Origin of the sequence: Micromonospora sp. NPDC049801 (genome assembly GCF_040656575.1) — a bacterium.
Lineage (GTDB): Bacteria > Actinomycetota > Actinomycetes > Mycobacteriales > Micromonosporaceae > Micromonospora.
Map to the genome: position 1 here is coordinate 1 of NZ_JBFAMS010000015.1, position 204,671 is coordinate 204,671.

Annotated in this window: 196 protein-coding genes, 3 tRNA genes and 3 pseudogenes; 89 read left to right on the forward strand and 113 right to left on the reverse strand. The window is 71.1% G+C overall.

The window, feature by feature from the left end:
• Together AB0I89_RS24895 and dnaA are read right to left on the reverse strand one after the other, a co-directional pair.
• Positions 1-163, reverse strand: a pseudogene (locus tag AB0I89_RS24895) (DNA polymerase III subunit beta); the annotation flags it as partial.
• Between the two features lie 830 nt (positions 164-993).
• Positions 994-2,820: a chromosomal replication initiator protein DnaA gene (gene dnaA, locus AB0I89_RS24900; RefSeq protein ID WP_357131280.1), complete on the reverse strand. Its 1,827-nt coding sequence runs from the start codon at positions 2,818-2,820 to the stop codon at positions 994-996.
• Between the two features lie 621 nt (positions 2,821-3,441).
• On the opposite strand from dnaA, the gene rpmH reads away from it, so the two are divergent.
• The 9 genes from rpmH to AB0I89_RS24945 all read left to right on the forward strand — a co-directional run bounded on the left by rpmH (position 3,442) and on the right by AB0I89_RS24945 (position 11,274).
• Positions 3,442-3,579, forward strand: coding sequence for a 50S ribosomal protein L34 (rpmH, locus tag AB0I89_RS24905; protein ID WP_007453904.1), 138 nt, complete (start codon positions 3,442-3,444; stop codon positions 3,577-3,579).
• Positions 3,580-3,613: 34 nt separating this feature from the next.
• Positions 3,614-4,030: a ribonuclease P protein component gene (gene rnpA / locus AB0I89_RS24910; protein WP_357131283.1), complete on the forward strand. Its 417-nt coding sequence runs from the start codon at positions 3,614-3,616 to the stop codon at positions 4,028-4,030.
• Positions 4,027-4,320, forward strand: a complete 294-nt coding sequence (gene yidD, locus AB0I89_RS24915) for a membrane protein insertion efficiency factor YidD (RefSeq protein WP_357131286.1) — start codon at positions 4,027-4,029, stop codon at positions 4,318-4,320. Before rnpA ends, yidD begins: the two co-directional genes overlap by 4 nt.
• Positions 4,321-4,322: 2 nt before the next feature.
• Complete coding sequence (yidC, locus tag AB0I89_RS24920) at positions 4,323-5,315, forward strand: membrane protein insertase YidC (RefSeq protein WP_357131790.1); 993 nt, start codon at positions 4,323-4,325, stop codon at positions 5,313-5,315.
• Positions 5,316-5,529: 214 nt separating this feature from the next.
• Positions 5,530-6,132 carry a R3H domain-containing nucleic acid-binding protein gene (locus AB0I89_RS24925; protein ID WP_357131289.1) on the forward strand — a complete coding sequence of 201 codons (603 nt, stop codon included), beginning with the start codon at positions 5,530-5,532 and terminating at the stop codon, positions 6,130-6,132.
• 143 nt (positions 6,133-6,275) lie between these two features.
• Positions 6,276-6,986 (forward strand): 16S rRNA (guanine(527)-N(7))-methyltransferase RsmG, encoded by a 711-nt coding sequence (gene rsmG / locus AB0I89_RS24930; protein ID WP_357131794.1) that lies wholly within the window; start codon positions 6,276-6,278, stop codon positions 6,984-6,986.
• 255 nt (positions 6,987-7,241) lie between these two features.
• Positions 7,242-8,549 (forward strand): AAA family ATPase, encoded by a 1,308-nt coding sequence (locus tag AB0I89_RS24935; RefSeq protein ID WP_357131292.1) that lies wholly within the window; start codon positions 7,242-7,244, stop codon positions 8,547-8,549.
• Between the two features lie 27 nt (positions 8,550-8,576).
• Complete coding sequence (locus AB0I89_RS24940; protein ID WP_357131295.1) at positions 8,577-9,599, forward strand: ParB/RepB/Spo0J family partition protein; 1,023 nt, start codon at positions 8,577-8,579, stop codon at positions 9,597-9,599.
• A 646-nt stretch (positions 9,600-10,245) separates the two neighbouring features.
• A complete protein-coding gene (locus tag AB0I89_RS24945; protein WP_357131298.1) occupies positions 10,246-11,274 on the forward strand; it encodes a hypothetical protein in 1,029 nt (342 codons plus the stop codon).
• A 370-nt stretch (positions 11,275-11,644) separates the two neighbouring features.
• On the opposite strand, the gene AB0I89_RS24950 is transcribed toward AB0I89_RS24945, so the two are convergent.
• Entirely contained in the window at positions 11,645-12,142 is a 498-nt protein-coding gene (locus tag AB0I89_RS24950; RefSeq protein WP_357131301.1) for an SgcJ/EcaC family oxidoreductase, read from the reverse strand.
• A gap of 25 nt (positions 12,143-12,167) precedes the next feature.
• Between AB0I89_RS24950 and AB0I89_RS24955 the strand changes: the two genes are divergently transcribed.
• A complete protein-coding gene (locus tag AB0I89_RS24955) occupies positions 12,168-12,674 on the forward strand; it encodes a MarR family transcriptional regulator (protein WP_357131304.1) in 507 nt (168 codons plus the stop codon).
• Positions 12,675-12,851: 177 nt separating this feature from the next.
• Here AB0I89_RS24955 and AB0I89_RS24960 read toward each other — a convergent pair whose 3' ends face one another.
• Together AB0I89_RS24960 and AB0I89_RS24965 are read right to left on the reverse strand one after the other, a co-directional pair.
• Complete coding sequence (locus tag AB0I89_RS24960; RefSeq protein WP_357131307.1) at positions 12,852-13,853, reverse strand: D-alanine--D-alanine ligase; 1,002 nt, start codon at positions 13,851-13,853, stop codon at positions 12,852-12,854.
• A gap of 7 nt (positions 13,854-13,860) precedes the next feature.
• The gene (locus AB0I89_RS24965) at positions 13,861-15,174 is read right to left on the reverse strand and encodes a PLP-dependent aminotransferase family protein (RefSeq protein ID WP_357131310.1); all 1,314 of its coding nucleotides are present in this window, start codon (positions 15,172-15,174) and stop codon (positions 13,861-13,863) included.
• Between the two features lie 284 nt (positions 15,175-15,458).
• On the opposite strand from AB0I89_RS24965, the gene AB0I89_RS24970 reads away from it, so the two are divergent.
• Positions 15,459-16,124, forward strand: coding sequence for a GNAT family N-acetyltransferase (locus AB0I89_RS24970; RefSeq protein ID WP_074315552.1), 666 nt, complete (start codon positions 15,459-15,461; stop codon positions 16,122-16,124).
• Between the two features lie 6 nt (positions 16,125-16,130).
• Here the strand turns inward: AB0I89_RS24970 and AB0I89_RS24975 are convergent, their stop codons facing one another.
• The 7 genes from AB0I89_RS24975 to murJ all read right to left on the reverse strand — a co-directional run bounded on the left by AB0I89_RS24975 (position 16,131) and on the right by murJ (position 24,399).
• Entirely contained in the window at positions 16,131-17,294 is a 1,164-nt protein-coding gene (locus AB0I89_RS24975) for an N-acetylmuramoyl-L-alanine amidase (protein ID WP_357131314.1), read from the reverse strand.
• A gap of 150 nt (positions 17,295-17,444) precedes the next feature.
• A complete protein-coding gene (trxA, locus tag AB0I89_RS24980) occupies positions 17,445-17,768 on the reverse strand; it encodes a thioredoxin (RefSeq protein WP_007453873.1) in 324 nt (107 codons plus the stop codon).
• Positions 17,769-17,799: 31 nt separating this feature from the next.
• Positions 17,800-18,750, reverse strand: coding sequence for a thioredoxin-disulfide reductase (gene trxB / locus AB0I89_RS24985; RefSeq protein ID WP_357131317.1), 951 nt, complete (start codon positions 18,748-18,750; stop codon positions 17,800-17,802).
• 175 nt (positions 18,751-18,925) lie between these two features.
• A complete protein-coding gene (locus AB0I89_RS24990; protein WP_357131320.1) occupies positions 18,926-19,879 on the reverse strand; it encodes a hypothetical protein in 954 nt (317 codons plus the stop codon).
• Positions 19,876-20,568, reverse strand: a complete 693-nt coding sequence (gene sigM / locus AB0I89_RS24995) for an RNA polymerase sigma factor SigM (RefSeq protein ID WP_357131323.1) — start codon at positions 20,566-20,568, stop codon at positions 19,876-19,878. The genes AB0I89_RS24990 and sigM overlap by 4 nt, the downstream gene beginning before the upstream one ends.
• Positions 20,569-20,611: 43 nt before the next feature.
• Complete coding sequence (locus AB0I89_RS25000) at positions 20,612-22,219, reverse strand: protein kinase family protein (protein WP_357131326.1); 1,608 nt, start codon at positions 22,217-22,219, stop codon at positions 20,612-20,614.
• Between the two features lie 422 nt (positions 22,220-22,641).
• Complete coding sequence (gene murJ / locus AB0I89_RS25005) at positions 22,642-24,399, reverse strand: murein biosynthesis integral membrane protein MurJ (protein WP_357131329.1); 1,758 nt, start codon at positions 24,397-24,399, stop codon at positions 22,642-22,644.
• Positions 24,400-24,525: 126 nt separating this feature from the next.
• Between murJ and AB0I89_RS25010 the strand changes: the two genes are divergently transcribed.
• Positions 24,526-25,986, forward strand: a complete 1,461-nt coding sequence (locus tag AB0I89_RS25010; RefSeq protein WP_357131332.1) for a CCA tRNA nucleotidyltransferase — start codon at positions 24,526-24,528, stop codon at positions 25,984-25,986.
• A 105-nt stretch (positions 25,987-26,091) separates the two neighbouring features.
• Here the strand turns inward: AB0I89_RS25010 and AB0I89_RS25015 are convergent, their stop codons facing one another.
• Genes AB0I89_RS25015 through AB0I89_RS25030 form a run of 4 tightly spaced genes read right to left on the reverse strand, consistent with a single transcriptional unit; the run spans position 26,092 to position 29,806 of the window.
• Positions 26,092-27,588 carry an SPFH domain-containing protein gene (locus AB0I89_RS25015; RefSeq protein ID WP_357131335.1) on the reverse strand — a complete coding sequence of 499 codons (1,497 nt, stop codon included), beginning with the start codon at positions 27,586-27,588 and terminating at the stop codon, positions 26,092-26,094.
• Between the two features lie 28 nt (positions 27,589-27,616).
• Entirely contained in the window at positions 27,617-28,138 is a 522-nt protein-coding gene (locus AB0I89_RS25020) for a hypothetical protein (protein WP_357131797.1), read from the reverse strand.
• Between the two features lie 40 nt (positions 28,139-28,178).
• The gene (locus tag AB0I89_RS25025) at positions 28,179-29,291 is read right to left on the reverse strand and encodes a hypothetical protein (RefSeq protein WP_357131338.1); all 1,113 of its coding nucleotides are present in this window, start codon (positions 29,289-29,291) and stop codon (positions 28,179-28,181) included.
• Entirely contained in the window at positions 29,288-29,806 is a 519-nt protein-coding gene (locus tag AB0I89_RS25030; RefSeq protein WP_357131341.1) for a SigE family RNA polymerase sigma factor, read from the reverse strand. Before AB0I89_RS25030 ends, AB0I89_RS25025 begins: the two co-directional genes overlap by 4 nt.
• 69 nt (positions 29,807-29,875) lie before the next feature.
• On the opposite strand from AB0I89_RS25030, the gene AB0I89_RS25035 reads away from it, so the two are divergent.
• Positions 29,876-30,355 carry a methylated-DNA--[protein]-cysteine S-methyltransferase gene (locus tag AB0I89_RS25035; protein ID WP_357131344.1) on the forward strand — a complete coding sequence of 160 codons (480 nt, stop codon included), beginning with the start codon at positions 29,876-29,878 and terminating at the stop codon, positions 30,353-30,355.
• 147 nt (positions 30,356-30,502) lie between these two features.
• On the opposite strand, the gene AB0I89_RS25040 is transcribed toward AB0I89_RS25035, so the two are convergent.
• Together AB0I89_RS25040 and AB0I89_RS25045 are read right to left on the reverse strand one after the other, a co-directional pair.
• Positions 30,503-31,582, reverse strand: coding sequence for an inositol-3-phosphate synthase (locus AB0I89_RS25040; protein ID WP_357131347.1), 1,080 nt, complete (start codon positions 31,580-31,582; stop codon positions 30,503-30,505).
• A gap of 23 nt (positions 31,583-31,605) precedes the next feature.
• Entirely contained in the window at positions 31,606-32,244 is a 639-nt protein-coding gene (locus tag AB0I89_RS25045; protein WP_355048596.1) for a PadR family transcriptional regulator, read from the reverse strand.
• Between the two features lie 175 nt (positions 32,245-32,419).
• On the opposite strand from AB0I89_RS25045, the gene AB0I89_RS25050 reads away from it, so the two are divergent.
• From AB0I89_RS25050 to AB0I89_RS25060, 3 genes are all read left to right on the forward strand, one after another.
• Positions 32,420-32,875, forward strand: coding sequence for a DUF5318 domain-containing protein (locus AB0I89_RS25050; RefSeq protein ID WP_357131351.1), 456 nt, complete (start codon positions 32,420-32,422; stop codon positions 32,873-32,875).
• A 197-nt stretch (positions 32,876-33,072) separates the two neighbouring features.
• Positions 33,073-35,874, forward strand: coding sequence for a transglycosylase domain-containing protein (locus AB0I89_RS25055; RefSeq protein ID WP_357131354.1), 2,802 nt, complete (start codon positions 33,073-33,075; stop codon positions 35,872-35,874).
• 196 nt (positions 35,875-36,070) lie between these two features.
• Positions 36,071-37,591 carry a glycosyltransferase 87 family protein gene (locus tag AB0I89_RS25060; protein ID WP_357131357.1) on the forward strand — a complete coding sequence of 507 codons (1,521 nt, stop codon included), beginning with the start codon at positions 36,071-36,073 and terminating at the stop codon, positions 37,589-37,591.
• A 125-nt stretch (positions 37,592-37,716) separates the two neighbouring features.
• On the opposite strand, the gene AB0I89_RS25065 is transcribed toward AB0I89_RS25060, so the two are convergent.
• Positions 37,717-39,942 carry a hypothetical protein gene (locus tag AB0I89_RS25065; protein ID WP_357131360.1) on the reverse strand — a complete coding sequence of 742 codons (2,226 nt, stop codon included), beginning with the start codon at positions 39,940-39,942 and terminating at the stop codon, positions 37,717-37,719.
• Positions 39,939-40,730: a deoxyribonuclease IV gene (locus AB0I89_RS25070; RefSeq protein ID WP_357131363.1), complete on the reverse strand. Its 792-nt coding sequence runs from the start codon at positions 40,728-40,730 to the stop codon at positions 39,939-39,941. Before AB0I89_RS25070 ends, AB0I89_RS25065 begins: the two co-directional genes overlap by 4 nt.
• A gap of 631 nt (positions 40,731-41,361) precedes the next feature.
• Between AB0I89_RS25070 and rpsF the strand changes: the two genes are divergently transcribed.
• The 4 genes from rpsF (at position 41,362) to rplI (ending at position 43,021) form a co-directional block, all read left to right on the forward strand.
• On the forward strand, positions 41,362-41,652 hold the full coding sequence (rpsF, locus tag AB0I89_RS25075) for a 30S ribosomal protein S6 (protein WP_007453836.1): 291 nt from the start codon (positions 41,362-41,364) through the stop codon (positions 41,650-41,652).
• A 90-nt stretch (positions 41,653-41,742) separates the two neighbouring features.
• Positions 41,743-42,279 carry a single-stranded DNA-binding protein gene (locus tag AB0I89_RS25080; RefSeq protein WP_357131366.1) on the forward strand — a complete coding sequence of 179 codons (537 nt, stop codon included), beginning with the start codon at positions 41,743-41,745 and terminating at the stop codon, positions 42,277-42,279.
• Positions 42,280-42,320: 41 nt separating this feature from the next.
• Positions 42,321-42,560 (forward strand): 30S ribosomal protein S18, encoded by a 240-nt coding sequence (rpsR, locus tag AB0I89_RS25085; RefSeq protein ID WP_007073789.1) that lies wholly within the window; start codon positions 42,321-42,323, stop codon positions 42,558-42,560.
• Between the two features lie 14 nt (positions 42,561-42,574).
• Positions 42,575-43,021 carry a 50S ribosomal protein L9 gene (gene rplI, locus AB0I89_RS25090; protein ID WP_007453817.1) on the forward strand — a complete coding sequence of 149 codons (447 nt, stop codon included), beginning with the start codon at positions 42,575-42,577 and terminating at the stop codon, positions 43,019-43,021.
• Between the two features lie 87 nt (positions 43,022-43,108).
• On the opposite strand, the gene AB0I89_RS25095 is transcribed toward rplI, so the two are convergent.
• Positions 43,109-44,707, reverse strand: coding sequence for a hypothetical protein (locus AB0I89_RS25095; RefSeq protein WP_357131371.1), 1,599 nt, complete (start codon positions 44,705-44,707; stop codon positions 43,109-43,111).
• A gap of 397 nt (positions 44,708-45,104) precedes the next feature.
• On the opposite strand from AB0I89_RS25095, the gene dnaB reads away from it, so the two are divergent.
• The gene (dnaB, locus tag AB0I89_RS25100; RefSeq protein WP_357131374.1) at positions 45,105-46,508 is read left to right on the forward strand and encodes a replicative DNA helicase; all 1,404 of its coding nucleotides are present in this window, start codon (positions 45,105-45,107) and stop codon (positions 46,506-46,508) included.
• Positions 46,509-46,586: 78 nt separating this feature from the next.
• On the opposite strand, the gene AB0I89_RS25105 is transcribed toward dnaB, so the two are convergent.
• The 6 genes from AB0I89_RS25105 to AB0I89_RS25130 all read right to left on the reverse strand — a co-directional run bounded on the left by AB0I89_RS25105 (position 46,587) and on the right by AB0I89_RS25130 (position 52,583).
• Complete coding sequence (locus AB0I89_RS25105) at positions 46,587-46,781, reverse strand: helix-hairpin-helix domain-containing protein (RefSeq protein WP_357131378.1); 195 nt, start codon at positions 46,779-46,781, stop codon at positions 46,587-46,589.
• Between the two features lie 19 nt (positions 46,782-46,800).
• On the reverse strand, positions 46,801-47,478 hold the full coding sequence (locus AB0I89_RS25110; RefSeq protein WP_357131381.1) for a maleylpyruvate isomerase N-terminal domain-containing protein: 678 nt from the start codon (positions 47,476-47,478) through the stop codon (positions 46,801-46,803).
• 96 nt (positions 47,479-47,574) lie between these two features.
• The gene (locus tag AB0I89_RS25115) at positions 47,575-47,964 is read right to left on the reverse strand and encodes a zf-TFIIB domain-containing protein (protein WP_357131384.1); all 390 of its coding nucleotides are present in this window, start codon (positions 47,962-47,964) and stop codon (positions 47,575-47,577) included.
• Between the two features lie 22 nt (positions 47,965-47,986).
• The gene (locus AB0I89_RS25120; RefSeq protein WP_357131387.1) at positions 47,987-48,619 is read right to left on the reverse strand and encodes a phosphoribosyltransferase family protein; all 633 of its coding nucleotides are present in this window, start codon (positions 48,617-48,619) and stop codon (positions 47,987-47,989) included.
• Positions 48,620-48,660: 41 nt separating this feature from the next.
• Positions 48,661-49,983, reverse strand: coding sequence for a glycosyltransferase 87 family protein (locus AB0I89_RS25125; protein ID WP_357131390.1), 1,323 nt, complete (start codon positions 49,981-49,983; stop codon positions 48,661-48,663).
• 77 nt (positions 49,984-50,060) lie between these two features.
• Complete coding sequence (locus AB0I89_RS25130) at positions 50,061-52,583, reverse strand: EAL domain-containing protein (RefSeq protein WP_357131393.1); 2,523 nt, start codon at positions 52,581-52,583, stop codon at positions 50,061-50,063.
• A gap of 619 nt (positions 52,584-53,202) precedes the next feature.
• Here AB0I89_RS25130 and AB0I89_RS25135 point away from each other — a divergent pair.
• From AB0I89_RS25135 to AB0I89_RS25160, 6 genes and pseudogenes are all read left to right on the forward strand, one after another.
• Positions 53,203-53,772 (forward strand): annotated as a pseudogene (locus AB0I89_RS25135) (AfsR/SARP family transcriptional regulator); the annotation flags it as partial.
• 198 nt (positions 53,773-53,970) lie between these two features.
• Positions 53,971-56,202 (forward strand): tetratricopeptide repeat protein, encoded by a 2,232-nt coding sequence (locus AB0I89_RS25140; protein ID WP_357131800.1) that lies wholly within the window; start codon positions 53,971-53,973, stop codon positions 56,200-56,202.
• Positions 56,203-56,467: 265 nt separating this feature from the next.
• Entirely contained in the window at positions 56,468-56,959 is a 492-nt protein-coding gene (gene moaC, locus AB0I89_RS25145; protein WP_357131396.1) for a cyclic pyranopterin monophosphate synthase MoaC, read from the forward strand.
• On the forward strand, positions 56,956-57,426 hold the full coding sequence (locus tag AB0I89_RS25150; RefSeq protein ID WP_357131399.1) for a MogA/MoaB family molybdenum cofactor biosynthesis protein: 471 nt from the start codon (positions 56,956-56,958) through the stop codon (positions 57,424-57,426). Before moaC ends, AB0I89_RS25150 begins: the two co-directional genes overlap by 4 nt.
• Before the next feature lie 140 nt (positions 57,427-57,566).
• Entirely contained in the window at positions 57,567-58,799 is a 1,233-nt protein-coding gene (locus tag AB0I89_RS25155) for a molybdopterin molybdotransferase MoeA (RefSeq protein ID WP_357131803.1), read from the forward strand.
• Positions 58,796-59,224 carry a molybdenum cofactor biosynthesis protein MoaE gene (locus AB0I89_RS25160; protein WP_355048616.1) on the forward strand — a complete coding sequence of 143 codons (429 nt, stop codon included), beginning with the start codon at positions 58,796-58,798 and terminating at the stop codon, positions 59,222-59,224. Before AB0I89_RS25155 ends, AB0I89_RS25160 begins: the two co-directional genes overlap by 4 nt.
• A 43-nt stretch (positions 59,225-59,267) precedes the next feature.
• On the opposite strand, the gene AB0I89_RS25165 is transcribed toward AB0I89_RS25160, so the two are convergent.
• Positions 59,268-60,713 carry a glycosyltransferase 87 family protein gene (locus AB0I89_RS25165; RefSeq protein ID WP_357131404.1) on the reverse strand — a complete coding sequence of 482 codons (1,446 nt, stop codon included), beginning with the start codon at positions 60,711-60,713 and terminating at the stop codon, positions 59,268-59,270.
• A gap of 215 nt (positions 60,714-60,928) precedes the next feature.
• Complete coding sequence (locus tag AB0I89_RS25170) at positions 60,929-61,474, reverse strand: DoxX family protein (protein ID WP_357131407.1); 546 nt, start codon at positions 61,472-61,474, stop codon at positions 60,929-60,931.
• A gap of 134 nt (positions 61,475-61,608) precedes the next feature.
• On the opposite strand from AB0I89_RS25170, the gene AB0I89_RS25175 reads away from it, so the two are divergent.
• Positions 61,609-62,157 carry an N-acetyltransferase gene (locus AB0I89_RS25175; protein ID WP_357131806.1) on the forward strand — a complete coding sequence of 183 codons (549 nt, stop codon included), beginning with the start codon at positions 61,609-61,611 and terminating at the stop codon, positions 62,155-62,157.
• A gap of 45 nt (positions 62,158-62,202) precedes the next feature.
• Here the strand turns inward: AB0I89_RS25175 and AB0I89_RS25180 are convergent, their stop codons facing one another.
• The 3 genes and pseudogenes from AB0I89_RS25180 to AB0I89_RS25190 form a co-directional block, all read right to left on the reverse strand.
• Positions 62,203-63,441, reverse strand: coding sequence for an ATP-binding protein (locus AB0I89_RS25180; protein ID WP_357131410.1), 1,239 nt, complete (start codon positions 63,439-63,441; stop codon positions 62,203-62,205).
• A gap of 133 nt (positions 63,442-63,574) precedes the next feature.
• Positions 63,575-63,985, reverse strand: a complete 411-nt coding sequence (locus AB0I89_RS25185) for a hypothetical protein (protein ID WP_357131809.1) — start codon at positions 63,983-63,985, stop codon at positions 63,575-63,577.
• A gap of 398 nt (positions 63,986-64,383) precedes the next feature.
• Positions 64,384-64,845, reverse strand: a pseudogene (locus tag AB0I89_RS25190) (flagellar basal body protein FliL); the annotation flags it as partial.
• A gap of 525 nt (positions 64,846-65,370) precedes the next feature.
• On the opposite strand from AB0I89_RS25190, the gene AB0I89_RS25195 reads away from it, so the two are divergent.
• Both AB0I89_RS25195 and AB0I89_RS25200 read left to right on the forward strand, forming a co-directional pair.
• Entirely contained in the window at positions 65,371-66,375 is a 1,005-nt protein-coding gene (locus AB0I89_RS25195; protein ID WP_357131413.1) for an EamA family transporter, read from the forward strand.
• A 10-nt stretch (positions 66,376-66,385) separates the two neighbouring features.
• Positions 66,386-67,015, forward strand: coding sequence for a prepilin peptidase (locus tag AB0I89_RS25200; RefSeq protein WP_357131416.1), 630 nt, complete (start codon positions 66,386-66,388; stop codon positions 67,013-67,015).
• Positions 67,016-67,143: 128 nt separating this feature from the next.
• Here the strand turns inward: AB0I89_RS25200 and AB0I89_RS25205 are convergent, their stop codons facing one another.
• From AB0I89_RS25205 to AB0I89_RS25225, 5 genes are all read right to left on the reverse strand, one after another.
• Positions 67,144-70,344, reverse strand: coding sequence for a UvrD-helicase domain-containing protein (locus AB0I89_RS25205; protein ID WP_357131419.1), 3,201 nt, complete (start codon positions 70,342-70,344; stop codon positions 67,144-67,146).
• Between the two features lie 61 nt (positions 70,345-70,405).
• Positions 70,406-71,656, reverse strand: coding sequence for a metallophosphoesterase (locus AB0I89_RS25210; RefSeq protein WP_357131422.1), 1,251 nt, complete (start codon positions 71,654-71,656; stop codon positions 70,406-70,408).
• 12 nt (positions 71,657-71,668) lie between these two features.
• A complete protein-coding gene (locus AB0I89_RS25215; protein WP_355048625.1) occupies positions 71,669-71,923 on the reverse strand; it encodes a MoaD/ThiS family protein in 255 nt (84 codons plus the stop codon).
• Between the two features lie 3 nt (positions 71,924-71,926).
• Entirely contained in the window at positions 71,927-72,940 is a 1,014-nt protein-coding gene (gene moaA, locus AB0I89_RS25220) for a GTP 3',8-cyclase MoaA (protein WP_357131425.1), read from the reverse strand.
• A complete protein-coding gene (locus AB0I89_RS25225; protein ID WP_357131812.1) occupies positions 72,937-73,851 on the reverse strand; it encodes a fructosamine kinase family protein in 915 nt (304 codons plus the stop codon). The genes moaA and AB0I89_RS25225 overlap by 4 nt, the downstream gene beginning before the upstream one ends.
• A gap of 152 nt (positions 73,852-74,003) precedes the next feature.
• Here AB0I89_RS25225 and AB0I89_RS25230 point away from each other — a divergent pair, with 152 nt between their 5' ends.
• Positions 74,004-75,050 carry a DUF4192 domain-containing protein gene (locus AB0I89_RS25230; RefSeq protein WP_357131429.1) on the forward strand — a complete coding sequence of 349 codons (1,047 nt, stop codon included), beginning with the start codon at positions 74,004-74,006 and terminating at the stop codon, positions 75,048-75,050.
• Positions 75,051-75,056: 6 nt separating this feature from the next.
• Here AB0I89_RS25230 and fdhD read toward each other — a convergent pair whose 3' ends face one another.
• Positions 75,057-75,920 (reverse strand): formate dehydrogenase accessory sulfurtransferase FdhD, encoded by an 864-nt coding sequence (gene fdhD, locus AB0I89_RS25235; RefSeq protein ID WP_357131432.1) that lies wholly within the window; start codon positions 75,918-75,920, stop codon positions 75,057-75,059.
• A gap of 103 nt (positions 75,921-76,023) precedes the next feature.
• On the opposite strand from fdhD, the gene AB0I89_RS25240 reads away from it, so the two are divergent.
• The 3 genes from AB0I89_RS25240 to AB0I89_RS25250 all read left to right on the forward strand — a co-directional run bounded on the left by AB0I89_RS25240 (position 76,024) and on the right by AB0I89_RS25250 (position 78,140).
• Positions 76,024-76,677: an NTP transferase domain-containing protein gene (locus AB0I89_RS25240; protein ID WP_357131435.1), complete on the forward strand. Its 654-nt coding sequence runs from the start codon at positions 76,024-76,026 to the stop codon at positions 76,675-76,677.
• Complete coding sequence (locus tag AB0I89_RS25245; protein WP_357131438.1) at positions 76,674-76,937, forward strand: DUF6457 domain-containing protein; 264 nt, start codon at positions 76,674-76,676, stop codon at positions 76,935-76,937. The genes AB0I89_RS25240 and AB0I89_RS25245 overlap by 4 nt, the downstream gene beginning before the upstream one ends.
• A gap of 108 nt (positions 76,938-77,045) precedes the next feature.
• Positions 77,046-78,140, forward strand: coding sequence for a hypothetical protein (locus AB0I89_RS25250; RefSeq protein WP_357131441.1), 1,095 nt, complete (start codon positions 77,046-77,048; stop codon positions 78,138-78,140).
• Here AB0I89_RS25250 and AB0I89_RS25255 read toward each other — a convergent pair.
• A complete protein-coding gene (locus AB0I89_RS25255; protein WP_357131444.1) occupies positions 78,137-79,093 on the reverse strand; it encodes a zinc-binding dehydrogenase in 957 nt (318 codons plus the stop codon). The genes AB0I89_RS25250 and AB0I89_RS25255 overlap by 4 nt on opposite strands.
• A gap of 99 nt (positions 79,094-79,192) precedes the next feature.
• Positions 79,193-79,654 carry an Lrp/AsnC family transcriptional regulator gene (locus tag AB0I89_RS25260; protein ID WP_354814963.1) on the reverse strand — a complete coding sequence of 154 codons (462 nt, stop codon included), beginning with the start codon at positions 79,652-79,654 and terminating at the stop codon, positions 79,193-79,195.
• A gap of 59 nt (positions 79,655-79,713) precedes the next feature.
• Here AB0I89_RS25260 and ddaH point away from each other — a divergent pair, with 59 nt between their 5' ends.
• A complete protein-coding gene (gene ddaH / locus AB0I89_RS25265; RefSeq protein ID WP_357131448.1) occupies positions 79,714-80,547 on the forward strand; it encodes a dimethylargininase in 834 nt (277 codons plus the stop codon).
• Between the two features lie 73 nt (positions 80,548-80,620).
• Here the strand turns inward: ddaH and AB0I89_RS25270 are convergent, their stop codons facing one another.
• A complete protein-coding gene (locus tag AB0I89_RS25270; RefSeq protein WP_357131451.1) occupies positions 80,621-81,808 on the reverse strand; it encodes an ABC transporter substrate-binding protein in 1,188 nt (395 codons plus the stop codon).
• Between the two features lie 79 nt (positions 81,809-81,887).
• Entirely contained in the window at positions 81,888-82,685 is a 798-nt protein-coding gene (locus AB0I89_RS25275; RefSeq protein WP_357131454.1) for an alpha/beta fold hydrolase, read from the reverse strand.
• 85 nt (positions 82,686-82,770) lie between these two features.
• On the opposite strand from AB0I89_RS25275, the gene AB0I89_RS25280 reads away from it, so the two are divergent.
• Positions 82,771-83,361 carry a bacterial proteasome activator family protein gene (locus AB0I89_RS25280; protein WP_357131456.1) on the forward strand — a complete coding sequence of 197 codons (591 nt, stop codon included), beginning with the start codon at positions 82,771-82,773 and terminating at the stop codon, positions 83,359-83,361.
• A 4-nt stretch (positions 83,362-83,365) separates the two neighbouring features.
• Here the strand turns inward: AB0I89_RS25280 and AB0I89_RS25285 are convergent, their stop codons facing one another.
• From AB0I89_RS25285 to AB0I89_RS25295, 3 genes are all read right to left on the reverse strand, one after another.
• Complete coding sequence (locus AB0I89_RS25285; protein ID WP_357131459.1) at positions 83,366-84,178, reverse strand: HAD family hydrolase; 813 nt, start codon at positions 84,176-84,178, stop codon at positions 83,366-83,368.
• Entirely contained in the window at positions 84,178-84,999 is an 822-nt protein-coding gene (locus AB0I89_RS25290) for an HAD hydrolase family protein (protein ID WP_355048642.1), read from the reverse strand. The genes AB0I89_RS25285 and AB0I89_RS25290 overlap by 1 nt, the downstream gene beginning before the upstream one ends.
• Before the next feature lie 365 nt (positions 85,000-85,364).
• Positions 85,365-86,108 carry a hypothetical protein gene (locus AB0I89_RS25295; RefSeq protein WP_357131463.1) on the reverse strand — a complete coding sequence of 248 codons (744 nt, stop codon included), beginning with the start codon at positions 86,106-86,108 and terminating at the stop codon, positions 85,365-85,367.
• 186 nt (positions 86,109-86,294) lie between these two features.
• Between AB0I89_RS25295 and AB0I89_RS25300 the strand changes: the two genes are divergently transcribed.
• The 3 genes from AB0I89_RS25300 to AB0I89_RS25310 all read left to right on the forward strand — a co-directional run bounded on the left by AB0I89_RS25300 (position 86,295) and on the right by AB0I89_RS25310 (position 87,993).
• Complete coding sequence (locus AB0I89_RS25300; RefSeq protein ID WP_355048644.1) at positions 86,295-86,726, forward strand: OsmC family protein; 432 nt, start codon at positions 86,295-86,297, stop codon at positions 86,724-86,726.
• Between the two features lie 93 nt (positions 86,727-86,819).
• Positions 86,820-87,167 (forward strand): metallopeptidase family protein, encoded by a 348-nt coding sequence (locus tag AB0I89_RS25305; protein WP_357131815.1) that lies wholly within the window; start codon positions 86,820-86,822, stop codon positions 87,165-87,167.
• A gap of 103 nt (positions 87,168-87,270) precedes the next feature.
• A complete protein-coding gene (locus tag AB0I89_RS25310; RefSeq protein WP_357131467.1) occupies positions 87,271-87,993 on the forward strand; it encodes an AIM24 family protein in 723 nt (240 codons plus the stop codon).
• Between the two features lie 64 nt (positions 87,994-88,057).
• Here AB0I89_RS25310 and pheA read toward each other — a convergent pair whose 3' ends face one another.
• From pheA to AB0I89_RS25335, 5 genes are all read right to left on the reverse strand, one after another.
• Positions 88,058-89,011, reverse strand: a complete 954-nt coding sequence (gene pheA, locus AB0I89_RS25315; protein WP_357131471.1) for a prephenate dehydratase — start codon at positions 89,009-89,011, stop codon at positions 88,058-88,060.
• A 10-nt stretch (positions 89,012-89,021) separates the two neighbouring features.
• The gene (locus AB0I89_RS25320) at positions 89,022-89,588 is read right to left on the reverse strand and encodes a hypothetical protein (protein ID WP_357131474.1); all 567 of its coding nucleotides are present in this window, start codon (positions 89,586-89,588) and stop codon (positions 89,022-89,024) included.
• Positions 89,589-89,670: 82 nt separating this feature from the next.
• The gene (locus tag AB0I89_RS25325) at positions 89,671-90,060 is read right to left on the reverse strand and encodes an ACT domain-containing protein (protein ID WP_357131477.1); all 390 of its coding nucleotides are present in this window, start codon (positions 90,058-90,060) and stop codon (positions 89,671-89,673) included.
• Between the two features lie 75 nt (positions 90,061-90,135).
• The gene (locus tag AB0I89_RS25330) at positions 90,136-90,594 is read right to left on the reverse strand and encodes a hypothetical protein (RefSeq protein ID WP_357131480.1); all 459 of its coding nucleotides are present in this window, start codon (positions 90,592-90,594) and stop codon (positions 90,136-90,138) included.
• Positions 90,595-90,762: 168 nt separating this feature from the next.
• Positions 90,763-91,503 carry a hypothetical protein gene (locus AB0I89_RS25335; protein WP_357131483.1) on the reverse strand — a complete coding sequence of 247 codons (741 nt, stop codon included), beginning with the start codon at positions 91,501-91,503 and terminating at the stop codon, positions 90,763-90,765.
• Between the two features lie 163 nt (positions 91,504-91,666).
• Between AB0I89_RS25335 and AB0I89_RS25340 the strand changes: the two genes are divergently transcribed.
• Positions 91,667-92,896, forward strand: a complete 1,230-nt coding sequence (locus tag AB0I89_RS25340) for an arginine deiminase (RefSeq protein ID WP_357131487.1) — start codon at positions 91,667-91,669, stop codon at positions 92,894-92,896.
• 31 nt (positions 92,897-92,927) lie between these two features.
• On the opposite strand, the gene AB0I89_RS25345 is transcribed toward AB0I89_RS25340, so the two are convergent.
• The 13 genes from AB0I89_RS25345 to AB0I89_RS25405 form a co-directional block, all read right to left on the reverse strand.
• Positions 92,928-93,815 (reverse strand): DUF5926 family protein, encoded by an 888-nt coding sequence (locus AB0I89_RS25345; protein WP_357131491.1) that lies wholly within the window; start codon positions 93,813-93,815, stop codon positions 92,928-92,930.
• 78 nt (positions 93,816-93,893) lie between these two features.
• Positions 93,894-94,304, reverse strand: a complete 411-nt coding sequence (locus tag AB0I89_RS25350; protein ID WP_357131818.1) for an ATP-binding protein — start codon at positions 94,302-94,304, stop codon at positions 93,894-93,896.
• A 60-nt stretch (positions 94,305-94,364) separates the two neighbouring features.
• Entirely contained in the window at positions 94,365-95,819 is a 1,455-nt protein-coding gene (locus AB0I89_RS25355) for an ATP-binding protein (protein ID WP_357131494.1), read from the reverse strand.
• Positions 95,820-95,935: 116 nt separating this feature from the next.
• Positions 95,936-96,724, reverse strand: a complete 789-nt coding sequence (locus AB0I89_RS25360) for a glycerophosphodiester phosphodiesterase family protein (RefSeq protein ID WP_357131497.1) — start codon at positions 96,722-96,724, stop codon at positions 95,936-95,938.
• A gap of 10 nt (positions 96,725-96,734) precedes the next feature.
• Positions 96,735-97,070 (reverse strand): rhodanese-like domain-containing protein, encoded by a 336-nt coding sequence (locus AB0I89_RS25365; protein ID WP_357131500.1) that lies wholly within the window; start codon positions 97,068-97,070, stop codon positions 96,735-96,737.
• 58 nt (positions 97,071-97,128) lie between these two features.
• Positions 97,129-98,043 (reverse strand): LCP family protein, encoded by a 915-nt coding sequence (locus tag AB0I89_RS25370; protein ID WP_357131503.1) that lies wholly within the window; start codon positions 98,041-98,043, stop codon positions 97,129-97,131.
• Between the two features lie 214 nt (positions 98,044-98,257).
• Entirely contained in the window at positions 98,258-99,517 is a 1,260-nt protein-coding gene (locus AB0I89_RS25375) for an LCP family protein (protein ID WP_357131506.1), read from the reverse strand.
• 273 nt (positions 99,518-99,790) lie between these two features.
• Positions 99,791-100,192 carry a hypothetical protein gene (locus AB0I89_RS25380; protein WP_357131509.1) on the reverse strand — a complete coding sequence of 134 codons (402 nt, stop codon included), beginning with the start codon at positions 100,190-100,192 and terminating at the stop codon, positions 99,791-99,793.
• Between the two features lie 206 nt (positions 100,193-100,398).
• Complete coding sequence (locus AB0I89_RS25385; protein ID WP_357131512.1) at positions 100,399-101,613, reverse strand: LCP family protein; 1,215 nt, start codon at positions 101,611-101,613, stop codon at positions 100,399-100,401.
• A gap of 76 nt (positions 101,614-101,689) precedes the next feature.
• A complete protein-coding gene (locus tag AB0I89_RS25390; protein WP_357131516.1) occupies positions 101,690-102,667 on the reverse strand; it encodes an NAD-dependent epimerase/dehydratase family protein in 978 nt (325 codons plus the stop codon).
• Positions 102,668-102,749: 82 nt separating this feature from the next.
• Entirely contained in the window at positions 102,750-104,438 is a 1,689-nt protein-coding gene (locus tag AB0I89_RS25395; protein WP_357131519.1) for a cation acetate symporter, read from the reverse strand.
• Positions 104,419-104,784, reverse strand: coding sequence for a DUF485 domain-containing protein (locus AB0I89_RS25400; RefSeq protein WP_355048660.1), 366 nt, complete (start codon positions 104,782-104,784; stop codon positions 104,419-104,421). The genes AB0I89_RS25395 and AB0I89_RS25400 overlap by 20 nt, the downstream gene beginning before the upstream one ends.
• Before the next feature lie 174 nt (positions 104,785-104,958).
• A complete protein-coding gene (locus tag AB0I89_RS25405) occupies positions 104,959-105,711 on the reverse strand; it encodes a flavin reductase family protein (protein ID WP_357131821.1) in 753 nt (250 codons plus the stop codon).
• 448 nt (positions 105,712-106,159) lie between these two features.
• Between AB0I89_RS25405 and AB0I89_RS25410 the strand changes: the two genes are divergently transcribed.
• Both AB0I89_RS25410 and AB0I89_RS25415 read left to right on the forward strand, forming a co-directional pair.
• Positions 106,160-106,945 carry a helix-turn-helix transcriptional regulator gene (locus AB0I89_RS25410; protein WP_357131523.1) on the forward strand — a complete coding sequence of 262 codons (786 nt, stop codon included), beginning with the start codon at positions 106,160-106,162 and terminating at the stop codon, positions 106,943-106,945.
• Positions 106,942-107,142: a DUF397 domain-containing protein gene (locus tag AB0I89_RS25415; RefSeq protein ID WP_357131526.1), complete on the forward strand. Its 201-nt coding sequence runs from the start codon at positions 106,942-106,944 to the stop codon at positions 107,140-107,142. Before AB0I89_RS25410 ends, AB0I89_RS25415 begins: the two co-directional genes overlap by 4 nt.
• Here the strand turns inward: AB0I89_RS25415 and AB0I89_RS25420 are convergent.
• The 7 genes from AB0I89_RS25420 to AB0I89_RS25450 form a co-directional block, all read right to left on the reverse strand.
• Positions 107,139-108,848 (reverse strand): ABC transporter permease, encoded by a 1,710-nt coding sequence (locus AB0I89_RS25420; RefSeq protein WP_357131529.1) that lies wholly within the window; start codon positions 108,846-108,848, stop codon positions 107,139-107,141. The genes AB0I89_RS25415 and AB0I89_RS25420 overlap by 4 nt on opposite strands.
• Positions 108,833-109,597: an ABC transporter ATP-binding protein gene (locus tag AB0I89_RS25425; protein WP_355048664.1), complete on the reverse strand. Its 765-nt coding sequence runs from the start codon at positions 109,595-109,597 to the stop codon at positions 108,833-108,835. Before AB0I89_RS25425 ends, AB0I89_RS25420 begins: the two co-directional genes overlap by 16 nt.
• A 338-nt stretch (positions 109,598-109,935) precedes the next feature.
• Positions 109,936-111,576 carry a cation acetate symporter gene (locus AB0I89_RS25430; protein ID WP_357131532.1) on the reverse strand — a complete coding sequence of 547 codons (1,641 nt, stop codon included), beginning with the start codon at positions 111,574-111,576 and terminating at the stop codon, positions 109,936-109,938.
• Position 111,577: 1 nt separating this feature from the next.
• Entirely contained in the window at positions 111,578-111,991 is a 414-nt protein-coding gene (locus AB0I89_RS25435) for a hypothetical protein (RefSeq protein ID WP_355048671.1), read from the reverse strand.
• Positions 111,992-112,035: 44 nt separating this feature from the next.
• A complete protein-coding gene (locus tag AB0I89_RS25440) occupies positions 112,036-113,859 on the reverse strand; it encodes a DUF4173 domain-containing protein (RefSeq protein WP_357131535.1) in 1,824 nt (607 codons plus the stop codon).
• Positions 113,860-114,044: 185 nt separating this feature from the next.
• Positions 114,045-115,046, reverse strand: a complete 1,002-nt coding sequence (locus tag AB0I89_RS25445; RefSeq protein WP_357131824.1) for a HAMP domain-containing sensor histidine kinase — start codon at positions 115,044-115,046, stop codon at positions 114,045-114,047.
• A 68-nt stretch (positions 115,047-115,114) separates the two neighbouring features.
• Positions 115,115-115,792, reverse strand: a complete 678-nt coding sequence (locus AB0I89_RS25450; RefSeq protein WP_355048673.1) for a response regulator transcription factor — start codon at positions 115,790-115,792, stop codon at positions 115,115-115,117.
• Between the two features lie 183 nt (positions 115,793-115,975).
• On the opposite strand from AB0I89_RS25450, the gene AB0I89_RS25455 reads away from it, so the two are divergent.
• The gene (locus AB0I89_RS25455) at positions 115,976-116,527 is read left to right on the forward strand and encodes a Uma2 family endonuclease (protein WP_357131539.1); all 552 of its coding nucleotides are present in this window, start codon (positions 115,976-115,978) and stop codon (positions 116,525-116,527) included.
• Between the two features lie 28 nt (positions 116,528-116,555).
• Here the strand turns inward: AB0I89_RS25455 and AB0I89_RS25460 are convergent, their stop codons facing one another.
• The 5 genes from AB0I89_RS25460 to AB0I89_RS25480 form a co-directional block, all read right to left on the reverse strand.
• Positions 116,556-117,218, reverse strand: a complete 663-nt coding sequence (locus tag AB0I89_RS25460) for a DUF5701 family protein (RefSeq protein WP_357131542.1) — start codon at positions 117,216-117,218, stop codon at positions 116,556-116,558.
• A 66-nt stretch (positions 117,219-117,284) separates the two neighbouring features.
• Positions 117,285-118,043: a LytTR family DNA-binding domain-containing protein gene (locus AB0I89_RS25465; RefSeq protein WP_053651534.1), complete on the reverse strand. Its 759-nt coding sequence runs from the start codon at positions 118,041-118,043 to the stop codon at positions 117,285-117,287.
• A complete protein-coding gene (locus AB0I89_RS25470; protein ID WP_357131546.1) occupies positions 118,040-119,266 on the reverse strand; it encodes a histidine kinase in 1,227 nt (408 codons plus the stop codon). Before AB0I89_RS25470 ends, AB0I89_RS25465 begins: the two co-directional genes overlap by 4 nt.
• 32 nt (positions 119,267-119,298) lie before the next feature.
• Entirely contained in the window at positions 119,299-120,870 is a 1,572-nt protein-coding gene (locus tag AB0I89_RS25475) for a sugar transferase (RefSeq protein ID WP_357131827.1), read from the reverse strand.
• A 264-nt stretch (positions 120,871-121,134) separates the two neighbouring features.
• The gene (locus AB0I89_RS25480) at positions 121,135-121,995 is read right to left on the reverse strand and encodes a DNA-formamidopyrimidine glycosylase family protein (RefSeq protein ID WP_357131550.1); all 861 of its coding nucleotides are present in this window, start codon (positions 121,993-121,995) and stop codon (positions 121,135-121,137) included.
• A 24-nt stretch (positions 121,996-122,019) separates the two neighbouring features.
• Here AB0I89_RS25480 and AB0I89_RS25485 point away from each other — a divergent pair, with 24 nt between their 5' ends.
• Positions 122,020-123,294 carry a glycosyltransferase gene (locus tag AB0I89_RS25485; RefSeq protein WP_357131553.1) on the forward strand — a complete coding sequence of 425 codons (1,275 nt, stop codon included), beginning with the start codon at positions 122,020-122,022 and terminating at the stop codon, positions 123,292-123,294.
• A 30-nt stretch (positions 123,295-123,324) separates the two neighbouring features.
• On the opposite strand, the gene AB0I89_RS25490 is transcribed toward AB0I89_RS25485, so the two are convergent.
• Both AB0I89_RS25490 and AB0I89_RS25495 read right to left on the reverse strand, forming a co-directional pair.
• Positions 123,325-124,521, reverse strand: a complete 1,197-nt coding sequence (locus AB0I89_RS25490) for a tetratricopeptide repeat protein (protein WP_357131556.1) — start codon at positions 124,519-124,521, stop codon at positions 123,325-123,327.
• Positions 124,511-124,633, reverse strand: a complete 123-nt coding sequence (locus AB0I89_RS25495; protein ID WP_357131559.1) for a hypothetical protein — start codon at positions 124,631-124,633, stop codon at positions 124,511-124,513. The genes AB0I89_RS25490 and AB0I89_RS25495 overlap by 11 nt, the downstream gene beginning before the upstream one ends.
• 300 nt (positions 124,634-124,933) lie before the next feature.
• Between AB0I89_RS25495 and AB0I89_RS25500 the strand changes: the two genes are divergently transcribed.
• A complete protein-coding gene (locus tag AB0I89_RS25500) occupies positions 124,934-125,947 on the forward strand; it encodes a tetratricopeptide repeat protein (protein WP_357131562.1) in 1,014 nt (337 codons plus the stop codon).
• A gap of 369 nt (positions 125,948-126,316) precedes the next feature.
• Here the strand turns inward: AB0I89_RS25500 and AB0I89_RS25505 are convergent, their stop codons facing one another.
• From AB0I89_RS25505 to AB0I89_RS25525, 5 genes are all read right to left on the reverse strand, one after another.
• Positions 126,317-127,039, reverse strand: a complete 723-nt coding sequence (locus tag AB0I89_RS25505; RefSeq protein ID WP_357131565.1) for a CDP-alcohol phosphatidyltransferase family protein — start codon at positions 127,037-127,039, stop codon at positions 126,317-126,319.
• On the reverse strand, positions 127,014-128,081 hold the full coding sequence (locus AB0I89_RS25510; RefSeq protein ID WP_357131568.1) for an iron-containing alcohol dehydrogenase family protein: 1,068 nt from the start codon (positions 128,079-128,081) through the stop codon (positions 127,014-127,016). The genes AB0I89_RS25505 and AB0I89_RS25510 overlap by 26 nt, the downstream gene beginning before the upstream one ends.
• A complete protein-coding gene (locus AB0I89_RS25515) occupies positions 128,069-128,800 on the reverse strand; it encodes a phosphocholine cytidylyltransferase family protein (RefSeq protein WP_357131571.1) in 732 nt (243 codons plus the stop codon). The genes AB0I89_RS25510 and AB0I89_RS25515 overlap by 13 nt, the downstream gene beginning before the upstream one ends.
• A 77-nt stretch (positions 128,801-128,877) precedes the next feature.
• The gene (locus AB0I89_RS25520; protein WP_357131574.1) at positions 128,878-129,645 is read right to left on the reverse strand and encodes a hypothetical protein; all 768 of its coding nucleotides are present in this window, start codon (positions 129,643-129,645) and stop codon (positions 128,878-128,880) included.
• A complete protein-coding gene (locus AB0I89_RS25525) occupies positions 129,642-129,821 on the reverse strand; it encodes an NUDIX domain-containing protein (protein ID WP_357131578.1) in 180 nt (59 codons plus the stop codon). Before AB0I89_RS25525 ends, AB0I89_RS25520 begins: the two co-directional genes overlap by 4 nt.
• 114 nt (positions 129,822-129,935) lie before the next feature.
• On the opposite strand from AB0I89_RS25525, the gene AB0I89_RS25530 reads away from it, so the two are divergent.
• The 4 genes from AB0I89_RS25530 to corA all read left to right on the forward strand — a co-directional run bounded on the left by AB0I89_RS25530 (position 129,936) and on the right by corA (position 133,525).
• Positions 129,936-130,328 (forward strand): CBS domain-containing protein, encoded by a 393-nt coding sequence (locus AB0I89_RS25530; protein ID WP_355048683.1) that lies wholly within the window; start codon positions 129,936-129,938, stop codon positions 130,326-130,328.
• Positions 130,329-130,411: 83 nt separating this feature from the next.
• Positions 130,412-130,870: an ester cyclase gene (locus AB0I89_RS25535; RefSeq protein ID WP_357131581.1), complete on the forward strand. Its 459-nt coding sequence runs from the start codon at positions 130,412-130,414 to the stop codon at positions 130,868-130,870.
• 106 nt (positions 130,871-130,976) lie between these two features.
• A complete protein-coding gene (locus AB0I89_RS25540) occupies positions 130,977-132,071 on the forward strand; it encodes a PLP-dependent aminotransferase family protein (RefSeq protein WP_357131584.1) in 1,095 nt (364 codons plus the stop codon).
• A 305-nt stretch (positions 132,072-132,376) separates the two neighbouring features.
• Positions 132,377-133,525 carry a magnesium/cobalt transporter CorA gene (gene corA / locus AB0I89_RS25545; RefSeq protein WP_357131588.1) on the forward strand — a complete coding sequence of 383 codons (1,149 nt, stop codon included), beginning with the start codon at positions 132,377-132,379 and terminating at the stop codon, positions 133,523-133,525.
• Between the two features lie 79 nt (positions 133,526-133,604).
• Here the strand turns inward: corA and AB0I89_RS25550 are convergent, their stop codons facing one another.
• On the reverse strand, positions 133,605-134,372 hold the full coding sequence (locus AB0I89_RS25550; protein ID WP_357131592.1) for a hypothetical protein: 768 nt from the start codon (positions 134,370-134,372) through the stop codon (positions 133,605-133,607).
• 84 nt (positions 134,373-134,456) lie between these two features.
• On the opposite strand from AB0I89_RS25550, the gene AB0I89_RS25555 reads away from it, so the two are divergent.
• Entirely contained in the window at positions 134,457-134,987 is a 531-nt protein-coding gene (locus AB0I89_RS25555) for a peptidylprolyl isomerase (RefSeq protein ID WP_357131595.1), read from the forward strand.
• A gap of 100 nt (positions 134,988-135,087) precedes the next feature.
• Complete coding sequence (locus tag AB0I89_RS25560; protein WP_357131598.1) at positions 135,088-136,005, forward strand: rhomboid family intramembrane serine protease; 918 nt, start codon at positions 135,088-135,090, stop codon at positions 136,003-136,005.
• On the opposite strand, the gene AB0I89_RS25565 is transcribed toward AB0I89_RS25560, so the two are convergent.
• Entirely contained in the window at positions 135,998-136,426 is a 429-nt protein-coding gene (locus AB0I89_RS25565) for a PH domain-containing protein (RefSeq protein WP_357131601.1), read from the reverse strand. The two genes, AB0I89_RS25560 and AB0I89_RS25565, sit on opposite strands and share 8 nt — an antisense overlap.
• A 134-nt stretch (positions 136,427-136,560) precedes the next feature.
• Between AB0I89_RS25565 and AB0I89_RS25570 the strand changes: the two genes are divergently transcribed.
• The 6 genes from AB0I89_RS25570 to AB0I89_RS25595 all read left to right on the forward strand — a co-directional run bounded on the left by AB0I89_RS25570 (position 136,561) and on the right by AB0I89_RS25595 (position 142,306).
• Positions 136,561-137,733, forward strand: coding sequence for an acetyl-CoA C-acyltransferase (locus AB0I89_RS25570; protein WP_357131604.1), 1,173 nt, complete (start codon positions 136,561-136,563; stop codon positions 137,731-137,733).
• A gap of 54 nt (positions 137,734-137,787) precedes the next feature.
• Positions 137,788-138,801: an aminoglycoside phosphotransferase family protein gene (locus AB0I89_RS25575; protein ID WP_357131607.1), complete on the forward strand. Its 1,014-nt coding sequence runs from the start codon at positions 137,788-137,790 to the stop codon at positions 138,799-138,801.
• A gap of 112 nt (positions 138,802-138,913) precedes the next feature.
• Positions 138,914-139,426, forward strand: coding sequence for a hypothetical protein (locus tag AB0I89_RS25580; RefSeq protein ID WP_357131610.1), 513 nt, complete (start codon positions 138,914-138,916; stop codon positions 139,424-139,426).
• 78 nt (positions 139,427-139,504) lie between these two features.
• Positions 139,505-140,197, forward strand: a complete 693-nt coding sequence (locus tag AB0I89_RS25585) for a response regulator transcription factor (RefSeq protein WP_357131613.1) — start codon at positions 139,505-139,507, stop codon at positions 140,195-140,197.
• Entirely contained in the window at positions 140,190-141,656 is a 1,467-nt protein-coding gene (locus AB0I89_RS25590; RefSeq protein ID WP_357131616.1) for a histidine kinase dimerization/phospho-acceptor domain-containing protein, read from the forward strand. The genes AB0I89_RS25585 and AB0I89_RS25590 overlap by 8 nt, the downstream gene beginning before the upstream one ends.
• A 56-nt stretch (positions 141,657-141,712) precedes the next feature.
• The gene (locus AB0I89_RS25595) at positions 141,713-142,306 is read left to right on the forward strand and encodes a hypothetical protein (RefSeq protein ID WP_357131619.1); all 594 of its coding nucleotides are present in this window, start codon (positions 141,713-141,715) and stop codon (positions 142,304-142,306) included.
• A gap of 55 nt (positions 142,307-142,361) precedes the next feature.
• Here the strand turns inward: AB0I89_RS25595 and AB0I89_RS25600 are convergent, their stop codons facing one another.
• A complete protein-coding gene (locus AB0I89_RS25600) occupies positions 142,362-144,590 on the reverse strand; it encodes a hypothetical protein (RefSeq protein ID WP_357131622.1) in 2,229 nt (742 codons plus the stop codon).
• Positions 144,591-144,714: 124 nt separating this feature from the next.
• Between AB0I89_RS25600 and AB0I89_RS25605 the strand changes: the two genes are divergently transcribed.
• Together AB0I89_RS25605 and soxR are read left to right on the forward strand one after the other, a co-directional pair.
• A complete protein-coding gene (locus AB0I89_RS25605) occupies positions 144,715-145,422 on the forward strand; it encodes a glycosyltransferase family 2 protein (protein WP_355240514.1) in 708 nt (235 codons plus the stop codon).
• A 48-nt stretch (positions 145,423-145,470) separates the two neighbouring features.
• Positions 145,471-145,926 carry a redox-sensitive transcriptional activator SoxR gene (gene soxR / locus AB0I89_RS25610; protein WP_357131626.1) on the forward strand — a complete coding sequence of 152 codons (456 nt, stop codon included), beginning with the start codon at positions 145,471-145,473 and terminating at the stop codon, positions 145,924-145,926.
• On the opposite strand, the gene AB0I89_RS25615 is transcribed toward soxR, so the two are convergent.
• Positions 145,909-146,886, reverse strand: coding sequence for an NAD(P)H-quinone oxidoreductase (locus AB0I89_RS25615; RefSeq protein WP_357131629.1), 978 nt, complete (start codon positions 146,884-146,886; stop codon positions 145,909-145,911). The genes soxR and AB0I89_RS25615 overlap by 18 nt on opposite strands.
• A 387-nt stretch (positions 146,887-147,273) precedes the next feature.
• On the opposite strand from AB0I89_RS25615, the gene AB0I89_RS25620 reads away from it, so the two are divergent.
• Positions 147,274-147,360, forward strand: a tRNA-Ser gene (locus AB0I89_RS25620).
• Positions 147,361-147,378: 18 nt separating this feature from the next.
• On the opposite strand, the gene AB0I89_RS25625 is transcribed toward AB0I89_RS25620, so the two are convergent.
• From AB0I89_RS25625 to AB0I89_RS25645, 5 genes are all read right to left on the reverse strand, one after another.
• Positions 147,379-147,552, reverse strand: a complete 174-nt coding sequence (locus AB0I89_RS25625; RefSeq protein ID WP_357131632.1) for a hypothetical protein — start codon at positions 147,550-147,552, stop codon at positions 147,379-147,381.
• Positions 147,537-147,920 carry a hypothetical protein gene (locus AB0I89_RS25630; RefSeq protein WP_357131635.1) on the reverse strand — a complete coding sequence of 128 codons (384 nt, stop codon included), beginning with the start codon at positions 147,918-147,920 and terminating at the stop codon, positions 147,537-147,539. Before AB0I89_RS25630 ends, AB0I89_RS25625 begins: the two co-directional genes overlap by 16 nt.
• On the reverse strand, positions 147,917-148,423 hold the full coding sequence (locus AB0I89_RS25635) for a helix-turn-helix domain-containing protein (RefSeq protein ID WP_357131638.1): 507 nt from the start codon (positions 148,421-148,423) through the stop codon (positions 147,917-147,919). Before AB0I89_RS25635 ends, AB0I89_RS25630 begins: the two co-directional genes overlap by 4 nt.
• A gap of 69 nt (positions 148,424-148,492) precedes the next feature.
• A complete protein-coding gene (locus AB0I89_RS25640) occupies positions 148,493-149,650 on the reverse strand; it encodes a low temperature requirement protein A (RefSeq protein ID WP_357131641.1) in 1,158 nt (385 codons plus the stop codon).
• 71 nt (positions 149,651-149,721) lie between these two features.
• Entirely contained in the window at positions 149,722-149,877 is a 156-nt protein-coding gene (locus AB0I89_RS25645) for a hypothetical protein (protein ID WP_357131644.1), read from the reverse strand.
• 141 nt (positions 149,878-150,018) lie between these two features.
• Between AB0I89_RS25645 and AB0I89_RS25650 the strand changes: the two genes are divergently transcribed.
• Entirely contained in the window at positions 150,019-150,561 is a 543-nt protein-coding gene (locus AB0I89_RS25650; RefSeq protein ID WP_357131647.1) for a YbhB/YbcL family Raf kinase inhibitor-like protein, read from the forward strand.
• Positions 150,562-150,660: 99 nt separating this feature from the next.
• On the opposite strand, the gene AB0I89_RS25655 is transcribed toward AB0I89_RS25650, so the two are convergent.
• The gene (locus tag AB0I89_RS25655; protein WP_357131650.1) at positions 150,661-151,371 is read right to left on the reverse strand and encodes a class I SAM-dependent methyltransferase; all 711 of its coding nucleotides are present in this window, start codon (positions 151,369-151,371) and stop codon (positions 150,661-150,663) included.
• Between the two features lie 212 nt (positions 151,372-151,583).
• Between AB0I89_RS25655 and AB0I89_RS25660 the strand changes: the two genes are divergently transcribed.
• Positions 151,584-153,413 (forward strand): hypothetical protein, encoded by a 1,830-nt coding sequence (locus AB0I89_RS25660; protein ID WP_357131653.1) that lies wholly within the window; start codon positions 151,584-151,586, stop codon positions 153,411-153,413.
• Between the two features lie 8 nt (positions 153,414-153,421).
• Here AB0I89_RS25660 and AB0I89_RS25665 read toward each other — a convergent pair whose 3' ends face one another.
• The 3 genes from AB0I89_RS25665 to AB0I89_RS25675 all read right to left on the reverse strand — a co-directional run bounded on the left by AB0I89_RS25665 (position 153,422) and on the right by AB0I89_RS25675 (position 155,846).
• Positions 153,422-154,204 (reverse strand): IucA/IucC family C-terminal-domain containing protein, encoded by a 783-nt coding sequence (locus AB0I89_RS25665; RefSeq protein ID WP_357131656.1) that lies wholly within the window; start codon positions 154,202-154,204, stop codon positions 153,422-153,424.
• Positions 154,205-154,413: 209 nt separating this feature from the next.
• Positions 154,414-155,325, reverse strand: coding sequence for a hypothetical protein (locus AB0I89_RS25670; RefSeq protein WP_357131659.1), 912 nt, complete (start codon positions 155,323-155,325; stop codon positions 154,414-154,416).
• Positions 155,322-155,846 (reverse strand): SigE family RNA polymerase sigma factor, encoded by a 525-nt coding sequence (locus tag AB0I89_RS25675; protein WP_357131830.1) that lies wholly within the window; start codon positions 155,844-155,846, stop codon positions 155,322-155,324. Before AB0I89_RS25675 ends, AB0I89_RS25670 begins: the two co-directional genes overlap by 4 nt.
• Before the next feature lie 153 nt (positions 155,847-155,999).
• Here AB0I89_RS25675 and AB0I89_RS25680 point away from each other — a divergent pair, with 153 nt between their 5' ends.
• Positions 156,000-157,529, forward strand: a complete 1,530-nt coding sequence (locus AB0I89_RS25680; RefSeq protein ID WP_357131663.1) for a peptide deformylase — start codon at positions 156,000-156,002, stop codon at positions 157,527-157,529.
• Positions 157,530-157,599: 70 nt separating this feature from the next.
• Here AB0I89_RS25680 and AB0I89_RS25685 read toward each other — a convergent pair whose 3' ends face one another.
• Positions 157,600-158,715 (reverse strand): globin domain-containing protein, encoded by a 1,116-nt coding sequence (locus AB0I89_RS25685; RefSeq protein ID WP_357131666.1) that lies wholly within the window; start codon positions 158,713-158,715, stop codon positions 157,600-157,602.
• Between the two features lie 144 nt (positions 158,716-158,859).
• Between AB0I89_RS25685 and AB0I89_RS25690 the strand changes: the two genes are divergently transcribed.
• Entirely contained in the window at positions 158,860-159,630 is a 771-nt protein-coding gene (locus tag AB0I89_RS25690) for a CPBP family intramembrane glutamic endopeptidase (RefSeq protein ID WP_357131669.1), read from the forward strand.
• Positions 159,631-159,634: 4 nt separating this feature from the next.
• Here AB0I89_RS25690 and AB0I89_RS25695 read toward each other — a convergent pair whose 3' ends face one another.
• Complete coding sequence (locus AB0I89_RS25695; RefSeq protein ID WP_357131672.1) at positions 159,635-160,882, reverse strand: hypothetical protein; 1,248 nt, start codon at positions 160,880-160,882, stop codon at positions 159,635-159,637.
• A 313-nt stretch (positions 160,883-161,195) separates the two neighbouring features.
• On the opposite strand from AB0I89_RS25695, the gene AB0I89_RS25700 reads away from it, so the two are divergent.
• Together AB0I89_RS25700 and AB0I89_RS25705 are read left to right on the forward strand one after the other, a co-directional pair.
• A tRNA-Ser gene (locus AB0I89_RS25700) sits at positions 161,196-161,286 on the forward strand.
• 35 nt (positions 161,287-161,321) lie between these two features.
• A tRNA-Arg gene (locus tag AB0I89_RS25705) sits at positions 161,322-161,394 on the forward strand.
• 115 nt (positions 161,395-161,509) lie between these two features.
• Here the strand turns inward: AB0I89_RS25705 and AB0I89_RS25710 are convergent.
• On the reverse strand, positions 161,510-162,178 hold the full coding sequence (locus AB0I89_RS25710) for a hypothetical protein (protein ID WP_357131675.1): 669 nt from the start codon (positions 162,176-162,178) through the stop codon (positions 161,510-161,512).
• 15 nt (positions 162,179-162,193) lie between these two features.
• Positions 162,194-164,056 carry a hypothetical protein gene (locus tag AB0I89_RS25715; protein ID WP_357131678.1) on the reverse strand — a complete coding sequence of 621 codons (1,863 nt, stop codon included), beginning with the start codon at positions 164,054-164,056 and terminating at the stop codon, positions 162,194-162,196.
• Between the two features lie 607 nt (positions 164,057-164,663).
• Between AB0I89_RS25715 and AB0I89_RS25720 the strand changes: the two genes are divergently transcribed.
• Positions 164,664-165,185 (forward strand): GNAT family N-acetyltransferase, encoded by a 522-nt coding sequence (locus tag AB0I89_RS25720; protein WP_357131681.1) that lies wholly within the window; start codon positions 164,664-164,666, stop codon positions 165,183-165,185.
• Between the two features lie 78 nt (positions 165,186-165,263).
• Positions 165,264-166,544: an MFS transporter gene (locus tag AB0I89_RS25725; RefSeq protein WP_357131833.1), complete on the forward strand. Its 1,281-nt coding sequence runs from the start codon at positions 165,264-165,266 to the stop codon at positions 166,542-166,544.
• 302 nt (positions 166,545-166,846) lie between these two features.
• On the opposite strand, the gene AB0I89_RS25730 is transcribed toward AB0I89_RS25725, so the two are convergent.
• The gene (locus tag AB0I89_RS25730; protein WP_357131684.1) at positions 166,847-167,080 is read right to left on the reverse strand and encodes a GntR family transcriptional regulator; all 234 of its coding nucleotides are present in this window, start codon (positions 167,078-167,080) and stop codon (positions 166,847-166,849) included.
• Between the two features lie 349 nt (positions 167,081-167,429).
• On the opposite strand from AB0I89_RS25730, the gene AB0I89_RS25735 reads away from it, so the two are divergent.
• Complete coding sequence (locus AB0I89_RS25735) at positions 167,430-167,747, forward strand: hypothetical protein (RefSeq protein WP_357131687.1); 318 nt, start codon at positions 167,430-167,432, stop codon at positions 167,745-167,747.
• 357 nt (positions 167,748-168,104) lie between these two features.
• Here the strand turns inward: AB0I89_RS25735 and AB0I89_RS25740 are convergent, their stop codons facing one another.
• A complete protein-coding gene (locus AB0I89_RS25740) occupies positions 168,105-168,305 on the reverse strand; it encodes a hypothetical protein (RefSeq protein WP_357131690.1) in 201 nt (66 codons plus the stop codon).
• Positions 168,306-168,715: 410 nt separating this feature from the next.
• Between AB0I89_RS25740 and AB0I89_RS25745 the strand changes: the two genes are divergently transcribed.
• The 7 genes from AB0I89_RS25745 to AB0I89_RS25775 all read left to right on the forward strand — a co-directional run bounded on the left by AB0I89_RS25745 (position 168,716) and on the right by AB0I89_RS25775 (position 177,072).
• A complete protein-coding gene (locus AB0I89_RS25745) occupies positions 168,716-168,931 on the forward strand; it encodes a hypothetical protein (RefSeq protein ID WP_357131693.1) in 216 nt (71 codons plus the stop codon).
• Between the two features lie 100 nt (positions 168,932-169,031).
• On the forward strand, positions 169,032-172,100 hold the full coding sequence (locus AB0I89_RS25750) for a type 2 lanthipeptide synthetase LanM family protein (protein ID WP_357131696.1): 3,069 nt from the start codon (positions 169,032-169,034) through the stop codon (positions 172,098-172,100).
• Positions 172,093-172,275, forward strand: coding sequence for a hypothetical protein (locus AB0I89_RS25755; RefSeq protein ID WP_357131699.1), 183 nt, complete (start codon positions 172,093-172,095; stop codon positions 172,273-172,275). Before AB0I89_RS25750 ends, AB0I89_RS25755 begins: the two co-directional genes overlap by 8 nt.
• Positions 172,276-172,283: 8 nt before the next feature.
• Positions 172,284-174,452 carry an ATP-binding cassette domain-containing protein gene (locus AB0I89_RS25760; RefSeq protein WP_357131702.1) on the forward strand — a complete coding sequence of 723 codons (2,169 nt, stop codon included), beginning with the start codon at positions 172,284-172,286 and terminating at the stop codon, positions 174,450-174,452.
• A gap of 19 nt (positions 174,453-174,471) precedes the next feature.
• The gene (locus AB0I89_RS25765; protein ID WP_357131705.1) at positions 174,472-175,725 is read left to right on the forward strand and encodes a sulfotransferase; all 1,254 of its coding nucleotides are present in this window, start codon (positions 174,472-174,474) and stop codon (positions 175,723-175,725) included.
• On the forward strand, positions 175,722-176,318 hold the full coding sequence (locus tag AB0I89_RS25770) for a hypothetical protein (RefSeq protein WP_357131708.1): 597 nt from the start codon (positions 175,722-175,724) through the stop codon (positions 176,316-176,318). The genes AB0I89_RS25765 and AB0I89_RS25770 overlap by 4 nt, the downstream gene beginning before the upstream one ends.
• Entirely contained in the window at positions 176,308-177,072 is a 765-nt protein-coding gene (locus tag AB0I89_RS25775) for a hypothetical protein (RefSeq protein ID WP_357131711.1), read from the forward strand. The genes AB0I89_RS25770 and AB0I89_RS25775 overlap by 11 nt, the downstream gene beginning before the upstream one ends.
• On the opposite strand, the gene AB0I89_RS25780 is transcribed toward AB0I89_RS25775, so the two are convergent.
• Both AB0I89_RS25780 and sigJ read right to left on the reverse strand, forming a co-directional pair.
• On the reverse strand, positions 177,073-177,450 hold the full coding sequence (locus tag AB0I89_RS25780) for a hypothetical protein (protein WP_357131714.1): 378 nt from the start codon (positions 177,448-177,450) through the stop codon (positions 177,073-177,075). It abuts the gene before it with no gap.
• A 225-nt stretch (positions 177,451-177,675) separates the two neighbouring features.
• On the reverse strand, positions 177,676-178,611 hold the full coding sequence (gene sigJ / locus AB0I89_RS25785) for an RNA polymerase sigma factor SigJ (RefSeq protein ID WP_357131717.1): 936 nt from the start codon (positions 178,609-178,611) through the stop codon (positions 177,676-177,678).
• A 140-nt stretch (positions 178,612-178,751) separates the two neighbouring features.
• Between sigJ and wrbA the strand changes: the two genes are divergently transcribed.
• The 4 genes from wrbA to AB0I89_RS25805 all read left to right on the forward strand — a co-directional run bounded on the left by wrbA (position 178,752) and on the right by AB0I89_RS25805 (position 182,162).
• Entirely contained in the window at positions 178,752-179,360 is a 609-nt protein-coding gene (gene wrbA, locus AB0I89_RS25790) for an NAD(P)H:quinone oxidoreductase (protein ID WP_357131720.1), read from the forward strand.
• Positions 179,361-179,644: 284 nt separating this feature from the next.
• Complete coding sequence (locus AB0I89_RS25795; RefSeq protein WP_357131723.1) at positions 179,645-180,070, forward strand: peptidase inhibitor family I36 protein; 426 nt, start codon at positions 179,645-179,647, stop codon at positions 180,068-180,070.
• 140 nt (positions 180,071-180,210) lie between these two features.
• On the forward strand, positions 180,211-181,413 hold the full coding sequence (locus AB0I89_RS25800) for a low temperature requirement protein A (RefSeq protein ID WP_357131726.1): 1,203 nt from the start codon (positions 180,211-180,213) through the stop codon (positions 181,411-181,413).
• 152 nt (positions 181,414-181,565) lie between these two features.
• Positions 181,566-182,162 carry a TMEM175 family protein gene (locus tag AB0I89_RS25805; protein WP_357131729.1) on the forward strand — a complete coding sequence of 199 codons (597 nt, stop codon included), beginning with the start codon at positions 181,566-181,568 and terminating at the stop codon, positions 182,160-182,162.
• Between the two features lie 96 nt (positions 182,163-182,258).
• Here the strand turns inward: AB0I89_RS25805 and AB0I89_RS25810 are convergent, their stop codons facing one another.
• From AB0I89_RS25810 to AB0I89_RS25820, 3 genes are all read right to left on the reverse strand, one after another.
• On the reverse strand, positions 182,259-183,542 hold the full coding sequence (locus AB0I89_RS25810; protein ID WP_357131732.1) for a cellulose binding domain-containing protein: 1,284 nt from the start codon (positions 183,540-183,542) through the stop codon (positions 182,259-182,261).
• Positions 183,539-184,657, reverse strand: coding sequence for a ricin-type beta-trefoil lectin domain protein (locus AB0I89_RS25815; protein ID WP_357131735.1), 1,119 nt, complete (start codon positions 184,655-184,657; stop codon positions 183,539-183,541). Before AB0I89_RS25815 ends, AB0I89_RS25810 begins: the two co-directional genes overlap by 4 nt.
• A 248-nt stretch (positions 184,658-184,905) precedes the next feature.
• Positions 184,906-186,123 (reverse strand): low temperature requirement protein A, encoded by a 1,218-nt coding sequence (locus AB0I89_RS25820; protein WP_357131738.1) that lies wholly within the window; start codon positions 186,121-186,123, stop codon positions 184,906-184,908.
• A gap of 159 nt (positions 186,124-186,282) precedes the next feature.
• Here AB0I89_RS25820 and AB0I89_RS25825 point away from each other — a divergent pair, with 159 nt between their 5' ends.
• From AB0I89_RS25825 to AB0I89_RS25835, 3 genes are all read left to right on the forward strand, one after another.
• Positions 186,283-187,122 carry an ATP-binding cassette domain-containing protein gene (locus AB0I89_RS25825; RefSeq protein ID WP_357131741.1) on the forward strand — a complete coding sequence of 280 codons (840 nt, stop codon included), beginning with the start codon at positions 186,283-186,285 and terminating at the stop codon, positions 187,120-187,122.
• 185 nt (positions 187,123-187,307) lie between these two features.
• Positions 187,308-188,534, forward strand: a complete 1,227-nt coding sequence (locus AB0I89_RS25830; RefSeq protein WP_357131744.1) for a sensor domain-containing protein — start codon at positions 187,308-187,310, stop codon at positions 188,532-188,534.
• Positions 188,522-189,178, forward strand: a complete 657-nt coding sequence (locus tag AB0I89_RS25835) for a response regulator transcription factor (protein ID WP_357131747.1) — start codon at positions 188,522-188,524, stop codon at positions 189,176-189,178. The genes AB0I89_RS25830 and AB0I89_RS25835 overlap by 13 nt, the downstream gene beginning before the upstream one ends.
• A 57-nt stretch (positions 189,179-189,235) precedes the next feature.
• Here the strand turns inward: AB0I89_RS25835 and AB0I89_RS25840 are convergent, their stop codons facing one another.
• Positions 189,236-190,465 carry a GH25 family lysozyme gene (locus AB0I89_RS25840; RefSeq protein ID WP_357131750.1) on the reverse strand — a complete coding sequence of 410 codons (1,230 nt, stop codon included), beginning with the start codon at positions 190,463-190,465 and terminating at the stop codon, positions 189,236-189,238.
• Positions 190,466-190,721: 256 nt separating this feature from the next.
• Here AB0I89_RS25840 and AB0I89_RS25845 point away from each other — a divergent pair, with 256 nt between their 5' ends.
• Positions 190,722-191,726, forward strand: a complete 1,005-nt coding sequence (locus AB0I89_RS25845; RefSeq protein ID WP_357131753.1) for a hypothetical protein — start codon at positions 190,722-190,724, stop codon at positions 191,724-191,726.
• A 62-nt stretch (positions 191,727-191,788) separates the two neighbouring features.
• Here AB0I89_RS25845 and AB0I89_RS25850 read toward each other — a convergent pair whose 3' ends face one another.
• Complete coding sequence (locus AB0I89_RS25850; protein WP_357131756.1) at positions 191,789-193,234, reverse strand: non-reducing end alpha-L-arabinofuranosidase family hydrolase; 1,446 nt, start codon at positions 193,232-193,234, stop codon at positions 191,789-191,791.
• Between the two features lie 339 nt (positions 193,235-193,573).
• Positions 193,574-194,236 carry a hypothetical protein gene (locus tag AB0I89_RS25855; protein WP_357131759.1) on the reverse strand — a complete coding sequence of 221 codons (663 nt, stop codon included), beginning with the start codon at positions 194,234-194,236 and terminating at the stop codon, positions 193,574-193,576.
• 183 nt (positions 194,237-194,419) lie between these two features.
• Between AB0I89_RS25855 and AB0I89_RS25860 the strand changes: the two genes are divergently transcribed.
• The 4 genes from AB0I89_RS25860 to AB0I89_RS25875 all read left to right on the forward strand — a co-directional run bounded on the left by AB0I89_RS25860 (position 194,420) and on the right by AB0I89_RS25875 (position 199,998).
• The gene (locus AB0I89_RS25860) at positions 194,420-195,637 is read left to right on the forward strand and encodes a HupE/UreJ family protein (protein ID WP_357131762.1); all 1,218 of its coding nucleotides are present in this window, start codon (positions 194,420-194,422) and stop codon (positions 195,635-195,637) included.
• A gap of 143 nt (positions 195,638-195,780) precedes the next feature.
• Positions 195,781-197,754 (forward strand): metallophosphoesterase family protein, encoded by a 1,974-nt coding sequence (locus AB0I89_RS25865; RefSeq protein WP_357131766.1) that lies wholly within the window; start codon positions 195,781-195,783, stop codon positions 197,752-197,754.
• Between the two features lie 91 nt (positions 197,755-197,845).
• Positions 197,846-198,913 (forward strand): DUF916 domain-containing protein, encoded by a 1,068-nt coding sequence (locus AB0I89_RS25870; RefSeq protein WP_357131769.1) that lies wholly within the window; start codon positions 197,846-197,848, stop codon positions 198,911-198,913.
• A 113-nt stretch (positions 198,914-199,026) separates the two neighbouring features.
• Entirely contained in the window at positions 199,027-199,998 is a 972-nt protein-coding gene (locus AB0I89_RS25875; protein WP_357131772.1) for an NADP-dependent oxidoreductase, read from the forward strand.
• A gap of 3 nt (positions 199,999-200,001) precedes the next feature.
• Here AB0I89_RS25875 and AB0I89_RS25880 read toward each other — a convergent pair whose 3' ends face one another.
• The 4 genes from AB0I89_RS25880 to AB0I89_RS25895 form a co-directional block, all read right to left on the reverse strand.
• Complete coding sequence (locus AB0I89_RS25880; protein ID WP_357131775.1) at positions 200,002-200,592, reverse strand: HAD family phosphatase; 591 nt, start codon at positions 200,590-200,592, stop codon at positions 200,002-200,004.
• A gap of 16 nt (positions 200,593-200,608) precedes the next feature.
• Positions 200,609-201,814, reverse strand: a complete 1,206-nt coding sequence (locus tag AB0I89_RS25885; protein ID WP_357131778.1) for a low temperature requirement protein A — start codon at positions 201,812-201,814, stop codon at positions 200,609-200,611.
• A 72-nt stretch (positions 201,815-201,886) separates the two neighbouring features.
• Positions 201,887-202,945, reverse strand: a complete 1,059-nt coding sequence (gene trpS, locus AB0I89_RS25890) for a tryptophan--tRNA ligase (protein ID WP_357131781.1) — start codon at positions 202,943-202,945, stop codon at positions 201,887-201,889.
• A gap of 277 nt (positions 202,946-203,222) precedes the next feature.
• A complete protein-coding gene (locus tag AB0I89_RS25895) occupies positions 203,223-203,687 on the reverse strand; it encodes a PRC-barrel domain-containing protein (RefSeq protein ID WP_357131784.1) in 465 nt (154 codons plus the stop codon).
• 128 nt (positions 203,688-203,815) lie between these two features.
• Between AB0I89_RS25895 and AB0I89_RS25900 the strand changes: the two genes are divergently transcribed.
• Positions 203,816-204,070 (forward strand): hypothetical protein, encoded by a 255-nt coding sequence (locus tag AB0I89_RS25900; RefSeq protein ID WP_357131787.1) that lies wholly within the window; start codon positions 203,816-203,818, stop codon positions 204,068-204,070.
• Positions 204,071-204,671 lie beyond the last annotated feature (601 nt).

The window sequence follows — 204,671 nt, forward strand, 5'->3', positions numbered from 1 at the left end:
CCTGGCTGGAGACCTCGTAGTCGAAACCGGAGACCCGCAGGTTGCCGTCGGTGACGCGGAGCATCACCCCGGCGAGCACCGGTACGGACGGCCGGTTGGGCAGGCTCTTCGCGGTCCACGCCACGGCCTCGGCGAGCGCGTCGCGCTCCACTCGGAACTTCATCAATGCCTCCGCGTCGACGTCAGCGACAACTCTCTCATGCCGACCGCTGCCTACCGTCCCGCCCGACCGTGCGGGTGTCCATCGCACCTTAGGGCGCGGGGACATCGGCTGTGCGCCCGACCCCATGGATCGTGTCGATGCTGACCGGCCTGTCCGGCAGCGTTCGGCCCGATCCACAGAAAGCCCAACGGTGATGATTGGTTTTTGTTCTCTTAGAAGAGATAACCCATCGTCTTCATCGCACCTGTGCAAACTGTGGAGAACTCGGGTCTGCGCAGCTCAGACAGGTTATCCACCGGTGGGTTGGCTGTGGAGAACCGGGTGTGAAACCGCGTCACCTGTCCACAACCCGGCGGCGCGGGCCGGTTGTCCACCGGTTGTCCACCGGTAATCCACCGACTTTCTCCCCAAGGTTGTGGACAGCCGAGAAGATCACCATTGGCGTTGTCCCCAGAACCTTCAACAGCTCGTACACACCTCGACGATCATCGGTGGATAACTTCGGCGTTGTCCCCAGGCGTCCACAGCGTCGTACACAGGGTTTCTCCACAGCCTGTGGGTAACTGAGGCGGGACCGACCGTAGTTATCCACCGACGGTGGATAACGAGTTGTGGACAACGAGTGAGCTTCGAGGTGGACACGGCACCGATCCTGTGGCCTACACCATGTCGAGGGTCAAGCCGAAGTCCTCGTCGGGCGGCGAAATCGGTGCCGCCGATGCCGAAGCGAGCACCGTCCGGAGTCGGGTCGCGGCGTTGCGGCGTCAAGAAGAACGCCCGGCCGGAGATCCGGCCGGGCGTGTCCCGGGAGTCGTGCGGCGTCGTACCCCTCAGGTGTTCTGCTTGATCCGGTTGGTCAGCTCGGCGATCTGGTTGTAGAGCGAGCGCCGCTCGGCCATCTGCTGGCGGATCTTGCGGTCCGCGTGCATCACAGTGGTGTGGTCCCGGCCACCGAAGGCCTGCCCGATCCTCGGCAACGACAACTCGGTCAGCTCACGACACAGGTACATGGCGACCTGGCGGGCGTTGACCAGGACGCGCGAGCGGGACTGGCCACGCAGATCCTCCAGGCTCACCCCGAAGTAGTCGGCGGTGGACGCCATGATCTGGTCGGCGTTGATCTCCGGCCCGGCGCCGTCGGGCATGAAGTCCCGGAGCACCTCCTCGGCCAGGGACAGCTCGACAGTCGACCGGGTCAGGCTGGCGAACGCCGTCACCCGGATCAGCGCGCCCTCCAGTTCCCGGATCGAGTTCGACACCCGGGAGGCGATGAACTCCAGCACGTCAGGCGGGGCGTACATCCGCTCCTGTGCCGCCTTCTTCTGCAGGATCGCGATCCGCGTCTCCAGATCCGGTGGCTGGATGTCGGCCAGCAGTCCCCACTCGAACCGGGTTCGCATCCGGTCCTCCAGGGTGGCGAGCTGACGCGGCGACCGGTCGGAGGTGATGACGATCTGCTTGTTGGCGTTGTGCAGAGTGTTGAAGGTGTGGAAGAACTCCTCCTGCGTACGCTCGCGGTTCTCCAGGAACTGGATGTCGTCGATCAACAGGATGTCGACGTCGCGGTAGCGCCGCTGGAACGCGCTGGTCTTGTCGTCCCGGAGCGAGTTGATGAAGTCGTTGGTGAACTCCTCGGTCGAGACGTACCGGACCGAGCGGGCGTTGCCGAGCGTCGTGGCGTAGTGCCCGATCGCGTGCAGCAGGTGCGTCTTGCCCAATCCGGAGTGCCCGTAGATGAAGAGCGGGTTGTACGCCTTCGCCGGCGACTCGGCCACCGCCACGCTCGCCGCGTGGGCGAACCGGTTGGACGAGCCGATGACGAACGTCTCGAACATGTACTTCGGGTTCAACCGGTTGCCACCGGTGTCGGCGCCGGGCAGTCGGCGCTCGTCACGCCCGCCGGGACGATGATCCATCCCGCTGCGACCCGGGCCGCTGTCCGTTCCGCCGTCGCGGGGCAGGGGACGGATCACGTGCTGGTCCCGGGGGGACGTGGCGTCCTCGCGGTAGCGGGGCTCGTACGGCCGGGTGTCGGGGCCGGGCGGATCGAGTCGGGCCGCCTGCTCGTCGTACCCGCGCCGCTCGTGCGCCGGTCGGGGCGACCGCGTCGGCTCGACGAAGGCGGTGCTGAACAGTGCCTCCTGCCCGTCCCGGCTGGCCGGGATCAGCCCCGGCCGGTGCGCGTCGACGACCGGCGCGGGGGGTGGACCCGCCGGCGCCGGCGGGGCGGCGGTCTCGGGCAGCCGTGGCCCGAGTTGGTCACCGATGCCCTCGTTCGCCACGGACCGTCCGGCGTACTCGTTCCCGAGCGGGCCCGACTGCGGTTCGTCGACGTCGAGTGGTCCAGGCTCCGGGGTGCTGCGGTAGACGGTGCCGGCCGGGCGGCCGGCGGCGTCCTCCGCCACGCGTACGGTCACGGCAACCTGGATCGGCCGGCCGAGTCGGCGGGTCAGCGCCTCGGTGATCGCCGGGCGCAGCCGTGACTCGATCACGTCCCGGGTGAACGCGTCCGGTACCGAGAGCAGCGCGGTGTCCTCGACGATCGCCCGCAGCCGGGTCAACCGGAGGTAGGCGCGCTGCTGGGCGGAGATGATCTCGTCGGCGAGCTCGTCGGTCGCCGCCAACCACACCGCGGCAAGGTCGGTCGTACCGGCCACCGTCGTGCCACCCCCTCGCCTCTGCTCCCGGCCGCCGCTGTCTGCCAGCCGCCCGTCCCGGGCCCGCCGCGTGCACGGGTGGAACATCACCCACCCGGACAACTGACCAGCGCTCGTCCACAGGTTATCCACAGCCTGTGCACCGACCGATTGTGGCCGCCCCCGGGCGCGGGACCTGCCCCTGCCTGGACGGCCGTTGAAGCGGGTTCACCGTGCCGAACGATTCACCAGCGTGTCCGGTCTTGCCTGCGCGCGACGACCGGAGCATCCGACGCTCACCGCAATCGGGCACGGTAACAGCGTTGTCCCTGCCCCATCAACCGGCGACGCCCCAGCGACCTTGTCGGCATCAGCGAAAACCGCCCCTTCGGTCCCGGGCGCGTCCCGACCTCCTCGCTGTGGATGTTTGACGGTCATTGCACCCCTGCGTAGGCTGGAGCGGCTGCTCTCTCGCCCTCTGCTAGGGTGATGGGTGCTTGCTGCCCGCGGTCGTTTCCCCGCACCGTCGGTCCCGCTCCGCCGGGCAGCGCCGAACGGTGGCCATCGTCGAGGTGGCCTGGACCACCCCACGACCCCGGCGATCCCGTCGCGCGGGGCGCGTACGAAAACGGAGAGCCTGACGTGAGCAAGCGCACCTACCAGCCGAACAACCGCCGGCGCGCGAAGACCCACGGCTTCCGGCTGCGCATGCGCACCCGTGCCGGCCGTGCCATCCTCTCGAGCCGCCGCGCCAAGGGTCGTACCACCCTGTCGGCCTGAGCCGACCGGGCTGGTCCGGGGGACGTGGGCAGTCGTGCTGGCCGCCGCACAGCGACTGCGGCGCAGCACTGACTTCGCCGCAGCGGTTCGCGGTGGCCGACGCGTCGGCCGAGGTGCCGTCGTGGTCCACCTGACCATGCCTTCGGCCACCGACCACAGCACAACGACCTCGCCGGAGCCGGCGCGGGAGCCTGGCGCGGAGCAGCCCTCCGCTCCGGCCCGCGCCGGCTTCGTCGTCTCCAAGGCGGTCGGCAACGCGGTGGTCCGCAACAAGGTCCGGCGCCGACTTCGGGCGCTGGTCCGGGAACGGTTGGACGCGTTGCCCGACGGCAGCACCCTGGTCGTCCGAGCACTGCCCGCCGCGGCCGAGGCGTCGTACGCCCGGCTCACCACCGACCTGGACGCCGCCATCGCGGTTGCCCGGTCGCCACGGGAGAGGCGGCCCCGGTGAGTGCCGATCCGACCGCCACACGCCCGCCGTCGACAGGTGCCCGGGTGCTGATCGCGCCCATCATCGCGTACCGTCGGTGGATAAGTCCGGCACTGCCGGCACGCTGCCGGTTCTACCCGTCGTGCAGTGCGTACGCCCAGGAGGCGCTCGTGCGGCACGGCCCGTTCCGGGGAGTCGTGCTGGCGGTCCGCCGGTTGCTGCGCTGCCACCCCTTTCACCCTGGTGGACATGACCCGGTTCCGGAGCCGGGCAGCCGCCGTCGTGCTGATGTGACTGGAGCCCCGAATTGAGTCTGAGTCTCGACTGGATCTACTACGCGATTTCGTGGATCCTGCTGACCTGGCACTCGGCGTGGGACGCCATCGGGGTGCCGGTCGGCGCGGTGGTCGGCACGAACTTCGCCTGGATCCTGTCCATCATCTTCCTGGTGGTCACCGTCCGGGTGATCCTGTTCCCGGTCTTCGTCAAGCAGATCAAGTCGCAGCGGGCGATGCAGGCGCTCCAGCCCAAGGTCAAGGAGCTGCAGGAGAAGCACAAGGGTGACCGGGAGACGCTCCAGAAGGAGATGATGGAGCTCTACCGGAAGGAAAAGGCCAACCCGCTCATGGGCTGCCTTCCGATGTTCCTCCAGATCCCTGTCTTCCTCGGCCTCTTCCACGTGCTGCGGCGGCTCGACCCGTTCAAGCCCGAGGACAAGAAGACGATCTACGGCTGGACCGTCGATCAGTTCAATAGCGCCTCTCACGCGAAGCTCTTCACGGCCCCGCTCGCTGGCAAGTTCGGCTCCACCGCCGACGAACTGGCGCGGCTCAACGCCAACGGCAACACCACGAAGATCATTGCTGGTGTCCTGGTCCTGGTGATGATCGCCACCACGTATCTGACCAGCCGTCAGATGATCCTCAAGACCGGCTGGGCCGAGGACCCGCAGCAGCGGATGATCCAGCGCCTGATGCTCTACGGCATCCCGGCCTCGCTGCTGATCTCGGGGGCGATCTTCCCGATCGGCGTGATCATCTACTGGGTCACGAACAACCTCTTCACCCTCGGCCAGCAGCAGTGGGTGCTGCGGAAGTTCCCGCCGCCGGTGACCGCGAAGAAGGCCACCGCCCCCGCGGCCAGCCGCAATCCGGTGCAGCCCGCCAAGTCGGGTGGGCTCTTCGGGCGTGGCAAGGCCGCCCCGGCCGCGCCCGTCAAGGCCGCCGCGCCGAAGGTTGCCGGCCCGAAGCCGGGTGCCAAGCCCGCCAACCCGAAGAAGAGCCGCCCCGCCAAGCGGCAGGGCTGACCGCCGTGCGGCCGTCGCCGGGCAACCGGCGACGGCCCGGGCCCCGCACCGCGCAGCCGCCGTATGGCCGGCGCCGGGCGGAACCGGCCGCGCACGGCGCGGTCACGGGCGACACTGCCCGTACAGACGTGCCCGTGGGCACCGGCGACCTCCCGCCGGCCCCGGGAAACCAGCGGACCCGACGGTCCGGCCGAGCGAGTACGGAGATGAGACCGTGACCGAGACCAGCATCCCCCGCGCCGACCAGTCCCTGGACGAGGAGGAGACCGCGACGATCGAGGTGGACGGCGACGACACCGAGGCCGACGACGCCACCGAGGCCCCGGCCGGTGGTCGTGAGAAGAAGAGCGCGGGCGAGAGCGACCTGTTCCGGCAGAGCGAGATCGCGGCGGACTACGTCGAGGGACTGCTCGACATCCTCGACTACGACGGCGACATCGACGAGTTGGTGGCCAGCGGCCGTCCCGTCGTCGAGGTGGTCGGCTCCCGGCTGCAGAACCTGGTCGGCCAGCGTGGCGCCACCCTGGATGCGCTCCAGGAGCTGACCCGGCTCGCCGTCTTCCGGCAGACCGGTACGCCGAGCCGCCTGCTGCTCGACGTCGGTGGCTACCGGGCGAACCGTCGCAAGGAGCTCGCCGCCGTTGCCAAGAACGCAGTCGAGAAGGTGAAGGAGTACGGCGAGCCCGTGCGCCTGGAGGCGATGAACGCGTTCGAGCGCAAGTGCGTCCACGACGTGGTCAACGCCATGGCCGGCGTGGCGAGCGAGTCGGAGGGCGTCGAGCCGAACCGTCGCATCGTCGTACGGCCGGCGGACTGACTCCGTTGACCCACGACGACACCGCGGCTGATGCCGTGACCGGCCCGGGCGGTACGCCGTCCGGGCCGTCGGCTGTCCGGAGCGACAGCCCGGCGGGGTACGACGCGGCGAACGGGAGTCCGCCGTCGCCGGCCGATGCCGCGTTGCCGCCCGAACTGGCTCCGGCCGCGCTGACTCTCTTCGGTGACCGGCTCGACATCGCCGCCGCGTACGCCGAACTGCTGGCCACCGACGGCGTGGTCCGCGGTCTGATCGGCCCGCGGGAGGCGCCCCGGATCTGGGACCGTCACCTCCTCAACTGTGCCGCCGTGGTCGAGCGCATTCCGAGCGACGCGAGCGTGCTCGACGTTGGCTCCGGCGCCGGGCTGCCCGGTCTGGTGTTGGCCATCGCGCGTCCCGACCTGACGGTCACGCTGATCGAGCCGCTCGCGCGGCGCACGTCGTTCCTCATCGAGATCGTCGAGCGGCTCGGCCTGACCCGATCGGTGCGGGTGTTCCGTGGCCGCGCCGACGAGGCCGCCAGTGGGTCGAGCGGCCGGGACCCGATCAGCGGTGACGTGGTGACCGCCCGCGCCGTCGCGCCGTTGGACCGACTGGCCGCCTGGTGCCTACCGCTCGCCGTGCGCGGTGGACGACTGCTTGCCCTCAAGGGATCGTCCGCAGCGGCCGAGATCGAGGAGCACGCCGCCGTCGTGGAACGGCTCGGCGGCGGGGAGGCCGCCGTGCACCTCTGCGGCGTCGGCGTGATCGACCCACCCACCACGGTGGTGGAGATCGTCCGGGAGCGGATGGTCGGCCCGGCCCGACCGGCGGCGAGCAAGCGCTCGCGCGGCGGGCGGACTCGCCGCCGCTGACCATGGCGCCATCGGGCGTCCGGTCGACGGTTTGCCTCGTTGTATCGGTACGGATGGACGACGGAATGAGAACCCGACGTGGACCGGCCACGCCCGTCCGCCGTAGGCTGGCCGCGCGTCGATAATGTGGAGCGGCCGACGGACGTCGCGGACTCCGACCGCTCCCGAGGGGCCGTACGCTCCGGGGTGCGAACGCGGGTGTGGCCAAGTTGACCGGGGCGCGGACCGACCATCCGAAGCGGGCAGGGATGACAGGTGCATGACGACGGCAGGTACGACGATCCACGCGTGACCGGGTCAACCAGCGACCCTGTTTCACGTGAAACCGACTACCCGAGCTGGTCCCCCGGCGTCGCCGGAGCGTCGGTTCCGGTGGACGACGATGTGTTCTCCGCACCGGACGAGGCGGTGGCTCCGACCATCGGGCCGGAGCCGACGATCGGTCGGCGGGCGGCCGACGGACCGAGTCGACCCGCGAATGCCGCCGACGTGCGGCAGACGCCGGGCCGGCGGAACAGAGCTGCGGCGGTGCGCTTCGAGTCCGCCGTGCCCCACCAGCCCACCGCCGCAGCGGCGCGCGACGCCACGCCGGTGGTTCCCGACGTACCGGTCGCGTCGACCGAGTCGTTGGCGGCGGTCGCGACCGACCCCACGTACGTTTCACGTGAAACCCCGACGCGCGAAGAGGATGACCCACCGTTGGCTATGGAGGCGATGCGCGCCGTGCAGATCCTGAATCCCAGTGGCGAGGTGACCATGCCTCGACCGGACCGGACCCGGGTCATGTGCGTCGCCAACCAGAAGGGTGGCGTGGGTAAGACCACGACCACGGTCAACCTCGCGGTGGCGCTCGCCCTGCACGGTAACCGGGTGCTCGTGGTCGACCTGGACCCGCAGGGCAACGCGTCGACCGGTCTGAACGTGCCCCACCACACCGGCATTCCAGACGTCTACGACTGCCTGATCAACAGCGTGCCGCTGGCCGAGGTGGCGCAGGCGGTCGAGGGCATCCCCAACCTGTGGTGCGTACCGGCCACGATCGACCTCGCCGGGGCGGAGATCGAGTTGGTGTCCGTGGTGGCCCGCGAGTCGCGCCTCGACCGTGCCATCGCCGCCTACCCGGGCCAGTTCGACTACGTCTTCATCGACTGCCCGCCCTCGCTCGGCCTGCTGACGGTCAACGCCCTGGTCGCCGCGCAGGAGGTGCTGATTCCGATCCAGTGCGAGTACTACGCGCTGGAAGGCCTCAACCAGCTGATCAACAACATCAACCTGGTACGGCAACACCTCAACCCGAAGCTCGACGTCTCCACGATCCTGCTCACCATGTACGACCGTCGTACCCGCCTCGCGGACGCGGTCGAGCAGGACGTCCGGAACCACTTCGGCGACAAGGTGCTCCAGGCGGTCATCCCCCGCAACGTGCGGGTGTCGGAGGCACCCAGCTACGGCCAGTCGGTCATGACCTACGATCCCGGTTCGCGGGGCGCCACGAGCTACTTCGAGGCCGCCCAGGAGATCGCCGAGCGGGGCGTCAAGGAGCCGGTGGGCCGGAATGCGTAGTGGGGACGAGTCGCTGGGAGGCGTGGCATGAAGAACCGCCCTCGGGGCGGTCTGGGGCGGGGCCTGGGGGCTCTCATCCCGACCGGGCCCGTGCCGGGTGCCGCCGGCACCGTGACTGCCGAGCCGGAGAACGGGAGCGTCGACGCTGACGAGGGCGTGACCCCCACTGCCCTCCACACGGCCCCGGTAGGCGCCGCCGCCCACCAACCGGAGCCCGAGCTCAGCCCCGTGCCGGGCGCTCGGTTCGCGGAGATCCCGGTCGACGCGATCATGCCGAACCCGAAGCAGCCGCGCCAGGTTTTCGACGAGGAGGCGTTGGAGGAGCTGAAGACCTCCATCCGGGAGGTTGGCTTCCTGCAGCCGATCGTGGTGCGCCAGCTCGACGACGAGAAGTACGAGCTGGTGATGGGCGAGCGCCGTTGGCGCGCGGCCCAGGCGGTGGGACGGGACAATATCCCGGCCATCGTCCGGGACACCCGCGACGACGCCATGCTCCGGGACGCGCTGCTGGAGAACATCCACCGCGCCAACCTGAACCCGCTGGAAGAGGCCGCCGCGTACCAGCAGTTGCTGGAGGAGTTCGGCGCCACCCACGAGGAACTGGCCCGTCGGATCGGCCGCAGCCGGCCGCAGATCTCCAACACGATCCGGCTCCTCAACCTGCCGGCCCAGGTGCAGCGCCGGGTTGCCGCCGGCATCCTCTCCGCCGGCCATGCCCGCGCTCTGCTCAGCCTCGACGACTCCGAGGCCCAGGAACAGCTGGCGTTGCGGATCGTCGCCGAAGGGCTGTCGGTACGGGCGACCGAGGAGATCGTGGCTCTGACGCTGAACGACGGCCCGGCGAAGGGACCGGCCGCCAAGCGGCGACCGAAGCCCCACGCGCCCGCCCTGTCGGATCTCGCTGACCGTCTGTCGGACCGCTTCGACACGCGGGTGAAGGTCGACATCGGTCGGAGCAAGGGCAAGATCACCATCGAGTTCGCCACCGTGGATGATCTGGAACGGATCGTCGGCATCATCGGCGTACCGGAGGAGGGGTCGCAGGACTGACGTCCGCGATCTTCCGTCAAGGGCCGCGCCTCTCCAGGGGGCGCGGCCCTCGCGCGTACGGCCTCGTTTCACGTGAAACCGGCGCCCGAAGCGGCTCTTGGATCTCGACCCGGCGTCGCCGAGGTGCCGGCCGAACGCGTTCACCCGCCACGGCCCACGAGGGCGTCCCAGGCGGCCGGGTGAGCCGGGGAGGTCCCCTCTGCCGCCCGAGGGCGGCAGCGACCCGCTCAGGCGGCGCGCGGGCCACCGCTTGCGGGGCCCGGGTCGCGGCGTCCGGCTCCGCGGCTAAGTCATCGCGTTTCACGTGAAACGCCCCTCGGCGGGCGAGGGCACCCACGCATGCCGGCACCGCCGGGAGTGGTGGTCCGGAGCGCGACCGGCCGGCGGGCGGGCAACGATCGAGGGGCCGAAAAGTTATCCACACCCGTTGTCCACAGGCACCCCCCGTTTCACGTGAAACGCCGCGTGAAAGCGGGTGACAGCCTGTGGATGACCGCATGTATGGACGCCCTCGGCAGCCTGTGGATATCGACTCGCCGGCCGACGACGACGGGCCCCGGCGATCGACGTCGGACGCTGATCGTGGCGGTTGGAACCGGTCGAACAGGTAGGGACAGCGGTGCCAGACTCGGTTAGGGTCAGCGTCGTGCGCGACACCCCTCCCTCAGTCCCGGACTTCACCCAGTGGCCCTCGTTTCCCTTCGAGGGCGAGCTGCGGGTGAAGCAGCTCGAAGAACCGGTCCCGGTCGAACCGCCCCGCAAGGGCGAGGGTCTCCGGGAATGCACCGCCTGCAACGCACCCGACGACGCCTACATCTGGGTGGGAGAGCGGTGGCGGGTCCGTGCCATGGACCGGCCGACCGGCCTGCCGATGGTGCTCATCCTCGAATCGCGGAGCCACCTGGACCTGGGTGACCTGCCGAACCTGCTCGCCGCCGAGCTGGGGGTGATGACGGTTCGTCTCGAGCGGGCCATCCGGTCGCTGGACGGTGTGGCGCGGGTGCACGTGAACCGGTGGGGCGACGGCTCCGCCCACCTGCACATGTGGTTCCTCGCCCGGCCGTACGGTCGGCTCCAACTACGGGGAACCTTCCTGTCCCTGTGGGACTCCATCCTGCCGCCGATCTCCGAGGAGCAGTGGCGGGAGAATCTGGCGCTCGTCGCCGCCTGGCTCGCCGAGTTCGGTGGCCGACCGTTGGCCGAGCCGCCCCGCATCCAGTGGCAGGCCCCGTCGAGTCTGCTGGCCCAGTCCGCGGCGGCGGCCGCGCATGCCGCAGCCGCTCAAGATGACGCCGTGTCTGTCATCGAGGCGGCCGAGGAGATCCCCGAGCCAGTCGAGGACGCAGACGGCAACGTCGATGGCGACCTCGGTTCCGAGTCGCCGGCTGCGGCGGAGGACCAGTCTGTGGACAGCGACGACCCGGTGACGGCCGTCGCTGACGACGCCGACGGGTCGACAGCCGCCACAGCGTCCGAGCCGAAGTCGCCCGTCAGCCCGGTACTCGATGCCCCTGCGGTCGAGTCGGTCGCCGACGGCACGACGACCTCGGAGCCGGAACGCGACGCCGAGGATCCGGCACCGGGGATTCCGGTCGTCCCAGCCCAGCGGAGGCCCCCCGCCGACGACGCCAGCGACGGCGGTGCCACCCCGCCCGGCGTGAGCGCACCGCGCTGATCACCGGTTGCGCGTGGGGGTTGGCGGACGACAGTCCGGATGTCGAGCCACCCCCACGCTCGCCGCGGCGGGCGGCGGCAATGCCGGGTGCGGACCAACGCTCGGAAATGCCCTCGCGCGCCGAGCCCTGAGCAGATCACCGACGCTCGCATCCGGCTCGGTGCCGGACAAACCCGAGCCGCCAAGTTACGTCTCTCGCGCTGGACACTCAGCCGCCTCTCGACACCGCGCCCCGCTGACCCGTCGCGGCCGGACGGCGACGCTTGACTACAGCGTCAGACGCGCGGATCGCGGAGATCCGAATGGCCTCGGTAGGGCCGGCGGTGACTCACGACCCCCATGTCGGGACTCCGTCGCGGTGGTTGCCTGCCTAATCTGCGTGGACCGCAGCCTTGCTGCCGATGCCGAGCGCACGGGTGAGCCTCACCATGGTTCGGGCGAGTCGGGAAGGCACGGAGTCCGGGGCTGGGATGGTGACCGGTCGCACGCGGCCGTTGTGCAGCGCGGTGAACCGCCATCCCTCGGGCGTGTGGACCGCAACGAGAGTCTGGCGGGACAGGCGCCTTTTCGGTAGCTGAGAACGCCACGGCATCTGGACCGAGGCGGTGCCATGGACGATGGCGATGTCGGGGCTGAGGTAGCGAATGGATTCGATGTCACCGACGAGTGCCGAGTCGGCGAGCACGCCCCGGAAGAGCTGGTCGTGGGCGCTTTGCATCGGCTTTCGCCCGATGGCGCGGGTGCCGTCGTACGAGACGTAGTCGGAGTCTTCGGTGAAGCAGGCTGCGTAGGCGACAGCGTCGTTGTCCGTCCAGGCCTGCTTGAGGCGGTGGAAGAGAGCTGTGATCTCGTGGTCTTCGGTAGCCATGGCTACACCCCTCTAGTATTATTCGATGGTCGAACCTTACGATAGCAGGAGTCTTCGAGTGTCGAAACATGAACTGGTCGGCTTGGTGGCCGCCGAACTTCGGCTGCTGCAGCAGAGCTTCGACGCTTTCGACGAGGCCGCCGCCGCCACCCTCAAGCTCAACCGAACGGACCTGCGAGCGTTGGACCTGCTTCTGGCCGGCGAGGGTTGCCTGTCGGCTGGCGAACTCAGCCAGGCCCTGAAACTCAGCCCGGCCGCCACAACCACTGTCATGGACCGACTTGAGCGCACCGGATTCGCGAACCGGATCTCCGACCCGAACAACAGACGACGCGTCCTCGTTGCCGCGACCGACGCGGCTCGCGCCGCTGAGCGAGACATATACGCACCGGTCGGTGTCGCCGGAGCGCAAGCGCTTGCCGAGTACAGCCTCGACCAGCTCGCCACGATCCTTCACTTCCTGCAGACTGCCCGCCACGTGCAGGAGGACCAGGCGACGCGGATCAGCCGACACGAACCCGACGATCTCTGACGCTGCTCACCGGTTGCTGCCTGGAGCGCGCTCGGCCGCCGCGAACGCCGCCACCAGCCGGTACCGCTCCGGCTCTCCACCAGGTGCCTGCTCACCTACCCCGTGCGCGATCGAGGACCAGGTTCACGGGCGTGCAGGGTGTCACGAGGGGTGCCCGAAGGTACCCGATCGGTCGGGTCAGGACGGGTGGCGGGCGGCGGCCCGGCTGACCAGTGAGCCGAGCAGGCGGCCGAAGTCCAGGCCGGCCGCCTGGACGGCCAGCGGCAGCAGTGAGGTCTCCGTCATGCCGGGCGAGACGTTGACCTCCAGCACGTGCGGACGGCCCTCAGCGTCCACGATCACGTCGACCCGGGAGAGGTCCCGCAGACCGAGCGCGGTGTGCGCGGCCAGCGCCACGTCGGCCACCGAAGCGGCCACCTCCGGCTCCAACCGGGCCGGAGCGTGCCAGGTGGTGCGGCCGGCGGTGTAGCGGGCGGCGTAGTCGTACACGCCGTTGCGCGGCACGATCTCCACCGGTGGCAGCGCCTGCGGACCGTCTCCCAGGTCGATCACGGAGACCGCCACGTCGATCCCGGGCACGTACCGCTCGACGAGGGCCGTCGGGTCGTACGCGAAGCAACCGACCATCGCGGCCGGGAGGGACGCGGCGTCCCGGACCACGGCGGCGCCCAGACCGGAGCCACCCTGCGCCGGCTTGACCATCAACGGCAGGCCGAGCCGGTCGGCGATGCGGTCCAGCACGGCGACCGCCCCGAGTTCGGAGAAACGGTCGTGCGGCAGGGCCACCCAGTCGGGGGTGGGGATGCCAGCTTCGCGGAGCACCGCCTTCGCCGAGGGCTTGTCCCAGGCGAGCCGGGAGGACCGGGCGTCGCAGCCGACGTACGGGATGCCGCACAGGTCCAGCACTCCTCGCAGTGAGCCGTCCTCGCCGGTCGCGCCGTGCAGAGCGATCACGACGGCGTCCGGCGGATCGGTGGTCAGGGACGGCAGGAGGGCCACGTCGGCATCCCGCAGTTCGGCGTCGACGCCGACGGCGCGCAGGGCGTCGAGCACGCGCCGACCGGAGCGCAACGACACGTCCCGCTCGTAGGAGAGTCCGCCCGCGAGGACCAGCACTCGCAGGTCGGCCGCGACGGCGGAATCGGTCACGGAGAAGCGCTCGGCAGCGGTCGTACCCATGCCGGCATCATGCCAAGTCGGGACCCGGCACGTCGGAGCCGGGCCGGCCGCGGCGGCCGGCGACACCGCCGACGGCACCGAAGACGCGCCGCGTCGCGAGTTCCTGCTCCATGACGCCCGCCAACCGGCGTACGCCCTCGCGGATGCGCTCCGGAGGCGGGAAGCTGAAGTTCAGCCGCATCGCGTCGGTGCCCGTGCCGTCGGCGTAGAAGCCGGTGCCGGGCACGTAGGCGACCCGGGCGGCGATGGCGCGCGGCATCATGGCCTTGGAGTCCAGGCCCTCGGGCAGGGTGGCCCAGACGAAGAGCCCGCCGGCCGGGGTGGTCCAGCTGGTGCCCTCGGGCATCAGATCGGCCAACGCGTCGAGCAGGGCGTCACGGCGTTCCCGGTAGACCTCGCGGTAGACCTTGAGCTGCTGCCGCCACGGCATCGTGCCCAGGTAGGTGGAGACGGCGGACTGGGCGTAGACGCTGGGGCAGAGGATCTGCGCCTCACTGGCGATGACGATCTTGTCGCGGACCGCGTGCGGCGCCAGGATCCAGCCCACCCGCAGGCCGGGAGCGAACGTCTTGGAGAAGGTGCTGATGTAGAAGACGCCGTCGCGCCGCCGGGCCCGCAGCGGCGCCGGGGCCTCACCCTCGAAACCCAGTTGGCCGTACGGGTCGTCCTCGACCACGAGCAGGCCGGCGCGTTCGCAGATGTCGAGTACGCGCTCGCGGCGTTCCTCGCTGAGCGTCACGCCGGCCGGGTTCTGGTAGGTCGGGATCGTGTAGAGGAACTTGACGCGTCGGCCGGCCCGGGCGAGGTCGGCGATGGCCGTCTCCAGCGCCTCGGGAATCAGCCCGTCGGCGTCCATCGGCACGTGCGCCACCTGTGCCTGGGCGGCCTGGAACACCCCGAGCGCGCCCACGTAGGTCGGGCCCTCGGCGAGCACCACGTCGCCTGGGTCGAGGAAGAGCCGGGCGACCAGGTCGAGCGCCTGTTGACCGCCGACCGTGACCACCACGTCCTCGGGGGAGGCGCCGCACGCGGCGTCGATGCCGGAGAGGGCCATCACCTCGCAGATCCGCTCGCGCAGCTCCAGGGTGCCCTGGCCGATGCCGTACTGGAGGGTGGTGACCCCGTGCTCGGAGCCGAGCCTGCCCAGCATCTCGCCGACCGCGTCGAGCGGCAGCGCGGCGATGTACGGGGCGCCGCCGGCGAGCGACACGACCTCCGGTCGACTGGCCACCGCGAAGAGTGCTCGGATCTCGGAGGCGGTCATCCCGCGCACGCGCCGGGCATACCGGTCGGTGTAGTCGTCGAGTGTCGTGCCGGTCATGACCTCACCTCGATCACTGCTCGGGTGGCTACCGCCCCGGGTACCCCGCCTGCTCGTGTCCATGGCGGCGGCACACCGATTGTCGATCCTAGTCCGCCGAGGCCTGGTTGCCGCCGTGCCGGAACGGATCGACCACATGGCGGACCCTGCGGCCGGGGGTGGGGATCTGCGCATCCCCTCCCGTACGGTCGATCGGCGGCGTACGATCGCTCGTCGGGGGCAGGAAGGCGGCGCTGTCGTTCCGTGCCGGTCTCACCACCGAGCCTATTGTGGGGATGCGCCATATGTCGCGACGTCTGGTCAGCCTGACCCTCGACACGCTGGAGGATCTTCCGCGCCCCTGCCGCCAGTGCGTCTACTGGGAGCTTGATCCGGTCTCCGCGGACCGGGCGTGCGCCGCCGGTGACCCGGGCCTGGAGAAGGAGGCGTGGGTCTCCCAGACCCTGCTGGAGTGGGGGTCCTGCGGCAAGCTCGCGTACGTCGACGGGATGCCGGCGGGCTTCGTGATGTACGCGCCACCCGCCTACGTTCCCCGCTCGATGGCGTTCCCGACGTCGCCGGTCTCGGCCGATGCCGCGCTGTTGATGACCGCCAACGTGGTCGCCGCGTTCGCCGGGGGCGGGTTGGGCCGGATGTTGGTGCAGGGTGTCGCACGGGACCTGACGAAGCGTGGCATCAAGGCGATCGAGGCGTTCGGCGACGCCAAGTTCGGTGACGCCGACGATCCGGCCGGCGGCTGCGTGGCACCGGCCGACTTCTTCCTCTCCGTCGGCTTCAAGACGGTACGTCCGCATCCCCGTTTTCCCCGGCTGCGCCTCGAACTGCGTACCGCGCTGAGCTGGAAGTCCGACGTCGAGTACGCGCTGGAGAAGCTGCTCGGCTCGATGAGCCCGGAGACGCTGCTCCGGCCGGTCCGGCCCGCCCCGGCCACCCGCTCCACCGGTGGCTGAGCGGGATCAGTCGACCACGGTGCCGGCGGCCACGACCGCACGCAGTTCGCTGACGTCGAGCGAGCCGGTCGGCACGTCCCGCTCGATCGGGTAGTACATCCGCTGGACGGCGGCCACGATCGCCTCCACCACCCGGTCGCGGAAGCGGGGATCGACGAGCCGGGCGCGGTCCACGGGCGAGGTGAGGTAGCCGACCTCGACCCGGACCGCCGGCATCCTCGTCAGTCGCAGCAGGTCCCACGCCTTGGCGTGCGTACGGCAGTCCCGCAGCCCGGTCCGCGCCACGATCTCCCGCTGCACCAGACCCGCCAACCGTTCACCGGTCGCCGAGGTCACCCCGTTGTCGGTGCCGTAGTGGTAGGTCGCCACCCCCTCCGCGTCCGGGTTGGCGTGCCCGTCGAGGTGCAGGGAGATGAACACGTCGGCACCGAGCGAATTCGCCAGCAACGCCCGGTCGGTGTCCGGCAGGCACGCGTCGGGCGCCGGACCCCGGGTGAGCTGAACCCGGACCCCGGACGCTGCGAGTCGTCCCTCCAGCCGGCTCGCCAGGTCGTGCACGAGGTCGGCCTCCGTCCAGCGCAGCGGGCCGTCCGGCACCACCATCCCGGGGTCGGTGCCACCGTGGCCGGGGTCGATGACCACCGTCTTACCGACCAGCGCCGGTCCGGACTGGCGGATCGCGTCGGACTCGCGCAACCACTGGGGGCGACCGCCGACGACCTTGCGACCGATCCGGCGCAGCGCGTCCATCGTGTGCGGGCCGCAGGAGCCGTCGGGCGTGAGACCCACCTCGCGCTGGAACTGGGCCACGGCCCGGGACGTCCGGATGCCGTAGATGGCGTCGGCGCGGCCGACGTCGTACCCCATCTCCAGCAGCCGTTCCTGCAGCGACCGGACATCCTCGCCGGTGAGCGGCTCGGGGACCGCGTGGTAGAGGGTGCGGGCACCGAGTCGCCAGCGTGCGGCCTCCAGCGCGCCCCAGGTCTCCGAGCCGACCCGGCCGTCCACGCTGAGCCCCCGCGACTGCTGGAACGCGCGGACCGCGCGTTCGGTGTCCAGGTCGAACTCGTCGCTGTGCGGGCCGGCGGCGGCGAGTAGGTCGAGGCCGGTGAGGATGGTACGGATCTCCGTGACCGCAGGTCCCCGGTCTCCGGGTCGGATCGGACGCACGCACGACCCCCTCTGCACGAGTCTGGCTGGCCGGGCGGCGGCCCTGAGCTTGAGGCTATGCGTTCCGGACCGGTGACGGGCTCGGGCCGGGAAAAACACCGAACCCCGCACCCGACGAGCGGGCACGGGGTTCGGTGGTGTCTGCGCTGATCAGAGGGCCGACTCGATGAGCCGGACCAGCTCACCCTTCGGCTTGGCGCCGGCGATCGACTGCACGGGCTGGCCGTTCTTGAAGACGGTGAGGGTCGGCACCGACATGACCCGGTAGGCCCGGGCGGTCTCCGGGTTCTCGTCGATGTTGAGCTTCACGATGGTGACCTGGTCGCCCATCTCGCCCGCGATCTCCTCGAGCAGCGGCGACACCTTACGGCACGGCCCGCACCACTCGGCCCAGAAGTCCACCAGCACCGGCTTGTCGGCCTGCAGCACGTCGGCGACGAAACTCGCGTCCGTGACCGCCTTGGTATTTCCCACTATTGCCCTCCTCCGGGATGTGTTTCCTGTTTCAGCTGAGCGTCGCGATGAACCGCTCGGCGTCGAGCGCGGCGGCACAGCCGGTGCCGGCCGCGGTGATCGCCTGGCGGTAGGTGTGGTCGACCACGTCACCGGCGGCGAAGACGCCGGGCACGCTCGTCCGGGTGCTGGGGGCCTGGACCTTCACGTAGCCCTCGTCGTCCAGCTCGACCTGGCCCTGGAACAGCTCACTGCGGGGGTCGTGGCCGATGGCCACGAACACGCCGGTCACGTCCAGCACCTTGGTCTCGCCGCTGTGTACGTTGCGGACCCGTACGCCGGTGACCTTGCCGTCAGCGCCCAGGACCTCTTCGACGGTGCTGTTCCACTCGACCTTGATCTTCTCGTTGCTCAGCGCCCGGTCGGCCATGATCTTGCTGGCCCGGAAGGAGTCGCGTCGGTGGATGATGGTCACCGAGTCGGCGAAGCGGGTGAGGAAGCTGGCCTCCTCCATCGCCGAGTCACCACCGCCGACGACGACGATGTGCTGGTTGCGGAAGAAGAAGCCGTCACAGGTGGCGCACGAGGAAACACCGTGGCCCAGGTACTCCTGCTCGCCCGGCACGCCCAGCGGACGCCAGGCCGAACCGGTGGAGAGGATCACGGCGCGGGCGCGGTAGGCGGTCTCGCCGACCCACACGGTGCTCGTCGCGCCCGAGCCGGCGTCGCCGGTGTCGACCAGCTCGACCCGCGTCACGTCGTCGGTCAGGAACTCGGCGCCGAACCGCTCGGCCTGCTTGCGCATGTTGTCCATCAGCTCGGGGCCGAGGATGCCGTCGGCGAAGCCGGGGAAGTTCTCCACCTCGGTCGTGGTCATCAGCGCGCCGCCGGACTGCGAGCCCTCGATGATCAGCGGCTTGAGGTTGGCGCGCGCCGCGTAGACCGCCGCCGTGTAACCGGCCGGGCCGGAGCCGATGATGATCAGGTTGCGGACCTCGTCCACTGCCGTCTCCCGAGTTGTGTGTGTTCGGCGTCGGCGCGCGCACCGATGCTGATCCGAGTGCCGACGCCTGGGGGGTGCCGGCAGCTGACTTCCAGAACGTCATCGTACGAAGCGGGGATTCCCGAACCGGGCAACCGGTGGGTCAGGTCACGTGGACGCTCATCGTGCTGCGGATTCACCCTACCCGCGCGGAATACCGGCTGTCCGAGCCGGACCCGGGTACGCCGCACTCGGCGCCGCTCACCCAGGCCCAGCGCGATCCGGTCGCGTCGGTGAACCGGATGACGAGCGCCTGCTCGCCCTGGAACCGCGCGTAGTCGATCATTTCGACGGCGAGTGGACCCGAGCCGTGCTCCGCCGCCACGGACGACAGGCACGTGCTCAACGCGGCCTCGGTGGTGAGCCGGGCGAGCTGATTCGACCCGTCGGGGGAAGGTCGTCGCTCACCTCCGGTGTCCGCCCCGGGCTGCTCACGGGGGCCACTGCCGCTCGAACCCAGCAACGGGGACGACGGGCTCGGCGTGCCGCCGAGGCTCTGCGGGGTGTAGTCGGTGCCGCTGTGCAGGGTCGGGCCGGACGTGCGGACCGTCTCGCCGGCGGCGAGGTCACGAGGCGCGTTGACCGGACGCTCCATGGCACCGCTGTCCGCGGTGTTGGTCGAGAGGTGACTGAGCCCCAGACCGACCGCGACGACGGCGGCGGCCGCGACGGCCACCGGGGTGGCGGCGCGGACCCAGCGACGCCGCCGACGACCCGGGCCGGTGGGGCCGCGCCCCGACTCGGCGGGGAACGAGGTGGTGGGCCGACGTCCACCCTGCGCCGGCACGGTCACCGGTGTGGCGTCGGCCGGCGGGGTGGCGTCGGCCGGCGGGGTGTCCGCCGCTACCAGCGCGGCGGCGATTCGTTCGGCCACGGCGGACGGCAGCTCCGGTGCGGGCTCGGCCCACCGGGTCAGGTCGCTGCGGACCTGCGTCACCGCGGAGGCCAGCAGCGCGTACGCCTCAGCCCAGGCCGGGTCCGTGGACACCAGTTCGGCGATCCGGGCCTGCTGCGGGGTGCCGTCCAACGCTCCGCCGAGGTAGTCAGCGAGCAGGTCGGCGTCGACCTCCCGGAACTCCTCGGTCGTCACGTGTCCTCCTGATTGGCGTCCTGCCGGATGCGAACCGACCCCGATCCGACGCCCTCGGCCGGGCGTGGGTTCCCCGTCGTGACGTCGGGCACGTCCGGTTCGACCGGTCCGGGGCGCGTCGGCGGGGGGCGGAGGTGCCCGAGCAGCACCGCCAACCGGGCCCGGCCCCGGGCGCACCGGCTCTTCACCGTCCCCTCGGCGACCCCGAGGATGCGGGCCACCTCGGCCACCGGGTAGCCCTGCACATCCACCAGTACCAGGGCGGCCCGCTGCTCGACCGGAAGCGCGGCGAGCGCCGCGCGAACGACGAGCGCGGTGTCGTGGTCCTGCACGGGCGCGGCCGGCTCGACGCCGCCGGTGCCCGACCCGTCGGCCCGGTTGCCGTCGGGCAGCGGCACCGTGGGGTGCGCCTGCCGGCGGCGGATGCGGTCCAGGCAGGCGTTCACCACGATCCGGTGCAGCCACGTGGTGACGGCGGAGTCACCACGGAAGCGGGCCGCCGCGCGGTGCGCCGACAGCAGGGCGTCCTGGAGCGCGTCGGCGGCCTCCTCACGGTCGCCGAGGGTCCGCAGGGCCACCGCCCAGAGCCGATCGCGGTGCCGGTGGAACAGGGCCGCGAAGGCGTCCCGGTCGCCGGCGACGTGGGCGCGCAGCAGCTCCAGATCCGTTGCCGCGTCGCGCCCGTCCATCACCGCGTCCGGCTGATGCGGTGTCCGGGGCGTGCCGTGCGGCTCACGAACCCTGGACCGTGATCTCCTGCACTCCCAGCTTGAAGCCGCCGTCGTCGCCGTTGGGCGGCAACTCGGTGAACCAGAGCAGCAGGTACCGGTACTTCTGGTCGGCGTCGAACCCGTTGAAGGTCATCGTGGTGCCGTCGTGCTCCTTGAGGACACCGATCTCCGTCTTGTAGTTCGACACCATCGACTTGTCGCCGTTGGAGGTCGCCGGGTAGGTCGTCGTGCCGGCGAGCAGCTTCGCGGTGGCGCCTCGACCGGAGAGCACGGCCTGTACCGACTTCACCGTGTGCGGGGCGCCCAGGTCGAGCCAGACACCCATGCCGGACTTGAGGTTGCCGTACGTGGCGTTCGGGTAGCGGTCGGTCTCCCAACCCTTGTCGTTGTCGCCATCGGTCATCTTCTTGGCGCCGTCGAGCTCGTCCCGCGGGGCGCTGTCCGGGTCGATGATCCGGATGTCCTGCACCTTGAGATTGCGCACCGTGGCGGCGGCCGGGGTGGCCTCGCCGGCCGGAGCGCTGGCACTCGGCGTCGCCCCGGCGGTCTCCTGCGGGTCCTTGTCGTCACCGCCGAGCGCGCTGATGCCGATGAGCAGGCCGACCAGCGCGACCGCCAGCAGACCGGCGATGCCGATGGCGACCTTGCGACCGCCCGCGGCGGCCAGCGGCGACGGCTCTTCCCCGGTCTCGGCGGTGAACCGCAGCGGCCCGCCGTTGTCGAGGTAGTGCTCCTCCTCGGCCGGCACGTCCAGCCGGGCCAACTCGGCCGCCAGCACGTCGGACGACGGCGGCGCGATGTCGGCGTCGAGCAGGTCCATCGTCAGGTCGTCCAGGTACGCGGGCACACCGGCCCGCACCTGGCGGGGCGCCGCGAGGGCGGCTCCGGCGTCCCGGACGGCGTCGGGGATGGCGGCCCGCCCGTGACCGGCGGTGGCCCCGCGCAGCGGCGCCTCGGTGTGCGGCCAGTGACCGGTCAGCGCGAAGTAGAGGACGCCGCCGACCGCCCGGATGTCGCTCTCCTGGCTGTCGTCGCCGTCGGTGCGGGCGTCGGCCAGGACCACGCGGCCATCATCGCTGATCATGACGGTGCCGGGGTGGACGTTGCCGTGCACCATGCCGGTGGCGTGCACCGCGGCCAGCGCGCTGGCGACGGCGTTGCCGACAGCGGTGGCGCGAGCCGGGTCCAGCGGACCATCGGCGGCCAGATCGCGCAGCGACTGCCCGTCCACCCACTCGCGGACCACGTACGCCCGCTCGGCCTCGTCGATGGCGTCGTACACGCCGACGAGGTTGGGGTGGATGACCCGGCTGGCCGCGACGGCCGCCTGAAGCATCTCGGTGGCGGAGTCGCCACCCGGGTAGCGCAGCACCACCGCGACAGGGCGGCGCAGGATGACGTCGACCCCGCGCCAGACCAGCCGACCCGCGCTGTCGTTGTTGATGTGCTCGACCAGCTCGTAACGCTCGGCGAGGATCTCACCGGCCGTGGGAGCACCGAAGGTCATGATCGGAGGAGCGCTCTCGTCCGCCTCCTGACCCTCGCCGACCTGGGTCACCCGTCCTCCCTCGGTGATCGTGTCGATCGATGGACCCGTACTGCTGGGCATGTGGCTTCCCGCTCTGCCGTTGAAGGAACCGGCCAACCGGTGTCGGCGCCTGCCGTACCCGTCGAGAGCGACCTTACCCGGGTTGCCCGTCTCCCCGACATGTCATCTTCTTGCCGTACCCGGCGGGGTGCCGGGGATCGGGGAAGTCGTCCGGTTACGACCGTTGTCAGCCACGTTGCTGGCACATGTACTAGCTAATCTACGGCTTCACCACAAGTGACCGACGTCGGGGCCGGGCCGGGCGTGCCGCCCTCGTCCACCAGCCGGTTTCCCGCCGATCGGACGCCCACGCTCAGCCGTACGGCTGGTTATCCACAGGCCGATCCGGCGGCTGACCGGTGAATCGCGGAGTTATCCACAGGGACATCCCCAGGCTGGTGATCGCCGGTCACGTTCCGTGTGGCCGAGACTGTGGGTGCGGCTCAACGACCGAGACGCCGACGGACCATGCCGACAACCTCGGTGATCTCTCCGATCCGCAGCGCCATGGCGAGCCCGAGGTAGGTCCCGCCGATCACGGCGCCACCGATCACGAGCTGAAGGACGGCCTGTATCCAGCTCGGCGTGTCGCCGCCGGGCAGCAGGCTCACCACGAGCAGGCCGACCAGGGCGGCCCCCAACGCGGCCACGAGGACCCGGCCGAGCGTACGCAGGATGGCGCCCATCCCGATCCGGCCGATCCGGGGGCGCAGCAGCCACGCGGAGGCGAACGCCGCCGCCAGGTAGGACACGGCGTTACCGATCATCATCCCGGCCGCCGCGAAGTGCGCGGCGAAGGCGACGTAGAGCACCACCTGCACGCCGATCCGCAGCGCGACCACGGGAATGTTGATCAGCGCCGGGGTGCGGGTGTCCGGCAGGGCGTAGAAGGCGAAGGTGAAGAGCTGGCTGATCGCGAACGGCACCAGTGCCAGGGCCGCGAGGAGCAGCACCAGTGAGGTGTCGGCGGCGTTCTCGTCGGTGAACGCGCCGTACCGGAACAGCGTCACGGCCAGCGGGGTGGCCAGCACCGCGTAGCAGACCGCGATCGGGGCGAGCACCGCCGAGACCGTGCGGGTGCCCCGGGACAGGTCGGCGGCGACGTCGGCGTAGCGGCCGTCGGCGGCCGCCGCGCTCATCCGGGGCATCAACGCCGTGATGATCGAGACGGCGATGATGCCGTGCGCCATCATCAGCAGCAGGAACACGTTGTTGTAGATCAGCGGACCGGCGGCGTTCTCCTTGCCCGCCCTGTTCAGCAGGTTGAACAGCACGATCAGGCCGACCTGGCTGACCGCGACGTAGCAGAACATCCAGCCGCCGAGGCGGCCCAGCTCACGCAGTCCGAGGGTGCGGAAGTCGAATCGGAGCTTCCAGCGGAAGCCGACCTTGCGCAGGGCCGGCAGCAGTCCGGCGGCCTGGATGGCGACACCGACCAGGGTGCCGCCGCCGATCAGCAGGATCCGGCCGGTGGTCATCTCGTCCGGCTTGACGATCGTCGCGCCGAAGATCGCGATGTAGAGGCCCGCCGTGGCGATCACCACGATGTTGTTCAGGATCGGCGCCCACATCGGCGCGGCGAAGTGCCCCCGGGTGTTGAGCACCGCGCTGATCAGGGCGCTGAGACCGGTGAAGAAGATCATCGGCAACATCAGGTACGACAGCGCCGTGACCAGATCCCGGAAGTCCGCCCCGGTCTTCTTGCTGGCGTAGAGCGAGGTCAGCACGGAGGCGAAGGCCACCGCCACCAGCGCCGCCGCGGCCAGCGCCAGCACCGCGAGGGTCAGCAACCGCTGGGCGTACGCCTGTCCGCCGTCGCTGTCGATCTTGCGGCGGCGGACCAGCACCGGGATCAGGACACTGGTGAGGATGCCGCCGAGCAGGAACTCGTACACCATCCCGGGCAGGATCTGGGCGGTCGTGTAGGCGTCACCCACCAGCGCGCCGCCGAGCGCGGCGGTCAGCGCGAGCGTGCGCAGGAAGCCCGTACCCCGGCTGACCAGGCTCCCGATCGCCATCACCGCGCTGTTGGTCGCCGCGCTCGTCTCGCCCACCTGTTCCTGCGGCGGAGCGGTCGACTCCATGGCCGGCTGGTTCAGCGGCTCGGCGGAGATGAAGGTGGCGCCGTCGGAGGGGCGGATGTTGGCTCCCGCACCACCGTCCCGCGCGGCGTTCGCGCTGCGGTAGAGCCCGCCGCTCATCTCCAGCCTCCCAGGGGTACGTCGAGCCGGGCACCGACCCGCACGTCACAGACCTTAGTCAACCCGCACCCGTTACCCGCGCCCGGCGGATCGGATCACACCCCGGCCCGATAGGCTGGCGATCCCATGTCCGAAGCCTCCGCTCCCCACGCCGCCGACCGCCGCGACCTCACCGCCGCGCAGCGCAACGCCGTCGCCGAACTGCTCCGGGTCTCCCCGGTCGCCGACGAGCTGGGCCGCCGTTTCGTCCGTGCCGGCCACGAGCTACACCTGGTGGGCGGTTCGGTACGCGACGCGCTGCTCGGCCGACTCGGCGACGACCTCGACTTCTGCACCGACGCCCACCCCGACGAGACGCTGCGGATCATCAAGGGCTGGGCCGAGTCGATCTGGGAGACCGGCCGCGAGTTCGGCACCATCGGCGCCCAGCGCGACGGCCTCCGGCTGGAGGTCACCACCTTCCGCGCCGAGTCGTACGACCAGGTCAGCCGCAACCCGGTGGTGGTGTACGGCACCAGCCTCGACGAGGACCTGAAGCGGCGCGACTTCACCATCAACGCGATGGCGGTCAGCCTGCCGGACCACCGCTTCACCGATCCGCACGGTGGGCTGGCCGACCTTTCGGCGCAGGTCATCCGTACCCCCAGCACCCCGCGGGAATCCTTCGGCGACGACCCGCTGCGCATGCTGCGGGCCGCCCGGTTCGCCGCCCAACTGCGCTTCGCCGTCCACCCGGACGTGCACGTCGCGATGACCGAGATGGCCGCCGACCTGGACCGGATCACCGCCGAGCGGATCCGTGACGAGTTCACCAAGCTGCTCTGCGGCGCGGACCCGATCACCGGGCTGCGTCTGCTGGTCGACACCGGTCTGGCCGAACGGTTCCTGCCGGAGCTGACCGGGCTGAAGCTGGAGATCGACGAGCACGCCCAGCACAAGGACGTCTACGAGCACACGCTGACGGTGGTCGAGAACGCGGTCTCCTACGAGGAGGAGGGCTGCGACTTCGTCCTGCGGATGGCCGCCCTCATGCACGACGCGGGCAAACCGGCGACGAAGGCCGTCGGGTCCGACGGCCGGGTCAGTTTCCACCACCACGAGGTGGTCGGCGCCCGGCTGACCAAGGCCCGGATGAAGGCGATGCGGTACCCCAAGGAGATCACCGCGAAGGTGACCGCGCTGGTCGCGCTGCACCTGCGCTTCTACGGGTACGGCCGGGGCGAGTGGACCGACTCGGCGGTGCGCCGTTACGTCGCCGACGCCGGTGACCTGCTGCCCCGGCTGCACAAGCTGACCCGCTCGGACTGCACGACCCGCAACCGTCGTAAGGCGGCCCAGCTCGCCGCCGACTACGACGCGCTGGAGGAGCGGATCGCCCGGATCGCCGCCGATGAGGATCTGGCCCGGGTACGCCCCGACCTCGACGGCAACGCGATCATGGAGCTGCTCGGCGTACCTCCGGGGCCGATCGTCGGGCGGGCCTGGAAGCACCTCAAGGAACAACGCCTGGAGCACGGCCCCCTGGACCGCGACGCCGCCGAGGCGGAGCTGCTCCGCTGGGCCCGCGCCGAAGGCCTGATCCCCTAATCTGCCCCACCCCCGGTCGCGCCGAGCCCCACCGAACGCCGGCAAAGCGTAAGGAAGGGCCCCCTGTTATCGCCTGGCGTTGTATAGGGGGCCCTTCCTTACGCCTCAGGCGTCGAGGGTGGGCTTGGTTGCTCCGTTCGTGGATGCCGAGCCGAGGCGGGCCAGCAGGCCGGCCAGGTCGATGCCGGTGAGGTCGCTGCCGAGCTGCAGACCCTGCGCCACGTTGCCGGCCACCGACTTCGTCAGCGACGACGCGCCGTCGGTGGAGATGACCGTCATCTTGTCGATCGCCCCGATTGGAGCGCTGGCCGCCTCGACGACCTGCGGCAGGACCTTGACCAGCAGGTCCAGCACCGCGGCCTCGCCGTACGCGGCGAACGCCTCGGCCTTGCGCGCCATCGCGTCGGCCTCGGCCCCACCCCGGGCCAGGATGGCCGCCGCCTCGGCCTGACCCTCGCGCTCGACGGCCTCGGCGATCGCGGAGCGCCGCCGCTGCTCGGCCTCACCCTCCTTGGCGCCCTCGATCGCGTTCGCCTCGGCGAGGGCCGCCCGTCGGGCCCGCTCGCCCTCACCGGTGAGCCGCGCCTGCTCGGCGGAAGCCTGCGCGGCGGCGATGACGGCCTGGCGCTGCGCGTCCGCGCTGAGCACCGCCGCGTTGCGGGCCGCCTCGGCCTCCTGCTCCACCTTGTACCGGGCGGCGTCGGCCGGCTTGCGCACCTCGGTGTCCAGTTGGCGCTGCTTGAGTTCGGCGTTGCGCTCGGCCACCTTCTGCTGCTCGGAGAGGATGGCCTGGTCCCGTTCCGCCTGGGCGAGCGGCCCGGCCGCGGCCGACCTGGCCTTCGCCGCGTCGATCTCCGCCTGGATGCCGGCCTGCTTGAGGGCCAGGTTGCGGTTCGCCTCGGCGATGGCCTCCTCGGCGAGCAGCCGCTCCTGCTCGGCCTGCTGCCGGGCCCGCGCCTCGGCGATGGCCGCGTCCTTGAGCACCCGGGCGGCCTCGGGGCGGCCCAGGTCCTGCAGGTAGGAGCCCTCGGCGAGGATGTCCTGGAGTTGGAAGGTGTCGAGCACCAGACCCTGGTTGGTCATCGAGTGCTCGGCCTCCTCGGCCACGGCGCTGGCGAACGCCGCCCGGTCCCGGATGACCTCCTCGACGGTGAGCCGGCCGACGATCGAACGCAGCGCGCCCGCCAGCACCTCCCGGGTGAAATTGTCGATCTCGTCCTGTTGGTGCAGGAACCGCTGGGCGGCCGCCCGGATCGCGTCCTCGGTGCCGCCGACCTTGACGATCGCCACGCCGTGCAGGTCGGCACGGATGCCCTGCTTGCTGACCGCGCCCCGGATGCCGACGTCGATCCGTCGGCTGGACAGGTCGAGCGACTGGAGCTTCTGCACCACCGGGAGCACGAAGACCGAGGCGCCGAGCACCACCTTCTGCCCGGAGGTGTCGGTCGACCGGCCGCCGTCGGCGGTGTGCGTGGTGCGTCCCTTGCGGCCCGTGACGATGAATGCCTCATTCGGCCCGGCCACCTTGATCCGGGACAGCACGAACAACACCAGGACGAGCGCGAGGACGACCGCGCCCACGACAGCTATCAACAGGGGCATGAAGGGGGGTCCTGTCTACGAGAAGGAATCAGTAGGTCTCGACGTGCACGCTTGTCTCACTCAGCGCCTGCACGACGAAGACCTGCGCGCCGAGCGGGATCGGCTGGTCGGCGCGGGCGTTGAGCTTGATCGGCTGGCCGGCGACGCGTACCCGCACCTCGCCGTACCCGTTGAGGGGTACCGGCGTGACGACCAGGCCGAGCGCGCCGACCAGGTCGTCGCGGGTGGGGGTGGCGTCGGTGCGCATGTTGCGCGCCGCCCGACTGAAGCGCGACGCCAGCCACGCGGTGGGCACGGCCGCGAGCACACCGCCGGCCGCCGCGCCCGCGATCATCCCGGGGGTACGGGCACCCAGCAACTCGTTCACGATCGCTCCGCCGAAGCCGAACGCTCCGGCAAAGCCGGCGACCGTCTCGGTGGAGATCGGGCCGTCCACGTCTGGGTGTCCGAAGTGGAGCAGCCCGCTACCGAGCAGGGCGAGCGCCAGCACCGCGACGCCGGCCCCACCGATGATCAGAAAGATGAGCGTCCCCGTGGCCACGACCTGCACGGTATCGACGCCGCGCAACGCCGATGAACGGTCGATCGGCTCAACGAGGCGCCACGCTCACCTCCAACTCGGACAGCTGTTCGGGCAGCGGCTGGCGGACGAGTTCGCGCCCCGTCGTGTCGGCCAGCACGACGTCACCCTGGTACGGCTGCCGGTAGAGCAGTCGGTCGTCTTCGACCCAGGCGGCGTCGGCGACCGGCAGCGGATTGACGACCCGCCCGGTGGCGGTCTCCACCAGCAGCGGCTCCTGTTGGCCCTGCACGACGACCAGGCGCCCGTCCGGCGACCAGGCCCACGGTCCGGCGGGATCGCCAGGTAGCGGCTCCGACCGGGTCGGTCGTCCGTCGTCGGCGGAGAACATCTGCACGCCACTTCGGGGGTGCCGGACCGCCTCGGACCGTGGCTTGCCCTGGGCGGTCTGTGGCAGTGCCACCTCCCGGCCGTCCCGGGTCCAGACGAAGGAGCACTGGTCGGTGCAGAAGTAATTCTTCCGGGACACCTCGTGGGTACGCTTCGTGCCGTTCCGCTCGACCACGACGAAGCCGAAGTGGTCCAGCGCGGTGGTGGTGAACAGGAGGCGGCGACCGTCCGGTGACCAGGTCGGGCGGTTCAGCGCACGGCCGACCTCGTGCCAGCGGGTCTTCCCGGTCGCCATGTCGACGAGGCCGACCTCGCGTGGACGGTCCTGCTCGACGACCGCCACCAGCGATCCGGTCGGTGCTGGGTAGATGCCGTCGTAGCGGTCGGTGGGGACGTAGCGGCCCCGGCTCCGGTCGAGCAGGAATCCGCCGCCCGAACCGCCGGTGAACTGCGCCCGGGTCACCACCCAGTTGCCGGGCAGCACCAGCGGTGTGAGGGTCCAGTTCGCTGCCGGGACGGGCCGGACCGACGGTGACGAGGTGATCGAGGGTGAGGGAGTCACGGTCGGGGGCGGCGTCGCCGGGTTCGGGGCCGGTCGGGGTCGGAGCAGCACGAATGGCACGGCCGTCGCGACGATCGCGACCATTGCCGCCGCGCTGATGACCAGTCGTCGCTGACGGCGCAGCCGGCGACCCCGGCTGAGCGCCTGGCCGGCGAGGCCCGGAGCGGGTGCGGCGCCGTTGGCGAGGTCGCGGACGGCCCGGCGGAGCATCTCGTCCAGATGCGTGGTCATCGCGTCACCCCCGGGCGGTCGGTCAGCTCGTCCAACCCCGGTACCAGGCGTCGGAGCCGGGCCAGCGCCCGGGAGCTCTGGCTGGCGACCGTTCCGGCCCGGCAGCCGAGGAGTGCCGCGGTCTGCTCGACGCTCAGGTCCTCCAGGTAGCGCAGCGTCAGCACGGCCCGTTGCCGTGGCGGCAGCGCCCGCAGAGCCTCCAGCAGCAGCAGGCGCAGATCCGTTTCGCTGCCGTCGTCGTCGGCTGCCGCCAGCTCCGGCACCTGGGCCACGGGCACCTCACTGCGCCGCGCTCGTCGTCGCCAGCCGGACACCTGATCGTGGTAGAGGATGCGTTTGACGTACGGCTCGGCATCGCCCCTGATCCGCGGCCAGCGGGCGTACGCCTTCGCCAGCGCGTTCTGCAGCAGGTCCTCCGCCGCGTGCTGGTTCCCGGCCAGCGCGTACGCGACGCGCAGCAGGGCGGCACCCCGCTCCTCAACGAACGTGGTGAATTCCCCGTCGACCTCCGCCACCGCCCACCTCCGTAGTTCAGACGCCGAGCGGCAGCGGAACTTTGCCTCGTCGCGGGGGACAATGGGTTTGTGCGCTGGACTGTGCTCGACTCGCCGATCGGGGAATTCTCCGTGGCCACCGATGGCACGAGTGTGTGCGGAGCCCACTTCGGTCGGGTGGACACGGCCGTCGAGGAGCCGGGCGATCCGCTGTCCCGGCAGGTCGTGGCCGAGCTGCGGGCGTACTTCGCGGGTGCGTTGACCGCGTTCACGGTTCCCTTGTCGGCCCCGCGCGGCTCCGAGTTCGAGCGGGCGGTGTGGCGGGAGATGACCCGCATTCCGTACGGCGAGACGCTGACGTACGGCCAGGTGGCGCGGCTGGTCGGCGATCCCGGAGCGGCACGGGCGGTGGGGGTGGCCTGCAACCGCAACCCGATCCCCGTGATCGTGCCGTGTCACCGGATCGTCGGCGCGGGCGGCAAGCTGGTCGGTTTCGGCGGCGGCCTGCCGCGCAAGGTCAGGTTGCTGGAGCTGGAGGCGGGGGTGGCTCTGCGGCAGGCCTGGTCCTGACTCGTTGCTCGTTGGCTGCTGAGCGACGCGACACGCCGAACAGGGTGCTGCTGGGCTGCCACCGATCGCCGCACCGGCAGTGCCCGAACGCGGCGAGGGCCGGGTCCTGTCGGACCCGACCCTCGGCCGTGCTGGTGGTTCAGCGGGTCAGCGCTCGACCTCGCCGGCGATGAACTCCTCCACGGCCTGGTGGGCGTCGTGGTCGGCGTACTGCACCGGCGGGGACTTCATGAAGTACGACGAGGCCGACAGGATCGGGCCGCCGATCTTGCGGTCCAGCGCGATCTTCGCGGCCCGGACGGCGTCGATGATGACACCGGCCGAGTTCGGCGAGTCCCACACCTCGAGCTTCAGCTCGGCGTTGAGCGGGGTGTCGCCGAAGGAGCGACCCTCCAGGCGGATGTACGCCCACTTGCGGTCGTCCAGCCACGGCACGTGGTCCGACGGGCCGATGTGCACGTCGCTCTTGCTCATCTCGTGCGGGATCTGCGAGGTCACCGACTGGGTCTTCGAGATCTTCTTCGAGACCAGGCGGTTGCGCTCCAGCATGTTCATGAAGTCCATGTTGCCGCCGAAGTTGAGCTGGTACGTGCGCAGCAGCTCGACACCGCGGTCCTCGAAGAGCTTCGCGAGCGCGCGGTGCACGATGGTGGCGCCGACCTGGCTCTTGATGTCGTCGCCGACGATCGGCAGGCCCGCATCGGTGAACTTCTGCGCCCACTCGGGGTCGGAGGCGATGAAGACCGGCAGGGCGTTGACGAACGCGCAACCGGCGTCGATCGCGGCCTGGGCGTAGAACTTGTCGGCCTGCTCGGAGCCGACCGGCAGGTAGGAGACGACGACGTCGACCTGCGCGTCGCGCAGCGCCTGGGCCACGTCGACCGGGGTGGCGTCGGACTCCTCGACGATCTCGCGGTAGTACTGGCCCAGACCGTCGAAGGTCGGGCCGCGCTGCACGGACACGCCGGTCGGCGGCACGTCGCAGAGCTTGATGGTGTTGTTCTCGCTGGCGACGATCGCCTCCGCGAGGTCCATGCCCACCTTCTTGGCGTCGACGTCGAACGCCGCGACGAACTCAACGTCAGAGACGTGGTAGTCGCCGAAGGTGACGTGCATGAGACCCGGGACGCGGTCGTTCGGGTCGGCGTTGCGGTAGTACTCGACGCCCTGAACCAGGGACGAGGCGCAGTTACCCACACCGACGATGGCGACGCGGACGGAGCCCATAGCGTCTGCCTCCTTCTTTTCTGTCACGGCCGCTCTTTCCTGGTCTCTCCAGGCGGAGGCGGGCTGTTGTCTTCTCGTCGGCCACCGGCTGTCCCCAGGTGGGGGACCGTCGGGGCTCGGCCGGAGCGCTCGTTGGCAATGAGCTCCTCCAGCCAGCGGACCTCACGCTCACAGGCGTCCAGGCCGTGGCGCTGCAGTTCCAAGGTGTAAGCGTCGAGGCGCTCGGCCGCCCGGCCCAGCACGTCGCGAAGGCCTTCACGACGTTCCTCGATCTTGCGGCGGCGACCCTCCAGAATGCGCAGGCGGGTCGCCTGGTCGGTCCGGGCGAAGAACGCGAAGTGCACACCGAAACCCGTGTCGTCGTACGTCTCGGGCCCGGCCTGTGCGATGAGCTGGGCGAAGCGTTCCTTGCCCTCCGCGGTGATTTTGTAGACCACCCGACCTCGTCGGCTGGTCAGCGCGGGAACCTCCTCGGCGGTGGCGGGTGTCTCGGCGGCTTCGGTGATCCAGCCCGCCGCCTGCAACCTGCGCAGGGTCGGGTAGAGCGAGCCGTAGCTGATCGCCGCCCGGATCGCGCCGAGTTTGGCGGTCAACTCCTTGCGCAGCTCATAGCCGTGCATCGGAGACTCCTGCAGGAGGCCGAGGATGGCGAATTCGAGCACGAGCCACCCTCCCTTTACCCTCCGGCGCGGAGCGGTAACCGCCGCGATGTATCGGACCGATACATCGCACGTTAGCGGCTGCCGCCGGCCAGGGCAAACCCCCGTTCCGGGGTGCTTCCGTCACGCATCGTGACCGTGGTCGCCTCGTCGGGCCGGACCGCGTACCCTTCACCGCATGCGTACGCAGCGCCAGATCGTCGACTACTCGCTTCAGAAGCGAGCAGTGCTGCGTGAGCTGATGGCCAGCCGCATCGGTACGTACGACGTGTGTGACGCGTCGCCGTACCTGAAGAACGCTGCACGCTTCCACGGTGAGCCGACCGACCTGCGCTGCCCCATCTGTCGCAGCGAGAATCTGACCCTGGTCCACTACATTTACGGGGACGAACTCAAGCAGTCCGCCGGACAGGCCCGGACGCTCGCCGAGCTGCCCGTACTGGCGATGACGCTACGTGAGTTCCAGGTCTTCGTGGTGGAGGTGTGCCTCGGCTGTGACTGGAACCATCTCGTCGAGCAGTACCTGCTCGGCCGGGACGGTCTCACCGGCGACGGCGACGGTGTTGGCGCTGACGGGCAGGACGCCGCGGCCACCGAAGGCGTGGGTCGGCGGAGGCGAGAGGCGCAACGGTGATCTCAGCGGGTTGGACCGGCTCCGGGGCTGGGGACATGACCCGGGACGGCCGACCACTCGTTGGTCCGATTAGCCCGATTGATTCGGCAATGACCCTGGCGAACCGGCACCCTCGTGCCGGCGGTCCGGGTGAAGCAACTCACGGCAACCCGGTGGCGGCGCTGTCGCGCCCCACCGCGACCGGCAGGGTGTGAAGAATGAACTCGTACGGCGATCCCAGCTCCGCGCGCGGTCGGGCCCAGTACCCGGGCCCGGACGGTGACCCCGGACCGGGCGCGGACGACGCGTACCGCAGACCCGGCGGTGACTCCCGCGCGGGCGGTTGGTCCTCCGCGGAGCCCGCGGCGCCCCCCGGCCGGGCCTCGGTGACACCGAGAGCCGCCGGCGGTCGCGCGTCGGTCGGTGGCTCGGCCTCCGTGCCGCCCCCCGGCGCTGCCGCCGGATCCGCATCGGTGGGCTCGGCCACGCCCGGCCGCAGCGGTCGGGCCTCGGTGCCGGTGTCGCCGGCACCGGGTGCGGCCGCGGGTCGCGCCGGCGCCGGACGGGCCTCCGTCCCGGTGTCCCCTGCGCCGGGAGCGCCCGCCGGTCGGGCCCGGGTGGGCACCGCCGCCGTCGGCGCCGCCTCGGCGGGCCGGGCCAGTGTCGGCTCCGCGTCGGTGGGTGGCCGTGCCGCGGTCGCTCGGGCGAGCGTCTCGCCGGTCTCCGGCGGGCCGGGTGGTCCCGGCGGTCCGAATGGCCCGGGCGGACCGAACGGGCCCGGTCGCGGTGGCCGGGGCGGTCGCGGCGCGGGTGACCCCGCCGCGGCGGCGCGGGCCAAAAAGCGCAAGCGGATGAACCTGCTGATCGCCGGGTTCGCCGTCTTCATCATGCTCGCCGGTGCCGGCGTGGTCGGGTTCACCTACTACTCGACAAACGTGGTCATGCCCGAGGAACTGCCGCTGCCGCTGTCCACCACGGTGTACGCCAAGGACGGCAAGACCACACTGGCCAGGCTGGGCAGCGAGAACCGCACCTTCGTCACCATCGACCAGATTCCGGAGCACGTGCAGCACGCGGTGGCCGCAGCCGAGGACCGGAACTTCTACCGGCACTCCGGCGTCGACTACAAGGGCATCGTCCGTGCCGCCTGGAACAACGTCTCCAACGGTGACAAGCAGGGCGCGTCGACGATCACCCAGCAGTACGCCCGCAACGCGTTCGAGAATCTCCAGGACGACACGTACGGCCGCAAGGTCAAGGAGGCCATCCTCGCCTCCAAGCTGAACGACGCGTACAGCAAGCCGGAGATCATGCAGCACTACCTCAACGTCATCTACTTCGGGCGTGGCGCGTACGGCATCGAGGCCGCGGCACAGACGTACTTCGGCAAGCCGGCGATCAAGCTCACGCCCGCCGAGGGCGCGGTCCTGGCGGCGCTGATCAAGCAGCCGGTGGCGACCGACACCCACAAGGGTTACGACCCGGCGGTCAACCCGACCGACGCGAAGACCCGGTGGGACTACGTGATCGACGGGATGAAGAAGGAGAAGTGGCTGGACCCCGCCGCCCCGATCGCGTACCCGAAGGTGCTGCCACCGAAGAAGGGCGGCAACGGCTTCGGCGTCGACAGCCCCCGGGGCAACGTCATCAACTACGTCCGTCAGGAGATGGACGCGATGGGCCTCTGCTCCGACAGCGGCGCGGAGGGTAAGACGAGCTGTGTCGACGCGCTGCGCGACGGCGGCTACCGGATCACCACGACCATCGACCCGAAGCTCCAGACGGCCGCCGAGAACGTCGCCATGCAGTCGAAGAAGGGCTCGGAGCTCAACGACCAGCCCAAGAACCTGATGGCGGCGGTGGTCTCGATCGACCCGAAGAAGGGCCGGGTGCTCGCCTACTACGGCGGTGACAGTGGCGCCGACTTCGACTACGCCGGCAAGAACACCGACAAGAACGGCGACCTGGCCGGCGGTCACGCTCCGGGCTCGTCGATGAAGGTCTACACCCTGGCCGCCGCGATCGAGGCGGGCATCTCGGTGAAGTCGCACTGGGACCCCACGCCGTACAAGCCCGAGGGTTCCAAGGTCGCGATCGGTAACGCCGGCCGGACCAATCTCAAGTGCGGCAAGTACTGCACCCTCGAAGAGTCGACGATCCAGTCGTACAACGTGCCGTTCTACTGGGTCACCAAGGAGATCGGCGCCGAGAAGGTGGTCGACATGGCGCACAAGGCCGGCGTGACCACCATGTGGGGAGTCGACCCGCCGCAGGCGTTCGACCTGTCGAAGAAGGGGCCGAACCCGTTCGACAACTACACCGGTTTCGGCAAGTACCCGCTCACCGTGTTCGACCACGCGAACGCGATGGCGACGTTCGCCAATGACGGCAAGTACATCAAGGCGCACTTCGTCATCAAGGTGGAGCAGCAGGACAAGAGCAACGGTAAGTGGAAGGTCGTCGGCAGCGAGCGCATCAAGCCCGAGCAGCGGATCGACAAGAAGGTCACCGACGAGGTCACCGCGGTCCTGAAGCAGATTCCCGCGCCCAACAATCTCTCGTTGGAAGGCGGCCGCCAGGCCGCCGCCAAGACGGGCACCTGGGAGTACAACAGCAAGGACAACGCGCACGCCTGGACGGTCGGCTACACCCCGCAGATCGCCACGGCCGTCTGGGTGGGCAGTCGGGACATCAAGAAGCCCGAGATCCGTCTCGCGAGCGGTAAGCCCATCGGCGGTTCGACCCTTCCCGGCCCGATCTGGGAGAAGTACATGAACACCGCCCTCAAGGGTCAGGAGGAGATCCCCCTGCCCACCGTCACCGGTGAGGGCGACATCACCAAGGGCAACGGCAAGGAGCCGGCCGCGCCACCGCCGCCGCCCCCGGGTCAGCCCGGCCAGCCGGGGCAGCCGTGTGACCCGCTGACCAATCCGTTCTGCCCCCGCAACGACGGCAACCCCGGCGGGAACAACCCGGGTGGGCCGGGTGGTCCCGGTGGTCCCGGCGGTCCGAACGGTTAACCGCCACCCGACCTGCCACTGAGCACCCTGGAACAAGAGCCACAGCGCACCCGCCGCCGCCGGCCGGACGACCTGTCCGGCCGGCGGTTGACGTAGTGGCACCGGGCACTTGTCGCTTGTCGACGGTGCGGGTTGTGACCTCGACGGGTACACGAGTACATGACGCACCGCTGCGAGTACGGCAGGATGCCTCTCTATGAGCACCCAGTCGACGCCCGGCATCGACGACGCCGGAACCACCGACCACCCGTCCCGCTCCGACGGGTTCGTTCGCGGCCTGTCCGGCGCCATCGGCGGACCGCTGGGCGACCACGCGACGGCACTGGACCGGCCGGCCGGGCAGGAACGACGATTCTGGACCGCCGTCCGGATCGTCCTGGCGCTGGCCTGCCTCACGCTCGCGCTGCACTGGGTGCAGAAGTCCCCGTGTCAGGACGGCGCGTGGCAGAACAACGTCCAGTACAACCGGTTCTGCTACACGGACGTCCTCGCCCTCTACTACGCCGAGGGCCTCAACGAGGGCAAGGTGCCCTACCGGGATCACCCGGTGGAGTACCCGGTGCTCACCGGCTACTTCATGGGCGCCCTCGGTCTGCCGGTGCACGCGATCGGCAAGGGGGACCCGAGCATCAACCAGGGTCAGTGGTTCTACAACCTGAACGCGCTCGTGCTGGGCGCGCTCGCCGTGGCCACCGTCGCGGTGATCCTCGCGTTGCGCCGACGACGACCCTGGGACGCCGCCCTGTTCGCGCTCGCCCCGGCGTTGCTGCTCACCGCCACCGTCAACTGGGACCTGCTCGCCATCGGGTTGGCGGCGTTCGGTCTGTTGGCCTGGGCCCGGCGACAACCGGTGGTGGCCGGAGTGCTGCTCGGGTTGGCCGGCGCGGCGAAACTCTGGCCGCTGTTCCTGCTGGGGCCGATCCTCGTCCTGGCGCTGCGGGCCAACCGGCTCCGCGCCGCGCTCACCGCGCTCGGCGCGGCGGTGGTGGCCGTGGTGCTGGTGAACCTGCCGGCCTACCGCGCCAACCCGGACAACTGGGGTCGGTTCTTCGAGCTGAACACCACTCGGCCGATCGACTGGGGCACGCTCTGGTACATCGGGCGCTACCTCGACGGCAAGGTCGGCAACGACCCCGGCGAGCAGGGCCCGTTCGAATGGTTGAACACCAACATCCCGACCCTCAACACCATCTCGTACGCCCTGTTCGGGCTGGCCTGCATCGGCGTGGCGGTGCTGGCGCTGCGGGCCCCGCGCCGGCCGCGGCTCGCCCAGCTCGCCTTCCTGGTGGTCGCCGCGTTCCTCATCTTCAGCAAGGTCTGGTCCCAGCAGTTCGTGCTCTGGATGCTGCCGCTGGTGGTGCTGGCCCGGCCGAAGTGGGGTGCCTTCCTGGCCTGGCAACTCGCCGAGGTCTGCTACTTCGTGGCCTTCTACGGTGAGCTGCTGGGCGCGGCGACCAGCCGTCCCGTCTTCCCCGAAGGGGTGTTCGTGCTGGCCTCGACGCTGCGGCTGGCGACCGTGGTGACCCTGTGCGTGCTTGTCGTGCGGGAGATCCTGCACCCGGAGCAGGACGCGGTACGCGCCACCTACGCCGACGACCCGGACGGCGGCGTACTGGACGGCGCACCGGACGCCCACTGGCTGGACCGCTGGCGCCGCCCCGCGACCAATCCCGACCTGGAGCCCGAAACCGCCGCCGCCACCGCCACCGCCACCTGATCCCCAGGACCTGACGCGCCGAACCCACGTCAGGTTTGCGGGGGAGCCCGCCCGGCGCAGGGATCAAGCCTGACCGCCCGGAGCCGGGCGGGCTCCCCCGCAAACCGCCCCAGAGGGCGAGCGCATCAGAGCCGATACACCACTGCGTCGCCGACCTCCTGGCGGGTGATGCCGAGCGACTCGACCGGCGCGTCGATGGTGATCTCCCATGGCGTGCCGGGCACCTCGTCGCGTAGCAGCACCACCGTCCGCACGCCGTACGTTCGCAGGTAGTTGACGCTGGTCTGGTCGGGGAACGACTGGCTGGCCCGGCGGAGTTCGTCGAGCTGCCGGGGCGTGAAGCCGCTGCCGCCGTTCGCCACGTCCGGGAACCCACTCGTCGACCAGAGCATGACGTGCTGGTCGATGCCCTGGTCGCTGGGGAGGACGAGCAGCGGACCCTCCGCCGAGCGCATCGCGGCGGGCTGCCTCGGCACCACCGGATGCGGGGTGGCGTTCAACCCTTCGACGGTGACCAGCAGCAGCGGTAACAGCGTGGCGATCCGCAGCCACGGGCCGGGCCAGGACGGCACCCGCTGCGCGGCCAGCTCACGGACCCGGTCGGTGAGGGCGGTGACCGCGCCGGCCGCGAGCAGCGCGAGCAGCAACGTGATCCAGAGCATCAACCGTCCGGGGGTACGCAGCGCGTTCCAGCCCGGCGCGTGCTCGAACAGCGGCACGTAGGTGAAGGTGCCGTCGAAGAAGCGGGTGCCCATCGCGAACACCATCGTGACCAGCACACCGCCGAGCAGGAACAGGCGGTGTCGCAGCCGCCAGACCGAGAAGAACAGCCCGCCGAACGCCAGCGCGTAGAGCACGAAACCCGGCAGCAGTGTCATCTCCGCATGGAACGGCAGCGCCGCGCGGGCACCCTCGTGCAACCCACCCCAGATCCGCGACTCCGCGGGCGCGGTCACGAAGCCGGACGCGGGGGGCGAGAAGATGGAGATGTCGTCGACGGTCCGCTCGGCGTACGGGTGCAGCTCGGTCACCTGGAAGTACGGGAACGCCATCAGCGCCCCCACCCCGGCGAAGAACAACCCGCCGACCAGGTCGGCCACGAGCAGCCGGCGGCCGAACGGCAGGGTACGACCGGACCGCAGCCACTTCACTCCGAACAGCACGGCGGCGACCAGCGCGGCGGCGGCCAGGAAGTACGCGAACGGCAGGCCGATGCCGAAGCCGAGGCTGATCTGCCAGGCCGCCACCAGCCAACCGCCGTACACCCAGCCGTCGTGCCGTCGTTCGGGCCGGTAGCCGTGGCGCAGCGACCAGCCGTGCCCCCGCGCGAGCATCGCGAGGGCCAGCGGGATGCCACCGTTGGAGAGCACGTGCAGGTGCCCGGCCTGGGCGAGCAGCCACGGCGCGTAGGCGTAGCCGACCCCGGCGACGGCGGCGCCGATCCGGCCGGCCCCGAGCTGCCGGGCCAGGGCGTACGCCCCGAGCGTGGCGAGCGCGTGCGCCAGCACGAACATGATGTTGTAGCGCAGCACCGCGTCCTCGGGGCCGCTGCCGAGCATCCCGGCCGGGGCGTAGCCGAGCAGCGTGTCGGAGAACGCGAAGCTCCACAGCTCCGGGAAGAACGTGTTCGACTGCCACAGGCGGGCCGGGTCGGCCAGCAGGATGTGGCCGGACCAGGCCATCTGCCACGCCTGGAGGCTCGGGTCCCAGGTGTCCTGCGGCAGGGTGTAGCGCGGGTAGCGCAGTGTCGGCCAGGTCATCAGCACGGCCAGCGCCAACGAGGCGAGGGCCGCCAGGGTCCACTCGTGGACCAGGGAGCGGCCCACCGGGCGGGCGGCCCGGGTGAGCCAGCTGGGCCGGGGCTCCGGTGCCGAGGCGAACGCCTCCCAGCGGTCGGGGTCGACCGGCTTGGCCTCGTCGGTCGCCTTCGCGGTCGACTCGTCGTCCTTGGCGGTGGCGTCCCTGGCGTCGTCGGCCTTCTTCTCGCCGTCGCTGGTCGTACCGACGCTCGTGGCCTTGTCGGCCTTCTTCTCGCCGTCGCTGGCTGTACCGACGGTCGTGGCCTTGTCGGCCTTCTCAGCGCCGCCCCTGGCGCGACCGTTCCTGCCGGGGGTGCCCGTCGCGGCCGTGCCGGCGGTGTTCGCGGCCTGCTCGTCGGCGGCGCTTTTCGCGGCCGTGCTGGCGCTCGTGCGAGCCTTCCCCTGCGCCGGGTCGTCGCGGGTCGCGCCGTTCGTGGTGGTTCCGGGCGAGGCGGCCGGGGTGTCACCGGTGGGCGGCGCGGCCGGTCGGATGGGTTGGTCGCCGGTGGACGCGGGCCGAGCCTTCCCCGGCTTGGACTGGCCGGTCGTCATGCTGCCGGGCGCTCCGTCGGGAGCTGCTGGCGCAGGAAGTCGATGTCGGCGGCCTGGCCCTCGACGCCGCCCGGGGTCTCGACGACCACCGGCGCCCCGGCGGCGCGGATCACCGCCACTACCAGCTCCGGGTCGATCGTCCCGCCGTCGAGGTTGTCGTGCCGGTCCTGCCCCGAGTTGAACGCGCCCTTGGAGTTGTTGGCGTGCACCAGGTCGATCCGGCCGGTGATCGCCTTGACCCGGTCGACGAGGCCGAGGAGCTCCTCACCTCCGGCGTACGCGTGGCAGGTGTCCAGGCAGAAGCCGACCTCGTAGTCGCCGACTGCGTCCCAGAGCCGGGCCAGCGCGTCCAGCCGGCGGGCGCACGCGTTGTCGCCGCCGGCCGTGTTCTCGATGAGGACCGGCACGCCGAACCCGCCGGAGTCGGCCGCGTACGCGAAGGTCTTGCGCCAGTTGTCGAAGCCGACCGCCAGGTCGTCTCCGGCGTTGACGTGCCCACCGTGGACGATCAGGCCCTTGGCGGCGATCTCGGCCGCCGCGGTCGCGTGCCCGAGCAGCAGCTTGCGACTGGGGATCCGGATGCGGTTGTTGAGGGTCGCCACGTTGATGACGTACGGCGCGTGCACGTAGAGGTCGACGTCGGTGGCCCGCAGCCGCTCGGCGTCCTCCCGAGGCTTGGGTGCCTTCCATCCCTGCGGGTCGGAGAGGAAGAACTGCACGGTGTCGGCGGACCGTGCTGCTGCCTCCGCCAGCGGGTCGGTCGAATCGACGTGGGCTCCGATACGCATGGCAGCGAGCCTACGTCGGGACCACGGCGGGTGTGCTGACGGTCGGCGCGATGTCGTCACTCCGGCCGTCGGACGATCGTTGAGGGGATGGGATCCGACGAGCGGGGCCCGGGGCTGGGCGCGACGAGGTGCCCGGGTACGACCAGCGGGTGTTCGTCGGCCCGACAGCGAGGTCACCCCTGCGGCGCGGCCCGGCGTCGCTGGGGGAGACCCGTCGTAGTGCCAGATCGGCCCGGATCCACAATCTCGGAAATTTCTGCCTTTTCGCCCTACACGGGACGACACCCGTTGTATCGTCAGATAACAACACGATAAAGCTCCGCGGGGCGTCTCCGGTCCAACCTCATCGGTGTGGTCGTTCCTCCCCAGGTCCCACCCAAGGAATGCGGACGGGACGCTCCGCGGCCTCGTTGACGGGGGCTCGCCACCGACCAGTGACGGTCGGGTGGCGGGCCCCCGTCGGCATGTCCGGGGCACTGGCCCGACCACCCCGGGCATGATCGTCCGGACCGGGTATCCTGGTCAGGTTGTCCGCGTCCGGCCGGGTTCCCCCGGCACGTGCGGGCAGCGACGCACGACCTCCTGCCACGGAAGGACCGTGGCCGCTTAGCCCACAGGAGGTGAGCACGTCTTGCGTCATTACGAGATCATGGTGATCCTCGACCCCAGCCTCGAGGAGCGCACCGTCGCCCCGTCGCTCGACACGTACCTGAACGTGATTCGGACCGCGGGTGGCTCGGTTGAGAAGACGGACGTGTGGGGCCGCCGGCGCCTCGCGTTCGAGATCAACAAAAAGGCCGAGGGCATCTACGCCGTCGTCGACCTGCAGGCCACGCCTGCTGCCGTGGCCGAGCTGGACCGTCAGCTCCGGCTGAACGAGTCCGTGCTGCGCACCAAGGTCATCCGGCCGGAGATGCGCTAAGCATTCTGTCCGGCATTCAACCCGGTTCGCCCGGATCAGCCTCCGCGACTCTGTCGTACGGCTCTGAGAGCCTGTACGACGAGACGCTGAGTGCGCGAGGAGATGGTCATGGCAGGAGACACCACCATCACGGTCATCGGCAATCTGACCGATGACCCCGAGTTGCGGTTCACCCCCTCCGGGGCTGCGGTCGCCAAGTTCCGTATCGCCTCGACGCCCCGATTCATGGACAAGGCGTCGGGCGAGTGGAAGGACGGCGAGCCGCTGTTCCTCGCTTGCACCGTCTGGCGGCAGGCCGCCGAGCACGTCGCCGAGTCGCTGCAGCGCGGCGCTCGGGTGATCGTCTCGGGCCGGCTGCGTCAGCGGTCATACGAGACCCGCGAGGGTGAGAAGCGCACCGTCATCGAGCTTGAGGTCGACGAGATCGGCCCGTCGCTGCGCTACGCCACGGCGAAGGTGCAGAAGATGTCCCGCTCCGGTGGCGGTGGCGGCGGCTTCGGTGGTGGCGGCGGTGGTGGTGGCCAGGGTGGCGGCGGAGGCAACTTCGACGACCCCTGGGCTTCGGCCGCACCCTCTCCCGCGCGTGCCGGTTCGGGCGGCAACTTCGACGAGGAGCCTCCGTTCTAATGGCGCCGAGCGCCCGCGATCGCAAACCAGGAGCAAGGTCAATGGCCAAGGCTGCGGCACTTCGCAAGCCTAAGAAGAAGGTGAACCCGCTCGACAAGGACGGGATCACCTACATCGATTACAAGGACACGGCGCTGCTGCGCAAGTTCATCTCCGACCGCGGCAAGATCCGCGCTCGGCGGGTCACCGGCGTGACCTCGCAGCAGCAGCGGCAGATCGCCCGCGCGGTCAAGAACGCCCGCGAGATGGCGCTCCTGCCGTACACCGCAACGGCCCGCTGAGAGGAGGCACCGATATGAAGATCATCCTGACTCAGGAAGTGTCCGGCCTCGGTGCCCCGGGCGACATCGTCGAGGTCAAGGACGGCTTCGGCCGTAACTACCTGCTGCCGCAGGGCTTCGCGATCGCCTGGACCAAGGGCGCGGAAAAGCAGGTCACGGTCATCAAGCGGGCCCGCTCGGCCCGTGAGATCCGCGACCTCGACCACGCCAACGAGGTCAAGGGCCAGCTCGAGGGTCTCAAGGTCAACCTGAAGGCCCGTGCCGGCGACGGCGGGCGGCTCTTCGGCTCGGTCACCTCGGCCGAGATCGTCGACGCCGTCAAGGGCGCCGGCGGTCCGGTCCTCGACCGTCGTCGGCTGGAGGTGCCCGGTCACATCAAGTCGACCGGCACCTACCCGGTGAAGATCAAGCTGCACCCCGAGGTCACCGCGTCGTTCAACCTGAACGTCGTTCAGGGCTGACGACCCGCTGGACCACGACGAAGGCCCGCACCGAGCGATCGGTGCGGGCCTTCGCGCATACGCCACAAGTGATCCGGCTCGCCAGCCTCAGCCGATCGGTTGACCGGTCACCGCGCTGATCAGCACCGTGGACAGACCACCACCGACCACCGCCGCGGCGAGCGCGATCGTCGCCGACCGCCACGTCGTGCCGACCCGCCGCAGCAGCGCAGCCACCACCAGGCTGCTCACCAGCGCCAACCCGAAACGCGGGGAACCGGCGAGCAACGACTCCAACGCACGGGACCGTGCGGAGTCGCAGCCACCCCCGGAGATGTCGGTGACACAACCGGCGGGCGCCTGCCCGTCCAGCGTCAGCAACCACAGGAAGATCAGCACGGCCGGCACCACGTAGCAGGCGGTGGTGTACAGCAGCGGCCGGACCGACCCACCGGGATCAGGGTCGAGGAGGTCATCCTCCAGACGCCGCGCCCAGCCGCCCGCCGCCACCGACTCGACCCGCCGCCGCACCGCCGCCGTACCGACCGGCGACCGGTCCGCCCGACGCACGGTGCCGGAAGGGGGTACGGGCGCACTACGCGGTCGCGGGGCGGTGTAACCCACCACCGGCGACCGAGGCGCCGACGTCGTCGTGGTGTCCATCCAGCGCGGATCGTCACCGGACAACCGCGTACCGGGCCAGAAACCGCTGTCCCGGCTCGGCCATCCCTCCGTCAGTCGATCCGAGCGGGGTGGCAGCGTCCGGTCCCACTGGTCGTCCTCGACCGCAGACCGCTCCCACTGGCCGGTGCGGTCCGACCGCTCCCAACCACCGACACTCTCCCCCTGCGACCACTGCCCGCTCAGGTCCGTGGTGTCCGGGCCGGGCGGCGGCCACGCGTGCACGCCCGACGCGTCCCACGGGTCCACCGCGGGCGCGTACGACGGATCCGGCTCCGCCGGCCGCTCCGACCCGCGTTCCCAGGGATCGACCGCCGGACGAGTCCACGACTCCTCCGCCGCGCGCCGGCTGCGCCGCGTCGGTCGGCTCACCTCCGGGCGGGACGTCGCCTCGGCCGGGCCGGCCTCCAGGTCCCCACCGGACCAGATCACCTGCGGACGACCGGCCGGCGCACGACGGGGACGACGGTCGGCGGCCGCACCGGAGACCGGCTCCTCCTCCGCCGAGTCGGCGCGTCGGCGGCCCGCATAGCCCTGCTCCTGGGGACGGTCGAGCGTCCACTCCCGGGTGTGGTCCGATTCGGGGCCCGCGCCGATCGCTGGCTGCTCGCGCCGACCACCCGCCCCGATCGCCGGCTGCTCGCGCCGACCGCTCGCACCGATCGCCCGCTGCTCGCGCCGACCGCTCGCGTCAGCCCAGCGTCTGCCCGTCGTCTCGGCGCTGCGCCAACCGGCGCCGGAGCTCGGACGCTCCGGCTCCACCTCGTCCTGTGCCTCGTCGGGCGCGGCGTGTCGTCCACCACCGTCGGCACGCTGGACCCCCGATTCCAGCGCCCACCGCGGCAGGTAGGCGTCGACCGGCTCGTCCTGCCCACGGTCCCGCGCACGCCGCCGACTGGAGGTGCGGTAGGGCGCGTCCTCGTCGTACGGATCGGCCGGAGCGGGCAGCGCGGGCTGACCCCACGAGGCGGTTGACGGACGCTCCCGCGGGCTGCCCTCCCCGCGTCCCCAGTCCCGGTAACTCACGGCCGGAGTGTGACCCTTCTGAACCCAAAGCGTGATCCGCTGTCCAGGTGTAGCCGTTCGCTGGAGATAGTACGGGAAGATCGTGTAAAAGAACCGACCGAAATATTCTCCTCCACAGGGTGGGGACCGCATATCGCCAGGTCAACGACCTGCGGCCGAGAATTCCCCAGCGGTTGTCCACAGGCTGTGCACACCCTGCGCACATGCTCGCCCACCGGCGTCCACAGGTTGTCCCGAGGCTCGTCCACCGTGCTTGTTGAGTCGCTGACCTCGGGGTCCGTATGGTTGGCCCTCGACCGCCGGCGCGATGGCCCCCGATCGACCGGTTCCGGTCGGGAGAACTGTCGTACCCGGGCGGTAATGCTGGGACGGATCCGACGCAGTGGAGGGGGGACCGGTGTCGGTCACCGACGACATGCGGGCGGAGGCCCGGTCCGGCAACGGCCAGCCACCCGTGCAGCGGGACGGCCAGTTCGACAAGACTCCACCCCAGGACGTCGCTGCCGAGCAGTGCGTCCTCGGCGGCATGTTGCTCTCCAAGGACGCCATCGCCGACGTCGTCGAGATCCTCAAGACCAACGACTTCTACCGGCCGGTGCACGCCACCATCTTCGACACCATCCTCGACATCTACGGCCGGGGTGAGCCGGCAGACCCGATCACCGTGGCCGCCGCCCTGACCGACTCGGGCGACCTGGCCCGCATCGGTGGCGCTCCCTATCTGCACACCCTCATCGCCAGCGTTCCCACCGCCGCCAACGCCTCGTACTACGCCCGCATCGTCAGCGAGCGTGCCGTGCTGCGTCGGCTCGTCGAGGCCGGCACCAAGATCGTGCAGCTGGGCTACGGCACCGCCAGCGGCGGCAGCCGCGACGTCGACGACGTCGTGGACCTCGCCCAGCAGGCCGTCTACGACGTCACCGAACGCCGGGTCAGCGAGGACTTCGCGATCCTGGCCGACATGCTCCAGCCGACGCTGGACGAGATCGAGGCGGTGGGCGCGCAGGGCGGCGTGATGACGGGCGTGCCGACCGGCTTCAGCGACCTGGACCGGCTGCTCAACGGCCTGCACGCGGGGCAGTTGATCATTGTGGCCGGGCGGCCCGGTTTGGGAAAATCTACGGCGAGTATGGACTTTGCCCGAAATGCCGCCATTCGCGCCAACCAGGCCGCTGCCATCTTCTCGCTGGAAATGAGCAAGGTCGAGATCGTCATGCGACTGCTCTCGGCCGAGGCGCGGGTGCCGCTGCACGTGCTGCGCAGCGGGCAGCTCTCCGACGACGACTGGACCAAGCTGGCCCGCTGCATGGGTGAGATCAGCGAAGCGCCGTTGTTCGTCGACGACACGCCCAGCATGAACCTGATGGAGATTCGCGCGAAGGCCCGCCGACTCAAGCAGCGGCACGACCTCAAGATGATCGTGGTCGACTACCTCCAGCTGATGACCTCGCCCAAACGCACCGAAAGCCGCCAGCAGGAGGTCGCCGACCTCTCCCGTGGCCTCAAGCTGCTGGCCAAGGAGGTCGAGTGCCCCGTCATCGCGGTCAGCCAGCTCAACCGTGGCCCGGAGCAGCGCACCGACAAGCGTCCACAGTTGTCCGATTTGCGTGAATCGGGTTCAATTGAGCAGGATGCAGACGTTGTCATCCTGCTGCATCGCGACGATTACTACGACAAGGAGTCACCGCGGGCGGGCGAAGCGGACTTCATCGTTGCCAAGCATCGAAATGGCCCGACCGACACGGTGACGGTCGCAGCCCAACTGCACCTCTCGCGATTCGTGGACATGGCCATCGGATGATCGGCGTCCGCGGGGCGCCGTACGGCTCGCCAATCCGCCGCCGGCCGAATCGCCCGAGGCAACGGCTGGAGACAGGCATCACCCCAGGCTGAGGTCGTGCTTCTCAAGAGCGGCCTGGATGATGTCGAGCGCCTTCGGGCCCATGCCGTGCAGTGCGGCCAGCTCCTTACGGGGCACCCCGGCCAACTCGCGCAGAGTCGTGTAACCGGCGTTGTGCAAGGCGCGGGTGGCCGGCGCACCGATCTTCGGCAGCAGGTCGGTTGAAGAATCCATGTGTCCACGGTGCATTACGTCACCCCAGCAGAGGGAACCAGCCCGCCGCCTCGCCCAACTCCAGCCGGTCCCGGTCGGTGAGCGGCAGCCGGCCGGTCGCCTTCAGCAGGAACTCCTGGTCATCCCACCCGGCAGGGCGTACGGCGTCGTCGCTCAACAGGCCATCCATTGTGGACACCGCCACGCGCACCGCCAGCGGTCCGGGCGGCGGCGCGGCCGGCAGCTCCACCGTGAGGTCCAGGTGGTGCACCACGGCCTCGGTGGTCAGGGTCGCCAGGAGATCGGGTACGCGCAGCACGTGGCCCTGTGTGGTCACGTACCCCTCGGGGTCCGCGAACCCGGCGGCGCGGACCGCCGCCGGGGCGGTCTCCCGCCACAGCCGGACGATGGCCGTCGGCCGGTCGAAGGCGGACGCCGACCGCCGGATCCACCAGGCGTGCCGGGCTGCCTGTTCGTCGCCGCCCGGGAAGCCCCGCCAGTAGGAGACGTCGTCCACGTCTGCCGGACCGTCGACCGGGCTGGCCAGGGCCACCAGTGCCCGCTGGGCGTCGCCGAGCACGTGCAGGAGCAGGTCGGCGACGAGCCAGCCCTGGCATCGGGTGGCCCGTTGCAGGTCAGCGTCGTCGAGGGCGTCGACCACTGCGGTGATGCCGTCGTACGCCTCGGCGAGGGCCTCGTCGTGCCGGGTGGCGGTCATGCGATGCAGCCTCGCACGGACCGCCGGGTCAGCCAATCACTCGCGGCGTTGCCCGGGTCGACGTGGATCGACCCGGGCAGGAAGACTCGGCTGGGCTCAGCCGAACATCTCGTCGAGGAAGCTCTTGCGCTTCTTGTGCCGGTAGTGGCCGTGGTAGCCGTAGTGCTGCTGCTGCTGGTGGCCATAGGCAGGCGCCGGCGGGTAGCCGTGCGCGGGCGGCGGGGGCGGCGGTGGCGGGACGGCGCCGTAACCGGGCTGGTGCTGGGCGGGCGGCGGCGGTGGGGGCGCGTAACCGCCCGGCTGCTGGGCCGGCGCGGTCGGCCCGGCCTGTTGGCGACTCCAGTTGGCCTCTGCCTCGAACAGCTTCTCGAGCTCGCCGCGATCGAGGAAGATGCCCCGGCACTCGCCACACTGGTCGATGACGACGCCGCTGCGCTCGTACTGGCGCATCTCGCCGCGACACTTGGGACAGATGAGGTCACTCATCACCCGACGGTACCCGGTCGACCTAAGCGATTGCTGTGAGCGCCGCGATGACTTCGTCGTCGGAGACCTCGTGGAAGTCGTCGTAGTAGACGCTCACCGAGCCGAACTCCGGCGGGCGTTGGGCGCAGATGACCTGGTCGGCTTCGGCGGCCAGCAGCTCGTACGCCTCCTGGGCGCCGACCGGCACAGCCACCACGACGCGGCGGGCGCCGAGCCGGCGGGCGACCTCGACGGCGGCACGGGCGGTCGCGCCGGTGGCCAGACCGTCGTCGACGATCACGGCGACGCGTCCGGTGAGGTCCAGCGGTGGGCGACCGCCCCGGTAGAGCCGCTCGCGGCGCTCCAACTCGACCTGTTCGCGGTGGCTGACCTCGGCGATGTCGCTGCTGCCGAGGCGGCTGGCGATCGCGTCGTTGAGCACCTGCACGCCACCGGGGCCGAGCGCGCCGAAGGCGACCTCCCGCGCCCAGGGCATGCCGAGCTTGCGGACGACCAGCACGTCGAGGGGGACGCCGAGCCGTTCGGCGACGACCTGGGCCACCGGTACGCCGCCGCGGACCAGGCCGAGGACGACGGCGTCCGGGTCACCGACCAGGGCGGTGAGCCGTTCGGCGAGCACCCGGCCCGCCTCGGCGCGGTCGCGGTAGGTGGTCATGCCCTCAGGTGTACGCCGTGCGACGTCGTTTCGCCCGCCGGTTACGCCGATGTGGCCCGACCGGGCAGGTGCTCGGGCGTCGGGGTGGTGGGTGCGGACTCCGGGCGGTGCACCGCGGGTGCCCAGACGAGCAGCGCCACCGGGTAGAGCAGGTAACCGAACCGGGTGGAGGGCATGAGGGCGATGGCGGCGAGTAGCCCGTACCCGCAGATCGAAGCGACGGTCGCGGCGGTGCCGGGCGGGCGTCGCGCGAGCCGGACGGCGATGGCCGCGCCGGCCGCGACCAGGAGGGTGGCGGCGATCAGCCGGCCTCCCGGCAGGGTGGTGGCGATCAGGTGGCCGGGGAACGGAGACTGCGCCGGGCTGGTGACCAGGCCGTGGCCGAGGGGAAAGCGCAGCACGTTCTCGGTGAGGGCCCCGCGGTCGACGAGCAACGCCGGGAGCAGGGCGAGCACGGGTAGCCCGATCGCGCCGGCCGCGACCCGGGCGCCGGCTCGCCGGGTCAGACCCCAGACGATCAGGACCAGGGCGATCGGCCAGGCGAACAGCTTCAGCGCGCCGGCCAGGCCGACCGCGAGACCGGCCCGGCCCGGCCGTCCGGCGGCGGCGAGCGCGAGGGCGAGCAGGCAGAGCGCGAGTACGGGTAGGTCGTCGCCGCCGGTGGCCAGGGTCAGCGCGCAGACGGGCAGGACGGTGGCGGCCTGCACTCCCCGCAGCAGGGCGGCGTCCCGCCGCTGTTTCGCGTCGAGGGTGGCTTGCGCGGCGCGCAGCGCGACCACGGCCAGGGCGAGCGCCAGCGCGGTGCCCAGCGCGAACCACACCCGGGCGTCGGTCCACCAGACGTCGACGAGGGCTCGGGGCAGGCCGAACATCGCCATGCCCGGCTGGTACGGCGTGTATCCGAGCAGTTGCTCACCGGGCGGCAGGGCGGCGATCGCGTCCCGACCGAGGTACGGCGTGGCATGGTCGAGCAGTCGGATGCCGGCCTGCTCGACGACCAGCACTTCCTCCTGGGCCCGGTCGGTGCGTCCGTTGGCCCGTTCGATGCTCTGCCAGAGCACGGGTACCAGTGCGGTGGTCACCCAGGCGAAACCCGTCACCACCCAGCGGGAGGCGAGGCCGGCCAGCCGGGGGCTGCGTCGGCGCAGCACGAGTTGGACGATCACCGCCATCGTCGCGACCAGGTAGCCGACGGCGGCGACGGCACCCCAGGCCCGGTGCGGCAGGAGGGTCGACGTGCTCACGGTGATCGCCGCGAACAGGGCCGACACGGTGTAGAGACCCAGGTCGAGGACGAGTCCGCCGGCGGCGGTGTCGAGCGTCCGCCAGCGCTGGTGAAGGGCGGTCGGGGCGTCGGCGGTCACGGCCGCCAGTCTGGCAGATCTCGCTGCTCACCCAGCTGGCCGTCCGGCCGCAGCCTGGTCGGTGCGCAGGTGCCCGGTCAGGCCGGGAGGTGGCGGTCCGGGCGGGAGCGACCGGCCTGGCGGCGGGTCTGGTTGAGGCGGATCACCGCGCCGGTGTCGTGCAGCGGCGGCGCCAGCGTCCCGGGTTGGCCCCCCGAGCCTCGCTGCATCGTGGCGAGCAGGGTCCCGGCGGGCATCGGTCGGGCGAACAGGTGGCCCTGACCGGCCGAGCAGCCCAGCTCCCAGAGGGCCCGCCGCTGCGGTTCGCTCTCCACGCCTTCGGCGACCACCGCAAGGTTGAGGCTGCGGCCCAGGTCGAGGGTGGAGCGGATGACGGCCGCGGCCTCGGCCGAACTCTCCATGGTCGTGACGAAGCTGCGGTCGATCTTCAACTCGTGCACGGGTATCCGGGAGAGCAGCGAGAGGGAGGAGTAGCCGGTGCCGAAGTCGTCCAGCGCCAACCGGACGCCCTCGTCGCGCAGCCGGCTGAGGACCCGGTCGACCACGTCGAGTTGGCTGAGCGTCAACGTCTCGGTCAGCTCCAGCACCAGCCGCTCAGGCGGCAGGTCGTGGGCGCGCAGCCGGGCCAGTACCGAGCCGGGGAAGCGCGCGTCGAGCAGGCTGCGCGGCGAGACGTTGACCGCCACCGGCACGTCGAAGCCGGCGTCACGCCAGTCGGCGGCGGCCATCAGTGCCTGGTCGAGGATGGCCTCGGCGAAGGCTGGCAGCATTCCCGAGCGTTCCACCGCCTCCAGGAAGCGCAGCGGGTCGATCAGCCCGTGGGTGGGGTGGTGCCAGCGGGCCAGCGCCTCGGCGCTGGTCACCTCGCCGGTGCCCAGGTCGACGATGGGTTGGAAGTTGACGATGAACTCGTGGTCAGCGACCGCGCGGGGCAGGTCACCGCCGAGGGTGAGGCGGTTCAGGTCGGCGGTGTCCCGGGTCGGCGCGTACGTGGAGATCCGCTGCCCGGCCCGCTTCGCCTGGTACATCGCCACGTCCGCGCGGCGCAGCAGCTCGGCCATGCCACCGCTGGCCGGGGCCACGGAGATCCCGCCGCTGGCCTCGACGCTGATCCGCATCCCGTCCAGCTCGAACGGCTCGTGCAGGGCAGCCAGCAGCGTGTCGGCCCGGTGCGCGGCCACCGCCGGCGCCGGCAGCCCGCGCAGGAGTACGGCGAACTCGTCGCCGCCGAGGCGGGCCACCAGGTCGCTCGCCTGGGCGGCCCCGCGCAGCCGGTCGGCGACCTGGACCAGCACCTGGTCGCCGGCAGCGTGGCCGAGGGTGTCGTTGACCTCCTTGAAGTGGTTGAGGTCGATCAGCACGAGAGCGGTCACCCCGTCGGCGTGCCGGGCACTGAGCTGCTCGGTGCCCTGATCGAGCAACTGCCGCCGGTTCGCGAGGCCGGTGAGGGCGTCGTGCGCGGCGGCGTACGCGTGCTCGTCGGCCACCCGGGCCAGCTCGGCGTACGCCTGTGCGTTACGGACCGCCGTGCAGAGCGCCGAGGCGAAGGTCCGCAGCGTGTACTGCTCCCGCTCGGACAGCCGCACCGGCCCACGGAAGCGTAGGCGCAGGACGCCGATGTCGACGGAGCGGTCGTGGCCCTCCAGCGGAGTGGGCACGACGGTGCCGTCCACCTCGGTGGCTGTGTCGGTCGGCCCGTCGAAGGTGATGCCACCGGTGGCGCCCCGGACGGTGCGACCACCGTCGCGGAGCTCGATCTCGACCTCGTCGGCGGAGAACAGTTCGGCGGCCTGGGTGACGGCCGTGGTGAGGACGTTGTCCAGGTCGACCACGTTGAGCGCGTCGGTGGTGCGGGCGAGTCGCTGCCACGCCTGCTGTTCGGTGCGACCCCGGATACGTGCGGAGTAGGCGAGGTGCAGGCTCAACATCAGTGGCGGGACAGCGAGCAGCAGTCGGGGATCTTCCCGGAGGATGAGGAGCGTGCAGAAGGCGACGATGAAGCGCACGCCGAAGCCGGCGATGCGGAGGTCAAGGTTGTTCAGGAACTGCCGCGAAATGGGCGTGCTGGTAGCCAGCGCGATCACCGGGATCGCCAGCAGATCGTCGAGCAGCGCCGCTACCAGGTAGATCACACCGAGCAGGGAGGCCAGTTCGACCACGCCGGCGGACGGCCACTGCCAGTGGACGGCCACGGTGGCGACGCCCGCCCCACCGGCCACCAGGATGTTCTTGCTGACTGCGAAAGCTGCCTTGATCGTTGGCAGCTTCATGATTACCGACCCCACACCGACGCCGGCGCCCGTTGCCAGGACCACCCAGGAGGGTGGTGCGACGGCGAGCCCTATCACGATCGCCGTCTCGACCCAGGTGATGGCGTGGGTGGTGGAGCGGATACGGATAGGCGCCATGACGATTGTGCCGAGCGCAGTCATGAAGGTCAGCGCCACGAACGTCGCGCCGTCGCCCACGGAGTCGGGCGGACGGGTCGACACGTCGGCCCCGGCGACGACTGTGGGGACGATTGCCATGACGACGATGAGACCGACGAGCAGCAGAAGCTGCCGATCTGTCCTGGGACTCTGCGGTGACCCCTGGCCCATGAAGCTCCCGTCGTCGCCGACAGTTACCTGTTGACGACGGGAGCTTACCGCTCAGTGTCACCCGGATGTCAGTACCAGTCGCTGCCGCGCATTGCATGCCCCCTCCACTCGTCCGGCCGTTTCCGTATTCCGGAACCGTTCTCGTGACGGGGAGCCTAAGAGGAGCTACGCGGTTTTAGTAGCAATAAATGTCGGTATACGCAACATTAGCCAAGCTGGCGAGCTTTGTGACGGTCTGTCCATGCCGCCTGAGCGGAGCGCGGTCGTACTGCACTGGCGGTTCGCAGCTTGCGCCCTGCTGAGAGGCTATCGGCGTTGCCACCTCCTCCCTAGTCTGGCGACGGTGTGCGGACGGCCTATCCGTCAGTTCGGGTTCAGGCTCAATCCGGTCGGGCAGAATCTGGTCTTTCTTGCCTGTTCGGTGTGGGTTTGGGGGGTCTGGTCGAGGGGCTGTTCCGAATTGTGGACGCCGATAGCCTTTCCCAGTGTGATCAGCTAAACACCGATGGATGTGAATTCGGGGGAACGGTTGAAGATCAACCTGCTCGGTGACGTGGAGGTGCTGCTTGCTGACCACAAGTTGCACCTGGGCACACCGAAACAACGGGTAGTCTTCGCGATGCTCGCTGTTCAACCGGGCCAGTTGGTGACGCTGACCGATCTCATAGACGAGCTGTGGGTGGAGCGCCCTCCGCGATCCGCCGTAGCGAATGTGCGGACCTACGCGGCAAATCTTCGCCGGGAGTTCGAGACGTTGGCGCTCGCGGACGCGACTCTCGTACGGCAGGGGAACGGCTATCGACTCACCGTGCGACCGGATGTGATCGATGTCTTCCGCTTCCAGAAGGAGCTCTACGCGGGCCGGAACGCTCTGGGCGCCGGCGACCTGGCGCGGGCGTCAGAACTACTGGGCCGTGCGTTGGCCCGGTGGCAGGGCTCCATGCTCGCCGGCCTACCGCTCGGCCCCGTCCTGACGGCTCGAACCGTAGCGGTCGAGGAGGAGCGGCTACTGGCGGTGGAACTCCTCGCCGAGGTGCACCTGCGGTCCGGGCGGGACGATCTCGCGATTCCGTCGTTGCGGGAGGTGGCTGCTCGCCATCCGCTCCGGGAACCGACGTACCTCCTGCTCATGCGGGCCCTGCACGAACGCGGTGACAGCGCCGAGGCGCTTGTCGTGTACGACGAGATTCGTCGGCAACTGGTCACGGAGTTGGGCGTGAGCCCGGGAAACAACCTCGAAGAACTCCGCGGCCTGATCGTCGCCGAGACGCCGAAGTTGGCATCCGTCGTCGTCGCCGACCGCGAAGCCCGGTTGGGACGGCTGGTGACGTCCGCCCCGGGGACGGCGGGACACCCGACGGCCCCGCCAAGACCCGTGGTCGCCACGGTGGATCATCTGCCCCGTTCGGTCACCGACTTCGTCGGTCGCGAGGCCGCGGTGGCACGATTACTGGCGGAGACGCGGCGTGTCGAGGACCGCGTCCCGGCCGTGCACCTCATCGACGGGATGGCCGGCAGCGGCAAGACGACCCTCGCCGTGCACCTGGCCCGTCGACTGAGCGACCGGTACCCGAACGCCCGCTTGTACGTCGACCTGCGCGGGCATGGCGAGAAGGAACTGGTGGGACCGGCGTCGGCCCTGGTCGTCCTGCTTCGCCAGCTCGGAGTGCCGTCCGAGCGGATACCGGTTGACCTGGACGACAGGACGGAACTCTGGCGACGCGAGCTGGCCCTCCGCAGGTCGGTGATCATTTTGGACAATGCCGCCAGCAGCGACCAGATCCTTCCCCTCCTGCCGATCGAGCCGACCGCCGTCGTCCTGGTCACGTCACGACGACGTCTCACCCATCCTGATCTCGGAACGTCTCAGTCCCTGCCGGTCATGTCGCCCGAAGAGGGCGTCGACCTGTTGGCGCTGAGCGTGGGGCGGGAACGGATCGACGCCGAGCCGGCAGCGGCCGTCGAGGTGGTCCGGCGGTGCGGCCACCTTCCGCTGGCGATTCGCCTGGCGGGAGCCCGACTGGCTCACCGGCCCGGTTGGCGGTTGGCGGATCTCGCGGCACAGATGGCCACCGCCACGTCGGTTCTTCCTCATCTGGGCGGAGAGAACACCACCGTCACCGGTGCGTTCGCCACCTCGTACGAACCTCTTCCCGAGTCGACGAAGCGGGTCTTTCGATTTCTGGGCCTGTATCCCGGTAATCGCTTCAGCTCAACGACGGTCGCGGCGCTTACCGGACTGACGGTGGCACAAGCTCATGCCGCTCTCGACGACCTCACGGACCGACACCTCGCCCAGGACCTGAAGTCGGGGCAGTACGGCTTACACGACCTGATGCGTCAGTACTCGGTCGAGCTGTGCATTCGCCTCGATTCCCCGCAGGACCGCAGGTCGGCCATGGCCCAACTGTTCGGCTTCGCCCTGGAGGCGGCACTGCGGATCGCCGAGACCATCGAGCCGGTCGTCATCAAAAGCCAGGTAGAACATCTTGCCTTCGACCGACCCGAACTGCTCGAGACCCTCGGCGAGCCGAGTGCCGAGTGGTTGGAGGCGGAACGGGCGGAGTTGGTGACGATGGTGGTGTCAGCCCATGAGTCGGGCTTTCATCAACACGCTTGGCGACTGGCCCGCGCCCTGTGGCGATTCTGCTACATCCGCGGGTACTTCGAGGACATCGTCACGACGCACCAGCATGGGCTGGCTGCGGCCGAGGCGACGGGCGACACCGAGCCGACGGCGCTGATGCACAATTACCTTGCATCCGCTTACGTCAAGACCGGCGACAATCGGAGGGCGCTCGAACATCTGACCCGCGCGGTCGAGCTTTCCAAGGAATCGCGGGACAGGCTGGGTACGGCTCGCTACCAGGCCAATCTTGCCCCCGTCTATTACTGGAGCGGTCATCTCAGCGAAGCTGTGGCGCTCGGTAAGGAACGTCTGCGTGACTACCGGGGCTACGGCAATGTCGGGGCACCGATGGCGTTAGCGAATGTCGGTCTCGCCCTGATGTCACTGGGTCGTTACGAAGAGGCGCTGTGGATGCATCGCCGTCATCTGGCCTGGGCCCGGACGACTTCGAGCGAGTTCCACGTGCTCAACGCCCTCAGCCATATCGGGGCGGTACGCGCGCGTAAGGGGGACCTCCCCCAGGCGATCAGGATCCTCAGGGCTTCGCTGGCGCTTCGCGACCGTACCGGCCACCGCTACGGAGAAGCGGAGGTACGCCTGGACCTCGGTGTCGCCTATCGCGGTCTGGGTCGTTTGGCGGAGGCGCAACACGAGCACGAGTTGGCCCGCAGCCTGGCGGTCGGTTCGAGCGAACGGCACGTCGAGGCGGCGGCGTTGAACGAGCTGGGCAGCACGTTGCGGGCACGTGGGCGGGACCGCGAGGCAGCCGAGACGCACCGTGAGGCGCTGCGGTTGGCGACCCGGATCGCCCACCCGCACGAGCAGGGACGGGCGCTGGCTGGGCTGGGCGAACACTTCGCCAGCATCGATCCGGCCGAGGCTCGGCGGCACTGGGAACGGGCGCTCGCCATCTTCCGCCGGATGGGTGTGCCGGAACGCCTCGACGTGGAGCGTCGCCTCGCCGGGCTGGACGACGAGACAGGTCGCTGACCTGCCCACACGTCGCTTATCGATTTCTTATCGCCGGGCTCGGTAGCTTCTCCCACGTATCGACGAACGGGGGAGGTTCTGCCCCTGGGCAGAACCAGGTCGTCGAGACACGCCCGTCACCGGGTCACCCCCCAGCGACTCCGGTGACGGGTCGGGCCAGGAAGGGGTGACGATCCAGTGGAGGCGCCGTCGCACCCGGCGAGCCGCTGTGCCGTCACCCCTTCCGAGCGTCCGAGCGTCGTACCGCCCCGATAGGCTCAGCGCCGTGACCGAACCCGCGCAGCTCAGCCACGTCGACCGTGCCGGCGCGGCCCGCATGGTCGATGTCTCCGGCAAGGCGGTGACCGGGCGGCTGGCCGTCGCGGCGGGCCGTCTGCGCACCACCGAAGAGGTCGTCGACCTGCTACACCGGGACGGGTTGCCCAAGGGCGACGCGCTGGCGGTGGGCCGGCTCGCCGGAATCATGGGGGCCAAACGCACCCCGGAGCTGATCCCGCTCTGCCACCCGATCGCCCTGCACGGCGTCACCGTCGACCTGCGGCTGACGACCGACACCGTGGAGATCACCGCCACCGCCCGCACGGCGGACCGGACGGGAGTCGAGATGGAGGCGCTCACCGCCGTCGCGGTCGCCGGCCTCGCGCTTGTCGACATGGTCAAGGCGGTCGACCCGGCGGCCTCGGTCGAGGCGGTCCGGGTGCTGCGCAAGGAGGGCGGCAAGACCGGCGAGTGGGTGCGGCCGGAGGACCGGCCGTGATCCGGGCCCGGGTGATCGTGGCGTCCAACCGGGCGGCGGCCGGCGTCTACGCCGACACCAGCGGTCCGCTGCTCGTCGCGGGCCTGCGTGAGTTGGGCTGTCAGGTGGACGATCCGGTGGTGGTGCCCGACGGTGAGCCCGTCGGCGACGCCCTGCGGGAGGCCGTCAGCGACGGTGTCGACGTGGTATTGACCAGCGGTGGCACCGGCGTCACGCCGTCCGACCGGACGCCGGACGTGACCCGGGCCCTGCTGGACTACGAGATCCCCGGCATCGCCGAGGCGATCCGGTCGCACAGTCGGGAGCGAGTGCCCACCTCGGTGCTGTCCCGAGGGCTGGCCGGGGTGGCCGGCCGGATGCTGGTGGTCAACCTGCCCGGTTCGACGGGCGGCGCCCGCGACGGCCTCGCCGTGCTGGGGCCGATCCTCAGCCACACCGTCGACCAACTGCGCGGCGGCGACCACTGACCGCACGCGCGGAACCTGCCCAGCCAGCCGCGCCGCAGCGATCACCGAACGGCCCGCAACCCGTCTCGCGTCGTCAGAGCGCGCCGGCTGTCCGTCCGTGCCGATAGGCTCGGTCGGTGCGAACGGAAACCACACCAACGGTGGCCCAGGTCGCCGCGCCCCCGCCGGCCGGGTGGGAGGAGGCGCGGTCCCGGGTGTACGCGGTAGGCCTGGCCGCCGCGCTGCCCGCCGTCGCCCGGCCGCTGGTCGACACCGACGGACTGACCCTGGCCGAGCCCCTGACCACCCGCACCGACCTACCCGCGTTTCCGACCTCCAGCGTGGACGGCTGGGCCGTCCGGGGCGACGGGCCGTGGCGGATCGTCGGCCGGGTACTGGCCGGCAACACTCCCGGGCCGCTCACCGACGACGGCACCACCGTCGAGATCGCGACCGGAGCGATGGTCCCGGAGGGCGCCAGCGCCGTGCTGCGCGTCGAGGAGTCAACCGTCGCCGACGGTCTGGTCAGCGGAACGCCCCGGCGCACGCCGGAGTGGCGGCAGCCGGGCGAGGAGGCGTACGCCGATGAGGAGCTCCTGCCCGTCGGCACGCCGGTCGACCCGGCGGTGATCGGCCTGGCCGCCTCCTGCGGCCACGACACGCTGCGGGTCCGGCGCGCGCCGCGCGCCGCGCTGCTGGTCTTCGGCGACGAGTTGCTGACGGCGGGTCCGCCCGCGGCGGGTCGGGTGCGGGACGCGCTGGGCCCAGCGGTGCCGGCGTGGCTGCGGCGGTACGGGTGCCACGTCCGCCCCTCGGACGTGGTGGGGCCGGTGGCGGACACGCTGCCCGCGCACGTGGCGGCGCTGCGTACGGCGCTGACCACCGCCGACCTGGTCTGCACCACCGGCGGCACGATGCACGGTCCGGTGGACCATCTGCACCCCACCCTGGAGGCGCTGGGCGCCGACTACGTGGTCAACACGGTGGCGGTCCGGCCGGGCTTCCCGATGTTGTTGGCCCGGCTGGCCGATCCGGACGGGCGGGTCCGGTTCGTCGCCGGCCTGCCGGGCAATCCGCAGTCCGCCATCGTCGCGCTGGTGTCACTGGTCGCGCCGCTGCTCGCCGGCCTCGCGGGTCGCTCGATGCCGGTGTTGCCGCACGCCACGTTGGCCGAGGCGGTGCCCGGGCGCGGTGACCACACCCACCTGGCGCTGGTTCGGCTGGACCGGACCGCCGGCACGGCGTACCCGGTGCGGCACGTCGGTTCGGCGATGCTGCGCGGCCTCGCGGGCGCCGACGGGTTCGCTGTCATCCGACCGGGCACCAGCGGTGCGCAGGGTGACCGGGTGCCGATCGTGCCGCTGCCGTTGCTGCCCGGGGAGCGGGCGTCGTGACCGCGCCGGCGATCACCGTCGTCGAGGTCACCGACCGGCCCCTGGACCTCGCCGCCCACGAGGCGGCGGTCGCCGACCGTCGGGCCGGCGCGGTCGTCTCCTTCCAGGGCGTCGTCCGCGACCACGACCACGGGCGTGCGGTGGTGAGCCTGGACTACGAGGGACACCCGAGCGCCGCGCAGGTGCTGCGCGAGGTCGCCGCCGAGATCGCGGCCGACCCCGACGTCTACGCGGTGGCGGTCTCGCACCGGGTCGGCCCGTTGGCCATCGGTGACGTGGCGCTGGTCGCCGCGGTGAGCACGGCGCACCGCGCCGCCGCCTTCACCGCGTGTGCCCGACTGGTCGACGAGGCCAAGGCCCGCTTGCCCATCTGGAAGCGGCAGGTCTTCGCCGACGGCACCGAGGAGTGGGTCAACTGCCCCTGACCGGGCCAGAGCCCTAGGCCGGCCAGTTCTTCTGAAACAGACCCTAGCGGCGGCCGTTCACCACCACTGCTCGGGCGAGTCGTTCCCCGTAGAAGGCCGGCTCAGCGCCGGGCCGCCAGGGCAGGGCCGCGACCAGCACGATCAGGGCGAGAGCCAGCGAGTTCTCCATCAGCGCCCCGAACAGGCCGTCCTGGTAGTGCGACACCTCCGGCAACTGGTGCTCGTACGGCCAGATGGGGGAGATGAGGAACAGCAGGTAGAGCCCGACAGCGGCGACGCCGTGCCGGAGCCCGGTCAGCGTGGGATACCAGATCGGCGGGCGAAGGGCGTTCAGGCCGCTCAGGCCACCGAACGCCGGCCCCTGGCCGGTGCGCTGCGGGAGACCCCGGCTGGCCTCGCGGCGGCGTACGGCGGCGTCGGCCAGCACGATGATCGCCGGGATCACCCAGACGAGGTGGTGCGTCCAGGAGATCGGGCTGATCACGTTGGCGGTCAGTCCGACAAGCGTGAACGCGGTCAGCTCGTCGCCCTCGGCGCGTGAACTGGCCGCCCGGGACAGGCCCAGCGCCAGGATCAGCACCGAGAAGGCGAGCCAGAGCAGGCCGGGTGTCTCGATCGAGTCGTACAGGCGGGCCAGCAGGCCGGCGAGCGACTGGTTCGGCGTCATGTCGGCCGCGCCGACGCGCTCGGTCTGCCAGAGCACGCTGCCGAAGTAGGTACGTGATTCGTCGCCGACGATCGCGAAGGTACCGATGGTCACGCCGATCGCCGTGCCGATCGCGGTGGCCGCCACCCGCCACTGCCGAGTGATCAGCAGATAGGCGATGAACAGCGCCGGGGTGAGCTTGACGGCGGTGGCCAGGCCGATGCCGGCGCCCGCCCAGGCGCCACCGTAGACGAAGCGCAGCAGCGGACCGTCGGTCGCGGCGTAGTGGGTGCCCCGGCGGGAGCGCCACCGCAGCCCGATGAGGTCCGCCATGATCAGGGCGAAGAGCAGGAGGTTGACCTGGCCGTAGCCCAGGGTCTCGCGGCTGGGCTCGATGGCGACGGCCAGCGGGACGGCCAGGGCCACGGTGAACCACAGTGGCCACGCCAACCGGTCCACGATGGGGCGCAGCAGCCCGGCCAGCACCAGGGCCAGCGCGGCGATGCTGGCGAGCGCGTTGACCATCCCGGCCGCGCCGATCGGCAACTGTGCCATCGGCAACATGACGAGTCCGGCGAACGGCGGGTAGGTGAAACCGAGCGTGGTGCCGGGCGCGATGAACTCGTAGAGCTCGTGACCGCTCGCCCACCACACCACCGCGCCATGGTAGATCTTCATATCGAAGAAGTTGTACGGCCGCCCGAACTCGCCGATGGCGAGCCACGCGGCGTAGGCGACGGCGACCACGACGGCGCCCCGCACGACATTCCTGCGATCGATCCCCCGGGTCATGCGCTGAACTGGGGCGAGGCGGTCCGCCCGTCTACCGACAGTCGTCGGCATGGCGTGGCCACCCCCGTACCAAGGTCGTCCTACCCGTCCAGGTCCTGCACGGAGCCTAGAACGGCGCCTCACGTCAATGCCTCCCGCGTTATGCGACCGTGTCCGATCCCACACATGTTTTTGACATTTCCACCGCGTTAACGCCTACCGGGTGGTTCAGGTAATTCGCGGCCTTAGCGGGGGGTGGGGGTGACAACGAGAGGCATCGAGGCAGGTCAGCCTGGGAGTCGACGCGCGGTGGCCGCCGACCGGACGGCGATCCGCGCCTCGCGACGGGCGGTGCGCACCGCCCGCTGCATGGAACGTCGAGAGTGGCCGATGCGGTGACCCGTACGCCAGCGCACGCCGGGCTTGCCCTCGGTGTCGACGGCCGCGAGGAGGAGACCGCCGAGGAGCCCGAGGTTCTTGAGGGTGTGGATCTGGTTGTTGTTCTTGGCGATCGGGTCGTCGTTCTTCCAGAACGGATGCCCGGCGATGGTCACGGGCACCAGGGTGCCGGCGAGGACCAGCGCGGCGGGCCGGCTGAACCGCCCGGTGGCCAACATCAGCCCCGCCCCGACCTGCGTCGCCGCGTTGAGCCGGATCAACGACTCGGTGTCGGTGGGGAACTTCGGGTGCGCCTTCTGCAGCAACGGCGCGACCTTGTCGGTCACCGGCTTGGCGGTCTCCGCCAGGCGGTGCGGGTTGCGGAGGTTGCGGTATCCCTGGATCACGAAGATGCCGCTCAGCATGGCGCGGGCGAGGGAGCGTACGGGCGTCATGGATCAGTCATACCCCCTCGCGGCGTTTACTACCCGGTCAACCGGCGGATCCGGATCGATCCGCGGCCGCGCGCGCCACGCCGAATCGAGCGACCATCGCTGATGGACGGGGCGTGACGGGTAAGGTCGCGCGGGTGACGACGCTGCGGCTCCGCCCCGAGAACCCGGCCGACGCCGGCCCGGTGCGACGGGTGCTGGCCTCGGCGTTCGCCCGCCCGGACGTGCAGACGCCGCCGGAGGTGGGACTGGTCGACGACCTGCGCGGCACCGACGCCTGGCTGCCCGAACTGGCCATGGTCGCCGAGTACGGCGGGGAAATCGTCGGATACGCGCTGCTCACCCGGGTCCGGGTACGGCCCGAACGCGGTGCCGTGGTGCCGGCCCTGGCACTCGGACCGGTGGCCGTGGCGCCGCACCGACAGCGGGTCGGACACGGCAGCGCGGTGGTGCAGGCCGCCCTGGACGCCGCCACCGAACTGGGTGAGCGGGTGGTCGTGGTGCTCGGTGACCCGGCCTTCTACCGGCGCTTCGGCTTCGGGCCGGCCACCGAGCTGGGTCTCAGCAGCCCGTGGGCCGGTCTGGGTGAACCCTGGCAGGCGCTGGTGCTGCCGCCGTCCACCAGCGAGGAGGGCCCGCCGCCGCGCGGCGAGGTCGTCTTCCCCGCGCCCTGGTCCCAGGTCTGACTCGCCGGCCCGCCACCGCGCCCGTCGGGCCGACCGGTCGCGGGGTCAGGCCGGCTGGGTGCGCAGGTAGCGGCCGAAGTGTGGAACGGTGAAGGCCACCGTGCCCCGCTCGCCGGAGTAGATGAGCCCCTTCTTGATCAGCGCGTCCCGGGCCGGGGAGAGGCTGGCCGGCTTGCGGCCGAGGGCGCGGGCGATCTCGGCGGTGGGCACGGCGGCGTCCATGTCGTCGCGTACCGTCCCGCTGGCTTCGCCCTCCACCAGGGACAGCGTGGCCATCGCCCGCATGTACTCACGCTCGGCCGGGGTGGCCCGCTCGAACCGGGAGCCGAAGAACCCGACCGCCAGTTCGGCCTCGGCTTCGGGCGCGGCGACCCGGACGTCCGCCGCGGTGATCGGCGACCGCGGCGCGTGGTCCCAGGTCGCCTTTCCGTACGCCTGGACGAAGTACGGGTAGCCGCCGGACTTCTCGTAGAGCAGGTCGAGCGCCTTCTGCTCGTACTCCACCTCCTCGCGCTCGGCCGGCGCGCAGAGCGCCTGGTCGGCGGCGATCCGGTCGAGCCGGTCGATGCGCTGGTAGCGGAAGAGCCGCTCGGAGTACGACTTGGCGGCGCTGAGCACGGCCGGTAGGTGGGGCAGCCCGGCGCCGACGACGATCAGTGGGGCGCCGATCTGGGACAGCTCGTGGCAGGCGGCGCAGAGCGCCGAGACGTCCTCCGGCCCGACGTCCTGCATCTCGTCGATGAAGAGCGCGATGCCGGTGCCGACGTCGCTGGCCACGTCGGCGGCGTCGCTGAACAGCTCGACCAGGTCGATCTCGATGTCGCCGGAGTCGGCCCGGCCACTGGCGGCGGGTACGTCGATGCCGGGTTGCCACCGGTCGCGCAGCTTGGGCGTGGCCCCGCGGCCTGTCGGCGTGGACCGCTGGGCGAACGCCTTGAGCACCCCGAGGAAGGCGTCGATCCGGTCTGGGGCGCGGTGGCGTGGGGCGAGTTCGCGGACCGCCATGTGCAGCGCGGCGGCGACCGGGCGGCGCAGTGACTGGTCCGGACGAGCCTCGATCTTGCCGGTGCCCCACAGCCGGTTGATCGCCTGTGACCGCAGGGTGTTGAGCAGGACGGTCTTGCCGACGCCGCGCAGCCCGGTGAGCATGAGGCTGCGCTCGGGCCGGCCGCGGGCGATGCGTTCCAGCACGATGTCGAACACGTCCAGCTCGCGCCCCCGTCCGGCGAGTTCGGGTGGGCGCTGACCGGCGCCGGGGGCGTACGGGTTGCGGACCGGATCCACGCATCGCAGAATATCGGGCCCTCTAGCTGGGAAGCTAGATATGGATAGATGAGGCTACGGCGTGTCGGGGTCGTCGAGACAAAACTAGGGCTGTCTAGCGTCCACGCTAGACAGCCCTAGTTTCGGGAATCGTCTACTGCTTCTTCAGGCAGAGCACGTAGTCGAACAGGTCGATCGAGTTGTCGTGTACGTAGTTCGCGGTCGCCTGCGGGGCGAGCGTCTCGCACCGGTCCCCGTCGGTGGTCGCCGGGATCCGCAGCAGCACCTGGTAGGTGTTCGGGCCGCACGGCACCTTGCGCAGCTCCGCGTCGTCCTCGCTGCCGTCGTTGACCACGCAGTCGCCCTTGGCGAACTCCTCCTCCTCGTCCTGCGACGGCGCGACCTGGCTCGGCGCATCGCTGGGTAGGCCGGGAGGAACGACCGGCGCGCTCGCCGACGGCACGGGCGTGACGTCGCTGTCGGAGTCGGCGATCCGCCAGGCCGCCCAGCCGACGAGACCGAGGCAGGGGCAGAGCAGAAGCAACACGACCAACCCCACGATCAGGGCGACCTTGCGGCCGTTGCGACCGGCGGGGGCGGCGGGCGGCATCGGGTACGCGCCGGGCGGCGGCGGGCCCAACGGTGCTCCCGGCTGACCGGGGGCGGGCGGGAACGGCCCCGGCGGAGCGTTCCACTGCGTCGGCTGCTGCGGCGGAGCGTTCCACTGCGCCGGCTGGCCCGGTGGAGCGTTCCACTCCGTCGGCTGCTGCGGCGGAGCGTTCCACTGCGCCGGCTGCTGCGGCGGAGCCCACTGCGAGGGCTCAGGTGGTGGCCCCCACTGCGGGAGCGTCGGATCGACCGGTGGCGGGCCGCCGGGGCCGGTCGGCGGACGCTGGTACGGGTCGTCCGGCTGCCCGGAACCCGGTGGTCCGTAGGTCGTCATGTCATCCCCAGGGTGGGTGGTCAGCGCTGCTTGAGGCAGAGCACGAAGTCGAGAGTGTCCAGCTCGCTATCGAAGAAGTACCAGTTCGTGTAGCCCTCGACCTTGGCGCACTTGGCCTCGGCGTCGCGTTCACCGCTGGTCGCGCCGTCGACGCGGCGTAGCACCTCGTACGACTTCGGCGCGCAGCCGCTGATCAGCAGCTTGGGCTTGCCGCCCGACACGCCGTCGTTGCGTACACACTGCCCGACCTTGACGAACCGCGGATCGGCCGACGACTCCGGCGCCGCGGCGCTCGGCGCCGGCTCGTCCGGTTCGGTCACACCGGCGGTGGGCTCCGCCGCGGCGGCCGAGCCGCTTGGCGCGGCCGTGGTCGGCGCCGGATCGTCCGATCCCCGCAGGAACCAGTACGCGCCGCCGGCCACCACCAGCAGCAGAACGACCGCCAGCACCGCGATCAGCGGTCCCCGTCCGCGCCTCGGCGGCCCGGATTCGGGGCCGTCACCGTCGGGCTGGTAGGGCCCGGGGCCGTAAGCCGGGTTCCCGTCGACGGTCGGGTACGCGCCGCCGTAGGGCTCCGAGGCCCCGCCGCCGTACGGCGTCCCCGTCCCGCCCCCGTACTGGCCGCCTCCGTGCTGGCCGCCCCCGTGCTGGCCGCCCCCGTGCTGGCCGCCTCCGTGCTGGCCGCCTCCGTACTGGCCGCCTCCGTACTGGCCGCCCTCATAGGGCGCCGCCGGTGCGCCGCCGTACGGGCCGTCGCCGTAGGGTCCGGGCCGCTGCGACGCCACCGGGTAGGGCTGGACCGCCGGCGGATAGGGCTCCGCGGCCGGCGGATAGGGCTGCTGCGGCGGCCGGTTGGGCGTCTCGTCGGGGCGTTGCCCACGCCACGGGCGTCCGTAGCCCTCACCCGGTGGTCCGTAGTTCGTCATGCCGCCCTCCTGCACAAGTGGTGAGAGGCCGGCCACCAAAGCGCGACGCCGACTCCGAGGTCACCGTAGCGTGGTCCACCGATGAGCTCACCTCCACCGAGCGCCGCCGCCGCATCCGGCCGCCGCGCCGACGCCGCGCCAAGCCTGGTCTGGACCGCGTTGATCGTGGTCTACCTGCTGTGGGGCTCCACCTATCTGGCCATCCGGATCACGGTGGAGACGCTGCCGCCGCTGCTGTCCGCCACGATGCGGTTCGCGGTGGCCGGTCTGGTGCTGGCGGTGGTGCTGCGGTTGCGCCGAGGGCCGGGCGCGCTCCGCGTGCGGCCTCGACAGCTCGGCTCGGCCGCGCTCGTCGGTGTGCTCCTGCTCGCCGGCGGCAACGGGCTGGTGGTGCTCGCCGAGTCCGGGCCGCCCGGGGTGGCGCTGCCCTCCGGCGTCGCCGCCCTGCTGGTGGCGACCGTGCCCCTGCTCGTGGTGCTGCTGCGGTCGGTCACCGGCGACCGACCGCCGCTCTGGACCTTCGCCGGGGTCACCGTGGGCTTCGTCGGTCTGGTGCTGCTGGTGCTGCCGGCCGGTACCTCGGATGCGGTGCCACTGGTCGGTGCGCTGACGGTGGTGGCGGGAGCCGCCGCCTGGTCCTTCGGGTCGTTCCTGTCGGGACGGATCGGAATGCCCGCCGACCCGTTCGTGGCGACCGTGTACGAGATGGCGGCCGGAGCGCTGGCCCTGGCCGTGGTCGCCGCCGGCCGGGGTGAACTGAGCGACTTCCACCCGTCGGCCGTCAGCGCCCGCTCCTGGTTGGCGCTGGGCTACCTCATGGTGGCCGGATCGCTGGTGGCCTTCACGGCGTACGTCTGGCTGCTGCAGAGCGCGCCCATCTCGTTGGTGTCGACGTACGCGTACGTGAACCCGGCGGTCGCGGTGGCGCTCGGCGCGTTGTTCGTGGCCGAGCCGATCACGCCGCAGGTGCTGCTCGGCGGGGCGGTCATCGTCGCCGGGGTGGCCCTGGTAGTGAGCACCGAACGTCCACGCGGCAAGGCAGCGGAACCACGATCGGGGGCGGCGCGGACGGGAGCCCGCCGGTAACGTCCGGCCCATGTCGGCCGCCACGCTGCTCGGGGTGGCGCTGCTCGGCGGTCTGGTCGGTCTGGTCGTACCCTCACTGGCCCGGCGGTTCGTCGATCCGCCGGCGCGGCGGATCGGGTCGGCCTGGCTCTGTCCACCGGTGGCGGTCGTGGTGTTCGTGGGGCTCGCCACCGTGCGGCGCGACGACCCGGCGCTGCCGGTCCTTGTCGCGGTGGCGGTGGTGGGGTTGGTGCTGGCCGTGGTCGACCTCGTGTGCCTGCGGCTGCCCGACCCACTGGTCGCTGCTGCCGGCACGCTGGCCCTCGGCGGCCTGACCGGGACGGCGTTGCTGGCCGCCACTCCGGGGCGTCTGGTCGGCGCTCTGGTCGGTGCGGTTCTCTGCGGCGCGGCGCACGTGCTGCTCGCCCTGCTGCCGAGATCCCGGCTCGGCTTCGGGGACGTCAAGCTCGCCGTGGTCCTCGGACTGCCGCTCGGCTGGCTGGGACACGACGCCCTGCTCACCGGGCTCCTGCTGGCGCACCTGCTACAGGGTGGGCTGGTGGTCGGCCTGCTCGCCACGCGACGGGTACGCCGCGACACCCTGCTCCCGCTCGGGCCGGCCCTGCTCGCTGGCGCGTGGCTCGGCGTGCTCCTCGGCTGAGATTTTGGCATGCCCGGCACGGCGCGTTCCCGCCGGCCCGCCCGAAAGAGCGTGATGCCTCTGAGTCATCTTGATGCCTCTGAGGCATCACGCTCAACGTGCCACCTGGCCTCCGCGCCCCCCGGGGCTCAGATCAGGCGGAGTTGGCGGTCCCTGGGGCGGCGGGGTTCCGTTTCGCCGAACCGTTCGAACAGGCCCGGGTCGATCGTGGCGAGGAACGGCGAGGGGGCGCAGTCGCGCTCCGCGCCGTGCCGGGTACGGCGGGCGGCGTGGCTGACGTACAGCCGGTCCTGGGCCCGGGTCAGGCCGACGAAGAAGAGTCGGCGCTCCTCGGCGACCGCGTCCTCGTCGGGCGTCGAGCCGGGCCAGCGCAGCGGCAGCAGCCCGTCCTCGGCGCCGACCAGGAAGACCACCGGGAACTCGAGGCCCTTCGCGGCGTGCAGGGTCAGCAGCGTGACCGCCTCCGCGCGCGGGTCGAGCGCGTCCACCTCGGCGCCGGTGGCCAGCTGCGACAGGAACACCTCCAGGTCGTCGCCGCAGCGGTGGGCCAGCGGGGTCAGCAGGTCCACCGCCGAGCGCACGTCCTCGGGGCGGGCCCCGCTACCCGTGCCGTCCAGGGTGGGCACCGCGAACCGCTCGGCGACCGTCTGGCCGGCCAGCCGCACCCGGGCCGCCAGCGACCCGGCCAACCCGTCGGCGTGCCGCAGCTCGCGGGCGATCGCCGCCACCCCGGGCCGGTCCCGAAGCCGGTCGTGCGAGCGCTTCTGCACGGGGATGTTGGCCCTGGTCAGGGCGTCCACGATCGGAGCGGCCTGCGCGTCGGTGCGGTACAGCACGGCGATGTCGGAGAATGACAGCGTGGTGGACCGGCCGTCGATCCGGCCCGAGTCCAGCGATCGGTGGGACAGCCCGCCGACCAGTTCGTCGACGGTCCGGACCACGAAGTCGGCCTCGTCGGCCACGGACGCCGCCGGGTATCGGCCGACCAGCGGGGCCTCCGGGTCGAGCCGGGCCGGATCCAGTCGCCGGCCCTGGACCAGCGAGGACGGCGCGATGGCCTGCACGGCGGCGGCCAGGATCGGTGCCGACGAGCGGTAGTTCCGGTTGAGCCGGACCAGCCGGGCGTCCGTGAAGTCCTGCGAGAAACGCAGGAAGTAGCCGACGTCGGCGCCCCGGAAGGAGTAGATCGCCTGGTCCGGGTCGCCGATGGCGCAGAGGTTGCCGTCGGCGGAGCTGAGCAACCGCAGCAGCTCGTACTGCACCGCGTCGACGTCCTGGTACTCGTCGACGAAGATCCACCGCCAGCGGTCCCGGTACCGCTCGACCAGCTTGCGGTCCGCGCGCAGCAGCTCCACCGGCAGGGTGACCAGTTCATCCAGGTCGACCAGGTCCTGCTTGCGCAGCCGCGCCGTGTAGCCGGCGGTGTCGTCACCCGCCTCAGACCGGGCCGCCGCCCGCTCGACGTCGTCGGCGATCCGGAAGCCGGCCGGCAGGCCCGCCGCGTCGGCGTTCTCCCGCAGAATGGTCAACCCCAGCGCGTGGAACGTGCCCACGGTGACGTCCTCGGCGACCGGACCGAGCAGCCCGTCCAGGCGGTGCCGCAGCTCCTCGGCCGCACGGCGGGTGAACGTGATCGCCAGGCAGTGCTCGGGGAAGACGTTCAGCTCCGCACAGAGGTACGCGATCCGGTGGGTCAGCGTCCGGGTCTTGCCGGTGCCCGGTCCGGCCACGATGAGCAGCGGTCCGCCGGGAGCGGACGCCGCCACCCGCTGCATCGCGTCCAAACGGTCCAGCAGGCCGGTGCCGACCTCCTCCATACCGGAGAGCATCGGCTCGAACGGTTCGTGCGGTGACGGCGGCGGCGCGATCGGTGGCGCGGGAGGCGGGGCCGGCTTGCGTTTCGACTCCGCCTTGGCCGCCGCCGGGCGCTTCGCCGTCGCGCGAGCCGCCGGCTCCGCCGGACGTCGCTGCGACGGCACCGACACGGGTACGTCGAACAGCGTCTCCTGCGCCGTGCCAGCGCCCGTGCCCAGCTCCGCCGGATCGAACAGCGTGATCACCCCGTACTCGCCGTCGTAACCCGGCACCCGGCGTACGTCGCCCCGCCGCAGCCGACCGATGCCCTCGGCGAGCAGCTCACCGCCGGCCTGCGCGATGTCGGACAGCGGCGTCGTGGTCAGAATTTCCAACTCGGGGCCGAGCGCGGCGAGCAGCTCGTTGAGCCGCCCCTCGACCTTCTTCGACCGGGCGCCCACTTTGTTGATCTCACCAAGGATCTCGGCGAGCGGCACCAGGTGGGTGACGTCCCGGGCGTGCGCCGGGCGGTGCCCGTCGGGTCGGTCGGCCAGCTCCTCGATGCGGCTGAGCACGCCCACGGTGAGCGGCTTGCCGCACTCGGGGCAGAGCCCTCCGGCGGCCCGGGTCCGCTCCGGGGACCAGTTGACGCCGCAGAGCCGGTGCCCGTCCGCGTGGTACTTGCCCTCCTCGGGGAAGAACTCGATGGTGCCGGCCAGGCCGACACCGCTGCGCAGCGCCTCCCGGACGGCGAAGTAGTCCCGCTCGCCGGTCAGCACGGTCGCCTCCCGACCGAGGGCCGGCGGCGAGTGCGCGTCCGAGTTGGAGACGAGCTGGTACCCGTCCAGGCTGCCGACCCGCCAGTTCATCGCCGGGTCGGACGACAGACCGGTCTCCACGGCGAAGATGTGCTCGGCCAGATCGGCGTAGCAGTCGGCGATCGCGTCGAAGCCGGACTTCGATCCCAGCGCGGAGAACCACGGCGTCCAGATGTGCGCCGGCACGAGATACCCGTCCGGACTGGCTTCCAGCGTGATCTCCAACAGGTCCCGCGAGTCCAGACCGAGGATCGGCCGGCCGTCGGAGCCGAGATTGCCGATCCGCCCCAGAGCGGTGTTGAAGCGGGCCACCGCCTCCAGGTCGGGCAGGTAGACCAGGTGATGCACCTTGCGCGTCCGGTCGTCCCGCTTGTAGATGGTGGAGATCTCCACGCTCAGCATGAAACGGACCGCGTCCGCGTCGGTCGTACCGGCCAGTCGCGGCGGCAGCCGGCGGGCGATGTCGCGCTCCGTCTCCTCGCTGAGCCGGTAGAGCCCCGGCTCGGCCGGGCGCAGCGTCTCCACCAGGTGGTCGTACCAGGCGGGGTGGGTGAAGTCGCCGGTGCCGAGCAGGGCGATGCCCTTGCGCCGCGCCCACCATCCGAGGGTCGGCAGGGTCAGGTCCCGGCTGCACGCGCGCGAGTACTTCGAGTGGATGTGCAGGTCCGCGACGAAGGGCGCAAGGCCACCGGGGGGTACGTCACTGAACGGGGGCACGCCGCATCCTGTCACGCCCGCCACGCGGCCCGCCTTTCGCCACGCGCGGACGTGACCTCCGCTATGCCGAGCGCAACTCCACGAGGCTGATCTGCGGCTCGGCACCCACCCGCACCGGCGGACCCCAGAAACCGGCGCCGTTGGTCACGTAGACCTTCGTGCCGTCGACCTCGCCGAGCCCGCTCACCACCGGCTGCTGAAGACGGACCGCCAGGTTGAACGGCATCAGCTGCCCGCCGTGCGTGTGCCCGGAAAGTTGCAGGTCGACGCCGTAGCGGGCCGCCTGCTTGGCGGCGAGCGGCTGGTGTGCGAGCAGGACGACCGGGCGGCTCGGGTCGCGGTCGCCGAGGGCGGCCTCGAAGTCCGGGCCGGCGGCCAGGCCGGTGCCCTTGGGGTCCGCGTTCAGGTCGTTGACGCCGGCCAGGTCGAGCACACCGCCCCGGGCCTGGATCTCCTGCCGGCGGTTCTGCAGAACCCGCAGGCCGAGCCGGTCCACCTCCTGGACCCACTCCTCGACCCCCGAGTAGTACTCGTGGTTGCCGGTGACGAAGAAGTTGCCGTACCGGGAGCGCAGGTCACGCAGCGGCGCGGCGGCCGGGCCCAGCTCGGCGACCGAGCCGTCGACCAGGTCACCGACGACCGCGACCAGGTCCGCGTCGAGGCGGTTGATCGCGGCGACGATCCGTTCGGTGTGTGCCCGGCCGCGCAGCGGGCCGAGGTGGATGTCGGAGACGGTGGCGATACGCAGGCCGTCCATGCTGCGTGGAAGCTTGGCCAGGGGGATCCGCACCCGGTCGAGGCGGGGCGGGCCGAGCGCCGTGCGGACGCCGTACCCCGTGATGCCGGTGGCGGTGAGGCCGGCGAAGATGGCCGCGCCGCGCGCCAGCAGCAGGCGACGGGCCGGGTCGTGGTCCGGTGCCGCGACCGTGCCGGCGGCCGGCGGATCGGCGGGCCCAGCGGCCCCGACCAGCACCGGCTCGGGCGCGGCGGTGGTCGGCTCGGCGACGGTCACCCGGCGGCGTAGCACCAGACGCGCGATGAGCATCGGCACTTCCAGCACGACCAGCGTGACCAGCAGGTAGAACATGACGGCGAGCCACACGTAGCCCGGCCAGGCGAGCCAGTAGAGGCCGCCCTGCGTGCCGACGAGGGTGACCGGTACGAGCACCGCCAGCACTCCGGCGGCGATCCCGCCGACCCGCCGCCAGCGACCCGGCGTCGTCGTGTCCCGGACGAGACGCTTCCACAGGTAGAGGTGAATCAGCCCGGTGACCAGGGCCAGTACGCCCATGAACCCTAGAACCGCCAACATGTGCGCGCCCCCTCAGCCGCCCGCGAACGGGGGTAGGACATCGATCGTGGCCCCGCCCGGCAGGGGTGCCCGACGATCATGGCAGGTGACGCCGTCCACGAGGAAACTGGCCACCCGCAGCACGGCGGCCAGTCGGTCGCCGTGCCGCTGGGACAGCTCGGCCGTCAGGTCGTCGAGAGACCGGCCGGCAGGCGTGACCTCCTCCGAGCGGCCCGCGGCGGCCCGCGCCCCGGCGAAGTAGCGGACGGTCAACGGCCTCGGTTCCACGACTCAACCCCCGATCGCGGACATCGGCCGGGTCGGCTGGAGGAAGGTGGGGTCGTCGATGCCGTGCCCGGCCCGCTTGCCCCACATCGCGGTACGCCACCGCTGCGCCAACTCGTCGTCGGTCGCGTCGTCGCGCAGCGCCGCCCGTAGGTCGGACTCCTCGGTGGCGAACAGGCAGGCGCGCACCTGGCCGTCGGCGGTCAGCCGGGTTCGGTCGCAGTCGCCGCAGAAGGGCCGGGTGACGCTGGCGATCACGCCGACCCGGGCCGGGCCGCCGTCGACCAGCCAGGTCTCGGCGGGCGCCGCGCCGCGCTCGGCCGGGTCGGGGCTGAGGTCGAACTGGGTACGCAGGGAGGCCAGGATCTCCTCGGCGGTGACCATCGTGCTCCGGTCCCAGCCGTGCTGCGCGTCCAGCGGCATCTGCTCGATGATCCGCAGGTGGTAGCCGTGGTCGAGCGCGAAGCGGAGCAGGGCCGGCGCCTCGTCCTCGTTGACCCCACGCATCAGGACTGAGTTGATCTTCACGGGGTCGAGACCCGCGGCCGCCGCCCCGGCGAGCCCCGCCAGCACCGCGTCGAGGCGGGGACGGCGGGTGAGCTGGGCGAACCGGGCCGCGTCCAGGGTGTCCAGCGAGACGTTCACCCGGTCCAGGCCGGCCGTCCGCAGCGCGGGCGCCAGCCGGTCCAGGCCGATGCCGTTCGTGGTGAGCGAGATCCGGGGGCGCGGATCGAGCGCGGCGACCGCGCCCACGATGCCGAGCAGGCCGGGCCGGATCAACGGCTCCCCGCCGGTGAACCGCACCTCGGTCACGCCGAGCTGCTCGACGGCCACCCGGATCAGCCGGACGATCTCCTCGTCGGTGAGCAGCTCCGGGCCGGCCAACCAGGGCAGCCCTTCGGCCGGCATGCAGTACGTGCACCGCAGGTTGCACTTGTCGGTTAGGGAGACGCGCAGGTCCCGCGCGATGCGGCCGTACCGGTCGACGAGGACGCCGTCGGTACGTCGGTCGACACTCACCGGTCGACCGTAGCGCGCTCGACGCCGACCAGGGCGGCTCGGGCGACCCGGACAACCGCATCGCGGTAACCGGCGCCGAAGAGCGCGGTGTGCACGAGCAGCAGATGCAGCTGGTGCAGCGGCACCCGCTCGCGCCAACCGTCGGCCAGCGGCCAGCTCTCCCGGTAGGCGGCAAGGACCCGGTCCAGCTGCGCGACACCACCGAAGAGCGCCAGTTGGGCGAGGTCGGTCTCGCGGTGCCCGCCGTGCGCCGCCGGGTCGACCAGCCAGGCCCGCTCGTCGATGCCCCACAGCACGTTGCCCGGCCACAGGTCGCCGTGGACGCGGGCCGGCGGCTCGTCCCCGCCGAACTCACCGACGTGCCCGATCACCCGTTCGATGAGCGCGGCATCGCTGCTGGTCAGCGCACCGCCGTCGACGGACAGGCGTAGGTAGGGAACGAGTCGCCGCCGCGCGAACCACGTCGACCAGGGGCCGTCGTCGGGGGTGTTGTCCTGAGGAAGCGCACCGATGAAGCCGTCCCACGGCGCGCCGAAGGCAGGCGCGCCGGCCCGGTGCAGGGCGGCCAACTCCCGACCGAAGCGATCGGCGGCCTGCGGCGTCGGCTCGCCGGGCTCCACCCAGTCGAGCGCCAGCAGGTCGGGCAACGCCACGATCACCTCGGGTACGCCGATCGCGTCGGCCTCCCGCAGCCAGCGCAGCCCGGCGGCCTCGGCAGCGAAGAAGCCCTCGGGTGCCGGCCGGTCGGACCCCTCCGGCCAGGACTTCGCGAAGACCGAGTGACCGTCGTCCAGCGTCAGCCGGGCGGCGGCGCAGATGTCGCCTCCGGCGACCGGCGTCTCCCGGAGCCGCTGGTGGGTCCGGAACGTCGGCAGGTGTGCCGGGTGCGCGCGCAGGTACGCCAGGTCCATCAGCGCACGGTAGCGGCTGCCCATGACACCACGGTGTCCTGTGAGCACATCGAATCGCTTCTACCTCTGGGAATACGCTCCGTAGTTGTGGATAAGTCGCGTGTCATCCACAGGGTCTGGAAGGCTCCGCGGCTCGGACGCAGCCTTCCTGCATGACCTCGACCGAACGTCCGAAGCTCTCCGTCCGCTCGCCCGCAGATCTGATCGCCGCCGTGCCGTACCTGCTCGGCTTCCACCCGGCCGACAGCGTGGTCGCGGTGGCGCTGCGCGGTCGACAGATCATCTTCGCCGCCCGCGCCGACCTGCCCGAGCCGGCGACGGACCCGGTCGACCGTGCCCGGCACCTGGCCGGGGTGATCCACCGGCAGGGCGCGGACGCCGCCACCGTGGTGGGCTACGGGTCACCCGAGAGGGTGACCCCGAGCGTGGACGCGGTGCGCGCCGCCCTGACGGCGGCCGGCCTGGAGGTGCTCGACGCGCTGCGGGTGACCGACGGCCGGTGGTGGTCCTACCTGTGCACCGAGGTGGACTGCTGCCCGCCCGAGGGTCGGCGCTACGACCCGCAGGCCAATGCGGTGACCGCGTCGGCCGTGTTCGCCGGTCAGGTCGCCCTCCCCGATCGGGCGGCCCTCGTGGCGCAGGTGTCGCCGGTGGCCGGCCCGGCCCGCGAGGCGCTGCGGGCGGCCACCGTCCGGGCCGAGCGACGGCTAATCGAGCTGATCGAGCAGGCGCCCGCCAGCGACCTGCTGGGCGGGCGGGCCGTACGCTCCGCCGGGGTGACGGCGGTCCGCGACGCGCAACGACGACAGCGGCGCGGTGAGCGGCTCGACGACGACGAGGTGGCCTGGCTCAGCCTGCTCCTCGGGCACCTGCCGGTCCGCGACCACGCCTGGGAACGGACCGACGGCCGCGAGCGGGACATCGACCTCTGGACGGACGTGCTGCGCCGGGCCGAGCCGGAGTTGACCGCCGCGCCCGGCGCGCTCCTGGCGTTCGCGGCGTGGCGGGCGGGTCAGGGGGCCCTGGCGGCGGTCGCGCTGGAACGGACGCTGAGCCTGCACCCCGAATACTCGCTGGCCCTGCTCCTGGACGACCTGCTCCGGCGGGGCGTACCCCCCTCCGAACTGGACGGCTGGCCCTCGGTCGGTGTGCCCGGCGTGGTCCGCCCCCGCAAGCGACGTCGACGTGGCCGCCGCTGACCCGGGTCAGGTCGGCTGCTCGACGGTGATCCGCTGTGGGCCGGCGTACACGTTCATGGTCCGGCCGCGCAGGAATCCGACGAGCGTCATTCCCGCCTCCTCGGCCAGCTCGACCGCGAGGGTGCTCGGCGCGGACACTGCCGCCAGCAGCGGCAGTCCCGCCATCCAGGCCTTCTGGGTCAACTCGAAGCTCGCCCGGCCGGACACCAGCAGCAGGTGCCCGGTCAACGGCAGGTGCCGTTCCCGCACCGCCCAGCCGATGACCTTGTCGACGGCGTTGTGCCGGCCCACGTCCTCCCGCAGCGCCACCAGCTCACCGGCCGGGGTGAACAGCCCCGCCGCGTGCAGCCCGCCGGTGCGGTCGAAGGCGCGCTGGGCGGCCCGCAGCCGGTCGGGCAGCTCGGCGAGGAGCGTGGCCGGTACGGCGAGCGGGTCCTGGACGACCGGAAACAGCGAGCGGGTACGGACCGCGTCGATGCTGGCCTTGCCGCAGACCCCGCAGGAGCTGGTCGTGTAGAAGTTCCGGGACGGGTCGGTGGTTGGTTCCGGGACGCCGGGGGCCAGCACCACGTCCACCACGTTGTACGTGTTCGGAGTCTCCGCGCCGGAGCAGAGTTGAGCGGTCAGCACGTCGTCGGTGGACCGGATCAACCCTTCGGTCAGCAGGAAGCCGATCGCCAGGTCCAGGTCGTCTCCGGGGGTGCGCATGGTGACGGCGAGCGGCTTGCGTCGGTCCGGACCGGCCGGGCCGACCCGGATCTCCAACGGCTCCTCCACCGAGAGGGTGTCAGGCCGTTTGACGGCTGCGCGTCCGTCGGCCGCGTCCAGGTCGATCCGCAGTACGCGCCGTCGGTCAGTCGCCCGTCCCATCCCGCCATCCTGCACCCCGCCCCGGCCGGCCCGCACGGCCGCCGCCCATCAGGCACCCCGCAGCGCCCCGGCGGCCGAGCGCCGGCACGGCTACCGTGACCGGATGGGGACGTACGCCGCCGTGGTGCTCGCGGGTGGGGCGGCCCGCCGGATGGGCGGGGTGGACAAGCCCGCGCTGCCGGTCGGTGGTCGCTCGATGCGCGACCGGGTGCTGGCCGCGGTGGGGGACGCCGCGCCGCGGGTGCTGGTCGGGCCCGCCGACGGCGTGCCGGACGACGTACGGGTGACGCGCGAGGATCCGCCCGGAGGCGGGCCGGTCGCCGCGACGGCGGCCGGGTTGGCGCTGCTCGACCCCGACACGACGCTCGTCGCGCTGCTCGCCGCCGACCTGCCGTTGCTCACCCGCGCCGCGATCGGCGACCTGCTGACCCACCTCGCCGCCGCTGGAAGGCCAGCACCAGCCGCCCCGGCGGACAGCCCGGCCGGCCTTCACCCTGAGGCTGTCGACGGGGTGTGCTTCGTCGACGCGGACGGACGGCGGCAGTCGCTCTGCGGGGTGTGGCGGGTCGACGCGCTGCGGGCCGGGCTGCTGCGGCTGGCGGCCGAGCGGGGCGGCAGTCTGGCCGGTGCTTCGATGCGGGCGCTGTTGGCCGGTCTGGCGATCCACGACGTGCCGTGGGCCGGTGCCGGTCCGCCGCCCTGGTTCGACTGCGACACTGACGAGGACGTACGCCGGGCGGAGGAGTGGGTGCGATGACGGTGTTGGACGACTGGGTCACGGCGGCCTGCGCCGAGGTGGGTCTGGACCCGGCCGAGGTGCCGGTTCCGGCGGTGCTGGACCTGGCCCGCGACGTCGCCCACCAGGTGGTGCGACCGGGTGCGCCGGTCAGCGCGTACCTCCTGGGGTTGGCCGTCGGTCGTGGCGCCGATCCGGCGGACGCCGCGGCCCGGCTCAGTGCCCTCGCGGCCGACTGGCCGGTCGGGCTCGACGCCGAACTCGCCGACCCCACCTCCTGACCGCCGCGCCCCGTGCGGGTGTCACGGCGCCGGGTGTCCGATCCCGGTCCGGGCTGATTCGAGCCGAGTGGACCGTGGGTAGGGTGATCGGAACGGACGGAGGCGATCATGACGGCTGACCACCCCTCGGCGTCGGATTCAGAGCCCGGCGGTACACCCGAGCCGGCGGAGTCGATCCTGCTCGACGACCCCAGCACCACCGATCTGCGGGCCAAGGTGACGGAGGCCTGGCGGGAGTTCGCCCGGATGCTCGCCCTGCGGCTACGGGAGCTACCGGCCGGCGCGCACCTCGAACTGACCCTCGATCCCACCGCCTCCGGTACGGGTGACGCCGTCTACTCGATCAGCGTCGACGCGACCGACGACGGCGGTCTCTCCGCTCGGGCGGTCGGTAACGCGGCGCTGCCGCAGGGCTACCGGCTGGACCGTGCCGCCGTGGCGGACATGGTGGCGCTCGGCTGGTCCCCGCCCGGCGTGGTGGCCGGCTCCGGCGGCGCGTTCGGGCTGGACGGCACGGTGGCGGAGGCCAACCGGATCGCCCCGCTGCTGTCCCGGACGCTGCGCGACGTGTACGGCGCACCCCACCCGGCCTTCCTCGTCTACCTGGTGCACGACGCCGACGGCGAGCCACTGGCCGTCGAGCCGTTGGGCACCGCGCGCAGCGAGTTCGGCCCGGACGCCGACGTGGAGGGGGACCTTCAGGAGGCGTTGGCCGAGGCGTCCGCCGACCGGGACGACGTGCTGGACCTGCCGGAGCGCGTCCGTACCGTCGTGTCCACGATGTTGAAGTCCGACGCCGAGCGGTTGCAGATCGACTCGGACGGCGACATCACCATCCGGGCCGGCTCGGCGATGGTCTTCGTGCGGGTGCGGGACAATCCGCCGCTGGTGGACGTCCTCTCCCCGGTCCTCACCGAGGTCGAGCCGACCGAACGGCTCTACGTCAAGCTGTCGGAGCTGACCAACCGCATGCCGATCGGTCGCCTGTACTGCGCCGACGACACGGTCTGGGCCTCCATCCCGGTCTTCGGCCGTAATTTCCAGGCGACCCATCTCATGCTGGCGGTGCAGGTGATGACCGGTCTCGCCGACGAGTTGGACGATCGCCTGCACGGTGAGTTCGGCGGCAAGCGCTTCTTCGGCGAGGGCGACAAGCCGGTCCGGGGTGACGATTCCCAGCACCGCACCGGCATGTACCTCTAGGCCACGTCCAACAGGGTCTTGCCGACCGTCGCGCGCGCCTCGATGGCGGCGTGCGCGTCGGCGGCGCGTTCGAGGGGGAAGCGCTGGCCGACCAGCGGCCGGAGCTGCCCGGCCGCCGCAGCCGCCAGGACCCCGATGGTGTACGCCCGCAGCCGCGCCGGCGGCACGTCCGGCCGGATCAGCGTGATCTGGCGTTCGGCGGCGGCATCCGGTGTGACGGGGGACCACTCGCCGCTGGCCAGCCCGTAGCTGATCATCCGGCCGCCCGGGGTCAACAGCTCGAACGCCGCCCTGGCCACCGAGCCGCCGACGCCGTCGAACACCACGTCGACCCCGCCCACCGCGTCGCGGACGCCATCGGCCCAGCCCGGCCGTAGGTAGTCGACCGCCACGTCGGCGCCCAGCCCGGGCAGCAGGGCCACCTTGCGCGGTCCGCCGGCCACGCCGATCACGCGTGCGCCGGCCCGCCTCGCGATCTGGACGAGCATGCTCCCCACCCCACCCGCGGCGGCCTCGACCAGCACGCGGTCGCCGGCGCGGACGCCGACCGCCTCGACGAGCATGGTGGCGGTACGCCCGTCGGCGAGCAGCGCCACGGCCGCGTCCAGCGCCAGCCCGGCCGGCACGTCGATGGGCGCGGACGCGTCCACCGCGACCTGTTCGGCGTACCCGCCGGCGCCGCCGGTGGCGGTGACCACCCGTTGCCCGATGCGGGCCGGGTCGACGTCCGACCCGACGGCGGTGATGACGCCGCCGACGCCGTTGCCGGGGATCAGCGGCGGGGCGTACCGGTTCGGCCCGGGACGCCCCGAGCGCTGCTGCGTCTCGACGAAGGTGACGTTCGCGTGTGCGACGTCGATCAACACCTGGCCGGGGCCGGGCGTCGGGTCCGGCGCCGGGCCGGGCGTCAGCACCTCGGGACCGCCGAACTCACGTAGCCAGATCGCCCGCATCACTTCCCCCTCGTGTCGTGCCATGCCGCCACGAGTCCAACACCTGAACCAGACTTGAGGTCAAGCCGCGCATTGCGGGCCGAGCCGGGCGGCGGACGGTCAGGCGCCGGTGGACGGCCCGACGCCGGGGGATTCGACCAGCCGGGACAGCACGATGGTGCTGCGGGTGGACGTCACGAACGACTCGGCGCGCAGCCGCTCGAGGGCCGCCTCAAGGTGGGCGATGTCGGCGGCACGCAGGTGCACCAGCGCGTCCGCCTCGCCGGAGACGGTGTACGCGCCGACCACCTCGGGGTGTCGGCGGGCGGCCACGCCGATCTGCGCCGGGGTGGTCCGGCCGGCGCAGAACAGCTCGACGAACGCCTCGGTGGTCCAGCCGACGGCGGCCGGGTCGACGACGGCCGTGAATCCCCGGATGACGCCGGTGGCGCGCAGTCGGTCGACCCGGCGCTTGACTGCCGGGGCGGAGAGTGACACCCGGGTGCCGATGTCGGCGTACGACGCGCGGGCGTCGGCGACAAGCAACGCAATGATCCGCTGGTCAACGGCGTCTATCTGCAACGTTCCGCCTCTGGGAAGCAATGGTTGTGGCTGTTACCAAAGTTCAACGATACCTACTCTTGGTGACCGTGAACCAGCAGCGAGTCCCGCGAAAGCGGACATATCTCATGTGCTCGCCCGAGCATTTCGCGGTCGAGTACGCGATCAATCCGTGGATGGACGTGACCACCCCGGTCGACCGGGAACTGGCCGTCAAGCAGTGGGACCGGCTGCGCGACACGCTCGTCGGTCTCGGCCACGAGGTGCACCTGCTCACGCCGGAGCCGGGGCTGCCCGACATGGTGTTCGCCGCCAACGGCGCCTTCGTGGTCGACGGCAGCGTCTACGGCGCGCGGTTCAAGCACGAGCAGCGGACCGCCGAGGCCGCCGCGCACCACGCGTTCTACGAGCAGCAGGGTTGGCGTTTCCTCGCCCCGAACGAGACCAACGAGGGCGAGGGCGACTTCGCGTACGTGCCGGAGGCGCACGGCGGACTCATCCTGGCCGGGCACGGCTTCCGTACCGAGATTCCGGCACACGCCGAGGCGCAGGAGGCGCTGGGTCGGCCGGTGGTGTCGTTGCGGCTGGTCGACCCGCGCTTCTACCACCTGGACGTGGCGCTCGCCGCCCTCGACGACGCGAACATCGTCTACTTCCCCGGCGCGTTCTCCGCGGCCAGTCAGCGCGTCCTCACGCAGCTCTTCCCGGACGCGGTGATCGCCGACGACGAGGACGCGTTGTCCTTCGGGCTCAACCTGGTCAGCGACGGCGCGAACGTGGTGCTCAACAGCGAGGCCACCCGACTGGCGGGCAAGCTCAAGGCCGCCGGTTACACGCCGGTGCCGGTCGACTTGGCCGAGCTGAAGAAGGGCGGCGGCAGCGTGAAGTGCTGCATCGCCGAACTGCGGCACTGACCCGAACAGCGCCGAGTACGGCAGGGGCCGGCCTCCCCACGGGAGGCCGGCCCCTGCTTCGTCCCGACAGGCTCTAGCCCAGCGTGGCCAGCTCGTTGATCAGCACGTTCGACATGACCTGACCGTCCTGCTGGACCTCCCGCAGGTACCACTTCTGCTGCGGGGTACGCGGCTGGTTGAACTGCCAGATGCCGCGCGGGCTGTCGATCTGGCCGATCTTGCCCAGCGCCAGATTGACCTGCTGCGGGGTGGGCGTTCCGCCGGTCAGCTGGATGGCCTGGTCGAGCACCTGGGCCGCGTCGTACGACGCCATCGCGTAGGTCGTCGGCGTGCTCTGGTGCTTCTTGCGGTACGCCGAGGCGAAGACCCGGTTCGACGTGTTGTTGAGGTCGGCCGAGTAGTTCAGGGCGGTCTGGATGCCCAGCGCGTCCCGGCCCAGGCTATCCAGCACGGCGCCCTCGGTGAGGAAGCCGGGGGCGTACACGGGCCCGGAGAACTGGTCGCGGAGCTGCTTGATGAACTCGACGGCGGCCGCACCCGCGAAGAAGCAGAACACAGCGGTCGGGTTCTTGCGCAGCGCCTTCTCGATGTCCGCCACGTAGGTGGTCTTGCTCGGGTTCGGGGTGGGGCTGGTGTTGGTCACCGGGTCGGCGATGCGCGGGTCGGTGGGGCCGAACTCCTGCTTGAAGCCCCGCACGACGTCCGGGCTGCCCACGTTCTCCGGCACGATGATCGCGATCCGGCCGTTCGCCGGGAGCTGGTCGCGCAGGTAGCGGCCGAGTGCCCGCCCGGCCTCGTCCAGCACGTACGAGGTACGCCAGATGTAGACGACGCTCTGCAGGCTGCTCGGTGAGGCGTTCGACCCGATGAGCGGGATTCGGGCGTCCTCGATGGTGTCGCGGATACCCACCATCACCGACGAGTTGACCACGCCGGTGAGCGCCAGCACGTTCTGCTTGAGGAGCTGGTCGACGGCGGCCTTGCCGGTCTTGGCGGTCTCGCCCTCGTCGGCGGTGAGCAGCTCGACCGGATGCCCGCCCAGTTGCTGGTTGTGCAGGTCGAGGAAGAGCTGGAAGCCGTTGGTGATGTCGTCACCGATGGACTTGAAGCCGCCGCCCTTCGGTGCGATCAGACCAATCTTGATCGGGCTCTTGGTGGGGGTCGGCTGAGCCTCGGTGTCGGAGCCGCACGCGGTGGCGAATCCGGTCGTACCGAGCGCGGCCAGGAGTTGGAGCGCCCGCCTGCGATTCATCTGCGACACCGAGTTCCTTCCCAGGAGCGTTGCAGGGCGAACAGCGCCCCTCCGGCGTTCTACCTGCTCGGCGACGCTGCGTCAATGGCTAGTGATCATCGTGCAGGGACCGCAATGCATCGAGCACTCGGGGCCAGGCCGAGGACTCCGGATCGATCAGCCCGAAATGCTCGCATTCGGGCAGCTCGACAAGGGAAATATCGGATCCCACGGTACGAGCTGCCACCACGAAGTCCCGGCTCATCGAGACCGGCACCTGTTCGTCCAGTGAGCCGTGCATCACTACCGTGCGTGTTGGCATCGGTACCAATGATCGTGGATCGGCCGCCGCGTACCGGTCCGGCGCATCCCCCGGACCGCCGCCGAGCAGCGCGGCGACCGCACCGGAGTCCAGGTCCAGCCGGTACGCCTCGGCGAGATCGGCCACCGGGGCCAGGGCCAGCACCCCACCCACCGTCGACGGCGCGGTGGCCGCCGCGTACAACGCCAGGTGGCCACCGGCGGAATGACCGATCAGGATCGGCGGGGCCCCGCTCACCCGACCGGGCAGCGCCGGCGCGACCAGCGCCGGCAGCGCCGCGATCCCGGCGAGGGCGTCCGTCAACGTGCCCGGCCAGCCACCACCCGGTTGCCCGGTACGTCGGTACTCCAGTTGCGCCACCGGGTACCCGTCGGCCGCGAGCGCGGCGGCCAGCGGTCCGGTGTGCCGCCGGTCGTACTCGGCCCGCCAGAAGCCCCCGTGCACCACGACGACCAGCGGCCGGGCCGGCCCGGAACCGGCTGGGCGGCGAAGGTCGGCGACCTGGTCGGGGTGGTCGCCGTACGCCACCGTCCGGTCCGGCGCGGGCGCCGGCCGGGTCAGCACGGCGCGTGGGTCGGCAGACATGGCGCGACGGTAGCGCGCCCCGCCCGGGTGGTTCGGTCCAGGGGAGTCGGTCCCGGGCGGCGTGGGCCGGACCTCCTGGGTAAAAATGGACCCCATGACCGCTGAGCAGAACGACCAGCCCGGCCCCGACGACTCCGGCCACTCCGGCACCGTGGTGGTGGTCGGTCCGGACGGGCGGCCGATCGGCACCGTGCAGACCGAGGAGGGTCAGGGTGAGGATCCGACCCGCCTGGTCGAGCAGCCGGCCAAGGTGATGCGGATCGGCAGCATGATCAAGCAGCTGCTGGAGGAGGTCAAGGCCGCTCCGCTGGACGACGCCAGCCGGCACCGGATGCGGGAGATCCACGAACGCTCGATCGTCGAGCTGAAGGAAGGTCTCGCGCCCGAGCTGCGCGACGAGTTGGAGCGGATCTCGCTGCCCTTCACCGAGGACAAGGCGCCCAGCGAGAGCGAGCTGCGCATCGCGCACGCCCAGCTCGTCGGCTGGTTGGAGGGCCTGTTCCACGGCATCCAGGCCGCCCTGGTCGCCCAGCAGATGGCCGCCCGGGTTCAGCTTGAGCAGATGCGCGGCGGCCGGCAGGCGCTGCCCAGCGGCCCCGGTGGGGTCGTCCCGGGCATGCCGGGCATCGGCCAGCCCGGCGGCGGTGAGGGTCACAACACCGGCCAGTACCTCTGACCGGTCACTGGACCCCGAACACCTTCTCCAGGTACGCGGCCACGCCGTCGTCGGAGTTCGAGCCGGTCACCTCGTCGGCGACCGCGAGGACGGCGGGGTGCGCGTTGGCCACCGCCACGCCGCGCCCCGCCCAGCTCAGCATCGGTACGTCGTTCGGCATGTCGCCGAAGGCGACCACGTCCGCCGCGGCCACGCCGAGCCGGTCGCAGTACCAGTCGAGCCCGGCCGCCTTGGTCACCCCGGCCGCGGAGATCTCCACCAGCCCCGAGGACGACGAGTGCGTCGCCTCGGCCAGCCCTTGCAGCGCCCTGGCGATCAGCGCCGCGAACGCGTCCGGGTCCTGCTCGCCGGCCCGGGCGAGGAGCTTCACCGCCGGCACGGAGAGCAACTCCTCCGGCGTCTCGATCGGCCGGATGGCGTCGGCGTCGGCATCCCAGCGCAGCGGGTAGTCCGCCTCGTGACGCATCTCCCGGCTGTCCAGGATCTCCACGGCGAAGCTGATGCCGGGCACCTCGGCGCGCAGCCGCCGGGCCACCTCCACCAGATGCTGTGGCGCGAGCGGGTCGGCCCGTAACACCTCGTCGTTGACCGGGTCGTAGACCACGGCGCCGTTGGCGCAGACCGCCGGCAGAGGCTCGGTCAGCTGGTCGTACACCATCTTGAGCCAGCGGACCGGGCGGCCGGTGACCAGCACGACCGGCGTGCCTCGCGCGGAGATCCGCGCGAGCACGTCGGCGGTGTGCGGGCTGACCGTGTGGTCGTCGCGGATCAGCGTGCCGTCGATGTCCGTGGCTACCAGCCGGGGTGTCTCTCCCATCATCGGGAGAGTAGTCGGTCCAGATACACCGCCACTCCGTCGTCATCATTGCGCAGGGTCACCTCGTCGGCGGCCGCGCGGACGTCGGGGTGAGCGTTGGCGACCGCCACCCGCGACCAGCCGGCCCACTCGAACATCGGCAGGTCGTTGGGCATGTCGCCGAAGACCAGCACGTCGGCCGGGTCGACCCCGAGCGTCTGCGCCACGACGGTCAGCCCGGTCGCCTTGTCCACCCCGGGCGGGCAGATCTCGATGAAACCGAGCCCGGCCTGGGTGAGCGTGGCGACCTGCGGCTCGACGATCCGGCGGGCCACCGCCAGCAGTTCGTCCACGTGGTGGTCGGCGGTTCTGGCGAACGCCTTGAGCACGTCGCAGGAGAGGCACTCGTCGCGGGTGCGCGCCTCGAACCGGTCCTGGTAGGGCCAGCTCGGGTGGTAGTCACCCCAGAGCGGGGCGTCGTGCTCGTCGGACGCCTCGACCATCACGGTCAGCGGGCCGACCTCGGCCTCCAGGTCGGCGAGCAACCGGGCCAGCACCTCGGCGGGCAGGCGCTCGTCGCGGAGCACCACCGGGCCGGCCGGGTCGCTCTGGTCGACCACACGTCCGCCGCCGGCCATCACCAGGAAGTCGGCGGCGCGGATGTCGTTGCGGGTCAGCTCGGTCAGGCGAGGGCCGCGTCCGGTCGCGCCGACCACCGGAATACCGGCGGCCCGCACCCGGTCGAGCACCCCGTGGGTGTACGCGGAGACGGTGTCGTCGCTGCGGACGAGGGTTCCGTCGAGGTCGGTCGCGATCAGCTTGGGCAGTCCCGGGCGGGTCATCGTTCCTCCTTCGCCCACCGCCGTCGCAGCCAGCCGTGCGGTCCTGGTCGAGACCCGGCGTGACGGCGGGCAGCAACCGTACCTCGCCGAAAGGGTCGCAACCATGGCTTCCCGGCGAATCGGGCACCAACGCGCGGCACCCGCCAGGTGTCCAACCCCGCCCGCGCCTCTCGCGCCCCGTTCCCGCGCCCGCGCCTCTCGCCCCGCCCTCGCCTCGCCGATCTTGCACTTTCGGTTGCTGATTTGTCGACTTATGCGCCTTATGTGGGGACAGAAATCGCAAGATCGGCGCGGGCGCGGGCGCGGGCGCGGGCGCGGGGCGCGGGGCGCGGGGCGCGGCGCGGGGACGGGGCGTGGGGGTGGGGTTAGGTGGGGTTTTCGGGGCGGGCGAAGGGGGTGGCCGGTTCCACCGTCAGATCGGCGGGGGCGGGTAGGCCGTCGTCGAGTGGACCCGGGTCCGGGCGGCGACGCCAGGAGCGCATCGCGGGTACGTCGGCGGCCGGGGCATCGTCGTCAGCCGGCCCGGCGGACGCGTCGGCCGGTCCGGCCCCGGCCAGTCGCAGGGCGGCGGCGAAGAGGACGCACGCGACGAACGCCAGCACGAGACCGCGGCCGTACTCGACCCGGAACTCTTCCTCGGGCGAGTAGAGAAGGGCCCGCTCCCCGGTGTCGTGGAGCGTCGCGGTAGCGGCGACCAGCAACGCCAGGAGCGCGCCGGCCAGCGTGAGCCCGACCAGCCGCGCGTTCGCACGGACCGCCGCCGTGCCCCCCAGCGCCAGGGCCACGGCGCAGGCCAGGCCGAGCAGGCCGGCGAGATAAGCGACCCCGAAGCCGCCGATCTCGGACACGCTGGCCCGCACCTCGATCGTGTTGGGCCCCTCGGCCCCCCCGCTCGGCACGGTCGTCAGCAGCCACTCGCCGATCATCGACGCGATCCCGGCGACCGCGCCGAGGCCGGCCAGCAGCAGCGGCAGACGAGGGTCACGGGTCAGGCCGACCAGGGGATTACCGAACCGGCGTGTCCGCGCGGGCTCGTCGGCGCCCCACTCGATCACAGCCGGCGCGTCGGGCGAGTCTCCCTGCCGCGGAACGGGCAGATCCTCGGGCATCGGCCATCCCTCCGCCGGTCACGGGCCTGCGTCGAATCATGGCACAGCCCTCGGTCGCGGCGCTGCCGTCGACACCGCGCGCCCGCCCACGTCCGCCGCGCCGCCGATCACGGTGACGGGAATCGCAGGGCGGTCCTCGGTGCCGGCCGGTCGCCCGCAGGTCAGGTATCCGCTAGCGTTCTCAACATGCCTATCCGTACCGCTTCCGCACAATGGCAGGGCAATCTCACCGAGGGTTCCGGCACCGTCCGCACCGGTAAGGGCGGCCTGTCCGGCAACTACTCCTTCAAGTCGCGCTTCGAGGAGGGCGAGGGCACCAACCCCGAGGAGCTGATCGCCGCCGCGCACGCGGGCTGCTTCTCGATGGCGTTCTCGAAGGCCCTCGCCGACGCCGGCACCACGCCCACCTCGGTCGAGACCACCGCCAAGGTCCACCTGGACAAGACCGACGCCGGGTTCAGCGTGACCCGGATCGACCTCGAGACCGTCGGCCAGGTGCCCGGGGTCGACGAGGCGGAGTTCCAGAAGCTCGCCGAGGCCGCCAAGGCCAACTGCCCGATCTCCCGCCTGCTCTCGCCGGGTGCCGAGATCACCCTCACCGCCCGCCTGGCCGCCTGACCCGGCGACCCGCACACACGTGGACCACGGCCCGGGTCGCCGAGCGCGACCCGGCCGATCGGTCCCGCGTCGGGCAGAATGAACGTCGTGCCGGTGGAGATGACCCGCGAGCGCTTCGAGGAGCTGGTCGCTGACGCGCTCGACGAGGTGCCCGAAGGGCTTCTCGGCCTGATGAACAACGTGGTGATCCTCGTCGAGGACGACCCACCGCCGGGTGAGTCCGACCTGCTCGGCCTCTACGAGGGGCACGCGCTCACCAACCGGGGCTGGGACTACTCCGGCGTACTGCCGGACCGGATCTTCATCTACCGCCACCCGATCCTGCGGATCTGCGACAACGACGAGGACGTCGTCGACGAGGTGGCGGTGACAGTGGTGCACGAGATCGCCCACCACTTCGGCATCGACGACGAGCGGCTGCACGCCCTGGGCTGGGGCTGACGCGCGAGCCCCCCGTCCGCGCGCCGCTGAACCGATCGCCTCCGGTTGCCGTGGTCACCTACGGTCGATGCAGCGACCGCGACCATTTCAGGAGGAACCTTTCATGCGCAGCGAGCTGTTCTCGTCCGAGAATCTGGAGAAGGAGTCGGCGCAGGCGGGCATGCGTCTGCAGAACTCCAAGATGTTGAAGATCGAGCTCAACGGCGAGGCGATGGCCCGGGTCGGCTCGATGGTCGCCTACCAGGGCAACGTGCAGTTCCAGGCGCTGGGCTCGGGCGGCCTCGGCAAGTTCCTCAAGCAGAAGCTCACCGGCGAGGGCGTCCCCCTGATGAAGGTCACCGGCCAGGGTGACGTCTTCCTCGCCGAGCTGGCCAAGGACGTCCACATCATCGACCTGGAGCCGGGCGACGCGCTCTCCATCAACGGTTCCAGCGTGCTCGCCTTCGACTCGACCCTGCAGTACGACATCAGGATGGTCGGCGGCGCCGGCATGGCCTCCTCGTCCGGGCTGTTCAACTGCGTGTTCAGCGGGTACGGCCGGATCGCCATCACGACCAAGGGCACTCCCGTGGTGCTCAACGTGGACGCCCCGACGTACGTCGACCCGCAGGCGGCCGTCTGCTGGTCGGCCAACCTCCAGACCGGCTACCACCGAGCCGAGCAGCTCGGTCTCGGCACGCTGCTCGGTCGACGCACCGGCGAGTCGTTCACCATGAGCTTCGCCGGTCAGGGCTTCGTCGTGGTGCAGCCGTCCGAGGAGCCGCCCGTCATGGGCAGCGGTCAGCAGCAGCAGGAGGGTGGCCTGCTCGGCGGTCTGCTGAGCTGAGCGCCGATCCGGGTGGGGCGCGCTCCGGAGCACCCCACCCCCAGGGCCTCGGCGCTCGGACCGGTCAGCTCATCTCGCCGGTACGCAGCCGGGCCAGCCAGGCCGCCGCGTCGGCGTAGTCGACGTCCGACAGGCCGGCCGGCGCGGGCACCCGCCGCTCGCCGGCCTCGACCCAACGGTGTCGGGGATAGGACCCGAGGAAACGGACCTCCGCGCACACCCGGCGCAGCCCCTGCAACGCCTCACCCAGGCGTACGTCGGCCACGTGCCCGGTGCAGTCGAGGAAGAAGACGTACCGGCCCAGCGCCTCACCGGTCGGGCGGGACTCGATCCGGGTCAGGTTCACCCCGCGTACGGCCAGCTCGACCAGCACCGACAGCAGCGCGCCCACCCGGTCGTGAGCGATGTAGACGGCCAGTGAGGTGAGGTCGTCGCCACTCGGCGGTGGGGGTGGCCCGGGACGGGAGACCAGCACGAACCGGGTCACCGCGTCGGGGTGGTCGGCGATCTTCTCGGCGAGCAGCGTGAGCCGGTGCCGGGCCGCCCCGATGGGCGCGCAGATCGCCGCGTCGTACTCGCCGGACCCGGCGCCGGCCGCCGCCGCGCCGTTGGAGAGGACATCGACGACCGTCGCATCGGGCAGGTGGTCACGCAGCCAGCCGCGGCACTGGGTGGACGCCTGCGGGTGTGCCGCGATGGAGCGGACCGTCGACAGCGCGGTGCCTGTACGCGCGGCGAGCACGAACTCCACCGGCAGGACCACCTCGCGGGTGATCACCAGCGGCGCACCCTCGACGATCTCGTCGAGGGTGACGCCGACCGCCCCGCCGATCGAGTTCTCCAGCGGTACGAGCGCCGCGTCGGCCTCTGCGGCCCGGATGCTGTCGAGCGCCTCCCCGACGCTGCGAGCCGGCGTACGGGAGCCGTGTTCGGCTGCCGGGATGGTGCGCAGGGCCTGCTCGGCGAAGGTGCCCTCGGGGCCGAGGTACACGTAGCGCGTAGGCGGTGTTCCGGGCATGCCGCCCAGACTACGCACCCGGTCCGACCGCTGGAGATGGATCGCAGGCGAGCGTACGGATTCCGGCCGGCCCGGTGGCCCGGACCTCGATGGTGCACACGTCGGTGCCGGCCGTGACCAGTTGCAGAGCCGTCGGCACGCCCTGGGTGACGACCTGAAGCTCCTCGTGCCCGGTCACCTCCAGCACGGTGTACTGCCAGTCCCCGGCGCACAACGGGCCGGTGCGGACCCGGACCCGGACGTTGTCCGGGAGCACCGAGGCCCGTCCCTGCAGCAACTGCACCACCCGCTGCCCGGTCGGCCCGTTCCGGCAGGTCGTCGCCACCAGGCCGGGCTCCGGAGTGGCCGCGTGGGTGGCGGGCGGCGGTGCGGTCGGCGCGGTCGAGGGCGTGCCGGTCGCGACGCCGGTCGGGCCCGACGGCCTGGGGCTGCCGGCCCCGGTGGGCACGCCGGTCGGGTCACGCAGTTCCGGAGGTGCTCCGCAGCCGGTCAGCGCTCCGATGGTGAGGAGCGCCAGCAGCGCCGCCCACGCGGGCGCGGTGGGGGCAGACGGGCGGCGGGGTGGGCTGAACGGCACGGGCCGGTCCTCGGGACATCGGGATACGTCGCGGCCGGGGTGGCCGAGCCCATCGTAGGGCGAGCGGTCGGCCGGGTGAAGCTCAGCCGAGGACGCGGTGTCCGGCGCGCTCCAACGCGGTTGTGCCCTCGGTCAGTCGGACGGCCGGCAGCAGCACGTAGTCGGTGTCGAAGGTGGAGAAGGTGACCACGCTGACCCGGGCCGCGGCGAGTGGGTCCACGAGCGCCGCGAGCGTGCCGGTGCCGTCCATGCCCGCCGGACCGGCGACGCGAAGGCAGCGCCAGATGGTCTCCACCACGGCCTCGTCGGGCAACCGATCGGCCGGGCAGATCACCGAGATCCCGTCGGCGGTCCAGCTCACCGTGACCACGTCGGCGCGACCCAGCCCGCTCGACAACTCGTCCGGCAGGGCGGTGCCGCCACCGAGCCGGCACACGGCGTACTCCCCCGGCAGCAGAGTGATATCGAGCATGAGGGCACCCTACGGCGTGGAACCGAGCCCATCTGGGCATCGCCGCGTGCGGCGAACACCACATCGCGCCGCAGGTCAGACCTCGGAGAAGAAGGTGAGCGAGCCCGCGACGGCGCCGTCGGAGAGCACCGGCGTGGAGATCGCGTCGACCGTCGCGTCAGGCCCGCCGCCGGAGGCGGCCTGCACCCGCAGCAGGCCCCGGGCGAGCCGGCCGGAGGAGAGCGCCAACAGGGGCGGAATCTTGTCGATCTCGGCCTCGGTCAGCTCGCCCCGGTTCGCGGTGAAGTCGAGCAGGCGAAGGCCGCCGTCGAGCAGTGGACGCCCGATAAGGCCGGCGGGCTCGCCCAGGCAGAGCAGCGCGCAGCCGGCGGTGGAGATGGCCACCACCCGGGTGTCGGCGTCGATCAGCAGGCAGGGCTCGTCCGCCCGCCCGACGGTCGAGGACCACTGGCCGACATTGTCGAACTCAGACTCTGTCGAGGCTCGGGCCGAGGGCACGAACACTTCTGAGAGCGAGAGTTCGACGTGGGCCACCGCGCCTCCTATGTACAACGACGGACTGTCCACGCTAGCCGGTCAACGACGGATTCACCGAGCGAGCCGGGTCACCGCGCCGCAGCGGAGAACTCCCGGGCGGCCGGCGACGGCGCGGGAGCCGGTGGGTAGGTGGGGGACCGGGGCCGCGTGGCGTCGCCGGTGACGTTACCGGCGGTGGGCCGCCTTGTCAGCGGCCGTTCGGCCCTCCTCGTACCACCGGTAGTCGGCCGATGGACGGTACGTGCCGTTCAGCCAGGTGCTCGGGTGCTGTGCCACCCGTGCCAGCTTCTCGGCCGTGGTCGGGCTGATCCGGTTGCCACCGGCCACGAGAAGCCGGTCCAGCTCCCGGTGGGTGGCCATCAGGCAGTCCTTCGGGAGGCCGTAGACGCTGATCACGCCGGAACCCACGAAGGTCAGCACGGGCGTCACCGGGATGGTCAGCCCCACCGCGTCGGAGAGGGCCTTGCTGGCCCGCTTGGCGTCCCGGCGGGCCTCGGTCACGTACGGGGGCCGCTTCCCGTTGATCTGTACGACGTCCCCGGCGACGAGCACCCGGGCCCGGCCGTGGTCGGCGATGGTCACCGCGAACAGGCCGCTCGGCCCGATGGCGAGGAAACCGGCGCGGTCGTCCTGCGCGCGGTCGAGCAGGACGTCCGCCACGTCGGTGCGGGGCCACTCGATGACGTGCCAGGACGGCCCGAGGTGGTCGAGTTGACCGAGTGCCCGCGCGCCGGCCGCCTCCAGCCGACGGGCGCCTCGCTCGGCACGGCGGCGTCGGGCCCACTCGAGCGGTGTGGGGCGGATCGGTTCGAGAGCCCCCGGCGCCTCGACGCGGGGGTGGGGAACCGCGATGGGCGGCAGTGCCCGTGCGGTCGGTACGGCTCGTCGTGCGGGAAAGACAGTCATCGCGACCTCCGGCAAAAGGTCCCTCGAAGTTATGTCCTCACTACCCTACGTTGCCACTGTGGGTGTTCGGCAAGCCGGAACGCCGGAGTGACTGTGGATGAATGCCATATTCATCCACAGTTCTTTTCTCGGATGCCGCCAAACCCTGCCCTACGCTGCGGGAGTGACCCACTACGTCGACAGTGAAGTCGGCCGGCTCGGCACCGTCCTGCTGCACCGGCCCGGCCCGGAGCTGGCCCGGCTCACCCCGCGCAACAACGACTCGCTCCTGTTCGACGCGATCCCCTGGGTCGGCCGCGCGCAGGAGGAGCACGACGCCTTCGCGGCGGCGCTGCGCGAGCGCGGGGTCGAGGTGCTCTACCTGGCCACCCTGCTGGCCGAGGCGCTGGCCGTCGCGGACGCCCGCGCCGAACTGACCGAGCAGGTGCTGCGCTCGCGCCGCCTCGGCGACACGCTCCGCGCCCGGGTCGCCGACCACCTCGCCTACCTGGACCCGGCCGCGCTGGCCGACGTGCTGACCGCCGGGCTGGCCCACGAGGAGCTGCGGATCAGCTCGGAGCGGCCGGGCGGGCTCGTCTACACCCTGATGGACCGGCACGACTTCGTCATCGACCCGCTGCCCAACCTGCTCTTCACCCGGGACTCGTCGCTGTGGATCGGCGACCGGGTCGGCGTCACCAGCCTCGCCATGCCGGCCCGCCGCCGGGAGACCACCCTGACCGACGCCATCTACCGGCACCACCCCCGGTTCGCCGGCACCGAGTTCGTCTACCGCCCCGACCTGGAACACCTGGAGGGCGGGGACGTGCTGCTGCTCGCACCCGGCGTGCTGGCGGTCGGCGTGGGTGAGCGGACCACCCCGGCGGGCGCGGAACGCCTCGGCCGGCAGGTCTTCGCCGCCGGCCTGGCCCACACCATCCTGGTGGTGCCGATCGCCCAGAAACGCGCCACGATGCACCTGGACACCGTCTGCACGATGGTCGACGTCGACGCCGTCCTGATGTATCCGAACATCGCCAGCACGCTCTCGGCGTACACCGTCATCGCCGGCGCGGACGGCGAGGACCCACGGGTGGACGGCCCGGCGCCCTTCCTGCGAGCCGCCGCCGACGCGATGGACCTGGACCAGCTGCGGGTCATCGACACCGGCCTGGACCCGGTGACCGCGGAACGCGAACAGTGGGACGACGGCAACAACACCCTCGCCCTCGCGCCCCGGCTGTGCGTCGGTTATGAGCGCAACACGGAGACCAACGCGCAGTTGGAGCGGGCCGGCATCGAGATCATCCCGATCGCCGGTTCGGAGTTGGGCTCCGGCCGGGGCGGCCCGCGCTGCATGTCCTGCCCGATCGTCCGCGCCCCCCTGAAGGAAGGGCCCCCTGCTAACGCCTAGTGCATAGCAAGGGGCCCTTCCTAACAACGCCTCAGCGCAGGGTGAGCTGTCGGCCGAGCAACCCCTGGCGGGCCCGCCGGCCGGCGGCGTCCAACACCTCGGTGCTGGCGAGAGCCTCCGCGTACCGCTTGGCGAACTGCGCCACCGGGTCCTCCCACTCGCTCGCCGGCGTCTCCTCGGGCAGGTCCCAGACGGGTACGAGCCGGCCGTGGGCGCGGAACATCCCGGCGAACTTGGTCTGGTCGCCGAGCGTCAGCGTGCCGGCCGCGCCGAGCCGGGCCAGCGCGTCGAGGGCGCCGTCCTCGTCGTCCGGCAGCACCCAGCGCACGTGCGCCTTCTCGGGGACCCGGCACCAGTACGCGGCCTTCGCGGAGGTCATCCGCACCGTCGGGTAGATGGCGGCGTTCGCCCGCTCCAGGGACGCCTGGACGCTCGGGTCATCGGTCGCGCCGGGATCGAGCCAGAACTCGAACCCGTCGTGCATGCTGATCTCCAGCGGGCCGTCCACGAGGATGTCCTGAAGTCGCGGCCCGGGGCCGGGCAGCGGCGGCACGGAAACCTGGCCGCCCGGCTCGGTGCGCAGCGCGCTGAGGAGCGCCTCGGCCAGGTCCCGGGAGACATCGCCGGACTGCTGGTGACGCTGTAGACCGATGAGCACCTGGCCGTCCGGCTTGCTCACCGCCGGCGCGGCCATCGGCAGCACCGTGGCCAGGGTCGCCGACCGGTCGCCGAACTCCTCGACCAGGGCGGGCGCCAGGCGCAGCGGGGCGGACGCGGCGGGCACCAGCTCGCGCAGCGCGATCCACTCGGGCTCGTCGACCAGGCCCTCGAAGGGACGCGGCACGAAGACGTCCCGCACCTTGTCCCGACGGGGAGTGGTGTCGGTGGCTGCTCGCTGGCTCTTTCGACGCTTGCTCACGGCGTCACAGCCTAGAGCCCCGCCGGCCCCGGCATGACCCGGACCCACCCAACCCAGCGCGAGTTGATCATGAAGGTGTTAGCCGGCCGGCACCAGGCCGGGGGTGGGAGTGGGGTCGAACTCCGCCCAGACGCGCTGACCCATACCGTCCCGCTCGACACCCCAGCGGGTCGCCAGGCCGGCGACGATGTGCAGGCCCCGCCCGTCCGCCGCGTCGAGGCCGGCGGTGCGGATCCGTGGGCCGGTGGCCGCGCCGCCGTCGGTCACCCGCAACTGGATCCGTGGGCCGTCGGCGGACGGCCGCAGCCGCCAGGCCACCCGGACCACGCCGCCGGGCAGCGGGTGGGCGTGCCGGACCGAGTTGCCCACCAGTTCGGCGAGCACCGCGATCAGATCCGCGAGGAGCGCCGGGGGCACGACGTCCGCCAGGTCGTCGGCGAGCCGATGCCGGGCCAGTCGTGCGCCGGCGGGGTGGTGGGGAACCACCACGCACCACGCCCGATCCCTCGCCGCCGTCGCCACCGTCGCCTCCACGTCGCGCCCCGCAGGTCAACCGCGCGGTAGCCGCACCTCTGCGACCGTACCGCCGTCGGTCCTCGGACGTAGGGATACCCATCCATTCTGCTGTTCAACGATCCGGCGGACGAGATAGAGGCCCAGCCCCGCCCCGGGGTAGCCGCGCCGGTCACCGGACTCGCCCTGCCAGAACCGGTCGAACGCCCGTTCCACGTGCTCCGGCCGGATGCTGATGCCGCGGTCGCTCACCCGGAACGCGACCAACTGACCGTCGACCCCGGCCGTGATCTCGATGGGGGAGCCCGGCGGCGAGTACTTGCCGGCGTTGGTCACCAGCTCGGTCAGGACGGTGGCCAAACTGGGACGGTGGCCGAGCGCCTTGGGCAGGTCGACGGGCAGGCGGAGCGTCAGCCGGTGCCGCAGCTCCGCCGGCAGGTCCACGACCGCCGCGCGCAGCGCCGCACCGAGGTCGAACGGGGTGGGCGGCTCGTCCGCGGGCCCCGTCTCGGCCGCCGAGGAGAGCAGCCGGTCGACCAACCGGGCCAGCTCGTTGGCGCGCTGCCCGATCACCCGGGCGGCCTGCCGTCGGTCGCCGTCGGTCAGCGACTCCCAGTGGTCGGTGAGGGTGTCCGCGTACCCCTTGATGACGGTGACCGGCGTGCGTAGCTCGTGGCTGGTCACCGCGACGAACAGCTCCCGGTCGTGATCGCGGCGCTGCTGGTCGGTGATGTCGCGGAAGGTGACCACCCGCAGCGCGCCCGGGCCGGGCAGGTCGCCGGAGGTGATGCGCAGCCAGCGCCCGTCCGGCAGCCGGTGGTCGCGAACCTGGCCGGCAGGCGGCAGCGGCAGCGGCAACGGCCGGTTCAGGGCCTGGCCCGTCGTGCAGCCGGTGACCTGGACGGCGGCCGGGTTCCACAGCCGGACGTGCCCGTCCCGGTCGACCACCGCCAGCCCGTCGGCGAGCGCCGCCACCACCGGCCCGTCGCCGTGCACCGGCAGTCCGCTCTGGTCGCCGTACATGTGGGCGACGCACGAGGCGAGGTACGCGATGACGCCCTGCTGCTCGGCGCCCGGCTCGTCGTCGCCCGGATAGAGGGCGTGCAGGCTGCCGACGGTGTGACCGCCGATCTCGGCCCGGGACACCACCATCCGGTGCAGGCCGCTGCCGGCGAGTTCGGCGGCGAGCTTGCCGCTCAGATCGGTCACCCGGACCTGGCTCACCCGGGGGCCGGAGAGCAGCCGGACCGTGTCCGGGTCGTCCGCCGCGAGCGGGCGGCCGAGCGCCCACTCCGCCGCGCCGGTGGCCGCGATCACCCGGCCGCCCGTCGGACCGAACTCGACGAACGCCATTCCGCTCGCGGACAGCGCCGGTTGGGCCATCCGGAGGAGTTGGGTGAGGACCGGCAGGCCCGCGTCCCCCGCATTGATCATCTCGATCACGACGGTGTGGCCGGCGAGAAGAGCGGGAAAATCGATACGCTCCGGCATGTGCCGAGTCTGCCCCGCCGGCCCGGCTTTCGGCACCCCCGGTTGTCGGGTGGGCGTAGGCGTAGGCGCTGCCGGCGGTCGACGCGCTGGGCGGCCGGCTCGGCGTCGCGGCCCGTTCAGCGGTCCCGCCGGGCCAGCACGTGCGCCGGTCGGTCCGTGATGATCCCGTCCACCTCCCCGGCCAGCACCAGCTCCACGTCGGCCGGCTCGTTGACCGTCCAGACGTACACCTGGTTGCCGGCGGCGCGCAGCGCGGGCAGCAGGTGGGGGCGGGCCCGGAGCAGGCCGATGCCCGGGCCGGCGATGCGGGCGCCGAACGGCAGCCGGCCCAGCCGCAGCCAGGGTGGAAGCACCTCCAGCAGCAGCACCGTGGGCAGCGCCGGGGCCAACTCCCGGACCCGGCGTACGGCCAGCGGGGAGAACGACATGACGGTCACCTGGACCGGGTCGTCCGGTGCCGGATCGACCAGCCCGTACTGCCGCAGCAGGTCGACCAGCCGCCGCTCCACCAACGAGCCGAAGCGGGACGGATGCTTCGTCTCGACGAGCAACCGGACGGGCCGCCCGGCGGCGAGCACCGCGTCGAGCAGCCGGGCCAGGGTCAACAGCCGGGTGTGCGACTCGTCCGGCGGCAGGTCACCGCTCGGCGCGCCGGCTGGATGCCACGAGCCGAAGTCCAGCGCGTCCAACTCGGCGAGAGTTCGCGCGCTGACCAGCCCGCGACCGTTGCTCGTGCGGTCCAGCCGCCGGTCGTGTACGCAGACCAGATGACCGTCCCGGGTCAGCCGGACGTCGCACTCCAGCCCGTCGGCGCCCTCGTCGAGGGCGCGCAGGTACGCGGCGAGGGTGTGCTCCGGAAGGTCGTACGAGGCGCCGCGGTGCGCGAAGACCAGTGGCCCGCCCATCCCGGCCGCCTCAGATGACCTGGCCGGGCTGCCCGTTCGCGTCGACCACTGCTCGGCCGACCGCTGCCCACTGGCGCATCCCGCCGTCGGCGTTGCGCACCTGACCCCAGCCGTTGTTGATCAGGTAGGCGACGACCTGGGCGGATCGTCCACCGGAGCGGCAGATGACGGCCACGTCCCGGTCGGTCGGCACCTCGGCCAGCCGCGCGGGCAGTTCCATCATCGGCAGGTGGTGGGCGGTGGGGGCGTGGCCGGCCGCCCATTCGTCGGCCTCCCGCACATCGAGCAGGTAGGTGTCGTCGGCGATCTCGGTCACGGGCACGGTGGGAACCTGGGGTCCGAACACAGGAAGCAACACTAGATCCTCGGGGGCCGGATCGGCACCGACCCGGCCGTCGCCACGGTCACAACCGGGTCACCCAGCGCGGGTTGGCCTGCGCCCAGTCCGGTACGCGGGTGCCCCGGACCGCCTCGAACAGCCCGTTGCCGCCGTTGTCGAGCACCACGTACGAGACCTGGTCGATGGTCTGCGGGGACGAGGGCACCTGGACGCCGCGCATTCCGTCGGGCGGCAGCGCGCGGAGCGCGAGGAGCAGATCCTCAAGGGGTACGCCGTTGGTGTCGACGGTCAACGAGCCGCCGACCGCCCGGAGCACCTGGTCCAGCTTCACCGGATTGTTGCGCAGGTCGGCGTCGCCGGCGCTGTCCAGCATCGCCCGCAGGAGTTGCTGCTGGTGGCGCTGCCGGTCGTAGTCGCCCCCGGGCAGGTCGTAGCGCTGCCGTACGTAGTCCAGCGCCTGTGCCCCGTCCATCCGCTGGCAGCCGGTCCGGAAGACCCGGTTGGTGTGGATCGAGCGCACCTCGGTGTCGACGCACATCTGCACCCCGCCCAAAAGGTCGATCACCTTCCGGAAGCCGGAGAAGTCGATCAGGGCGGCGCCGTCGAACCGGATACCGGTGAGCCGGTTCAGGGTGGTGGAGAGCAGTCGGGCGCCGGCCGATCCGCCGCCACCGTGCTCGTACGCGGCGTTGATCTTGTCGGGGCCGCCGCCGAAGCCGTTCGCCGGTGGGATGGCGACCAGCAGGTCACGCGGGATGGAGACCAGGTACGCCGCACGCCGTCCGGCGGGTACGTGCACGATGAGGATGGTGTCGGAGCGTTGGTCCGGCTCGCTGCCGCCGGCGCGTTTGTCGGTGCCGATCAGCAGGTAGTTGAGCGCCCCGTCCAGGTCGGTCCGGTCGGTTCGGGCGTCGGCGTCGAGCAACTGCTCCTTGGTGACCGTACGGTCGTACCGGTGGGTCAGTGTCTTGAGGCCCATCACCGCGAGCCCGGCCAGCAGGACTAGGGCCAGTCCGACGCCGAGCAGGAGGCGTGGCCAGCGATCGCGGCGCGACCCGGCCGGGTGTGCCCGGCCGGCCGCGTTCCGTCCCCACCTGGACGTGACCGCCTCCCCGCAGCCGATACGTGAACCTTGCTCACGTCAGGCTACGGTCAGTGACGGAACGGTCGCCGGGCTTTCCGCGACTTGGCCGTCACTTCCGGCCGGAGATCACCTCGGGGTGGGTGAAGACGAACTCGGCGAGCTTGTCCTGCTTGACCGCCTCGAACATCGCCATCGTCTCCTCGTTCAACGCCTCACGGTTGTTGCCGTTGCCGTTGAAGCTGCCGTTGTTGGTCTTCAACATGGTCAACTCGTTGGCGGTGACGCCACGCATGGTGAAGATGAAGTTCTCGATCGGCACGCCGCCGGTGTCCAGGACGAAGGCCTTGCCGGCTGCCTTGATCAACGAGTTCATCTTGGCCGGGTTGGTCAGCATGCCGCCGTCGTTGGCCTTGCGGGCCATCGCCTTGATCAGTTGCTGCTGGTTCTGCTGCCGGTCGTAGTCGCCGTTGCGGAGGGTCTTGCGCTGCCGCGAGTAGTCGAGCGCAGCCCAACCCTCCATCTCCTGGCAGCCCTTCTTGTGCACCACCGGCTTCATCGTCTTGCCGGTCTTCTTGGCGTCGGCGTTCCACATCGGCTTACCGTCGACATAACTCATGTGCAGCGACGTGACCTCCTGGCTCACGCAGATGCGCACGGTGCCCAGGGTGTCGATGACGTTCTTGAAGCCCCCGAAGTTGATGATCGCCGCGCCGTCGAAGCTGATGCCCGTGAGGCGCTTGATCGTCTGCGCCATGAGCTGGGCGCCACCCTCCCAGCCGCCACCGTTGCGGGCACCGGCCTGGAAGGCGGCGTTGATCTTGTCGGTGCCACCGGTGTAGCCGCTCTTCTTGAACGGGGGGATCTGCGCCTCGGTGTCGCGGGGGATGGAGATCAGGTACGCCTGGTCGTGCGAGGCCGGGATGTGCAGGACAATGATGCTGTCCGACCGGACGTCGTCGGCGGCCCAGCGTTCCCGGGCGTCCACGCCGAGCAGCAGCATGTCGATCGGCCCGTCCAGGCTCGCGCCACCCTCGGCGTCGGTCTTGCCGGCGTCGCCGAGCAGGTTGCGCTGGGCGATGTCACCGGTGGCCTGACCGACCAGCACCTTCGTGCCGACGATCGCCACCCCGCTGCTGAGCATCAGCACCGCACCGAAGATCACGGTCAGGCGGGCCCAGAGCGGATCCTTGCGCCGGGGCCGCTTCTTCGCCGGCCCCTTGCCGCCTGTCCGGCTGTCGCCGGCACCTGGCGGACGACCGCCCGGGCCGCCGCCCGACGGGCCGGGCTGCACCGGTATGGACGCGGCGATACGACCGCTCTGCGCGGCGGATGTAGTGGACGGAGGGCGACGGCTGGCCTGAACCGGCATTCGTGCTCCAGCTCGTGATCAGGAGGGGGCGGCACCACTGTACGTACATCAATTCGACTTTGCGAGTTCATCTGGACTCAATTCGCTCGCCAGGCACCGTCAACCAGGCGATCGCCCCCACTCGATGACCAGAAAGGCGAGGCAGCGATGGCCTGATCGGCTCGAACGCCTCGATGCCCCTAATGTCCGATTCTATCTGACAAGTTGGCGCGGCACCTGGTGTGGCACGCGCGAAAGGGGGCCCGACCCGGATGGGTCGGACCCCCGCAGGGTCTACTTGCTCGCTGGCGGAATCGGCCCGTACGCGCAGGTGGACGCCGAGTCGATGCGGATCCCGTTGGGGATCCCGTAGTACCCGACGTCGTAGAGGGTGTTGGGCTTGCCGGCGGCCATGCACTTGATCAGCCCGGTGGTGTACCGGACGTACACAACGTCGTCGTTGCGGCTGTTGGCGCCGTACACGACATCGACCCCGTTCGAGATGGACTGGAAGCCCGAGGTCACGACCTGGTACTTGTGATCGATGACCTTGTCCTGGTCGGAGAGGCACGTGTAGGGGTACGGGCACCCGAGGGCGGCAGCCTGAGCCGGTGCGGCGGTGGCTGCCAGGCCAGCCCCCGTGATGAGCGCGGCGGCGGCCGTCGCCCCTAACGCCTTGTGCAGCTTGCCTGTCATCGACTTCTCCTCGCCTTGGTGGCAGAGGGCAACGACCCGAAGCGATGCCGGGCGCCTCCCTCGATCGAGACGCCCGGCAAGCGGTTCGCCCGGCCAGGGCCCCTGCCGTGTCCGTGGTTGTCATTGATCGAGGTGCGAGGCCCAAACCTAAGACAATCCCCAATGGACGGTCAAGACACTTACGGAGTGGGGGCAGGAGAGGAGGCTCAGCCGCCGTCGTTGCTCTTCGGCGGGTTGGCCTTCACCCAGTCCGCCATCGTGTCCGCCGACATGGCCTTGTACATCGCCAGCGCCTTCTCCCGGTCCGACACCACCACCGACTCGCCGTTGATGGTGTCGCTGCCCGAGTTCGGGCTGGTCAGGAACGTGAGGTTCTCACCACGCAGGCTCCGGAACTGCACCGCCATATCGGTCAACGAGAAGCCCTGGTCGACGGTCACCGCCGCGGTCACCGACTTGAGGAAGTCGTTGAGCTTCTTCGGGTTCGCCAGGGTGCCGGTGCTGGCCGCCTTGTCCATCAGCGCCCGCAGGAAGTCCTGCTGGTGCCGCATCCGGGCGAAGTCGCCGTCCGGGAACTGCTTACGCTGCCGGATCCAGTCCAGCGCCTCCGCGCCGTCCATGTGGTTGGTGCCCTTGGTGAACGTCCGGTACGGCTTGTGGATCGAGGTGATCGTCCGCTCCACCTTCAGGTCCACCCCGCCGAGGGCGTCGGTGACCTCCTTGAACCCGCCGAAGTCGATCGCCATGACGTGGTCGATCCGGACGTCGCTGAAGCACTCGACGGTACGGACCGCCAGCGGCAGGCCACCGAAGGCGAACGCTGCGTTGATCTTCGCGCGCCGGCCGGAGCCGCAGTCCGCGCCCGCGCTCTCCGGGATCGGCACGTACAGGTCACGCGGGATGGAGACCAGGTACGCCTCCTTATGGTCGGCCGGGATGTGCATCACGATGATCGTGTCGGCCCGCCACTGGCTCTTGGTGTCGACCGGCGCGTCCGGGTCCCGGGAGTCGCTGCCGACCAGCAGGATGTTCAACGCGCCGTCGACGGGCTTCGCCGGACGGCCGCCGGTGATCTCCGCGAAGGGATCGGTGCGGGCCAGGTCGTTGTTGAGGCCGCGCGCGTACAGCCACGCGCCCAGGCCGCCGAGCAGCGCCAACACCAGCACCGCGATGCCCGCCACCAGGCCGATCCGCCCCCAGCGTGGGCGGGGACCACGCCGTCCCGACCCGCCGGCGCCACCCGGCCCGCCCGGTCCCGTCGGCCCGCCGGGGCCGACCTGCCGATCGTCGTACGACGGGTAGAAGCGCGCCTCGGCCGGACGCGCGCGTCCGGAGGCGCCCCGGTCGGGGCCGGGCACCGAGGCGCGCCCGGCGCTGCGGTGCAGGTACGGGTGGGGAACGCCGGCAGGGGTCGCTGACATGCAACTCAGAGTACGTAGCGAGGGCCACTACCGCCCTCAGGTGACACTCAGCGATCGGCGGTCCGCCGCGAGCCGGTTACCCTAGCCGCGCCCGGAAGTACTCGATCGTGCGTCGCAGGCCGTCTTCGGGCGTCACGGCCGGCTCGTATCCGAGCAGTTCACGGGCGAGGGTCAGGTCGGGGCGCCGCATCTCCGGGTCGTCCGCGCTGCGCGTGATGTACGTCACCTCCGAGTTGCTGTCGGAGAGTGACACGATCAACTCGGCGAGTTGACGCATGGACATCTCGTGCTCGGTACCGCAGTTGACCGGCCCGGTCTCGGTCGAGTCGAGCAGCAGCAGGATGCCCCGCACCAGATCCTCGACGAAGCAGATTGACCGGGTCTGGTTGCCGGTGCCGTGCACGGTGATCGGCTCGTCACGCAGCGCCTGGGAGATGAAGGTCGGGATGGCGCGACCGTCGTCCGGGCGCATCCGCGGGCCGTACGTGTTGAAGATCCGCACGATCGCGGCGTCCAGCCCCCGGTACCGGTGGTACGCCATGGTGGCCGCCTCGGAGAAGCGCTTCGCCTCGTCGTAGACGCTGCGGACGCCGATGGGGTTGACGTTGCCCCAGTAGGTCTCGCGCTGCGGGTGCTCCTTCGGGTCCCCGTACGCCTCGCTGGTGGAGGCCATCAGGAACCGGGCGCCGTCGGCGACCGCGCGGTCCAGCAGGTGCAGGGTGCCCACCGACCCGACCCGGAGGATCTCCACCGGAAGCTGGGCGAAGTCGGTGGGGCTGGCCGGCGAGGCCATGTGCAGGATCGCGTCGAAGCGCTCGGCCAGCGCCGGGTGGTGCGTCGGCAGGCCGTCGGAGAGGTCCGCCTCGACCAGGGTGAAGGTTGGCCGGTCCAGCAGGTGGGCGACGTTCTCCTTGGAACCGGTGACGAAGTTGTCCAGGGCCACCACCGTGCACCCGCGGGCGATCAGCGAGTCGACCAGGTGCGACGGAACGAAACCGGCGCCGCCGGTGACAAGAACGCGGTGACCAGACCCAAAGCGCGTAGCAACCTTCATGCCGGTCAGCCTACCGACTGAAGGAAGGGCCCCCTGCTAACGCCTGGCGTTGTACAGGGGGCCCTTCCTAACAGCTAGCGCGTCAGTGCGCACCCGCGCCGGTGAGAGCGCGGACCTCCAGCTCGGCGTACTTGTCCTCGTCGTGCTCCTTCGAGATGAGCGTGCCGACGAACCCGCAGAGGAACCCGAACGGGATGGACAGGATGCCCGGGTTGGACAGCGGGAACCACTGCCAGTCGTGGTCCGGGAACATCGACGTCGCCGCGCCCGACACCACCGGTGAGAAGAACACCAGCACCACGGCCGAGATCAGACCGCCGTAGATCGCCCATACCGCTCCGGAGGTGTTGAACCGCTTCCAGAACAGGCTGTAGAGGATCGCCGGCAGGTTGCCCGAGGCGGCGACCGCGAAGGCCAACGCCACGAGGAACGCCACGTTGAGGTTCTGCGCGTAGATCGACAGCAGGATCGAGATCGCGCCGATGACCAGGGCGGAGATCCGGGCGACCCGTACCTCCTGGCGCTCGGACGTCTCGCCCTTCTTCAGGACGTTCGCGTAGAAGTCGTGGGCCAGGCTGGACGAGGAGGCCAGGGTCAATCCGGCGACCACGGCCAGGATGGTGGCGAAGGCGACCGCCGCGATGATCGCCAGCAGGGCCGCGCCACCCAGGTCACCGCCGAAGAACTCCAGGCCGAGCGCCTCGGCCAACTGCGGCGCGGCGGTGTTGCCGGCCTTGTCCTGCGCGATGATCGCCGGACCACCCACCATCGCCGCCGCGCCGAAGCCGAGGGCCAGGGTGAGCAGGTAGAAGGTGCCGATGATGCCGATGGCCCAGAGCACGCTCTTACGGGCCGCCTTGGCGGTCGGCACGGTGTAGAAGCGGATCAGGATGTGCGGCAGACCGGCCGTGCCGAGCACCAGGGCGATGCCGAGCGAGAGCAGGTCCATCTTGTTGTAGAACGTCTGCGTGGCGTTCCCGGCGACCTCCACCCCGTACCGCAGGCCCGGTTCCAGGAGTTTGTCGCCCTTGCCGGACGCGGAGGCGGCGGCGCCGAGCAGCTCGGACAGGTTGAAGTGGTACTTCGCCAGCACCAGCACGGTCATCAGCAGGGCGCCGCTCATCAGCAGGAACGCCTTGACGATCTGCACGTACGTGGTGCCCTTCATGCCACCCACGGTCACGTAGATGATCATCAGGGCGCCGACCATGATGATGGTCGCCACCTTGGCCGTGGCGGCATCCATGCCGAGGAAGGTCGTCCCGGGCTTGATGCCGAGCAGCAGCGCGACGAGCGCGCCGGCGCCGACCATCTGGGCGAGCAGATAGAAGATCGAGACGGTGATGGTGGAGACGGCAGCCGCCGTACGCACCGGACGCTGCCGCATCCGGAACGCCAGCACGTCGGCCATCGTGTACCGGCCGGAGTTGCGCAGCAGCTCCGCGACCAGCAGGAGGGCCACCAGCCAGGCGACCAGGAAGCCGATCGAGTAGAGGAAGCCGTCGTAGCCGTAGAGCGCGATGATGCCGGCGATGCCGAGGAACGAGGCGGCCGACATGTAGTCGCCACCGATCGCCATGCCGTTCTGGAAACCGGAGAAGGAGCGGCCGCCGGCGTAGAAGTCCGTGGCCGTCTTGGTCTGCCGGCTGGCCCAGATGGTGATGCCCAGGGTCACCGCCACGAACACCAGGAACAGCGTGATGGTCAGGTTGCGGGCCGTGTGGTTCGTCGCGTCGGCCGCGAGGAGCAGGTCAGCCGCGTGGACCGTCATCGTGGGTCACCTCCCCGATCTCGGCACGGATGCGGTCGGCCACCGGGTCGATCTTCCGGTCGGCGTACCGGGAGTAAAGCCAGGCGATCAGGAACGTCGAGACGAACTGGAGTAGGCCGAAGACCAGGGCAACGTTGATGTTGCTGCCGAACAGCTTCGTGCCCATGAAGTCCCGGGCGTACGCGGAGAGAATGACGTAGAGCGCGTACCACAGGAAGAACGCGACGGTCATCGGGAAGACGAAGCCGCGCAACGCGCGCCGCAACCCGGCGAACTCGTCTGACTGTTGTACGGCCAGGTACTTGTCCGGCTGGGAAGCGGTCGGCGCGGGTGTGTCCGTGGACATCTGTGGATCACCACCTTCACAGGCGTCGGGGGTAGTTGCGCGCACCGTAGGAGGCACGCTCCCCGCCGGGGAAGGTCGAGATCGACGCCGGTCGTCGAGTGCGCCGAGCGGTTGGCTGGGTGCGCCGAGTGACCTACGTCACCCCGGTGACCGGTCGCGCTCCCAGGCCCCTGGTCAGCCCGGCAGCTCGAGGTACCGCCCCCGGTAGTGCAGCAGCGGGGTGGTGTCCTCGGCCAGGTCGACGGCCTCGATGGTGGCCTCCACCAGCAGGCCCCAGCCGTACTCCCGGGCGGTGTCCAGCCGGCACCCCGCCCAGCCGCCGGCGTCGGACGGCACCGGCCCGTAGGGCGTGTCGGTCCACCCGCCGGAGGCGAAGAGCCCTCCCGGCGCGGGAAAGAGGCCGGCGAAGCGGTCGGCGAGCTGCCGGTGTGGCGGGCCGAGCGGCGCGACGGCGAACCGACCCGCCTCCTCGACGGCGGCCCAGAGGTCGGACTCCGGGTCGATCAGCCCGAGCAGCCGGTCCGGCTCCCCCTCGGCGACCAGTGTCGACGCGACCGTCAGACCCGCCGGGCCGGGCGCCGTCCAGAGGGTGACCGGCGCGGCGAGCCGACCCCGCAGCCGGCGGGCCGGCGACCGTTGCCCGGCCGGCACCGCGAACGGATCGGTGTGGTGGATCTCGGCGCCCGGCTCATGATTCACGTGAAACATTGTGCCGCCCCGGCCGCGCACCCAGCCCAGAAAACGTGCGTGCAGGTCGGCGGGTCGCCCGCTCAGCCGGGCGAGCTGATCGCCCGCCTCCGCCATCAGCGTGCCCAGGTAGAACAGCAGCGCCGTGCGGTCGTCCCGGTACTCGGCCAGCAACGCCAGCCGCGCCGGTTGGCAGGGCCAGTGCGCGCCGCAGCCGCGACACCGCCACAGCGGTCGCATCGGCAGGTGCGGCCGACTCACTCCGCACCGCCGGCGGCTGGCGGGAGGCAACACTTCGGTGAGCGTGATGCCGGTGAGTCATCTTGATGACTGACAGGCATCACGCTCGTTGGGGTGTCAGGTCCCCGCGCGAGACGCGCCGCACCGCCGTGTGCCGGCTCGATCGCGCCCGGCACGGTCGTCGCCGCCACGTTCCTCATCGAGTACGACCACCGCGCCCCGCCCCGACCAGGAATGAATCCGAGCACGGCTGACCTCCTCCCAGTGGATGCGAGGGCCGCCCCGATCGGGGGAGTGACCGGGACGGCCCCGACGCAGGACCGACCGCCGGGTCATCGCCTCCACCAGCCGGGCCGCGTGCTCTCCACCCTGGACGGCGCGGCGCGGACACGGGAGGATTCCAGGGCTTACTACGCTGCGCAGTCACGTACTTACCGGAGAGGTAAGGATGAACATCGAGATGTGGGTACGGGCGTTGAAGGCCGCCCGCGCCGGTGCCGACGTGTCCCAGGAGGCGCTGGCGACCCTGATCAGGTGGAGTCCGTCCACGGTGGCCGCCATCGAGACCGGCCGTCGCCGACCGACGATGGAATTCGCGGTGGCCGCCGACGAAGCCCTGGCCACCGGCGGCCTCCTCGCCGAACTCCTCAAGGCTGCGGACCAGGAACACGGCCCATCCTGGTTCGTCCCGTGGCGCGGCTACGAGCAGCGGGCGACGCGCCTCCGAGCCTTCGAGGCATGCCTGGTGCCCGGCCTGTTGCAGACCGAGGAGTATGCCCGCGCTGTCATCTCGGCGGGTGGATTGCAGCCGCCGGCCGTGGTCGACGAACTTGTCGCGGTTCGCCTGGAACGTCAACGGCTGTTGTCCCGGGAGGTGCCGCCGCACTGCGTCTTCGTGGTGGATGAAATGGGCCTGCATCGCCCCGTGGGGGGTCACGCCGTGCTCAATGCCCAACTCGGTCGACTGCTTGAGGTGGCGGACCTTCCGTTCGTGCGGCTGCACGTCATTCCATTGAGCGTCGGTGAGCATGTCGGGTTCGGTGGCGGCTTCGTATTCGCCGATCTGCCTGACGGGGAAGGGGTGCTCTACCTGGAGAATGCCGCTCGCGGACACGTCATGGATGAACCGCAGACGCTCCGATTGATTGATCGCAAATGGGATAGTCTGCTCGGCGAAGCACTGTCCACAGGTGCGTCAATGGACCTGATTCGGAAGCTGAAGGTGACACCGTGACGATGATTGAGCCGCGCTGGCGCACCTCTATCCGGTCGACCGACTCCGGCGGCAACTGCGTCGAGGTGGCGGACAATCTGCCGGGTGTCGTGCTGGTGCGGGACAGCAAGGATCGGTCCGGCCCGGTGCTCACGTTCAGCCCGTCGGCCTGGACCGGATTCCTCGCTGCCCACGCGTCTCGCGGCCCGGCCGCCTAGCGGCGTGGCGTGACGGTGGCGAGCAGTTCCGGCTGACGTCGGTCCAGCACGTCACCGGCCAGGTAAGCGCCGAGCAGGGCCGCACCCAGCCCGTACGCCGCGCCGACCGGAAGGGCCAGCCACAGCCAGGCCTCGCCGAGCAGCGCGGCGGCCACCACCATCGGCACCGCGACGGCCGCCGAGGTGACCATGGCCAGCAGGGTGAGCAGCCCCTTCGCCATGCCCGCACCGCTGTTCATCCCGAACGGGTTGCTCGTCTCCGGCAGCGAGTACGCCCCGAGCACCGAGACGAAACTGTTCACCGCCAATCCCGCACCGTAGGTGGCGAGCAGACTGCCCACCATCAGCCCGATCCACTCCGGTCGGCTGAGCAGCGCCGACAGCACCACTGCGATGATCGCCAGCATCGGCAGGACGTACAGCGAGAAGGCGGTCATCCGCGCGCGCAGCTCGACGCGACCCGGCACGCCAGCCACGACGTTCGCGGCGTACGCGCTGCCGTCGAAGCCGAACTGGTTGGCCAGGGTGACCGAGGCGAGTACGCCGACGAAGAGAAGCGAGATGGTGACCACGACCGGTGAGCTGTCGCTGGCGGCCGCCGTGAACCCCGCGTTCTCGGCCGCGAAGTCGCCGCCCATGACGTTGATCAGGACGGGCACGAAGATGCCGACCACCGCGATGGTGATCAGGTTGGCTCGGCGGCGGGCGTCCCGCCACCAGTAGCGGGCCTCCCGGGCGACGAGCGCGCCGAACCGGTCCCGCCGCGCCCAGGTGGCGGCCCGGGGGAAGAGTTGGGCGACCGCGCCGCCGTCGACGCCGCGTCGCGCCGGTGCCCGGCCGGCGGTCGCCGAGCCCACCATCGCCGACTCCAGCGACCGCGACCACCAGGCCAGCAGCGCGCCGATCGCCGCCAGCGTGATCAGCAGCTTGAGCGGGGCGGCCCACACCCGTCCCTGTGCCACGTCGATGCCGGCGGTCCACGGCGCCCCGAACGGCGTCCACCCGAGCACCGACGCGGCTCCGGTCAGTCGGGTCCAGTCCGTCTGGCGCAGCGCCGCCAGGCCGAACACCTGCAACGGGCCGAGTAGCGCGGCGGTCACCGCCAACAGCACGGCGGCCAGGTCGCGTACCCGACGGGACCGCAGCATGCTGGCGAAGGCGCTGGTCACCGCGCGGCTCGCGGCCACACAGAGCAACAACCCGGCGAGTACGCCGAGCACGGCCACGACACCGGCGGACCAGCCGCCCAGCGCCCAGGCGGTCAGTACCAGCCCCAGCGAGGCGATCGACGCCGCCAGCACCGGCACGCTGACCAGCGCGGCGGCGAACAGGCCGACGACAAGGGTGCGGCGCGGCAGCGGCAGCAGCGCGAACCGGGCCGGGTCCAGTGTCTCGTCCACCCCGAAGAAGACCAGCGGCAGCAGCAGCCAACCGAGCACCAGCAGGCCCCCGCCGGCCGCCGCGACCAGCACCGCGTACCGGCCGTTGCCCGTCATGCCCGGCGCGGCGAACAGGAAGAAGCCGCTGGCCGCGAGCCAGAGGCCGACCAGCGCCCCGCCGACGAACATCGCGATCCGCCAGCCCTGGCCCCGGAAGTTGTTGCCCATCACCCGGAGCTTGAGCCGTACGAAGTGCCGCGCGGAGACCCGTCGCGCCGGAGCGGCGGGTGCGGTGGCCGCGGTGGCCCGGTTCACCGAGACAGCCATGACAACTCGTCACCGGTCGCGGTGCGCCCGCCGACCACCTCGACGAAGACCTGTTCCAGCGACCGGTCGCCCCGGACGTCCGCGATCGTGCCGACCCGCTTGATGGTGCCCTGGGCCAGGATCGCCACGTGCGAGCACAGCCGCTCGACGACCTCCATCACGTGACTGGAGAAGACCACCGTGCCGCCGCCGGCCGCGTACCGGGTGAGAATGTCGCGGATCAGCGCCGCCGACACCGGGTCGACCGCCTCGAACGGCTCGTCCAGCACCAGCACCCGGGGCGCGTGCAGCAACGCGCAGGCCAGGCCGATCTTCTTCTTCATGCCCGCCGAGTAGTCCACCACCAGCGTCCGGCCGGCGTCGCCGAGCGCCAGGACGTCCAGCAGCTCCGCGGCCCGCTGGTCGACCACTGCCGGGTCCATCCCCCGCAGCAGCCCGTGGTACGCCAGCAGTTCCGCGCCGCTGAGCCGGTCGAACAGCCGGACGCCGTCGGGCATCACGCCGAGCAACTGCTTGGCCGTGACCGGGTCGCGCCACACGTCCTGGCCGAGCACCCACGCCGAGCCGGCGTCCGGCCGTAGCAGGCCGACCGCCATCGACAGGGTGGTGGTCTTGCCGGCCCCGTTCGGGCCGAGCAGCCCGTAGAAGGACCCGGCCGGTACGTCCAGGTCGACACCGGCGACCGCGACCGTGCCGTCGAACCGTTTAGCCAGACCACGCAGCACGAGCGCGGGATGTTCACCAGTCATGGCCCGACGTTATCCGCCGACCGCCAGATCCGCCGTCCGGCGACAGGCGGACGCACGATCATTCCGGAGGCGTAGCCGCCCGGCTTGATCCACTCGTGTTTCGTGATGCTGCGGTATCCCCTCCGCCCGGACACCCCTATTTCAGTGATCCCGAGTGGATCAACGCCCTCGCGGCGCCGATCTTGCAGTTTCGGTTGTCCATAAGCGTGAGATGTCGTCTTTGTCGCCACAGAAACTACAAGATCGCGGGGCGCGGGGCGCGGGGCGCGGGGCGCGGGGCGCGGGGCGCGGGGCCGGGGCGCGGGGGGGCGGGGGCGGAGGGGGCGGGGGGCGGGGGGCTACAGGCGCAGGGCTTCGGGGGTGTGGAGGCGGAGCATGGTGGCCGCTACGTCGGCCGGTGCTCGGCGGCGGGTCGCCATCGACACCGCGACCATCACGGTGAAGGCCAGCGGCACCGTCCAGGCGGCCGGCTGCGCGGTGAGGGTGGCGGGCCAGCCGGACAGCGGCGGGCCGAGGACGGTCACCAGCACCGCGCCGATCGCCGCCCCGCCGCCGGCCAGCACACCGGCGGCCGCGCCCAGGTCGGTCAGACCGCGCCACCAGATGCCGAGCACCAGCAGCGGGCAGAAGCTCGACGCGGCGACCGCGAAGGCCAACCCGACCACCTGTGAGACGTCCAGGCCGGAGACGTGCAGGGCCAGCACCGCCGGTACGCCCCCGGCGATGACGGTCGCCCAGCGGAAGCCGCGTACCGAGCCGCGGCCGAGCACGTCCGTCGAGATCACCCCGGCGACGCTGGTCAGCAGGCCCGACGAGGTGGACAGGAAGGCGGCGAACGCTCCCGCCGAGACCAGCGCGGCGAGCAGCCGCCCGGTGAGCCCGTCACCGAGGACCGCGCCGGGCAGCAGGACCACCACCGCGTCGGTCTGCCCGCTGACGAGCAGTTGCGGGGTGTAGATCCGGCCCAGCACCCCGTACAGGGTGGGTAGCAGGTAGAAGACGCCGACCAGGGCCAGCACCACGAGCGTCGTCCGCCGTGCCGCCGCGCCGTCGGGGTTGGTGTAGAAGCGGACCAGCACGTGCGGGAGACCCATCGTGCCCAGGAAGGTGGCCAGGATCAGCGAGTACGTGCCGAACAGGCCCCGGTCGTCGGCGCCGGCGGCGCTGGGCAGCAACCAGTCCGCCGCGTCGGTGGCCACCCCGGACACCTCCGGCACCGGGTCACCGGCGGCGAACGACAGCTCGTCGCCGGGGCGTACCTCCCGAATCTCACCGTCGGCCAGGGTGAGGGTCGCGCGGTGCTCGACCACGACGGTGGTCGCGGCCCGGAACGTCGGCCCGTCCGGCGGTGTCACCGCCGGGCGGGCATCGGCCTGCCACTGCAGCGCCAAGAAGATCACGGGTACGGCGAGAGCGGTCAACTTGAGCCAGTACTGGAAGGCCTGGACGAAGGTGATGGCCCGCATCCCGCCGAGCGCCACGTTCGCGGTGACCACGGCCGCGACCAGAAGGGCACCCACCGGGTACGGGGAGCCGGCCACCGTGGCCAGCGTGAGCCCGGCACCCTGTAACTGCGGCACCAGGTAGAGCCAGCCGATGAAGATCACGAAGGCGGTGGCGAGGATGCGCAGGCGGCGTGACCCGAGCCGTAGTTCACAGAAGTCGGGCAGCGTGAACGCGCCGGAGCGGCGCAGCGGCGCGGCCACGAACAGCAGGAGGGCCAGGTAGCCGGCGGCGAAGCCGACCGGGTACCAGAGCACGTCCACGCCGTACTTGAGGACCAGGCCGGCGATGCCGAGGAAGCTCGCGGCCGACAGGTACTCCCCACCGATGGCGGCAGCGTTCCAGGTCGGACTGATCGCCCGCGAGGCGACCAGGAAATCTGACGTGGTCCGGGCCAGCCGCAGCCCGTAGAAGCCGATGCCGACGGTGACCAGGGTGACCGCGACGATGGCCGGAACCACGTAGTCGTTGCCCACCTCAGTGCTCCGGCCGCTGCACCAGGTCGGTGAAGTCCTGCTCGTTGCGCTCGGCCAGCCGCACGTACGCCCAGCCCACCGCGATCAGGAACGGGAACGACGCCACCCCGAGCAGCAGCCAGGGCAGGTTGACGCCGGCCACGGTGGTCCGGCCGAGCGACGGCGCGATGGCGAACAGCCAGGGCAACCCGCCCAGCCCGATGACGACCACCAGCGACAACCGCAACGCCAGCGCGAGCTGGGCCCGGACCAGGCCACGGACCAGCGCCTCGCCGACCTGGGTCTGCTGGGCCAGCTCGGCGCGGGTCCGCTCGGAGCGCGTGTCGCGCCGGGTGATGTCGGCCAACACGATCCGGGCCCGGCGGGGCGGCGGAACCGCACCGCCCGACCCCACGTCAGGGAGTTGCTTGGCCACCCCGGCAGTCTTGCCCGCCTCGCCGGATTGTCAAGCGTCGACGCTCACCAGCCACGCGGGACGAGGCAGTGCGAGGCCGGGCCGATCACCGGGATCCGGTCCAGCTCGGGGCGGGCGCGCTCCCGTCCGAGGTTCGTCGCCCAGACACCGTCCCGTGGCAGTTCGACGGCGAGCCGGGACAGCGCGCAGATCCGCATCGGCTCGGGCAGCCGGGCCAGGGCGGGTACGGCGTCCGCCGAGAGGCCGGACACGTAGTCGACGTCCAACCGGCCGGTCTGCAGGTACCTGTCGACGTTCCGGTCGGCGATCAGCCGATCGGGGTTGACCAGGGCCAGCCCGAGCAGCGCCAGTACCGCCGTGCCGATCACCAGTCGGGGCAGCCAGGTGGCCCGCAGCCGTACCACGGCCACGCCGACCAGCACGAACAGCAGCCCGAGCCACAGTTCGACGGTTGCCACGACGAGCCGCAGGCGGGTGGCGCCGTACGCGTCGGCGTAGACCTGCATCCGGTAGAGCGCCGAGGCCACGATCACCAGGCTGAGCGCGGTCAGCGCCCCGAGCAGCGCGCGGACGAGCAGCCGGTCGGTCCGTGTGGCCTTCGGTGCCCGACGGGCGGCGACGGCGATCACCAGCAGGGTGAGCCCGGTGACGGCGAGCAGTTGCCAGAAGCCGCCGCGCGCGTACCGCGCGTAGGTGAGCCCTGCCGTGCGCAGCACGTGCCCCGAGCCACCGAACAGCACCGTCAACTGGACCAGTACGAACGCCGCGAACAGGGCGTCGAGCAGCACCAGCGGAAGCGTCCACTCGAGCCGGTGCGCCGGCCGCGCCGGCCCAGGCCGCAGGCCGTCGAGGTTGGGCGGTCGACTGACCAGGTACGCGGCACCCAGCAGACCGCCACCGATCAGCAGCAGACGGAACGTCCACCCGATGGTGCCGGGAACCGAGATGTCGGGCAACAAGCCGCTGACCAGGTCGGCGAAGACCGCGTCGGCGGAGGAGAAGAGCAGGCCGAACAGCATCAGCAGACCGGCGGAGATCGCCACGCTGGTCAGGACCCGTCCGACGGCGATCCCCGAGCCGGCCGGTCGGGTGTCGCGCAGCCCGCGTACCGCCCAGGGGAGCGCCCGTACCGTCGCGGCCGGCGGCAGGGTCGCGGCCAGCAGCATCCCGAGCGGGCTCCGCCCGCCGGTCACCGCGAGCGTCCCGGTCACCACGGCGGCGAGCAGGCAGAGCGCGAAGAGCCAGCCGGCTGCCCGGAGGGTACCCACGCCCACCAACGCGACGGTCGCGGCGGCCCAGACGACCTGCGCCGCCCGCCCCGATGCCCCCGTGGCATCGGGACGGGCGATGGCCGCCGGGGTTACCCCGTCCGTCGGCGTGGCCCGGTCCGCCGGCGTGGTGGGGGTGGTTGGCGTGGCCTGGGCCGTCGGCGTGGCCTGGGCCGTCGGCGTGGCCTGGGCCGTCGGCGTGGTCGGAGCGGCCGGACCGGCCGGACCGGCCGCCGTGGCCGGCGTGGTCGAGGTGACCTGGGCCGTCGGGGCGGCCGGGGTAGCCGGGCTGGGCTGGCCGGTTGCGCTGGGCTGGGTCGCCGGACTCGTCGGACTGGGTGAGGTGGTCGGTGGCGTCGGTGTCGCCGACGCGGGTGGAGTGGTCGACGGCTTCCCCCGAACGACGGCGGCGACGGCCAGCGCGGCGGTGCCGGCCAGCACGGCCACCAGCCAGCCGAGTCCGGGACGAACCATCGTGATCGTCGACGCGCCGAGGACGGCAGCCGCCGTGAGGGCCGCCAGGACGAGCGGGCGCGCGGCACCCGATGGCCCTGGCCAGCGCCGCTCGATCAGCGACGGTGGCCGGGGTACAGCCGCCATCGGCTGGGGCCAGGCCGGAAGCGGCCGTCCGGCGGGGCCGGTCGGCGGTGCCGCTGGGCGACCGGTCGGCGGTGCCGCTGGGCCTCCGGTCGGCGGTGCCGACGGGTTGGCGGTCGGCCGTGCCGGTGCTTCGGCGACTCGCGTCGCCGGGCCGCTGGTCGGCGGCGGAGTGCTGCCAGGGGTGGTCATGCGACCTCTCCTCGGTCTGGGCCGTTGTTCGGGATGGTGACCTGGATGCGGCAGCCCGGACGGGCGCCCTTGGCGGCGCTGACCGGGTCGAGGACCGCGATCCGGCCGCCGTGGAGTTCGACGACCCAGCGGGCGATGGCGAGGCCGAGGCCGGTTCCACCCCCGGCGGCGCGGTCGCCGCGGGTGAATCGTTCGAACACCCGCGACCGCTCGGCCGTCGGGATGCCCGGTCCCTCGTCGCTGACCTCGAAGTGGAGCTGGCCGGCGTGTTCCTCGGCGCTCACCCGCACGGTGCCGCCCGGCGGACTGTGTCGCGCCGCGTTGTCGAGCAGGTTGGTGAAGACCTGGTGCAACCGCCACGGGTCGGCGTGCACGGTCAACGGCGTCGCCAACTCGTGCAGCCGGAAGTCCACGTCCAGCCCCGCGCCGGCCGCGCTGGCGGTGGCGTGCTCCACCGCCTCGTCGAGGAAGTCCCCCACGTCGATGGTGACCCGGCGCAGTGGCACCACCCCGGCGTCGAGACGGGACAGGTCGAGCAGGTCGGCGACGAGATGACCGAGCCGCTCGGTCTGGGACAACGCCGCGCGCAGTGCCGCCGGCTCCGGCTCGGCCACCCCGTCCACCATGTTCTCCAGTACGCCCTGCAACGCGGTGATCGGCGTCCGCAGCTCGTGGGAGACGTTGGCGATCAGCTCACGCCGCCGCTGGTCCGCCGCGTGCAGGTCCTCGGCCATCTTGTTGAACGCCTGGGCCAGCTCGCCCACCTCGTCCCGGGAGGTGGCGCGTACCCGACGGGTGTAGTCGCCGCGGGCCATCACCCCGGCGGCGGCCGTCATCTCGCGCAGCGGCGAGGTCATCCCGTGGGCGAGCACCTGCGAGGTGACCAGCGCGATGCAGATGGCGGTGATCGCCGTGCCCGGTGGGAGCCAGCCGATGCCGTACCAGAAGTAGCCGATGGCCACCGCCCAGGAGGCGACCAGCAGGACACCGAGCTTCATCTTGATCGAGCGGACCGGGTCGAGGGGGCGGGGAAGCACCCGGTTCAGCCAGTCCACCTGCCGGCCGGTCACGCGGGAACCTCCAGGGCGTATCCGACGCCGTGGACGGTCCGGATGAGGTCGGCGCCGAGTTTGCGGCGCAAGGCCTTCACGTGGCTGTCCACCGTGCGGGTGCCGGTGCCGTCGGCCCAGCCCCAGACGTCGGCGAGCAGTCGTTCCCGGGGAAGCACCGTCCGGGGTCGGCCGGCGAGGTGCAGCAGGAGGTCGAACTCGGTCGGCGTGAGGTGCACGTCCGCGCCGGCCCGGCGAACCCGCCGTTCGGCTTCGTTGATCTCGATGTCGCCGAGGCGGATGGCGGGTGGCGCGGGGGTCGCGGCCCGTTCCATCCGGCGCAGCAGCACGTGGACGCGGGCAGCCAGCTCGCGCATCGAGAACGGCTTGGTGAGGTAGTCGTCCGCGCCGACGGCGAGCCCGACCAGCAGATCGGTCTCGTCGTCGCGGGCGGTGAGCATCAGCACCGGAACCGGCCGGACGGCCTGGATACGCCGGCACACCTCCAGACCGTCGAACCCGGGCAGCATCACGTCGAGGACGACAAGGTCCGGCTGCCCGGTCCGGAACCGCTCAACCGCGCTGGGGCCGTCCGTGGCGATCTCCACCGCGAAACCCTCGGCGCGGAGTCGGGCGGCGACCGACTCGGCGATGGTGCGTTCGTCCTCGACGACCAGGACGCGGCGTTCCTTCATGGGGTCTGACTGTAGGGAGCCACCGTGGAGATCAGTGGGTGGCGTTGTGAACAACCTGTGGAGAACCGGTCAGCCCTGTGGATAACTCGGCGGCAATGGCCGCCGGCCTCCCCGAACGTCCGAGGCTCGTTGTGGACGACCAACCGAGCTGTCAGGGTGGACCGGTAGAGAGGAGGTGTGACGGTGACCAACCCTGCCCGGCCCGGCCGAGGTGACGCCTGGACGGTGGACGACCTCCAGGCCCTCCCCGAGGACAACCAGGTCTACGAGATCTTCGACGGGAGCCTGCTCGTGTCCCCCCATGCGGACGTCTTCCACGGCGCGGTCGCCAACCGCCTCCGCCGAATCCTCGACCGGCAGGCACCGGCTGGTCTGCTTGTCGGGCAGGACATCGGCGTCAGCGCGAAGCGCTCGTCGTACTTCGTTCCGGATCTGTTCGTCGCGCGCGAGAGCGCGATGGATCGGGGTGGCGCCGCGCTCGACCCGGTCGACGTGCTCCTCGTCGTCGAGGTGATCTCGCCGAGCAACGCCGGCCGCGACCTGGTGCTCAACCGGCACGAGTACGCGGCGGCCGGCATTCCCCGCTACTGGCTGGTGGAGCCCCGCAAGCAGACCGTGACGGTGCTCGTGAACGCGCCCGGCGGTTACCGGGAGCAGGTCGTCATGCCAGCGGGCGAGGTCTACCGCAGTGAGCAGCCGTTCCCGCTCACGCTTGCGCTCGCCGACATCTTCTGACCTGGCCTCTGCTCGGTGGTTGCCGGGTTCAGTCCAGGCCGACGCGCTCGGGGCGGGCCGAGGCGGAGCCGAGCCAGGTGTGCGGGTTGCCGTACCAGCACCAGCCGAGCTTCGGCGCGCCCTGGCTGATCCACAGCGCCGGCACCCGCTTGTCGCCGCACCGTGATCCGACCAGCGAGAAGCACCTGTTGCTGGCCAGCGCCTCGGGGTACAGCGTGATGAAGGCGAGCCCCTCGTCGATGGTGAGCGGAAGCCGATCCTGGGCGGTCATACCCTCCATGGCCGCCGCCGGGGCGAGGTTGCGGAACTCCTCACCACGGTCGACGTCGAAGAGGAGGTACGCCGGCCCGGCGGGCACCTCCAGCTCCTTGATGGGGTCGAAGCGCGGCAGGTCGTCCTCGGCGTAGTGCCGGTCGAGGAAGCCGGGCTTGCGCTTGCCGGCCAGGGTGGTGAGTTCGAGTCGGGGCTCCACGCCGATCAGGTCGCGCGTGACGACCAGCAGGAACGGCACCCGGGCGTCGGTGGGCGCGGGCAGGCCGGCGGCACCGTCGACCGCTCGCGCCCGCAGGGGCGCGACCAGGTCGCGGAAGGCGCTCTCGGTCATCCCGGCCAGGGCCGGATAGCCCAACTTCAGCAGGCGGTCGAGCTGGCTGTCGAACTCGGTCTCGGCGTTGAACGGAGTTTCGTGCACGGCGGCCTCCCGGGTTGTCGTACGACCTAGCGTACAACGTACGGGATGGTCGGGCGCATTCCCGGTTCAGCGACTCCAATCCTGCTTCGCCGCCCTGACCAGCTTGTCCTTCAGCTCGCGGGTGTGCCGCCGGCTCACCGGCAGCTCGGTGGAGTCGACCACCACCACGTAGCCGGAGTTCACCAGACGCAGTTCGGCGATCAACTTCAACTGCACCAGGTACGACCGGTGCACCCGCACGAAACCCGCGTCCGCCCAACGCTCGGCAAGCGTGGCGAGCGAAACCCGTACCAGGTGCGACCCCTCGGCGGTGTGCAGCCGCGCGTAATCGCCCTGCGCCTCCACCCAGCGCACCGCCGAGCGCGGCAGCATCCGGGTCGTCCCGGCCAGCTCGATCGGGATGGTCGGATCCTCCTCGGCGCGGGCCAGCGCCGCCGGGTGTGACGGCACCACCCGCGAACCGATCACCCGCCGCAGCGACTCGGCCAGCCGTTCGGCGCGTACGGGTTTGCGGACATAGTCCGTGGCGCCCAGGTCGAAGGCGTCCACCGCGCCGTCGTCGTACGCGGTGACGAAGACGATCGCCGGTGGCCGGGCGAACCGCCGCAGCACCCGGGCCAGCTCCATGCCGTCCAGGCCGGGCATCCGGATGTCCAGGAAGACCACGTCCACGTCGCCGTCGCGCAGCAGCCGCAGCGCCTCCGTGGCGTCCCCGGCCGTGTGCAGGCGGGCCACCCGGGGATCGGCCCGCAGGTGGTAGGCCAACTCGTCGAGTGCCGGCGGCTCGTCGTCCACCGCCAACACCCGCAGGAACCCGGTGGTCACGAGCCGGCCCGTACGCCCGGGTGGAACTTCGGCACCCGCACGCTCACCCGCGTGCCCGAGCCCAGCCCGGTCTCGACGACCAGCCCGAAACGATCACCGAAGACCGAGCGCAGCCGCTCGTCGACGTTCGAGAGGCCGACGTGCTGGCCCGTGTCGTCACCCGGGTCGCCGGTGCTGCGGGCCAGCTCGGCGATGCCGGCGGTCAGCGCGGTCGGATCCATACCCACCCCGTCGTCCTCCACCGTGATGTGGCATTCGGCGCCCGCGTCCCGGGCCTCGATGCTCACCATGCCCGTGCCCGGCTTGCGGGACAACCCGTGCCGGACGGCGTTCTCCACCAGCGGCTGGAGGCACAGGAACGGCAGCGTCACCGGCAGCACCTCCGGCGCGATCTGCAACCGCACCTGCAACCGGTCGCCGAAGCGGGCCCGCTCGATCGTCAGGTACCGGTCGATCGACCGCAGCTCCTCGGCGAGGGTGGTGAACTCCCCGTGCGCCCGGAACGAGTACCTGGTGAACTCCGCGAACTCCAGGATCAACTCCCGGGCGCGCTCCGGGTCGGTGCGGACGAACGAGCCGATCGCGGTCAACGCGTTGTAGATGAAGTGTGGGCTGATCTGCGCCCGCAGCGCCCGGATCTCGGCCCGCGCCAGCCGCTCCCGGGACGAGTCCAGCTCGGCCAGGGCGAGCTGGTTGCCGGCCCAGTGCGCGGTCTCCAGGGTCGCCTGCACCAGCCCCGGCGCCGGCGCGTTGTCGGCGATCGCCACCAGCGCCCCGACCACCCGGGCGTCGGCGCCGTGCAGGGGCGCGACCACCGCACCCCGGATCGGGCAGTCCACCCGGTCGCAGCGCAGGTCGGACTCCCCGAGCACCGTCGACCGCCCGGAGCTGATCGACCGCTGGGCCGCCGCCAGCAGCTGCTCGCCGTGGTGCGTGCCGCGTCCGTCGAGGGCGAGCACCTCGTCGGCGTCCGTGAGCGCCAGCCCCACCGCGCCCACCAGGGCCCGCAGATGGCGTACGGCCTTCGCCGCGCCGGCCGCGCTCAGCCCCGCCCGGAGCGGTTCGGCGGCCAGCCCGGCGGTGTGCAGCACCTCGTAGGTGGCCCGCTGGGTGGCGGTGGCGATGCCGCGCCGGGCGCGCAGTCGCAGCACCGCCAGCAGAGCCGCGGTCAGCGCGGTGACCAGCGAGACGACGCCGACGACGGCGGAGAGGTTGCCACCCACGCAGCGATCCTGACGGCTCGCCGCCGCCCGCGCTAGTAGGCGCCCTTGCGGGCGAGCACCACACCGACCGTCCGCCACAGGATGCTGAGGTCGTACGCCAGCGACCAGTTGTCGACGTAGTAGAGGTCGAGCCGGACGGCCTCGTCCCACGACAGGTCGGAGCGGCCGGAGACCTGCCACAGCCCGGTCATGCCGGGGCGCACCAGCAGCCGGCGTCGCACGTCGCCCAGGAAGTCGCCGTCGTCGGCGGGCAGCGGGCGCGGTCCGACCAGCGACATCTCACCCCAGAGCACGTTGATCAACTGCGGCAGCTCGTCCAGCGACGAGGCCCGCAGGAAGCGACCCACCGGGAAGACCCGGGGGTCCTGCTTCATCTTGAACAGCATGCCGTCGGTCTCGTTCTGGTCGGTGAGGCTGGCCAGCCGGTCCTCGGCGTCGACGTACATCGTCCGGAACTTCCACACCCGGAACGTGCGTCCCTCGTGCCCCACCCGGGGCTGGCGGAAGAAGACCGGCCCGCGGTCGGAGATTCGGATCGCCACCGCGATCGAGATGAAGAGCGGGATCAGCAGCAGCAGGCCCAGGCCGGCGGCGACCCGGTCCATCAGGTTCTTGGCCAGCAGCGCCGGCCCGGAGAGCGTCGGCTCCTCGACGTGCAGCAGCGGCAGACCCTCGATCGGCCGGATGTGCACACGCGGGCCGGCGATGTCGGTCAACTGCGGGGCGACCACGAGATCGACCCCGGAGCCTTCGAGCTGCCAGGCCAGTCGGCGCAGCTCGCCCGGCTCGGCGCTGGCCGACCCGCACACGGCGATGGTGTCCCCGCCGACCTCGCGGACCAGGGCCAGGACGTCCCGGCCCGAGTGCACCGGCACCGGTGTCGGCACCCCGCGGGCCGCCGCGTAGCCGTCGGTGATGTGGATGGCGACCGGCATCAGGCCGGCGGCCGGGCTACGGGTGACCGCCGCGTAGACCTCCAGGCACTCCGGCAGGGTGCCGACCAGCACCATCCGGTGCGCGGCCTGACCGGCCCGCCGACGGATGTAGTGCAGCGCCCAGCGGGCCACGAAACGGCCCCACAGGATCAGCAGCAGCGCCCCGAGCAGCGCCGTGCCCACCGTCCACCGCGACAGCGCGGTCTTGGTGGCGAAGGCGAGGAAGGAGACGCTGGCCGCCACCGTGACCGCGGCCCTGATGACCCGCTTGAACTCGTCCGGGCCGAGCCCCAGATAGCGCCGGTCGTACGCCCGGTTGCTCCAGAGGATGACCACCCAGCCCAGCGGCAGCAGGAGGTAGGAGATGGTGTGGAACCAGGTCGGGTCCTGGTTGGTGCCCGAGAAACCCGAGGCGGCCTGGTCGAAGAGTTGGATCGCGATCCAACTGGCGAACGCCGCCGCGCCGAAGTCGAGCAGCAGCAGGATCGCGGTGTAGGGGCGGTGCCAACGGGAGACACGTCGTCGCGCCCTGGCCCACGCCGACCGAGGGACGCCGTTGTGTGACGGCGGCGTCGGCGGCTGGATCTCGAAGCTGTCGACGTGCCGCACGAGTCTGCTCCGGCCTTCGTTGGATACCGGGCGCTGGAGGCTTGCCGTCACCTCACCCATGTCCTCCCGCATGACACGTGCCGCTCACTCGCCGTGAGGGCCCGGGTCGCCCACCGTCCCAGTCTCCCACGCGGGCTCCGGCCGGTCGCCGCCCCGCAGGAGATTGGCGACCGATGGTGTCGGCGGGATCTGGCCGGCTCCGCACCATTTCAGAAGCCGGGGACCGGGCCACTATACCGATGGATACGCCTGTGGCGAGAACGGTGGACCGGAGGTTCGGCTCACTCGGGTCGATTCCGCTCTGTAGTCGCCTCGTGGGATTACTCACCGTACGAGACGGGACAACCGTCGGTCAGCCAGCGGCTTGCCGCCGGTCTGACAGGTGGCGCAGTACTGCAGGCTCGAGTCGGCGAACGAGACTTCCCGGACGGTGTCGCCACAGACCGGGCAGGGCAGGCCGGTACGGGCGTGCACCTTCAACCCGGATCGCTTCTCGCCCTTGAGTTCGGCGGCACGCTGACCGAGGGACCGCTCGACGGCGTCCCCGAGCACCTGCCGTGTCGCCGCGTGCAGGGTGGCGAGCTGGGCGTCCGTGAGCCGATCGGTGATCGCGAACGGAGACAGCTTCGCGGCGTGCAGGATCTCGTCGGAGTACGCGTTGCCCACCCCGGACAGCACCGACTGGTCGGTCAGCACCCCCTTGACCTGCCCGCGTCGGCTGCGCAGCCGCTCGGCGAAGGTGGGCAGGTCGGCGGCGAGCGCGTCCGGCCCCAGCTTGGCCACCCCGGGTACCGCCGCCGGGTCGGTGACCAGGTAGGCGGCCAGCTTCTTCTGCGTACCGGCCTCGGTGAGGTCGAAGCCGGAGCCGTCGTCGAGCCGGACCCGCACGGCGATCGGGCCCTTGCCGGGGCGCAACGGGGTGGTGGCCGGGAACGCCTCCCGGTAGTGCAGCCAGCCTGCCCGGGCCAGATGAACCACGAGATGCAGGTCACCCTCGATCACCACGTCGAGGAACTTGCCGTGCCGACGGGCGTCGACCACCGCCTTGCCGGCGACGGCGGTGGGTGCCGGATCGTACGTCTTCAGGGCGCTGATCGCGGCGATCTCCAGCCGGTCGACACGCCGCCCCACCGCGCGCTGCCGCAGGTAACCCGCGAGCGCTTCAACCTCCGGTAGTTCGGGCACCAGCCAACGGTAGCCTTCTTTCCCGTGAGAATCGTGGTGGCGCACAACCGGTACCGGGAAGCTCAGCCCTCCGGCGAGAACACCATCGTCGACGCGGAGATCGCCCAGCTCACCGCCGCCGGTGTCGAGGTGCTGCCCTTCATCCGCAGCTCGGACGAGATCCCCTCGATGTCGAAGGCCGCCAAGGCGCTGCTGCCGATCTCACCGATCTGGGCGCCCCGCGCACAGCAGGACCTGAGCCGGCTGCTCACCGAGCACCGACCGGACGTCCTGCACCTGCACAACCCGTACCCTCTGATCTCGCCCTGGGTGGTGCGGACCGCGCACCGGCACGGCGTGCCGGTGGTGCAGACGGTGCACAACTACCGGCAGGTCTGCTCCTCGGGGATCTACTTCCGCGACGGGGTGATCTGCCAGGACTGCAAGGGCCGGGCGCTGGGCGTGCCGGCGATCAGGCACCGGTGCTACCGCGACTCGGCGGCGCAGAGCGCGCTGATGGCGACCACCCTGGCCGTGCACCGGGGCACCTGGCGCTCCGTGGACCGGTACATCGCGCTCACCACGGCCATCGCCGACCACCTCCGCGACTACGGCATCCCGGACGACCGGATCGTCGTGAAGCCGAACGCGATCCCCGACCCGGGCCGACCGTCGCCGCTGGGTGACGGGTTCCTCTACCTGGCCCGGCTCTCCCCCGAGAAGGGCGTCGACCTGCTGCTGGACGCTTGGCGGCGGCATCCGGTGGGTTCGCTGGGCACGCTGCGGGTGGCCGGTGACGGCGAGCTGCGCCCGCTCGTGGAGGCAGCCGCCGCCGAACGACCCGACGTGGTCTACCTCGGTCAGCTCGACCGGGCCGGCGTGCAGGCCGCAGTCGAGGCGAGCGCGGTGGTGATCGCCGCCGCGATGTGGCACGACGTGCTGCCCACCGTGATCATCGAGGCGTTGGCGAGCGGCCGGCCGGTGCTGGGGACGGCGCTGGGCGGCATTCCGTACCTGGTCGGGGCCGACGCCCCGCACGAGCCCGCCGGCACCGGGCCCGCCGAGATCGCCTCCGCCGTCGCCGGCCATTCCCCGCCGCCGGCAGGTCCGCCTGCGGTGCCGGCCGGCCTGGTCACCGGCACCGCCGGCTGGGTGGTCCCGCCGGACCCGGCCGCGTTGGCCGCAGCGCTCCCGGTCGCGCGGGCTGGCGCCGCCGCGCTCGCCGCACCGGCCCGGCTGCGGTACGAGCAGACGTTTCACCCCGACGTGGTCATCAAGCGCCACCTGGACATCTACGCCGACGTGGCCCGCCGCCGTTGACCCCGAACCTGCCGAAAGGTTGATCACCGCTCAGGTGTTGGGCAGGGAGCGTTGTTGGCGGAGTTGTTCGAGGAGGGCGGTGTCGGCTTCGAGGTCGGGGCGGTCGACCTGCCGGTCCAGGTCGACGACGTGTTCGAGTTCCCGGATCGCCTGGTCGAGGTCACCCCCCGCCCCGTGGGCCATCGCGATGTTGTACCGAGTGACGGCTTCGCCGGCCCGGTCGCCGACCTCCCGCTGGATAAAGAGGGCTTGGTGGTAGTGGTCGAGGGCCTGTTGCCGATCCCCCAACCGGTTGTGAACGCTGCCGATGTTGTTGAGGGTGACGGCTTCGCCGGCCCGGTTGCCGACGTTCCGCTGGATGGGGAGGGCCTGCTGGTAGTGGTCGAGGGCCTGCTGCCGATCCCCTAAACCGTCGTACACGTGGCCGATGTTGTTGAGGATGGTGGCTTCGCCGGCCCGGTCGCCGACTTCCCGCGCAATGCCGAAAGCCTGGTGGTAGTGGTCGAGGGCCTGCTGCCGATCCCCCAAACTGTTGTGGACGCTGCCGATGTTGTTGAGGGTGGCGGCTTCACCGGCCCGGTTGCCGACGTTCCGCTGGATGGGGAGGGCTTGCTGGTAGTGGTCGAGGGCCTGCTGCCGATCCCCTAAACCGTGGTACGCGAGGCCGATGTTGTTGAGGGTGGCGGCTTCGCCGGCCCGGTCGCCGACCTCCCTACCAATGGGGAGGGCTTGGTGGTAGTGGTCGAGAGCCTGCCGCCGATCCCCCAACCGGTTGTACACGTGGCCGATGTTGTTGAGGGTGGCGGCCTCGCCGGCCCGGTTGCCGACCTCCCTCAGGATGGGGAGGGCTTGGTGGTAGTGGTCGAGAGCCAGCCGCCGATCCCCCAGCTTGTCGTACACGCTGCCGATGTTGTTGAGGGCGGCGGCTTCGCCGGCCCGGTTGCCGGCCTGCTGGTACAAGGTCAGGGCCTGCTGGTAGTCCTCCAGTGCCGGCCAGGGCCGACCGGTTGACGCCCGCGCCCAGCCACGCCGATAGAGGGCGTCGGCGTCCGGGCCGAGGGTCAGGGTCGCGGTGGCCATGGCCTCGACCGCCGCGAACCGCGACGTATCCAGCCACACCTGACACACCCGGGCACCGACATCCCCGGCGATCGCCGGCTGCCGCCCGACGACAGCAAGCCGATGCACCTCGACCCATCGGGCGAGGTCCCTCGGGTCAGTGGCCATCGGAAGGGGCGACGCTGTCGTTCGGCCCCACGGCCCCGACCAGCGCGGCCCGCAGCTCCGCCGCCCAGCTCGCGGCTTGCGCCCCGGACACCTGCACCGTGGCGTTTCCCATCGCCCGCGCCCTCCCCCGGTACGCCCGGTCAAGCCGGCCCAGGACCGCCCACGTCCGGCCTCGGCTAAGTGATCGACGGGCGGACCTTGGCGGCTACTGTACGTTTCATCCGCTTCCCGGGACCGCTCGATGAGTCCGCCTCAGGTGACGGGTTTCCGACGCGCTTAGCGCATCCCGGCCATCGTGGGAAGAACAATGACGGCCGATGCCACCGCCGCATGCCGGTGGTGTCGCGGTCCGACCCTCGGCAACCGCCGCGTCGGCAACCGGTAGCAGCAGGAGGAGCGAGGTGGGTCGGGCATGGCGGGTCGGGGAACGCCGCGACCGCGCCCCGTCGCCCCCGCTGCGGCGACCACCGTCGCCCGACACGTGGAGGTGCATCGGCTTGCTGTCGCTGGTCGGCTGCCGGCGATCGCCCGGGACCTCGGTGCCCGCGTGTGTCAGGTGTGGCTGGATACGTCGCGGTTCGCCGCGGTCGAGGCCATGGCTACCGCGACCCTGACCCTCGGCCCGGACGCCGATGCCCTCTATCAGCGTGGCTGGGCCCGGTCGTCGACCGGTCGGCCCTGGCCGGCACTGGAGGACTACCAGCAGGCCCTGACCTTGTACCAGCAGGCCGGCGACCGGGTCGGCGAAGCCGCCGCCCTCAACAACATCGGCAGCGTCTACAACCGGTTGGGGGATCGGCAGCGGGCCCTCGACCACTACCACCAGGCCTTGCCCATCCTGAGGGAGGTCGGCGCCCGGGCCGGCGAAGCTACCGCCCTCAACAACATCGGCCACGTGTACAGCCGGTTGGGGGATCGGCAGCGGGCCTTCGACTACTACCACCAGGCACTCCCCATTACGCGGGAGGTCGGCGACCGGGCCGTCGAAGCCACCACCCTCAGCAACATCGGCCACGCGTACGCCGGTTCAGGGGATCGGCAGCAGGCCCTGGACCACTATCACCAGGCCCTCCCCATTACGCGGGAGGTCGGCGACCAGGCCGGCGAAGCCACCACCCTCAGCAACATCGGCCACGTGTACGCCGGTTCAGGGGATCGGCAGCGGGCTCTGGACCACTATCACCAGGCCCTGCCCATCCAGCGGGAGGTGGGCGACCGGGCCGGCGAAGCCGTCACCCGGTACAACATCGCGATGGCCCACCGGGCGGGGGGTGACCTCGACCAGGCGATCCGGGAACTCGAACAGGTCGTCGACCTCGACCGGCAGGTCGACCACCCCGACCTCGAAGCCGACACCGCCATCCTCGAACAACTCCGCCAACAACGCGCGGAAGACCGCGGTTCTGAACCGCCTGCGGGACCGTGAGGGCAGCGCTGCCGACGGCGAAGACGAGACGCCCCGATGCCAACGGGTTGCCTTCCCTCAACCCACACGCCGACACCCCGCGCCCCCGCGAGATCGTGCTTGATCCAGGATCTAGTGGCCTCGGGGCGGCCGGATGGCACTGTTTCCTGGTTCGAGCACGATCTTGTCGGCGGGCGTCGGGTCAGGACACCACTGCGGTCGTTTCGGGCGCACGGGCGCGGCAAGATCTACACGACATCAGGGAAACTGCTGCCTCCCACATCCAGGAGGCAGCAGTTTCGGGGAAGTTGTGCGGATCTTGTGAAACGCAGCCGCGGGCGGGTCAGCGCAGGGAGGCTGCGGATCTTGCGGAACGCGGCGGGGGTGGGGTCAGCGCAGCGAGGCGCGGGCGGAGAAGGCGATGCTCGCCAGCAGGAAGCCGCCGTTGACGATGGTGAACGCGACAAGCACCCAGAGCGCCAGCGCGGGCGCTGCGGCGAGGACCAGGGCGGCCACGAAGACGACCGCGCCGTAGTCGCGGACCAGCTTCACGAGGCGTACGGGCAGCGAGGTCGAGGTGACCATGCTGGCGGCGTTCGGGCCGGCCTGCATCACCGAGGTGACCAGGTTGACCATCCAGGTGCCCGCGAAGGTGGCCACCAGCCAGGTCGGGGTGGACGGCTCCTGCGCGACGGCGGTGGCGGCCAGCGCGGCCACCAGGGCGATCTGCGCGGCCACGTCGCAGAGCACGTCGATCCGGGCCCCGGCCGCGCTGCCCTGGCCGGTCACCCGGGCGAGCTGCCCGTCGGCGCAGTCCAGGGAGTACGCCACCTGCCAGCCGACCAGGGCGATCAGGCCGACGACCCAGGCCGGTACGTCCCCGTCGGCGACCGGACCGGCGAGCGCGACCACGGAGATCGAGGTGGCCAGCCCGAGCACCAGGTTGGTGAGGGTCAGCGCGGTCGGGCGCAGCCCGAGGCGTTGCGCGACCAGCGCGAACACCGCGCCGAGCCACTGGCTGATCGACTCGCTGAACAGGCCGCCGCCCCGGTTGACCCGGTGGAAGTCGGCGACGGTGGGACGGGGGTCAGCCAAGCTGGTCGCGGATTGCACCGGCGTAGTCTGCCAGCCGCTCCCGCGTCTCGGTAGGCGACAGGGCCAGGTGCTCGAGGATGGTGTACCGGTCCGGGCGGGTACGCGGCGCGAACTGCACCGCCTCCACGAACTGGTCGTCGGTGAGCGCCACCTCGGCGGGGAGCCGGGGCAGACCGTGCCGGGCGAGGCAGGCGGACATCTCCGCGAAGCGGCGTTGGTCACCGCGCAGCCAGGTACAGAACAACGCCCCCAGCCCGGCCAGCTCGCCGTGCGAGGCGGTGCCGGGGAAGAGGGAGTCGACCGCGTGCATGATCTCGTGGCAGCCGCCGCTGGACGGACGGCTGGTGCCGCAGACCGCCATCGCCAGGCCGCTGGAGATCAACGCCTCGGCGAGGACGGTCACGAAGGAGTCGTCGCTCATGTCGCCGGGGTGGTTGAGCACCGCTTCGGCGCCCGCCCGGGAGAGCGAGGCGGCCAGTCCATCGACCGGCTCACCGCGTACCTGCCGGGCCAGCTCCCAGTCGGCCAGCGCGCTGATGTTGCTGACCACGTCGCCGATGCCGGCCCGGTTGTGCCGGTCCGGGCCGCTCTCCACGAAGTCCAGGTCAACGATCACCGCGATCGGGATGTGCACCCCGTAGGAGCCCTTGATCCCGTCCGTGATGAGGCTGGCCACCGGGGAGCCGATCCCGTCGTTGGCGAGGCTGGTCGCCACCGACACCATCGGCAGCCCTCGGCGGGTGGCGGCGTACTTGGCGACGTCTATCGTCTTGCCACCGCCGATGCCGACGACCGCGTCGTACGAGCGGGTGCGGAGCTTGCCGCCCAGGTCGTCGGCGGCCTCGAGCGTCCCGCCGGAGACGGTGAAGACGTCCGCCGAGCGCAGCGACGGTTGGATCAGCTCGGCGATCTGGGCGCCCTGACCCGGGCCGAGCACCACCGCGACGTCGCCGCCGGAGGAGATCCGCCCGTCGGCCAGGATCGCGGCCAGGTCGGCGACCGCCCCGCGTCGCACGTCGATGTGCAGCGGGGTGAGGACGCTCCGGGCTAGTAGCGGCACGCGATCTCCCGCGCGCGGGCCAGGTCGGCGTGGTTGTCGACCTCGACCCACGGGACGTCACCGATCGGCGCGGCCCGGACCTCGCCACCACGGTCGGCGAACTCCTGGTAGCCGTCCTCGTAGTAGAGGTTCGGGTCCCGCCGCCAGGTCGCCTCGAGGGCGTCGGCGAGCGCGTCGGCGACCTGCGGCTCGATCAGCGTCGCGCCGATGTACTCCCCGTACGCCTCGCCCGGATCCATGATCTTGGTGATCCGGGTGAGCTGGCCGGCGGCGTCGAAGGTGGTCTTCATCTCCTCCTCGGCCAGCGGCTTGAGGGTGTCCACCGCGAGCAGGATGCCCGGTCCGCGCTCGGCCAGCAGGGTCTTCTCCACGCTCACCGGGTGCACGGTGTCGCCGTTGACCAGCAGCACGCCGCGCGCGAAGTGCTCCCGGGCCAGCCAGAGGGAGTACGCGTTGTTCCACTCCTCGGCCTTGTCGTTGTGCACCAGGGTGAGCGTGACCCCGTACTTCTTCTCCAGCTCGGCCTGCCGCACGAGGACCGCGTCCGCCGCGTAGCCGACCACGATCACGATGTCGGTGAGCCCGACCTCGGCGAGGTTGCCCAGCGCGATGTCCAGGATCGTGATCTCGCCGTCCACCGGCACCAGCGCCTTCGGCAGCGTGTCGGTGTACGGGCGCAGCCGGCGCCCCGCCCCGGCCGCGAGCACCATTCCGATCATCGCGACATCCTCCCTCGTCCTGCTGCCGTCACCGGTGGAGGATAGCCCCGGGGAGCCCGGCGACTCCGGCCAACCGGTCAGCCGGGCAGCGCCGCGAGGTCGGCCAGCATGGTCAGCCGCTCCTCGGCGGCGAGCACGGCGTACGGCCCGGCGGCCCGGCGGTCGGTCTCCAGCTCGATGGCGAGCCGCTCCGGGCCGGGTGGCAGGGCGGTGACGCTGGACGCGGTGTGCCCGGCGGCGGTCCAGGCGGCGGCGTGCGCGTCCGCCCGGTGGTAGCGCAGCGCGCCGAGGCGGTTGAGCAGCAGCACACCGGGCGGGGTGCCGTCCGGCTCGTGCGGGGGCGCGAGCGCGGCGAAGGCGGAGCCGCTCCGGGTCCCCTCCTCGTCGGCCAGCACGAGGGCGTACGCCACCAGCCGTCCGAGCACGGCGACCAGTCGCGCCACCCGCTCGTCGTGCCCGGACCACAGTTCCTCGGTGACCTCGGCGTGCACCTGGTACAGCTCGCCGAGGAAGGCGGCACCGCGCTCGGTGGCGGAGAGGGCGCCGTCCGGGCTCCGGTGGATCATCGCGTGGGCCACCTGCTTGTCCACGGCTCGTCGGCAGGCGATCGGATCCCGGTACCTGGTGATCGCCGCGAACCCCGCCCCGTCGACAGCGCCACCGGGCGCGGCCAGTCGGGTGCGCAGGTCGACGAGGAAACCGCTCGCCGCCGCCCCGCCGTAACGCTGGGACAACTCGGCCCCACCGCCGTGGTGGCCGGCGAGCATGGTGGCGCGGAAGGTGCGGTCCACGGCCGGGGCGAGCAGTCCGGCGATCCGGTGCGGCGGCAGCGCGACGCTGTTCACCGGCCGATCGACCGCAGGAGCGCGAAGCCCTCCTCCGTGATCCGCCGGATCAGGCCGCCGACGATGTCCCACCAGTCGGGAAACAGGCGTCGGTGTGGTGAGCGGCGCTGGAAGAAGATGCGCCCGTCGCGGTCGACGATCAACGCGCCGGCGCAGCGCAGGGGCTGGGTGGACACGCGTCGACAGTAGCGAGCGTCGCCGCATCCCGACGATGTCCGGTCTTGTCCTGGAAACATCCACGGACGACCATGTCCGTACCGAATGCCACGGTCCCAAAGGGGTGATGCGTGATGCAGGTACGGGAAGCAATGTCCAGCCAGGTCCTCGTCGTCGGTCCGGAGCACACGCTCCGTCAGGCGGCCCGGATGATGTCGGCCCGCGGTGTCGGGTCGGCGGTCGTGATCGATCCCGAGTCCGAGGGGGTCGGCATCATGACCGAACGCGACGTGTTGAAGGCCATCGGCGCGGGTCTCGACTGCGACACCGAACGCACCGGCGCCCACCTCACCTGGGACGTCGTGTACGCGGCGCCGGAGTGGACGGTCGCCGAGGCGGCCGCCGCGATGGCCCGGGGTGGTTTCCGGCACCTCGTGGTGCTCGACGGCGGGGAGGTGGCCGGGGTGATCTCGGTGCGGGACATCATGCGTGTCTGGGCCCGGAGCGAGGTGGCCGCCACGACCTGAACCGCGCAGGTGTGCCGGGTCGGATCGACGGGTAAGGATCCCTCGCGGGCGCGGAGATGCCGTGGCCCGTGGGGGAGGGCCCGATGCGTGACGCGGAGCGCCTGGTCGAGCAGCAGTACGCGATGCTCCTGCGGCGGGACGTGGCCCGACTGCCGGACCTGTACGCCCCGGAGGCGTTCTACTCCATGCCGGGTCTCACGGTCCGACCGATCGAGCTGCCGGCGCTGCTGCGTACCTGGACGGGGGCCTTTCCGGACCTGCTGGTCGACCCGCTGGGCACGGTGCGCACGTCCAGCGGCGCGGCCGTGGAGCTGCGTCTCAGTGGCACCCACACCGGCACGTTGCACTCGCCGTACGGCACCGTCGCCCCGACCGGTCGCTCGGTGAGTTGGGAGGTCGCCGACGTGGTCCGGGCACGCCGGGGTCGGATCGTCGCGTGGCGCTCCTACTTCGACTGGAGCCAGCTCCTCGACTCGCTCGGCGTGCAGTTTGACGGCCTCTCCCGGGCGGCGCAGCACGACTCGCTCGCACTTCCGGTCTGATCTGTCGCCGTCCGGCCCGGCCGGGTCACCCGTCCCGGTGGCTCAGGATGCGGACATCGCCGTGCCGTCGGCGCGTCCCCCGCCGCCGCCCGTACGCTCAATATCCATGACCGCCGAGCAGCTGATCTCCTTTGCCCGTGGGGCCCCCTCGCTGGACATCGTCGATGTCGAAGGGCTCAAGGCCGCCGCCGTACGCGCCTTCGACGCCGATCCCGCGGGGGTCACGGCGTACGGCACCTCCGTCGGCTACGTGCCGCTGCGCAAGTGGATCGCCGAGAAGCACGGCGTCGCGGCCGACCAGGTGCTGGTTACCAACGGGTCGCTGCAGGCCGACGCGTTCCTCTTCGATCACCTGATCCGCCCCGGCGACGCGGTGGTCGTCGAGCGCCCCACGTACGACCGCACGCTGCTCAACCTCCAGCGGATGGGCGGCGAGCTGCACGGTGTGACGGTCCAGCCGGACGGCCTGGACACCGCCGAGCTGCGCAAGCTGCTGGAGTCCGGGGTGCGCCCCCGGCTGGCGCACGTCATCCCGAACTACCAGAACCCGGCCGGCGTGACGCTGTCGCTGGAGAAGCGCCGCGAGCTGCTCGACCTGGCCGCTGAATACCACTTCACGATCTTCGAGGACGACCCGTACGCGGACATCCGCTTCCGGGGCGAGGCGCTGCCGTCGATGCTCTCGATGGACACCCGCAACGTCGTCGTGCACGCGTCGAGCTTCACGAAGACGGTCTGCCCGGGCGTACGCGTCGGCTACCTGGTCGGTCCGGCGGATCTGATCGCCGACATCGCCAAGAACGCGACGAGCCTCTACATCTCGCCCGGCATGGTGTCGCAGGCGATCGTGCACCAGTTCTGCGTCTCCGGCGACATCGACCGCTCGATCGAGACCGTCCGGGCGGCGCTCGGCGAGCGGGCCCAGGTGCTGGCCGAGTCGCTGCGCCGGCACCTGCCGCAGGCGCGGTTCGTCGAGCCCGACGGCGGCTACTTCCTGTGGGTGGAGTTCCCCGAGGACGTGCTGGTGGACCGGCTCGCCCCGGCGGCGGCCGAGCGTGGCGTCGCCGTCGTCAAGGGCAGTGACTTCGTCCTCGACGGCGGGCGGCACGCCCTGCGGCTGGCCTTCTCCGCGGTGACGGCCGACCGGATCGACGAGGGCGTCCGCCGGCTCGCCGAGGCCGTCGAGGCCAGCCGAAGCTGAAAATCTGTCGGGTTTCCGACAAAAGGACGATGCCGGCCGTCTCAGGTCTCCCCAGCGGGCGGCCGGCGGCCCACAATGCTGCGAGCGTCATCCGTCAGGTGTAGCGGAGATCACCGCCCGCCCACCTCGGATCACGCGTGCAGCACAACCCCCGCCCCCACGGGCGCCGGGTGGGCCGTGTCGTCCCTTCACCCCCCGATGCGGCCCGGCCCGCCCGGCGCCGCACCCGCGACCGCCGTCACACCTGCCGATGGCCACCATCGGCGTAGCCTGCAAGCCGCAGGCGAGCGCGGGGAGGTGTCGCGATGACGGATCGGGCGGAGCGGGGCCGGACGGCGCCGTTGAACACATCTCGGGTGCTGCGACCCCGAGCCTGGCCGTCCCCGGTCCGGGCGATGACCCGGATGCTCAACGCCGACGGCTCACCACCCACCCCGGCGCCCAGCGGCGCCGGGCGCAGCGGAGTGGTCGACTGCGCGCTGTACATCGACGGCAGGCGGCAGCCCGGCGACTGGTCGTACGCCGAGGCGCTGGAGGCCGCACGTCGCGAGGAGCACGGCTTCGTCTGGATCGGGCTGCACCAGCCCGAGCTGGCCGAGATGAGCGCCATCGCGGAGACGTACGGCCTGCACGAGCTGGCCGTCGAGGACGCCGTGAAGGCCGAGCAGCGGCCCAAGCTGGAGCGCTTCGGCGACGTCAGCTTCCTGGTGCTGCGCACTGCCCGATACTGCGAGCACACCGAGCTGACCGAGACCTCCGAGGTGGTCGAGACCGGCCAGGTGATGCTCTTCATCGGCCCGAACTTCCTGATCAGCGTCCGGCACGGTGACGCCTGCCGGCTCTCCCCGGTCCGGGCGGATCTGGAGACCAAAGAGGAACTGCTGCTCCAGGGCCCGTGGGCGGTGGCGTACGGGGTGACCGACCGGGTGGTCGACCTCTACCTCGAGGTGGCCGAGCAGCTCGAGGACGACCTGGACCAGTTGGAGGCCGAGGTCTTCGACCGCAACAGCCACGGGCGCATCCAGCGGATCTACCAGATGAAGCGGGAGCTGGTGGAGTTCAAGCGGGCGGTGGTCCCCTTGCAGCGGCCGCTGATGAACCTGACCTCGCAGGTCAACCGGGACGTACCCAAGGAGATCCGCAAGTACTTCCGGGACGTGCAGGACCACCTGAGTCGTACGGTCGAGCAGGTGAACTCGTACGACGACCTGCTGAACTCGATCCTCCAGGCGCGGCTGGCCCAGGTGTCCGTCGACCAGAACAACGACATGCGCAAGATCGCCGCGTGGGCGGCCATCGCCGCCGTCTGGACCTCCATCGCCGGGGTCGAGGGCATGAACTTCGAGAACATGCCCGAGCTGAAGATGACCTACGGCTATCCGGTGGCCCTGGCCCTCATGCTCGGCGTCTCGCTGGCCCTCTACCGCTGGTTCCGCCGCAACGGCTGGCTCTGACCGGCCCGGCAGACGCGCGAAGCGCCGGTGCGCGGGGGCAAGCCCGCGTCGCCGGCGCTCGTCGCGCTGCTGTCAGGGGTCAGCGGCGGCCGTTGGTGCGGGCGGTGTCCTTGCCCAGCGCCTTGGTGAGGTCGTCGGCCGGGCGTCCCGAAACGTCCTTGGCGCCCTCGGCGACCGACGGAACCTTGTCGGTCGGGCGGACAGCGGTCGGCTTGGCCGTGGCGGTGGTGCTGGCGCTGTCGCCGCCGGTCACCGCCGAGCTGCCCGCGCCGGTCATCCCGGAGATGGCGGACCCGTCGGAGCCCTTGGTCGCGGCCGGGGTACGCACCTCGATCGAGTCGACCTCGTCGCGCATCGGCTCCAGGGTGTGGGTCGGGTCGTACTCGGCCCACTCCTGCTGCTCGCGGCGGCGGCGCAGGGCCACCGCACCGACCAGGCCGACGACGGCGCCCGCGGCCAGCAGGCCGGTCATCTTCGAACCGCGACGGCGCGGCTGCTTCTTCTTCCCCGTGATCCGCATGGTCTTCGACTTGGCCTTCCTGGTCAGCGGCCCTGCCTGCGCGGCGCCGTCCCGAGCCGCCGCGGCCAGCGGTGCCAGCGTGGTGAGTGTCGTACCCCAACCGGTCGACGCGCGGTCGCGCACCTTCACCGCGGCCGGCCCGACGTAGCCCCGGGCCACCTGGACCCGCGGGCCGACCGAGGAGCCGGCGCCCTTGGCGGCGTGGTTGGCTGCCTGCATCAGGTGGCTGATGCTCTGGTTCAGCTCTGCCTTCGCGAGCTGGCCCTGGGACTTACGCCGCCCGATTCCAAACACGGTCCTACCTCCTGGGAGTTGTTCCTTCGTCATCCTCCACCTTCGGATGCCTCCGCGATGCCAGATCGGGCACATGGGAGGATCCGCATGGAACTGACCAACAAGTGAGGAGTACCCGTGGCCGAGGCTGTCTACGCCACCCTGCACACCAACGCTGGCCCGATCCGGCTGGAGCTCTTCCCGAACCACGCGCCGAAGACCGTCCGCAACTTCGTCGACCTGGCTGAGGGCAACCGGGAGTACACCGACCCGCGCACCGGTCAGCCGGGCAACGGGCCGTACTACGACGGCACCATTTCGCACCGTGTGATCAGCGGTTTCATGGTCCAGATGGGCGACCCGACCGGCACCGGCCGGGGCGGGCCGGGCTACAAGTTCGCCGACGAGTTCCACCCGGAGCTGCGGTTCGACCGTCCCTACCTGCTGGCGATGGCGAATGCCGGACCGGGCACCAACGGTTCGCAGTTCTTCATCACCGTGTCCCCGACGCCGCACCTCAACAACCGGCACACCATCTTCGGCCAGGTCGCCGACGAGGAGTCGGTGAAGATCGTCGACTCGATCGCGAACACCCCGACCGGCCCGAGCGACCGTCCGCTGCAGGACGTCGTCATCGAGCGGGTCGAGATCGAGCGATCCGCTTCCTGACGACATCGCGAGGTACCTTTGCTCGCATGATTGAGCGCTCCGGAGCATCACGCCGGCCGGCGTCGGTGCCTCGCGCGGTGGCGGACGGAGGGTCGGCCCGGTGAGCGAGTCTCCGCCGACCACCCCGGTCTGCTACCGGCACCCCGGTCGGGAGACCTACGTCCGGTGCACCCGCTGCGACCGGCCGATCTGTCCGGAGTGCATGCGGGAGGCGTCCGTCGGGCACCAGTGCCCGGAGTGCGTCAACGAGGGTCGTCGTAGTGTCCGGCCGGCGCGTACCGCCTTCGGTGGCGGTGCCGCCGGCCGGCACGGCTACGTCACCAAGGCGCTCATCGCCCTGAACGTGTTGTTCTTCCTGCTCTCCGTCGCCTCCGCCCGGTCCTTTACCGCGGTGCTGGGCGGCTCCGGCTTCGGCGGGCTGGCCGGCGACGGAACGCCGCTGACCCGTTGGGGTGGCGTGCTCGGCTACGCCTCGTACGTTGCCTTCGGCCCGGTGCACGGTGTCGCGGCCGGTGAGTGGTACCGCCTGGTCACCGCCATGTTCCTGCACTACGGCGTGTTCCACCTGCTGCTGAACATGTGGGCGCTGTGGGTGCTCGGGCGGGAGTTGGAGGGCGCGCTCGGGCGGGTGCGTTTCCTCGCCCTCTACCTGATCGCGGGGATCGGGGGCAATGTCGCCGTCTTCCTGACCAGTGCTCCCAACGAAGGTCTGACTGTCGGCGCGTCGACGGCCACCTTCGGGCTCTTCGCCGCGATCTTCGTGATCATGCGTCGTCTCGGCCTGAACACCTCGGCGATCGTTCCGCTCCTCGTCATCAACCTGGTATTCACCTTCGCCGTGCCGGGCATCTCGAAAGCCGGGCACATCGGTGGCCTGGTGGTCGGCGGGGCGATGGCGGCGGTGCTCGCGTACGCGCCACGGGAGCGGCGCACGCTGGTGCAGGTCGTCGGCGGCTCGGTCATCGTGCTGATCCTGCTCGCCGCGGTGATCTTCCGAACCGTGCAACTGCTCAGCTGACCGGGCGGGCGGCCCGCAGCGCCGTGGCCACCTCTTCCGGGGTGGCTCCCAGGTCGTACCTGCCGAACAGGTGCAGCGACTCGTCCGCGTCGATCTCCAGGACCTCGCCGGTCAATCCGAGCCGTTGCCGGCGGTCCACGCTGATCGCCTCGACCGTCGACCAGGGCAGCAGCCGCCGGCCGGCGAAGCCGTGGATGACGGTGAGCCCCGCCGGGTCGACCGCCAGCCGGACCGGCGCCACCAGGTCGCGTACCGCCCAGACGGCCAGCGCGGCGGCGGCCACGCCGGCCACGACCAGCCGCACCGGGTCACCGTCGGCGAACAGCAACCCGAGTGCGATCAGCAGAACGGCACCGGCGAGCTTCGCCGTGGGCAGGGTCGACGGCACCCGCCACTGCCGAGTTCCGGGAATGTCATCCACCCGCCCAGCATGCCAGCGGTCATGGCCTCCCGCTTCTGCCCACCACCACTCCATGATCGACGCCGGAGAGGGGCGGGCGGCGGCCCGCCGCGTCAGCGTAGGATCGGGACAGCCCAAGTTACCGGGGAGTAAACATGAGTGACGCGGTCATCGTCGGCGCGGTACGCACCCCGGTCGGGCGGCGCAAGGGCGGTCTCGCCGGTGTCCACCCGGTCGACCTGTCGGCGCACGTGCTGCGCGCCCTCGCCGAGCGTACGGGGCTCGACCCAGCGCAGGTCGACGACGTCTTCTGGGGCTGCGTGTCCCAGGTCGGCGAGCAGTCGTGGAACATCGCCCGCAACGCCGTCCTCGCCGCCGGCTGGCCGGAGGCGGTGCCCGGCACCACGCTCGACCGGCAGTGCGGTTCCAGCCAGCAGGCCCTGCACTTCGCCGCCGCGACGGTGCTCTCCGGCCAGGCCGACCTGGTGGTCGCCGGTGGGGTGGAGTCGATGACCCGGGTGCCGATGGGTTCCAGCGTGGCGGACGGCCTGCCGTTCAGCGACCAGCTCCGCGCCCGCTACCGGGGTGTGGAGGGCTTCGCGGACGACGCGCCGCTCCCCTTCAACCAGGGCGTCGGGGCCGAGCTGATCGCCCGGCGCTGGCGCTTCTCCCGTACCCAGCTCGACGAGTTCGCCCTGGCCAGCCACGAGAAGGCCGCCGCCGCGCAGGACGCCGGCGCGTTCGACCCGGAGCTGGCGGCGGTGCCCCTCGACGACGGTGGCACGGTCGCGGCCGACGAGGGCATCCGCCGGGACACCTCGCTGGACCGGCTCGCCGAGCTGCCCACCCCGTTCCGCGCCGACGGTGTGGTCACCGCCGGTTCCGCGTCGCAGATCTCCGACGGCGCCGCCGCGCTCGCGGTGACCACGTCCGACTGGGCCAGCCGGCACGGCCTGCGCCCGCTGGCCCGCATCCACACCGCGGTGGTCGCCGCCGACGACCCGGTCACCATGCTCACCGCGCCCATCCCGGCCACCGCGAAGGCGCTGCGCCGCGCGGGGCTGGGCATCGAGGAGATCGGGGTGTACGAGGTGAACGAGGCGTTCGCCCCCGTACCGCTCGCCTGGTTGGCGGAGACCGAGGCGGACCCGGAGCGGCTGAACCCGCGTGGCGGGGCGATCGCCCTCGGGCATCCGCTCGGTGGCTCCGGCGCCCGGATCATGACGACGATGTTGGCGCACATGCGGGACAACGGAATCCGCTACGGCCTGCAGACCATGTGCGAGGGCGGCGGCATGGCCAACGCCACGATCGTCGAGCTGGTCTGATCCGCCCCGGAAATGCTCTCGCCGAGGTCGGGCACGCCGCCTAGGGTGCCCATCGTGACGACGATCGCCGACGAGCGCGCTCCCGACTGGTCCAGCGTGCAGTGGCAGGAGCAGGCCCGGTCCTGGGTCGACGAGCGACTCGCGGGCACCGGCCGGCGGGTCAGTGGGCCGGTCGAGCCCCGGGTCCGGCCGTGGTCGCTGGTCTGGCGGGTGCCGACCGACGACGGACCGGTCTGGTTCAAGGCCAACAACTCCGGCACGACGCACGAGGCGGTCCTGATCGCGACGCTGGCCGCGCTGACGCCCGAGCGGGTGCTGGCCCCGATCGGGGTGGACCGGGAGCGGGGCTGGTCGCTGCTCCCCGACGGCGGGGAGACGCTGCGCGACGTGCTGGGCCGCGACCCCGACCTGACGCACTGGGAGCGGGCCCTGCCCGGGTACGCGGCGCTGCAACTCGCCACCGCGTCGCGCGCCGATGAACTGGTCGCCCTCGGCGTGCCGGACCACCGTCCGGAGGCGCTGGCCGGGCTGCTCGCCGACCTGCTCGACGATGCCGAGTCGCTGCGCGTCGGCGCGGAGGGCGGACTGACCGTCGAGACGTACGAGCGGTTGCGGGCGGAGGTTCCGGCGTACGCGCGGCGGTGCCGTCGGCTCGCGGACATCGGCATTGAGCCAACCGTGCAGCACGACGACCTGCACGACGGCAACGTCTTCGCCGGGCCGGCCGGGTACCGCTACTTCGACTGGGGCGACGCCTCGGTGGCGCACCCCTTCGGCACGCTGCTGGTGACCCTGCGCTCCATTCGGTACGCCACCGCGCTGTCCGCCGACGACGCCAGCCTGGCCCGGCTGCGCGACGCCTACCTGGAGGCGTGGACCGACCGTTACGACCGCCGCACCCTCGTCGAGGCCGCCGGCCTGGCGATGAACCTGGGCGCGGTGAGCCGGTCGCTCTCCTGGCGGCGGGCCCTCGACACGACCGACCCGGCCCGCGCTGAGTACGCCGAGGCGGTGCCCGGGTGGCTCGCCGAGCTGTTCGCCGCTACCCCGCTTCAGCCCGAAAGCTGACCGGCATCCGTCCAGGTCGGAAATCGGACAGGCAGTGCGACGGGCCGGCGTGGAACTTCCAAAAATTCGCCGTGACCCACGTCACCCCGCCGGGCAGGTCGTTGGGCAGGTCATGGACGTCTTCTCCCGAACGTTCCTCCCGGCCGCCACCGAGGCCGGCCTCGCCGTGCAGACCGTGAGCCGGCACATGCCGGTGTTCCGCCGCTGCGTCGGCTCCGGTGACGCGACCATCCTCGTCACCCGTTGTAGCCGCCCCGACCGTCCGGTCACCGGCGACTACCTGCTGCTGCTCACGCACCGCCGACTGGTGGTGACCCAGCAGACCCGACTCCTGCACCGACTGCGCCTGCACCTCAACACCGAGCTGCGAGAGCTGAGCAACGTCACGTGGAGCCCCGACCCGCGGCTGCACTCGGTCGAGCTGGCCGCCACCGCGATCGACGGGATCCGCGAGCGGTTCCTCATCCGCACCACCCACCCGAAGCAGGTGTGGCAGCTCGACGCGCTGCTCAACCACGCCTTTCGGACCCGTCTGCGGGCACCCCGCGAACGGGTTCTCGCCACCATCGGCGACACGCCCGCCCCCGTACGGCCCAGCGTGTTCCGTCCCGCCGTCGCACGCTGACGCCGTACGACGAGCGCCTTTACCGAACTCGAACACGTACCGATCGCGCCGAGCCACCGGGTCGGGAATCATGGGCCGGTGACTTCGGAACCGCCGCACCGCGGACTCGTCCTCGTGGTCGAGGACGAGCCGGCCATCGCCGACCTGGTACGGCTCTACCTGGGCCGCGACGGGTTCGGCGTCCACCTCGAACGCGACGGTGAGGCCGGCCTGAACGCGGCCCGCCGGCTGCGCCCGGTGGCCTGCGTCCTGGACATCGCCCTGCCCGGCCTTCCCGGCACCGAGATCTGCCGACGGCTGCGCGAGGCCGGCGACTGGACGCCGGTCATCTTTCTCACCGCTCGCGACGACGAGGTCGACCGGATCGTCGGGCTGGAGTTGGGCGCCGACGACTACGTGACGAAACCGTTCAGCCCGCGCGAGCTGGTCGCCCGGGTACGCGCCGTGCTGCGCCGTAGCGCCGGTGGCCCGGAGGGCGCGGAACGCCCGCGCGTCGTCGGCCCGGTGACCCTCGACCCGGCCCGCCGGACGGTCACCGCCGGAGGGCTGCCGGTGCAGCTCACCTCGACCGAATTCGACCTGCTGGCCCATCTCATGGCCCGGCCGGGGCGGGTCTTCACCCGCGAGGAGTTGCTGGCCGGGGTCTGGGGATACGCCGCGCACGCCGGCACCCGCACCGTGGACGTGCACGTCGCGCAGGTACGCGCGAAGCTCGGCCCGGCCAGCGTCATCCGCACCCACCGCGGCGTGGGGTACGCGGTCGATGCCTGAGCAGCCGGTACGCGTCGAGTCGCCGACCATGGCGCTGCCGGTGGTCGGCGACCGCCAGTCGGCCGCCCCCCGTCGCAACCGGCTCGGCCGGACCCTGACCGCCCGCGCGGTGCTGGTCACCTGTGCGGTGGCACTGGTGTCGGTGCTCGTCACGGCGATCGTCGCCGTGCCGCTGGCGATCCGGGGCGCGGAGCGACGCGATCAGGACGCCCTCGCCGCCCAGGCGCGACTCGCCGCCGAGGTGCTGCGGACCCGGCTGGACCGGGGACGCGCCGCCGACGAGGAGAAGCTCATCCAGCAACTCCGTGACCAGGGCATCGACGCGTACCTGATCCGGCGCGGGACCGTCGACCGGGCGGGCCTGCCGCCGCGCGTGGTGCAGCGGATCGGGCAGGGCCGCAACGTGTCGGCCCGCCGGTCGGTCAACGGGCACCGCGCCCTGGTGGAGGGCCGGGCGCTGCCCGACGGCAACGGGGTCGTGCTCTCCCGCGCCACGTCGGACGGGCTGTGGGCGCAGGTGCTGCTCAGCCTGTGGCTGCCGCTGCTGGCCGGCCTGGCCGCCGGTGTGGTGGCCGGTCTCCTGTTGGCCCGCCGCCTGGCCCGACCGATCCGCGTTGCGGCCACCGCCGCCGCCCGGTTGCGCGCCGGCGACCGCGCCGTGCGGGTGCCGGTCGAGTCGCCGGACGAGGTCGCCGACCTGGCCGAGGCGTTGAACGGCCTGGCCGCCGCGCTGACCACCAGCGAGGGCCGGCAGCGGGAGTTCCTGCTGTCCGTCTCGCACGAGCTGCGCACCCCGCTGACCGCGATCCGGGGGTACGCCGAGGCGCTGGCCGACGGGGTCATCGACGCGGACGGCACCGCCGACACCGGCCGGACCATGCTGGCCGAGGCCCAGCACCTCGACCGGCTGATCGGCGACCTGCTGGCGCTGGCCCGGTTGGAGGCCGCCGACTTCCCGCTGGAGCCGGTACCCGTCGACCTCACCCGACTGGCCGCCGACGCGGAGCCCACCTGGTCCGGCCGCTGCGCTGCGGTCGGGGTGCCGTTCCACCTCCAGACGCCCGGCGCGCCGGTGTCCGCGTACACCGATCCGGGTCGGATCCGGCAGGTGCTGGACGGGCTGTTGGAGAACGCGCTGCGGGTCGTACCCCCGGGTGCGCCCGTGGTGCTCGCGGTCCGGCCGGTCGGTCCGGACCCGGCGGCCGGCGGTGTGCTGGAGGTCCGCGACGGCGGGCCCGGCTTCACCGACGACGACCTGGCGGTGGCGTTCGAGCGGGGGGCGCTGCACGAGCGGTACCGGGGGGTGCGCAAGGTGGGCAGCGGTCTCGGGCTGGCGCTCGCGGCCGGGCTGGTGCGCCGGCTCGGCGGGGAGATTGTCGCGGGTCACGCGCCCGAGGGTGGCGCTGCCTTCACGGTCCGGCTGCCCGGTGATCCTTACCGGACCCGTACATCGGCCTGACGGTCCGCTCGTCCTCGCGGGGAAGGCTGAAGGCTCCACGGACGAGAGGGAGAGTCATGCCACGTTGGGGATTCGTCACCGGCACCACGGCACTGTTCGCAGCGGTGGCGCTCGGCGTCAGCGGATGCGGCGCGGCCGAGGTGGCCAGCCAGCCCGCGCGGGACGCGGCTGTCGAGGTCGCCGCCGCGATGGGTGTGGAGGGCCAGGCGCTCACCGCGATGGGCTTCGACGCCAACGACCTGGACGTGCAGACCCTCGCCGCCCCGGCGACGCCCGCACCTTCTCCCACGGCGGCCGAGAAGGGTAAGCAGAAGCGCGGCGAGGAGTTGCGCAAGCGCCACCAGGCCCGCGTGCTGCTGCGGAAGAACACCCTGCACGGCGAGGCGGTGGTGCAGACCAAGGAGAACGGTACGCAGACCGTCGCCGTCCAGCGTGGCGCGGTGACCGCCGTCGACGGCGACTCGATGACCGTCAAGTCCACCGACGGTTTCACGATGACGTGGACCTTCGGCGAGGACCTGCGCGTCGTCGAGAAGCGGTCGACGGTGCAGCCCAGCGAGGTGAAGGTCGGCACGACGGTCGGCGTCGCCGGCACCAAGGACGGGGACAAGGGCGTCGCCCGGCTCGTCCTCATCCCTCGCGCCAAGTAGCCGAAAGCGAGGGCCCCGCACGTCGTACGTGCGGGGCCCTCGCCTGCCGTAGTTGTCAGCGTCCCGGGGGCAGGGCGTAACCGACGTAGTCGCGGAACTCCAACCGCCACCCGGCCGGGACCAGCTCGGCGCAGGCCGGCTGGCTACCGGTGCAGACGATCGCGTCCACCGAGGCCGGGTCGGCGGGCGGTCGCTCCGGCAGGACCGACTGCAACGACACCAGATCCGGGGAGCTGCCGTCCGGCTGGCGCAGCAGCAGCCACCACGGGTACTCCCAGTCGTCGTTCCGCTCGACCAGACCGATCCGGCGCGCGCCGCTCTCGCGGACCGCCGCCGCGGCCCAGCGGAACTCGTCGGCCCACTCGGGTCGGCGCAGGAACCGGGTGTCCCAGTCCGAGGTCGTGAAGACCGAGCCCGAGCCGACGAGCCGGCGCGGAAAGCCGTACGACAGCGCGAGCACTCCGGCCAGCGCCGAGGTGGCGAGCACGACGACGACCGCCACGGCGGCCACCGAGCGTCGCCTCCGATCCGGGTCGGCGGGCTCCGGCGTCCGGTCGGCGTGGCGGCGCAGGAGCGCGTCGAGCCAGAGGCCGGCGAGCGGGACGGCGAGCACCAGGGCGTAGAGGATCAGTCGGTTGCCCCACGGCTGCCACTTGATCATTGAGGTGTGCAGCAGCACGGCGGCCAGCACCACCACGGCGTACGCCCGCAGCGGCCCCGCCTGCGCCGGATCGATCCGGCGCGGGCGGACGAGGGCGACCAGCGCGCCGAGCAGCGCCACCGACCCGGCGATCGGGAACGCCACCCGATCCTCGTCCGGGTACCAGGCCGGCACCGGGAACACCTCCCGGCCGAAGGTGATCGCCCGGTCCTGGGGGTCGACGCCGATCGCCTCCGCACCGCCGATGATCGCGTCCGCGCCGGCGGTTCGCAGCGGCGCGACCGGCGTGTCGAAGGCCGTGTGCCCGATGCGCAGCGCGTTGACCAGAATCGAGGCCGGGTCGTGCCGCTCCATCGGGATCGACTCACGTAGCCGGGGCGGGCCCAACGGGTGCCCGAACTCGGCCGTCACCCGGGCCAGGAACGGGCCGACCACCAGCGCGGCCACCGCCATGATCAGCACCGAGCCGGTAACTACCCGGAACACCGGCCGCGCCCGACCGGCCGACGCCCCGGCGGTCGCCGCCCGACCCGACGGTTCGGCGGCTGATGGCCGAGCCGCCAGGGCCAGCCGGAGCTGGGCCAGACCCCAGAGCACCAGCAGCGGGCCCACCGCGATCAGACCACTGGTCTTGGTCACCGCGGTCAACCCGGTGGCCGCCCCCAGGCCGAGCACGGTTCCCCAGCCGGTGCGTCGGCGCAGACCGTCCAGAGCGAGGGTCGCCGCGCACGCCACCCACGCCGCGCAGACCAGGTCGGTCTGCGTGCTGGTGGCCTGTAGCGCGACCATCGGGGTGCTGGCCAGCACGAACGCGGTGATCAACTGGGCTCGCCGGCCGCCGCCGAGCTGCGCCGTGATCCGCGCGGCCACCAGGAGGCAGAGCACCCCGGCGGCCCACTGCACCAGGTTGTGCAGCGCGTCGCCGCCGGTGAGTAGGCGCAGGTGCAGCAGCAGGTACTCCGCGCCGGGCGGGATGGTCACCTGCCGGTGGATGGCGGTGGGCCAGAAGTCGAGGTCGCCCTGGGCCACCCAGTGCTCGACCTTCGGCAGGTGGTACGTCTGCGAGTCGAAGTTGTTCGGCTCGGCCAAGAGCGCGATCAGCAGCTCCAGCAGCACCAGGCCGCCGATGCCGCCCGCGAGCAGCCGTTCGCCCCGACCCGCCGTACGCCAACTCTCGGTCGCCCGGGTGAGCAGTCTGGCGCGTACTCCCTTGGGCTGGATCGGTGCGGCCGTGCGCCCGCCCACCGGGCCGTGGTCGACGGCCGGGGCGGGTGTGTCCGGGGCGGCGCCGGCGGGCACCGCCGCGCCCACCGGCACCGGCTGCGGCGTCGCGGCGGCGGCCGGTGTGGCCGGGGTGTCGCGTCGCCGGCGCAGAGCCACCGCCGTCGCGGCGGCGAGGAGAAAGAGCAGCCAGGCGGCGACGAACGCCGGCCGGGTCAGGGTGTGCAGCGCGCCGAGCACCTCGACGACGAGCACCGCGTACGCGCCGGTGAGCAGCGCGGCGCGCACCGCGGCGAGCCGGGACGGGGCCACCGCAGACGTCCCGCGCGGCTTCGACGCGATCGTGAGCAGGAGCACCGAGGCGGCGGGGAGCACCGCGAGCAGGGGGCCGGCAGCCGACATGGCGGGAAGTAAACACCATCGGGCTGAAACCGCCACGCCGGCTGTCCGACGGTGGCGGCCACCGTTGGGCTGACCAGCCAGGCTAGGCTAGGCCCGACGTGTTGTCGCCACCGTGGAGATTCCCGTGAAGCTCTCGATCCTCATGCCGGTCTACAACGAGGAAGAACGCATCGCGGATGCCCTCAAGCAGGCATTGGCGGTGGACTACCCCTGCGAGATCGAGCTGGTCGTGGTCGACGACGGCAGCCGTGACGGCACCGGCGAGGTCCTCGGTCGCGCCGACGACGCGCGCCTGCGGGTGATCACCCACCAGCGCAACGCGGGCAAGGGCGCGGCCATCAAGACGGCGGTCGACAGCGCCGAGGGCGAATACATGGTCATCCTCGACGCCGATCTGGAGTACGACCCGCAGGACATCCCGAAGCTGCTCGCCCCGGTGCTCGACGGGCGGGCCACGGTCGTCTACGGCAATCGCACGTTCGGCAGCCACAGCGCCTACAGCTTCTGGTACGTGATGGGCAACAAGGGCGTCACGATGGCGGCGAACGTCCTCTTCAACTCGTACATCGGTGACCTGGAGACCTGCTTCAAGCTGATGCCGGTGGAGCTGTACCGGTCGCTGGAGGTGCGCTCGCGGGGCTTCGGCATGGAGGCCGAGGTGACCGGCAAGCTGCTGCGCCGCCGGATCCGCCCGTACGAGGTGCCGATCAGCTACCGGGCCCGGGGCCGCGAAGAGGGCAAGAAGATCACCTGGAAGGACGGCGTCGAGGCGATCTGGATCCTCGGTCGCGAGCGCGCCCGCCGTCGCCCGGCGGTCTCCTCCGCGCGTTGATCGCCGGTAACCTTGAGTTGAAGTCCACTTCAACTCAAGGACCCGGTGATGCAGGACGCGTTGACGATCGGTGAGCTGTCCGTCCGCTCCGGCGTGGCACCGTCCGCGCTGCGCTACTACGAGCGCCTCGGCCTGATCCGCGCCGACCGCACCGGCGGCAACCAGCGCCGCTACGCCCGCGCCGAGCTGCGGCGGGTCGCCTTCATCCGGATCTCCCAGCAGGTCGGCGTCTCGCTCGACGAGATCCGCGACGCGCTGGAATCGCTGCCCGAGCGCCGTACCCCCAGCCCGCAGGACTGGGAGCGCCTCTCCGCGAGCTGGCGCGGCCGGCTGGACGAGAAGATCCGGCTGCTCACCAAGCTCCGCGACGACCTCGACGGCTGCATCGGCTGCGGCTGCCTGTCCCTGCAACGCTGCATGCTCTACAACCCCGGCGACACCCTCGCCGCCCAGGGCCCCGGCGCCCGCCTCATGCTGCCGCCCGCCTCACCCGAGGGTGAGTAGCACCTTCCCGACGTGGTCGCTCGACTCGACCAGCCGATGCGCCTCGGCCGCCTCGGCCATCGGCAGCCGCCGGTCCACCACCGGGCGGACCGCGCCAGCCGCGACCAACGGCCACACCTCATCGCGTACGCCCCGCACGATCCCCGCCTTCTCGGCCAGCGGCCGGGAGCGCAGCGCGGTCGCCGACACGCTGGCCCGCTTGGTCAGCAACGCGCCGAGATCCAGCTCGGCCTTGCGGCCACCCTGCATCCCGATCACCACGAGCCGACCGCCGGTGGCCAGCGCCGACACGTTCCGCCCCAGGTAGGAAGCGCCCAGAATGTCGAGGATGACGTCCGCGCCGTGGCCGTCGGTGGCCTCACGGACCTCCTCGACGAAATCCTGGTCCCGGTAGTCGATCGTGTGCGCCGCGCCCAGTTCGCGCAGCCGGGCGTGCTTCGTCGTCCGGGCGGTCGCCAGGACCGTGGCGCCGAGCGCCGCCCCGAACTGGATCGCGAACGTGCCGATCCCACTGCCCCCGCCGTGCACCAGCAGCGTGTCGCCGGCGGTGAGTCGACCCACCCCCACCACGTTCGACCACACCGTGCAGGCCACCTCCGGCAGCGCCGCGGCGTCGACCAGGTCCACGCCGGCCGGCACCGGCAGCAGTTGGCCGGCGGGCACCGCCACGCGCTCGGCGTACCCGCCACCGGCCAGCAGGGCGCAGACCTCCTGGCCGACCGCCCACCCGGTCACCTCCGGGCCGACCGCGTCGATCACCCCGGAACACTCCAGACCGAGGTACGCGGGCGCGCCCGGCGGCGGCGGATAGTGCCCCTGCCGTTGCAGCAGGTCCGCGCGGTTGACCCCGCTGGCCCGCACCCGGACGATCACCTCACCCGGGCCGGGCTCGGGATCGGGCACCTCGGCCCAGACCAGCGCGTCGGGTCCACCAGGCTGCGGAACGGTGATGGCTCGCATGCCCCCAGTCTCACCCGCCGCGCTCGCCGCCGCAGACGCACCCCTCGCGGCGACGCGGTCCCTGTCGGCTTGGTCCCCCCGGCTTGCGGGAAACCAGTCGGTCCGCGGGCTTGGTTCCCCGGCTTCCGTGAAACCGGGCGGCCCGCGGGCTTGGTTCCCCGGCTTGCGGGAAACCGGGCGGTCCGCGGGCTTGGTCAACTCGGCTTCCGTGAAACCGGGGCATCCGGGCGCGCGGGACGCCCCGGTTTCCGGGGACCCGAGTCGATCAGCGCCACAGTGGACGCTGGAGCTGCCGCCTGGCCGGCGCTTTTCGGGGAGGGACGCCGAGCCGGCCGCCGGGTGCCGTGGCAGACTGTTCACGGCCGCGCACCCACGGGTGCCGGTCCGGGAGGGTTCGCCTAGTGGCCGATGGCGCTGGTCTTGAAAACCGGTAAGGCAGCGATGTCTTCGTGGGTTCGAATCCCACACCCTCCGCAGAACGCCGCGTAGCCGTCAGATCGCCGGCAGATAGCTGGCGATCCAGTCCCTCAGTCGTTTCCGCACCAGCGGATGCACGTCAACCATCTCGATCCGCTCCGCCACCATTGCTGGATCGACGAGCCCGGCCCGGATCAGCGCGTCGGCGAAGGCGTGGTCCTTCTCCCTGCCGGCTACCAGCTTGGACACAACGCAGTCGTGCGGTTCGAGCGGGTAGCCCCGCCCCGGTGGGTGCTCTGAGACTCCACCAGGACCAGCCGATCCCGCCAGCCGTCGGGCAGCCTCGCCGTCGACACGCTCACGCCTTGGGCGTAGTAGCCGTTCGTCTCGTGGAAAAGCGAAAGCTCGCCGATGGCACCGTCGACCTGGTCAGCCTTCCGGTCGTCGGGGTCGTCGAAGAACGCCACGTCGACCTCCATCGAGGCGGTGGCTTCGAGCGGAAGTCTGCTCTCCGGGATGGCCCCCAGGACCGACTGGCTGCCGATGACGAGGACGTCCGGGTCTCCGACAATCTGGCAGGCAGACCGCAGGACATGCTCCAGTTGTTCGCGTCTCACGCCACCCGCCCCCAGCCGCTGCGCGTGAAGGAGTCGAGAACCTTCGTGCGCTGGGGCTGCGAGAGGACCCCGGCGAAGGGCGAGTTCTGTCGTAGCTCCACAGCTTCCGGGTCATCCGAGGTCAACGTCTTGAGGACGGCACCCACACCCTCGTTGATCTTGTCCTGCCAACGCTTGAGCCAGACTTCTGTCATGGTCCCCTGGTGTTGCCGCAGGAGTCGATCAAGATTTTCCCCGGCCTTGTTCAGTACCGCGTCCGGGTCGGTGACCAAACTCCCCGCTATCGCCTGGTGCAGCCACAGCGACTTGAGCTGATCACGGGTCAGTTCCGGCTTGGGGCGCAGCAGCGCCTCGACATGTTCTCGCCGGAGCCGTCGATGCGCGCCGACCTTCACAAACGGCAGTTCGCCACGCTCGCACAGGTTGACCACCTGCTGCCGCGACGTCCCCAGCAGCTTGGCAACCTGACCGGTGGTCAGAAGGTCGTCACCCGTAGTCGACACAGGTGAAGCATGCGTCACAAACGCCAAAAACACAAATAACCTCATCGCGTTCCGCTGGCCAAGCCGCTGTCAGTCGGAGGTCCGGCTCGCACGTCTCGTCCACGCCTCGTAGCCGAGTAGGGCGGCGAGGAACGCCGTCAGCAGGCCGAGGGCGCCCAGGGCCGGCAGATGTCGGCCGACGGGGAGCAACAGCAGCGCCACACCGGGCGCGACGAACTGCTCTGATCGTACGCACCGGACGCTGAGGACGAGGAAGGTCGCCCGGCCCGCGAGGTACAGGGCCGTTCCGCCGAACAGTGCGGTGGCCGGGATCCACCCCAGCGTGCCGTGCCCCAGCTCGGTCAGCACCTCCTCGACTCCCAAGGCCACGTAGATCGTCCCGGCGAGCAGGGGGAGATGGGCGACGCTATAGGCGTTGCCGGCGACGAACCCGCGCCGCAGCCCGGACCGAGTTGTGAGCGCTCGGCCGGCGTTTCCCGCGCTCGTGAAGTACAGCCAGTAGAGGCCGCCCGTCACGCTGAGGGTGAGCAGGCCCGCCACCAGCGTCTGCCCGCGGATCATCTGGGTCCCGACACCGGCGCTGACCGAGATCAGGGACTCGCCGAGCGCGATGATCACGACCAGGCCGTGCCGCTCCACGAAGTGACCGGGGCTGCGTACCGGCCACCCGCTCAGCAGCAGGGCGAGCACCCCGCCGCTCATGTCGACGACGAGCGCAACCGCCCACAGCAGGATCTGCGGGGTGCCGCCGAACGTGGCACCGAGGACGAGCGGGATCCAGGACAGCGCGGTGGTGAGGGCGTAGAGCCGGACGGTCCGCAGCAGCCGGGGATCGTCCGAGGCCACCCAGTGGAAGAGGATGAACTGGATCGTCCGCACCACGATGTACGCCAGTACCAGCGTCAGCCGCGGCATCGCCGTATCCGGGCCGGTCTCCCAGACCTCCGGGATGACGAGCGCGATGAGGAAGATGGCCCCCATCGCCATGGTCACGCCGATGCAGATCGGCCCGACGTCGATGCGGACGGAGTTGCCGAGCCAGGCGTACACGAGCCAGGAGTTCCACAGCAGCATGAGGACGAGCAGTCCCTGCACCAGGGTTACCGGCGCGGGCCGTTCGCTCATGAACGAGGTGACCCGGATGAGCCCGAAGACGAGTACCAGGTCGAAGAAGACCTCGAACAAGGTCGGTCGGTGGGTCTCCGTCGTGACCACTGGCCGCGCCATCCGGTCATCTTCACCGTCCGAGCGGGCGGCGTCCGGTGCCTGGCTCTCCGGTCACCCCCGCGGGTCTGCGGCTACGTACCCTCGGGCTCGTCCCGTCGGGCTTCGCGGATCGTCGTGTCGGCGAGTCGTTCGACGGCGCGTCGACGCTCCTCGGCGAGCGCCCGCTCGTCCGGTTTGCGCAGGACGCCGACGACGGCGACCAGAAAGTCCCGCCAGATGCTGAGCAAGGAATTCCCCCCGTGGAACGCTTCAGGGGCCTCACCCTAGCCCGCTCCCGTGATCCGGCACACCCCGACCAATCGGTCGTTCCATGCCGTGGAAAGGGGTATGAAGGGGCTGGTATCTGCCCACTCCGGAAGGACGTACCGATGACCCTGGAACGACCGATCGCCCCGGACCCGTACGAGCTGCTGCCGACCGTCCCCTCGTTCACCCTGACCAGTGACGACGTGCAGAACGGCGAGCCGATGGACGTCCGGCACATGCACGGCAGCGCCGGCGGTGAGAACGTCTCGCCGCAGCTCACCTGGTCGGACTTCCCCGCCGAGACCAAGAGCTTCACCGTCACCTGCTACGACCCGGACGCGCCGACCGGCAGCGGCTTCTGGCACTGGGTGCTGGTGAACGTGCCGGTCGACGTCACGCAGCTGCCGACCGGTGCCGGGGGTGCGGCGGGCACCGATCTCGGCGGAGCGTTCTCGGTCCGCAACGACTACGGCGAGCAGGGGTACGGCGGCGCGGCGCCGCCGCCCGGTGACCGCCCCCACCGGTACGTCTTCGCGGTGCACGCCCTCGACGTGGACCGCCTGGACCTGACCCCCGACGCGAGCCCCGCCTACGTCGGCTTCAACCTGACCTTCCACACCCTGGCGAGAGCGGTCATCCGCCCCACGTGCCAGATCAAGGAGTAACCCCACCGCGTCGATCTTGCACTTTCTGCGCTGACATATCCCCGCACAAGGGACGTGTCGGCAACCGAAAGTGCAAGATCGACGAGGAGGGGGTGGGCGTCAGGCCGGGACGCGGGCCACCGCGAAGACGGACTGGCCGAACGGGGGGCGGACGACCTGCTCGGCGGCCTTGGTGGCGGGGAGGACCAGGGTGTCGTACGCCTTGACCATGGGGCCCTCCTTCGGCATGAGCCGGAAGACCTTGGTGGCCATGAAGTAGCCGATCAACCCGAGCGCGTTCGCGTAGTGGATCTTCTCTACGGTCAGGCCGGCCTCGGTCATCGCCGTACCGAGCGTCTTCTTCGTGTAGCGGCGGACGTGGCCGGTGGCGATGTCGGCCGGGCTCATGGCGAATTGGAACGCCGGCACGATGATGATCACCGCGCCGCCGGGTCGGACCAGGTCACGCATGCTGCGCAGCGCGCCCACGTGGTCGTCGATGTGCTCCAGCACGTTGTACGAGACCGCGGCGCTGTAGTTTCCCCGATCGTTGTGCGGCAGCAGCATCTGCCGGACGTCGACACCCGCCTGGCTGGCGAGCCGCTCCTTGAGCTGCACGAGCCGGTCGGGGTCGGCCTCCGTGGCGGTGAACCGGGGTAGCCGCTGCGACCATTCCAGCGCGTAGTCGCCGAGGCCGCTGCCGATCTCGATCGGGTCGTCACCGAGGTACGGCACCGCCAGTTCGACGAACCAGCGACGGTGGTTGACGGCCATCGCCAGGCCCTCAAGCACCTCGGACTGGACGCGCTGGTCCCCAGTGATTTCTGCCATGCGTCGATTCCTCACGATATGAACTCGACCCGTGCCTGGACCGACAGAGTGAATCATCCGCTTGGATGGCAGCGGAATCGGGGGAGCTGTTGGCCGAATTGCGGGTCGGGGGGTGGGCACGTGATCGGCGGTCGGCGAACCCGGCACATAGTACGGCAGTACCTCGAAACATGTCACGGCACCGTCATACGCTGACTACCCTATGAATTGTCATGACTACTCCCGAATCGGACGCTCCCGGCGACGGTCCGTCCACCGCGTCGCGGGTGGAGGAGCCCGGCGACGGCGATCGGTTGCGCCGTAACGGGAAGTGGGTCGATCTGGCCGCCGTGCTGAGCTTCGTGGTGCTCGCCTTCTGGATCACCGGGCGTCTCTGGTGGGACCCGGGCAGTGGAGTGCGCGACAACCGTTCGGACCAGTCGCAGTTCGAATGGATGATGGCGCACGGTGCGCGGGTGGTCACGCAATTCGCGTACCCGTTCCACTCGGACCAGATGAACGTGCCGGACGGCGTCAACCTCATGGCAAATACGTCCGTATTATCCATTTCATTGCCAATAACGCCGATCACCCTGTTGTTCGGGCCACGTGTGTCATTCCTGCTCTTTCTCACTCTCGGAATGATCGCCACGGCCACGGCCTGGTACTTCCTGCTCTCCCGCGTCCTGGTCAAGAGCCGGGGGCCGGCCTGGCTGGGCGCCGGCTTCTGCGCGTTCGCGCCGGCCATGGTGTCGCACGCCAACGGCCACCCGAACATCGTGTCGCAGTTCGTCGTCCCGCTGATCATCTGGCGTACGCTGCGGCTCGCCGACCCCGGCCGCTGGCTGCGTAACGGTGTGCTGCTCGCCTTGGTGATCGTCTGGCAGGCGTTTCTCAACCTGGAGATCCTGCTGATGACCGCGATCGGGCTCGGCGTGGTCGTCGGCGTGCTGGCCCTCGCTCGCCCCGCTCTGCGATCACGGACCCGAGGGTTCCTCGCCGGCCTGGCCGTCGCCGCCGTGGTCGCCGGTGCGCTGCTCGCGTACCCGCTGTACGTGCAGTTCTTCGGCCCCGGCGCCTACTCCGGGTTGTCCAGCCTGATCCGTGGCTACTCCAGTGACCTGGCCTCGTTCGTCGCGTACTCCCGGGAGTCGCTGGCCGGCAGCCCGCGCACCGCCGCCGGCCTGGCCAAGAACCCGACCGAGGAGAACAGCTTCTTCGGCTGGTCGCTGCTGGTGCTGGTGGTCGCCCTCGTCTGGTGGCTGCGGCGCTCGGCGGTGGTGCTCGCGCTGGCCGGGCTCGGGCTGCTCTTCGCGGTGCTCTCGCTCGGCCGGGAGATCCGCTTCAACAATCGCGGCACCGGGGTGCCGGGGCCCTGGGCGGCGCTGGAGAACCTGCCGATCCTGCACTCGGTGGTGCCGACCCGGTGGGCGCTGGCGATCACCCCGATCATCGGGGTGTTGCTCGCCTACGGTGCCGAGCGCGCCCGCGAGCTGGCCCGCGCCCGACCGGCGGCCCGGCTGCAGATCCGCTTCGCCACCGCGACCGTGCTGACGATGGCCCTGCTGCCGATCCTGCCCACCCCGCTGCCGGTGGTCCAACTGGATCCGGTGCCCACCTTCGTGACCAGTGGGGCCTGGCGGCCGTACGTGGCTGGTGGGCGCAGTGTGGTGACCCTGCCGCTGCCGGACACCACCTACGCGGAGCCGCTGCGCTGGGCTGCCGTCACCCGGCTCGACATGCCGCTGGCCCGGGGCTACTTCCTCGGCCCGGACACCCGCCCGAGCGCCCAGCCGCCGAAGGTCGCGCTGTTCACCGCGCCGCCGCGACCCACGAGCAGCTTCTTCGCCACCATCCGCCGTACCGGCGCGGTGCCGCCGATCACCCCGCAGAGTCGGGTCAAGGCGGTCGACGACCTGCGCTACTGGCGGGCCGGCGTGGTGATCCTCGGACCGCACGAGCATGAGATGGAGCTACGTCGCGGTATGACCGAGCTGACCGGTATCCAGCCGACCTTCACCGGCGGCGTGTGGGTGTGGGACGTCCGGTCGCTGACCGACTGAAAAGGGGGTCAGCCCTGGCGGACGCAGCAGCCCTGGCAGACCTTGGGGCTGGGCAGCGTGAAGGCCAGGCAGCAGGTACGGCGCTGGACGCTGGGCTCGCCGGCCGGGCCGGGGACCAGCTCGACCAGGTCGGCCAGGTCGAGCGCGCCGAGCAGGGTGTCGATGCTCTGCACCGTCGAGCCGGGCAGCGCGTCGGCACCGCGCAGGATGCCGTGCGCGATGCCGGAGGCGACCGAGCCGAGCAGCGTCCGGGTGCCCACCCGCACCTCGGCCTGGATCGCCGCGATCAGCGGGGCCAGGTGGGCGTCGAGCAGGGAGGCCCGCAGCTCGGCGAGCAACTCCGCCTCACCCGCGACGACGCGTACCTCCGGCAGGCCGGACAGCGCCAGCGGGTCGCTCGGCAGGACCGCCACGGTGGTGCCGCGGCGCAGACCCAGCGTGATCAGGGGCCGGTGGTCCTCGAAGTGGATCAGCACGTCGGCCGGGTGGAGCAGCGGAACCCGGCGGGCCGAGGCCCAACCGAGCACGACCGGCAGCGCCGTCCAGTAGCTGTACGACTTCCAGGCCAGCGCGGCGCAGGCGTGCGGGGTGCCGCCCCAGCGGACACTCGCGGCGCGCAGCAGCTCCGGCAGGCGGGTGCCGTCGACCAGGGTCGTGGCGGGGGCCCAGCCCAGCTCGTCGTCGACCAGCAGCCCCCGGGCGAGCCCGGGGAGGTCGTCGGTGCCGAACATGGTCCGCAGCGCGGCCGTGACGGGGGCGAGCGGCGTGGCGGTCACGTCCCGCCTCGGCATCACCGCAGTCACCTGAGCCGTCCCCCGTCCGGATGGCCGAGGAGCCTCCCCCGGCGGACGGTCAGATGCCGTCCTGAGCTAAGGCTAGCCTAACCATGCTCGCCGGCATACCCGAGTGTTCTGTAATCCGGGCGACAGCGGCTGCCCTGTTCGGGCAGGCCGAGAGGCCCCGGACCGCGTACCGCGATCCGGGGCCTCGTAAACACGACTCAGTCGTTCAAGCCGCAGTCCTTGGCCGGCGTGGGCGTGCACGACAGCTTCCGGTACTCGGCCGGAGGAGTCACCGTCACCTTCGCCAGGTTCTCCTTCGTGCGGGGCAGCCACTCGTAGTCGCTGGTGGTGGTGCCGCTGAACACCTTGTTGACGACCCGGACCGGCTGGTAGGACTTCGCGTCGACCCAGATCTGCATGGACTCCTCGGCGGTCTTCGCCGTGTCCATGGCGCTGTCCGGGCCGCCCAGCCACTGCAGGTGCACGGTCTGCCTGCCGTCCAGCCGCTCCTTCCCGACGAGCGTCACCTTCCCGCTGTCGACGGCGCGCTTGAGGTCCTTGGGGTTGAGCGACGGCGGTAGGTACTGGACCTGCTTGGTGTCGGCCGGCTTGAGCGAGGAGACCTGGTAGGTCCACCACTTCTTCTTGTCATGGTTCAGCTCGACGGCGGTGGAGCCGTCCAGCGCCACGGTGTACGAGCGGACGTCGCCGTAGTAGATCTTGTTGTCCTGCCGCTCGCGGCTGGTGGTGCGGTCGGCCCAGAGCTCGATCAGGCTCGCCTGCTTGCCGTCCCGGCCCTGGTGCTTGGCGGTCTCGTGCTGGACGTACCCCGGTAGTTGGCCCAGGGCGGTGGCCGTCTGCTCGGCGACGTAGCCGACGGTGAGCATCTCCGGCGCCTCCTTCGGGGCGCCGCCGCCTCCCACGCCTCCGGGAGCGAACGCCAGCGAGGCGCCCACGGCCACGGCGGCGACCACCGGCGCGGCCACGGCCAGACCCAGTGCCCGGGTACGACGGCGGTTCTTACGGTGCAGGGTCTCGGTGAGATTCGATGGTGCGGTCATGGTGTACGTCTCCTCGTGGAGCCGGTCGCCCAGTAGGCGGCCCAGCTGTTCGTCGTCGAGAGCGGTCATCGCAGGGTCCTTGCCTCTTCGGTTTCGTGAAGGTCGCCGAGTAGTTCGCGCAGCCGCGCCAGCGCCCGGGAGGTGTACGACTTGACCGTTCCGATCGAGCAGCCGATCAGCTCCGCCGTCTGCTCGATGGAGAGGTCTTCGAAGTACCGGAGCACGATCACCTGTCGCTGCCGCACGGGAAGTTGGGCGAGCGCCGTGGCGACCGTCTGCCGCTCCCCGACGCCGTCGAATCCGGGATCGGTGGAGCGGAAGGCGTCGGGGTTGTCCGGCAGCGCCGTCTCGCGTGGGCGTCGCAGCAGGTCCCTGATCCGGTCCCGGGACAGGTTGACCATGACCTGCCGGACGTACGGCTCAGGGGCCTCGCGGGCCTTCGACCAGCGACGCATCGTGCGCAGCAGGGCCGTCTGCAGCAGATCCTCCGCGTGGCCCCGATCCCCGGTGAGGAGGAACGCGAGCCGCAGGAGCGCCGCCGACCGTTGCTCGACGAAGCTGTCGAAACTCGGATCAACTCTCACGGGGATAAGGACTCCAGCCGCCCGGCGGGGGTTGCCACCGCCGGCCGCCGTCACAGGCGGCAAGACATGAGCTGTCAAGCGGTGTGTCGGGAACATGCCAGATGAGTGTGCGCTCGGCCACGGAACGTGAAACTGATACTCCCGGCCGCGAGGAAGCCGATGACGACCTCACCCCTCGAGCGGGCTGCCGAGTCCTTTGCGGCCGAGCTTGCCCGCCAGCGCGCCGGGCGGGGCCTCTCCAAGAAACAACTGGCCGTGCTGATGGGTTTCGACCCGTCCTACGTGAGCCACGTCGAAGGGCGCCGACACCGCCCGACCGAGGACTTCGCCCGCCGCGCCGAGGCCGTCCTGGAGGCCAGCGGCGCGATCTGGCAGCGTTTCCGCGAGTACGACGACCTCCGGCACGCCCGCTCCGGCCAACCGCAGCGCGAACCCCCGCTGTCCAGCCAGTGGCTGCCCCCCGGCACCGGCCTCGTGGTGGAGCGGGAGTTGGCCACCCTCACCCACACCGATGACGGCTACCGGTGCGTCATCCGCCGCGAGCTGTACAACGCGGGCACCGAGCCGGTCACCCGCTACCTCGTCCGCGTCGCGGTGGACCGCTACCCGAACGATCCCGGTCGCTCCAACCGGCACCACCGGGAACACCCGCTCACCTTCGCCGAGCTGCAACTACAGGCCCGACGCGACGACGGCACCGGCGACTCCGAGCCGATGCACTGGCGGGCGAAACACGACCGGGACGCGTTCAAGGAGATCTGGCTCCTCTTCGAGAACGGCGAACGCCGCTTTCCGCTGTACCCCGGCGACCGGACCACCATCGAGTACGCGTACAGCGTCGGCCACGACAAGTGGGGCCCCTGGTTCCAGCGGGCCGTCCGGCTGCCCACCCGGCGTCTCGCCGTACGCCTGGATCTGCCGGCGGCGTTCGATCCGCAGGTCTGGGGCGTGGAGACCTCGCTCTCGGCGGAGGAGGGCCCGCTGCGGACGGCCCCGCAGCGGCACGACGAGGGTGACCGGGCGATCGTCGACTGGCAGACCGACGACCCGCCGCTGAACGCCCGCTACCGGATGCAGTGGCGCTTCCGGGCTCGGCCGGACACCGAGCCGGACGTCGGCCCCGGCGCCACCCGGGTCCGCCCCAGCGACCGCATGCGCGGGATCGGCATCGTGCAGCGCGGCGACGACCTGCTCCGACAGCCGGTGCGACAGTTCGACCTCCCCGGCGAGGAGCAGGCGGCCCGCGAGATCGTGGACCGCCTCATCATGGCGCTGGCCCGACTCGACGAGCTGCACCCGTTCAGCAAGGGGGTCGGTATCGCCGCCCCACAGCTCGCCATCGGCCGTGCCGCGGCCGTCGTCCGACCCCCCGACCGCTCGGCGGAACCGGTCGTCCTGCTCAACCCCCGGGTGGTCGACGCCGACCCGGAGACCGACGAGCAGTACGAGGGGTGCCTCTCCTTCTTCGACCACCGCGGTCTGGTGCCCCGGCCGCTGCGGCTCGACGTCGAACACGCCCAGTGGGACGGCAGCCGGATCATCACGTCGTTCGAGTTCGGCATGGCCCGGCTCGTCGCGCACGAGATCGACCATCTTCAGGGCCGGCTCTACGTGGACCGGATGGCGCCGGGCGTGCCGCTGGTGCCGGTCGAGGAGTACCGGGAGACCGGGCGACCCTGGCGCTACTGAGACAGCGAGGGGACCGGGGCGCGCGCCCCAGGGGGCAGGGGCACGCGCCCCGGTGTGGGGGGAGGAACGTCTAGAGATCGCCGAACGTGTCGTAGCGGACGGTCGACGGCGGCACCTCGTCGGCGGCCAGCACCCGCAGCGTCGACCGGACCATCTGCGCCGATCCGGAGACGTAACAGTCGTGCGTGGTCCACGGGCCGTACCGGGACACCACGTCCGGGATGTCGCCCTGCTCGCCGTCGAAGTCCGGGTCGTCGCTGCACGCGGCGGTGACCGACAACCACGGGTGTGTGGCCACCAGATCCTGTAGCGCGGCCAGCGCGTACAGGTCCGTCGCCTGCCGGGCGCCGTAGAAGACGTGCACCCACCGCGTCCGGTTGTAGGTGGCCAACTCCTCCACCAGCGCCTTGATCGGCGCGAGCCCGACGCCACCGGCCACGCAGAGGATGTCCCGCTCGGAGGAGCGGTCCAGGGTCATCGACCCCATCGGCGCCGCCAGCCGCAGCAGGTGTCCGGGCCGCACCCGGCGGACCAGCGCCCCGGACACCCAGCCCGCGCCGGGGCTCCGGACGTGGAACTCCAGCACGTTGTCGTCGTTCGGGGCGTTCGCCACCGAGTAGTTCCGCCACACCCTCGGGTGGAAGCGGGGCAGCTCCAGGCTGACGTACTGGCCCGCCCGCCAGGGCAGCGGATGCTGCAGGGCCCGGCAGGTCAGCACGGCGATGTCGGGGCCGTGGCGCTCGTGGGTCAGCACCTCGGCGTGCCAGAACGGCGGGTTGTCGTCGTCGGCCGCCCCGGCCACCATCTTGGCGGCGATCGCCGCGTACGCGTCCCGCCACGCCTGGTCGTACTCCAGGTTCCAGCCGTCGCCGGCGGTGCTGCGCAGCGCGTCGAGCAGCGCGACGCCCATCGTGGCGTAGTGCCGGTCGTCGACGTGATATTTGCGGTGGTCGCGGCCCAGCGCGCGCAGGAACTCGTCGAAGCTCTCCGGGTCGTCCACGGTGTGGATCGCCGTGATGATCGCCTCCAGCAGGCGGTCACCCTGGCCGGCCATCTGCACCGGGAAGAGCTGGCGCAGGGCGGGATCGAGCAGGAACACCCGAGCGTAGAAGTGCCCGGTCAGCCGCTCCCGGTCCTCCTCGACCAGGGTCCAGCTCTCCTTCAGCAACCGTGCGACATCGTCCACCGGTGCTCCTTCTCCAGACGGCAGCGGATCGGGCACCCATAGAATCTCCACGGAGCGTGTGCACCGGTCGCACAGAATGTGCGATCGGTTCATGCCGGCCGGTCGGCCCTGCCCGCTGGCCGGTCCGTCGGGCAGAGTGGTGCGGTGACCGTTGAGCTGACCCGCCCGGTGTCCCGCCGGCTGCTGGGGACCGAAACGTTGCTGGTCCTGGGCCTGTCCCTGGGCCAGTCCGCCGTCTACGCGGTGGTCTCGATCATCGCGAAGCTGACCGCCGAGGGCCCGCTCTCCAAGCAGACCGCCGCCCTGAACACCTCCGCGTCGGCCCGCCCCTGGCTGGACCTGACGTACCAGCTTCTCGGCATCGTGTTCGCGCTGCTTCCGGTGCTGCTCGCCGTACACCTGATCAGCAGGGACCCCGGCGACCCGGCGCGGACCCTCGGCCTGGACGCGCGGCGGCCCGGCCAGGATCTGGCCCGGGGCGCCGGCCTGGCCGCGCTGATCGGCCTGCCCGGCCTGGCCCTGTTCTGGGTGGCGGCGCACCTCGGCCTCAACGCGACGCTGGTGCCGGCGGCGCTACCGAAGGTCTGGTGGGCGGTCCCGGTGCTGATCCTCGCCGCCGTGCAGAACGCCGTGCTGGAGGAGGTGATCGTGGTCGGTTACCTGGTCACCCGGCTGCGCCAACTCCAGTGGCGGCTCGCCGCGATCATCGCGGCCAGCGCGCTGCTGCGCGGCAGCTACCACCTCTACCAGGGCTTCGGCGCGTTCGTCGGCAACGCGGTGATGGGCGTCGTGTTCAGCCTCTTCTACCTGCGTACCCGCCGGGTGATGCCCCTGGTCATCGCGCACACCGTGCTCGACGTGGTCGCCTTCGTCGGCTACGCGTCGCTGCCCCGCGAGTGGTTCGACTGGTTGTGACCGCTCAGCGCCGGTGCGGCCGGTAGGCGGCCACCGCCCGCGCCGCCAGCCGATCGGCCGCCGCCGCGTCGCCGAGCGTGGCGGCGACCACCGCCGCCCCCGGCACCAGTCGGGACGCCAACCGCAACGCCACCCACCCGCCGGTCTGCGCGGTGAGCGGCGCGGCGAGCCGCCAGGCGGCCTCCGCCGCCTTCGGCCACGTCCCCTCCACCGGATCACCGGCCTCCCGCGCACCGAGCAGCGCGGCCCGCGCGCTCGCCGCGTCGGGATGCACCTGGGTCAACACCAGCAGCTCCTCGGCCCGATCGGGATGCGCCGGGTCGCGTCCGTACGCCGCCGCGAGGTGCAGCACCAGGTTCGCCTGGGTCCAGAGCACCGACACCAGCTCCGCCAGCGGCGCGAACAGACCGGCCAGCGCCGCCGCCGCCCCTCCCGCGCCCGCCGCCCGCACGTACCGCCGGGTCGCCAGCCGGGCCAGACCGTCCGCCGGAGCGTCCGGGTAGCGGTCCCGCAGCCGCCGCGTCCACTCGGCCGCGCCGGGTCCGAGCGTCCGCACCGCCTCCATCGCCAGGAACTCCGGCGCGAAACCGGGATGGTCGCGCAGGCGCGCGACCACCGCCGGCAATTCGGGGGTACGCGTCGAAGCCGCCTCGGGGTTGCCCGGGGGGACCGCCGCTGCGGCCGGCTCGGGGGTGATCGCGGAAGCCGCTTCCGGCGCGGGTGCCGGTGCGACTGCGGGTGCGCCCGCCTTCGCCGTGGCGGCTCTACGGGTGGGCGTGGCGCGCTTGCGAGGGGTTGGCGTGATCTCGGTCGGCTCTGGTGTGACGGGCGTCGCATCCGGGATGACCGGCGCTGGCGGAGGTGGTGTCGGTGCGACGGCCGCCGTGCTGGTGGCGGTCTTCCGGGGCCGGGGCGCCCGCGCCCTCGGTGGCTGGCCCGTCGGCTCTCCCGCCGCGCCGGGAAGCGCCTCGTCCTGGGCGGGTCGAGCTGCGCCCTGGGCGGGTTGAGCTGCCTTCTTGGCGGACTTCCTGGTGGGGTGCGCCCCGGTGCCGGCGGGTTCCTCGGTGGGGTGTGCCGTGTCGTCGGCGGGTTCCCTGGTGGGGTGCGCCGCGGTGCCGGCGGGTTCCCTGGTGGGGTGCGGCGCGTCGCTGGCGGCAGCGGGCGGCTTGACCGGGGTGCTCTCCGGGTGGGCGGGGGCGGGCTCTGTCTGCCGGGGCAGGGGACGGTCCGGATCCGGCGGTTGGAAGATCACCGGCGCCGCCTTGGCCCGGCGGGGACGCGGGCTCGCCGGTGCCGCCGGTGCCGTTTCGGCAGGCTGATCGGTCGCCTGCGGCGGCGTGAACGTGGCCCGCGCCGGGCGCCGACGCGGGCGCTCAGCAGGCTCCTGGCGGGTCGGTTCGCTGGGCGGCTGCTCCTGCATATCGATGGAGCGTAGTCCCGATCACGCCCCCGCACAGCGGTGAAATACCGGGGCGCGCTGCCCGGGTCGGCGTACCCCGGAAGTCGTTTTGCCCCCGGTGGGTGCCGACCTGTATCCTCGGGCGCGGTGGTCTGCGGGCCACCAGGGAGACTTCGCCTAGTCTGGTCTATGGCGCCGCACTGCTAATGCGGTTGGGGTCTTAAAGCCCCTCCCGGGTTCGAATCCCGGAGTCTCCGCGCGAAAGCCGGGTGTGTACACTGGCTGAGCACGAGCGCCCGTAGCTCAATGGATAGAGCATCTGACTACGGATCAGAAGGTTAGGGGTTCGAGTCCCTTCGGGCGCACAAGATCAGGGCCGTTTCGGGAAACCGAGACGGCCCTTTTCCGTTCCCGCACAGCGGCGAAGTACCGCAACGTTCTAATCCGCCTCGGTGCCGCTCATCCGCTCGCCCTGGCGCTTCAACGCGGCATGGAGTAGGGCAGGGACAACGCGGCCGCCGTTGTGGCCGCGTTGCGGGCGAGGGCCTCGCGGGCGCCGTCCGGGCCGAGGGCGATCACCGCACGAACGCGTTCGAGGATCTCATCCTCCCAGGCGATCGGGTGCGGGCGGGGACGGTTCAGTTCGCCGGCCTCCTCAGCCAGCGCCGCAGCCGCCAGCGCGGCGTCCCAGTCACCGCGGATCACATGCAGGTAGGCCAGTTCCTCGGCTGCACGTATGTCGGGGTCGGTCAGGCCACGCTCCGCGTCCTGGGCTTCCCACTCCAGTCGGTAAGCGAGCAAGCCCTCGACATCTCCGTAGCGGTCCAGGAACGGGATGCCCTCCCGGAGTACGACGTCCCGGATGTCGGCCATCACCGGTTCGTAGCCGGCCAGGGCGTCCGGCTCCGGGAACACTCCCTCCAGCCGCCGTGAGCACGTGTGGCCGTCGGCCGCTGGCACCGCGAGCAACCAGACGATCACCTCGACCTGGAAGTTGGGCCGCCGGCGCAGTGGTGGTACTGGTTGCACCGTCTGGGCGGTCCAGCCGACCGGCCCCCGCACCAGTCGGCCCTCCGCAGCACGCCAGCCATCACCCAGAGCGGGCAGCAGGTACGCGTCGACGGCCTTTTCCCACCTGCCGACATCCACGTGATCATCCCCTTCTCAGCATCGAACGGTGATCGCCGGAACGTTCCGATACCTTGCCGGGAGCTGGTTCTGTAGGTCCCCGTACCACTTGGTTTCGAGCCCCTTGGCGCCGGTCTTCAGGTCGAGGATGAGTTCCGGTCGCAGTTCGTCCACGCCGAGCACGACATCCGGCGCCTTGGCGCCCTTCTCCCAGCCCTCTCGTGCGGTGACCGGATTCTTCCACCTCCTGGCGAGCAGACCGTTGCGGTAGCCGACCTCCGCGAACAGGTTGGCCGATGCCGGTTCCGCACCGACGAGCTCGGCGAGTCGTTTGTGCACCCGGTCGCCCCAGTGCTGCGGGGACTCTCCGGGCCACCGCTGCACGTCTTTGCAAGCCTGCTTCGCGAGCTGTTCGACGCGGGTCCTCGCCTGCTGCTGACGGGTGTTCAGCGCCGGCGGGTTCGCGCCGGTCGGCAGGTACTCATGAGGCTTGTCCGCCGGCTTGACGCCCAACGTGCCGTTGCGTTTGATCTCGTCGGCGAGGTCAGCGGCCATCTTCTTGGCATCCGCCGTGGTGACCGCCCGGGCGACCGCCGTGTACGCGGCATACACCTGGTGGGTCTTGGGTTTCCGGGCCGGCGGGATGTAGTACGACGCGCGGCACCGTACCGTTTTGGTGTCCTTCGGCTTCATGATCAGGACTTCCGGGCAGGTCTGCACCGGCCTGCCGTCCAACGTCATGGTGATGTTCACCTCGACGGTGACCTGCTTGTCGATCGTCACGTACTTGGATGCCGACGTCACCCTGCTGCGGAGCTTCAGGTTCGCGGTGCAGCCGTTGGTGGTGCAGGGGCTGAGGCTCGCGTCGCCGGTGAGCGACACCTGGACGATGCTGTCGAGGGACTGCGCCAGTACGCCCATCTGACGTTTCACCTCGTCGAACAGCAACTGCCGCTGGTCGTCGGTGAGAACCTGCAGCTTGGCGCGCAACTCGACGTCACTCACCCGGTGCGCGATCGTCTGAAAGCCGCTCCCCGACTCGGCCACCGGGGTGGTGCTCATACCCAACAGCCGTTTCGGTTCGGCCGTACTGATCAGGTACGTGACACCGTCGAGGACCACCGCTCGTGCCTCGACGCCATCCACCGAGGTGACCACGCCGAGTCCGAGTGACTCCTCCTGCTGCGGATAGCCGTTTTCCTCAATGCTCGGCACCATGCCGGTGGCGAGCAGAGCCGGCGCCAGGACGTCACCGAAGTCGAATCCAAAGAGGTCGCCCGCGACCCGCACCCACCGGTTGGCAAACTTTTTCTCGCGCCCGTCGGTGATCCCGGCCTTACGCCAGAACGCCTCGCCGACCTTGAGGAACGTACGATCGCCAAGGTCCAGGATCTCGGCGGTCTGGCCGTCAGTGATCAGCTTGCCCCGCACCGTGCCTTCGTTTGTCACCTGGGCGTCCATGCTGATGCGGTCGCCGTCCGGTCCGGAGAACGACCCCTGGTAGCGGACCGCCGGCGTGGTGAGCAGCCGCTCAGCCGCCTGCCTCAACTCCTGATCGGCGGTATTCACCGCCACCTGCGCCTCAGTGGCCCGTTCCTTTTTGCCACCCGGGTTGCCGGTGAAGCGGGGCACCACGACAAGCGCGCCGATCGTGCAGATCAGCAGGAACGCCAGGGCCAGGCCACCAAACAGCAGCAAAAGCCGTCGCGGCCGTGCCGGTTGCGGCGGCAGTGGCGGTGGCGGTGGCGGTGGGGGCAGAAGAGGCGGTGGCGGCGGGGGAAACGGTGGCGGCGTCGGGTAGTTCATGGCGTCTCGATCCATCGACAGCAAACCGGCGCTGGTCAATGTATACGTTTCGGCCAAGCCCGCGTGGTGCCGCTGTGCACGGCGGACGCGCAAGCGAAATCGGGTTCACCTTCTGCCGCGATCAGTGCGCCGAGGTGTGGCAGATCAGCTGGCGGACATGTGGCGCGCGGCAGTCGGCGGCGGACAATCGCCACCGGTGATTGTCTGGTCCGACCACCCGCTTGACGAATACGTCCCAGGACATGCTTGACGTTCGGTCTGGAACTCTGTTCTGAGGAGGGTTATCGGGCGGTCATATATCGATGCGCCGCTCGACGGCGGTCGGGTCGTCTGGCTCGCCGAAGCGGAGGGTGGCGTGGGCTGGCTTGGTCGGGAAGGCCCGCAGCAGCGGCTCTACAAACCCCAGGCCGCCGAACTGCCGACCGCACGCGGGCGGCGAGTCGGAGGATCGCCGACGGTTACGGCCACTCGGGTATGACGCAAGTCACAAAATGGCCGTCCGTGGGGCTTACCAAGTGCCTGGCTTTCGTCATCTGGGTTGCGTCCTTGACCAGGCTGACATTGCCCAGGAGGGCGGCACGGCACCTTCTGGTTGCTGTCGAAGCACATGGACTATATGGAGCTGGATCGCCTTCTGGGCATGATCAATTCTGGTAAGACGCGGCTCGCCCGGCGGTCCGGCTCTTAATAACGTGACCTCATGCCCGAGTTGATTCTGCCGACTGTCCGCCTGCACGCCGCGTTCTTGAAATGCCGCGACGACTGGGGCCCTGGCCTTCACGAGGACGGCTTCGGCCTGAGGGCTGACGACGATGTGGACTCGCCCGAAGGCTTCGCCGCTTGGGTGCACGCGCGGGTCCGAATGGTCCATCCGGCCGGCGATCCGTGTCCGGACGAACAGCACGGCTCACCCCGGTGGATCGTCGAGAACGGCCACGTACTCGGGGGTATCGCCCTCCGGCACAAGTTCGATGACGAGATCGGCCAGATCGGCTACGGCGTCCGGCCGTCCGCGCGCCGCCGAGGACTGGCGAGTTGGGCACTCGGCGAGATGCTCACAGAGGCTCGCGTCGTCCTGGGCCTAGATCGCGTCCTCATCCCTTGCCTGGCCGACAACATCGCGTCGGCCCGGACGATCGAACACCACGGCGGCGTCCTCGAGGGCATCCGCGACACCGAGCACGGTCCAGTAAGGCGCTACTGGATCGCCTTGGATCGGTGAGGTCACCCGGCCGAAGCCGTAACTAGGAACTACCCGTATTAGGCAAGGGCGGCCCGGGAGGTGCGGACCGTGTTGGATGTGAAGCCGTACCGGGACGCGCTCGCGCTGCCAGGGTTGCGGCCGCTGCTGCTGGTAGCGATCCTGGCCCGAGTGCCAGTGGCGGCCACCGCCGTGGTGATGACGCTGCACGTCCTCGATCTGGGCCGCGGCTTCTTCGCAGCCGGGCTGGTCGGGGCCGCGATGACGGTCGGTTCGGCGCTCGGCGCGCCATTGCTCGGCCGGCTGGTCGACCGACGTGGCCTGCGGCCGATGCTGCTGCTGACCACAGCGGTCTCGGCGTTGTTCTGGGCTACGGCACCGGTTCTGCCGTACCCGGTGCTGCTCGGTGCCGCGTTCGTCGGCGGGCTGCTCACCCTCCCGGTCTTCTCCGTGGTCCGGCAGTCGATCGCCGCGCTGGTCCCGCCAACCCAACGCCGTCAGGCGTACGCGCTGGACTCGATGTCGGTCGAACTCAGCTTCATGATCGGGCCAGCCGGGGCGGTGGCCTTGGCCACCAGGGTCTCGCCCACCCTGACCATGTACGCCGTCGGCGCAGGGATCGTGCTGGCCGGACTCACCCTGCTGGTGCTGAACCCGCCGACCCGGGCGCGTGACGAGGCGACGACGCCGGCACCGGCACTGCCGCGCCGGCAGTGGCTGACCCCACGGCTGATCGGACTGCTCGCCGGCGGCGCGGCGGGCACGTTGGTGATCGCCGGCATCGATGTGTCGGTGGTGGCGGTGCTGCGTGATGCTGGCCAGCTCGACTGGACCGGTGTGGTGCTGGCGCTCTGGGCGTCGTGCTCGTTGATCGGTGGCTTCACCTACGGCGCGCTGTCCCGCCCGGTGCCGTCGCTGATCCTCACCCTGGTCCTCGGTCTGGTCACCGTTCCGGTCGGCCTGGGCAGCGGCCAGTGGTGGCTGTTGGCCCTGATGCTGCTGCCGTCCGCAGCCTTCACCGCGCCGACCGTGGCGGCCACCGCCGACGCCGTGAGCAGGCTGGTGCCGGCGAGCGTACGGGGTGAGGCGATGGGCCTGCACGGCTCAGCGATGGTGGTAGGGGTTGCGCTCGGCGCCCCGCTGGCCGGGGCGGTGATCGATGCCGCCGCGCCAGCCTGGGGCTTCGCCGCGACGGGCCTACTCGGCGCGCTGATCGCGCTGGCGGTACTGCCGACCCGGTCGAGTCACCAACACTCCGAATCCGCGGCCGAACCCACCACCATCCCCACCGTCGCTCCCTGCTCGATTCCGCCCCCGCTCGATCGTGCTGTCTCACCATCCGCCCTGTCCGCAACCCGCCGGCGACGCGCGAGAAGTTGACCACCACAAGTGCGGTGACCGCCGCGTACGCAGCGGACGGCCCGACCAGCCCCAGCGGAGGCGGCCCCGACCATCGCCGCGATGGTGGCCGACCTTCGCGCGGTGGTCGCGGTGACCGCGCTGGGCGCGGCGACGTTCGTCGGTTTCCTGTCGCACCGCTACGGCGAGCTGACCGGTCCCGGCGATGCCTGGTCCTACACCGTGCTCATCGGCTTCGCCGCCGTGCTGGGGACCGCTTACCGGTACGCCCGATCGGTGACCGCGCACCTGGCTGACGCCTCGGTGAGTGATGGTGGTGCTGGCTACGGCTTCTCGGCGACGAACGTCCCGCGCGCTGGAAGCGTCACGACGAGACCCCGTTCCCGCAGCAGGCGGATAGCCGCTCGGACCGTGCCGCGAGCCACGCCGTACTCCTGCTGGAGGTGGGCCTCGGAGGGGAGCGGCTGACGGGGCTTGAGCTTTCCGGACTCGATCTTCTTGGCGAGGAGATCCGCGAGCTGGATGTAGAGCGCTACCGGACTCATCTCGTCGATCATGATCGACACCTTATGGACGCCTAGCACGGGCGGGCCGTTGGGTACCTACCAAACGTTCTGTACTTATAGGAACAGCTATACGAACTGTACAAGTTGAACTAGATTGAGGTCAGACCTTCGCCCAGGTAGGAGGCACCTCGTGAAGCTCTGGCCGTTCGCCTGTCCTGCTCCACCCCACCCGGAGCGGGAGGGGTCGCGGTGAGCGCGGTGCCGTTCGAGGTCGAGCTTTCCTGGACGGTGATCGATTACCACCGCATGCAGAGATGTAGCCGCTGCCACCCGGACGGCTGGTGTCCGAGGGTCGCGGTGGCCCGAGCGCGGATCGGGGCGTGGCGACGGGCGGTGGGGCGTGCGCCCGTTCAAGGGTGGTGACCTGCTGCACCTCACGCCGGCGGCCAGCGTCCAGTTCTCCCGGCCGTTCTACTTCCGGCTCATCCGCGTACTGGAAGACCGGATCACGTACGACGGGTGGGCCTGGATCGAGGGGTACGAGCTGGACTCCCGGGGAGATGCGGTAGCCCGGCGGCAACTCTTCGTCCAGCCCGCCGGTCTCCGGAAGCTCGCTCCGTCGCCCCGTCCGGCGGCCTCCCCGGTCCGTAGGGAGCCTGCGCCCGTCCGGAAGGGCTCGGGGAAGACCTCGGCCCGCAGGGTGAAGGGATCTCTGTAGTTCAGATCCGTACAGGGTCTCGGGTGGGGTCGGTTCAGACCCGCTAATCCCGGCGGTTTTGGTGCTCTCGATCATGTGTTTCCGCTGGTCAGTAGAACTTGTCCACAGGGGACACCTACGGATCGGCTGGCACCGGTCTATCACCCTGGCCATGCTCGCCTTGGCCGTCCTTACCGTCCTCGCCGTGGCGCTCCCCAGCAGAGCGCACCCTGCCCCTGGTCGATCTGGCGACGAAGATCCTCAAGTCGCGCCCGACGAACCCACCACAAGTACAGGCAGGGGAGGTGACGTTGGAGTAGTAGACGATAATGGCGACCCTTCCGGATCGCGCCCGCAACGGCGGGCAGGCGCCTCGGGTCAGGCGAACAATGCGATCACGGAGAGGATGAGGCCGAGTGCGGCCATCACCATTCCGGCGGTGCGGTACTCGGTAGTTCTTGCGGGGTCGAATTTTACCATGCCGAAGTGGCCGACCAGGCGTGCCATCCCGATCGGGCGCCATGCCAGAAGGGCGCCGGCCACCAGTGAGAACAATCCAACGATAAGGACGATCGTCATCGTCCAAGGGTATCGCGGATTCGGACGGGGCGCTGCCCGCAGAAGGTCCGGCCGGCGGTCAGCGGCGCCGTCGGCGGTGTCGGGTGATCACGTTGGCCAGCATCGTTGCCAAGGCCGCCACTGCGGCCACCCCCAGTACGATCCCTGCTCCGGCAAGTCCCATAGGGACGATCCTACGTCGCGCCCCGCTTGCTCGCACGCGAGGCCGGATCTGTGGGCGCCTCGTTCGAAATGAGGGCCGGATCCGCTCTGTCAAGAATTGTTTGACAAGGTGTCCAGAGGCGTCCGTCAATGCCAATTTGACAGACGGTCGAGCGGATGCCGAGTAATTCACAAAGGGGTGTTGCCCGTCACTGTTGTGGATATCTTGGGGTCTCCGTTGTTCGCACGAACGAAAGGGAGGACGAGCAATGATCATCAAGGGTATGACGGACGCCTGGCAGAACCGAGGGTCCGAGGAGGCCACGATGCCGGCCGTTCCGGCGGGTGCTTCTCCGCTGGACGAGATGTACCTGGAGTCGATCGTCGGTGGCGCCGCCGACAGCCTCGACTTCTTCACCTTCGTCTGCAGCAGCAGCGTCCCGCCGACGGTCGTCTGCCCGACGACGTCGAACCTCTGCGCCTGATCGCGCGGAAGCGCTGCGCCGAGTAGTCCGGTGCACCGGCCGCCCGTCCCGGCCCGACCGGGGCGGGCGGCCGTCCTCATCCATGACGCGGGGAGGCTCCATGTCGACTGACCTGATGCGGCGCTGGTCCACGGTGCCGCCGTTCCGGACGCTGCCGGAGGACGCACTGCGTACCCGACTCTCCCTTCCCGTCGGCGGCAGCCCACCACCTGCGGGTGACGCGCCTGGATCCGGGCCTGCGGAGCTGCCGCATACGCTGGCGGAGTCTCCGGTCGGCTGGATGACCGAGGAGCCGGTTCTCTGGCCACTGCTGCCGTTGTGGCCCCGGCTCGCCGACCTGCACAGGGCCCTCACCGAGGCGGGACGCGCCGAGGGTCAGGGGGCGGCGGCCACGGTGGCCGATCGCTACCTCCGCAGTCTGCTGGGCGACGTTCGCCGGCTCGCGTGTCGCGCGGCCGCAGAAGATCTCGACGCCCCGGTCGACGAAGCCGGGAAGGCCGGAGAAGCGCCGACTGCCCGGCGGACCGAGGCGGAAGCGGCGAAGACGCTGGCCGTCCGGTACGCGGCCCGCCCCGCCGCAGCCGAATTCGCCGACCGTTACGCCCCTCTGCTTCGCCAGGTGAAGCACATCCTCGACGGATACCTGCGCACGTTCACCGAGATGCTGCAAAGGCTGCGCGCGGACGGTCCGCTCATCACGCCGCTGCTCGGCGGGGTCGAGGCCGGGCAGATGCGAGCCGTACGCGCCGTGGGCGACCTGCACGAGCCGGGCGCGGTGCTGCTGCTCACCTTCGCCGACGACACCCAGCTCCTCTACAAGCCTCGCAGCCTCGCCCTGGAAGTCCAGCTCACCACGGTTCTGCAGTGGCTGGACAGCCACGAGCCGGGACTCGCCCCCCGGGTTCCCCGATCGGTGGACCGCGGTCGCTACGGGTGGCAGGAGTTCGTCGCGTGGTCGCCGGCTCGCTCGGCCGACGAGGTGCGGGCCTTCTATCGCCGCTCGGGAGCGCTCGTTGCGCTGGCGTACCTGATGCGGGCGACCGATCTGCACTACGAGAACGTGCTGTGTGACGGCCGGTCGCCCGTCCTGGTCGATCCCGAGTGCCTGTTCACCACCTCCTTCCGCACCCGTGGCGACGGTGTCGAGGAGATGGGTGGGGTGAAGGCCACCACCGTCCTGGACTCCGGTCTGCTGCCGGAACCCGGCCACCGCGGCGACCTGCCGACGGCCCTGGACCTCTCGATGCTCGGCGCCGTCGGCGAACGGCGGCAGCCCCGGCAGATCCGCGAGCTGCGCGTCGACGAGCACGGCCGGTCCGAGTTCGTGATGCGGTCCCTGCCGGCGGAGGACGCGACGCACATGCCGGTGCTCGACGGCCGCGTGGTGCCGGTGGTCGGGTACGAGGACACGGTCGCCGACGGTTTCGTCGCTGCGTACCGAATGTTCCTGGCCGACCGTGATCACCTCGACCAGCTCCTGGCCGGGTTCGCCGGGGCCCGCGTGCGGCACATCGTGCGACCGAGCTGGCAGTACGGCAAGTTGCTGTACGAGCTGGGCCATCCCGATGCCGCCCGGTCGGCACTCAAGCAAGAGGAAGTCGTCAACACGATCTGGCCGGCGAACGCCCACGAGCGGCAGCTCGCCCTCCATCTGTTCGGCAGCGAACGCCGCGGATTACTGCACGGTTGCATACCGACGTTCGAGCGCCGCGCGGGTGATGTCGACCTGCTCTCCAACGGCGAACTGGTGCACTCGTCGGCTCTGCTGGTCAGCGGGCTGGACCTGGTCCGCCAGCGGCTGCGCTCGCTGTCCGCCGAGGATCTGCGGGTGCAGACCGGGATCATCCGAGCCACCCTGTCACTGTTGCGCATCCCGGCCGATGCACGGCACCGGCAGTCGTACTCCCCGGTCCGCGCTGCAACGCCGGACAGCGACACCGTCCTTCGCGCGGCGACCGACATCAGGGACGCCCTGACCGCCGACATGGCCGACAATCGCGGCCGAGCCTGGTGGCTGGGCGGTGTCGAGGTGTCCAGCGGAATGTTCGGCGTGCGACCGAGCCCCTTCGGTCTCTACGACGGCGTCGCCGGGATCGCCCTGTTCGCGGGGTACCTGGACCTGATCACCGGATCACGCAGCCGGCTGGCCACCTCCGCCCGGTCGGCGATGCTGGTCGATGCCGAGTCCGTGCTGCAGCACAGCACGCTGGAGCAGCTGGCCCGCAACCGTCAGCTTGGCGTGCTGAACGGGCTCTGGGGAACGGTGTACGTGGCGGCGTGCCTCGGCCACTCCGCCGGGGATCCCGGCCTGGCTCGCTGGGCCCGCGACGTCGCTGGCCGGCTGGCACCGGCCCCGCTGCCGACCGACTGCTGGGACCTGCTCGGTGGTTCCGCCGGAATCGCCGCCACGGCGGCCGAGCTTGCCACGGCCTTCGGCCCGGAGGTGTACGCGGCGGCCGCCGACCGGTTCCTCCGATCGACCGCGATGCAGCTGGAATCCGTCCTGCGTGCCGAGGAGATCCCGGCGGGCGTGGCACATGGCATGTCCGGCGCGGCCCTCGCCTTCGGTCGGGGAGCCGGCCTGTTTCCCGGCGCCGGATGGGACACCGCCGCCCGGGTGTGCATCGACGCCGAGCGTTCGCAGCGCCGTCCCGACGCGGGTGGCTGGCACGACGCCCTGCTGGCGCGCGAGGGAGTGCCGCAGGAGGGCAAGCGGCAGAGCTGGTGCCGTGGCGGGGCCGGGATCGGACTGGTCCGACTGGCACTCGGCGAGGAGGCGGCCGGCGGTGGCGCACTGATCGACAGCGAGGAGAAGCGCGACATCGACCTGGCGGTCCGGCTGACCGTCGAGCACGGTTTCGGGTACGACCAGAGCCTCTGCCACGGCGCCATGGGAGCACTGGAGCTGCTGCGAGCCGCCGGATGCGAGCAGGAGTACGGCGTCCACCTCGGTGGACTCCTCGCGGCCGCTGAGCGGCACGGCTGGCGGACGGGCCTGCCGCGGCCGCTGCCGGATCCGGGCCTGTTCACGGGCGTCGCGGGCGTCGGCTTTGGTCTGCTGCGGCATCTGGAACCACGCGCCGTTCCGCGCGTCGTGACGCTCAGCCTGCCGGCCGGCTGCCGGTCGCCGGAGGGGCCCGTCGAGGAAGGAGCGCGGGGCGATGCGTGACAGCGTCACCGATCCGTACGAAGGCGTCGAGGCGTCCGCCGCCGGGGTGGAACGTGCGGCGCTGTGTGGGCTGGCCGCGCAGCGCTCGATCACCCGCCTGTGGGTGGCGCTCGCGGTGTGGATCCTGCTCGCGCTCGGAGTGCTGGTGCTGGTCGTGGACCGGATCGGGAGGTAGCGGCAGCGATGGCGAAACGGGTTCAGACGATCCTGCAGATGTCCCAGTCGGACTGCGCCGCGGCCTGTCTGGCGATGGTCGGCAGCGCTCTCGGCCGCAGCGCCTCGACCGGCTTCTGGCAGCGCGCTCTCGGTAGCGGCCGGGACGGTACGTCCGTCGCCCGGATCTTAGCGACGGCCACCGCCCATGGACTGACCGCGCGGGCGTACGCCGTGCAGGATCTGCGCGCCGCGGTCACCTCGACCGCGATGCCGGCAGTCCTGCACGTGGACGGCAACCACTTCGTGGTGCTCACCCGTGTGCGGGGTGGCCAGGTCGAGATGGTCGATCCGGGGCAGGGCCGGCAACGCTGCGATGCGGAGGCCCTTGCGCGGCGGATGTCCGGGCCGCTGATCGTCTTCGGCGTTGCCGGTGACGGGCGGCAGCATTCGTCGCCGGACGTCGCGTCGCGGTTGTCCCTGCGGGGAGTGATCACGCGGAGTTCTCGCGGGTTGCGCGGTCAGTTGATCGCCGCCACCGCGATCATGGTCGCCGCCACTCTCGGCCCGGCGTTGCTCACCCGCGAGGCGGTCAACGCCGCCGTGGCCCGCGAGGGGCACCTGTCGCCCTGGCTGGTCGGCGTCGCGGCGGCCGGCTGTCTGGGCCTGCAGTTCCTGGGCACTCTGCTGCAGTCGGGACTGGTCCTGCGCCTACGGGCCCGGATCGACGCGCGGTTGATGACCGCCTTCGTCCACCACCTCCTCGGCAAGGACCTGGAATTCCTCGAGCAGCGTGCGGCGGGGGACATCCTCTCCCGGATCTCCGCCAACGCCGCCCTCCGGGATTCCCTGACCCTGCTGCTTCTCGCCGCCGGCCTGCACCTGCCCCTGACCCTGATCTATCTGGCCGCCCTGGTGGCCGTCTCGCCGGCCCTGTCGGTGATCGCGCTGCTGGGCGCCGCGTTGCAGATGGGCGCCGCAGTCGCCTTCGGTCGGCGGGTGGAGGCTGCCCAGCGGGAGGCACTCCGCGCCGATGCCGAGCTTCAGATCAACTCGGTCGACGCGGTGAACAACTACGCGGTGATCAAGGCGATGCGGCTGGAAGCCGGGGTGACCGGACGCTGGCTGCGGACCTTCGCGGCGTCGGCCGCCCGGGGCCTCAAGCGCGACTCCGAACTGCAGACCCTGCAAGCCTTCACCGGCCTCGTGCAGTTCGCCGTCCCCATCACCATCGTGCTAACCGGCGTCTGGCTGGCGGCCGACGGCACCGTACGGCTCGGCTCCGTGCTGGCCATGCTGACCGTCGCGGGCATGTTCCTGGCTACCCTCGGGCGCCTGGTGACCGGGGCGCAGGGCATCTTCCTGGTCCGCGGCCAGCTGGAGCGGCTGGAGGACATCATCGACGGCGCAGCGCCGGCGCCGGTCGCGCATGCCGGCGATACGGCTACCGGCCAGGACACCGCTGACGTCACCGGCGCCGACCGGCAGCCGGCCCGAGCGGCGATCCGGCTGGAGCGGGTCAGCTATCGCTATCACCAGGACGGCGCCGATGTGGTCGACGACGTGTCACTGGAGGTGCGCCCCGGCGAACTGCTCGGCATCGGTGGGGCCACCGGTGGGGGCAAGACCACCCTCATCCACCTTCTCCTCGGCCTGTACCAGCCGCGATCGGGCACCGTGACCCGGGTGCGCGTCGACGCAGGCGGCCGGCGGACGCCCGGCGAATTGTCCTATGCCTACGTACCGCAGGACCCGGAGTTGTTCTCTGGCACTATCCGCGACAACGTGCTGGCGTGGCGCGCTGGCGTGCCCGACCGGGCGGTATGGGAGGCGCTGGAGCTCGCCGCTGTCGAGGAGGACGTCGCGGCGATGCCGCTGCGGCTCGACACTCCGATCGGCAGCCGAGGCATGCACCTCTCCGGCGGGCAGCGGCAACGCCTCGCCCTGGCCCGCGCCTTCCTGGCCCGGCCGGACCTGCTGGTGGCCGACGAGCCCACCAGCCACCTGGACCCGGGCACCGAGCAGACCGTGCTCACCGCGCTGCAGATGATGCCCGGTACCCGGATCGTGGTCGCCCATTCGGCGCCGGTCCTCGGCGCCTGCGATCGGGCGCTGCGGATGACCGCGGGTGATCTCACCCCGCTCACGGTCGTCCCGGGTGGCCCGCGGTCCCTCACCGACGTCAGCGCCGTCAACTGATCAGACTGGAGGTAACGCCATGACGAGCGAGCCGCGCACCAGCACCGACGGCCCGGTCTTCATCCTGTGCTTCGCCCGGTCAGGGTCGACCCTGTTGCGGGTTCTGCTGGACGCCCATCCGGAGCTGGCGAGCCCACCCGAGACGAGCGTGGCCCGGGTGTGCGAGACCACCGAACGAGCCTGGCGGCAGGTCTGCCTCTCCGGTGGTCGAGGTCCGCTGCCGACCGAGGTGATCGACGAGATCCGCACGGCGGTGGACCGGCCGATGCGCGCGTACGCCCGGGCCCGCGACAAGCGCCTCTGGTGCGACAAGTCGCTCGATAACCTCTGGCTGGCACCGCTGCTCTCCGACGTCTTTCCGCAGGCCCGCTTCGTCGCCCTGCACCGGCACTGCCTCGACTTCGTGATGTCCGGCCTGGACGCGAGCCGCTGGGGCTTCGCCGCGTACGGTTTCGAGAAGTACGTCCAGAAGTCCCCCGGCAACACCGTGCACGCGCTCGTGCGGTACTGGTGCGATCACACCGAGGCGCTGCTGAGCTACGAGCGACGCAACCCGGACCGCACGGTGCGCGTCCGGTACGAGGACCTCGCCCGCGACCCGGACCACGAGCTGCGCCGGCTGACCGGATTCCTGGGCGTCGAGGACGTCCCCGGCCTGTCCCGGTCGGCTTTCGCCGGACAGCACGACATCGGCGCCGGCGACCACAAGCTGCCGTTCACCGACCGGGTCTCCGCCGACAGCGTGGGTACGGGACGACGCGTACCGATCCACCTGATCCCGCCCGACCTCATGCAGCGGATGAACGAGTGCCTGCGACAGCTGGACCACCCGGAGGTCGGACCCGACTGGAATGCCCTGCCGTCCGAAGGGCCGGCGGGCGAAAGCCCGGACCGGTCTGCCGTCACTGCGCTGGCCGACGTGCTGGGCGGCGACGATCCGGCCCCGCGGCTCTGCTCCCACGAGCAGGACCGCCTGCGGGACCACGTGCTGGTGACGATCGAGGACCGGCAGTCCTCCTGGCTGATCGACCCCGCGACCGGCGAGGCGTCGTTCTGCGACCGGCCGTGCCTGCCGCGGGCCCGCATCCTGACCGACTCGGCCACCCTGCGGGGCGTCGTCACCGGGGAGGCCAACATCGGTGGTGTGCTGCGCACGGGGGCGCTGCGTGCGGTCGGCGGCGTCTCCCGCGTGGCCGACGTCGTGGCCGGGTTGCGCGACCGGCACCAGGCCACCGGCCCACGGGCCCTGGCGGACACGGTCGGTGCGCGATGATCGGTCACCTCCTGGCGTGGTGCTTCCTGCTGCTGTTCTCCGCCTACACCGCGGCCGCGATCATCAGCTTCGTGCCGGCGGTGGACCGCCGGATGCGACAGGTCCGGATCGGGGTCGCAACGCTGCGGTCGATCCTGCCGTTCTGGGGGCTGTTCGCTCAGCGCTTCGGCATGTTCGACCTCGACCTGTCCTACCGGATGCACAGCAGATCGGCGGCGGCCACCTCGGCCGACGCGGACGAGCACCCCTGGACACCGCTGACGAGCAACCGCTGGCGCTGGTGGTCCGCGATGTGGCGGCCCAGCCAGCGCGCCGATCAGAGCGCGCAGATCCTGGCGTACCGGCTGATCAGCGGGGGTGCGGCCGACGGCCGCGACATGCGTGACGACCCCGCATACCGGCGGGTCATGGCGTCGGTACGCCGCTCAGCGCTGCGGACCGCCGACCCCACAACTGCGGACCGGGCCGAGTTCCGGCTGGTGCTGACCCGTGGGTACTGGACCACATCGCCGCCTCGCACGATCTTCGTGTCCGCCCGCGAACCCGTCCTCCCCGCAGCAAGCAGCCGATCGGAGGTCCGTCATGACAGCTGAATGGTTCCCGAGCGGTCTTTTCGCCGACGACCTGTTCCCGCTGGCCGCCCGGGTGGCCGGCATCGCCCTGCTGGTGACCGGCGCCGAGCTGACCGCCGCGCTTCCCGGGCTGGCCCGCTGGCGGCGCCCGGACGCCGCCGCCGGCCCGCGGTGGGTGCTCGCGCACCGGATGATCGCCCTGCTGCCGGCCCTGCTCGGCGGCTGGTTCCTCGTCGACCCGCGAGCGTGCCTGTCCGGTGGAGGGCTGGCGGCCGTTCTGATCCTCGGTTACCTGATGGTCGCACTCCAACCGCTCGGTGACGGCGCGGACATCATGCTCATGATCGTGCTGGCCGGCCTCGGCGTGCTCTGGCTGGTGCCGTCGACCGCCCTGACCGACTGGGCGGCGTGGCTGGTCGCCCTGAACGTCTGCCTCGCCTACCTGTGGAGCGGCGTGGCGAAGCTCCGGGTGCCGGCGTGGCGGCACGGACGTCAGGTCGCTCTGGCGGTCAACTCGCCGCGGTTCGGCTCGGCGCAGATCGCCTGGCACATGCTCAACCGGCCCACGATCACGCGGCTCACCGCCTGGAGCGTGATCCTGATCGAGGTCTCCTGCCCGATCTTCCTCATTCTCGGTGGATGGCCGCTCATCGCCTGGATGGTCTGCGCGATCCTCATGCACGTGTCGGTCGCCATCATCATGGGCCTCGGACGGTTCCTGTGGTCGTTCGGCGCCGGCCTGTTCGCCATGGCCGGCGCACGCCTGCTGGTCTGATCACGTGGGACACCGGTGCTGCTGCACGATGTTGCTGAAATGGGCGTGAGCTGCTTGTCGGCTCACGCCCAGCAGATCCCCGATCTGCCGCCACTTGACGCCTCGGTAGCGGGCGTGCGCGACGGCGCATTCCACCATGGTGACCGAGCGCGTCTGCAGCGTCAGCACCTTGGTGATCAGCTCAACCGCATCGGACTCGGTATCTTGCTGGCTGACATCCGCGCACTGGTCGAGGATCGCCTCGGCCAATTGTTCCAGGTCCTGCGAAAGCTGAGCCAGCCGATCGATGGCGACTTCCGGCGCCTGCGGTGAGCCCGCGACCGAGCCGGCCTGAGCGCCTTCTTGCGTGAACTGCTGCCCTGGCGTGTGCGACTGCACGTCCTGTCGTCCCCCGCAACTCATGGAGACACCGGGCCTGATCATCATCTCACCCGGCATTGCGGCGCGGCGGTGGCCGGGCGGCACTGACTCGGCCGCTGAGCCGATCCCCCGTACCACTATCCCCCGTGGATAGTCGAACGTGATTGAAGTATCCCCCGGCCGGGTGACCAAACATGACAGTCTCATGACACTCGCCCGAAAACCTCCACAGTGGACCCGTGGTCAACAGGTCGCTCTCCAGGAGCGGAGCTTGTCGGGATTGAGTACGGCCCAGATGTGGTGGATGTGGTCGTCGCTGACGTCGAACGCCATCACCGACACCGGGACGCCGTACCGCCGAGCCACCAGACCGGGCTGGCCGTTGACCGTGCAGTCCTGAAGTGTCACGCCGGCCGCCGCCGTGGGCCGGTCGACGAAGAAGCGGGCTACCTGCTCGGCTCCCTCGATCGGGCGGAGCGCGGCGGTGACGTGCCCCCCGCCGTCGCCGGTCGCCGTGGCGTCGGACGCCAGCAGGCCGATGAGCGCGTCGATGTCCTTGGCCTCCCACGCGCGTTTGAAGGCCCGGACGAGATCGGCACGTCGTGCCGACGAGCCCGCATCGGGCCGCGGCACGTGAATGCGGCGGCGGGCCGACGTGGCGAGCTGACGGCAGGCTCCGGGGGTACGGCCGACGATCGCGGCCACCTCGGCGAAGGGGTAGCCGAAGACGTCGTGCAGGATGAACGCGACCCGCTCGGCAGGGGTCATCGCGTCGAGGACGACCAGGAAGGCCATGCTGACCGACTCGTCGAGGGTGACCCGGTCGGCGGGGTCGGCGTCGCCGCTTGACCGGCCGCTGATCCATTCGGCCCGGTCGGGGAGCGGCTCCGGGATCCATTCGCCCACGTAACGCTCGCGCCTGACCCGCGCCGAGCGGAGCAGGTCCAGGCAGATGCGGCTGGCAACTGTGGTCAGCCAGCCGCCGGGAGCGTCGATGCCCTCCTGCTGTCGGGGGGACATGGCGTACCAGCGGGCGTAGGTCTCCTGCACGACGTCCTCCGCGTCGCCCAGGGAGCCCAGCAGTCGGTACGCCAGGTTGGTCAGCTGACGGCGCTCGCTGATGATCGCGCTGAGGCTCGGATCGGGCCGGTCGTGCAGCCGCTCGGGTGGGTGGGCCATGGGTTCACCGACTCCTTCGAACGATCTGGCTCACCCCTTACGACGAACCGTCGCCGCGAATTGTGCGGTCGCAGGTCGCCTCACATCTTCTCGCGCTGTCTCGTCGTACCGGTCAGAACCGCAGAGGGAGGAGATCGACCGTGGAACCCGTGCATGTCGCGATCATCTACTACAGCTCCACCGGCACCATCCACACGCTGGCGCAGGCCGCCGCCGAGGGCGCCGAGAAGGCCGGCGCCACCGTGCGACTGCGCAAGGTGCTCGAAACCGCACCGGCGGCGGCGGTCAGCGCCAGGCCGGAGTGGGACCGGCACCTGCAGGAGACGGCGGACATCGCCGAGGCCAGCCACGACGATCTGGACTGGGCCGACGCGGTGCTCTTCGGCACCCCGACCCGCTTCGGCAACCCGGCCAGCCAGCTACGCGCATTCATCGACACGACGGGCCCGCTGTGGTTTCAGGGCAAGCTCGCCGACAAGGTGTACTCGGCGTTCACCTCATCCAACACGGCGCACGGCGGCCAGGAGTCCACTCTCCTGGCGCTGGCGAACACCTTCTGCCACTGGGGCGGCATCATCGTGCCCCCCGGCTACACCGACCCCGTCCAGTTCCAGGCCGGCAACCCCTACGGCACCTCCCACGTGGTCGGCGACGGCCCGCCCGGCGAGGTGGTCCTCCAGGCGGCCCGCCATCAGGCCCGACGGGTCGTCGACATCACCGCCCGCCTCAAGGCGGGCGCTGCCGCCTGATCACTCGCGACGACGTACCGGACCTGGTCGTGATAGCGCGCCGTCGGGACCGGTGCGGGGTTGGAACCGGTGGCGTACGGCGAGCGTCTGCGGGGCTCTCCGGGCCTTGCACGACCGGGACGTTCCCGTGGGGCGAGCCGTTCGAGCCCGGGGCCTTTCGGGCTCTTGCCGGAGCCCTGGAGCAGAACGCCGCAGCTCGTCTGAACGGGATGTTCAGAAGGAATCAAGAACTGGCCCGTAGGTTCGTGGCAAATTTCTGCCGGCTATTTCTTGTTGGAGATGACGTGAAGAAGCGCAAAGCTCTCGCGGCTACGTTCGCTACCACCGCGGCCGTCGTGGTCTCGGTGACGGTCGCCCCGACGGCCGCACAGGCGGTGTACAGGTGCGCCGAGAAGTATGTGGAGGTCTGCTTCTACGAGAACTTTGGCTGGACGGGTTCGACCATGGCGTTCCGGACCGTCGATGCCGGTGCCAGCTTCGCCGATTTCCGCTGGTACCAGTACACCAACGGAAAAAACCTGAACGATTCAGCGTCCTCCGTGTGGAACGGCAGTAATCACACGATCGGTGTCTTCGAGCACGGCTTCGCCGCCGGCAGTGGCGGCGGCAGGATCACGTTCGTTCCCGCGCACAGTGGAGTGGATTTCAGGGGTGGCGGAGACGAGATCCCGAACGACTCCGCATCAGCGTTCATCGTGTTCTACGACTGAGCGGAAGCCGGTCTCCGTGGTCCGGACGCCTCGGGTGGTGACGCCAAAGGGCGGCGGCATGTCGTACCGGCCCCGATGGGCCGCCGAAGGTGGTATCAATTCCCAACAGGTGAAGAATCCGGGCAAGGTCGGGCGGCGGGATGTCGACAGGCGCAGCAACGCTGCTTCGCAAGCCGGAGCAGCCGCAGCGGCCGAGCCTCCTGGAGCTCTTCTTCGACCTGGTGTTCGTCTTCGCGCTCAACCGGGTCTCCCACCGGCTCGTCGAGGACCTGACCGAGGGGCGAATGGTCCTCGCCGAGGTCGGCGAGACGTTCCTGTTGCTGATGGCCTTCATGTCGCTCTGGTTCGTCACGGCGTGGGTCACCGATCTCTACAACTCCGAGCGGCCACAGGTCCAGTTCGTGGTCTACACGGCCATGCTCGGCGCCCTGATGATGGCGGTCGCGGTGCCGGAGGCGTTCGGTGCCGGGGGTCTGGTCTTCGCCGGCTCGTACGTGGCGGTGCACATCGTCCGTGGCCTCGTCATCGTGCCGGCGTTGCGCGGTCTGAAGGCGCAGAGTCGAGCGGCGGGGGTGCTCCTGTGGTTCTCGATGTCCGCCGTCCCGTGGATCGTCGGAGCGCTGCTGCCGGGTGCGGCGCGGACGGTGCTGTGGGCGCTCGCCCTCGCCATCGACGGTACGGCGCTGCTGCTCTTCTACCCCGCGCCGTGGAACATCTCCAGCCGACCGGGCTGGCCGGTGTCGGCGGAGTACATCTCCGAGCGGTACCGACAGTTCTTCATCATCGCGCTCGGTGAGCTGATCCTGACCACCGGATCGGCCTACAGCGACACGTCGTTCCAGGAGGGCGGCGCCGCTGCGGCGTTCGCCGTCTCGTTCGCCACGACCGTGCTGTTGTTCCGGGTGTACCTCTTCAAGGCGGGCCAGTTGCTGCCCGGGGCGCTCACGGCCGCCCGTGACCCGGCGCACCTCATCCGGGAGGCGTTCATCGCCCACATGCTCATGGTCGTCGGCACCGTCGCGATCGCCGTCGGCTACGAAATCGTGATCACCCATCCGTTCGGGCCCACCGGTGCCTCCTGGATCATCGCCATCCTCGGCGGACCGGTGCTGTTCCTGGCTGGACGCATGCTGGTCGAGCACGCGGTGTTCGCGCGGGTGTCCCGCTCCCGGCTGATCGGCGCCCTCCTGCTGGTCGCCGTCGCGCCCGCGATGATCCTCGTGCCGCCGCTGGCCGTGGCCGGCACCGCCGTCGCCGTCCTGGCCGGCATCGCCATCTCGGACGCGATGCGCGCGATGGGTAAACCCCCCGAGCAGCCCTCTCCACCCGACGTCGGAGGTTGACGGGACGATTTCCCTACTATGCTCACATCTATGGCTTTTTGTCCGTTCGGCCGGGCAGGCTGATGGCCAGGCGGTGGCGCTTCCGGCGGCGGACACGACCGGGGGATGAGGCTGCGCTACAGGACAGCGCTCTCCGGGACCCCAGCCGGACCGTGTTCTTCAGCGACGGCGTCTTCGCCATCTCCATCACGCTCCTGGTGCTGGAGATCCACCCGCCCGAGGACACCTCCAACCTCGGTCGGGGTCTGGTCGAGCTGTGGCCCTCGTTCCTGGCGTACGTGCTGAGCTTCTTCCTGATCGCGTCGATCTGGACCAACCACCATGTCATGTTCGACCAGGTCGTCGCCGCTGATCGAGGGGTGCTCCTGCTCAACACCGTGCTGCTGATGACCGTTGCGTTCCTGCCGTTCGCGGCCTCCGTACTCGCGGCGGCCTTTCGCAACGGGTCGGGTGAGCCGCTCGCCGTGTTGTTCTTCGGCGGCTCCTTCGGCCTGGGCGCGATCTTCTTCAACGCCCTCTGGTGGTACGCGATGCGCGCGCCGAGGCTGTTGAATCCGCGGGTCAGCGCGCACGCGGGCAGGCTCGTGGGGAGACGCTTCCTGGCGGGACCGGTGCTGACTCTCCTCGGTGCGGCGGTCGGTACGGTCGCCCCCGCCGCCGGGCTGGTCATCTACGCCCTGATGATCCCCGTCTTCTGGCTGCCCCTGCCCGCGCTCGAACCGGTTCCGCTCGACAACGAGGATCGCTGACCGCGCCGTTGGGCATGACGGCGCTGACCGGGCAACTGCTCGGACCCGCGTGGCGGTCGTCAGCGGACTCCAGGCCGACGACCGCCACGCGGCTGTTCACGGGCTGGTGCAGGTTGGCGACGGGTTGGTCGGCGTACCGGTGGCGAGGAAGCCGAACGTGGCCGTGCCGCCGGGGGCGAGCGAGCCGTTGTAGGTGGCGTTGCGGACGGTCACTGTCGAGCTGCTGGTGCTCAGCGTGCCGTTCCAGACCTGGCTGATGCTCTGCCCGTTGCCCAGCGTCCAGCGGACGGTCCACCCGTTGACGGCGGTCGTGCCCGCGGTCACCGTGACCTCACCCTGGAAGCCGCCCGACCACGAGTTGACCGTGTGGTAGGCCGCGGTGCAGGCAGCGTCGGAGGGTGGCGGCGTGGTGGGTGGGGGCGTCGTCGGAGGCGGCGTCGTGGGCGGCGGTGTGGTGGGCGGCGGTGTGGTGGGCGTACCCGTGGTGGGTGGTGGTGTCGGTTCACCCGGCGGCACCAGGGGGCAGGTGGCGCTGTACCGCGACACGCCCCGGCTGTCCGCCAGCGGGCAGAGGAACTGGGTGTAGCGGGTGTCGTTGTCGAGGAACGTCTTCAGCCAGGGGATCAGGAGCCGCATCTCGGTCGGGTTCGACCTGGTGAAGGAGAGATGGTCGTTGCCGGCCAGCTCGGCCCAGGCGTGTTCGACGCTTGCCGGCAGGCTGTTGTAGATGCCCTGGACGTACGAGGGCGTGACCGTCCCGTCGTTCTGGCCGGAGATGAGCATGGTCGGCACCTGCGTGCTGGACATGTTCAGGTTGTTGCCGGGGGTGCCGGGCGCGAGACCGACCGCCGTCTTCAGGGTGGGCCGCCGCAGCGAGGCGAGCAGGGTGCCTGCGCCGCCCGCCGAGTGGCCCATGACGCCCAGCCGGTTCGGGTCGACCCGGTTGCGGACCGGGCTCGTCCGGGTGAGGTAGTCCAGCGCGGCGAGCAGTTGGGTGGCCCGCGCGTCGGCGCCGTCGGTACGGCTGTTGGTCTCGATGCCGATCACCACGAATCCGAAGGACGCCAGCCAGGGGCCCATCCAGGCCTCCTCGTTGGCGAACAGCGCGGAGTAACCGGGAACGATCGCGACCGCGCCCCAGGTGCCCAGGCTGGTGTCGGTGGGGTAGTAGACGTACCCGCCGTTGAGGCCGTTTCCGGCCGGCACGGTCGCCTGCGTCGTGGCGAACGGACCTCGGGTGGCGGCCACGCTGGCCAGGGTGGGGTCCGGGCCTCGCTGGTACGGGCTGTCCGCGACCGCCGCGTCCCGGGTCGTCGTGGCGAGCGCCAGGCCGAGGACCACCGCGAGCCCGGCCGTCAGCCATCGTGTCGGCTGCTTCATCGACGGCTCCACTGCTGGTTGGTCTGGCCCGTGCACGTCCAGAGGACGAGCTTGGTGCCGTTGGCGGTGCCCTGGTTGTAGGGGTCCAGGCAGAGGCCGGACTGCACGCCGGTGATGGTGCCGTTGGCGTTGACGTTCCACTGCTGGTTCGTTCCGCCGTGGCAGTCGTAGATGGTGACCAGGGTGCCCGGCGAGGTGCCGTAGCCGGCGGCGTCGAGGCACTTGTTGCCGTACACCGTCAGGGTTTTGGTGGACGTGTAGGTCCACTGCTGGTTGGTGCGGCCGTGGCAGTCCCACAGCTGCACCTGGGTGCCGTTGGTGGTGGAGGAGCCGGGGACGTCGACGCACCGGCCGGACAGCGTACCCACGAGGGTGGTGGTGGTGGTCGGGTCGCCGCCGCTGCTCGGGTTGCCGATGCTGCCGGGGACCGACTGCAACGCGCTGTACCAGCGGGCGGCCATCTTGTCGTAGCCGCCAGAGGTGGGGTGGATGCCGTCGATCAGGTCGGCGGTGGTGAGGGCGCTGTGCATGTCGACCAGGTGTACGCGCTTACCGGCGTTGACCTTGCTCTGCACGATGCTGGGGATGGCCGCGTTGAAGGTCCGGGCGGCGTTCTCCTGGTTGCTGTTGGAGAGCGGGATGAGCTGCGCCACGAAGACCTCGGCGGTGGGCGCGGTGGTGGTGATCTTGTCGATCAGCGTGGAGAGCCGGTTCGGCGCGGTGCTCACGTTGTAGTTCTGCAGGATGTCGTTGGTGCCGATGTGCAGCAGGACGGTCGCCGGCCGCTGGGTGTTGAGCCAGTTGACGATGTTCGCGTCGATCTGGTCGATCCGCCAGCCGGGATGCCCCTGGTGGTCGTGGTCGCCCAGGCTGGCTGGCCCGTTGAACTGCGATCCGACGAAGTCCACCGTGTACCGGCCGGCGGCGAGCCGCTGCCAGAGCCCGATGCGGTATCCGCCGGGCACCTGCGTGCCCTCGGTGATGGAGTCACCGAGCGGCATCACGCGTACCCCACCGTTGGACTCTGCGCTGGCGGGACTGGTGGGTGCCACCACCCCGGCGATCACGACACCGAGCGCGGCGAGTGTCGCGAGCCATCGTGCCCTCGTTCGCATGGATCTCCCCTTGGTTGGTAGAGCTGGCCGAGGGCGTTGGCCGATCGGTAGGGCCGCCCGGGGCAGTCGACATCCGAGAGGGGGCCGGCCGGACCGAGCAGCCGCCGGCTGCCGGGCGTGGCCCGGCTCGCGCCGATCGTCGGATCGGCACGGCGTTCTGCCTCAGCACTGGGACGAGTGTGAGCGCTAACAGAGATGAGTGTAGATTCATTGGCCCGATCTGGTCTACCTCGACGGCAGCCGCGCCCTCAGCTCGCCAGGGCGCGGGCGCGAAGCCGCCAGGTGTCGCTGAGCGTGATGCCGACCAGGACGCCCGCCGCGGCGACCGTGACGAGGACGGGGTCGAGCAGCATCAACACGGGCGTCGCGCCCACCAGCAGCGCCAGCCAGGCCAGGCGCGACTTCGGTAGCTGGCCCAGGAGTACGTACTCGGAGTTCATCCGCCCGATCACGAACAGGACCGGCCCACCGGCGATGAGGACCACCCAGCTCGCCGGGGTGGTCCGCAGGGGCTCGTGGAGTACGAGGTCCACCCCCGCCGACGTGGCGATGACCCCGGTCACCACCAGGGCGTAGACGTACGGCGCGAGGTACACCGAGTGGCGTGGGCGCGAGTGCGCCGAGCGGTCGACGAGCTTGTTGCTCTGCAACACGTAGATCTGCCAGAACAACAGCGCCGTGAGGATCGCGGCGGCGAACGCGACGGCGCGGGCCGGGGTGTACGGGGTGCTGCCGAACGTCAGCGTGGTCATCAGGGTCAGCTCGCCGAGCGCCAGGATCGCGATCTGCTGATAGCGCTCGCCGAAATGAACGCTCAACTGGCTGTACTGCTCCAGCGGTATCCGTCCGCGCAGTGGCGTCGGGTAGCGCAGCGCCGCCGCCAGGTAGTCGATCGCGAGCGCGCCGATCCAGAGGCCGGTACGCCAACCCGGCTCGGCGAGGCCGCCAGCGACCCACAGCACGCCGGACACGACGAACCAGAAGAGGAAGCGCTCCTCCCGCGCGTGCGCCCGGCGTGGACGCAGCGCGACGATCAGCATGATTCCCCGGGCCAGGTGGAGGCCGACGTACGCGGCGGCGAAGAGGAGGCCCCGCCCGTCGTAGGCCCCCGGTAGGGCGACCGCGAGCAGAGACACGCCGACCATCGTGCCGACGACCACACCCTGGACCGCCCGGAGCTGCGGCTCGTAGAACTCGGTGGTGTTCACCGTCACCGACCAGGTCCACCAGGCGGCCAACAGCAGGACGAGTCGCTGCCCGAGCCCCGCCCAGGTCGGATCATTGGCCAACTGCATCGACAACTGCGCGAACACGGCCACGTAGAAGACGTCGAAGAACAACTCCAGGAGGGTGGCCCGAGCCGACGAGCTGGGTTTGCGTCGTGGCCCGGTCGGGTCCGCCCTCGTCATGGCTTCGCCGCCCCCGCTGCCGTCGTTGGCCCACACCGCCGCGACGACGCCGGACATCCGGACCGAATGGCGCGCGGCACACGGCTACCAACGAGTGAGCCCGTCGAGGGATACCGCCGATGGGGCGCGTACGACGGCGGTGGCCCTGGTCACTGACCCGTACGACCGGTCTGTGGCACGGTGCAGGGCAACCGTCGCCGTACCGATAGAGGGCCCATGCTCCCCAGGACCGCCGAGCCCCACCCGCCGTCTCCCGTCGTCGAACTGTGCGACGTGACGTTCCGGCGGAACGGCAAGCAGATCCTGCACGGCATCGACCTCACCGTGGGCGAAGGCGAGCACTGGGCGCTGCTCGGCCCGAACGGGGCGGGCAAGAGCACGCTGCTGGGATTCTGCGGTGCGCTGACCCACCCGACCTCGGGGACCGTACGGATCCTCGGTCAACGACTCGGCCGCGTCGACCTGCAGCAGCTCCGCAGGGCGATCGGTCACGTGAACCCCCGTCATCCGCTGCGGTCACCTTTGACGATCCGGGAGGTCGTCCTGACCGGGCTCGTCGGGTCGATCGACCTGCCGCCGCGTTGGCAGCCGACCCGGGACGACCGTGACCGGGCGGATTCCCTGCTGGGCATCTTCGGGTTGGTCGACCGGGCCGACGAGCGCTGGCCGACTCTCTCGCAGGGCGAGCGCGGCCGTGCCCTGATCGTCCGGGCGCTCATCAGCCAGCCGCGACTACTGCTGCTGGACGAACCCTCGACCGGTCTCGACGTCGCGGCCCGCGAACAGTTGCTCGAGACCATCGACCTGCTCCGCGAGACCCACCCCAGCCTCGCCTCGATCATGGTCACCCACCACCTCGAGGAACTTCCGGCGACGACCACCCACGCCATGCTGATCAACGGCGGCAGCGTGGTCGCCGCCGGCCCGGCCGACGAGACGGTCACGACCGCGCAGGTCTCGGCGGCCTTCGCGCACCCCATCGAGGTACGCCACGAGGACGGGCGCTGGGCGGCCCGCGCCGGGTCCGTCCGACGGGCGGCGGTCGCCACCGGCTAGAACCAATTCGGGTACGCCTTCGGCGTGAACGGCCGATCAGATCTGGCGGGATGGCGGCGAAGCGGTAACCCACGGCGACGATCCCCCCAGCTCGACAACCGCTGGTACAGCAGGCTGCACTTTCCGCCGCGGACGCTGCCGAGGGTGCCCACCGTGACCTATGTTGGCGCGGGAGGTGGGCGGCGATGGCGTACGTGCGAGGCCGGTTCCGGGCATCCGTCGACGCCCTCGAACACCTCGTCGGCGGGCTCGGCACCGCCCTGCTCGCGTTGGGCGCGCTGCTGTGGGCGGCGGTCGTGGCGCTTGTCTGCCTGACCGGACTGGGCCGAGGATTGGTGCCCGGCGCACTGCGCGCGGTGCGTTCGGTGGCCGATCGGGAGCGCGCCCGGCTGTCCCGCTGGGGCGCGCCGATCCCGGCACCGGGGCCGGTGCAGGAGGGGCTGCGGGAGGCGGCACGTGATCCGTTCGTCCGCCGGGAAGTCGGCTGGATCATGCTGCACTCGGTCATCGGACTGCTGTCGGGGCTGGTCGGCCTCGCCCTGCCGCTCAACGCCCTCCAGGAAATCACCTTTCCGCTCTGGTACCGGCTGGTCGCACCCGAGGACGGCGCTCCGGGGATCGTCTGGTGGCGCGTGGACGAGCTGTCCGAAGCGCTCCTGGTGGGCCTGCTCGGGGTGGGCTGGCTGGTCGCCGCGATCGGGTTCGGTCCGGCGCTGGCCCGGGTCCAGGCCTGGCCCGGCCGGTTGCTGCTGCCTCCGCCGCCGGGGATCGACCTGTCGCTGCGGGTGGCCGCGCTGACCGCCACCCGGGCCGCCGCGCTGGACGCCCACGCGCTGGAGCTGCGCCGCATCGAGCGGTCGCTGCACGACGGGACGCAGAATCGGCTGGTCGCGGTCAACGTGCTGCTGGGGGCGGCGCGGCGGGCCGTGCGGCGTGACCCCGACCGCGCCGACGAGATCCTCGGGCAGGCGCAGGATGCGGCGGAACAGGCCCTCGGCGAACTCCGTACGGTGGTGCGGGGCATCCTGCCGCCGGTGCTTGACGATCGAGGTCTTGCCGGTGCGCTGGCGGGCCTGGCCGCGAGTTGCGCGGTGCCCTGTCGGCTCACGGTCGACGTTGCCGTCCGCTGCGCGGCATCGGTCGAGGCCACCGCGTACTTCGTGGTGGCCGAGGCGCTGACCAACGTCGTCCGGCACAGCGGCGCGAGCCGGGTGGACGTCGCCGTCCGTCGTGAGCAGGGCCAGCTACTGGTGACCGTCGAGGACGACGGGCGCGGCGGCGCCGCCGAGGCGCGTGGCTCCGGGCTCACCGGCATCCGCCGGCGGGTCGAGGCGTACGACGGGCGGATGGCACTGACCAGCCCACCGGGAGGACCGACGAGGATGCGTGTGGAGCTGCCGTGCGGATCGTGATCGCGGAGGACGACCCGCTGCTGCGCGAGGGGTTGGCGCTGCTGCTGCGGGCGGAGGAGTTGGACGTGGTGGCCACGGCGGGTACGCCGGGCGAGTTCCTGGTCGCCGTCGACGAGCACGCGCCGGACGTGGCGATCGTGGACGTACGGATGCCGCCGACCCACACCGATGAGGGCATCGTGGCCGCGGTGGAGGCCCGGCGACGTCGCCCGGGCCTCGCGGTGCTGGTCCTCTCGGCGTACGTGGAGCAGGCGTTCGCCACCGAACTGTTCTCGGTGGGCGCCGTCGGCCTCGGCTACCTGTTGAAGGAACGGGTGGGCCGGGTCGAGGAGTTCCTCAGCGTGCTGCGCCGGGTCGCCGATGGCGGCAGCGTTATCGACCCCGAGGTGGTGGCCCAACTGCTCGCCCGCAACCGGCGGACGGACACGGCGCTGGGCGAGCTGTCGCCCCGCGAGCGCGAGGTGCTGGGACTGATGGCCGAAGGGCTCGGTAACACCGCGATCGCCGAGCGGCTGTTCGTCACCGACGGCGCGGTGCACAAGCACATCCGGAGCATCTTCGCCAAACTCCAGCTGCCGCCGGACGACCGCGCCGACCGTCGGGTCACCGCGGTGCTGCGTTACCTCGACGGCGGGCAGCGGTAGCCCCGGAACCGCCTGCCCGGCGCCCCCGCGATCAGGGCACCGGGCAGGCGGCGGCGATCAGAGGGAGATCCGGTCGAACTTCTCCCAGCTGCTGATCGACGTCCGGTTGGCGATGAGGGGCTTGGTGCCCTTGCTCTCCGCCACCACATATCTGCCGTTGGCCGCGGCGCGCAGGCTGATCGTGCCGTCCGAGTTGTTGACGATGGTGAACTTCTCCCACGTGCTGACCTTGGTCCGGTTGGCGATGAGAGGCTTCGTTCCCTTGCTCTCCGCGCTCACGTACCGACCGTTGGACCGCGAGCGGAGCGCGACGTAACCGCCGCCGGCACTGATCACGTCGAACTGCTCCCACCGGGCAACGGTGGTGCGGTTGGCGATCAGCGGCTTGGTGCCGGCGCTCTCGGCCACCACGTAGCGCTTGTTCGCCCGCGAGCGGAGGGCGACGGGAGGCGCGGCCACCGGCGTGCTGGTGAGCTTGGTGAGCGCCGCGTAGGTGCCGTTGAAGACGTTCTGGCTGTAGTTGCCGAGCTGGCTCGGGTTGCCGGCGGCGTACTGCCAGATGGTCTCCGTGGTCCAACCCGCCGGCAGTGGCGGACGAGCCGTGGTGTAGCCGGCGATGTCCAACGGGTTCGCGCCGAACGACGCGTTCTTGCCGGTGCAGGGGTTCCAGTAGTTGGTGTTCGTGTAGATCATCGGGGGCCGGCCAATGCGGGCCTTGACCTGGTCGGTGAAGGACTTGATCCAGTTCGACATCTCGGTCGGGGTGAGCCCGTAACAGGTGGGCGCTCCGCTCCAGTACGGCCACTCGATGTCGACCATCGGCACGAGGGTCTGACCGTCCTTGGCGAACTTCGCATTGTCGACGAAGAAGTTGGCCTCGTTGATCGGGTCGCGCTTGTCCGGCCGGGTGAAGTGGTACGCGCCGACGAGAAGCCCGGCGTCCTTGGCCGCCGCGTAGTCCTCGGCGAAATACGGATTGAGGTACGTCCGACCTTCCGTAGCCTTGACGTAGGCGAACTTGACGCCGCTTGCCGCGACGGCCGGCCAATTGATCGGGCCGAGGTTGTGGTCGTGGCTGGAGACGTCGATTCCCCGGACCGTGTAACCCGCTGGGATGGCGGCGCTCTTGGCCATCGCGGAGCTGCGCGCGCCCGGGGCGATGCCGGCGTTCGCCCGGCCACCACCGTCGACGGAGGGATCGGCGGCCTGCGCCGGCTGTGTCACGCCGAGCGCCGTACCAACGGCGAGACTGGCGGACATCAGCACGCAGAGCAGTCTTCTAGGCATGGTGAGGTGGGGTTCTCCTTGCTCGCGAGGTCAATTGACCATCGGCGTGGGCCCGGAGAGTATCCCTTGTCGACGATGGGTCGCGCTGTCCTGCGCACCGAATTCAGATCATCGGCACCTGCGTCGAGCCGTACGGTGGACATTTGGTTTCGCCTTTCCCCATTCGATTCGCAGGTGATCACCCTGTTCGCGGCACGGGTGCGACAGGACGAGGGCATGCTCGTCATTACCGCGAAGCGAACCAGGGGGAACTCTCTTGACGGAGAACACGGCTGACGGGGAGCACAAACCCGGTGAGCTCAGCACGGTGCTGACCGTCGTGGCCGTCGGGATCGCGCTGGCCGTGGCCTTCGTGGCCTCGTACACCCTGGCGTTGGACCGACCGCCGCCGAACCGCATCCCGACGGCGCTCGTCGGGGACGCGACTGCCGACGCGGGGGTCGCGCAGGAGCTGCGGTCGCGCATGCGCGGCGCGCTGCGGTACCAGAGCTACCCGACCGCCGGAGAAGCCCAGCGCGCCATCGAGCGACAACGGGTCTACGCGGCGCTGGTGGTGGAACCCGGCCGGTCGCGGCTGCTGGTCGCCAGCGCCGCCGGCAACACACTCGCCCAGGTGCTGCGCAACGCCGCTCTACAGCTCAACGAGCAGGGTGGTCGGGAACTGCTCGTGACGGACGTCCGGCCGCTGCCCGACACCGACCGTTCGGGTCTGGCCGCGTTCTACGTGATGATCGCCGCGACCCTGCTCGGCTTCCTGACGGCCCTGCAACTGCGGATCAACGTCGGCCGGGTGCCGCTGCGGACCTGGCTCGCCATTCTCGCCGGCCTCGCCGTCGTGGGCGGGATCGCGCTGGCGGTCACCGTGGGTCCGATCCTCGGGGCGCTTCCGGCGCCCCTGCCGGCCCTCTGGGGTACGTTGGCCGCCCAGATCGCCGTCACCGGCCTGTTCAGCACGCTGATGGTGATCCTGATCGGCCGGTGGGCGGTGGTCCCGACGTGGCTGATCTTCATCGCGATCGGCAACGCGGCCTCGGGCGGTGCCGTGGCGACCGCTCTCCTCCCGCAGCCGTACCGGACCATCAGCGTCATCCACCCGAACGGGAGCGTCATCGCGCTGTTGCAGACCACGTCGTACTTCCCCGAGGCGGTGGGCGTACGACCCGCGCTCGTCGAGGCGGCGTGGCTCGTCGGCCTGCTCGGACTCGTCCTGCTCAGCGCCAGATTGGTGCGCGACGGCCCGCGCTGGAAGTCGTCCTCGTGAGCTGCGCCGCCACGAGGGCGGGCCCGGCTGTGCCGGGCCCGCCCCGCGGGTGGTGGATCAGGTCAGCGTTGCAGGGTGAGCAGGCCGGGGCGGTACGGCAGCAGGCCGTAGTCGACGCCGTTGGAGGAGGGCGATCGGCCCTGGTAGAGCAGTTGGAGGTTGCAGGGGTCGACGGTGAAGGTCTGGTCGGCGCTGGTGCGGATCAACTCACCGTGGCTGATGTCGTTGGTCCAGGTGGCGCCGCTGTTGGCCTTGCCGGCGAAGGGGTTGCTCTCGGTGGCGGCCTGGGGGGTCCAGCTGCCGTTGAGGCTGGTGGCGGTGAAGGAGCGGAAGTAGCGGCCCTGGCCGCCGATGGCCTCGACGATCATGAGGTACTTGTTCTGGCCGCGGAGCTTGTAGACCTGGGGCGCTTCGAAGAGGTTGTTGGTGGAGTCGCTCATGATGGTCGTGTAGCTGGAGCCGAAGCTGCTGGGGAAGTTCCCGATCGGCATGCTGGCGCGGTAGATCTTGCCGTTGTCGCCGGCGAAGAAGAGGTACATGTTCTGGTCGTCGGCGATCAGGGTCTGGTCGATCGGGCCGGTGCCGGAGCCGGTGATGCTGCCGGTGAACAGGGTCTGGGCGGCGGACCAGCCGTTGGCGTTGGTGGGGTCGGTGGAGGTGCGGTAGGAGAACGCGGTGCCACCCCACTGGTAGGCCAGGACCCAGATGTTCTTGGGCGCGAAGTAGAACAGGGTCGGCGCGACGGTGCCGCTGTTCATGGTGTTCTGGCTGGCCGAGCCCATCTCCGACCAGTTGGTGAACAGACCGAAGTTCATCGAGCCCCAGCGGGTGCCGAAGTCGTGGGTCGTCGCGTAGACGAGCTGGCGGCCGTTGTAGGGGGCGACGGTGAAGTCCTTGAGTGACACCCAGCCCGACTTCGGCTGCGCCAACGCCCCGGTCGACGACCACCGGTACGACGACGGCAGGTTGCACGTGTTCGGCGGCGGCGTCGTCGGTGGCGGCGTGGTGGGTGGCGGCGTGGTGGGCGGCGGGGTCGTCGGCGGCGGAGTGGTCGGTGGCGGCGTGGTGGGCGGCGGCGTGGTGGGTGTGGTGCCGCCGTTGCAGGTCACGCCGTTGAGCGCGAAGCTCGTCGGTGCCGGGTTGCTGCCCGTCGTGGAGCCGTTGAACCCGAACGACGCCGTGCCGTTGGTCGCGATCGAACCGTTGTAGCTCACGTTCCGCGCGGTCACCGCCGCCCCGCTCTGCGTCAGGGTGGTGTTCCACGATTGCGTGATCGTCTGTCCGGCGCTGTACGACCACGTCAGCGTCCAACTGCTCACGGGATCGCCGAGGTTCGTGATCGTGACGTTGGCGCCGAAGCCACCCGGCCAGTCGGACGACACGGCGTAGTTCACCGAGCAGCCCGCCGCGGCAGCGCCGGCCGGCAGCGCCACGGCAACCGTCGCCGACGCCAGTAACGCGACACCGGCCGAGACGACCCCGAGATTGGTCGGTCTGAATATGGTCATCGAGCACCCTCCTGACGGGACGGCGGCCTCCACATTCGTGGGAGTGATTGTTAGGTGAGCGTTAACAGCCGCTTCGAGTATGTTACGGGAGCGCTCCCAAACCATCAACCTCGATGTCTCGCCGACACGTAAACGACCTCATCACCTCGCTGACCAGGGCTTCAGCAGGTGGCTACGGTTGCCGGCCGGGCAGGGTGCGGGCACCGGCCACTGCGGACCGGGTGGTCGACAGAGCGGATGATGGGGTGCCGTCGCTGTTATCGATAACATCTGCTCGTCACGCCACCTCAACAACCGGTCGCAGCGAAAACAACCTGCCGCGGCGAGCACAGCGGGAGGTCAGAGCCAGACGACGATGCCGGTCAGGCCGTTGAGCACGGCGGCCACGCCGGCCCGGATGGCGGCCGCGCAGCGCTCGGCGGTGAACGAGCCCGCGTCGTACGTCGAGGACATCCCGAGCCCTTCACCGCGGAACGACGCGCCCTCCCAGTCGACGGCGGTGACGTTGTGGGTGGGCTCGGCCAGCTCGGCGCCCACGACCAGGAACCTCTCGTCCAGGTGGTTCGGTGTGACCAACGCCAGCGGGTCGATCAGGTCGTTGCCCGCGGTGACGATGAGGTCGGCGTTCATGCCGATCGCCTTGCTGATGCCCGCCACGGCCTCGTGCGGATCGCCGACGACGACCGTGCGCAGGTCGAGGTGCTCGTCGTCGGCCCAACTCCGTACCGCCGTCACGAGGGCCTTGGTGGGCGCGTCCGCGCCGGCGGTCAGCAGCACCACCCGGTAGTCCTTCGACGGGTGCACGTCGGCCCACGAACCGGGCTTCGGCGTGATGGTCGCCTCCGGCGCGGGCGTCGCGGCGGTGTCGACGAATCCCGGGCCGAGCGTGCCGAGCGCGCTCGGCGTGGGACGGGGTTGGGACCAGTCGTCGCCGGAGCCGCAGCCGGCGAGGAGTACGGCGGTCGTGGCCAGCAGGGCGACGGCCCGAAACGGGGGGCGCAAGGTGATCGTCCTTCTCCGATGACTGAGGCAGGTGCGGGTACGACTCGTATTCCTATCCCAGATCCGGCGGCCCGCGATCCGCGAGCGGCCGCTGCGGATATTTGTTCGCCATCGGTTCGTCGGCGGGCGGGTTCTTGTTCACCCGCGACGTGCAGCGTGCACTGGCCAACCGAGGGGAACCGCATGCTGGGGCATATCCGTCGTACCGTCGTCGTCGCCGTTGTCGCATTCGCGGCGACGGTGCTTCCGTTCTTCAGCGGTGGAGCGGCGTTCGCGCACGGCTTTTCGTCGACCGTGTACGCAAAAATCTCCGCCGGAGACGAGGGTCACATCCGCGCCGAATTGGGCCTCGAATACGACCTCCTCGTGGTGTCGGCCGCCGACTCCGGCGACGATGACCCACTCTTTCGGGTCGGAACCGCCGCCTTCGAGGCGGGGGACCCGGACGCTCAGGCCGCCGCGCTGAAGGCCCACGCTCCGACGGTCCTGCGCTACGTCGCCGACCGGCTCTCGGTGACCGCCCGTGGCGCGGCCTGTCGGCCCACCCAGGTGGGCGACGCCACGGTGAGCGTTCGGGACGGTGTGCCGTACGCGAACCTGCTGCTCGACTGGACCTGTTCCGAGCGGGTCGCCGAGCACGAGGTGCGCAGTGGTCTCTTCCCGGACGACGAGGCGTACGTCAAGGGCACCAAGACGATCGTCACCTACCAGATCGACGGCCGGTCGGGCAGTGCCGCGCTCGACACCGCCAACCCGTCCTTCTCGACAGCCCAGACCGCCTACCAGCGGTTCGGCGAGTTCTTCCTGTTGGGGGCCGAGCATCTGCTGTCCGGGATCGATCACATCCTGTTCCTACTGGCGCTGATCGCCGGATCGCGGCGTCTGCGGGAGATCGTGCTCGCGGCCACCAGCTTCACCCTGGCGCACTCGGTGACGTTCCTGCTCGCCGCCCTCGGCCTGGTCGACGTGCCGGCGAGGGTCGTGGAGCCGGTCATCGCGCTGTCGATCGCCGTCGTGGCCGGCTGGCACCTGTGGGGGATCTGGCGGCGTGGTGACCACGCGACGGATCTGGAGACGACCGGACGCGGTCACCTCAGCCTGGACCGCCGGGGGTGGATCCGCCTCGGTGTCGTCTTCTGCTTCGGCCTCGTGCACGGGCTGGGCTTCGCGGGCGCACTCGGCATCGACGAGGCGTGGTCCTGGACGCTGCTGTGGTCGCTGCTGGTGTTCAACGTGGGTATCGAAGTCGTCCAGTTGGCGATTATCGCCGCCGTCTTCCCGCTGTTGTTCGTGCTGCGCCGCCGTGCGCCGAAAGCGGGTCTCTGGGCGACCGGTGTGGTTTCCGCAGGGGTGTCCATCATGGGCCTGATCTGGTTTGTTCAGCGCGTCACCGGCTCGTGAGTACGGCTAACCAGTTCGTGAAGTGCAGCCGCTCGCAAGATCACGTTAATGATCGGTTCACCGGCCGACGAAAGCTTTGGATTCGCTTCCCCGTGCTCGGGGAGGAACAATCCATTTCTCTATTCGAAAAGGGAACAATGTCGATGACATTGAGCACCTCGACACGGGCCGCCGGGCTCGTGCGGCGGCGCGTTGTCGCCGGGGTCGTGGCCGGATTCCTGGGAGTGGGCGTGGCCCTCGGCAGCGGTGTGCTGACCGCCGCCAGCGCCGCCGACCCCACCACGGTGTCCGGCATCGTCCTCGGCGTCGGCGCCAACGAGACCCAGCGCATCGTGTCCTGGTACTCCTCGGCCGACACCGCCCAGAAGATCCAGCTCGCCCCGACCGCCGAGATCGTCAACGGGGAGTTCCCGGCCAGCGCGATCAGCTTCGACGCCGTCGGCGCCGCGAACACCTCCACGACCGGCTACAACCGGCACGCCACGATCAGCAACCTGCGTGAGAACACGGCGTACTCGTACCGGGTCGGCGCCGAGGGAAGCTGGTCGCCCACCTACGCCTTCAAGACGCGGGACTTCGAGGGCGACTTCGACTTCCTGTTCTTCGGCGACCCGCAGATCGGCGCCTCCGGCGACGTCGCGCGGGACCAGGCCGGTTGGGCCGAGACCCTGAAGGTCGCCACCGCGGCGAACCCGAACACCGAGCTGCTGGTCTCCGGCGGTGACCACGTCGAGTCCGCCAACGACGAGTCCCAGTGGAACGCGTACCTCTCCCCGGACCAGCTCCGGCAGTACCCGACGGCCGCCACCATCGGAAACCACGATGTCGGCGGCAAGTCCTGGGAGCAGCACCACTTCACCCCGAACACGGACCGCTCGGCCCAGTACTACAACGGGGACCAGTCGACCCGCTCCGGCGGTGACTTCTGGTACGTCTACAAGGACGTGCTGTTCATCGACCTGAACAGCAACAGCTACGTCAACCCGGCCGACGGCTCGCTCGGCGGCGACGCGGCGCACGTCGCGTACGTCTCGGACATCGTGAAGAAGCACGGCTCCGAGGCGAAGTGGAAGGTTCTCGTCTACCACCACTCCATCTACTCGGCGGCGAGCCACTCCACCGACGCGGACAACAAGAACCGCCGCAAGGACTTCACGACCGCGTTCTCCGATCTCGGCATCGACATGGTGCTGCAGGGTCACGACCACGTGTACACCCGCAGCTACTCGATCAAGAACGGCCAGAAGGAGAACCCGGCTGAGAAGCCGGGGGCCGCCGACGTGTTCCCCGGCCCGGGTGGCGTCCTCTACGTGACGGCGAACTCGGCCTCCGGCTCGAAGTACTACGACATCAAGAAGCCGGACGGCTCCGGCACCGGCGTCGAGGGACTCGGCCCGGACCCGCTGAACCCGAGCAACTACTGGTTCAACTCGGTGGAGAACCAGGAGCACGTCCGCAGCTACGTCAAGGTCGGGGTCAAGGCCGACAAGCTGGTGCTCCAGAACATCCGCAGCGGCACCTGCGCGGCCCCGAACGCGGCCGTCGAGAAGGGTCTGTCCTGCGGCAACACCGCCGAGGGGCAGCCGGTCGGCTCGATCGTCGACAGCACCACGATCCACCCGTACCACGGTGACGGTCAGGCCATCCAGGTCAACGTGCCCAACCCGGCGCCGGGTGAGTTCGGCTGGACCATCGACGGCTACAACGGCCTGGTCGACCTGGGCACCGCGCAGGAGCGCAACGGCAGCTACTTCGAGGCGACCGGCAAGATCAACCCGATCCTCGTGTCGGACAGCCGTCGATCGCTCGCCCCGTGGTCGATCTCGGCCAGCGTCGGCGACTTCTCCGACGCCGACAAGACGTTCTCCGGCTCGTACCTGGGCTGGACCCCGTACGTCCTCGACGCCGGCGCGGGCGCGGCGGCCGGCGCTCCGGTCCTGTCGTCCCTCGACGACCAGGGCAAGGGCCTCTCGGTCTCCAGCGGTCTGGGCGCGGCCGTGCAGGGTCACCCGCGCGGCGGGGCCAAGCTCGGTGCCGACCTGGACCTGAAGATCCCGGACAGCATCGCGAAGGGCAGCTACCGCACCACCCTCACGATCACTGCCCTGAGCAGCTGATCGAGCCTGTTCCACCGGGCGGGGTAGGCACCTTTCGGGGCCTACCCCGCCGCCGGTTCACCCACCACCAAGATCACTTCGAGGACCTGAGATGCGACCGTCCGTAACGCGCTGGAAGACACTCCTTCGTACGACCGTGCTGTCCCTGCTCGCCGCCGTCGCGGCGGCCGGCGTCGGCGGCGGCCCCGCCCTGGCGGCCGACGGCAACGTCGCCTGGACGGTCCGGACGGCCTCCAACAGCTACGGCGAAGCCCGGTCCAGCTACAGCTACAACGTCAATCCCGGCGGAAACGTCGAGGACGCCATGGTGGTGGCCAACCGCGGCCCGGCGCCCCTGACCCTCGCCGTTTACGCCGCCGACGGCTTCACCACCGACGCGGGGCAGCTCGACCTGCTGACCAGGGACAAGAAGTCCGTGGCGGTCGGCGCCTGGGTCAAGCCGAGCGCCGGCAGCGTCGTGATCCAACCTGGGAAGACCGCCCAGGTGCCCTTCACCATCGCCGTTCCGACCAACGCCACGCCCGGCGACCACGTCGGCGGCATCCTGACCGCGCTGACCCAGGCCGACCAGGCCGAGGGCATCAACGTGGACCGTCGCCTCGGCATCCGGATCACCCTGCGGGTGGGCGGCGAGCTGAAGCCGACCCTCGCGGTCGAGAACTTCCACGTCAGGTACGACGGATCGGCCAACCCGATCGGCAAGGGCGACGCGACCGTCTCCTACACGATCCACAACACCGGTAACGCCGCCCTCTCCGCCAAGCAGTCGGTGTCCGTGTCGGGGCCGTTCGGCGTCCTGCGCGCGCGGGCCGGTGACATCGCCGCGCCGCCGCAGTTGCTCCCGGGCGAGAGCTGGGACGTCACGGTGCCGGTGCACGGTGTCGCGCCCGCCGTCCGGCTCGCGGCGACCGCCACCGTCACCCCGCTGCTCACCGACGCGTCGGGCTCCACCACCCCGCTCAAGCCCATCGAGGCGACGGCACACGGCTGGGCCCTGCCGTGGACGCTGGTGTTGGCGCTCGTCGTGCTGATCGCCGCCGCCGTCGGCGCGTACCTGTACCGCCGCCGCGGCCGGGCGCGGCGCAAGGCCCGCGAGGACGCCCGGGTGCGCGACGCCGTCGAGCAGGCACTCCGTGGCCCGCAGCCACAGACCTCCTGAGCACTCGACGAGCGGGCGTCGCCCTTGTGGGTGAACGGCGGCTGGCATCCGGTCGGACCCGCCCGTGAGGCGGCATGCTGCGACGGTGACGCCGGCCCGGAGAGGAAGCCCCCATGGTTGACGCGGACGTGCCAGAGCGGATGCAGGCCGCGGCCCTCGACGAGTTCGGCGGGCCGGAGGTGATCACCCTGCGCAAGCTCCCGGTGCCCGAGGTCGCCGCCGACGAGGTGCTGATCAGGGTCCTGAGCGCCGGCGTCGGGGTGTGGGACGCGTACGAACGGCAGGGCCTGTTGGTGCCGGAGGGCTCGTCCCTCCCGATCGTCCCGGGCTCGGACGGCGCGGGGACCATCATCGCGGCCGGCGACCGGGTGACCGGCCTCGCGGTCGGCGACCAGGTCTACGCCTCCGCCACCACCCGGCCGAAGGGCGGCTTCTACGCCGAGTACGCGGTCGTCAAAGCCGAGTACGTCGCGAAGCTGCCCGACGGCGTACCCGCCGAACACGCCGGTGCCATGCCCACCGACGCGCTGACCGCGCTGGCCGGGTTGGACACCCTCACCCTGCCGGCCGGCGCCTGGCTCCTGATCTTCGGCGCGAGCGGCGGTCAGGGACACCTGGCCGTGCAGTTGGCCAAGCGGCAGGGCCTCAACGTGATCGCGGTGGCCTCCGGCGCGGACGGCGTGGCGCTGGTGACCCGGCTCGGCGCCGACGTGTCCCTGGACGGCCACGGCGACCTCGCCGAGGTGCTCACGACGATCCGGGACGCGGCCCCGGAGGGAGTGGCCGGCATCCTGGCGATGGCCGGCGGCGAGACGCTGGACCGGTTGACCGAGACGCTGTCCGACGGCGGAGTCGTGGCGTACGCCCACGGGGTGCGGCCGGAGCCGAGCGAGCGCCCCGGGATGACGGTTCGCGCGTACGACGGCGTGTCCAACCCCGGGCAGTTGCGGCGTCTCAACGAACTCGTCGAGGCCGGCCCGTTCGTGGTGCACGTGGCCGAGAAGTTCCCGTTGGGCAAGGTGCGGGAGGCGCACCAGCGCCTGACCACGTCGTACTCCGGCAAGCTCCTGCTGACGATCGCCTGAGGGTCAGGCGGCGCGCTGCTGCGGCACGCGTACCGACGCCATGCCGGCCGCCGTCGCGGCCTGGATGCCCAGGTCGGTGTCCTCGAAGACCAGACAGGCCTCCGGGGGTACGCCGAGCTGCCGGGCCGCGAGCAGGAACGCCTCCGGGTCGGGCTTGGCCCGCGTGTAGTCCTCGGCGCAGACCAGCACGTCGAACCGGTCCAGCAGGTCGAGCGCCTCCAGGGACGCGGTGACCGCGGCCCGGGTGCTGCCGGAGACGACGGCGAACGGCACCCGCCGGTGCGCCTCGTGGATGTGCGCCACCACCTCGGGCACGGCGGCGACCTGCGGCAACAGCTCCTGGTAGATGCGCTCGCGGTTCTCCACGACGGTCGCCACCGGCATCGCCAGGCCGTGCCGCTCGTTCAACGCGATGATGATGTCGGCGGTCGGCCGGCCACCCCAGGCGTAGAAGAGGTCCTCCGGAAACTCGCAGCCCCACTCGTCGAGGGCTCGCTGCCAGGCCACGTAGTGCAGCGGCATCGAGTCGACGATGGTGCCGTCGCAGTCGAACAGGTACGCGGCGAACTCACCGGGCGGCAGAGGCAGAGTCACCGGGGAAGGGTAACCGTCAGGGACGGGTTGCCCGCGCCGGGTCGGCCCGTTCGTCTCGCCGGTCGAACCGCCGTTCGTACCAGGTGACCGCGATCAGGAGGACGGTCAGCACGGCGAGCGCCGCCAACGGCGCGAGGGTACGACCGACCGGCAGCATGGCCAGCGGCAGCAGCGCCGCGACGACCTGCGCCGGATGGACGGCACGTACGGTCAGTCGACGGAGCACCAGCCTGCTGAGCAGGTAGACGGTGACACCCCCGTAGAGGGCGCCCGTGGCTGCCCAGCCCAGCGGGCCCGAGTCGGAGGGGTCCGCGGCGAGCCGGTCGATCACCTCCTCGATGCCGAGCGCGAAGTAGATGGCGCCGACGATCAGCGGGGTGTGCCCGATGCCGTAGGCGTCGCCGGCCACGTCGGCCCGTCGGTCGGGTGGCACGTCGCTGACGGCCGCCCGTGCGGCGGGAGCCAGCCGATCGAAGTAGAGCCACCACAGGCAGACCGTGCTGACGAGGCCGAGCAGCGCGGCCGCCACCGCCGTACCGACCGGCGTCATCGTCCGTGGCCCCGCGCCGGCGGAGATCAGCGACTCGCCGAGGGCGATGATGAGCACCAACCCGAACCGCTCGGTGAAGTGGTCCACGCTGCGCAGCTGCCACGGGTGGAAGGTGGACGCGAGCCGCGAGCCACCGATGTCCACCAGCAGCGCGGCCGTCCAGAGCACCGTCTGGGCTGTCCCGCCGAGCAGCGCCCCGCCCACCAGCGGAAACCACGCCAGCACCACGGGCACGCGGAAGTAGCGCAGCGTCGGGCGCAGCGACGGGATCGGCACGCTCACCCAGGCGAGGATCACCAGCTGGACCGCCCGGACGACCACGTACGCGAGCGCGAGGGTCAGCGGCGCGTCGACGAGCCCCGGACCCTGTCGCCATGCGTCCGGCAACACCAGGGCGGCCACGAAGATCGCCGCCATCGCGACCAGGGTCGCTCCGCGGACCAGGCCGACGTCCGCGCGGACGAGGTTGCCCACCCAGGTGTACGGCCCCCACGAGTAGAGCAGCAGCAGGAGCAGGAGCAGTCCCTGGGCCAGGGTGAGCAGCGCGGTCGGCGGCTGCGCCATGAACGCGATGACCCGGGTGAGCGCGAAGACGAAGACCAGGTCGAAGAAGATCTCGAACATCGTCGTCCGGTGCGTGGCACCCACCACAACCGGACGAATTACCCTCATCCTGGCATTCTGCGCCCTCGGTGGACCGCCTCGGGTCTCCCCGTCACAACGGGAAGACCCGAGACGTCCGCGTCAGGCCGGCGCGTCCGTCCGGCGCCGGCTCCGCTCGGCCCGCCGGCGCACCTGTTGGTACGTCCCGGTCAGGCCCATCGCCCGGCGTACCTCCGTCAGGGTCTGGCGTACCTCCTGCCGGGTGCGCTCGGTGCCCTCGACGATCAGTCGGTCGACCAGCCCTCGGTCGGCCTCGATCGCCGCCCGGCGTTCCCGGATCGGGCTCAGGAAAGCCTCCAGGACCTCGACCAGGCGCTCCTTGACCGCCACGTCACCGACCTGCCCGGCCCGGTAACGCCGGGCCAGGTCGTCCACCTCCGTACGGTCCGGGTTGAACACCTCGTGGTACGCGAAGACCGGGTTGCCCTCCACCGTTCCCGGCACGTCGGCCCGTACCCGGTTCGGGTCGGTGTACATCCCGCGCACCTTGCGGCGCACCGTGGCCGTGTCATCGGACAGCGCGATGCTGTTACCCCGGCTCTTGCTCATCTTGGCGACGCCGTCAGTGCCCACCAGGCTGGGGTTGTCGGCCGGGATCAGCTCGGGCACCGGAAAGACCGGCCCGTAGAGGTGGTTGAACCGCCTGGCGATCTCCCGGGTCACCTCCACATGCGCGGCGTTGTCCCGGCCGACCGGCACGACCTCGCCCTTGACGCAGAGGATGTCCGCGGCCTGGAGCACCGGGTAACCCAGCAACCCGTACGGCATCTCCTCCTTGCCGGCGTCGCGGGCCATGTCCTTGAGTGACGGCACCCGTTCCAGTCGGGGCACGGTCACCAGGTTCTGCAGGAGGGTGTTCAGGTCGCCGACCTCGGGAATCGCCGACTGGAGGTAGAACGTGGCACGCGCCGGATCGACGCCGGCGGCGAGGATGTCGGTCACCATCTCGCGGGCGTTGCCGGAGACCTGGTCGATGTCCTCCCGGCGGTTGCGGGTGGTGAGCATGTGCAGGTCCGCGATGATGAAGAAGCTCTCGTACCGCTGGTGCAGCCGCACCCGGTTGGCGATGCTGCCGACGTAGTGGCCGAGGTGCAGGCGGCCGGTGGGCCGGTCGCCGGTGAGCATGCGTGCGATGGACATGAGGATGTGCCTTTCGGGCAGGTAGGTGGGTTACGCGTTGGGCGCGCGCCGAGCGGGGCGAACTCACCCTTCGGTCGGCGGAGGACAGGGCTCAGCGAGCCGTCCGCCATCGCGCGCCGGCGCGGTACCGCAGACCACCGGCACGAAGTAGGTCCAGAAGTTGCTCCCGGCCGTCGCCGGAGCTGGTCAGGGACGCGGACACGACGCGGTGCGGGAGACCGTCGACCACATCGACCGCCTTCGGTACGCAACTGCCCGCCCGGACCACCAGCTCAGATTACCCGTGGCGCTGCTCCGGGGGTGGCACCTGACGGTCCGCGTAGTACCTGCCGACGCGGTCCCGGTACTCCGGATCGAACGACGCCGGGTCGAACGGCGGCGCGTCCCTGATCTCCTGCCGGGTCCGGTCGACGTGCACGACCCGGTCCAGGTGGTCGACGCGCTCCACGGTGCCCGCCGGCACCAGCACCTTCTGACCGAGGATCCACGGCCCGGTGTCCACCACCAGGTGTCCGGCATCCGTCTCGTCGCTCGCCTCGTCGATGGTGCCGATACGTCCGTCGCGGGCCTGCACGTGGTAGCCGACGAGGTCGACCGGGGTACCCGGACCGGGGGCGTCCGGACCGTCGTGCCCGCCGTCCGGGTCCTCGGACGGGCCGGTCGAGGGCGTGGCCTGTGTGTATCCGCCGGCCAGCGCGGACGGATCGCGCCAGGCCCAGGGGTTGAAGATCGAGGGTTGCACGGGTCACCTCCCTGTCCTCCCACTCAATGCCCGGCCCGCGGATGCGGGAAACGAGGGCCGGCTCTCCCGCCGGACGGCGGTCAGTGTCGGAATCGGCGGTGCCACCTCCGCTGACATACTCGGCAGTCATGGTGCTGTCGCGCGGGTGGTCCGCCTTCCTGGTCGGGGTCGGGGTCTGGACCTGGGTGATCTGGCCGAGGTTCGCGGTCGCGATCTGGCAGGACCCACGGTCGTGGGCGTCCGCCACGGTGGGCGACGGCGCGCCGACCAGTTTCCTGTGGGTGCACGCGCTTCTGATCGCCGCGTCGCTGGCCATCGGCACGACGGTCGGGGTGCTCGGCATCCGCGGTTGGCTGGTCGCTCGCCGAGGCGGAACGTCCTGAGCTGCGTAAACGCGTATCCGGCGCGAGTGTGACGCGGGACGCTACCCCCCGATTTGACGATCAAACCCACGGACGCGTAACTTTCTCTCTGCCAGCGCGGAACGGGGCAAACAGGGCGAAAGTCCTGAAGCCACGAACCGGGCCGGCAACCGGGCCAGCTAGGGGTTCGCTCCTGGAGGCGCGGTTCGGGCGGTGCCCACCTGATCTGCCGGGAGGCGGATTTGGTGCGGCGGAACCGACCGGGTAAGGTTCACGACCGGCAGGGCACCGGGCGCGACTGTGGGAGACCACAGCGGCCGGTCTGCCAAATCCGACGACCTGACGCAGCGGTTCGCTGCTGCGTGAGTGCGCCGGGACCAACCCGCACGAAGCACGACAGACCGGCACACACCGGTTTGACACGGCCGAGACGGTGAGGTAACGTAGTAAAAGTGCCCGGCGCGAGAGCGACGGGGACACGGAACGAAAAGCCCCGGGATGGGGCCCACGGGTTGGGCCTGCTGATCGGTGTGTGGTTGTTCTTTGAGAACTCAACAGGGTGCTTGTAAAGCCAGTGCCAATTATGATTTATACCCCGGACTGGCAGCCTGCTTTTGGTGGG

Bases quoted from the DNA above. Each gene is read 5' to 3' on its own strand.
- AB0I89_RS24940 (WP_357131295.1), top strand. From the start codon at position 8,577: ATGAAGAACCGCCCTCGGGGCGGTCTGGGGCGGGGCCTGGGGGCTCTC.
- AB0I89_RS24950 (WP_357131301.1), bottom strand. From the start codon at position 12,142: ATGGCTACCGAAGACCACGAGATCACAGCTCTCTTCCACCGCCTCAAG.
- AB0I89_RS24955 (WP_357131304.1), top strand. From the start codon at position 12,168: ATGGTCGAACCTTACGATAGCAGGAGTCTTCGAGTGTCGAAACATGAA.
- AB0I89_RS24960 (WP_357131307.1), bottom strand. From the start codon at position 13,853: ATGGGTACGACCGCTGCCGAGCGCTTCTCCGTGACCGATTCCGCCGTC.
- AB0I89_RS24965 (WP_357131310.1), bottom strand. From the start codon at position 15,174: ATGACCGGCACGACACTCGACGACTACACCGACCGGTATGCCCGGCGC.
- AB0I89_RS24970 (WP_074315552.1), top strand. From the start codon at position 15,459: ATGTCGCGACGTCTGGTCAGCCTGACCCTCGACACGCTGGAGGATCTT.
- sigM (WP_357131323.1), bottom strand. From the start codon at position 20,568: ATGGACGGGCGCGACGCGGCAACGGATCTGGAGCTGCTGCGCGCCCAC.
- AB0I89_RS25000 (WP_357131326.1), bottom strand. From the start codon at position 22,219: ATGCCCAGCAGTACGGGTCCATCGATCGACACGATCACCGAGGGAGGA.
- murJ (WP_357131329.1), bottom strand. From the start codon at position 24,399: ATGAGCGGCGGGCTCTACCGCAGCGCGAACGCCGCGCGGGACGGTGGT.
- AB0I89_RS25010 (WP_357131332.1), top strand. From the start codon at position 24,526: ATGTCCGAAGCCTCCGCTCCCCACGCCGCCGACCGCCGCGACCTCACC.
- AB0I89_RS25015 (WP_357131335.1), bottom strand. From the start codon at position 27,588: ATGCCCCTGTTGATAGCTGTCGTGGGCGCGGTCGTCCTCGCGCTCGTC.
- AB0I89_RS25025 (WP_357131338.1), bottom strand. From the start codon at position 29,291: ATGACCACGCATCTGGACGAGATGCTCCGCCGGGCCGTCCGCGACCTC.
- AB0I89_RS25040 (WP_357131347.1), bottom strand. From the start codon at position 31,582: ATGGGCTCCGTCCGCGTCGCCATCGTCGGTGTGGGTAACTGCGCCTCG.
- AB0I89_RS25050 (WP_357131351.1), top strand. From the start codon at position 32,420: ATGCGTACGCAGCGCCAGATCGTCGACTACTCGCTTCAGAAGCGAGCA.
- AB0I89_RS25055 (WP_357131354.1), top strand. From the start codon at position 33,073: ATGAACTCGTACGGCGATCCCAGCTCCGCGCGCGGTCGGGCCCAGTAC.
- AB0I89_RS25060 (WP_357131357.1), top strand. From the start codon at position 36,071: ATGAGCACCCAGTCGACGCCCGGCATCGACGACGCCGGAACCACCGAC.
- AB0I89_RS25065 (WP_357131360.1), bottom strand. From the start codon at position 39,942: ATGACGACCGGCCAGTCCAAGCCGGGGAAGGCTCGGCCCGCGTCCACC.
- AB0I89_RS25070 (WP_357131363.1), bottom strand. From the start codon at position 40,730: ATGCGTATCGGAGCCCACGTCGATTCGACCGACCCGCTGGCGGAGGCA.
- rpsR (WP_007073789.1), top strand. From the start codon at position 42,321: ATGGCCAAGGCTGCGGCACTTCGCAAGCCTAAGAAGAAGGTGAACCCG.
- rplI (WP_007453817.1), top strand. From the start codon at position 42,575: ATGAAGATCATCCTGACTCAGGAAGTGTCCGGCCTCGGTGCCCCGGGC.
- AB0I89_RS25105 (WP_357131378.1), bottom strand. From the start codon at position 46,781: ATGGATTCTTCAACCGACCTGCTGCCGAAGATCGGTGCGCCGGCCACC.
- AB0I89_RS25110 (WP_357131381.1), bottom strand. From the start codon at position 47,478: ATGACCGCCACCCGGCACGACGAGGCCCTCGCCGAGGCGTACGACGGC.
- AB0I89_RS25115 (WP_357131384.1), bottom strand. From the start codon at position 47,964: ATGAGTGACCTCATCTGTCCCAAGTGTCGCGGCGAGATGCGCCAGTAC.
- AB0I89_RS25120 (WP_357131387.1), bottom strand. From the start codon at position 48,619: ATGACCACCTACCGCGACCGCGCCGAGGCGGGCCGGGTGCTCGCCGAA.
- AB0I89_RS25130 (WP_357131393.1), bottom strand. From the start codon at position 52,583: ATGGGCCAGGGGTCACCGCAGAGTCCCAGGACAGATCGGCAGCTTCTG.
- AB0I89_RS25165 (WP_357131404.1), bottom strand. From the start codon at position 60,713: ATGCCGACGACTGTCGGTAGACGGGCGGACCGCCTCGCCCCAGTTCAG.
- AB0I89_RS25170 (WP_357131407.1), bottom strand. From the start codon at position 61,474: ATGACGCCCGTACGCTCCCTCGCCCGCGCCATGCTGAGCGGCATCTTC.
- AB0I89_RS25195 (WP_357131413.1), top strand. From the start codon at position 65,371: ATGAGCTCACCTCCACCGAGCGCCGCCGCCGCATCCGGCCGCCGCGCC.
- AB0I89_RS25200 (WP_357131416.1), top strand. From the start codon at position 66,386: ATGTCGGCCGCCACGCTGCTCGGGGTGGCGCTGCTCGGCGGTCTGGTC.
- AB0I89_RS25210 (WP_357131422.1), bottom strand. From the start codon at position 71,656: ATGTTGGCGGTTCTAGGGTTCATGGGCGTACTGGCCCTGGTCACCGGG.
- AB0I89_RS25225 (WP_357131812.1), bottom strand. From the start codon at position 73,851: ATGGACCTGGCGTACCTGCGCGCGCACCCGGCACACCTGCCGACGTTC.
- AB0I89_RS25230 (WP_357131429.1), top strand. From the start codon at position 74,004: ATGACCTCGACCGAACGTCCGAAGCTCTCCGTCCGCTCGCCCGCAGAT.
- fdhD (WP_357131432.1), bottom strand. From the start codon at position 75,920: ATGGGACGGGCGACTGACCGACGGCGCGTACTGCGGATCGACCTGGAC.
- AB0I89_RS25240 (WP_357131435.1), top strand. From the start codon at position 76,024: ATGGGGACGTACGCCGCCGTGGTGCTCGCGGGTGGGGCGGCCCGCCGG.
- AB0I89_RS25245 (WP_357131438.1), top strand. From the start codon at position 76,674: ATGACGGTGTTGGACGACTGGGTCACGGCGGCCTGCGCCGAGGTGGGT.
- AB0I89_RS25250 (WP_357131441.1), top strand. From the start codon at position 77,046: ATGACGGCTGACCACCCCTCGGCGTCGGATTCAGAGCCCGGCGGTACA.
- AB0I89_RS25255 (WP_357131444.1), bottom strand. From the start codon at position 79,093: ATGCGGGCGATCTGGCTACGTGAGTTCGGCGGTCCCGAGGTGCTGACG.
- AB0I89_RS25275 (WP_357131454.1), bottom strand. From the start codon at position 82,685: ATGTCTGCCGACCCACGCGCCGTGCTGACCCGGCCGGCGCCCGCGCCG.
- AB0I89_RS25280 (WP_357131456.1), top strand. From the start codon at position 82,771: ATGGACCCCATGACCGCTGAGCAGAACGACCAGCCCGGCCCCGACGAC.
- AB0I89_RS25285 (WP_357131459.1), bottom strand. From the start codon at position 84,178: ATGGGAGAGACACCCCGGCTGGTAGCCACGGACATCGACGGCACGCTG.
- AB0I89_RS25290 (WP_355048642.1), bottom strand. From the start codon at position 84,999: ATGACCCGCCCGGGACTGCCCAAGCTGATCGCGACCGACCTCGACGGA.
- AB0I89_RS25295 (WP_357131463.1), bottom strand. From the start codon at position 86,108: ATGCCCGAGGATCTGCCCGTTCCGCGGCAGGGAGACTCGCCCGACGCG.
- AB0I89_RS25300 (WP_355048644.1), top strand. From the start codon at position 86,295: ATGCCTATCCGTACCGCTTCCGCACAATGGCAGGGCAATCTCACCGAG.
- AB0I89_RS25310 (WP_357131467.1), top strand. From the start codon at position 87,271: ATGCGCAGCGAGCTGTTCTCGTCCGAGAATCTGGAGAAGGAGTCGGCG.
- pheA (WP_357131471.1), bottom strand. From the start codon at position 89,011: ATGCCCGGAACACCGCCTACGCGCTACGTGTACCTCGGCCCCGAGGGC.
- AB0I89_RS25325 (WP_357131477.1), bottom strand. From the start codon at position 90,060: ATGCTCGATATCACTCTGCTGCCGGGGGAGTACGCCGTGTGCCGGCTC.
- AB0I89_RS25335 (WP_357131483.1), bottom strand. From the start codon at position 91,503: ATGACTGTCTTTCCCGCACGACGAGCCGTACCGACCGCACGGGCACTG.
- AB0I89_RS25355 (WP_357131494.1), bottom strand. From the start codon at position 95,819: ATGCCGGAGCGTATCGATTTTCCCGCTCTTCTCGCCGGCCACACCGTC.
- AB0I89_RS25360 (WP_357131497.1), bottom strand. From the start codon at position 96,724: ATGGGCGGGCCACTGGTCTTCGCGCACCGCGGCGCCTCGTACGACCTT.
- AB0I89_RS25370 (WP_357131503.1), bottom strand. From the start codon at position 98,043: ATGGGCCTCAAGACACTGACCCACCGGTACGACCGTACGGTCACCAAG.
- AB0I89_RS25375 (WP_357131506.1), bottom strand. From the start codon at position 99,517: ATGCCGGTTCAGGCCAGCCGTCGCCCTCCGTCCACTACATCCGCCGCG.
- AB0I89_RS25380 (WP_357131509.1), bottom strand. From the start codon at position 100,192: ATGACAGGCAAGCTGCACAAGGCGTTAGGGGCGACGGCCGCCGCCGCG.
- AB0I89_RS25385 (WP_357131512.1), bottom strand. From the start codon at position 101,613: ATGTCAGCGACCCCTGCCGGCGTTCCCCACCCGTACCTGCACCGCAGC.
- AB0I89_RS25390 (WP_357131516.1), bottom strand. From the start codon at position 102,667: ATGAAGGTTGCTACGCGCTTTGGGTCTGGTCACCGCGTTCTTGTCACC.
- AB0I89_RS25395 (WP_357131519.1), bottom strand. From the start codon at position 104,438: ATGACGGTCCACGCGGCTGACCTGCTCCTCGCGGCCGACGCGACGAAC.
- AB0I89_RS25400 (WP_355048660.1), bottom strand. From the start codon at position 104,784: ATGTCCACGGACACACCCGCGCCGACCGCTTCCCAGCCGGACAAGTAC.
- AB0I89_RS25405 (WP_357131821.1), bottom strand. From the start codon at position 105,711: ATGCGACCGCTGTGGCGGTGTCGCGGCTGCGGCGCGCACTGGCCCTGC.
- AB0I89_RS25410 (WP_357131523.1), top strand. From the start codon at position 106,160: ATGAACATCGAGATGTGGGTACGGGCGTTGAAGGCCGCCCGCGCCGGT.
- AB0I89_RS25420 (WP_357131529.1), bottom strand. From the start codon at position 108,848: ATGGCTGTCTCGGTGAACCGGGCCACCGCGGCCACCGCACCCGCCGCT.
- AB0I89_RS25425 (WP_355048664.1), bottom strand. From the start codon at position 109,597: ATGACTGGTGAACATCCCGCGCTCGTGCTGCGTGGTCTGGCTAAACGG.
- AB0I89_RS25440 (WP_357131535.1), bottom strand. From the start codon at position 113,859: ATGGCGGCTGTACCCCGGCCACCGTCGCTGATCGAGCGGCGCTGGCCA.
- AB0I89_RS25445 (WP_357131824.1), bottom strand. From the start codon at position 115,046: ATGAAGCTCGGTGTCCTGCTGGTCGCCTCCTGGGCGGTGGCCATCGGC.
- AB0I89_RS25450 (WP_355048673.1), bottom strand. From the start codon at position 115,792: ATGAAGGAACGCCGCGTCCTGGTCGTCGAGGACGAACGCACCATCGCC.
- AB0I89_RS25475 (WP_357131827.1), bottom strand. From the start codon at position 120,870: ATGGGTGAGGTGACGGCAAGCCTCCAGCGCCCGGTATCCAACGAAGGC.
- AB0I89_RS25490 (WP_357131556.1), bottom strand. From the start codon at position 124,521: ATGGCCACTGACCCGAGGGACCTCGCCCGATGGGTCGAGGTGCATCGG.
- AB0I89_RS25495 (WP_357131559.1), bottom strand. From the start codon at position 124,633: ATGGGAAACGCCACGGTGCAGGTGTCCGGGGCGCAAGCCGCGAGCTGG.
- AB0I89_RS25500 (WP_357131562.1), top strand. From the start codon at position 124,934: ATGGCGGGTCGGGGAACGCCGCGACCGCGCCCCGTCGCCCCCGCTGCG.
- AB0I89_RS25515 (WP_357131571.1), bottom strand. From the start codon at position 128,800: ATGATCGGAATGGTGCTCGCGGCCGGGGCGGGGCGCCGGCTGCGCCCG.
- AB0I89_RS25530 (WP_355048683.1), top strand. From the start codon at position 129,936: ATGCAGGTACGGGAAGCAATGTCCAGCCAGGTCCTCGTCGTCGGTCCG.
- AB0I89_RS25535 (WP_357131581.1), top strand. From the start codon at position 130,412: ATGCGTGACGCGGAGCGCCTGGTCGAGCAGCAGTACGCGATGCTCCTG.
- AB0I89_RS25540 (WP_357131584.1), top strand. From the start codon at position 130,977: ATGACCGCCGAGCAGCTGATCTCCTTTGCCCGTGGGGCCCCCTCGCTG.
- corA (WP_357131588.1), top strand. From the start codon at position 132,377: ATGACGGATCGGGCGGAGCGGGGCCGGACGGCGCCGTTGAACACATCT.
- AB0I89_RS25550 (WP_357131592.1), bottom strand. From the start codon at position 134,372: ATGACGAAGGAACAACTCCCAGGAGGTAGGACCGTGTTTGGAATCGGG.
- AB0I89_RS25570 (WP_357131604.1), top strand. From the start codon at position 136,561: ATGAGTGACGCGGTCATCGTCGGCGCGGTACGCACCCCGGTCGGGCGG.
- AB0I89_RS25580 (WP_357131610.1), top strand. From the start codon at position 138,914: ATGGACGTCTTCTCCCGAACGTTCCTCCCGGCCGCCACCGAGGCCGGC.
- AB0I89_RS25590 (WP_357131616.1), top strand. From the start codon at position 140,190: ATGCCTGAGCAGCCGGTACGCGTCGAGTCGCCGACCATGGCGCTGCCG.
- AB0I89_RS25595 (WP_357131619.1), top strand. From the start codon at position 141,713: ATGCCACGTTGGGGATTCGTCACCGGCACCACGGCACTGTTCGCAGCG.
- AB0I89_RS25600 (WP_357131622.1), bottom strand. From the start codon at position 144,590: ATGTCGGCTGCCGGCCCCCTGCTCGCGGTGCTCCCCGCCGCCTCGGTG.
- soxR (WP_357131626.1), top strand. From the start codon at position 145,471: ATGCAGGACGCGTTGACGATCGGTGAGCTGTCCGTCCGCTCCGGCGTG.
- AB0I89_RS25615 (WP_357131629.1), bottom strand. From the start codon at position 146,886: ATGCGAGCCATCACCGTTCCGCAGCCTGGTGGACCCGACGCGCTGGTC.
- AB0I89_RS25640 (WP_357131641.1), bottom strand. From the start codon at position 149,650: ATGGCGCGGCCAGTGGTCACGACGGAGACCCACCGACCGACCTTGTTC.
- AB0I89_RS25650 (WP_357131647.1), top strand. From the start codon at position 150,019: ATGACCCTGGAACGACCGATCGCCCCGGACCCGTACGAGCTGCTGCCG.
- AB0I89_RS25655 (WP_357131650.1), bottom strand. From the start codon at position 151,371: ATGGCAGAAATCACTGGGGACCAGCGCGTCCAGTCCGAGGTGCTTGAG.
- AB0I89_RS25660 (WP_357131653.1), top strand. From the start codon at position 151,584: ATGACTACTCCCGAATCGGACGCTCCCGGCGACGGTCCGTCCACCGCG.
- AB0I89_RS25665 (WP_357131656.1), bottom strand. From the start codon at position 154,204: ATGCCGAGGCGGGACGTGACCGCCACGCCGCTCGCCCCCGTCACGGCC.
- AB0I89_RS25670 (WP_357131659.1), bottom strand. From the start codon at position 155,325: ATGACCGCTCTCGACGACGAACAGCTGGGCCGCCTACTGGGCGACCGG.
- AB0I89_RS25680 (WP_357131663.1), top strand. From the start codon at position 156,000: ATGACGACCTCACCCCTCGAGCGGGCTGCCGAGTCCTTTGCGGCCGAG.
- AB0I89_RS25720 (WP_357131681.1), top strand. From the start codon at position 164,664: ATGCCCGAGTTGATTCTGCCGACTGTCCGCCTGCACGCCGCGTTCTTG.
- AB0I89_RS25730 (WP_357131684.1), bottom strand. From the start codon at position 167,080: ATGATCGACGAGATGAGTCCGGTAGCGCTCTACATCCAGCTCGCGGAT.
- AB0I89_RS25740 (WP_357131690.1), bottom strand. From the start codon at position 168,305: ATGACGATCGTCCTTATCGTTGGATTGTTCTCACTGGTGGCCGGCGCC.
- AB0I89_RS25745 (WP_357131693.1), top strand. From the start codon at position 168,716: ATGATCATCAAGGGTATGACGGACGCCTGGCAGAACCGAGGGTCCGAG.
- AB0I89_RS25750 (WP_357131696.1), top strand. From the start codon at position 169,032: ATGTCGACTGACCTGATGCGGCGCTGGTCCACGGTGCCGCCGTTCCGG.
- AB0I89_RS25755 (WP_357131699.1), top strand. From the start codon at position 172,093: ATGCGTGACAGCGTCACCGATCCGTACGAAGGCGTCGAGGCGTCCGCC.
- AB0I89_RS25760 (WP_357131702.1), top strand. From the start codon at position 172,284: ATGGCGAAACGGGTTCAGACGATCCTGCAGATGTCCCAGTCGGACTGC.
- AB0I89_RS25765 (WP_357131705.1), top strand. From the start codon at position 174,472: ATGACGAGCGAGCCGCGCACCAGCACCGACGGCCCGGTCTTCATCCTG.
- AB0I89_RS25770 (WP_357131708.1), top strand. From the start codon at position 175,722: ATGATCGGTCACCTCCTGGCGTGGTGCTTCCTGCTGCTGTTCTCCGCC.
- AB0I89_RS25775 (WP_357131711.1), top strand. From the start codon at position 176,308: ATGACAGCTGAATGGTTCCCGAGCGGTCTTTTCGCCGACGACCTGTTC.
- sigJ (WP_357131717.1), bottom strand. From the start codon at position 178,611: ATGGCCCACCCACCCGAGCGGCTGCACGACCGGCCCGATCCGAGCCTC.
- AB0I89_RS25800 (WP_357131726.1), top strand. From the start codon at position 180,211: ATGTCGACAGGCGCAGCAACGCTGCTTCGCAAGCCGGAGCAGCCGCAG.
- AB0I89_RS25810 (WP_357131732.1), bottom strand. From the start codon at position 183,542: ATGAAGCAGCCGACACGATGGCTGACGGCCGGGCTCGCGGTGGTCCTC.
- AB0I89_RS25815 (WP_357131735.1), bottom strand. From the start codon at position 184,657: ATGCGAACGAGGGCACGATGGCTCGCGACACTCGCCGCGCTCGGTGTC.
- AB0I89_RS25820 (WP_357131738.1), bottom strand. From the start codon at position 186,123: ATGTCCGGCGTCGTCGCGGCGGTGTGGGCCAACGACGGCAGCGGGGGC.
- AB0I89_RS25825 (WP_357131741.1), top strand. From the start codon at position 186,283: ATGCTCCCCAGGACCGCCGAGCCCCACCCGCCGTCTCCCGTCGTCGAA.
- AB0I89_RS25830 (WP_357131744.1), top strand. From the start codon at position 187,308: ATGGCGTACGTGCGAGGCCGGTTCCGGGCATCCGTCGACGCCCTCGAA.
- AB0I89_RS25840 (WP_357131750.1), bottom strand. From the start codon at position 190,465: ATGCCTAGAAGACTGCTCTGCGTGCTGATGTCCGCCAGTCTCGCCGTT.
- AB0I89_RS25850 (WP_357131756.1), bottom strand. From the start codon at position 193,234: ATGACCATATTCAGACCGACCAATCTCGGGGTCGTCTCGGCCGGTGTC.
- AB0I89_RS25860 (WP_357131762.1), top strand. From the start codon at position 194,420: ATGCTGGGGCATATCCGTCGTACCGTCGTCGTCGCCGTTGTCGCATTC.
- AB0I89_RS25865 (WP_357131766.1), top strand. From the start codon at position 195,781: ATGACATTGAGCACCTCGACACGGGCCGCCGGGCTCGTGCGGCGGCGC.
- AB0I89_RS25870 (WP_357131769.1), top strand. From the start codon at position 197,846: ATGCGACCGTCCGTAACGCGCTGGAAGACACTCCTTCGTACGACCGTG.
- AB0I89_RS25875 (WP_357131772.1), top strand. From the start codon at position 199,027: ATGGTTGACGCGGACGTGCCAGAGCGGATGCAGGCCGCGGCCCTCGAC.
- AB0I89_RS25885 (WP_357131778.1), bottom strand. From the start codon at position 201,814: ATGAGGGTAATTCGTCCGGTTGTGGTGGGTGCCACGCACCGGACGACG.
- trpS (WP_357131781.1), bottom strand. From the start codon at position 202,945: ATGTCCATCGCACGCATGCTCACCGGCGACCGGCCCACCGGCCGCCTG.
- AB0I89_RS25900 (WP_357131787.1), top strand. From the start codon at position 203,816: ATGGTGCTGTCGCGCGGGTGGTCCGCCTTCCTGGTCGGGGTCGGGGTC.